We start from the raw sequence: 226461 nt of genomic DNA, 5'->3' as shown, positions 1-226461 counted from the left end.
CGCAATCGCACTCCCCCACCCCACGCGTTTCCCTCCCTCTTGCCTAAGGAAGTCACCCGATGAGCCTCTCCCAGACCTGCCAGACCATCCTCGAAAAAGTGGACGACGGTTTGGCCTGTGCCCTGATCGACCTGGAATCCGGTCTGCTGCTGGGTATCCACAACCGCGCCACCCATCTCACCGAGGCCTATCTGGACGCAGTGGCCGCCGCCTCGGTGGAGATGTTCCGCGGCCGCAACGTGCGGGTGGTGGAAGACATGATTTCCCAGCATCGCGGCGACGAATCGATGCGGATGATCCAGGAGATCCAGATGTCCACCGAACGCACCTATCACTTCATGAGCGTGCTGCCGGAAAAGAAGCACATGCTGGCGATGCTGATCACCGGGCGGCGTACCAATCTGGGCATGGGCTGGGCCACGCTGCGCGCCGGCCTGCCGGAGCTGTCGCGTTACTGCCCCTGAGGGGACAGGCCGCCCCGGCCACCGCGGCCGGGGCGGCCTCCAAGGAGGCCCGTAGACATCGCTTCGGAGGGAATGCTTTAGAATGGCGCCCGCGACCAAGTCACTCACCCCGACGACGTCGCATTTTTGTTTTATGGACCGCCATTTGGCTGCACGATCACGGACGTTGCCGCAGTAGCGCAATCGGAGCTTCCATGCTTTTCGAAACCCTCGAGACCTCTGGCCACGAACAGGTCGTGTTCTGCCACAACCGCGACGCCGGCCTGAAGGCCATCATCGCGATCCACAACACCACGCTCGGCCCGGCACTGGGTGGGGTGCGCATGCGTCCCTACGCCAGCTCCGACGATGCGCTGCGTGATGTGCTGCGACTCAGCCGCACGATGACCTACAAGAACGCGCTGGCCGGCTTGAATGTGGGCGGCGGCAAGGCGGTGATCATCGGCGACCCCAAGGTCGACAAGAGCGAGGTGCTGTTGCGCGCGTTCGGCCGCCAGGTCGAGGCGCTGGGCGGGCGTTACATCACCGCCGAGGACGTGGGCACCGACGTCAACGACATGGAGAACATCTACCTGGAAACCGGTTTCGTGACCGGTGTGCATCAGGCCCATGGCGGCTCCGGCGACCCGGCCCCGTTCACTGCCTACGGCGCGCTGCAGGCGCTGATGGCCTCGCTCAACCGCAAGTTCGGCCATGAGGAAGTGGGCAAGGTCAGCATCGCGGTGCAGGGCCTGGGCCATATCGGCATGGAGCTGGTGAAGCTGCTGCGCGAGCGCGGCGCCAAGCTCTACGTGACCGACCTGGACCCGGTGCTGGTGCAGCGCGCGGTGACCGAATACGGCTGCGAGGCGGTCAAGCCCGATGCGATCTACGACGTGGCTGCCGACGTGTTCGCGCCGTGCGCGATGGAAGGTGGCATCGGCTTGGAGACGCTGGACCGGCTCAAGGCCAAGGTGATCTGCGGCACCGCCAACAACCAGCTGGCCAGCCATGCGGTGGGCGATGAACTGTTCAAGCGTGGCGTGCTGTGGGCGCCGGACTACGCGGTCAATGCCGGCGGCGTGATGAACGTGGCGCTGGAGATCGACGGTTACAACCGCGAGCGGGCGATGCGGCAGATCCGCAGCATCTATCACAACCTGGGCAAGATCTTCGACCAGTCCGAGCGCGAGGGCATCTCGCCACAGCGCGCGGCCGACCGGATCGCCGAAGCCCGGATCGAGGCCATCGGCAAGCTGAAGATGCCGATGGGCCGGACGACGCCACGCATGAACCGCCTGCGCGGCGAGTAGAGCGTGGGCTGATACGGAAAAAGGCGGGCGAGAGATCGCCCGCCTTTTTTGTTGCCCGTTACAGCAACCTCAGAACGCCTGCTGCAGGCGCAATGACAGCTGCCGGTTGTCGCCGCGCGGGCCGAAGCGCTGGTCATAGCCCCACGACAGCCGGGCGTTGCGCGTCAGCCAGGTGTCCACCGACACCCCGAACAGGCCGCCCGAGCGCGCCGGCTGCAGGCCGTCCAGCGGCGCCCAGGCATCGACCCCGGTAAAGCCGGTGCGCAGGCTCAGGCCCTCGCTCGACACCGCCTGCTGCCATTCGGCGTAGCCATTGAGTGCCAATCCACGCCACTGGTACTGGCCGCGCAGCCCGGCCAGGGCCTGCGTGCGTTGGCTACTCCAGTCATTGGCGCGCAGGCCGAACCCGTAGCCGCCCTGCTCGTGGAAGGCATCGCTGTCGATGCGGGTGTATTCGGCCCCCAGATAGGGGATCAGCGTGGCCGCGCCGTGGCCGAAGCGGTAGCCGGCCTCGACGCTGCCGGACAGGAAGCGGCCGCCATAGCGGGCCTGCACGCCGGCGCGTTCGCCACCGAGCAGCAGGCCGCGGTCCAGTTCGCGCTGGTACTGGCCGAAGCCGGCCTGGCCCAGCACATAGGCGCTGTCGTGGTGCCAGCCGGCATAGAGCTGGCTCTGGGTCTGGCGGTCACGGCTGCGGTCCTGCGCGATGCCGGCGGTGGTGTTGGCGCGGGTTTCACCGAAGGCGAAGCCCAGCACCGCGTTGCCGCCCAGTGACGCCTCGCGCCCCAGCATCCAGCCACCGACGCTGTAGTCGCTGCCCAGATAACCGCCCTGCCCGCCATTGCCGAGCGAGCGCATCCACGCCCCGCCGGTTGCCGCAGCGCCGGCCTGCTCGTCGAACTGCGCCGACAGCGCGCGACGGTTCATGTCGATGCTGTCGAAAGTCATCGCCGTGGCGGTGGCATGGGCTTCGCCGGAGAGGCTGCGCAGCGTGGCCGCGGCGGCCTGCTCGCTGGGACTGCGCTGGATCGCGCCGGCGCCACGGATGACCCCGTCGGCGATCGGCCCGGTCCCGCGCCCCTGCTGGGCATCGATCTGCCGGAAGGCCGATTCCACGCGCACGGCCGCGCCCAGCGCCTGCGGGGTGATGCTGCGCATCGACAAGGCCGCGGCGGTGACATCCAGCCGGCTGATATCCAGCCATGCCTGGTTCGCGCTGTAGCCCGGCACGGCGGTCAGCAGCACGCCCGGTGCGGAGGTCAGTGCATCGAAGGTGCCGCTCAGTCCGCCATCGGCGGTCAGCACGTACTCGCGCGCCTGATGCACATAACCACTACGCACCCCGAGCACGTGCAGGCCGCCGCCCTGCAGCGTGGCCTGGCCCTTGACCAGCAGCTGGCCATAGCCGACGGTCAGGTCCAGCCGGCCGCCGGCCTGCTGGGTGTAATCGCCTTCGATGCGGATACCGCCCTGCGCCGCACCGGCGCTGTCGATTTCCACGATGCCGGCGTTGCTCAGGTTCTTCCCCAGCCATGCGGTGCCGGCCAGGCGACCGCTGTTCTCGACGATGACGTCGGAGGCGCGCAGATCGCCGGCCACCGCCAGCGTGCCCTGCTGGACGCGGGTGGTGCCGGTGTAATCCAGAGGCAGACCCGCGTGCCCCAGCACCAGGGTGCCGCTACCGCGTTTGACCAGGCCACCGCTGCCGGTGATGGGGTTGCTCCAGGTCGAGCTGCCGGCCAGGTTGACGGTGACATCGCCCCAGTCGAACTTGCCCGGGCCATTGACCGCCTTGCCCACGTTCAACAGGCCATAGCCGAACACCGCGTCCGGCCCGGCCTCGCCCAGGTCGGTGGCGGTGCCCAGCAGGGTCTGCCGCACCAGATCGTTGTTGAAATACGGGAAGGCCTGCCACACCAGCGCCGCCGCCCCGGACACCAGCGGCGCCGCATACGAGGTGCCGCTGCCGTAGAAGTACTGCAGGTTGCCGGCGGTGCTTTGGTGGCCGATGAACAGCGCGGTGCCCGGCGCCACCAGACAGTAGCTCTTCGCCACGCCGCAGGCGTTGGAGTAGTAAGCCAGCTTGTCCGGATTGGCCGTATCCACCGCCGCCACCGCCAGCCAGCCGCGCTCCAGGTCGGCCGCCGGCAGCGTGCCATTGGTGCCGGCCTTGCTCGGCAGCGCCGCCATGTCGGAAGGATTGGGCCGCGATTCGTTGCCGGTGGCGAACACCACCAGACCGTCATTGCTGGTGATGAAGGGCCGGTACTCGGCGGCGATCGGCGCGGTGGCGGAAGTGCGGGTCCAGTACAGCCCGCCCCAGGAGTTGTTCATGATGCGCGCGCCGGCGCGGATCAGGTCGTCGTGGATCGGCGCCAGCCCCAGCGCGCCGGTGACCTCGTTCCCCTGGCCGGAGCCGTCATCGACCGGCGCCTTGTCGGCGATGATCCGCGCCGACACGATCTGCGCGCCCGGTGCGATACCCCCGGGCCACTGTCCGGCCGCCGCACCGGCGGCCAGCTGCGCCACCGTGGTGCCATGCCCGACCACGTCGTCGATATTGGCGTTGTTCTTGGCCGGGTCCAGATAGAAATAGTTGGCGACCACGCGCCCGGCCAGCGTCGGGTGGTTGCGCATCACCCCCGAATCGATCACGCCGATCCGGTAGCCGGCACCGGTCAGCCCCATCGCCTGCGCGGCCTTGGCATTGGTCAGGGCCAGATGCGCATCCATCGCCGGTTGCGGCGTGGGCGGTGGCGGCGCAGGAGGTGTGGGCGGTGGCGGAGTTGTCGGTGGCGGGGTTGTCGGCGGTGGCGCGCTAGGCGGCGGCGATACCGGCGGCGTGGGCTTGGTTCCACCGCCCCCTCCGCAGGCGCCCAGCACCAACGCCAGCGCGCTGGCCAACACATTGCGTCCCCACACCTTGCTGTTCATTCCCAGCCCCACTCCCCAGTTGGTTGCTATTGCCAATTCAGGTCTTGCCGGCCGCCGGCCGAGCGATGGCGAACATCTATACTGCAACGACAATCCGCTGTCTCCCGGGATGTGCCGTTGGTCCAATGGGCGGACATCCGGAGACATTCGATAATTGCCGCAAGGTATAACCGAGATTGCCCATGTCCGACATCGTCATCGCCGCCGCCAAGCGCACCGCTATTGGTTCCTTCCTTGGCCAGTTCAACGGCGTCCCCACCCCGACCCTCGGCGCGACCGCCATCAGCGCCGCGATGGCGCAGGCCGGCATCCCCGCCGCCGATGTCTGCGAAGTGATCATGGGCTGCGTGCTGCCGGCCAATTTGGGCCAGGCACCCGCCCGCCAGGCTTCGCTGGCCGCCGGTCTGCCGACCAGCGCCGGCGCCACCACCCTCAACAAGGTGTGCGGCTCGGGCATGAAGGCGATCATGCTCGGCCATGACCTGATCAAGGCCGGCTCGGCCAGCATCGTGGTCGCCGGCGGCATGGAATCGATGTCCAACGCCCCGCACATGCTGCCGAACTCGCGCACCGGCAACCGCTACGGCAACTTCCAGGCCGTGGATCACATGGCCTGGGACGGTCTGACCAATCCCTACGACGGCCAGTCGATGGGCGTGTTCGCCGAAGCGGCGGTGGCCAAGTTCGGCTTCAGCCGCGAAGAGCAGGACGCCTACGCGATCGAATCGGTCAAGCGCGCCCAGGCCGCACAGGCCAGCGGTGCGTTCAACGACGAGATCGTCGCGGTGAAGGTCGCCACCCGCAAGGGTGACGTTGAATTCGACCAGGACGAACAGCCGGGCAAGTCGGACGTCGCCAAGATCCCGACCCTGCGTCCGGCATTCAAGAAGGACGGCAGCGTCACCGCCGCCAGTTCCTCGAGCATTTCCGACGGTGCCGCCGCCGTGGTGCTGCTGTCGGCCGACGACGCCGCCAGGCGGGGTGTGCAGCCGCTGGCCCGCATCGCCGCACATGCCACCTTCTCGCAGGAACCGGAGTGGTTCACCACCGCCCCGATCGGCGCGATCGGCAAAGTGCTGGAAAAAGCCGGCTGGGATATCGACGAGGTGGACCTGTTCGAGATCAACGAGGCCTTCGCCGTCGTGGCCATGGCGCCGATCCGCGAACTGGGCATTCCGCATGCCAAGGTCAACGTCAATGGCGGGGCCTGTGCGCTCGGTCATCCGATCGGTGCATCGGGTGCGCGTCTGGTGGTTACGCTGGTAAACGCCTTGCGCACGCGCGGCCTCAAGCGTGGCGTCGCATCGCTTTGCATTGGCGGTGGCGAAGCAACCGCTATCGCCATCGAATTGATCTGATTGGAAAATTTCAGACTTTCGCAAATATGAATGCGGAGTCGCTTGACAGCCCAAATGGGATTGTCATCATGTTCCCGGCGCGCAATGGCGCGTTGCCTAATTTCACGACGAGGATTCACAAATGAGCATCAACAAGCTGCTGATCGCTATGACCCTGGGCCTGGCTCTGGCTGCCTGCTCGAAGCAGGAACAGGCTGCTGACGCTGCTGCCGACGCAAACCAGGCTGCTGCTGAAGCCCAGGTCGCTGCTGACCAGGCTGCTGCTGCTGGCGACGCCACCGCTGACGCTGCCCAGGCTGCTGCTGACACCGCCGCCACCGCTGCCGACACCGCCGGTGCCGCCGCTGCCGACGCCGCTGGCGCCGCCACCGACGCTGCTGCCGACGCTGCTGCCGAAACCGCCAAGGCTGCTGAAGACGTGGCTGCCCAGGCCAAGGACGCTGCTGAAGAAGCCAAGAAGTAATAACTTCTTCTTCAAAGCGAGTCTGAAAAAGCCGCTGGTTCGCCAGCGGCTTTTTTTTTTGCCTGGCGTTCCGGTGCGGATGCATTGACACAATCTGAATCCGCGCTCGCCTAGGCTGACTGCGTCATCCCCGACACAGGAGAGCGCAATGAAGATTCTTGTTCCGCTGCTGGCAGGCAGTCTGGTGCTGGCACTGGCAGCCTGCAACGATCCCAACGCAGAGCAGGCCAAGCGCGAGGCCGCCGCGGCGGCGGATCACGCGGCCGATGCCGCGCGCAACGCCGGCGAATCGGCTGCGCAAGCAGCAGACAACGCCGCCGACCGCGCCGCCGCCGCTACCCGCGAAGCGGCCGCCGAGTCGAAACAGGCCCTGGATAAAGCCGCCGATGCGACCGCAAGGGCGGCCGATGACGCCAGCATGGCCGCCAAGGAAGCCGCCGCAGATGCTACGGCCGCCACGGCCGAGGCCGCCAAGAAGGCGGCCGACCACGCCGAGGAAGTGGCCAAGGACGCGCGCGAGAAGGCCAACGAGGCCAAGCATTGATAGACTGGCCACGCGTCCACGCCTTCCGGAATGGCGCGTGGCCACCTTGCTGCACGCACCTTCGTTCCACCTGCCGGATACAAAGGTATCCGGGCCTGGACCGGTTCGCCGCCTAGTGGATGCCCTGTCGATCCACTTCTTATTTCCCGGTCAAGGTAGCAATGCAGCACAGTAAAGGCAGCAAAGTTGCGCTGGCATTTTCCGCACTGGTTTTCATCGGCATCGGCATTGGCGTTTTTGTCGGCGCACGGCATTTCATCGCCGATGCGGCGCTGGTGGCGCATACCCATGAGGTTATCGGCCGGATCGACGAGATCCAGGCACGCGTGCTGGATGCCGAGTCGGCCGAGCGTGGCTATCTGCTGACCGGCAGCGAAGCGTATCTGCTCGATTACCAGATCAGCGTCGAACGGGTCCCGGTGCTGCTGTCGAACCTGATCAAGGCGGTGGCCGACAATCCCCCCCAGGCCCAAAGCGCCCGCACGCTTGAAGCGTTGGTGCAGCGGCGGCTGTCGCAGATCCAGCGCGTGGTGGACATCTACGACCAGCAGGGCCTGGAACCGGCGCGGGCGGCGATCACCCAGAACGCGTTCCGCACCACCAGCGCGATCCGTGAGCAGGCACTTACCATGGTGAACGTGGAGCAGGCGATGCTGGTGCAGCGCGCGGCCAGCTCCCGACGCAGTGCCGACCTGCTGCTGGGCCTGGCCCTGGCCGGCATTCCGTTCGGCCTGATCGTGGTGGTGTCGGTCTACGGCATCCTGCTTTCGGAATTGAACCGGCGCAGCCGCGCGGAGCAGCGCGCCGCCAGCGCCAGCCTGCAATTGAGTGCCAACCTGGAACAGATGGAACGCGCCAGCACCGACTTGCAGACGCTGGGCCGCTACACGGGCCTGCTGCAGAGCTGCGCCAATCCGGAGGAGGCACTGGAAATCACCGCGCGCACGCTGGAAGCGCTGCTGCCTGACACTGCCGGCTCGGTCTACCTGCTGCGCGCCTCCAATGATCGTGCCGAGAGCATCGTCAGCTGGGGTACCCCGCAGGTGGAGACCGCCGCGTTCCTGGCGCCGGGCGACTGCTGGGCGATACGCCGCGGCCAGCCCCATCTGGCTGACGATCTGCGACGCGACGCCAACTGCCCGCACATCGCCCGGCCGGCGGCAAGCGAGTGCGTCGCCACGGCCTGCATTCCGATGTCGGCGCAGGGCGCCCAAATCGGCTTCCTGTTCCTGTGTGGGCCAGGCCCCGGGCCGCTGCCGCGCCTGGCCATCGCCGAATCGGCCATGGAACAGCTGTCGCTGGCATTGAGCAACCTGCGCCTACGCGAATCGCTGCGGCTGCAGTCCATCCGCGATCCGCTGACCGGGCTGTACAACCGGCGCTATCTGGAAGAATCCCTGACCCGCGAACTGGCCCGTTGCGGACGCCGCGCGCTGCCACTGTCGGTGCTGATGCTGGACGTGGACCACTTCAAGAATTTCAACGACACCCAAGGCCACAGCGGCGGTGATGCCCTGCTGGCGGCATTGGGGCAGCTGTTCTCCTCGCGCCTGCGTGGCGAGGACATCGCATGCCGCTACGGCGGCGAGGAATTCACCCTGATCCTGCCCGAAGCCGATGGCGTGGCCGCCGAGCGGCATGCCGAAGAACTGCGACTGGCGGTGTCCCAGCTGTCGGTCCCCTTCAATGGCAAAACCCTGCCGCCGATCACCATCTCGCTGGGGGTGGCCACGTATCCGGAAGACGGCGTAGCCGGCCTGACGCTGCTGCGCAAGGCCGATGCGGCCTTGTATCGGGCCAAGCGCACCGGCCGCAACAAGGTGGTGCGCTTTGATGGACAACTGGATGGCGCCGGCTGATCAGTCTGCCGGCAAGGCCCGGGCCAGTATCCCGGCAATGGGCAGGTGCGCGGGCAAGGCCCCGTAGCACGGCATCGACACGCCGGCGCCCCAGCGGGCTTCAATGAATGCCGCCGCGAACGGGCTGCCCGCGCGTAGCAACGCGGCCGCTTGCAACAGCGTAGCCAGTATGGCCGACAGCTGCCGCGCGACGCCCTCGCCAGGCAGCGCTTCGACCAGCATCGAACGGACACGCTGCACCGCGCTGTCATAGCCGGCATGGCGCCCCTGCCCCTGCGCCAGTTCGTGCAGCAGCGCCGACCGCGTCGCCGGCTCCCGGCCCAACGCACGCAGGACATCCAGGCATTGCAGGTTGCCGCTGCCCTCCCAGATCGAGTTGAGCGGCGCCTGGCGGTACAGCCGCGGCAGCATCGACTCCTCGACATAGCCCGCGCCGCCCAGGCACTCCTGTGCCTCGTTGATGAAACCCGGCGCGCGCTTGCAGATCCAGAACTTGCCCAGCGCCGTGGCGATGCGCGCCAACGCCGCCTCGGCGGGATCGTGCCCGGCGGCATCCACCGCCCCGGCCACCCGCAGCGCGAAGGTGGTAGCCGCCTCCGATTCCAGCGCCAGATCGGCCAGCACATTGGCCATCAACGGATGCTCGACCAGCCGTTTGCCGAAGCTGCGCCGGTGCCGGGCGTGATGCAGCGCCTGCGCGAGCGCCATGCGCATCTGCGCCGCCGAGCCGAGCATGCAATCCAGCCGCGTCAGCATCACCATCTCGATGATGGTGGCCACGCCGCGTCCCTCCCCGCCCACCCGCTGTGCCCACGCGCCGCAGAACTCGACCTCGCTGGAAGCATTGGCCCAGTCGCCAAGCTTGTCCTTCAGCCGCATCAGGCGGAAATCGTTGCGCCGCCCACAGGGCAGCCGGCGTGGCATCAGGAAGCAGGTCAGGCCGCCCGGCGCCTGCGCCAGCACCAGCCAGCCATCGGACATCGGCGCGGAGAAGAACCACTTGTGGCCGACCAGCCGGTACTCGCCGTCGGTCGCCAACGCAGTGGCACGGGTGGTGTTGCTGCGCACGTCCGAGCCGCCCTGCTTCTCGGTCATGCCCATGCCCAGGGTGATGCCGGCCTTGTCACTGACCGGCACATCACGCGGATCGTAGAACGGCGCGGCCGCCTTGGCGGCCCAGTCGGCCAGCGCCGGCACCTGCCGCAGTACCGGCACCGCGGCGTGGGTCATCGTCAGCGGACAACTGGTGCCGGCTTCGGCCTGGTGATGCAGATAGCTCAACGCCGCACGCGCCACGTGCGCGCCGGGTTGGGGCGAATGCCAGGACAGCCCCGCCACGCCCTGGGTCTTGGCCACGTCCATCAGCCGGTGATAGGCCGGATGGAACTCGACATGGTCGATCCGATGTCCCTGCGCATCATGCGTGCGCAACCGCGGCCGCTGGCCATTGGCATCGAACCCCAGCCGGTACAGCTCACCGCCGGCCAGCGCCCCATAGGCGTCCAGTACCCCGGCAAACGGCGCGGCGCCCTCCCGGGCCACCGCTTCGCGCAACGCCGCATCATCGCGCCAGAGATTGCGCCCTTCGAACGGCGGCGGCTGGTTCTGGACCACGTGGGTCTCAAACGGTGGCGTAGCCATGGCGATGCCCGGGTGACAGTGTCGGCCCGATTCTGCCGCAACGCCGCGGCCGCCGGGTTACGCGGCCGGTTTTCCCGCCGGCAGCGCCAGCGCCTGGATGAAGTCCGCCGCCAGCGGCAGCTTGCCGAACAGGCCATGCTGGGTTCCACTCAATACCCGCAGCATGTGGCCGCGACCGCCCGGTAGCCGCCCCATCGGCTGGAACAGCACGTCACGGGCGCGGGCCACCCAATCGCGGTCGGACTGGAAGACCGGCGTCAGCCAGCGGCTCCAGAACTGGTACAGCCAGGCGTGCGCCTTGCGCTGGGCCTGGTAGCGGGCCAGCGCGGCATCCACGCCGTGCTCCGCACGCAGCGCATCGCGCAGCGCCACCGCATCGAGCAGGGCCATGTTCACCCCCTGCCCCAGCTGCGGGCTCATCGAATGCGCCGCATCACCGGCCAGCACCAGCCGGCCGCGGTACCAGCGCTCCATTACCGCATCGCGATAGCTGGCCCGTGCCAGCTGGGACTGCATCGTGACATGCTGCAAGCGCTCGCGCGCCTCCGGCCACAGCGTGTCGATCTCTTCCAGCCACGGCTCCAGCCCGGCCTGTTCCCAGGCCGGGAACTGCTCGCGCGGCAGGCTCCAGAAGAAACTCAGCCGTGGCTCGGCATCGCCCGGACGGGTGCCCACCGGCAGCAACCCGATCATCTTGCGCGCGGCCACATAGCGCTGGCGCAGCTCATCGCCATGCGGCCAGCCGGCGCGCGGCAACAGGCACCACAGCGCGCCCCACGGATAGACGCGATCCAGCCGGGTGCCCTGCACCTGCGCGCGCAGTGCCGAGGCCGCACCGTCGGTGGCGATCACCAGATCGAACGGGCCATGCCAGCGGCCGTGGTGGTCCTGCACCCGCCGCAGCGAGTCGTCGATCGCGGTGATGCGGCTGTGCACATGCAACGCCTCGCGCCCGGCCCACGCGGCATCCAGCAGCGAGAACAACGCACCACGCTGCATGCCGATGCCACACAGGCGCGCGTCCAGCCCGGCGTAGCGCATGTCCATCACCGCGCGTCCGCAGGGCGTCTCGCCATACAGGCGGCGCACCACCGCGCCATGTTCCAGCACCTGCGGCAGCAACTGCATCTGCCACAGCGCCTGCAATCCGCTGGGCTGCAGCAGGAAGCCTGCGCCTACCGGTCCGGGCGCGGCCGCCTGCTCGAACACCTGCACCCGGTGCCCATCGCGGGTGAGCAACACCGCCAGCGCCTGCCCGGCCGTGCCATAACCGACGATGGCGATATCCAACGCTTTACGCATTTCCGTCCTTGTCATCGCCAGCGTGGGCGACTAAAAAAAAACCCCGCCGCAGCGGGGTTTTCCAGCGCAACCGGGTGAATCACTCGGCCGGCGTGATATTCGAAGCCTGGGCACCCTTCGGGCCCTGGGTCACGTCATAGCTGACGCGCTGGCCTTCCTGCAGGCTGCGGAAGCCCTTGGAATTGATCGCGGAGAAATGCGCGAAGACGTCGGCGCTGCCGTCCTCCGGTGAGATGAAGCCAAATCCCTTGGCGTCGTTGAACCACTTGACGGTACCGTTCGGCATGGTGATGCGAGACCTTGTTCGATGAATGGATTGATGCACGCTGAATGAAGCGCACAAACGGAGTATGCAAACCTTAAGGCGGGATGACAATCACCCCCGGGCCAATTCACCCACCAAAGTCGGCAAACCCGCCGAGGCGGCTTCAACGTTGGCCAGCACTTCGGCCATGGTGATTTCCTCGGCCTCGCCGCAGCCTGCCGCCCAGTTGGCGACGATAGCCAGGCAGGCGTATTCCAGCCCCAGCTCGCGGGCCAGGCCGGCCTCGGGCATACCGGTCATGCCGACCAGATCGCAGCCATCACGGCGCATCCGCGCGATTTCGGCGTTGGTTTCCAGGCGCGGGCCCTGGGTGGCGCCGTAGCAGCCGCCGTCCTGCATCACTACCCCCGTGGCCTTGGCCGCCGCCAGCACCCGGGCACGGAATGAAGGCGTGTACGGATGGCCGAAATCCACGTGCAGCACGTCGCTGCCGTCCTCTTCGCACAGCGTGGAAATACGGCCCCAGGTGTAGTCGATCAGCTGGTCCGGGCAGGCCAGCACGCGCGGCCCGAAGTTGTCGGTGATCCCGCCAACGGTGTTCAACGCCAACACTCGCGTGGCCCCGAGCTGCTTGAGCGCGGCCAGGTTGGCGCGGTAGTTGATCTTGTGCGGCGGGATCGAATGGCCCTCGCCGTGACGGGCCAGAAATGCCACGCGCTGGCCGTTCAACAGGCCGACCCGGACCGGGCCGGACGGCGCGCCGTAGGCGGTCTGCACCTCGTGGGTCTGCACCTCATCCAGTGCGGCCAGCGTGTAGACACCGGTGCCGCCGATCACCGCCAGGGCGATATGTTCCATGCTTGTTTCCTGATGCATTTCAATCATGACGTCTGGCGCGGCGATGGCGGCCAGACGTCATCTCCGGCAGCGCCACTGCGCCGCTTCCTCGCACGGCGGGCACCCGGGTGCCCGCACAGCGCGGTCTTATTCCTTCATCGCGTAGATGGCCGGCAGCGGACGCAGCGCTTCGCTGACGTCCATGCCGAAACCGAACACGAAACGGTCCGGCAGTTCGATCCCGGCATAATCGGCCTTGACGTCCGACAGGCAGCGGTCGTGCTTCTTCACCGTCAGCACGGCGATGCGCACGTCGGTGGCGCCCTGCTCGATGCACCACTGGCGCACGCCTTGCAGGGTGAAGCCTTCATCGAGGATGTCATCGACCAGCAGCACGCGACGGCCGAACAGGGCGCTGACCGGGCGGTGCTTCCACACCAGCTCGCCGCCATTCTCGCCGTGATAGCGCGAGGCCTGCATGTAATCGAACTGGGCGTCCTGGCCGCGTGCGCCCAGCTCCAGCGCGAGCTGGCCGGCGAACGGCAGCGCGCCATTCATGATCGACAGGAACACCGGGACTTCGCCCTTGTAGTCGCGGGCGATGGCATCGGCAATGGCGGCGATGGCGGCGTCGATGGTGGGACGGTCGACCAGCAGATCGGCCTGGGCCACGGCTTGTTCAAGAGTGAGTTTGGACATCAGGCGGTTCTTCCAAGGGTTTCAAGCAAACGGTTACGGGTATCGCCATGGCGGGCATCGGCCAGCAGGCCGCCCCATGCCAGTGCGCCATGGGCGATCAGGCCCAGCAGCGCGGCGGTATTGAGGCTGCGGCCGCTCACGGCCTGCAGTGATTCTTCGACCAGTTCCGGGTGGCAGACCAGCACCACGTCGCAACCGGCATCAAGATGGGCATCGACGCGCCCCTTGACGCCACCGGCAGCGAACGAGGCCGCCATGCCGATGTCGTCAGAGAACACCACGCCGCGGAAACCCATCTGTTCGCGCAGGATCTGGTTGATCCAGCGCGGCGAATAGCCGGCCGGCTCGGGGGCGACCTGCGGGTAGATGACATGGGCCATCATCACCGCATCGGCCCCGGCGGCGATGCCGGCGCGGAACGGCAGCAGGTCGTGGGCTTCGATTTCGTGCAGCGGACGCGGATCGATCGCGGTGTCGACATGGGTGTCTTCGCGCACCGTGCCATGACCGGGGAAATGCTTGAGCGTGGCGGCCATGCCGGCGGCATGCATGCCGCGCACATAGGCCGCGGTCAGTGCCGCGACCACCTGCGGATCTTCGGCAAAGGCGCGGTTGCCAATGGCCAGATTGCCGTGGCCCACGTCCACCACCGGGGCGAAGCTCAGGTCGATGCCGCTGGCGCGGATCTCGCTGGCCATCAGCCAGGCATGCTGCTCGGCCAGCGCCAGCGCGGCCGCCGGATCGGTGGCATGCAGCTTGCCCAGTACGTCCAGTGACGGCAGATCGCTATAGCCTTCGCGGAAGCGCTGCACCCGGCCGCCCTCCTGGTCTACCGCCAGCAGCAGCGGACGCGTGGTCGCGGCGTGGATGGCCGAGGTCAGCTCGACCACCTGCGCACGCGAGGCGAAATTGCGCTTGAACAGCACCACGCCGGCGACCGCATCATGCTGCAGCCAGCCGCGCTCCTGCGCGGTCAGTTCAGTGCCGGCGACGCCGATCAAAAGCATGCGGGGGCTCCAGTTCGCCGCAAACCGCGGCGTAGCGGCGCATTGTCGCAGATGGCGCCCGCCGCGTCAGACTCCGCGCTCAGATACTGCAGCCGTCCGGCCCGCAACCCGGTTCATCCTGGCCCGGCGCAACGGCGGGGGCCCGCTCCGCGGCGACCTTGGCCAGCACCTCGGCGAACGCCTCCGGTGGCTGGGCGCCCTGCACCGCATAGCGGCCATTGATGACGAAGGTCGGCACCGACCGGATACCCAGCGCCTGCGCCTGGCCCAGCCCGGCACGCACTTCGGCCAGCCCCTCGTCCGAATCGAGCAATTGCTGGACCCGCACGGCGCTGATGCCGCCCGCCGCCGCAGCGCCGGCGAGCACCTGTGGATCGGCCAGATTGCGGCCCTGCGCGAAGTGGGCATGGAACAACGCCTCGCCCACTTGCTCCTGCACGCCTTCGCGGCCCGCCAGCCACAGCAGACGATGGGCCGGCAACGTGGTCACCCGCACCTGGCCCTGCTCGAAATCCATCGGCAACCCTTCGGCACGCGCGGCCGCCTGGGTCTGCGCCAGCATCTGCGCGATGCGTTCGGCCCCGCCGAACTTGGCCGCATAGGCCTCGCGCAGCGGTACGGGGGTGGCGTCGGCATCGGGATCGAGCAGGAACGGGTGCCAGTGCACCTCCACCGGCGGGGCGTTCTCGCCCATCAGCTCAAGCCCGCGCTGGAAGCGATGCTTCCCGATCCAGCACCAGGGGCAGACCACGTCGGACCAGATATCGATACGCATGACGGTTTCCTTTGATCGGCGGTATCAGCCGCGCTCTTCAGCGCTCCATTGCGCATACGGACGCGAGGCCAACGCCAGGTTGTAGTAGCGCAGCTCGTCGGTGACTTCGGCGCCGGCCCAATCGGGCTTGTCGAACACCTGGTCGGCGCTCTCCAGCTCGACCTCGACCACCACCAGCCCGGCGTTTTCGCCGAGAAACTCATCCACTTCCCACAACAGGCCGTCGTGGCGGACCAGATGTCGGCGCTTGTCGATCAAACCACCCACGCACAGCGCCAGCAGCTCGCGCGCCTCGCTGACCGGCACCGGGTATTCGAACTCCTGCCGGGTGTGGCCCAGCTCGCGCGATTTGATGTTCAAGTACGCCTCCTCGCCCTGGATGCGCACGCGCACCGAGGCCTTCTGCGCGCCACTGTCCATCGCGCCGACATCGTTGAGGTAACCCTGGGCCATCGGAATGACCACATGCGCCGCAGCGCGCCAGCCGTCGCCGGTGACGCGGAACTTGCGTTCAATCTCGATGCCCATGGCTTACTTCTTCTCGAACACGGCAATGCTTTCCACGTGCGCGGTGTGCGGGAACATGTCCATCGCCCCGGCCGACACCAGCGTGAAGCCCTGCTCGTTGACCAGATAGCCGGCATCACGCGCCAGCGAACCCGGATGGCAGCTGACATAGACGATGCGTTTGAACTGATCCAGCGGCAGCTGCTGCAGCACATCGATCGCGCCCGAGCGCGGCGGATCCAGCAGTAGCTTGTCGAAGCCCTGCTTCATCCACGGCGTGTTGCGCTGATCCTGGGTGAGGTCGGCCGCATAGAACTGGGCGTTATCCAGACCGTTGCGCTGTGCGTTTTCCTTGGCACGGGTGACCAGGCCGGTCTCACCTTCCACGCCCACCACTTCACGCACCGTGCGTGCCAGCGGCAGGGTGAAGTTGCCCAGCCCGCAGAACAGGTCGAGCACGCGCTCATCCGGCTGCGCATCCAGCAGCGTGAGCGCGTGGGCGATCATCTGCTGGTTCAACTTGGCGTTGACCTGGATGAAATCCAGCGGACGGAACGCCAGTTCCACATTCCACTGGGGCAGCGCGAAGGACAGCGCCACACCGTCGGCCGGCCACAGCGGCTGCACTGTCTCCAGACCGCCGGATTGCAGGTAGATCGCAAAGCCGTGCTCCTGACCGAACGCGATCCACGCCTGCGTGTCAGCGTCGGACAGCGGCTGCAGGTGGCGAATGGTCAGGGCGATGGCGGCATCGCCACCGATGAACTCGATCTGCGGGATATCGCGCTTGCCGTCCAGCGTCTCGATGAAGGTCGACAGCGCCGACACCTTGGTGCCGATTTCCGGAATCACCGTCAGGCATTGCTCCAGATCGGCGACAAACCGTGGATCCAGTTCACGGAAACCCACCAGGGTCTTATCCTTCTTCTCGACCCGCCGCACCGAGAAGCGGCCCTTGCGGCGATAGCCCCAGCTGTCGCCGGCCAGCGGCGGCAGCACGGTACCGGGCTTCACATGGCCGATGCGCTCCAGGTTGTCCATCAGCACACGCTGCTTGGCAACGATCTGCTGCGACTCGTCCAGGTGCTGCAGCACGCAGCCGGCACAAACACCGAAATGCGGACAACGGGGCTCAACGCGATGCGGCGATGTCGTCAGCACCTCCACGGTGCGGGCCTCATCGAAGTGCCGGCTTTTGCCGGTCTGCTCGGCCATCACCGTTTCCTGCGGCAACGCGCCGCTGATGAAGGTCACCTTGCCACCCTCGCCTTCACGGCGGGCCACGCCACGGCCATCGTGGCTCAGGTCGAGGATGTCGGTCTGGAACGGCGTTTTGTCTATGCGGGGGGTTCTGGATCGGGCCACGTGGCAAACGACTGCGGGCAAAAGGGGGCGTATTGTCGCAGATGCGGCACAAACGGACTCCCGTCGCTTGCGGCTGGCTCACGCCTCGCTAAGATGCAACCTACAGCTGACATGGAGGCAGCCATATGAATACGCATGATCAGGGGACAACCATTCCCCGCTTGCTACTGGTCGAGGACGACATGACCAGCCAGGGATTTTTCCAGGCCGCACTGGAGTCGTTGCCGGCCCACGTGGATATCGCCGATTCGTTCGCCAGCGCCCTGCAGCGCAGCGCGGCTGTGCGCCACGACCTGTGGCTGATCGATGTGAATCTGCCCGACGGCGACGGTCCGGCCCTGCTCAGGCGCTTGCGTGAAATCCATCCGGGAGTGCCGGCCGTGGCGCACACCGCGGACGCCTCCGCGACGGCCGGCCAGCGGCTGCGCCAGGCAGGATTCTGCGAAACGCTGATCAAACCCATGAGCCGCGAAACGCTGCTCAAAACCGTGCGCCGCACGCTCGCCCGGGGCGGCGACGATGCCAGTTTCGTCAGTGAGGAATCGGCTTCGGACTGGGACGAAACCGCGGCGCTGAGCGCGCTCAACGGTCAGCGCGAACACCTGAACGCGCTGCGCGACCTGTTCCTCAGCGAGCTTCCCACGACCCGGGATGCCGTGGTCTCGGCCTGCCAGCAGCACGATGACGCGATGCTGCGCTCCCAGCTGCATCGCCTGCAGGCCAGCTGCGGATTTGTCGGTGCATCGCGACTGGGCCGGGCGGTACGCCAGTTGCAACAGGCCCCTGATTCGCAGGTGGCGCGGCAGCAGTTCGCCACTGCGGTGGACGCGTTGCTGCACTGAGTCAGCTCAATCGCGACGGGCGTTCAGATCACCGAGCATCTCCCACGATTTCAGGCCACGTCCGCCCAGATGATGCAGCAGCACCGCACGCATCTGCGGGCGCAGGCTCGACAGATCATCTGGTGCCGGGATGCGGTCTTCGGCCAAGGCCAGCAATGCCGCGCCGGTAGCAAGATGGCGCCGCTCGCCGGTACCGCGCTCGCTGAGCAGCCGCTGCGGCCCGCCCTGCGGGTCCAGCCGGTAACGGGCAGCCGGATCGATCGGCTGCCCGTCGGCCGTGTACTGCCAGTCAAAGCCGACACCCAGCGCTTCCAGCAGATCCCGCTCAAAGCGCCGCAATGACCACGCCAGTGGCTCGCCGCCTGCCAAGCGGGTGCGCACCATTGCATAGGCCTCATAGAGCTCGGGCAGCGGGTCCTGGCGAGGTGCCAGGCGCAGGACCAGTTCGCTGATATAGAACCCGGCCAACATCGCCGGCCCCAGCAGCCGCGGCGCGGCGTCCTGGCTTTCCGCACGGCGCAACTGCGCCAGCTCGCCCTTCATGACCGCATCGAAATGGATGTATTGCAGAGGCTGCAATGCGGCCCGCAATACCTGCTTGCGCGGACCGTGTACGCCGCGCGCGAGCAGGCCCAGCCGGCCGTGCTCGCGGGTCAGCACCTCGACCAGCAGGCTGGTCTCGCGCCACGGCCGCGCATGCAGCACATGGGCGGGTTCGTCATCGATCCGCATGGACGATCACCGGCGGGCGATCACGCTTGTGCCTCAGTTGTCGCCGTAACCGAATGCCTTGAGCGCGGCCTCGTCATCGGACCAGCCTTCGCGCACGCGCACCCAGGTTTCCAGGAACACCTTGGCATCAAACAGACGCTCCATCTGTTGCCGGGCTTTGGCACCGATGTCCTTCAGGCGCGCGCCGCCCTTGCCGATCACGATGGCCTTCTGCCCTTCGCGCTCGACCCAGATCACCGCACCGATACGCAGCAGATTGCCATCTTCGGCGAAGCGCTCGATTTCCACGGTGGTGGCGTAGGGCAACTCCTCACCGAGCTGACGCATCAGCTGTTCGCGCACCAGCTCACCGGCAAGGAAACGCTGACTGCGATCGGTGATTTCATCCTCGCCGAACATTGGCGGCGCTTCCGGGACCAGCTTCAGCAGATCCTTCACCAGCTGCTCGAGCCCATTGCGCTTGAGCGCGGACACCGGGTGCACGGCGGCAAAATCACGGCCTTCGGTGATCTGCTGCAGGAACGGCAGCAGCGCGCCCTTGTCCTTCATCCGGTCGACCTTGTTGACCACCAGCACCACCGGGATACCGGCGTCGCGCAACACGTTGAAGGCCAGCGTGTCCTCTTCGTCCCAGCGCCCGGCCTCGATCACCAGCAAGCCGGCATCGACACCTTCCAGCGAGCTGCGCGCCGCCCGGTTCATCACCCGGTTCATCGCCCGCTTCTGCTGGCGATGCAGGCCTGGGGTATCAACCAGCACCAGCTGCCCTTCCGGGAACGTGGCGATGCCCAGCAACCGATGACGCGTGGTCTGCGGACGGTTGGAGACGATGCTGATCTTGGCCCCGACCAGGGCATTGGTCAGGGTGGATTTGCCCACATTGGGGCGACCGATGACGGCAACACTGCCGCAACGATGGGAGGATGAGTCGTTCACTTCGAATCCAATTGCTCGATCGCGGCCGCGGCCGCCTGTTGTTCGGCCAGCCGCCTGGAAGTGCCTTCGCCTTCAGTCGCCACGGCAGGGTCAGCCACGCTGCAACGCACATGGAAGTGCTTGGCATGGTCGTCGCCGGTCTCCGATACCAGCTCGTATACCGGCAGTGTCTTCTGCCGGGCCTGCAACCACTCCTGCAGGCGGGTCTTGGGATCTTTTTCCGGCTTGTTCACCGGCACGGCGGCCAGCGCGGCCTCGAACCAGGGCAGCACCCGGGTACGGCAGGCCTCGAATCCGGCATCCAGGTAGATAGCGGCCACCACCGCTTCCACGGTGTCTGCCAGGATCGAGTCGCGCCGGTGCCCGCCGGACTTCATTTCACCCGGCCCCAGGGTCAGGCGCTCGCCCAGTTGCAGCGCACGGGCGACAACTGCCAGCGCGCCTTCGCAGACCAAGGTGGCGCGGGCACGGGTCAACGCACCTTCGTCGGCCTTGGGCCAGCGCAGGAACAGCGCTTCGGCGATCAGCATATTGACGATGCTGTCGCCAAGGAACTCCAGACGCTCGTTATGCGGAGCGCCGGCACTGCGATGGGTCAGGGCCTGCTTGAGCAAGCCCTGATCCTTGAACGGGTGACCGATCAGATCACCCCGCTGGAATGGTTTATTCGGCACCGCGTTTTGTCAGATCCTGAGAATTGTCAAAGCGCCCGACGATATCCAGATTGCCGATCAACGCCTTACGCACCTCGTAGTTGACGCTCATGCGCCAGCCGCCTTCGATACGGTCAAACTTGATGTTGTCTCGCTTCACCGTATCGGAATAATTCATATCCATGCGCTTGAAGAACAACTCCTGCGCTTTGCCAGGATCCATGTCCGCGCTGCCGGACTCATTCGCCAGCGACTTCATTGCGACCTTCACCGCGTAAAATTCCTGATACATCGGGAACAGCTTCATGCCGATGTAAAGCGCAAAGCCGACAACGGCCAGCACCATCAGGAACGAAGTCAGCGTCATACCGCGCTGCTTGCGATTCATAGCCTTGTGATTCATAGCGATCTCCCCAGAAACGCGTTGTGAACTCATTGGATTCCCGTCCCGATCCGCGACGGTTCGAAGCTGCCCTTGCAGAACCAGCCCTCACAATTGAGCCAGATCAGGAAGGCCTTGCCGCGCAGATTCTGCTCCGGCAGGAAATGGGTCTGGGTCCAGAAACGGCTGTCTTCGCTGTTGTCGCGATTGTCGCCCATCACGAAGTACTGGCCGTCCGGCACCACCCAGTCCCCCTGCCCCATCGGACTGGCGCGCCCCAGCCATTCCAGAACAGTGTGCGTGCGCCCGGGCAGATTTTCTGTGAGCAAGGCCGCACCGGTCATTTCCGTACCGCGCCCTTTGCCGATGTATTCGCCGAGTGCCTGGTAAGTCACCGGCTCGCCGTTGATCGACAGCGTGTCACCGTGGAAGCCGATGCGATCTCCCGGCAAACCCACCACGCGCTTGATCCAGTTCTGGTCCGGCGCGTGCGGCGGCTTGAACACCACCACATCGCCGCGTTTGGGCTCGCCCACCGGAATGATCTTGGTGTTGGTGATCGGCAGCCGGAAACCATAGGAGAACTTATTGACCAGGATGAAATCGCCGATCAGCAGGTTGGGCATCATCGAGCTGGACGGGATCTTGTACGGCTCGGCAACGAAGCTGCGCAGTACCAGCACCACGGCCAGCACCGGGAAGAAGGCCCGCGAGTAATCGACCAGCGCGGGTTCTTCGCCCTCCAGCAACGAGGCATTGGCGGCCCGACGCTTGGCCAGAAACCACTTGTCCAGCAACAGCACCAAGCCCGAACCCAGCGTCAATACCACCAGGGCGATTTCAAACCATTTCATCCGTCATCCTTAGCGTTGCAAAGACGCAGCCCGGGGCAAGGCCCGATTACTTGTTGTCCATCTGCAGCACGGCCAGGAAGGCCTCCTGCGGAATTTCCACGCGGCCGACCTGCTTCATGCGCTTCTTGCCTTCCTTCTGCTTCTCCAGCAGCTTCTTCTTGCGCGAAACGTCGCCACCATAGCACTTGGCCAGCACGTTCTTGCGTATCGCCTTGACCGTGGTACGGGCGATGATCTGCGCGCCAACTGCGGCCTGGATGGCCACGTCGAACATCTGCCGCGGGATCAGGTCTTTCATTTTTTCGCACAGTTCACGACCACGGCGGTCCGCATGGCTGCGGTGCACGATCAACGACAACGCGTCGACCTTGTCGCCATTGATCAGCACGTCCAGGCGCACGAACGGACCGGCGTCGAAGCGCACGAAGTGGTAGTCCAGCGAGGCATAGCCACGGCTGACCGACTTGAGCTTGTCGAAGAAGTCCAGCACCACTTCGGCCATCGGCAGCTCATAGCTGATCTGCACCTGGCTGCCCATGTAGTTGATACCGATCTGGCTGCCGCGCTTCTCTTCGCACAGCTTGATGATGCTGCCGATGTGTTCCTCGGGGGTGAGGATGTTGGCGCGGATGATCGGCTCGCGGATCTCTTCCACCTGGTTGATCGGCGGCAGCTTGGCCGGGTTGTCCATCATCACGATGCTGCCATCGCTCTTGAGCACCTCGTAGATCACCGTCGGCGCGGTGCTGATCAGATCGAGGTTGTACTCGCGCTCCAGGCGCTCCTGCACGATTTCCATGTGCAGCATGCCGAGGAAGCCGCAGCGGAAGCCGAAGCCCATCGCCTCGGAGCTTTCCGGCTCGAAGCGCAACGCGGCGTCGTTCAGGCGCAGCTTGTCCAGCGCCTCGCGCAGATCCGGGTAATCGTCCGCATCCACCGGGAACAGGCCGGCAAACACGCGCGGCTGCATTTCCTGGAAACCAGGCAGCGGCTCCGGGGCGGGGTCGGCCAGCAGGGTCAACGTGTCGCCGACCGGCGCGCCATGGACGTCCTTGATGCTGGCATTGATCCAACCCACCTCGCCAGCGCGCAGGGCCGGCATTTCCTTGCGCTTGGGAGTGAACACGCCGACCTTGTCGACCAGGTGCCAACGCCCGGTCGACATGACCTGGATCTTGTCACCGGCCTTGATCTGGCCCTGCATCACCCGCACCAGCGAGACCACGCCCAGGTAGTTGTCGAACCACGAGTCGATGATCAGCGCCTGCAACTTGTCGCTGCCGCGGTCGGCCGGTGGCGGAATGCGGTGCACGATGGCTTCCAGCACGTCTTCCATGTTCAGGCCGGTCTTGGCGCTGACCGCCACCGCGTCGGAGGCGTCGATGCCGATCACCGCCTCGATCTCGGCCTTGGCACGATCGATGTCGGCCGTCGGCAGATCGATCTTGTTCAGCACTGGCACCACTTCCAGGCCCTGCTCGATGGCCGTATAGCAATTGGCCACCGATTGCGCCTCCACGCCCTGCGCCGCATCCACCACCAGCAGCGCGCCCTCGCAGGCGGCCAGCGAGCGGCTGACTTCATAGGAGAAGTCCACGTGCCCGGGGGTATCGATGAAGTTCAGGAAGTAGGTCTGGCCGTTGCGCGCCGTGTAGGGCACCGACACCGACTGCGACTTGATCGTGATGCCACGTTCGCGCTCGATCGGATTGTTGTCGAGCACCTGCGCTTCCATCTCGCGCGCGGTCAGACCGCCGCACAGCTGGATGATGCGATCGGACAAGGTGGACTTGCCGTGATCGACGTGGGCGATGATGGAGAAGTTGCGGATCATCCGCATTGAATCGTGTGACATAGGTGGCGGCGGCGCGCGGCGTCGTCAGGATAACGGTGCATTGTCGCATGCAACCCCCCCTCCAACACAAACCGGATGAGAGCTCCCCCTCATCCGGCGCTACCACCTCTACTTTTTATGCGCCAAAATTTCTCACTGGGTCAGAAAATTTCACAGAGCCATCGTCATACCTGTACTCATAGACAGAAAAGCTATTACCCTCCCCATCTGAGAAAGTATGGATCACGACCTCAGTCATTGTGGGTTGACTTACTGTATTTTCCCCACCCTTACCGGCCCATACCATTCCCGACCACGAAAGTACAAAAGCAGCTAAAACCGAAGCAGCAAACCTCTTCATCGTCATTTCCTTTGAAATAAAGACATTCACAACCTTTAAGCACGGACTCAAACCCCGTGCAATCTAACTATATTGCAAAATCTCTCCAGCGTCTCCAATTTAGTTCCCCACATCAACTGCGATAAAGGCACTACTGGAGCCAGCACGAACTAACAACATCACTACATCACCTTTCTTGTAATTAGTCAGTTCGCGGTTGAACGCGGCCACGCTGCCTATGGAGGTTCGGCCGACCTGCAGTACTACCATGCCCGGCACCAGCCGCGCGTCGCGCGCGGCTTGGCCGTTTACCCCGGTAATGCGTATGCCCTCGCCGGTGTCAAGCCCCAACCGCTTGCGCTCAGCGGCCGTTAGGTCGGCCACCTCTAGTCCCAGCAAGGTATTGGCATTAGCCTGCGGCTCGTGCTCGCCGGCCGCGACATTGGCCGGGCGAGCCGCATCCTCTCCAAGCTCGGTCAGGGTCACGGTGATCTCGCGCTGCTTGCCGTCGCGCAGGATGCCCAGCCGGACCTTGCTGCCCGGCGGCATCGCGCCGATCAGCGGCGGCAGGTCGCTGGAAGCTGCGATCTCGGCGCCATTAACCGAACGGATGACGTCTCCGATTTCTAGGCCGGCTTTGCGGGCCGCGCTATCTTCGACCATCTGGTTGACCAGCGCGCCGCGGCTGTCCGACATGCCCAGTCCCCGGGCCTTCAGCGAGTCGATCGGCTCGACCACGACCCCCAGCTGGCCACGGCTGACCTTGCCGGTCTTCTTGATCTGCTCCACCGCGCTCATCGCCAGGTCGATCGGGATGGCGAAGCTGATACCCATGTAGCCGCCGGACGCCGAGAATATCTGCGAATTGATGCCGACCACCTCGCCGCGGGTATTGAGCAGCGGGCCACCGGAATTGCCCTGGTTGATCGCCACGTCGGTCTGGATGAATGGCACATAGCGCTGTTCCTGGCCACCGGTATTGCGCCCCAGGGCACTGACGATGCCGGCGGTAACCGAATGGTCCAGGCCGAACGGCGAGCCGATTGCCAGCACCCACTGCCCCGGCTTGAGCGTGTTGGAATCGCCCACGCGCACCGTCGGCAGGTTCTTGCCTTCGATCTTCAGCAGCGCCACATCGTACTGGGCGTCGCTGCCGACCACCTTGGCGGTGAATTCGCGGTGATCATTGAGCTTGACCTTGACCGACTCGGCGCCATCGATGACGTGGTGGTTGGTCAGCACGTAGCCATCGGTGGAAATGATGAACCCCGAGCCCATGCTGCGCCCGCGCGGCCCGTTGTCCGGACCCTGCGGCCCCGGCATCTGGAAATCCGGACCGAAGAAGCGGCGGAAGAACTCCGGCATCTGCTCCATGTCCGGACCTGAGCCAGCCATCCGCGGGTTGCGTCGCGCGCCGATCACGGTTTCCACGTTGACCACACCCGGCCCGACCTGGTCGACCAGCTGGGTGAAATCAGGCAGGCCACTGACAATCTGCGGCGCGGGGGCTGGACTACGGGCCGCCGTCACCTGTTCGGTGGGCGCGACCGGAGCCGGACTCTGCGCACAGGCCACCAGCGGCAACGTCATCGCCAACAGGCCGAACACCTTGGTAGGAATATGAGGGGTCATAAAAATGCGAGTCTCCGATTCAGTCAAAGCGGCAAGAAACATCTGATGACAGCGCGCCTGCGACGGCACGCCGGCAAGACCTCTGAGCGGCCAGCGGCAGCGATGGTCGCGGCCGCAAACCCGCCCTCATTGGCGCGGCAACAATCGGCGCAATTCGGCCGTATCGGCCCCTTGTTCGGGCAGCCGCGGCTCGAACGGGTAGAACGTTCCACTCCGTTCCTGCTGCGCGGGGAAGCTGGCATTGAGCGCTCCCTGCCCCAGCGATGGCGCCACCGAAGAACGCGGCCAAGGCCGTGCTTGCAGGGTGTTGGCGCTGCTGCCGAACGGATCCTGACGCAGCACCGGTGAGATCGGTGTCACTGCCGGCAGCGACGGTGCCGCGGCGATCGCCCGCTGCGGCGGCTCGGCCATGCGCACCGCACTGGCACGTGCCGATTGCCGGCTGCGCGTGGCGCTGCCGCGACGCGTTGCCTCCTGACGGCGGGCGGCGGCAACGGCGACAGCCGAAGCCGAGGCCACCGAGGCAGCGGCATCGGTCGCCCCCGGCGCAGGACCGGTCGCCGCCGGTACCGCCGGCGAGGTGATCTGTGCCGTGGTAGCGATCACCGGGTCGGGCATCGCCGTTTCCGGCAGCTGCTCGCGGGCCATGAACAGGGCCACCGCGGCAACCGATGCCGCCAACGCGGCCCCACCGCCCCAGCGCGCCCAACCGCGGCGCGACGCCTGCCGCGACGCCATGCTGACCGGGCCGTACTGGCCGATGTCGGCCGTGATCGCCTGGCGGACCTTCAGGCCAAAATTGCCCGGAGCCGGCGCACAGGCCTGGCCACGCATCGCGTCGCCCAGCAGCTGCCAGCGCTCCTGGCAGCCGGAAAGTTCACCGTCATGCTCGATCCGGCGCAGCATGAAGCGCGCCTCGTCGGGCGCCAATTCGCCATCCACCAGCGCCGACAGCTGCTGCCGGTAGTGGGCGTGGAATTTGTCGACAGGGGTGTCCATCAGCTCGGGAATACGGTTGTCGGGATTCATGCGCGACTCCGCTCACGGGTGGCGCTGGCGGTATCCAGCAAAGGACGCAGCTGGGCATCAATGGCCTCGCGCGCACGGAAGATCCGCGACCGCACCGTACCGATCGGACATCCCATCTTCTGCGCGATTTCCTCGTAACTCATACCTTCCACCTCTCGCAACGTAATGGCCGAGCGCAGCTCTTCGGGCAACGCATCGACCGCCTTCATCACGGTCTGTTCCAACTCCTGCCGCATCAGTTCGCGTTCGGGCGTATCGGTATCGCGCAAGCGGGTCCCACTGTCGAACTGTTCGGCATCCCCGATGTCGATGTCGTCCGTCGGCGGTCGCCGGTTGTGCGCGGCCAGATAGTTCTTCGCCGTGTTTACCGCGATCCGGTGCAGCCAGGTGTAGAACTGGGCGTCGCCGCGGAAACTCCCGATGGCGCGATAGGCGCGCACGAAAGTGTCCTGGGCCACGTCCTGACATTCACTCCAGTCGGCGATGTAACGCCCGATCAGCGCGATGACCCGATGCTGGTACTTGCGCACCAGTACATCGAATGCCGCACTCTCGCCGCGTTGCACACGCCGGACCAGTTCCAGATCCAGCTCCTGCGGTGTTTCAACCTCGGCCATAACGGGCCGCACTCCTGTCAGCCCAACCGACGTCGGGCAATGAGACCGCTGCTCGCGGTAAAAGTTCAGTCCCCTCGCCGGAAGGGGGCGCACCGGCTTTTAACTCCCGTTCGGATAGCGTGTACGGGAGTGCCAGACGGCGCGAGCGCATCACATACCCAAGCATTGGGATTTGACGCCGGGGAAACAACCTCTGGATCATAGCGATCTTCTCCATACACAACCGGATGGAACGTCCCATGCTTTCAGGCTTCGATGGGCTCCGCTTCAATCATTGGCACACCGAACTGCGCGAAGACGGCATCGCCGTGCTCAGCCTCGACCGCAAGGACAGTCCGGTCAACGCCATGTCGCAGGACGTGCTGCTGGAACTGGGCGATATCGTCGAACGCCTGGCCATCGACCCACCCAAGGGTGTGGTGGTGCGCTCGACCAAGCCGGCCGGGTTCATCGCCGGCGCCGACCTGAAGGAATTCCAGGAGTTCGACCGCCGCGGTACGGTCAACGACGCCATCCGTCGTGGCCAGAACGTCTACCAGAAGCTGGCCGAGCTGCCCTGCCCGACTGTCGCCGCGATCCACGGCCATTGCCTGGGCGGCGGCACCGAGCTGGCGCTGGCCTGCCGCTACCGCGTGGCGTCCAATGACGCCTCCACACGCATCGGCCTGCCGGAAACCCAGCTGGGCATCTTCCCGGGCTGGGGCGGCAGTGCGCGCCTGCCGCAGCTGGTGGGCGCCCCGGCGGCGATGGACATGATGCTGACCGGCCGCACCCTGTCGGCCTCGGCCGCGCGCGCGATTGGCATGGTCGACAAGGTCGCCGCCCCGGCGGTGCTGGTCGATGCGGCCATCGCGCTGCTGCAGACCGGCGTGACCCGCCCGTTCAAGCAGCGCGCCACCGCCTGGGCCACCAATACCTTCCTGGCCCGCAAGCTCCTGGCCCCGCAGATGGCCAAGCAGGTCGCGCGCAAGGCCAAGAAGGACCAGTACCCGGCGCCCTACGCGCTGATCAGCACCTGGGAGCGCACCGGCGGCAGCCCGATCCAGACCCGTCTGGACGCCGAGCGCCGCGCCGTGGTCAAACTGGCCAGCAGCCCGACCGCGCGCAATCTGATCCGCATTTTCTTCCTGACCGAACGGCTCAAGGGTCTGGGCGGCAAGGATTCGGGCATCAAGCACGTGCATGTGGTCGGTGCCGGCGTGATGGGCGGCGATATCGCCGCATGGGCGGCCTACAAGGGCTTCAACGTCACCCTGCAGGACCGCGAGCAACGCTTCATCGACCCGGCCATGACCCGCGCGCAGGCGCTGTTCGACAAGAAGGTGAAAGACCCGGCCAAACGCCCGGAAGTCGTCGCGCGGCTGAAGGCCGATCTGGCCGGTGACGGCGTGGCCGTGGCCGATCTGGTGATCGAGGCGATCATCGAGAACCCGGAAGCCAAGCGTGCGCTGTACCAGACGCTGGAGCCGAAGATGAAGGCCGATGCGCTGTTGAGCACAAATACCTCGTCGATTCCGCTGGTCGAACTGCGTGACCACATCCAGCGACCGGCGCAGTTTGCCGGCCTGCACTACTTCAACCCGGTAGCACAGATGCCGCTGGTGGAGATCATCCACCACGACGGCATGGCCACGGAAACCGAAAGACGCCTGGCTGCGTTCTGCAAGGCGCTGGGCAAGTTCCCGGTGCCCGTGGCCGGCACCCCGGGCTTCCTGGTCAACCGCGTGCTGTTCCCGTACATGCTCGAAGCCGCCACCGCCTATGCCGAAGGCATTCCCGGTCCGGTGATCGACAAGGCCGCGGTCAAGTTCGGCATGCCGATGGGCCCGATCGAGTTGCTGGACACCGTGGGCCTGGACGTTGCCGCAGGCGTCGGCAAGGAACTGGCACCGTTCCTTGGCCTGCAGATCCCGGCCGCACTGGCGACCGTCGAGCCGAACAAGCGCGGCAAGAAGGATGGCCAGGGTATCTACAAGTGGGAAAACGGCCGCGCGGTGAAGCCGGAAGTGGCCAAGGACTACCAGGCGCCGTCGGATCTGGAAGACCGCCTGATCCTGCCGTTGCTCAACGAGGCGGTGGCCTGCCTGCACGACGGGGTGGTCACCGATGCCGACCTGCTCGATGCGGGCGTGATCTTCGGCACCGGCTTTGCCCCCTTCCGCGGCGGCCCGATCCAGTACATCCGCGCCGCCGGTGCCGATGGCCTGGTGGAAAAGCTCAAGATCCTGCAGGGCCGTTATGGCGACCGCTTCGCGCCGCGGCCGGGCTGGGAGCTGCCGGTACTGCGCGAACCGGTGGCCTGATCCCGGAGGGGACCATAAAGAAAAACGGAGCCTGACGGCTCCGTTTTTCTTGCGGATGGACCGCGACGCTAAAAGGCAGGCAATCGACGACGCTGACGTCACTGACCTCGGCGGGAGGCCCGCAACCGGATTGATGCAGGCGTCGCGGCGCCGGCTGCTCTCGCACACTCAGCGATGCACCGCGCCATGATGCCCCTGACGATCCGGCCCATGCGCATGGTCTTTGTGATCGTGATCGTGATCGTGATCGTCCGCAGTCTGCGGCTTCACCTGCGCGCAGTCATCGCCGCAGTGGTCCACCTCCACCTGCAGCGTCACATGGTCGATGCCGAAACGCGCGTGCAACAGGGCGGCCAGTTGCCGGCGCAACACGTCCGCCTCCTGCCCGTCACGCATCACCACATGCGCGGTCAACGCCGGCGTGCTGGAAGCCAGCGCCCACACGTGCAGATCGTGGATGTCGGCAACCCCGGGCTGCCCCCGCAGCACCTGTCCCACATCGGCCAGCACCACGCCGTTGGGTACCCCTTCGAGCAGCACATTGATCGCATCGCGCAGCAGCACCCAGGTACGTGGCAGCACCCACAGTCCGATCAGTACCGCCAGGATCGGATCGACCAGGGTCCAGCCGGTGAAATGGATGACCAGACCGCCGGCGATCACCGTCACCGAGCCGAGCATGTCGCTCCATACTTCCAGATAGGCGCCCTTGACGTTCAGGCTCTCGCCACTGCCGGCACTGAGCAGGCGCATCGCGATCAGATTGACCACCAGGCCGAACGCGGCGACCCACATCATCCCAGTGGAGGCGATGGCCTGCGGCTGCTGGAAGCGCTGCACGGCCTCCACAAGGATGTAGACGCCAACTCCGGCCAGCAACAGGCCGTTGACCACCGCACCGAGAGCCTCCAGCCGGGCGTAGCCATAGGTCCGCCGCGCATCGGGCGGGCGTCGGCTCAGCCGCACCGCGGTCAGGGCGATCATCAGGCCGATCGCATCGGTGGCCATGTGCGCCGCGTCGGACAGCAGCGCCAGGCTGTTGGTCCAGAACGCCCCGATGACCTCGACCACCAGATAGCAGGTGGTCAGCCCCAACGCCCACCACAGGGGCTTCTCGTGGCGGATCTCGCTGGGCAGGTGATTGTGGTCGTGGCTCATGATCGACTCCGGGAAACCGGGTCAGCTTAGTCAGCCGCCAGCGGCGGAGACTATTACATCGCCGCTGCGGCCATCCCTCAGCGTGGGCCGAGCACCGCCTCCAGGTTCTTGCCCTGCGGCATGCCCGAGCGCAGCTGCACGAGGCCGCTGGCATCCTTGAACACGATACCCGGCGTGCCCTGGAAGCCCAGTTCCAGCATCGCCATCTCATTGGCGCGCAGCTTGGCCTGCACCGGCGCCGGGACCGTCGCCGCCGGCTTGATGCCGCCCTTGGCGAAGTTGCGCTCGTTCTCCAGCAACGCATCCACCGGCGAAGCGGCACCGAGGATCGCGGCGGCCTTGTTGGCGCTGTCCTCGCGGATCACGCCGACCAGGATCTGCCGGATCTGCACTTTGCCCGACTCCACCCACGGTCGCGCCGCCTGCCAGAAGTGGTTGCAGTACGGGCAATTGGGGTCACTGAAGGAATAGATGATGCGCGGCGCATCGGCCTTGCCCTCGGCGATCCAGTGGCTGCCCTCCACCGCGGCCCATGCCTTCTGCCCCATCGGCCCGTGCACCAGCTCCTTGAGTTTTGCGGCGCTCACATCCTCGCCCTTGGCGTTGACCAGCGTGCCTACCACCGCGTACTGGCCATCGGCCGAGACATACACCGCCAACGGTTCCTGCCCGGCCACACCGGCATAGCCGGTCAGGCCGACCGGCGTTTCAAACGTGCCCATGAACTCCACGCCCTGCTCGCGCAGGGTCTTGACCACCGCCGGCTCTGCGGCGGTATCGGCGGGTTTCTTCGCGGCAACCGGTACCGCCGCCGGGGCGGCGTCACGGGCGCAGGCGACCGGAGCCAGCAAGACGGCCGAGAGCAGAAGCAGCGCGGGACGGGAACGGATCATCATCAACCTCGGAATGGAACGGTTATTGGATCTCGCGCACGCGGGCTTCCAGCGTGGCACGTGAAAGTTCACCCATATGGGCGCGGACCAGACGCCCGTTGGCGTCAAAGAACAAGGTGGTGGGCAGCGCACGGGCGCCGGTCTGGCGCATGACCTCCGACTCGGCATCCAGCAGCACGTTGGCCGGCGACATCTGTTCGGCGTGCAGGTAGTCCAGCACCTCCTGCGCCACTTCGCCTTGGTTGGCGAACACAAAATTCACCGCCGGATGCGCCTGCTGCGCCTGCACCAGCACCGGCATCTCGCGCCGGCACGGGCCGCACCAGGTCGCCCACAGATTCAACACCAGCGGGCGCCCCTTGTAACGGTCAAGCGGGACCGGCGCCCCCTGCAGATCCGCCAGCACCGCCACGGGCATGCTCACCGTAGATCGCTGCACCGCGAACAACACCATGCCGCCGATCAGCCAGAACGCGGCACCGGCCACCAGCCCCAGCAGCACCGGCTTGCGCGGCACCGGATGGCGCGTCTTCCAGAGCGCGTACAGAGCAGCGACCACGATCCCGGCAGTGATGGAGAAACCGCCATCGCCCAAGCGGATGATCGATACCGGATCGGCAAGATAATCGCGCAGATGCCACAGCACATGCACCAGCCGGGCCGCCAGCAATCCGCACAGGAACGCATCCAGCACGATCGCCCCAACACGGCTGCGCAGGCCGCCAGCGTCGGCGGTCACTCCCCGCGCCAAGCCCCAGGCCACTGCCAGCGCCGCCAGTGCGACCAGCGCCATCAAGGGAAATGGACCGGCACTGATCACGACACACGCTCCACAGCGCTGACAGGCCTGTCAGGTAGGAGTCGTGGAAGCGATCGGCCCGCGCCGGCAGGTTGTGCGAGCAGAAAAGCAGAAGTCATGGTTAACAGCATGGACGAAAGCAGCCGATTCAGGCTGAACCAACCCCCGCAGTGGCCCCACCGAATAGCCATGAAGCTCACGCTCGGGACAGTTGGAGATCATGGCGCATCCTCGATCGCCAGTGGGGCGAAACGGATGCAATCGTGCAGACACATTCGAACCTGCACTCCTGCTTGCGGAGTACCGCTCCAGCACACCGCTCAAGGTCTCGCTGCTTCCGCCCAAGGCCTGCCTGGACACGCGAAGCCGCCGCAAGTGCTGAGCACTTGCCTCATGGCCCGATAGCCGCGCACTGCGGGTACACCTGTCCGTATCGCCTTGCTCGCGACCTACATCCTGTCAGGATCCAGACGTCACAGCGCAGATCGACCAGCGCCTTGCCGGGCAAGTTCTCGGAAACAGACGGACCGCTTGCATCGTGATCTTCCGAGCCGCCAATACAGACGGATATGCCGATAGATCGCGATGCAGCTCAGACATCGCGCCAGCCCACCGCAGCGTTGTAACGGGCTTCCTATTGATTCTGCTCAGACCAGATTGCAGAGCGTGGGTGATGGGCCGGAATACCCCACAACCCGCCACATCAATGCAGACAGCGTGCACGGTGCCGTGCCGGCAAGTCGACGGTAGGCACAATCATCTCGCGCCCGAGTCATCCCTCGGCATGCCTGCTTAACCGTTGCCACCCGGGCGACAGGCTTTACGCCGCCACATTGCGAACTCACCGGCCAAAACAGGACAGCCCCGGCGGACCGGGGCTGTCTTGGTGACCGGATACGGCCGGACGCGGCTTAGAAGTTGCGCGGACCGCGCGGCTTGAAGCCACCGTCACGACGCGGGCCACCCGGGCCACCGGGACGACCGGCCGGCTTCGGCCCGCTCTTGCTGAAGCGCGGCTTGAACGACGGCGCGGCGCCGCCCTGCTCTTCGCCTTCCTCAACCCGGCGCATCTGCAACTGCTGGCCGGACACCCAGACCTTCTTCAGGTGCTGCAGCACATCGCTGGGCATTTCCGCCGGCAGATCCAGTACCGAGTGGTCATCATGGATGTCGATGCGGCCGATGAAACGGCTTTCCAGCCCGGCCTCGTTGGCGATCGCGCCGACGATGTTGGCCGGTTTCACGCCGTGCATATGGCCCACTTCGATACGGAAGGTTTCCATGCCGACTTCCGGGGCACTGCGCGGCGCCATTTCACGACGCGGACGCTCACCGAACTCGCCCTCACCACGCGGCGGACGCGGAGCACGCTCGCCCTCGTCATGCCGCGGAGCACGCTCGAAACGCGGCTCGAACCGGGCCGGACGCTCGCCACGCTCCTCACGACGCGGGAAACCGCCGTCACGCGCCGGACGTTCGTTGCGGCCAGCCGGCTGCTCGCGCATCCCGGTACGCACCGGCGGCGCCAGCAGGAACGGAGTATCGCCCTGCAGCAGCTTGGCCAGCGCGGCAGCGATGTCGATCGCCGGCACGTTGTTTTCACTTTCGTAGCGCTGCACCAGATCACGGTAGAAATCGGTGTCGCCGGAGGCCATCGCCTGGCCGATGCGCTCCAGGAACTTGGTGACGCGGTGATCGTTGACCGCATCCACGCTCGGCAGCTGCATTTCCTCGATCGGCTGGCGCGTGGCGCGCTCGATCGAGCGCAACATGCCCTTTTCGCGCGGAGTGACGAACAGGATCGCCTCGCCGCTGCGACCGGCACGGCCGGTACGGCCGATACGGTGCACGTAGCTTTCCGTGTCGTACGGGATGTCGTAGTTCAGCACGTGACTGATGCGCTCCACGTCCAGGCCACGGGCGGCCACGTCGGTGGCGACCAGGATGTCGAGCTTGCCTTCCTTCAACTGCTGGATGGTGCGCTCACGCTGGGCCTGCTGCATGTCGCCATTGATGGCAGCGGCGGCCATGCCACGGGCCTGCAGCTTTTCGGCCAGCTCTTCGGTGGCGGCCTTGGTACGCGCGAAGACGATCATCGCGTCGAAGGGTTCCACTTCCAGGATGCGGGTCAGTGCATCGAGCTTGTGCATGCCGGCCACCCACCAGTAGCGCTGGCGGATGTTGGCCGAGGTGGTGGTCTTGGACTGGATGGTCACTTCCACCGGATTGCGCAGGTAGGTCTGCGCGATGCGACGGATGGCCGACGGCATGGTGGCTGAGAACAGCGCGACCTGGCGCTGCTCCGGCAGCTTCTTGAGCACGGCCTCGACATCGTCGATGAAGCCCATTCGCAGCATTTCGTCGGCTTCGTCGAGCACCAGCGTCTTGAGCTCGGACAGGTCCAGCGTGCCGCGGTTGAGGTGATCGATCACGCGACCGGGGGTGCCGACCACGACGTGCACGCCGCGGCGCAGGGCCGACAGCTGCTGGCCGTAGGGCTGGCCACCGTAGACCGGCAGCACGCGGAAGCCGGGCATCGCAACCGAATAGCTCTGGAAAGCTTCAGCGACCTGAATGGCCAGCTCGCGGGTCGGTGCCAGCACCAGGACCTGGGGCTTGGTGGCGGAAAGGTCGATATTGGACAGCACCGGCAGCGCGAAAGCACCGGTCTTGCCGGTACCGGTCTGCGCCTGGCCAAGTACGTCACGGCCTTCCAGCATTGCCGGGATGGTGGCAGCCTGGATGGGGGACGGGGATTCGTAGCCGACTGCGGCTACCGCCTTCATCACAGACTCGGAAAGACCGAGATCTGCGAACAGCAGCGGTTCGGGGGATTCTTGGGACATGGGTAACTCCGGGGGCCACACCGCGAACGGGCGGGCGAAAAGACGCATATTGTGCGCCCAAATGCACTGTGTTGTCGCGGGGCGGGCACATGGCCGTTCAGCTGGCGCAAGCACTCGGCCGCCCGGGCGGCCTGCAATTGGCGCACAATAACGCCCGTTTTATCGTGGAAACACCATGCAGACCATCGAATTCGAGCTGGACCGTGAATACGTCGAACTGAAGCAGCTGCTGAAGCTGACGGATCTGGTTTCCAGTGGCGGTGAAGCCAAAGTGATTATCGGCGAGGGCCAGGTCCAGGTCGATGGCGCGGTGGAACTGCGCAAGGCGTGCAAGATCCGCGCCGGCCAGCAGGTGCAGCTGGGCGATGTGCTGATCCGGGTGACCGGGGAGGCCTGAGCCGCCCCGCCCTGTTCACAGGGACTGCCGCTGGGTCAGATGGGCGGCAATCATTTTCCGGAAGGGAGCCACGCCATGGGCCGCGCGCAGCGCCGCGCCCCGCAGCAGACGCGCGGGCAGGCGGCTGTCGTTGTAGAGGCTGACAATCGCATTGGTCGCCTCGTACAGCGGCCGCGCTGCCAGCCGATGGCCGCGCTCATACCGGGCTAGCAGCGCCGTCGCACCGATATCGGCCCCGGCCTCGGCGGCGCGACGCAGCTGCTGCGCCAGCCGGTGCTGGCTCTGCAGCCCCAGATTGAACCCATGGGCGGTCACCGGGTGCATGCCAACGGCCGCATCGCCGATCAGGGCATAGCGCGGACCGGCGAAACGCTGCGCGTAGACCCCCACCAGCGGATACACATGGCGGGTTCCCGCCAGCTGCATCTGTCCCAGCCGTTGCTCGAAGAAACCGGTGACGGTGCGGCCGAACTGTCCCTCCTCCATCGCCATCAGCGCCTGCAGCTTCTGGGGCGGCAGGGTGATAACGGCCGAAGCCTGATCGCCGGGCAGCGGCAGCATCGCCAGGGTGCGTTCATACCCGAACCACTCCCACGCCTCGTGCCGGTGCGGACGCTCACAGTGCAGCCGGCAAACCAGCATCGACTTGCCGAAATCGCGCATCTGCGCGCCGATGCCCATCATCCGCCGGGTCGCGGAGAAGCGGCTGTCGGCGGCCACCACCAGCCGCGCCGACAACTGCCGGCCATCGGCCAAGGTGACGGTATTGGCCTCGACGCCGGGCGTGATCGCGGTGACCGAGGTGCCATCGATCACCTCCAGCCCGGCCTGTGCCTGCACGGACTCCCAGGCTGCGCGGCGGATCAGGTGATTGGGCAGCAGCCAGCCCAGCTCGGCCACCCCCTCGCGTTCGGCCGCAAACCCCAGCGCGAACGGCGAGGTGCCGTTCATCACCCGGGCACGACGCAACGGGGAAATCTCGCCCGGCGCGATCCGCTGCCAGATGCCCAGTGTCTGCAGGATCTGCCGGGACGCGTGGGTCAAGGCGATCTCGCGACCGTCGAATGCCGGAGTGGCCAATGCCGCATGCGGCTGCTGTTCGACCAGCGCCACCGACAACCCACTGCCGGCCAGACTGCGGGTCAAGCACAACCCGGCCGGGCCCGCCCCCACCACCAGCACATCCACGCTCTGCATCACCTGCTTCCTCGTTCCTGTCCCGGTGCAGGCTAAGACCGCCTCCGCCACAAGACATTGATCTGGATCAGGTCAACAACGGCCACACCAGCATTCCGATACCGGCCATCGCCACGCCCCAGACCAGGCTGCGGAGGTAGGGAATACCGGCAGCGTACAGCGGCACGTAGAGCACCCGCGCCCAGAGGTACAGCTGCGCGCCCAGCGCGGTGGAGGGGCTCTGCCTGTGCAGCAGCACCACCGCCAATACCGCTGCGGCGAACAACGGGAAGGTTTCCAGGAAATTGGCCCAGGCCCGCTGCAGGCGAGCCGCCGCCCCGGTCAGGGGAGGCGCCTGGCCATCACGGGCCGACACGTTCCATTTGAGCCCGCGCTGTGATGTGCTGGCAGTGGCTGCCAGCAGCATCTGCAAGATTCCCAGCACCACCGCCCAGCCCAGCGCGCGGATTTCGATATCCATCGTTCCCGCCTCGCATGAATGCGCGGGGCTGGCCGTGGGCCAGGCCCCGCCTGACCTACAACACCGGATCAGCCGGCCGCCGCTCTGACGCTGTAGCCGGACACCCGCCATACCTTATCTTCGTCCAGCCGGAAGGACACCAGCTCACGCACCGGCTGGGCGTTGTTGGCAAAGCGGGTGGGAAAACTGACGTTGAGGTAGATGCCCTCCGGTACCGGGGCGCCGGCCGGATACTGCACACGGGTGATGGACGGCTTGCCCCGCGCCACCAGTGCCCCGAGCTTGGCCCGGTCGGCGCTGACGCTGCTGGCGAACAGGTCGCGGGAAACCGCCTTGCGGGCGGCCGGGGATGCACCGTCCCAGACCTGGGCGGCCTGATTGTCATCGATCATCTGCGCCACGCGCTGTGCAGCGCGGGTCATCTCCGCATCCTGCCGGGCCTGTTGCGCCTGCTGGGCGGGCGTCAGCGCCGGGGCGGTCCGCGCAGCCGGTGCAGCGGGCGCTGCCGCTGGCTTGGCGGTAGCGGGAGGTGGTGTCTGGGCCAGCAACACACCCGCCGGCAAACTCAGTGACAGCAGTATCAACAGACGACTGGACCGCATGATGCACCCCATGGCGTTGCGTGGAAGAACCGGCAGTCTATGCCGCCCGATGTGATGGGCCTACTGCTCAGTGCACCGCCGGCGGGGCCGGCACCTGCGCGGTGGCTGCCGCCTGCACCGGGGACGAGGGCAGCGCCAGCAGCGCGGTATCTATTTCCGACAACGGGCTCTCATCCGGGCAGGTCTCATCCGGGAATCCGAACCGCTGCTTCAACGCCTGGCCACAGGTGTTCACCGCGTCCAGATCGGCGCCTTCGGCCTTGCAGTCGCGATCGAAGGCGATCAGGAACGCGTCTTTGCGGCGTACGAAATCATCGCCACACTTGCGCATCTGCTTGATCCGCTCCAGATCGTCCTGTACCGCGTTGGTGCCATCGAGCCCGAACTGCTTGAGTTCCTCGGCACTGAGCAGACGCACGCTGCGGTTGGGCACGGTCATCATCAGGTCGGCCACGCCCACCGCCACGCCGTTGCGCTGCAGGTAGTCCTTCACGTTGTCATAGACCTCGTGCAGCTCCTTGTTCAACTCCGCACGCGAGGTGGCGGTGGAACTGATCCGCATCATCCGGTGGATACCGACCTTGCCGGCGATCAGGCGGTTGTCGCCGGCGGCCAGCACGAACACGCAGGCGCTGTGGCAGATCGAGCCCTCCCGCACCCAGATGGTCCAGCCGGACTCGCCGATGCTGTCGCCGGCCACGATCGCCGCTTCCACCTGGCCGCCGCTGGAATCCAGATCCAGGATGCGCCGGTCGATACCCATCGATTCGGCCACGATCGCCAGCCGCGCCATCAGCGCCGCGAACGTCGGGTTGATCTTGCCGGCATAGCGCACGCGCAGCAGGCCGCGCTCCTTGCACGGCGCCAGCGCCGTCTCCATGGCCTGGCGATCCAGGGTTTCCAGTGCCGCGCCATCGCCGTTTTCGCCGGCATAGTCGGTGTCACAGCTGATCCAGACCCTGTCGTTCTCCAGCGCCACCTCCGGCCAGTCACGGTCCTTGGCCGGCACCGCGACCGGGGCCGGCCGCGGCACATCGGTGACGTTGATCGACACCATGTGGTCACCGTCGGACGCCTGCGCCACCGCCGGGTCCGGCGCCGGCTGTTTGTCCTGCTCCTGTGGATTGCAGGCCAGCAGCCCGACACACAACAACGGCGACCACCAGAATCTGGGCAACATGGAGAGCAATCAGGTCCGTGCGACGGCGCAACACGCGCCGGAAAGAGCGGACAGTCTAGTGCGCAAAGCCCCCAGCGCCGCAATCGGGCCTAAACGAGGATTCATCCTCGGCAGCGATGTCCGGAAATGGCCAGTGCCGGTCCCCGCCGCGCCCTAGACTGGGGCCATGCACAACCCCGCCCTGCCCAGCTACGAGCAATGCGAACAGGCACGCCTGGCCCGCGATGCGCGCTTTGACGGCCTGTTCTATACCGCCGTACGCAGCACCGGCATCTACTGCCGGCCGGTCTGTCCGGCGCCGGTGCCGCACCGTCGCAACGTCAGCTACTTCCCCAGTGCCGCCGCCGCCAGCGCGGCCGGCTACCGGCCGTGCCTGCGCTGCCGGCCGGAACTCTCGCCCGACGATGCCAGCCTGCTGCAGGACCACACCCTGCACCGGGCCCTGGCACTGCTCAACGAAGGCATCCTGCAGGAGCAGCCGGTCTCGGCGCTGGCCGCGGCGATGGGGCTGAGCGCGCGCCAGCTGCAGCGGCTGTTCGTCGCCCGGCTGGGCGCCACCCCGGCCCAGCTGCACGCCACCCGGCGGCTGCTGCTGGCCAAGCAGCTGCTCACCGAGACCGCATTGCCGGTGACCGAGGTGGCGCTGGCGGCCGGCTTCAACAGCCTGCGCCGCTTCAACAGTGCGTTTCTGGCCGGCTGCGGGATGCCGCCGGGCGCACTGCGCCGCCAGCACGGCGCCGTGGCCGGCGGCGAGCCGGTGTTGCGGCTGGCCTACCGGCCGCCACTGGATTTCCCGGCGATGCTCGCGTTCCTGCGCAAGCGCGCGATCCCCGGCATCGAGCAGATCGATGCCGACAGCTACCGGCGGGTGCTCGTCATCGACGGCAGTGCCAGCCTGATCCGGGTCAGCGCCGATCTGCGTCGCCACGAACTGCGCCTGCAGCTGGGCACCAGCGATCCCCGGGCGATCCCGGCCATCGTGGCGCGGGTGCGGCGGGTGTTCGATCTGGACGCGGATCTGGCCACCGTGCACGCCTGCCTTGTCCAGGAACCGCTGCTGGCGCGCGGCCTGGGCGAACGCCCCGGTCTGCGCATTCCCGGTGGCTGGGACGGCTTCGAGGTGGCGGTGCGCGCCGTGCTCGGCCAGCAGGTCAGTGTGGCGGCAGCCACGACGCTGGCACGGCGGCTGGTCGAGCGGTTCGGCGGCCATCTCGACGGTCTGCCCGAGGGCCTGGACCGCCAGTTCCCGCTGCCGGCGCAACTGGCCGAGGCGCCCCTGGAAGCCATCGGCCTGCCGCGCAGCCGCGCGGCCACCGTACGGGCGCTGGCGCGCGCCTGCGCCGAGGGCCGGCTGCAGTTCAGCCGCGCGCAGACGCTGGAACATTTCGTCCAGCAGGCCACCGCCCTGCCCGGCATCGGCACGTGGACCGCGCACTACATGGCACTGCGGGCGCTGGGCATGCCCGATGCCTTCCCGGCCGGTGATCTGGTCCTGCAGCAGGTCCTGGGGGAAGGCCAGCGTCTGGGCGAACGCGCCACCGAAGCCCGCTCGCAGCCGTGGCGTCCCTGGCGCGCCTATGCGGTGCTGCATCTTTGGCATCTGGCCGCCGCCCCCGGAAAAACGCCATCCTCCCCCCACGTGGATTCCCCGGAGAACTGCGCATGAGTCCTGTGTACTTCGACCGCTTCGACAGCCCGATCGGCCCGCTGACGGTGGCCGCCGATGAACAGGGCGTGCGCCACATCCTGTTCGCCGAGAACCGCCACGACGCCCGCGGCCGCGAGCACTGGCAGCGCGATCCCGATGCGGTAGCCGAACCACGCCGGCAGTTGCTGCAATACCTGCACGGACAACGGCGCCAGTTCGAACTGGCCCTGACGCCGGTCGGCACCGACTTCCAGCTGCAGGTCTGGCACACGCTGGCGCAGATTCCGTTCGGCGCGACCTGGAGCTACCGGCAACTGGCCGAACGCATCGGCCGCCCCGCCGCAGCCCGCGCGGTCGGCGCCGCCAACGGCCGCAATCCGTTGCCGATCGTGCTGCCGTGCCATCGGGTGATCGGCAACAACGGTGCGCTGACCGGTTTCGGCGGCGGACTGCCGACCAAAGCCGCGTTGCTGCGGCTGGAAGGAATCGGCATCGCGGACGCCGTCGCGGCGGATCTTTTCGACTGACCGGGCACACTCCAATACGCCCAACGGCGTATTGGTACGGTCATCCCGTGGACGTATCATGTCGCGATGATTTCGATCCGTTTTCCTGCGGCCGTACTGGCCTGTGCCCTGCTGGCCGCCTGCGCTTCCACGCCGCGCACCGCTTCCGCTCCATCCCTTCCGCCCACCGTGCTGCTGCTGTCCGTCGATGGCCTGCGCGCCGACAAAGTGGATGCCACCCACACGCCCAACCTGTTCCGTCTGGCCAGTGAAGGCGTGCGCAGTGTCGGCATGCGTCCGTCGTACCCGTCACTGACCTTTCCCAACCACTACACACTGGTCACCGGCCTGCGTCCGGACCATCACGGCCTGATCCACAATGCGATGAACGCCGAGCCGCTGGGCGAGTTCCGGCTCAGCGACCGCGAAGCGGTACGCAATCCGGCCTGGTGGGAAGGCGGTGAGCCGATCTGGGTCAGCGTGCGCAAGGCCGGGCTCAAGAGCGCCACCTGGTCCTGGCCCGGCAGCGAAGCACCGATCCACGGCCTGCATGCCGACCAGTGGCAACCGTACGATGAGGCCGTGTCGCTGCCGGCACGCATGCAGCAGCTGCTGGCGTGGCTGCAGGGCGCACCCGATGGCATTCCTCCGCGCTTTGTCGCCGGCTACATGGAACACGTCGACCAGGCCGGCCATGCGCACGGCCCGGATTCGCCCGAATACGCCGCCGCACTGCGTGAAGTGGACAACGCCATCGGCCAGCTGGTCGATGACCTGCGCCGCGCGGACCTGCTGGATCGCACCAACCTGATCGTGGTCTCCGACCACGGCATGGCCACGGTCAAGGAAGGCCAGCAGATCGCCACCCAGGACATGGTGCCGCCGGCAGTGGCGATGGTGGTTTCTGTCGGGCAGTCGGTGGGCTTCACACCGCAACCGGGCAAACAGGCCGAGGCCGAAAAATACCTGCTCGGCGAACATCCCCACTACCAGTGCTGGAACAAGGCCCAGCTGCCGGCGCGCTGGCACTACGGCAGCCATCCGCGCGTGCCGCCCATCGTCTGCCAGATGCAGGAAGGCTGGGATGCCCTGACCCGCGAGATGATCGCCAGGCGCGCGCCCGGCGACCGCGGCTCGCACGGCTACGATCCGGCGCTGCCGTCGATGCAGGCGGTATTCGTCGCCCGCGGCCCGTCCTTCGCCCGCGGCAAGCAGCTGGGCACGTTCGACAACGTAGATCTATATCCGCTGCTGACCCGGCTGATCGGCATTCCGGCCCGGCCCAACGATGGCGATCCCAAGGCGCTGCTGCCGGCGCTGCGCCAGTCCGACTGAGCGCAACTGGACACCTGCCGGCGCGCCTAGGACTTCAGGCCGGTGCGCTGGCTGGGTAGCGACGGGATTGACGCGACACCCGCCGGCAGCTTCCAGGCACAAAAAAAGCGGCGCAAGCGCCGCTTTTTCATCCAATGGCGGCTGGATCAGCCGGCCTTGGCAACCGTCTTCTTGGCCACAGCCTTCTTTGCTGGCGCCTTGGCGACAGTCTTCTTGGCGACCGGCGCAGCGGCGCCCACGGCCACCTTGCTCAGCACGTGCTTACGCGCATTGCCGTAGCTGGCGTTGTAGCGCTTGCCTTTGGCGGTCTTGCGGTCACCCTTACCCATGTCGTCAACTCCTCAGTTTGAAATCCAGATTACCCCGTGTTTCCACGGGTTCGGCGAGGCCGCAACAAGCGCCCCCGCGCAATGAGTGCAGAGCCTATCACGCGCCCCTTAATGTGCGCAGCTGGCGTCGTGCACGTGCACGTGGTTGAGGCGCAGATTCATCAGATGCGCCAGGCCCACCAGCACCCCGCCCAGCGTCATCACCACCGCGTGCGGCACCCTGGAATGGTGCAGCTCCGGATACAGCAGGCCCGCCCAGAGCAGCACCAGCCCAGGCACCAGCAACGCCAGCGCCTGCAGCGCGCGATGCCGGCGGTAGCCCCAGATAAGACTGAACAGGCCCAGCAGGGTCACGAAGCTCACGATCGTCGCTTCCACACCGTCGCTCAACCAGAACGACAGCCCCAGCGCCGGGGCCACGGCCAGCAGCGCCGGCAACAGCGCGCAATGCACCGCGCACAGCAACGAGCCTGTCGCACCGAAGCGATCAAGGAACTGGCGGGCGGCGGGGGGCAGGTGCATGACTTCCAGCAGGGTCGGCGAATCGTTATGGAATAATATAACATAATTGGAAATCCCCGCTGCCCCCTGCGTCTTCGTCCACGTCGCCGCGGGATGAGCACCCCCCCTCAGTGATACAAAGTAACAAAAGAGCCCTGTCATGCATCCTCGTCATACCCCGCATCACCTGTTGTTCCTGGCCCTGCTCGCCGCCCTGCCCGGTATCGCCGCCGCAGCCGATCAGGACGCCGGTCCGAGCCATCGGCTGACCGAGCTGTCGGCGGTGAAAGTCACCGCCTCGCCCCTGCAGGGCTCGGCCGAGTCGCTGGCCCGTCCGGTGGCGGTACTGGCCGGCAACGATCTGGATGAACACAAGTCCGGCACGCTCGGCGACACGGTGGCCAAACTCCCGGGGGTACAGACCAGCTACTTCGGGCCGGGCGTGGGCCGGCCGATCATCCGCGGCCAGGAAGGCCCGCGCGTGGCGGTGGTGGCCAACGGCATCGGCAGCATGGACGCCTCCACGGTCAGTGCCGACCACGCCACCGGCATCGAACCGTTCCTGGCCGACCAGATCGAGGTGTTGAAGGGGCCGGCCACGCTGCTGTTCGGCAGCGGCGCCATTGGCGGCGCGGTCAATGTGGTCGATGGCCGCATCGCCAGCGACCTGCCCGATCGCCCGCTCAGCGGCCGCGCCGAGCTGCGTGGCAACTCGGTCAATGACGAGCGCAGCGGCATGTTCCGGCTCGACGGCGTCAACGGCAATGTCGTGCTGCATGTCGATGGACTGGTGCGCAACAGCGACGACTACCGCATCCCCGGCTATGCGATGGACCCGCAGGTGCTGGATACCGATGACCACGACGCGCACGCCGAACCCGACGCAGACTTGGGTACCCGCGGCCGTCTGCACAACAGCGCGATCCGCACCCGCGCCGGTGGCGTGGGCGCCACCTGGCTGGGCGATTCGGCCTTCCTCGGCGCCTCGCTGGGCACCTACCGCAGCAACTACGGCATTCCCGCCGGCGCACACGTGCATATCGACGGTGACCACGACCATGACCATGGCGCCGATGTCCATGCCGACGAGCCCGACGACCATGGCGAACACGACGTGCGCATCGACATGGTGCAGAACCGCTTCGAGCTCAAGGGCGGCCTGTACAACCCCACCACCTTCCTAAAGAGCCTGACCCTGCGCGGCGGCTATACCGACTACGAGCACACCGAGCTGGAAGCCGGCACGCCGTCGACCCGCTTCACCAACAAGGGCTTCGACGCGCGCCTGGAAGCGGTGCAGCAGCCGCTGGCCGGCTGGGACGGCGCATTCGGGCTGCAGGTCGGCCGCAGCGACTTCGGCGCCAGCGGCGCGGAGGCCTTCGTCCCCGGTACCGCCACCGATACCGTCGGGCTGTTCGTGCTGCAGGAAAAGAGCTTCGGCCCGTTCAAGCTGGAACTGGGCGCGCGCCATGACCGCATCCAGCTCGATCCGGACGATGCCCAGCGCGGCCGCAGCTTCGGTGCCAGCAACTTCTCCGCGTCCGGCATCTGGGCCTTGAACGACAGTTTCGACCTGCGCTTTGGCGTGGACGCCTCCGAGCGTGCGCCCAGCAACGAGGAGCTGTACGCGGCGGGCGCGCATATCGCCACCCGTTCGCTGGAGATCGGCAACGCCAACCTGGATACCGAACGGGGCCAGCGCGTCGAGCTGGGGCTGCACGCCCATAACGACCGGATCGACTTCAGTGCCTCGATCTACCAGACCCGCTTCAAGGACTTCATCTACCTGGCCGACACCGGCGTGGTCGAAGACGGCCTGCCGGTGCGCACCTGGACCCAGCACGATGCCACCTTCCTCGGCGCCGAGACCGAGGCCACCTGGCACATGCTCGAAGGCGGCAGCGGTGACTGGGATCTGCGCCTGTTCGGTGATTACGTGAAAGCCGAACTCGATGGCCGTGGCAGCCGCGCCGTCGATATCGCCGTACCGCACGGCGGCCACGCCCACCACTACAGCGTGGAGCTGGCCAACGGCGGCTACCTGCCGCGCATCGCCCCGGCCCGGATCGGCGCCGACCTGCACTGGTCGCGCGATGGCTGGCGCGCTTCGCTCGGCGCGGTGCGCTACAGCCGCCAGAAGGACGTGGCGCTGAACGAAGCCCCCAGCAACGGCTACACGCTGGTGGACGCGCACCTGGCCTACCGCTGGGACCGCAATGGCAGCAACAGCTACGAGCTGTTCCTGGACGGCAGCAACCTCACCGACCGCCAGGCCCGCCCGCACACCTCGCTGCTGCGCGACTACGCGCCACTGCCGGGCCGTGGCGTGGCCTTCGGCATCCGCGCGTACTTCTGAGCCAACCCGCGTTCCGCCCACAGAAAGGGAGCCGCAAGGCTCCCTTTCCTTATCCGGAATCCGACCTCCAAAACCCGGGGGGGCTGACCACATAGGCGCAGGGCCCGGAGTCCCGCACCCTTGCGATCCCCGCGGTCCCCGGATCGAGCAGTCCCCGCACCGGCTTGCCGGCACGTCGTGCCGCACGGCGCTGATCGCGCGGTCCCGGGTGTCGCCGCCAACGCCCACCACGCTCTGCCTGTTCACTGCCACGCGTGGCCTCAGCTGAGGGGCGATGGCGCCAACCACCGCCGGGCCGGTTGGCAAGCTGTTCGGCCCGCGCCATAGGGGCACGCTGTTCCGGCCGATGCTGCCGGCACACCAGACCGGTAGTTTCTTCGGCCGTGGCCGGACCACGCGGCGCTGCAGTACGGCAGCGACTGCCGCTGGATGGAGTACGCCGGCATGGGCTGGCCGTTGCCGCGGCGCTGGTGAACCAGCCCATCCACACCGCGCGTCTGCCGGCCGGCGCGCCGACCGTGCGTTGAGCCCGCGCGGCGCAGCCTCAGCGCGGCGCCTCCTCCAATCCTGCACTGCCATTGGCCCGTGCCTGCCGCACGATCCAGCGGCGCAGGTCGGCCCGCAGTTTCTCCACCGGCCTGGGCATCTGCGGGCAGCCACCGGGCACCACGCCGGCTATCGGCGCGCTCCGCAGGCGCTGCCCGTCCTGTTTCCAGGCGGCCAGGCGCACGGCGGCCGCTTCCGACGCTACGTCGCCCGCGCGGGTCTGTGCGGCCAGCTGCGTGCCCTGGGTGAACCACGCGGCCATATCCCACTGCTCGGCCAGCCCGGCGAACACGTACAGAAGGTGATTCTGCCAAGCCAATGCCGCCAGCGCGGTCGAACTGCCCTCCCGCTGCAGTTGTGCGGTCGCGCGTGACTCCTGGATGTCGGCGGAGACCGCCAGCAGCAACTGCCGCCGCTGGCAGGGATCGGTGACTTCGATCACCCGCTGGATCATCTGCGCTTGCCCGGCAGGCTCGGCCGCCCATGCACCGGGCAGCGTCATCGCGCCAATCACAATCACCTTCAGGATAACGCTGCGCATTCGGCCCCCTTGTGCCGCCGTGAGGGTCCAGCGTAACGGTTATCGCCGGGCGCTCTTCCCGAATGCCAACATTGCCGGATCGGCCGATTTTCCCGGCCCGCGCTGAGGTCGGACATTCCGGTCCGCACCTCCCCGCAGGAGCTCGCCCCGCGCCGACGCCGGGGCGTGGCCGGTGGCGGTGGCGCGCCGGCCTGAAATGTCACCAACCGCTTCGGCCTGCGGTGTTACGGTGCCCATGACGCCGCCCTTGCCAGGACGGCACCCCGCCCTTCTGGAGGCTTCCCATGGCACTGCATCTGGCAATTTCCGCACTGGCCGCGCTGGCCGCCCCCGCCTCCGGCGCCACCGACACGCTGTACTCGGGCGGCACGATCCTCACCATCAACGACCGCCAGCCGCAGGCCGAGGCGGTGGTGGTGCGCGACGGACAGATCGCCTTTGTCGGCAGCCGCCGGGCGGCGCTGGATTTCAGCCCCGCCGCGCGCCAGGTCGACCTGCAGGGCCACACCCTCACCCCCGGTTTCATCGACGGCCACAGCCATGTCTCCGGCACCGGCCTGCAGGCGCTGTCGGCCAACCTGCTGCCCGCCCCCGATGGCGAGGGCAACTCGATCCCGGACCTGCAGCGGATCATGCGCCAGTTCCTCACCCAGACCGCCGGTCCGCGCGGCTACAAGGTGCTGATCGGCTTCGGCTATGACGATTCGCAGCTGGCCGAGCGCCGCCATCCCACCCGCGAGGAACTGGACGCCATCACCACCGATATCCCGGTGATCCTGATGCACCAGTCCGGCCACCTGGGTGCCTATAACAGCAAGGCGCTGGAGGTGGCCGGCATCACCGCCGCCACGCCCGACCCGGAAGGGGGGGGGATCCGCCGCGAACCCGGCTCGCGGGTACCCAACGGGGTGATGGAAGAAAACGCGCACAACCTCATCCTGGCCAAACTGATGCCGACCCTGGGCCTGGACGAGGCTATGGCGATGCTCGAAGCCGGGCAGGCGCTGTACATGAAACACGGCTACACCACCGCCCAGGACGGCAATACCGATGCCGGCACGCTGGCGATGCTGCCGCTGGCCGGCAAAACCGGAAAGCTGAAAATCGACGTGGTCGCCTACACCAACATCGATGTCGCGCTGAGCAACCCGGCCATGCAGGGGCCCTATTACAGCCACCAGTACACCGACCACTTCCGCATCGGCGGGGTCAAGATCACCCTGGACGGCTCGCCGCAGGGCAAGACCGCCTGGCTCACCCAGCCCTATTACAAGGTGCCCGAAGGGCAGGAGCCGTCCTACGCCGGCTATCCGATCTTCACCGACGCCCAGGCCGATGACCTGATCAACCGCGCCTGGGAGCGCGGCTGGCAGGTGCTGGCCCACGCCAACGGCGATGCGGCCATCGACCAGTTCATCAACGCGGTGACCGCAGCCGAGAAGGCCCATCCCGGCAAGAAGCTCATGCCGGTACTGGTCCACGGCCAGACCCTGCGCCGCGACCAGGTGCCGCAAATCGCCCAGCTCGGCATCTTCCCGTCACTGTTTCCGATGCACACCTATTACTGGGGCGACTGGCACCGCGAATCGGTGCTGGGGCCCGAGCGCGCCGAGAACATCTCGCCCACCCGCTGGGTACTGGATGCCGGCATGAAGTTCACCTCCCACCACGATGCGCCGGTGGTGTTCCCCGATTCGATGCGGGTGCTCGATGCGACCGTCAACCGCACCACCCGCAGCGGCTATGTGCTCGGCCCGGACCAGCGGGTCACGCCGCTGGAAGCGCTCAAGTCGCTGACCCTGTGGGCCGCCGAGCAGTACGCCGAACAGGACAGCAAGGGCTCGATCGAAACCGGCAAGCGCGCCGACCTGGTGGTGCTCTCGGACAACCCGCTCACCATCGCCCACGCCGACCTGCACAGCATCAAGGTGCTGCAGACCATCAAGGACGGCAACGTGGTCTACGACGCGGCCAGCGACACCGCCAGCACCAGCACCTCGTGCGCCGACAATCCTGAGTGCTCCCGCCGCCTGGCCGACACCGGCTTCGGCCACCACCACTGAGTCTCGCGCCGGCCGGGTGGGAGCGCCTGGTCTGGTATGCGGGAGCGGCAAGCGCCAGCCCGGTCACCGGGGCCGGCAATCCCCCTGACCGGCTTCTACCCCCGACAACCGGGTTCCGGGCGTTCTCGCCCGGCCAGGCCTGTGAGAGCGGCAAGCACCGGCCGGGGGATTACCCGGTTCCGGTGGCGGAAGCGGCAAATGCCGGCCCGGCGAGATTGCCCGGGTCTGGCGGCGGAAGCAGCAAGCTCTGGCAAGTCATTGCCCCGACCGGTAGCCGGAACGGCAAGCGCCGGGCTATCTGTGGCGGCCGGCGGCGGAAGCGGCAAGCACCGGCCAGTCATTGCCCCGACCGGTGGGCGGGCGCGGACGAGCGGCGGTTGCCGACGGCGGGCAGCTACCGGGTGACGACGGACGATCTAACGGTCACCGACGACCGGTTTCCGGTCGCGCACGAGCGATTTTCGGAGGACAACGACCATTTTTCGGTCGATGACGACCGATTTCTGGTCGCGCGCGAGCGATTTTCGTTCGGCGTCGACCGATTTTTGGTCGATTGTTCTGAAAATGAATGCAATATCGGCTTGCACGCCGGCGAACGATGCCGGGGGCAGGCATTGGCTGAGCCGAGCGCCGGGTGGCCAGAGCCCAGACAGGGCCGCCCTGCCCGCTCCCCCTGCCCCTGCCTCGCCGATCCGTGCCGTGCGAAGCAAAGCCGATCCCCCGCTGCGTTACCTGCAGCCATCGAACCGGGCACCGCCGCCAAAAGAACCGGGCATTTCCGCCCAACAGGCTGGGCGACAGCTCCAAGTAAAAAGGTTGCTATGGATATCGTCAGGCCCTCACCCTGCAACTGTTATCGGCGAGAACCAACCGTTCACAACTCAGGAACTAAGCCCACCCGCGAAACCGGTTCGGCTTTAGTGAACTGTTGAGTCGGAGTCCACCGCCCTTGGGATAGTTGCGTGGTCAGCCGCGCTACAAGATACAACTCGCCAGGGCAGCAAGCAGGAGAGGCTGCCACCATAAATACCCCCCCCAATCAACAACTAGTGGCTGCAAGGCACCTACAAAACCCCGAGCGACTCACCGGAAGGGCATTTCAACGAAACTCCATTAGATTCACAAAAGCGGAAACATATAAAATCGACGAAAACCCAAATCCGCCACATCATCTGATAACATAAAATACATACTAGACATTCCCGCCCCTCCAAGCCCCCTAGGAAATCAATTTCGCATAACTCCTATTAATAATGCAATTGACCTAAATACACTCCTCGCTCGCGAGAGCGAACAGGTTGAGTGGAAAGAAAATGTCGCAAGCACCGACGATGTGGTCGCCACATTAACTGCCTTCGCGAATGACTGGTCGAACCTTGGCGGCGGTTATGTTGTTTGCGGTGCGCACGAGAGCAAAGATGCACACGGATTTCCGAAGGTGGAGATAGTAGGACTTAGCTCCTCTCGCCTAAAGGAAATCGAGGGCAAAGTACTGGCGACATGCAGGGACAGAGTCTTCCCCTCTATCGCCCCCCACGTAGAAGAAGTACTACTGCCCGATCCTGCGGTGCGGGTGCTCGTCTTTGTTATGCCGTCCACCAAACACGCCCATACCTTTCGAAGGGCAGCCGACGGAAACAAGCACTATGTACGAATCGGCCGGGAGACGCGAGAAGCGCGCGATGGGATTCTGAGAGAACTGCTCGTTCGAAAGCACGAAGTGGAACCGTGGGATCGCCGAGTTTGTCCGACAGCTACGACGAATGATCTAGACCTCGTGGCCCTCCGCGATGCACTTCAGCGGATGAATTCCTTCGACCCGAATCGAGGTCTCGATGAATACCTATCCGATACTCAGTCGCTTAGCCCATTCGTCCCACCGCTGTGCGGGCGCGACCCGCTTACCGGCCTTCTGAGGCCGCGAAATTTTGCTATTTTGCTTTTTGGTCGTCAGGTGCAACTGCACATTCCGGGTGCCTACGGACTTCTATCGATCTACCCCGGCACTGATCGCTCCGAGCCTCATGCGTCCAGGCATGAGTTGTCGGGCTCACTCATCGAACAGGCTCGCCGATCGATAGATCTTCTTGGCGTTGAAAGCTTTGTTGCGTTTGATAAGGAGAATAGAGTGACTCCAAACGCCTTGAAGTACCCAAGACAAGCTCTGACCGAAGCGATGGTCAATGCACTCGCGCACCGAGATTATGAGGTTAACGAACCGACAAGAACCACTGTGTTTGCTGATCGCGTCGAAATAGCGTCACCAGGACCTTTACCCACCGGCGTGAAATTCGAGATTTTTCGTGAAGGCAAGGCCACATCCAAATGGAGAAATCAAAGCCTCGCTTGGTTTTTCAACCGTCTTCAACTTGCTCAAGCAGAAGGGCAAGGCATCCCCACTATCATCCGTTCTATGCGAGATGAGGGGTGTCCGTCGCCTGTTTTTGACGTCGATGAATCCAAGGTTGTTTGCCTACTACCGGCACATCCGCGTCACGCGTTGTCGAGAGAGTATCGCGCTATAGAAGAAGCAATTTCGCTGGGCGACTTTTCCCGGGCGAAGCAGCGAATTATGGCTTTACTTGATAACGACCCCATCAACCATAGGGCGCTCGCTTTGCTTGCAGAAGTAGCTGGAGCTCAGGACGACCATGCGTCGTTGAGATCGCACATTGCACAGCACAAAGACAGTATCAGCGGACTTGCCCCAAGCGTATTGACTAAATTGGCCGATGCGTTGATGCAGAATCCGACGGCAACGCGAAGCGATAAGGACGAAGCCCGGCAATTTTATTTGACTGCGTCACGCGGCTATGTAGAAGAGCGAGAAGTTCGACGGGTCGCAATTGGACTTTCCAAGTCTGGCGATGACCAAGCGGCTGTAGATTTTCTCAACAAGCAATTCCGAGATCATCCCGACTGGAGGGAAAACCCCCACCTTCTACAAGTGAGGGGGAATGCTTTTATTGGCCTCGCCAAGCAATGCTCAAAGACAGCGCGCGCTGCAACACTGTCGCCCCAGGCCCGAAAAAGAGCGTGGGACGATTGCCGACGTTATTTGAACTCCGCAACTAGTGACTTGCAATCTGCGCGCTCGACCACGGACATAACTTTGAGAGAAATTATTCAGAAAAATCTTGATTTCGCAGCAAAGATGCAACTTTCCGCTGAACGTCGACCGAGTAAAACTGCAGATAATCAATCAATGGACGACTTGAGGAAGGGAAAAAAGAAAACGTAACAGCTTTAGCACTTGAATCACGCAATTAACTAGAACCTCGAGATCTAAGAACGCTAGTTTCTTGATTGTTACGCAAGCATTACCACTCCGACCCGCCCAGCCGCTGATAAAGCAAAGGCCGCACGATGTGCGGCCTTTGCAGTAATCAACAGCGGTCAGGGTTCAACCGGCGCAGTTGGCGCACAGGCCGTGGACTTCCAGGGTCTGCGCCTGCGGCTTGAAGCCCAGCGCTTTGGCGCGCTCTTCCAGTTGGCGGACGATGTCGCGGTCTTCCAGCTCCACCGCGCTGTGGCAGCGGTTGCAGATCAAAAACGGCACCGAGTGCTGGGTGCTGCTGGGGTGGTGGCAGGCGACGAAGGAGTTGACCGAGGCCAACTTGTGCACAAAACCATTTGCCATCAAAAAATCCAGCGCGCGGTAGACCGTGGGCGGGGCGTCGGCGCCCACGCCCTTGCCTTCACGCACCCATTCCAGCAGCTCGTAGGCTTTGACCGGCTTGCCGGCCTCGGCGATCAGGCGCAGCACATTGGCGCGGATCGGGGTCAGCCGCAATCCGCGCTCGCGGCACACCCGTTCGACCACCGCGATGAAATCCGCCGCGTCTTCGACGTGGTGGTGGGGGGCGGTGCAGGTGTGCGCGTCGGTCATGTCTACCTCGGGGAAAGTCAGGTCGTGGGGACCTTGGTCAGGGCCACATCGATGCGCTTGAGCGCTTGCTCGCGGCCGGCCAGATACACGGTGTGGGAGATGTCCGGGCTGACCTGGGTGCCGGTGATGGCCACGCGCAGCGGCTGGGCGACCTTGCCCATGCCGATCTCCAGCGCGGCGGCGGTGTCGTGCAGGGCCACGCCCACCGCCTCGGCGGTCCATTCCGGCAGCGCGGCCAGCAGTTCGCGGGCCTTGGCCAGCGGCACCTCGGCACCGGGTTTGAAGTGCTTGGCCACCGCGGCTTCGTCGTATTCGCTCAGCGGCGTGTACCAGACCACCGCCTTCTCGGCCATTTCCTTCAGCGTCTGCACGCGCTCGCGCAGCGCGATGACCACATCGCTCGGGGCCGGGCCGGCGGCCACGTCCAGGCCCAGCTTCTGTAGCTGGTAGACCAGGTGCGAGGCGATGGATTCGGGCGTTTCGGTCTTCAGGAAGTGCTGGTTGACCCAGCCCAGCTTGGCCATGTCCAGGCGCGAGGCCTTGGAGTTGCAGTTGGTGACGTCGAACAGCTCGATCAGTTCCTGCCGGGTGAACAGCTCCTGGTCACCGTGCGACCAGCCCAGCCGGGCCAGATAGCTCAGCAGCGCCTCGGGCAGGTAGCCGGCGTCCTTGTACTGCATCACGTCGGCCGCGCCGGTGCGCTTGGACAGCTTGGCGCCCTGCTCGTCGAGGATCATCGGCATGTGGCCGAACTTCGGCACCGGCGCGCCGATGGCTTCGTACAGGTTGATCTGGCGCGGGGTGTTGTTGATGTGGTCATCGCCGCGGATCACCTCGGTGATGCCCATGTCCCAGTCATCCACCACCACCGCGAAGTTGTAGGTGGGGAAACCATCCGGACGGAAGATCACCATGTCGTCCAGCTCGCTGTTGGCGATCTCGATCGGGCCCTTGATCAGGTCGTCGAACACCACGGTGCCTTCCAGCGGATTCTTGAAGCGGATGACGCGGTTCGGGTCGTCCCGGTAGGGCAGGTTGAGCTCGCGGGCGGCGCCGTTGTAACGCGGCTTTTCCTGCTTGGCCATGGCGGCCTCGCGCATCGCGTCGAGCTCCTCGCGGGTCTCGTAGGCGTAGTAGGCCTTGCCGGCGGCGATCAGCTGCTCGGCCACTTCCTGGTAACGGGCCACGCGCGCGGTCTGGTAGATCGGGCCTTCGTCGTAGTCCAGCCCCAGCCACTGCATCGCTTCCAGGATCGCGTCGATCGCGCCCTGGGTGCTGCGCTCGCGGTCGGTGTCCTCGATCCGCAGCACGAACTGACCGCCACGGTGGCGCGCCTCCAGCCAGCAGTACAGCGCGGTGCGGGCGCCACCAATGTGCAGGTAGCCGGTGGGACTGGGGGCGAAGCGGGTGCGGACGGTCATGTGGAAAGCACTGGATGGCAAATATGCGGCGATTTTACCCCGCCCGGCCTTCAGCTGCCTGACCGCACATTGGCGCCGCTTGCGGCATGGGCCATGAAAAAACGGCAGCCAGTAGCCCGGGTAAGGCCAACGGCTGCACCCGGGGCCGCGGCAAGTGCATCAAGGGCACCCGGGTGCGCTTCGCTTACCCGGGCTACGCGCTGACCGCTTATTGGCGCCGCTTGCGGCATGGGCCATGAAAAAACGGCAGCCAGTAGCCCGGGTAAGGCCAACGGCCGCACCCGGGGCCGCGGCGAGTGCATCAAGGGCACCTGCCGCCATCGGCGGAACGCACGTACAAAAAAGGGCCGGCAATGCCGGCCCTTTGTCTTGCTCAACCCTTCAGCCGCTTACGGCGCCGGCTTCGGCTCGGGCTTGCGCGGCATCATCTGCTCACGCATCGCCGCGTTGTAGGCGAAGCTGGCCATCACCGCCGCGGCCTGCTTGAGGTCTTCGGCTTCGATGTGGTCCCAGGTGTCCAGGTGGGTGTGGTGGACGTTGGAGAAGTAGTCCAGACGGTCCTGGATGAACTGGAAGCCCGGCAGGCCGACGCGATCGAAGGCGATGTGGTCGGTGGAGCCGGTGTTGCGGGCGACCACGGTGGTGGCGCCGACGTCATTGAACGGCTTCAGCCATGCTTCGAAGATCGGCATCGCGGCCATGTTTTCCTGCGCGTAGATGCCACGGAAGCGGCCCGAGCCGTTGTCCATGTTGAAGTAGACCGAGAGCTTGTCGTAGTCACGCAACTTCTGCAGCGGACCGGTCGGCTCACGCAGGCTGGCCGGCAGCGCCAACTGGGCCGGGTCGGTCGGCTCCGGGAAACGGGCGTAGTTGCGCGAGACATAATCCTGCGAGCCGATCAGGCCCTGCTCCTCGCCGCTCCACAGCGCCACGCGGATGGTGCGCTTGGGCTTGAGGTTGAGCGTTTTGAGGATGCGCATGGCTTCCATCGCCACGGCCACGCCGGCACCGTTGTCGGCCGCGCCGGTGCCGGTGTGCCAGGAGTCCATGTGCGCGCCGATCATCACCACCTCGTCGGCCTTGCCGCTGCCGCGGATCTCGGCCAGCGTGTTGTAGCCGGGCTTGTCGCCTTCGTCGGTAAAGCGGGCATCGACACGGATGCGCAGCTTGACCGTCTCGCCGGCTTCCAGCGAACGCACCAGCGGGTTGAAGTGCTCGGTGATCATGGTCAGTTCCGGCACGCCGGCCGACTCGCCGGCCTTGCGCGAACCGCCCCCGGCCACGCGGATGATGCCGTTGTCCCAGCTCGACAGCGAGATCGCCGCCAGCGCGCCTTCGGCGACGAAGAACTCGTTGGTCTTGCGGACCAGCTCCTGGCGCTCGTTGTATTCCTTCAAACGCTTGGCGCGGTCGGCCGCGGCGGTGGCCGGAATGGTGAACTGCTGCAGGCCTTCCAGCGAGGTGGCGTCATGGCGGTGGCTGTCGGCCTCGGTGCCGCGCTTGTAGGCACGCGCATCGCCCAGCAGCAGCACCTTGCCGCGCAGCTTGCCCTTGTACTTGTCCAGGTCGGCCAGCTTCTTGATGTCCACGCGGACCAGCTCGCCTTCCACGGCACCGTCGGTGCCCGGCGTCCACGCCTTGGGCAGCGCATGCAGCGGCAGCACGCGGTCGCCGATCATCTCCACGCTGGCGTGGGTGAACTCCCAGCCACGGCCGAACGCCGGGAACGCGTCGTCATGGACGTTGCTCAGCCCCCATTCGTTGAACTTGCCGCGGCTCCAGGCATTGGCCGCGGCCATCTGCGGCGAATTGGTCAGGCGCGGGCCGATGTTCTCGGTCAGATAGGTCAGGTGGTCCATCACCTGCGAGTTGTGGAACGCCTCGGCGCGGATGCGGGTGACCACATCCAGATCCACCTTTTCGGTGGCCTGCGCCGGAGCGCCCACCGCCAAGCCCATGCACAACGCCAGCAAACCACGCTTGATCACTATCTTTCCCCCGGCCCTTGGCCCAAATCGCAACAAAGCGGCGAGTCTAGCCAGTGCGGCGTGGCCGGCGAGCCGGCCAATGGTCATGGTCGGCCGACAGACCTCCGCGTTTGTCACAACCACCTGTGCCCGCGCCGGCCTCGCCCAAGCCCCAACGCGAGCGCGGGCACGCGGCGAAGGCGGTCCGCGCCGCGGGCCGCTCACGCCCACCAGCCATACACCACCAGCCGTTCCCCCGGCAGCACAGCCAGCCAGCCGCGTTTGTCCTGCGCGATGGCGAAATACCCGGTGCGCTGCACCGCCGCCTGATCGGCGACGCGCGCTCCCGTCACCCGCTCCGCCGCGCCCAACTTCACCTGCCGCCAGCGCCCGTAGCGGGCGGGCAGCTGCCGGGCCAAACCGGCGCGGGCCACCTTGGACTGTGCGAAGAACGCCAGCCCTGCACGTTGAATGGCCAACGCCGTTGCCGCCGCCAGACGCAATACGACCATACCCCGCGCCTGCCCGCGGAACGCACTGCCCAGCAGCACCCGTTCCAGCTGCCCCGGCACCATGCCGAAATTCACCAACCCGCAGGTTTCAATGCCGGCAGGCAGCAGTTGCTGCGCGCGGCGGTGGATCGATACCCGGTTCATAGCCTGATCCCTCCGGAAAAACGGGGTGGCCTGCGCCACCCCGCGTCGATTACGGCAAGGTCGGCGGAGTGGCCGCACGCTTGCTCAGCTCGTCCAATGTCGGTGAAGTGGCCGCACGCTTGCCCAGCTCGTACCAGTCGATCTTGCGGGTGATCCACATGATCAGCGCCAGGACGCCGAACAGCAGCAGCGAGCCCAGCAGCAGCGCGTTGTTCTCCGAGCCCAGCAGCATGAACAGCGCGCCATACAGCAGGGTCAACAGAGTCGAGAACATCAGCCCGTACTTCCAGCTGCGCAGCACGCCACTGAGGTAGAAGCCCTGCAGGCCGATACAGGCCGCCGCCGAGACCAGGTAGGCCTGCCAGAACGCGATCTGCTCGGACAGGCTGATCAGCAGCAGGAAGAAGATCGCCAGCGCCAGGCCGACCAGCAGGTACTGCAGCGGGTGGATCCGCAACTGCTTGATCAGCTCGAACAGGGCGAAGCCGACGAAGGTCAGCAGCACGAACAGGATGCCGTACTTGGTGGCGCGGTCGGCCTGGGTATAGACGTCCACCGGATCGACCAGGGCCACGGTCAGCGACTCCACCTCCGCATCGGCAACCAGGTTGCGGCGCAGCTGTTCCTGCGCGACCGAGGCCAGCGAGGAGACCGCCCAGCTGGCCTTGAATCCGCGGTCATCGACACTGCGCTCATGCGGCGAGAAGCTGCCGGAGAACTGCGGATGCGGCCATGACGAGGCGATATCCACGCGGGTGTCATCGCCCACCGGCACCACCGACAGCGAACGGGTGCCGTCGAGCACGAACTCCAGCTCGACCTTGCGCCCGTCCGACAGCACGCCCGAGGCGGCGTCGCCCTGCACCCGCAGCGGCGCATGCAGGCCTTTGGACGCGGCCTCCAGCGCACCGGCGCCGGCCTGTAGGGCGATGCTGCGGCCATCCACGCGCAGGTTGGGTGTGCCCACCAGCCCGCGCACGTCGGCAATGCCCAGCGCCAGGTACGGCTGTCCGTAACTGCGCCCGGCCACCGGCGCGTAGTCCCTGTCGGTGAACTCGGCCTGCACGCGGGCGTGCCAGCTGTAGACCGGCACCCGGAACAGGCCCACGCGGCGTTCGTCCGGGCGCATTTCCCCCTGCACGCGCAGCCGTGCCGGCATCTGCAGGTCAAAGCCTTTCTCGGTCTGCAGCTCGCGGGTCTTCAGCCCGGTCGGGCCGACCACCTCCACCTCGCGCTCCTGGGTCCACGGCAGCACCCGCACCGGGCCGATCAGCGACTGCGCGCCGGCACGGCTCTGCGCCACCCGTTCGATGGCCTGGTCGCGATAGCGCTCGCGCTCCTTGATGGTGCCGCGGATCAGCAGCAGCGGGATCAACAACAGCAACACCAGCCCGCCGACGATGGCGGCGCGCAACAGCAGTTTCAGGGAAGTCATGTCCGGTCCTCGTGTGGAAACGGGGACAGCGTGGACCGGCTGGGTGAGCAGGGTTTGTGGCGAATTTGAAGTGAATGTGAAGTCGGCCCGCCGTCCCCTGGTGGCGGGATGCGTTCCGTTTCCCGTGCACACGCGCTGGCCCCTGACCGCCTGCGGTTGCGGATGCGCGCTGCGACATAGTATGAATACAAGCAAAATGCGCACCCGGACCGTCCAGCGCCTCCCGCCCAAGGAACACCCGTGCTGTTGCAAACCCGGTCGCGTACGTCGCTGATCCACCGGCTGTCGCTGAGCATCTGGGGCCTGTTCCTGGCGCTGCTGCTGCTGCTTTCCGCGCTGGGTTACCTGGCCATGCGCATGGCCACCGATCGCGTGGTGCCGATGGTGGCGCAGCGCACGGTGGAACTGCGCGCGCGTGCCAGCGAGGGCCTGTTCCTGCAGGCCGAGCACAGCGTGGTGCGGCTGCAGCAGGAGCTGCTGCGACGGCTGGACAGCGCCGATCCGGCCACCACCCTGGCGCGGTTCGACACCCTGTTCGCACGCAGTGCCGACGGCCTGTGGCGGTTGCGCCCGGAACTGGTCGCGCCGGCCTCCGCACCCACGCTCTACCTGCACCAGCCGCCGCAGGGGCTGGACGCTTCGGCACGCCTGCGCGCGGTCGTCGCCTACGACCTGCTGCGCGAGCAGGGACCGGCGCTGGCACCGCCGTTCTTCTCGGTCTACATGGATTTCATCGAGGACGGGCTGATGGTGTACTCGCCCGGCATCGACTGGGGCAGCGGCGCCGACGCCACGGCCACCAACACCGGCTATCCGACCATGCTCGGCGCCGATCCACGGCGCAATCCGCAGCGCCAGGTGTTCTGGACGCCGGTCTACCTGGACCGGCAGGCCGCTACCTGGATGGTGTCGGTGATCAAGCCGCTGGACTGGCACCAGCACTGGGTCGGCACGCTGGGCCACGATGTCTCGGTGCAGAGCCTGATCGAGCAGGTCGACAGCGGCGATGAAAGCGACGGCGTGCAACTGGTGATGAGCGCCGACGGCGCACTGATCGCCCATCCGCAACTGCGCCGCCGCATTGCCGCCGCCGACGGCCAGCTCGAACTCGACAGCCTCGATGATCCGCTGCTGGCCCAGGTCCACCGCATGATCCGGGAAGCGGCCGTGGACAACGGCGCCGGGCGTTCGCCCGACGGCGCCTACTGGGTGGCGTGGTCGCAGATCCAGGGCCCGGACTGGTACCAGGTCTATCTGCTGCCCCAGGCGCGGGTGAACCATCTGCTGATGTGGGGCCTGCTGGCGATGGCCGGCATCGGCGTGCTCGGCCTGCTACCGGCGATGTGGCTATTGCGCCGGCGGATCGGCTCGCTGGTGGCCGCACCGTTGAAGCGCCTGGCGCTGGCGGTGGATGAACTGGGCCAGGGCCGCGCGCCGCAGCCCATCGGCCTGCAGGGCGATGACGAGCTGGGCCGGCTGGCCGGCGCCTTCGACGACATGGCCGAGGAGCTGGGCCATCAGCGCGCCCTGCAGTTGGCCCATGCCAAGGCCCTGCAGGGCGAAATCGACGAGCGCCGCCAGTTCATGACCCGGCTGGAGGAGGAGCGCGCGCGCCTGCTGGCGCTGCTGGGGGCGATGGACCTGGGCATCCTGTTCGTCAGCGGCGAGAACCGGGTGACCTACTGCAACGCCACGTTCGCCGCCATGTGGCAGTTCCCCGAGGGCGCCAGCGTGGTCGGCCGCTCGACCCGCCAGGTATTGCAGACGGCCAAGCAGCTGATGGCCGATCCGGCGACGATCCTGGCGCAACTGGAGGCGGCGGCCACCGCGGAACCGCCACGGCAGCTGGAGATCCGCCTGCGCGACGGCCGCACCATCATGCACAACGCCTACCTGGTTCCCGACGCGCAGGGCCATTACCTGGGCCGGCTGTGGGTGCAGGAGGATGTGAGCCACCAGCGCCGCACCGCCCAGCAGCTGGTGCGGCTGGCCCACCACGATCCGCTCACCGGGCTGTACAACCGGCGCCGCTTCGAGAACGACCTGGCCAGCTTCTTCCACGATGCCCAGCGCGTACCCAGCCAGGCCGCGCTGCTGTTCTTCGACCTGGACGAGTTCAAGTACATCAACGACACCTTCGGCCACCGCGCCGGCGATGCGGTGCTCAACCGGCTGGCGCTGGAGATGCGCACCCTGGTGCGCGCCGGCGAGACCCTGTTCCGCCTCGGCGGCGACGAGTTCGCCGTACTGATGCCGCACGCCAGCCAGGACGATGCCCAGCACCTGGCCGAGCGGATCGTGCAGCGCATCGCGCAGACCCCGCTGCGCCTGCTCGAACAGACCGTGCGCCTGAGCACCAGCCTGGGCATCGCCCACTACCCCACCCATGCCGACAACACCGAGGACCTGGTCGCCCACGCCGACGCGGCGATGTACCAGGCCAAGCACCTGGGCAAGAACCGCTGGAACGTGTACCGGCCCGACCGTGACAGCTCGCGCGAGATGGCCAGCCGGCTGGTGTGGAACGACCGCATCGCCCAAGCCCTGGAGCAGGACCTGCTGCTGCTGCACTTCCAGGGCGTCTACCACGCCGGTGACGGCCGTCTGGCGCATCTGGAAGCGCTGATCCGCATGCGCGACGAAGCCGGCAGCGGACAGCTGATCATGCCCGCGGACTTCATCGTCCCGGCCGAGAAAAGCGGCAAGATCCTGGAGATCGACCGCTGGGTGATCCGCCAGTGCATCCAGCTGCTGGCCGGCCACCCGCAACTGCCGGCGATCGCCATCAACATCTCCGGGCGCTCCTTTGATGATCCCGAGCTGCCCGCCTGGATCGGCAACCAGCTGCTGCGGCACCGGGTGGCTCCGCAGCGGCTGCTGGTGGAGCTGACCGAGACCGCGGCGATCTCGGACATGGGCGATGCCGCGCGCTTCATCGCCGCGCTGCGGCAGACCGGCTGCCCGATCTGCCTGGACGATTTCGGCACCGGCTTCGCCTCCTTCGCCTACCTCAAGAACCTGCAGGCCGACGTGCTCAAGATCGACGGCATGTTCATCCGCGACCTGCCGCAGGAGCCGGACAACCAGGTGTTCGTACGCGCGATCATCGAAGTGGCCCACGGCATGGGCAAGCTGGCCGTGGCCGAGTTCGTCGAGGACGCCGCCACCTTGGAGATGCTGCGGCAGATGGGCGTGGACATGGTCCAGGGCTACCACCTGGACCGGCCGCGGGCCGACCATCCGGCCCTGACCGTGGCCGTGGCCGATTAGCGGACAGCCGCCTGGCCGGCAAGGATTGCCCCCTCAGGCCAGCGGCAACCACAGACTGGCCAGTGCTCCGCCGCCGGGACGGTTGTGCAGCTGCGCGCGGCCACCATGCAGCCGCGCCACCTCGGCCACGAACGGCAATCCCAGCCCCGAGCTGCGCTGCCCGCTGCCCGGCCGCGCCAGCGAGTAGAACCGCTCGAACACCCGCTCCCGCGCGTAGTCCGGAACGCCCGGCCCCATATCGGCCACCTCCACCGTCCAGCCCGCCTCGTGTCGCTGTACCTGCAACACGATGCGCCCACCGGCCGGCGAAAACGCGATGGCGTTGTCCAGCAGGTTGGACAACGCCTGCCGCAGCAGGAAGGCATCGCCCTGCACCAGCGCCTGCGCCGGCAGCTGGCAGTCCACCACCAGCGCCTGCGCCTGCAGGCGCGGTGCGGCATCCTCGGCCAGACTGCGGCACACCCCGGCCAGATCGACCGCGCCGCGGCGCTGCAGCCAGCCGTGCTGTTCCACTTCGGCCAGCCGCAGCAGCTGGTCGATGGTCTCGGTCAGGCGCCGCTCCTGCTGCACGATGTTGCCGGCAAAGCGCTGCCGCTCGGCCTCGGGCAGCGGCTCCTGCAGCAGCTCGGCGGCGCCGCGGATCGCCGCCAGCGGGCTCTTCATCTCATGGGTCAGCGACTGCACGTACTGCTCGACATAGGCCTTGCCTTCGAGCTTGCGGCGCATGGTTTCCAGCGCGCGGCCGAGGTCGCCGATCTCGTCGCGGCGCGGCTTGGGCGGGGGCACCGGTTCCCCGGCGCTGACCGCCTGCGCATAGCGGTTCAGGCCGCCGATGCCGCGCGCCAGCCACCAGGTCATCAGCAGGCCGATCAAGGCCGACAACCCGATCAGCCAAGCCCCGCGCGCGACGATGGCGCGCTGGCTGGCGGCGATGAACGGATCGATGGTGTCGTTGGGCTGGGACAGCGTCAGCACGCCGATCAGCGTGCGCGCGTCGGCCGGGTCGTACACCGGCGCGGCCACATGCATCACCGTGGTGCTGCCCTCGCCGCGGGTCTCGGCACTGGAGCGCGCACCGTACTGTCCGCGCAAAGTCCGGTAGACATCGTTCCAGCGCGAGTTGTCGCGCCCCACGTCCTGGCCGCGCGAGTCGTAGACCACGATGCCGCTGGCATCGGTCACCGTCACCCGGTAATCGATGCTGCGCTTGGGAAAGCGCCACACCATCGCGCGCGGATCACGGCGCTGCGCGGTGGCCAGCTGGGTGGCGAAGGTGCCGTCGCCGATGCGCCCGGCCTTCAGATCCGGCGCGGCCATGACCGCCAGCACATTGGCCGCATCCACCAGCGTGGCCTCCATCGCCTGGCGCACACCCGGCTTGACCTCGTTGACGAACACCCGCATCACGAAGAACGCGGCGATACCGACGATCAGGAAAAAACCGAGGAAGAGTTTCAGGCCGAGGCGCATTTATCGCAGCCTCGTTTTGTGATGCAGGAGCTTTCACTCCTGCTCCGCAGGAGCGAGCCACCTTTCTTTGCCCGTGCAAAGAAAGGTGACCCAAAGAAAGCACGCCCTGCCTCCGCGCCCCGCGCGCTACGCGCACCGGGTCCACTCCGCCAGCAGGATTTTTCTACGCGACATCCCTGTCGCGTAGAAAAACGACGTGCATCCATGCACGTCGCCCTTCGGGTTTTCCCCGCTGGCTCCGTCGCTGCGGAAGGGAATTCTGAAAAGCAAAAGCAACTGCCGCTACTCCGCCACTTTTGGCCGCAATCGTTCGGCATCACTTTCTGGCCGTTGCTGCTGCCGTTGCCGTTGCCGTTGCTGCTGTGGCTGTGGCTGTGGCTGTGGCTGTGGCTGTGGCTGTGGCTTCCAGTCTTTGACTTCCCCAGCCGTAGAGCGAGCCGAGCACCGCAGCGGATCGGGGAAAGAAGGCGCGGATGTCTGAGCGCAGCGAGTTCCGCGCCGCCCCGATCCGTGAGGAGCACAGGGAATCGATGCGGCGTCGCCGCATCGGCTCGCGTGCCGGCCGTGTTTCTCTTGGTTAGCTTCTCTTTGCACGAGCAAAGAGAAGTAACTCGCTCATGCGAAGCAGGAGCGAAAGCCTTTGCAGTTGCCGTCAAGCACAGACAGGGCAGAACCGGACCGTTTTTGATCAGGCGTCGCGTGGTCTCGCCGCTACCCTCTCTCCGCACGAGCTCCAGCAGACAGGACAGTCGCTTGAAAAAAAGCGCTGTCGCATGCGTCAGATGTCCAGCACCCTCAAACCGCCAGCGCATACCCCACCCCCCGATGGGTACGGATCGGTTCTCCAGGCACCCCCGCCGCCCGCAACTTGGCGCGCAGGGTTTTGACGTGGGTATCGACGGTGCGATCGGCACTGTCACTGGCATGGTCCCAGCCGCGCTCCATCAGCTGCGCCCGGCTCAGGATCGCGCCCGGGCGCTGCAGCAGCGCGGCCAGCAACGCATATTCATAGCGGGTCAGGTCCAACAGGCCTTCGCCATAGCGGATGCGCCGGCCCTCGCCATCGATGGCAAACCGGCCATGCTGCTTCCAGCCCGACGTCTCGGTCGCCGCCACCGCCGGCCCCGCCCGGCGCAGCCGGGCCCGTACCCGCGCCACCAGCTCGCGCGGCGAGAACGGCTTGGTCACGTAGTCATCGGCGCCCAGCTCCAGCCCCAGCACCCGGTCGAACTCGTCATTGCGCGCGGTCAGGAAGATCACCGGCACCTGGCTGAAGGTGCGCAGCTGGCGGCACACCTCGAAGCCGCCGATATCCGGCAGCCCCACATCCAGCACCACCACCTCGGCGCCACCGGCCCGCAGCTGCGCCAGCGCCTCCCGCCCCAGCGTGCAGTGACTGGCCAGATAGCCCTCGCTGCGCAGGGCATATAACAATGTATCGGCGATGGCGGCCTCGTCTTCGACGACAAGGACCCGGGCAGGCTGGTCGGACATGTGCCCAGCATAGCCGCCACCTCCCCCGCGCCGTACACTTCGCCGATGAATTACCGCCACGCCTTCCATGCCGGCAACCATGCCGACGTGCTCAAACACATCACGCTGCTTGCGCTGATCGATTCATTCAAGCGCAAGGACAGCCCGTTCTTCGTGCTGGACACCCATGCCGGGCGCGGCCGCTATCTGCTGTCCAGCGAGGAAAGCCGCAAGACCGCCGAGATCGACGATGGCGTGATGAAGCTGATGGCCCAGCCCACGCTGCCCGACGTGGTCGAGCGCTATCTGAAAGCGGTGCAGGCCGACAACCCCGTCGGCGCTCTGATCACCTACCCCGGCTCACCGCTTCTCACCGCCCAGGCCCTGCGTCCGCAGGACCGTCTGGCCGCCTGCGAGCTGCAGGAAGAGGAAGCCGCCGCGCTCAAGGCGCTGTTCGCCCGCGACAGCCGCGTCGGCGTGCACCCCGGCGATGGCTACGCGCAGATCCGCTCGCTGCTGCCGCCCAAGGTCAATGGTGTGAAGATCGGCCGCGGGCTGGTGCTGATCGATCCACCTTACGAGGCCCAGGACGCCGAATACCCGCGCATCCTGGCGGCGTTGAGCGAAACCCTGGCCCGCTGGCCGCAGGCCACCTGCGCGGTCTGGTTCCCGATCAAGCAGCGCCGCAGCATCCTGCATTTCTTCCGCAAAGCCGCCGCGTTGCCGATCAAATCGGCGCTGCTGGCCGAATTCCTGGTGCGTCCGGACGACTCGCCGCTGCGTCTGAACGGCAGCGGTATGCTGCTGCTCAATCCACCGTGGCAGTTCGACCGGGTGCTGGCGCCGGCGATGCCGGTGCTGAAGAAGCATCTGGGCGAAACCGGGGCCTCGACCCGCCTGGAGTGGCTCAAAACGGCCGAGTAGGCAACGGCCGTTCCCGGCCATGACCCCGCGTTCAACAATGTTCACAGAATTTCGCACGACCGGTGCCAGAATCAGCGGACTTTCGAGGAAACGTAGTCATGGCGACCCGCAACCGCATGCCCCCGTGGCATGAAAACTTCAAAGCCCCCAGTGGCCGGGAACTGCTGATCCGCCCCATCCGGCCGGAAGACGGCCCGCCACTGCAGGGGGCATTTGAGCTGTTTGGACCGGAGGAAGTGCGTGACCGGTTCCTGCAGTCGGTCGAATCCCTTTCCGACGAAACCGCCCAGCGCCTGACCCACCCCAATCCCAAGACCGAGATTTCGCTGGTCGCCGCCGAACCGCTGCCGCCCGGCGAAGCGGTGGTCGGCGCGGTGGCGCGGGCCTCGATCATTCCCGGCACCCGGGATGCCGAGTACGCGATCCTGGTCAGCCGCTTCCTCGCCGGCCAGGGCCTGGGCCGCCAGCTGATGCGCAAGCTGGTGAAGTGGGCGCGCGGCAAGTATCTGGACCGCATGTACGGCGATATCGCCCAGGACAACGAGCCGATGCAGCAGCTGGCAGCCTCGCTGGGCTTCAAGCAGGTGCCGCATCCCACCGGCGCCCCGGGACTGGTGCGGATGGTGCTGGAACTGGCCAACTGAGGCGCTTCCGCCTCCTTGCAGACAACAGGCGCTCCCACAAGGGGCGCCTTTTTTCATGACGCACATCCCTGCGCGTCACCGTTGGGCGGCTTTGCCGTGAAAAACGGCGATCCTGCCGTTTTTTCATGACGCATATCCACGTGCCTCACCGTTCGGCAGCCTCGCCGCGAAAACGGCGGTCCTGCCGTTTTTCCCAACCCTCCTCCGTCTCCGCTCCCCTTCCGCAGCGTTGCCCTGCAGAACCGCGGTGCGGCTGTTTTGCGGAGGGGATAGTCCGTTTCCCCCTTGCAGCGGCCGGGCAGATCGCATCTGGTAAAATTCGCGGTCAATGTCGTCCATCAAATTCCCCTCTCCGCCGCTGCCGCGTAGCGGCCAGCTCCGCGCCTGGTGGCGCGCCCCGGCTTCCGTCAGTGCGCTGGCCTGGCACATCGCCCGTGCCGCCGACGCCCACGGCAGGCCCCTGCTGCTGGTGACGCGCGACAACCAGAGCGCGCATCTGGCCGTGACCGACCTGCAGACCCTGCTGGGCGATGCCTCGACGCTGCCGGTGGTGCCGTTCCCGGACTGGGAAACGCTGCCCTACGACCAGTTCAGTCCGCACCCGGACATCATTTCCCAGCGGCTGGCCGCGCTGCACCGCCTGCCCACCCTCGCCCGCGGCATCGTCGTGGTGCCGGTGCAGACCCTGCTGCAGCGCCTGGCGCCGCTGAACTACATCGTCGGCGGCAGCTTCGACCTGAAGGTCGGCCAGCGGCTGGACATGGATGCGGAGAAACGCCGGCTGGAAAGCGCCGGCTACCGCAACGTGGCGCAGGTGATGGACCCGGGCGATTTTGCCGTGCGCGGTGGCCTGCTCGATGTCTACCCGATGGGCACCGAGGCGCCGCTGCGCATCGAGCTGCTGGACGAGGACATCGATTCGATCCGCGCATTCGATCCCGAAACGCAGCGCTCGCTGGACAAGGTGCCAGCAGTGAAGCTGCTGCCCGGCCGCGAAGTGCCGGTGGACGAGGCCAGCCTGGCCAAGGTGCTGACCACGCTGCGCGAGCGCTTTGACGTTGATACCCGGCGCAGCCCGCTGTACCAGGATCTCAAGGCCGGGGTCCTGCCCTCGGGCGTCGAATACCTGCTGCCACTGTTCTTCGACAAGACCGCCACGCTGTTCGACTACCTGCCCGAAGGCTTCATGACGGTGCTGGGCACCGGTGTGGCCGAGGCCGCCGATGCGTTCTGGACCCAGACCCTCAGCCGCTACGAACAGCGCCGCCACGATATCGAGCGGCCGCTGCTGCCGCCGGAAGAGATCTACCAGAGTCCGGACAGCCTGCGCGAGCAGTTCAACAAGCTGCCGCGCGTGGAAGTGTGGCCGGCCGACCACCCGCACATCGCCGAGGCGCAGGCACTGGGTGACCAGCCGCTGCCGCCACTGCCGGTCGCCGCCAAGGATGCACCGGCTGGACAGGCGCTGAAGTCGTTCCTGGACAACTACCCGGGCCGGGTGCTGATCGCCGCCGATTCGCCGGGCCGCCGCGAGGCGCTGCTGGAAGTGCTGCAGGCCGCCGATCTGCGCCCGCCGGTGGTTCCCGGTCTGCCGGGGTTCCTTGCTGATGCTGCCGCACCGCGCTTTGCGATCACCGTCGCCCCGCTGGATGACGGCTTCGCACTCGGCGAGCCGCCGCTGGCGGTACTGACCGAACGCCAGCTGTTCCCCGAACGCGCCGGCCAGCCGCGCCGCACCCGCCGCGCCGGGCGCGAGCCCGAGGCGATCATCCGCGACCTGGGCGAGCTCAGCGAAGGCGCTCCCATCGTCCACGAGGACCACGGCGTGGGCCGCTACCGCGGCCTGATCGCGATGGATGTCGGCGGCATGCCCGGCGAATTCCTCGACATCGAGTACGCCAAGGGCGACCGCCTGTACGTGCCGGTCGCGCAGCTGCACCTGATCAGCCGCTACTCCGGCGCCTCGCCGGAAACCGCGCCGCTGCATTCGCTCGGGGGCGAGCAGTGGGCCAAGGCCAAGCGCAAGGCCGCCGAGAAGGTGCGCGACGTCGCTGCCGAGCTGCTGGAAATCCAGGCCCGCCGCCAGGCGCGCGCCGGGCTGGCGCTGGATATCGACCGCGCGATGTACGAACCGTTCGCCGCCGGCTTCCCGTTCGAGGAAACCGCCGATCAGCAGGCCGCGATCGATGCGACCCTGCGCGACCTGCAATCGGCCCAGCCGATGGACCGCGTGGTCTGCGGCGACGTCGGCTTCGGCAAGACCGAAGTCGCCGTGCGCGCGGCCTTCGCCGCGGCCAGTGGCGGCAAGCAGGTGGCAGTGCTGGTGCCGACCACGCTGCTGGCCGAACAGCACTACCGCAACTTCCGCGACCGCTTCGCCGATTACCCGCTGCGTGTGGAAGTGCTCTCGCGCTTCAAGAGCACCAAGGAGATCAAGGCCGAGCTGGACAAGGTCGCCGAGGGCACCATCGATGTGATCATCGGCACCCACCGGTTGCTGCAGCCGGATGTGAAGTTCAAGGATCTGGGGCTGGTCATCGTCGATGAAGAGCAGCGCTTTGGCGTGCGCCAGAAGGAAGCGCTGAAGGCCATGCGCGCCAACGTGCACCTGCTCACGCTCACCGCCACGCCGATTCCGCGCACGCTCAACATGGCCATGGCCGGGCTGCGCGACCTGTCGATCATCGCCACCCCGCCGCCGAACCGGCTGGCGGTCAAGACCTTCATCACCGCTTGGGACAACGCGCAGCTGCGCGAGGCGTTCCAGCGCGAGCTCGCGCGCGGCGGCCAGCTGTACTTCCTGCACAACGATGTGGAAAGCATGGGCCGGATGCAGCGCGAGCTGTCCGAGCTGGTGCCGGAGGCGCGCATCGGCGTCGCCCACGGCCAGATGCCCGAGCGCGAGCTGGAAAAGGTGATGCTGGATTTCCAGAAGCAGCGCTTCAACGTGCTGCTGGCCAGCACCATCATCGAATCGGGCATCGATATTCCCAATGCCAACACCATCATCATCAACCGTGCCGACAAGTTCGGCCTGGCCCAGCTGCACCAGTTGCGCGGCCGTGTCGGCCGCTCGCACCATCGCGCCTACGCCTACCTGGTAGTGCCGCCGGACAAGCGGGCGATCAGCGCCGATGCGCACAAGCGGCTGGAAGCGATCGCCTCGATGGATGAACTGGGCGCCGGTTTCACCCTGGCCACGCACGATCTTGAAATCCGCGGCGCCGGCGAGCTGCTCGGCGAGGACCAGAGCGGGCAGATGGCCGAGGTCGGTTTCAGCCTCTATACCGAGCTGCTGGAGCGCGCGGTACGGTCGATCAAGGCCGGCAAGCTGCCCGACCTGGATGCCGGCGAAGAAGTCCGCGGCGCCGAGGTGGAGCTGCATGTGCCGGCGCTGATCCCGGAAGACTACCTGCCCGACGTGCATACCCGCCTGACCCTGTACAAGCGCATTTCCAGCGCCCGCGACAGTGCGGCGCTGCGCGAGCTGCAGGTGGAGATGATCGACCGCTTCGGCCTGCTGCCGGATCCGGTCAAACACCTGTTCGCCATTGCCGAACTCAAGCTGCAGGCCAACGCGCTGGGCATCCGCAAGCTGGAACTGGGCCAGAACGGTGGCCGTATCGTGTTCGAAGCCAAGCCCGAGATCGATCCGATGGCGGTGATCCAGCTGATCCAGAAGCAGCCCAAGCTGTACCAGATGGAGGGCCCGGACAGATTGCGCATCAGGCATCCGCTGCCGGAAAGTGCCGACCGTTTCAACGCCGCACGCGCACTGCTGACCACCCTGCGGCCGTGAAAGCCCTGATTAAGACAACCGATGAAGATTGCGTGAAAAGGCGGGCGTACCGACAATAGGCGCCCCCACTCTTACGCACGCGGCCGTCCCCCCCGGCTCCGTACTGATGCCATCTATTTCCTCACCCGTGGGACTTTCCATCCCTCCGGAAGACAACTCCTGCGCCATCGAGGTGCTGGCCGCCGCGCTGGATCAGCGCGACAGCTACACCGATATCCATTGTGACCGGGTTTCGCAGCTGGCCTTGGCGCTGGGCAAGCGCTGTGACCTGTCCGAGGACCGTCTGGGCCACCTGGTGCTGGCCGCGCGTTTCCACGATGTCGGCAAGATCGGCATCCGCGATGACGTGCTGCTGCATCCGGGCCGTCTGGACGAGGAAAAATGCCGGGCGATGCGCACCCATCCTGAACGCGGCGCGCGCCTGTTCCGCGCCACCGGGCGCGAGGATGCGGACCACGTAGCCCGCCTGATCCGCCACCACCACGAGGCCTTCGATGGCAGTGGCTACCCGGACGGTCTGAAAGGCGGCGATATCCCGCTGGAAGCGCGCATCCTCACCATCGCCGACGGCTACGATGCGATGACCTCGGCCCGCCCCTATCGCGGCCCCATGCCGCATTCGCGCGCCATGGGCATCCTCACCGAGGAACAGGGCCGGCTGATCGACCCGGACGTGTTCCACGAATTCACCCGGATCATCCAAGCCGGCGCACTGGAAGAAGTCTGACAACCTGTCACCGCGCCGCGATGGCCGGCGCCGCAGTGACATACAGAAGGCCCGGCACTGCCGGGCCTTCTGTTTTCCGCACACCGTGTGCGCCAGCCACCACATCCCCCCGCGATCCCGGTCGGTGCAGGCCATAGGCACACCGGCCACGCATCCGGGGGCGGCAGCCAAGGAAGGCAGTATCGAGGGCGCGCCGAGGGCACGGGAATTGGCCCAAGCCTACGCGTCGGGGGGTGAGCCGCACGCACACTTGGCTATCGGTCAAACTGAGGCGCCATATCGTGGCCCCGTTCGTGAAGATGGCCGGCGTCTGGCCACGGTCGTCGGCCGCAACGTTCCACGCATGCGAGAAGCGCCGGGCAAGGTCGCGCAGATGGCATTCACACGCAAATTTCCGGCCATTCTCGATGCCCGTTAACGGGATGAACTGCGGGACAAAGCGTTTGCGAGGGCCTGAGCCGCAGGCTCTGCAGGACAGCGGCGGAGTCAAGCCGACCCGCGAAGTGGCGTCGGCTCGAATGACCTGCCAGGACTCACTTCCCGCATGCTGGCACGACTGCCGGTGCCGGACTGAGATATGTAACCTCTCCCGCGCAAACCTTGTAAGCAAATGAAGTACTGGCAAGGCCGGAGTCCGGAATCGCCGCGGTATGCATGATCTCGCCTGAGGGGGCGATGAGTCTGATCAGTGCATTATCAACGCTGACAGCGTTGCCCCGCATCGCAAGCTCAAGTGTGAAACCATCGGAAAGGCGAAGCCTGGCGGCCTGTCTGGACGGCAACTGCAAATCAAGGGTAACCGGCGCAGAATCATCAAACTGCAGAGTGCCAGTGAACTGAACGCGCTCTGGTATGCCCGCCGATGCCCCCAGCGAAACACTGGTCAGAAACAGGAATGCGGCTACAGCTTTCATCGGGCACCTCCAGGTTGTGGGATTGCTGCCCGTCAACCCTAACACCCAAGTCACACCGGAGGGCGGCGCGTGGCCGGCAACATGGCCAGCTCGTTCTGCCATGGTGTTGGCGTGGCGATGAAGTTTCGGCTTGAACACATTCTCCGGCACGCCGGACGTTTCGCTAGTCCTGAATCAACTTGCCATTGCGGTCAATCTTTGCATTGCAAGACGCGCAGGACCAACCTCCAAGCATTGCCTCACGACCATTCGCGGGTTTGCGAAAGCGCGGCAGCACCGCATCGCATTTGGGGCATGACTTGCGCGGCATGAGCAGGCCCAGCAGCAAGACCCCCAGTCCACCAGCCACGCCGCCAACAAGCATTGCTGAAGTCAAAATTTTCATGTCTCTCCCCGCACCTGACGCCTGAGTCAAGCCGCACCGTTCAGGGCATCGCCTTGAATTAATGGAATGAACTGTCAGCTGGCCTGTACTAGCCCCAGCGCCATTGTGGCTTCTCGCCCTTAAGCCAGCAGATGAAAACAAGCACGAGAAGGACCGCCCATGTCATGCACATGAAGCCAACGATATTGCTGGCCGGAGGAAACAAGAAAAAAGCTGTAACGAGAAGTGCAACGGCGGCACAAAGGACCAGCCAACCTTGCCATTTGACGGGAAACCCCCAACCCCAGCCGTATTTTTTTGCGGGAAACCAGTAGTCATCCTTTTGCACGAATCCTCCAAATCCGGCTGGCGCCGGAGTTAAGCCGCATTACGCAGCGGCATCGGCTTGAATGAACGGGTAGGCCTCATACGCGGATGAACAGCGAGGGGGCGTATGCAGACCAGTACAAAGCAACAGTACCGATGAAGCTGAAAGCCAATGCAAAGCCGACATGACGAGCGGTAGGCCTCCATGTGGCAAGGCCGACAACAAGCAGACAGAGTCCAGGCAAGATCCACCACCATTTGATAGTGCGAAATACGAACTGCGAATAGCCTGATTGAGTGACGTTGAAGCTGCTCCAGGCTCCCGTGAATGCATCAGCAGCGCCGTGTTGTACGGCATAGATGAAGTAGCCTTGGGCCAGGGCCAGCAGCAACACCAAGGCAATGAGCGCGATTCTCTTGAACATGAGGCCTGACACCTGCGTTAAGCCACGCCGCGAAAAGGCGTCGGCTTGGATAAATTATTAGCTGACCGCGACTATGCCAGCCAGCTGGCTTTGACGCCTTTCTGGCTCAGCAGGACCAAGGCGATTCCAACCGCAAGCACTACGCCCTGCATTGCCACCACCGCCGGGCCGCCCAGCCGCACGCCGTCCGTAAGGACGAACAAGTTGAGATCCTGCAGCAGGATCCCAAGCAGCGAGGCAACAAATACAGGAAAGGCCCAGTGCTTACGAAGCAGCAGCCCAACCGAGCCTAGAGCCCCGGCGATTACAGCCAGTGCCGTTGTTGCTACGGCCCAGACCGGGCGAGAGGCATAGAGTTCTTGCTGCGCCGCTGGCAGCTTCGCGATATCGGCAGCGGACAGGCTCAGGTCCATGCCGAAGGCAGCCAGGCCGAGAAGATTCCAAAGCAAGGCAAGCACAGCCACAGGCTTCAACCACTTCGGTGGTGCATTCATATTTACTCCCAAGTCGCGGATGAACTTGCTCGGACAGCCAACACCTAGATTAAGCCACGCCGCAGATCGGCGTCAGCTTGGACGAATTGTTAGGGCCCACGCCCCAAAATCTCGCAGTTCGCCGTAGCGTACTTGCGGGAGGCTATGGATTTCTACAAATCCTTTTCGAGGACGCTCTCCGATGTGTACACATCCTTGAGGGCGTTCTCGAGGGCGCCTTCAAATACGCGGCCTAGCGCGAAATCAGCGGTTGGGCCTTTGGCCAGCATGAGGAAGCCACTAGGCGAGATTGATTGAAGATCTGCTTCTTTCACGCGACCAGCGCGAGCCGCCTCAATGAATGCTTTTCCTCGTTCGTACCCATAGCCGAACAGGCGTTCGTGTTCCGCCGACCTTTCCAGCACGTCGGCGTACGCGGAACACTCAAAAGCAGACCAAGACGCGCGGCTCATGCGCGCGTAGTCCCCGGAGCTCTGAGCAGCCGTAACGGGAGCGAAAACCACCGCTGCGAGGATCAAATAACGACGCATACGATTGGCTCTCCTGTGGGCCCTAACGTTTGAGATAACCGGCGGCCGACGGGCGCAGCCCGTTGGACGTCCGGTTGATTGAAGGGTTGGGCGTCAGCGCCGCAGAGGGAAGGACTCCAGCCAATCTGCGAAGCGAGCGACTTCTGAAACCGCGGCGAGAAACTTCTCTGGAGTGACATGGATCGCGGGCTGCATTAGCCAACCTCGTTCGCTTTCTTGCACGTTGAGCAGTTCGGCGTCTCGATCGTCAATGAAGAACGGGCTCGGCAACTTCCTGAGGTTCTCTTCCGAGTAGTAAGTGCTGTGGCTTGTTATCCATTCCGGGTGCTGCACGCGATTGCGTGCGAGAACAAGTTCTTCCAGCAGCCCGAGATTGCATTGGCTATCTTCAAACACAATGTTGAACTCGTTGAGGAAGTAGGATTTGTATCCATTAAACCAACCACGCTTGAAATCGGACTTGTACTTCTCGCCGGCTGGGACACGAAGCTCGCGTTCCATAGTTTTTAGGTAGAGATGAAACGAGGCGGAAAGCATGCACACGGATGCGTGACCGAGAACCTGAAGTGATTCCTCGGCCTCCAGCCATTCACTGAGGAATGCGGGTTCGGAATCTTCGCTGTATGGGGGAACGTAGGGCTCTTCCTCGGCCTCAATCATTCGCTTTCTTTCCGCGAATGGCTTGGCGCTGTTGGTGTACAGCTGGCTGACAAATGACAGTCGCTGCTCTAGAAAGTGACGAACATCCACGGCCTATGCTCCTGACGCCCAACGCCTTATGTCTTGAGTTTCCCCTAGCCTAGATGTCGAGAGCCCGACGTGCGCGCCCGATAACGCCTCGGTGTCAGCACCACCGTAATTCAGCAGGGGCCGCACGTCGGATCTCGCGTCCAGCGCCCGGACAGTTGGTCGAGGTTTCCCTCGAACTGATAAGCGTGGGCCTCGGCCGCGATGCTCTCGACCAGCCAACTGTAGCGGAGAATCGACATGACGGCAGTGGGAATCGACGTGGGCAAGGCCAGCCTGGATCTGGCAGTAGACGGGCAAAGTGAAGTGGCCCGTTATCCCAATACCCCGACCGGAATTACCAAGGTCATTGAGCGACTGCAGCATTTGAAGGCAACACGGATTGTGGTCGAAGCCACTGGCGGTTATGAAGAGCCGCTGTTGGAAGTCTGCTGCGATGCCGGCCTCTGGATTGCGCGGGTGAACCCGCGTCAAGCTCGTGACTTTGCACGGGCCACTGGCGAACTGGCCAAAACCGATGTCATCGATGCCCGGCTGCTGGCCTTGATGGCACGCCTGTTTGCCGACCGTCTTCGTCCCTATCTGGCACCACCACCGTGGCAGCGTGACGTGCGGGATTGGCTGCGTCGACGTGGCCAGGTAGTCACGACGTTACAGGCGCAGAAACAGCAGGCCACGATGGCTCCGGCGCATGTACGCAAGCTGGCGACCCGCACTATCGCCGCACTGGCCCGCGAACAGGCTGCGATCGATCACGCCATCCAAGCACTGATCAAACAGCACGCGACTCCCGCCGTGCGTTCCAGCAAGGGGCTCGGTCCGGTGTTCCAGGCGACGGTATTGGCGCTGCTGCCCGAGCTAGGCCAACTCGACCGCCGCCAGATTGCCAAGCTGGTAGGCGTGGCTCCCATGAACCGGGATAGCGGCCAAGGCTCCGGCCAGCGCCGCATCCGCGGAGGCCGCTCACCGGTCCGGGTGGCACTCTATATGGCCACGCTGTCAGCGGTGCGCTGGGACCCGGTGATGAAAGCGCATTACCAGCAACTGCGCGAACGAGGAAAGCTGGGCAAGGTCGCGCTGGTGGCCTGCATGCGCAAGCTGCTGGGAATCATCAACGCCAGACGACGTGATGAGCTGCGTGCTGAGGGGTTAACCCTAGCCTGAGCTGCAGTTCCACAAGACAGTTGCTGAATTAAGCCGAGCCGCGAAGCGGGTTCGGCTTGAATGAATTGTTAGGCATCAGCCAGCTGATGGCGGCGGTAGAGCTACGATAAGTAGCGTCGCTATCGGTCCGATGAAGACCGATGCAAACCACCATCCAGCACCACTCCGTCCCTTTGACTGAGCTAGGCCAGCGTTTATCAACGAAAGCGTTCCCCAGCCGACAACGAACTCTGAGCTCCCTTGCATCCTCTTCTCCTTGATCTGATGCCTAACACTTATTGGACCGCCTAATTGCGGTGTTGCGCCGAGTATGGCTGTTGGCGGCGATGATGTGAACCGGGGGAATCCGGCGCTGTATCAACAGTTTGCATTATTCCCCGGGGCAACCGGCCGCCGCAGACGGCTGGTGTTATGCCCCAGGAAAGTCGCCATATCGATTAGACCCCCAGTGATCCGGTGTAACGCCGCTGCCGGTATGTGGCCTGATTGAGCCGGCCGGGTCGTTTTGCCCGGTCCGGCAGCCGTATTCCAGTGCCAGCGTGGCGCCGGCCTGCGCCGTTTGCAGTAACCCGCCGCCCTTCGGGGCGATCTTTTGGGGCCTGCTCCAAGAGGTTGTGGGGTCCGGCACGGGGAACCGGAGCCGTTCGCGCCGCTGTGTGCGGCTACGGGCAGCCCGGAAACGCCTGCTTTTGAGACAGAAGTCTCATCGATGCCGAAAAAAGCGGCATCGTTGCCACTTCAAGTGCCATCGTTGCCCCAAAAAGGGGCAACGTTGCCGAAAAAAGTGGCATCGATGCCCCAAAAAGGGGCAAGCGTGCCGAAAAAAGCGGCAGTGATGCCCCAAAAAGGGGCAACGTTGCCGGTCAAAGTGGCATCGATGGCGAAAAAAGCGGCATCGATGCCGTTTCAAGTGCCATCGATGCCCCTTTTTGGTGCAACGCCGCCGCGCGCCGGTCTACCGGAAAGCCGCGCGGGGGCGCCGCTGCCACGGCACCGGCCAGCGCCGACCGGTGCCACGCGACGGCCCCCGCTTGGGGGTGCAAACGCGGCGCGCCCCGGCACACCGAGAAGGCCTCGCCGGGGCGGCGCTGCCGTAAACGACGACACCCGGCATCGGCCGGGTGTCGTAAGGGGATTGCAGGACGTGTTACTTACCGGGCCTTGGCCTGGTTGGCCACGGCCTCGGCAGCCTTTTTGGCCGCTTCCGGATCGCCCAGGTAACGGAACGACTGCACCGCCAGGTCTTCATCCAGCTCGAACAGCAGCGGAATGCCGGTGGGGATGTTGAGCTCGAGGATTTCTTCCTTGCTCACGTTGTTGAGGTACTTGTACAGCGCGCGCAGCGAGTTGCCGTGGGCGGTGACCAGCACGGTCTTGCCATCCTTGAGCTGCGGGGCGATGGCGTCAAACCAGTACGGCAGCACGCGATCGAGCGTGGTGGCCAGCGATTCGGTGGCCGGCAGCGCGTTGCGGTCCAGGCCGGCGTAGCGGCGGTCGTGGCTGGGATGGCCCGGATCGGCCAGGTCCATGGGCGGCGGCGGGATGTCATAGGAACGGCGCCACACCTTGACCTGGTCCTCGCCGTGCTTGGCGGCGGTCTCGGCCTTGTCCAGGCCCTGCAGGCCACCGTAGTGACGCTCGTTCAGACGCCAGGATTTGGCAACCGGCAGCCAGTCCTGGCCCATCTCGGCCAGCGCGCCCTGCAGGGTGTGGATGGCACGCTTGAGCACGGAGGTGTGGGCGACATCGAACTGCAGCCCTTCTTCCTTCATCAAGCGGCCGGCGGTGGCGGCCTCCTGGCGGCCCTGCTCGGTGAGATCGACATCGACCCAGCCGGTGAAACGGTTGTCGAGGTTCCACTGGCTTTGGCCATGGCGCAACAGCACGAGTTTACGGGTCACAGCAGAGGTCTCCGGAGGTGGGGTAGGCGCTGGATTGTAGCCGCTTCACGCGGAGTGGCCGCGCACGCCACGCCGCCTTGACCGGGGCCGTGCCATGCTGCCGGCATGCTCGACACCGCCTTGCCCCCGCTGCCCGAGCGGGCGACCCCGGAAGATCTGCGTGCGCTGCGGGCCCTGCAGAGCCGCCTTGCCGCGCAGGTGTCGCTGGAGGATGTACTCACCGCCCTGCCCGCACGGCTGGGCGGGGTGGATACCGGCTTCGAGGACGAAGGTCGCATCACCCGTGCGGCGGCGGTGCTGCTCGATGGCGGCAGCCTGCAACTGCTGGAATCACGCGTGGCGCGTCTGCCCACCGCCCTGCCCTATATTCCCGGCCTGCTGAGCTTCCGCGAGTTGCCGGCGGCGTGGCAGGCGCTGCAGCAGTTGAGTACCGCCCCGGCGCTGGTACTGGTGGATGGCCATGGCATCGCCCACCCGCGCGGCCTGGGCATCGCCGCGCACCTGGGCGTGCTCAGCGGGCTGCCCTGCATTGGTGTGGCCAAGAGCCGGCTGGTCGGCGACTACGACGAACCCGGCCCGCTGCGGGGCGATCACACCCCGCTGTGGCACAGGGGCCGTCAGGTCGGCTGGGTGCTGCGCAGCAAGCCGCGCTGCAATCCGCTGTTTGTCTCGCCCGGCCACCGGGTGTCGGTCCCGACGAGTCTGCAGTTGGTGTTGGCCTGCCTGGGGCGCTACCGCCTGCCCGAGCCTACCCGGCTGGCCGACCGGCTGGCCTCGCGCCGCGATGGCCGCGCCCCGGCCGGGTGAGGCCGAGGGTGAGCGAGGCCTGTCGCAACAATCCGTTTCCGGGCCGGTACGGACAGCGCCCCGCCCCCGTGCAATCCTGCGGCCCAACGCAACCGGGAGTTTTCCATGACCACGATCCTCAATCCGCGCGTGCACGACCTGGGCGGTTTCCAGGTGCGGCGTGCGGTGCCCACCCTGCAGGCGCGCAGCGTGGGCCCGTTCGTGTTCGTCGACCACATGGGCCCGGCGGTGTTCGCCCCCGGCCAGGGCATCGACGTGCGCCCGCACCCGCATATCGGCCTGGCCGCGGTGACGTTCCTGTGGTCCGGGCAGATCGGCCACCGCGACACGCTGGGTTCGGAGCAGATCATCCGCCCGGGTGATGTGAACTGGATGACCGCCGGCCGTGGCATCGCCCATTCCGAGCGCACCCCGCCGGCCGAGCGTGGCCACGACCACCCGCTGCACGGCATGCAGACCTGGATCGCGCTGCCGAAGTCGCACGAGGAAACCGCCCCGGCGTTCCACCACTTCAGCGCCGGCCAGCTGCCGCAGCAGCGCCGGAACGGTGCGCTGCTGCGGGTGATCGCCGGCCGCGCCTATGGCGAGGAATCGCCGGTGCAGGTGTTTGCCGACACCTTGAATGTGGCCATCGACCTGGACCCGGGCGCGGAGATCGACCTGGACGCCAGCCACGTGGAGCGTGCGCTCTACATTCTGGAAGGTGAGGCGCAGCTGGACGGCGTGGATGTGCCGGCCATGCACCTGGTCCTTCCCGAGGCCGGCGCGCGCGGGCGCCTGCGTGCCAGAACCCCGGTCAAGGCGATGCTGATGGGTGGCGAGCCGCTGGATGGTCCGCGCCACCTGTGGTGGAACTTCGTCTCCAGCTCCAAGGAGCGCATCGAGCAGGCCAAGGACGACTGGCAGGCCGGCCGCTTCGGCACGATTCCGGGTGATGACAAGGAGTTCATTCCGCTGCCGGCGTAAGCCGCCGCGGCCTTAACGCTTTCAATACGCCGCCCGCACGCCGCTGGCTTATGTTTCCCCCACCCGCTCCGGGGAATCGAGGGGAAACACGCATGGATATGAGCAAGCGACTGGCGGCCGAGTTTCTCGGCACGTTCTGGCTGGTGCTGGGCGGCTGCGGCAGCGCGGTGCTGGCGGCCAATTTCGGGGGCGACGGCAATCCGCTGGGGATCGGTTTCCACGGGGTGGCGCTGGCCTTCGGCCTGACCGTGCTGACCGGCGCCTATGCCTTCGGCCACATCTCCGGTGCCCACTTCAACCCGGCGGTGAGCATCGGCCTGTGGGCCGGTGGGCGTTTCGCCGGCAAGGATCTGGCCCCATACATCGTGGCGCAGGTGCTGGGCGGCGTGGCCGCGGCGTTCATCCTGTTGCAGATCGCCCAGGGCAATGCCGGTTTCGCCATCGACGGCAGCCAGGCCGGCGCCTTCGCCAGCAACGGCTACGGCGCACTGTCGCCGGGCGGCTACAGCGTCGCGGCCGCGTTCCTGTGCGAGGTGGTGATGACCGCGTTCTTCCTGGTGGTGATCATGGGCGCCACCCACGGCAAGGCACCGGCCGGCTTCGCGCCGATCGCCATCGGTCTGGCGCTGACGCTGATCCACCTGATCTCCATTCCCGTCACCAACACCTCGGTCAACCCGGCCCGCTCCACCGCGGTGGCGGTGTTTGCCGGCCCCGGGCAGATCGGCCAGCTGTGGCTGTTCTGGGTGGCGCCGATCCTGGGCGCGATGATCGGCGGCATCGCCTACAAGTGGATCGGCAGCGACAACTAGACCGTTGCCGGTAGCCCGCGACAGAAGCGGCCCCCGGCGGGGCCGCTTTTTTGTGTGATCTGAAACATGCTTTGCAAGTGACGGCGGTTGTGTAATACCGTCGGACCTCGGCTGGCGCGCATGGGGATGCGCGCAACGGGCGCGAGGGAACTGGCCACCAGCCGCGCAACCGCCTTCAACGATCCACACAACATCCATCGCGCCGGTAGCGGGCGATGTTTCATGGGGAAAGCGAAGTGAAGACTGTCCGTACCGTTTGTGCCGCCCTGTTGCTTGCCGCCGCTGCCACCGCCTCGGCCCAGCAGACCGCCCAGTGCCCGCTGCTGCCGGCCGACAGCGGCCTGCACTGGGAACAGCAGGCCCAGAGCGACTTCATCGTCTGCAAGGCCACCACCCCTGATGGCCGTACCGTGCTCAACATGATGCTCACCGCGCGTGATCCGGGCATCGCCCTGACCCGGGCGCTGCGCGCGGAAAAAGGCACCTTCGGCGGCGAGGCGCTGCACTGGTACAAGATGGATATGGGCGGCCGCGACCTGCCGGGGCTGGAGTCGCGCCGTATCACCGTGGTCAAGCTGGACAAGAAGCGCTATGCCCAGATCTGGATCGAAGCGGCCGACGGCGGCGAGCTGGCCAGCCTGCAGACGCTGACCCAGGCCCTGAACCTCAACTCCCCGGCGCTGGCCGGCAGCGGCAACTGACGCCCCGCGCGGCCCGTCCGCGCTCCTGCGGCGCGGACGGCGCATCGGTCAGAAGCGGCCTTCCTGGTAATCCACGAAGGCCTGCATCAGCTCCTGCCGGGTGTTCATCACGAACGGGCCGTGACGCGCCACCGGTTCGCCCAGCGGGCGCCCGGCGACCAGGATCAGACGCGCTTCCTGCGGGCCGGCCTGCAACTGCAGCTGGGGACCACCACCGAGTACGGCCAGCTCGCTCTGCGCCAGCACGCGTGCATTTGCGCCCTCGCCCACCGTCACGCCGCCTTCGAACACATAGGCGAACGCATTGTGGCCGGCCGGCAGCGTGTACTGCCACGAGCTGCCGGGCGCCAGGGTGATATCCAGATACAGCGGATCGGTCGCCGGCTGCACGATCGGGCCGCTGACATCGCCGACGCTGCCGGCGATGACTTTGACACTCACGCCCTGGGCCGGCTGGACCTGCGGAATGCGCTCGGCGGCGAACTCCTGGTAGCGCGGATCGGTCATCTTCTCGCGCGCCGGCAGGTTCACCCACAGCTGGAAGCCACGCATGCGCCCGGACTCCTGCTCGGGCATCTCCGAATGCACCAGCCCGCGCCCGGCGGTCATCCACTGCACGCTGCCCGGGGTCAGCAGGCCCTCGTTGCCGTGGTTGTCGCTGTGCCGCATGCGGCCGTCGAGCATGTAGGTGACGGTTTCAAAGCCGCGGTGCGGATGGTCGGGAAAACCGGCCAGATAATCCTCCGGCTTGTCGGTGCCGAATTCGTCCAGCATCAGGAACGGATCCAGCTCCGGCAGCGCCGGCGTGCCGATCACCCGGGTCAGACGCACCCCGGCACCATCGGAGGTAGGCATGCCCCGCAGGTTGCGGACCACGCGGGCCGCGGTGTCACCAGTCATGATCAGGCTCCTTGAAAGATATCCAGACAATGGATGCTGCCCACGGCCGGACCAAGCACCGCCCCCGCAACCGATTGTTCCAGTGCTGGTGCAAGCGACACGCCACGCAACCCGCAGTCAGGTTTGTCAGGGGTTTCACCGTAAGACCAAAGTCTGGGGTCCCGCCACCGCCATATCCGTTGACCCCTGCCGTCCATGGGTAGAACCTTGAGCCAATCTCCTGCGAGGCGACTCGATGAAAGGTTTCTCCAAAGCCGGCTGGGCGCTGCTGTCCCTGATCGGCGCATTCTGTCTGGGCGTGGTGGCGCTACGCCGCGGCGAACACATCAACGCGTTGTGGATCGTGGTGGCGGCGGTTTCGCTGTACCTGGTCGCGTTCCGCTACTACGGCCTGTTCGTCGCCCGGAAGGTCATCGGCGTTGATCCCACCCGCGCCACCCCGGCGGTTCTGAACAACGATGGCCTGGACTACGTGCCGACCAACAAGCATGTGCTGTTCGGCCACCACTTCGCCGCCATTGCCGGCGCCGGCCCGCTGGTCGGCCCGGTGCTGGCCGCGCAGATGGGCTACCTGCCCGGCACGCTGTGGCTGATTGCCGGCGTGGTGCTGGCCGGCGCGGTGCAGGATTTCATGATCCTGATGATCTCCACGCGCCGCAACGGCCGTTCGCTGGGCGACCTGGTACGCGAGGAGATGGGCCCGGTGCCGGGCACCATCGCGCTGTTCGGCGTCTTCATGATCATGATCATCATCCTGGCGGTGCTGGCGATGATCGTGGTGAAAGCACTGGAAGGCAGCCCGTGGGGCATGTTCACGGTGATCGCGACGATGCCGATCGCGATCCTGATGGGCATCTACATGCGCTACATCCGCCCCGGCAAGATCGGCGAGATCTCGGTGGTCGGCCTGGCGCTGCTGCTGGCCGCGATCTGGTACGGCGGCAAGGTCGCCGCCGATCCGGTCATGGGCCCGATGTTCACCTTCACCGGCGTGCAGATCACCTGGATGCTGATCGGCTACGGCTTCGTGGCCGCGGTGCTGCCGGTGTGGCTGCTGCTGGCCCCGCGCGACTACCTGTCCACCTTCCTCAAGATCGGCACGATTGTCGGCCTGGCGATCGGCATCCTGATCGTGATGCCGGAACTGAAGATGCCGGCGCTGACACAGTTCACCGACGGCACCGGCCCGGTGTGGAAGGGCAGCATGTTCCCGTTCCTGTTCATCACCATCGCCTGCGGCGCAGTCTCCGGCTTCCATGCGCTGATCAGCTCGGGCACCACGCCCAAGCTGCTGGCCAATGAAGGCCACGCCGCCTATATCGGCTACGGCGGCATGCTGATGGAATCGTTCGTGGCGATCATGGCAATGGTGGCGGCCTCGATCATCGAGCCGGGCATCTACTTTGCGATGAACTCCCCGGCGGCGATCATCGGCACCGATGTGGTCCATGCCGCGCAGGTGGTGAGCAACTGGGGCTTTGCGATCACCCCGGAGCAGCTGACCACCACCGCGGCCGAGATCGGTGAAAGCACCATCCTCTCGCGCGCCGGCGGCGCCCCGACGCTGGCGGTGGGTATCGCGCAGATCCTGCATGCGGTGCTGCCGGGCGACGGCATGATGGCGTTCTGGTACCACTTCGCGATCCTGTTCGAAGCACTGTTCATCCTCACGGCCGTCGATGCCGGTACCCGTTCGGGCCGCTTCATGCTGCAGGACCTGCTGGGCAACTTCGTGCCGGCACTGCGCCGCACCGATTCGTGGGTGGCCAGCTTCATCGCCACCGGCGGCTGCGTGGCGCTGTGGGGCTACTTCCTGTACCAGGGCGTGACCGATCCGCTGGGCGGCATCAACATGTTGTGGCCGCTGTTCGGTATCGCCAACCAGATGCTGGCCGGCGTGGCGCTGCTGCTGTGCACCGTGGTGCTGTTCAAGATGAAGAAGGAGAAGTACGCCTGGGTGCCGCTGCTGCCGGCGATCTGGCTGCTGATCTGCACCACGGCGGCCGGCTTCATCAAGATCTTCTCCAGCGAACCGGCGGTGGGCTTCGTGGCCCAGGCGCACAAGTACCGTGATGCGATCGCCGCCGGCAATCTGCTGCCGCCGTCCAAGGACTTCGGACAGATGCAGCAGGTGATGGTCAACAACTACATCAACGCCGGCCTCACCGCGCTGTTCCTGTTCGTGGTGTTCGCGGTGCTGGTGTACTCGGTCAAGACCATCATGGTGGCACGCCGCTCGCCGGTGCGCACCGACCGCGAAACCCCGTATGTGGCGCTCAAGCCGCACGAGATGGACGTGTAATGGGTACCGAACTGGTCCCGGTCGGCCAGTACCAGACGTTCCGCCGCAGCTGGCGGCGTCTGGTACAGACCGCGCGCCTGTGCTGCGGCGTGCCGGACTATGACAACTATGTGCGGCACATGCAGGAGAAGCATCCCGACCGTCCGGTCATGGACTACAAGACCTTCTTCCGCGAACGCCAGGACGCCCGCTTCGGCGGCAAGAGTGGCTTCCGCTGCTGCTGAGTCCGCGGTTTGAAGAACATAGAAGGCGGGGCCATTGGCCCCGCCTTTTTTTATGACGCACATCCCTGTGCGTCACCGTCCGGCGGCCTCGCCGTGGAGAACGGCTGTCCTGCCGTTCTTTCATGACGCGCATCCGTGTGCGTCACCGTTCGGCGGCTGCGGCGTGAAGAACGACTGTGCTGCCGTTCTTTCATGATGCACATCCCTGTGCGTCACTGTTCGGCAGCTGCGCCGTGAAGAACGGCTGTCCTGCCGTTCCTTCATGTCCGCGATCTGCAAAGCCGATCACAGGGGCAGGACCGGTCGCCACAGATCCCGGTGCTAGGATCGGCCATCACCAGGGAATCCCAGGTCATGCCACCCGTGCAGTGCAACCGGAAAGGAAACTGGAATGCAGAGAAAGACCCGTGTTCTCGCAACAATAGCCACCTCGTTGCTGGTGGCTTCATGCGCAAGCAAAACGACTTCATGCATAAACAATATCGCTTCATGCGTAAGCACAATGTCTCAAGCAAAGGAGCAAGGACGAGTGGCAGCCGACATCCCGCAGAAGACCCCATTCACCGATCCAGCCGTGAAGCCGCTGGCAGATGCCATTGCTGACGGCGATATCGCGCGGATAAAGGCACTGGCGCCGACCACCGATCTGGCTGCCCGCGGTCAATACAATGTGACCCTGCTGGAATGGGCAATATGGAACCAGAAGCCCGCTTCACTCGAGGCGCTGCTGGAGGCCGGCGCCGATCCTTCCCTGATCGGCATGGATGACGAAACCGTCGTGCATATGGCCGCGATGGTCGATCCACCGGAGTACCTCGAGGTTCTGCTCAAGCACAAGGTTCCCGTCGACTACACGCGTCCGACCAATGGCTGGACGCCACTGTTCGTTGCGGTGATGTACGGACAACACCCACAACGCGACCTGCTGATCAGTGCTGGAGCGGACGTGAAACACCGCGACAACCTCGGCAATACCCTGCTTTTCCTCGCCGGCAACGACGCCGATACCGTCTTGAAACTGCTGGCGGCGGGGGTAGACCCGACCCTCCGCAACAATGCCGGGCAGACATTCCAGTCATCATTTTTCATGACACCGGAAAAACTGCTCAATGCGGAAGGGAAATCCGGAAGAGCCCAAGTCCGTAGTTGGCTGGAGACACACAACGTTCCCGTTGAACACTGACCAGCACGGGAGCGTGTCATGGAATCGACTGCATCCAGGCCCTTCTCGGCGGAGTCCGTTTCAGGAGCCAAGCCACACGCCCTGGACATGGAGTTGCCGCACGTCATTGAGGCTCTTTACGTCGACGCCCTTGGTAGACGGGACCGCCAGGCCACTGCGCCACAGCACCTGCCTTCTGGATGGTCGCGCATCGATGAAGCAGAGCTAGCGGGCAAGAGCATCGATCCTGATTTGTTGTACAACAGAAAATCCGGATTTGATGCAGGCCTCTACCGAGGCCCGGCAGGACAGGTTGTGCTTGCGTTCTGCGGAACAGATCAAGGAAAAGACTGGCCACAGAACCTGGGCCAGGGAATAGGCTTGCAAACAGAACAGTATGAAGATGCGATAGAACTGGGCCGCCAAGCGAAGAAGGCGTATGGACAAGAGCTTTTACTGACAGGGCATTCTTTGGGTGGAGGATTGGCTTCAGCAGCAGCGGTGGTAACCGACACCCCGGCTGTGACCTATAACAGTGCCGGTGTTCATAACAACACGCTCTCAAGAGAGAACATTGACCCCGCCGCTGCCAAGGAATATGCAGCCGGTGGGCTGATCCGCAGCTACAGCGTCAAAAACGAGCTGCTTACGCATCTGCAGGAGGACAGCATTCCGCTGAAATGGGCGCTGCCCGATGCTATTGGCCATCGAATCGAACTGCGCGATCCCGCTCCGCTGTCCTTTGTCCAGCGCCTTGTCCCCGGAGCAATGCTCAAGCATCGATATGACCTTCATGGTATCGCCTCGGTGATGGACTCGCTGGATCTGCAGCAGCTGCGCGATGCCGAACAAGGCAAGGCAATCAAAGCCCCGGCATCGGCCAATAGTGTAGGGAACCGGTTGTTCGAAGATGCGGTCATCCAGCTTGGACCCCAGCGGGAGAAGCTGGGCCTGAAAGACGACGTGTCCTTCCTCAACACCGCCGCGGGTATCGCCGCGCGCTCGGCGGATGATGGGCTGGACAGAATCGATCATCTGCTCGTTCACGGGGACCGCCTGTTCGCTGTCCAGGGCAACCTGCATGACCCGGCACATCGGCACAGCAACGTGGATCTGGCAGCGGCAGGGGATATGCCGATGCAGGCCAGTATCCGTCAGCTCCAGCAGTACCAGAGCCCGGTCGCAGTCGACTCGATTATTGAGCATGACCACCGTCGGCGACACTTTGCGATGGGCTGACTTGGCAATGCCCGCGATCTGAAAACCTGATCATAGGTGGGAGCCGGATCGCCACAAATCCCGGTGCCAGAACCAGTCATCACCATGCAATCCCAGGTCATGCCACCCGTGCAGTGCAACCGGAAAGGAAACTGGAATGCAGAGAAAACTCCCTGTCATCGCGACAATTGCCACCTCGCTGCTGGTGGCTTCATGCGTAAACATACAGGTTCCAGCAAAGGAGCAAGCTCGAGTGGCAGCCGACATCCAGCACAAGACTCCGTTCACCGATCCAGCCGTAAAGCCTTTGGCCGATGCTGTTGCTGACGGTGATACCCCACGGATAAAGGCACTGGCACCGACCACCGATCTGGCCGCCCGCGGCCCACACAATGTGACTCTGCTGGAATGGGCAATATGGAACCAGAAGCCCGCTTCACTCGCGGCGCTGCTGGAGGCCGGCGCAGATCCCTCCTTGACCGGGATGGATGACGAAACGGTCGTGCATATGGCCGCGATGGTGGAGGATCCGGTCTATCTGGAGACTCTGCTCGAACATGGCGCGCCCATTGATCCGGAACGTCAGAGCAATGGCTGGACACCCTTGTTCCGCGCAGTGATGCATCGCCGGCACGAACAGCGCGATCTCCTGATTGGCGCGGGGGCCGATGTCGCCCACCGCGACAAGCTTGGAAACACGCTGCTTCACACCCAAACCAACGACGCTGACACCGTAATGAAGCTGTTGGCGGCAGGCGTGGATCCAACCGTCCGGAACAACCGCGGGGAAACATTCCAACGCTCGTTCTTCATGCCCCCCGAGCATTTGCTCAACAGCAAAGGCAAAGCAGGCCGCGAGGAAGTCAGAAGGTGGCTGGTTGCCCACAACGTCGCACTCGAAAACTGACGTTGATCCTGGGAGTGCGCCATGGAGCAGGAAGCACCTTCACCAGATCCATCCCCATCAAGTTCCTTGTCTGCGCGCGGCACCTCGCCGAAGAGCGCGGATCTGGAGCTCCCGCTCGTTTTGCAGGACCTGTATGAGCTGGCGGCGCAACACCACAACAACAGTCACACGACAACAGTTTCGCTCCCCGCTGGTTGGCAACGCATAGAGGACGCCGAACTCATCCAAAGGGGAATAAACACCGCGCTGCTGCATGACAGACGCTCCGGTTTCGACGCTGGCTTCTATCGCACTTCCGATGGCAAGGTTGTTCTCGCGATGTGCGGCACCGACCAACTGCTCGACTGGAGGGACAACATCGGGCAAGGGATGGGGCTGCAGACCAAGCAATACGACACCGCAATCAAGCTCGCCTTCGAAGCCAGTGAACGCTTTGGAAGCGACTTGCTGCTTAGTGGTCACTCATTGAGAGGCGGACTTGTGTCGGCCGGGGCCGTGATCACTGATACACCGGCAGTCACCTACAACTCCGCAGGCGTCAATGACCGCACGTTCCAACGGTTGGAATTCGACCCCGCAAAGGCCAGGGAATACGCGGCAGCGGGCCTGGTTCGCAGCTACAGCGTCAAAAACGAGCTGCTTACGCATCTGCAGGAGGACAGCATTCCGCTGAAATGGGCGCTACCCGATGCCATTGATCATCGAATCGAACTCCCCGACCCCGCTCCTCTGTCCTTTGTCCAGCGCCTTGTACGGGGAGCGATGCTCAAGCATCGACTGGATCTTCATGGCATCGCCTCGGTGATGGACTCGCTGGATCTGCAGCAGCTGCGCGATGCAGAACAAGGCAAGGCAATCAAAGCCCCGGCATCGGCCAATAGTGTCGGGAATCGGTTGTTCGAAGATGCGGTTATATCCAGCTTGGACCCCAACGAAAGAAGCTGGGCCTGAAAGACGACCTGTCCTTCCTCGTTACCGCGGCACGTATCGCCGCACGCTCCGCGGAGGACGGGCGGGGCAGAATCGATCATGTGGTCCTTCAGGCAGATCGCCTGTTCTGCGTACAAGGCGAACTGCATGACCCGACACATCGGCGCAGCACTGTTGATCTGGCGGCATCCATGGACCTGCCGATGCAGGCCAGCATCCGTCAGCTCCAGCAACACCAGAGCCCGGTTCCGGCCGACACGGTGATTGAAACGGATCCCGGTCGACGGCATCTCGCGATGGGCTGATTTGACACCGGCAGCACCAAAAAGAAGGACAGCAGATGCTGTCCTTCTTTTTGACCGGGTTTCCTGCCGCTGGCAGCCGACTCAGGCCGCGCCGGCCATCCACTTGAGCATCAGTCCGGTGAGGTAGGCCAGCACCGTGCCGGTGGCATAGCCGACCGTGCCCAGCAGCACGCCCACCGGCGCCAGGCTGGGATGGAAGGCCGCCGCCACCACCGGTGCCGAAGCCGCGGCGCCGACGTTGCCCTGCGAACCGATGGCCAGGAAGAACATCGGCGCTTTCAGCAGGCGGCCGACCACGTACAGCAGCAGCACGTGGGTACCCATCCAGATCACACCCAGCAGGAACAGCCACGGACGCTCCAACAGCGAGAGCAGGTCCATCTGCATACCGATGCAGGCGATCAGGAAGTACAGGAACAGCGTGCCGACCTTGGAAGCGCCGGCCGCTTCCAGCTCGCGTGCGCGGGTGAAGCTCAGCGCCAGACCGGCGAAGGTGGACAGCATCACCACCCAGACGAACTGGTTGTCCAGCGAGGCCTGCTTGGCAAAGCTGATGTTGGCCGCACACCACGTCGCCAGCGGCGCCGCCAGCGCATGTGCCGCCCCGACGATGCCCAGACCGACGCCGACAATAACCATCAGGTCGGTCAGGGTCGGAATGCGCGCGCTCCTGGTCTGGTAATCGGCGATACGACGCTTCATGTCGTCGATGGCCGAGGTGTCGGCACCATTGCGTGCGTCGATGCCCTGCGCCCGACCGGCCAGCCAGATCAGGGCCGGCATCAGCAGGATGCTGGCACACACCACATCGACCACGGCGAACTGGCCGAAGGTGGTGGCATCGACGTTGAAGGTCTCGCGCATCGCGGCCATGTTGGCGCCGCCGCCGATCCAGCTGCCCGCCAGGGCGGCCATGCCGGCCCAGGTGTCCCCGGCCACGGTGGGCGCGTGGATCAGCTTCATCGCCTGGAAGGACACCAGCGCGCCGAGCATGATGCCCACAGTGCCGGTGACGAACATGATCAGCAGCTTCGGGCCGAGCCGGGCGATGCCCTTCAGGTCGATGGACAGCGTCAGCAGCACCAGCGCCGCCGGCAACAGCACATCGCGCGCGATGGGGTTGTAGAGCTTGGTGGTGTGGCCGTCGATCACCCCGGCGGTGTTGTAGATGGCCGGAATGAAGTAGCACAGCAGCAGCGCCGGCACCCAGGTAAAGAACTTCCGCCAGAAGCCGTCAGGGCGGCTGGCCAGATGGAAGATCAGCCCCAGTGTGGCGGCGATCAGGCCAAGCCCGACAATATCGTTGGTGATCAAAGTGGTGCTGATTTCGGTCGGCATGCAGCCATTCCTGTCGATCGAAGGGAAATAAAAACGCCACGTGGCTAACGTGGCGAGGAGGCGCCAGCCTAGCATGCAATGCATCCGCGCGGGCTACCGGGCCCACGCGCCGCTTCACCCGGCCCGGTGCCCGCAGCGCCTCATCCGGCGCCCGCCATCGCCCGCAAGGTGATCCCCACCACATAGGCCGCACCGGTGCCCACCGCGTAGCCCAGCGTGCCCAGCAGCACCCCGACCGGCGCCAGCGCCGGATGGAACGCGGTGGCCAGCACCGGCGCCGAGGCCGGCCCGCCGATATTGCTCTGCGAGGCGATGGCGAAATAGAAGAACGGCACCTTCAGCAGCTTGGCCGCCAGCCACAGCAGCACGATGTGCACGCCGATCCACAGCACGCCCAGGGCGAACAGCCACGGCTTCTGCAGCAGCGCCAGCAGATCCATCTGCATGCCGATACAGGCGATCAGGAAGTACAGGAACATCGAGCCCCACTTGGAGGCGCCCACGCCCTCCAGCTCACGGGCGCGGGTGAAGCTCAGTCCCAGCCCGACGAACGTGGCCAGCAGCACCACCCACACGAACGGCTTGTCCATGCTCACTGCGCTGGACCAGCTGACGTTGGCGGCGAACCAGGCCGACAGCGGGCCGGCCAGGCCATGGGCCAGCGCTACCGCGCCGAACGCCACGCCCGCCATCACCATCAGATCGCCGAGCACGGGAATGCGCGCGTGCCGGACCTGGTAACTGGCCACACGGTCACGCAGCTCATCCAGCGCGCGGGTATCGGCGCCGGAGCGCGCATCCAGCGCCGGCGCACGCGCGGCGAAAAAGATCAGTACCGCCATCCACACATAGCCCACGCCGACATCGACCACCGCGAACTGGCCGAAGGTGGTGGCATCGACCTCGAAGATCTCTTTCATTGCCAGCATGTTGGCACCGCCGCCGATCCAGCTGCCGGCCAGCGCCGCCATACCGCCCCAGGTGCTGCCGGCCACCGTGTCCGGATGGATGATGCCCATCAGCCAGAACGCCACCAGCGCCCCGCCCATGATGCTCAGCACCGCGGCCACGTACATGGCCAGCATCTTCCAACCCAGGCCGAGGATGCCTTTCAGATCGATGGACAGGGTCAGCAGTACCAGCGCCGCGGGCAGGAACACATCGCGCGCGACCGGGTTGTAGAGCTTGGTGGTTTCACCATCGATCAGGCCGAAGGTGTTGTACAGGCCGGGAATGAAGTAACACAGCAGCAACGCGGGCACGAAGCTGTAGAACTTCTTCAGCAGCGGCAGCGTACTGCTGGAGCTCCAGAAAATGCCGCCCAGCGTGGCGGCGATCAGGCCGAACACGATGATGTCGTTGCTGATCAATGCGCCCGTTGCCGCTGCCACCATCGCCGTGTTCTCCCCTGTTTGCCGTGACACGCCGGCGCCCACACAAAACCGCCAACAGCGGTTCTGGGCATCGCCTGCCAATAATCCGAAGAGTTCCCGCCCAGGAGGGCGGGAACAAAAAAGGGCACGTCCGTGTGGACGTGCCCTTGCGTACAACGTTACTGGCCGATGTGCTGCTTCAGCCAGCCGTTGACGGTGTCATGCCACTGCACGCTGTTGTGCGGCTTGAGCACCCAGTGGTTCTCGTCCGGGAAGTACAGGAACTTGGACTCGATACCCTGACGCTGCAGCGCGGTGAACGTGGCCAGGCCCTGCTCCACCGGGATGCGGTAATCCAGCTGGCCCTGCACCACCAACATCGGCTTCTTCCAGTTGGCGACATGGTTGACCGGGTTGAACTTCTCGTAGTTCTGCGGCACGTCGTACGGGGTGCCGCCCTGCTCCCACTCGGTGAACCACAGTTCTTCGGTGGCATAGCCCATGGCGCGCTGGTCAAACACACCGTCGTGGTTCACCAGGCACTTCCACGGCTCATTCCAGTTGCCGGCGATCCAGTTGACCATGAAGCCGCCGTAGCTGGCGCCCAGCGCACAGGCCTTGTCGCCGTTGAGGAAGCGGTACTTCTGCTGCGCCGCGGCCCAGCCCTTCTGCAGGTCTTCCAGCGGGCGGTCGCCCCAGTGCTGGCTGATCGCATCGGTGAAGGCCTGGCCGTAGCCGGTGGAGCCGTGGAAATCGATCATCACCACCGCGTAGCCCTGGCCGGCATAGGTCTGCGGATTCCAGCGGTAGCTCCAGCCGTTGCCGAAGCTGCCCTGCGGGCCGCCGTGGATCAGGAACGCCACCGGGTACTGCTTGCCTTCCTCGTAGTTGTGCGGCTTGACCACGTAGCCGTGCACGGTCTCGTCGTTCCAGCCCTTGAACGAGAACTGCTCGAAGTCGCCGAAGTCCACGCCTTCGAGCATTTCGCCGGCGCTGGGAGTGATCGCGCGCAATGTCGCCCCGACGTCATCGGCAGTGGCATAAATCACGTCACCGGACTTCAAGGTATTGCGCGAAAGCACCAACGTCCGACCGACCATATCGAACGCCGAAACGCTGCCGTCTCCGACGATCTTGCGCGCTTCGCCGCTCTGGATCTCGATAGTGAACAACGGGTGTTCACCCATGTCCTGCGCGGTGGTGTAGATCCTTTCACCGTCATCCGAAAGTACGATGCCATCGGCGCTTCTATCCCAATCGGGCGCGATCTCACGGGTCTTGCCGCTGGCCAGATCCAGCGCCATCAGGCCGAAGCGGTCCGCTTCGAAGCCCGGGCGCTTCATCGCACGGTAGAACAGGGTCTTGCCGTCGGCACTGAACACCGGGCCGGCATCCCAGGCCGGGTTGGCGGCGGTCAGGTTGACCGGTGCCTTCTTGCCGGCGGCATCGAGCCGGTACAGGTCGAAGTTGGTCGACCACGGCTCCTGCTTGCCCTGAACGCGGATGCTGGCCACCACCGACTTGCCATCGGGCGACCAGACGAAATCCTCATTGCCGCCAAACGGCTTGGACGGCGCATCGCCTGCCAGCGTGGCGCTGATCGCCGAGGCACCCTTCACCGGCGCCGCACCGGCGGCCGGCAGCGGCGCAACGAACAAGGTATTGCGGCGGCCATCATTCCAGGTGTCCCAATGACGCACGAACATGCTGTCGAACACCTGCCCGCTGGTCTTCTTCGCCTTCTCGGCGTCAAGGCGCTTGCTGGTGCAGGCCAGGTCCGAACCGCAGTCCTGGAACACGCCGGTGCTGAACAGCACGCGGTCGCCCTGCGGCGAGATGCGGTAGCTGTCCACATCCACCGGGAAGTCGGTCAGTTGGCGCGGCGCGCCACCGGCCAGCGGCATCGCGTACAGCTGCTGGCTGCCGTGCTTGCCGCTGAGGAAATACACGGTCTGGCCATCGGCGGAGACCGAGGCGGAATTGACGTTCCAGCCTTCCGGGGTGAACGGGCGAGGCGGCGCCAGATCGCGCGTGCGCAGGTCACGGATCCACAGGCTGCTGCTGGCCTTCAGGTCGGCATCGACCACGCGCTTGGTGAATACCACCTGCGCGCCGTTGCCGGTCAGCAACGGAGCGGACACCCGGTCCAGCTTGACCATGTCGCGGACTTCAAATCCGCGTGCATTGGCCAGCGAGGGCAACGCAGCAAGCAGGCACAACGGCAACAGGGCGTGACGAAGCTTCATGGGCATCTCCGAAAGAAAACGGCAAACGCCGATGGTAGGCGCCCCGGTCCGCCCGTGGCAAAGGCTTGAAGTCATGCCCGGCCAACCACCGTGAAACGCAAAGCGGGCCGGGGCCGGTTTCGCAGTAGCGCCCGGTTGCTGCAGGTCGCCCAAAACAAAGCCGCCCCGGAGGGCGGCTCTGCTATCCCTCTCCGTTCTTCCGGAGAGGCACACGGCGAAGGCGGCACGCCTTCAGCGGAAAGGCTGCTTACAGCGCGCCTTCGGCACGCTTGCCCACCCGGTAGATCAGCCAGCCGACCACGGCCAGCACCGCCAGGCCGATCCACTGCGCGGCCGGCAACTGCACCGGCACGGCCAGCACATCGGCCCGCTCGGTGATCACGATCGGGACGGCGATGGCGATACCCATCAGCGCCTCACCGGTGATCAGGCCGGCGGCAAACAGTACGCCCGGCTTGTGCACGCGGTCGCGGCCGGCTTCATCGTCGGCACGGACCTTGTGGAACCGCTCCACCAGGTGGGAGATCAGGCCACCGAGGAAGATCGGCACCATCAGCTCCAGCGGCAGGTAGATGCCGATGGCCGCGGCCAGCACCGGCACGCGGAAACGCTTGCCGGTCTTCTTCAGCCATTCGTCGATGGCGATGATCACCGCCCCCACTGCCGCGCCCATCGCGATGAACAGCCACGGCAGGTCGCCGCCGAACAGGCCGCGGGCCACCGAGGCCATCAGGTTGGCCTGCGGCGCCGCCAGCGCATTGGGATGCTCGGCAGTCGGCGCACCGATACCGTAGGCGGTGGCCAGCAGGTTCAGTACCGGCGCCATGATCAGCGCGCAGGAGAACGCGCCGATGCCCAGCATCAGCTGCTGCTTCCACGGCGTGGCACCGACGATGTAACCGGCCTTCAGGTCCTGCAGGTTGTCACCCCCAACCGCGGCGGCGCAGCAAACCACCGCGCCGATCATGATCGCGGCCACCGCGCCCAGCGGTGCGCCTCCCACGCCCACCTTCTCCAGACCGGAATCTCCCAGCAGCACCACCAGCACCGCCGAGGCGAACAGGATGGTGGAGATGGTGATGCCCGAAACCGGGTTGTTGGACGAACCGATCAGCCCGGCCAGATAGGCCGAGACCGACACGAACAGGAAGCCGGCGACAATCATGATCAGGGTCATCGGGATCGACACCAGCCACTGGCCGACGATGGCCTGGTACAGGCCCAGCAGCGGCAGCACGAAGGCGACCAGCGCGATGAGCATCCACTTCATCGGCAGGTCGCGCTCGGTGTGGTCCAGCGCCGGGCCACTGCTCTTGCGGGCGGCCGCAAAGCCGCTCTTGACGCCGTTGAGCAGCGACTTGCGCAGCGAGAACAGCGTCCAGATTCCGCCGATCAGCATCGCGCCGACGCCCAGATAGCGGATCTTGGCGCCCCAGATGGCGAAAGCCGCCTCGGCCGAGGACGCGGTGGCGATCTGCGCGGCCAGCGCCGGATCGGTGTTCACGAAGAACGCCTGATACAGCGGAATGGCGATATGCCAGGACAGGATGGCGCCGGACAGCACCACGATGCCCACATTCAGGCCGACGATGTAGCCCACGCCCAGCAGGGCCGGCGACAGGTTGGTGCCGATGAAGGCGGTGACCTTGGAGCTGCCGAGATAGGCCGACTGCGCCCAAGTATCGGGGATGAGGCGCATGCCGCTGACCGCGGCGACCTTGACCCCGGCGCCGATCACCGCCGACAGGGCGAGGATCTTCAGCCCCGGGCCCGGGTTCTCGCCGGCCTTGAGCACTTCGGCGGCGGCCTTGCCTTCGGGGAACGGCAGCGGGTCCTCGACGATCATCGAGCGCCGCAGCGGCACCGAGAACAGCACGCCCAGCAGGCCACCCAGACCGGCAATGCCCAGCACCCACCAGTACTTGAAGTCCGGCCAGTAGCCCATGATCACCAGTGCCGGGATGGTGAAGATCACACCGGCGGCGATCGACGAGCCGGCCGAGGCGCCGGTCTGGACGATGTTGTTTTCCAGGATGGTGCCGCCACCGAGCAGGCGCAGCACGCCCATCGAAATCACGGCGGCGGGAATGGCGGTGGCGATGGTCAGACCTGCGAACAGCCCCAGATAGGCGTTGGCAGCGGACAGGATCACCGCCAGCACGATGGCAAGCACCACCGCGCGGAAGGTGAGCTGCCGAGGCGCAGCGTTGTTCATGTAAAGCCCTTGAATGGCAAAAAACCGCTTCACGCTAACGCTGGCTTAACGGCAAGTCCAGTCTGAACGCAGCGCTGCCGCCCTGCACAGCTGCAATCCCATGAATCCGCATGTTCTGTGCGCCATATCGGCAAAATCGCCCGCCCCGGCACCATATGTTATGTTATATCTTTTCAGAAAAGTCCGCCTATGCCCCCTGTACTGATCACCCGCCTGGCCTCCATCGACCAGCTGCGCGGCACAGTGATGCTGCTGATGCTGATCGACCATGTCCGCGAGACCTTCTATCTGCATCATCAGGTCAACGACCCGATGGACGTGGGCTCGGTTTCGCCCGTCCTGTTCAGCTTCCGCCTGTTGGCCCATCTGTGTGCCCCGGTATTCGTGCTGCTTACCGGCCTGTCGGCATGGCTGTACGGCCAGCGCCAGCCCGACCCGCGACGCGCCACCGCCGCGTTCCTGCTCAAGCGCGGCCTGTTTCTGGTGGTGTTGGAGCTGACCCTGGTCAATTTCGCCTGGACCTTCCAGTTCCCGCCCAGCACGCTCTACCTGCAGGTGATCTGGGCGATCGGGCTGAGCATGATCGCGCTGGCCGGCCTGCTGTGGCTGCCGCGCAAGCTGCTGTTGGCCCTAGCGGTGGTCATCATTGCCGGGCACAACCTGCTTGATCCGCTTCAGGCCCAGGGCAATGGCGTGCTAGCAACACTTTGGAAGATCCTGCACCAGCGCGACTGGATCGAACTGGGCGACGCCCGGCGGCTGCGCACGTCATACCCGGTGTTGCCGTGGATCGGCGTGATTGTCCTGGGCTATGTGCTCGGCCCGTGGTATGCCAGCAACCGCGCGGCGTCGCAGCGCCAGCGCTGGCTGCTGCTCACCGGCATGGCGATGCTGGTCGGCTTCGTGCTGCTGCGTGCCGCCAATGTCTACGGCGACCATCCGTGGCTGCACTTCGCCGACGCCCGACTGACGCTGATGAGCCTGCTCAATGTCACCAAGTACCCGCCTTCGCTGCAGTTCCTGCTGCTGACGCTGGGTATCGGCCTGTTGCTGCTGCGCCTGTACGAGCAACCCCGCATCGCGGCATGGCTGCAGCCACTGGCATCGATCGGCGCGGCGCCGATGTTCTTCTACCTGCTGCACCTGTATGTACTGAAACTGCTGTATGTGGCGGCGATGGCGTATTGGGGCGCGAACCACGGCCCCTACTTCGGTGTCGAGGCGATGTCAGCCGTGCTGCTGATCAGCACCGTGCTGGCGGTGCTGCTCTATCCCGCCACCCGTGCCTTTGCCCGCTTCAAGGCACGCCGTCGTGATCTGGCCTGGCTGCGCTACCTCTGAGCACGCAGCACGGGGCAGCGGTCCTATACTCGGCCGCTGTCCCACCCGGCACCACCGATGACCGCAACTGCCCTGAACGACGCCCGCTCCGACGACTTCCTCGGCCACCCCAAGGGCGTCTACGTCTGCTTCTTCACCGAGATGTGGGAGCGCTTCTCCTTCTACGGCATGAAAGCGCTGCTGCTGCTGTACCTGACCAAATACCACCTGTTCGGCGACAAGGCCGGCCTGGACCTGCTGGGCGCCTATGGTGGCCTGGTCTACTGCATCCCGGTGTTCGGCGGCCTGCTGGCCGACCGCTGGCTGGGCATGCGCAAGGCGGTGGTGTTCGGCGGAATCCTGCTGGTGCTGGGCCACGCCGGCATGGCCTTCGAGGGCCACGCCGCGCACCGGGTGGCCGGCGAAGTGGTCCGCGACGAGGCTGCGCTGGGCGTGACCTACCTGTCGCTGGCGCTGATCATCATGGGCGTGGGCTTCCTCAAGCCCAACATCTCCACCATCGTCGGCAAGCTGTATCCGGAAAACGATCCGCGCCGGGATTCGGGCTTCTCGCTGTTCTATGCCGGAATCAACCTCGGCGCGCTGTTCGCCTCGCTGGTCTGCGGCTTCCTCGGTGAGGCCTACGGCTGGAAGTACGGCTTCGGCGCGGCCGGCATCGGCATGCTGGTCGGCCTGGGTATGTTCGTGTGGGGGCAGAAATACCTGCACGGCCACGCCGAACCGCCGCAACCGGCGACCCTGCGCGAACGCGTGCTGGGCCTACCGCGCGAATGGCTGATCTACGCCGCGGCGATTGTCGGCATCGTGCCGGTGGCCGCGCTGATGTGGGCCGCGGCCAATGGCGCCTTCGCTCTCGGCGGCGAGCTGAGCCTGGCGCTGATGCTGATGATCGTGGTGCTCGGTGCGGTGCTGGTCTGGTTTGCCTGGTTCACCGGCACCCAGTGCACGCCGGTACAGCGCCAGCAGATGATCGCGCTGATGGTGCTGATCTTCATGGCGCTGGTGTTCTTCACCCTGTACGAGCAGACCTACGGCTCCTGGGTGACCTTCACCGACCGTCTGCTGACCAAGGATCTGGTGCCGGCGCTGGTGATCCAGGGCGGCACGCCGATGCCGTGGTCGATCCTCTCGCTGCTGCTGGCGCCGCTGGGCTTCGTGCTGGCGGTACGGCTGTCGGACCGCAATCCCGGCTCCAATGCGCCGCGCATGCTGTTTGCGGTGATCGCCGTGGCCATGCTGGTGATGCTGGTGCGCGACTGTCTGGTGCTGCCTCAGAACGCCGGCTCGCTGACCTATCTGGGCGGCCTGTTCCTGGTGCTGCTGGCACCGCTGTTCGCCAGCCTGTGGGCCTGGCTGGACCGGCGCGGGCTGGATCCGTCCAAGCCGCTGAAGTCGTCCTACGGACTGGTGCTGGGCGCGCTGTCGTTCGTGCCGCTGGCGCTGGCGGCGCAGCAGGTGGGCGCCACCGGGCAGATGGCCAGCGTGTGGTGGCTGGTGCTGGCCTATTTCGTGCTCGCCAGCGGCGAGATGTGCCTGTCACCGGTCGGCCTGTCGGCCGTCACCCAGCTGGCCGCGCCGCGTGTGGTCAGCCTGATGATGGGCACCTGGTTCCTGGCCACCGCGTTTTCCGAGACGCTGGCCGCCCTGTTCGGCAAGCTCGCCGCCATCGACGTGCCCGAGGGCGAGGTGATGGATCTGGTCCAGGCCGCCGCCCGCTATGAACACCTGTTCTGGCTGCTGATGTGGATCGGACTGGGCTGCGCGGCGGTGGCCCTGCTGGCCTCGCCGCTGCTGAAGCGGATGATGCACGGGGTGAAGTGAGCCATTGCGTGGCCTGCCACGGCGGCAGGCCACGCGGCTTCCAGAATCAGAAATCGATATCCAGGTTCACGTAGACCGCGCGGCCCTGGATGCCGTAGATGTTCTGGTAGAACGGGTACCAGGTCATGGTCGAATCCTTCGGCCCGTACTGGTCGAACAGATTGGTCACATCCACGCCCAGGCGCACGTTGTCGGTGATCTTCTTCGACACGCTCGCGTTCCACTGCACGTACGAGGGCAGGTAGCCGGTGGCCTGGTAGTTCACCCGCGCGCCGTTGCGGTAGCCATAGATGCTCCCGGACCAGTCCTCCCGGTTCCAGCCCAGGGTCCAGTTGGTGCGGCTGCGGAACGCCAGCGGCTGGCTGCCGCAGCTGTAGGTGGAGGAGTAGGAGCAGCCCATGTAGTCCTGCCAGGGATCACCGGCGGCCACCTGCACGTCGTAGCGCAGGGTGCGACTGTAACCGGCGTTGACGCTGAAACTGCCCCAGCGCCCGCCATCCCAGGCATAGCGCAGGCTCGCATCGACACCGCTGGTGCGGATGCCGGCCTGGTTGATCGCATCGAGGAAATACTCGGTGACGTTGCCGGCCGCATCGCGCTTGACGTAATCCAGATAGATCGCGCAGGCAGCGGAGGCCGGATCGACCGGCGTGCCGTCCACGCGTTTGCCCAGCAGGCAGTTGGCGTTCTCGCTCATCAAGGTCGCCGTATCCAGATACTGGCTCTTGCCCTTGAGCCTGATGTCCCAGTAGTCGGCGCTGAGCGACAGCCCCTGGCTGATATCCCAGACGATGCCCAGCCCGTTGGAGGTGGCGGTCTCCTCGTGCAGGCGACGGTTGTTGCCGCCTTCCACGTACCACGCGCCCTGGTGGTAATCGATGCCGCACCGGGTCAGTCCGGCCGTGGTGGTCAGATCCAGACCATCAAGACGGCATTGATAGTAGTTGGTGACATAGTCGTCGTAATTGGTGACCGGCTCGCCATACAGCCACATGATGTTCGGCGCCATGAAACTGGTCTGGCGGCTGGCGCGCAGCAGCAGACTGTCCAGCGGCCGCCACTCCAGGCTGGCCTGCCAGGTGGTGGCGTCACCGACATCGGAGATGTCGTCGTACTTGTCCCAGCGACCGGCGACGTTGGCCACCAGCCGCTGCAGCAGCGGCACGCGGAACTCGACACCGGCGCCGTAGCGGTCGCGGGGGCCACCGCCGGCGACACCGGTGAAATTGAACGTGCGGTCGGCGCCCTCGTAGGTGCTCACGCTGCGGCGGTCCGGACCCAGCTCGTACTTGGAATGCGAGGCCTCCAGCACCGCGGCCATCTCCACCTCGCCGGCCGGCAAGGTCAGCAGCGGCCCACTGACCACCAGCTGCGCCTGCGAGGTCTGCGACAGATTGCGGTTGTGCAGGGTGTCGGTCATTGCCGTGTACTGCTGCGGGGTGATCTTTCCGAACAGCACCGTCGGGTCGATCCGGTACAGCGGCGCGCCATCGACCTCGCCCACCCGTTCGCCGAACAGAAAGCGGTTGACCCGGTCGGTGATCAGCTGCTTCCAGCTGCTTTTCATTTCATCGCGCGACAGGCTGAGGCTGGCATCCCAGTCGAAGCGTTCGGCGAGCGTGCCGCGCACGCCGACGTTCGCACTGAGCGTGGTTTCGTTCCAGAGCCGCATCGGCGCGCCGCCGATGTCGTTGGGATCCAGCGCGCGCCAGTACTCGAACTGGCCGATGTTCACGTCATAGGCGCTGCCAGCGTTGTACAGGTACATGCTGGTGCGGTGTGCGGCCTCGCTGCGGGAGCGCTGCACCAGCAGCTGTCCGTAGCCTTCCAGCGCGTCGCCGAAGCGGTAGTGGCCCGACACATAGGCCGAGGTCTTGTTGTACTTGTTGGCCAGGGTGTCGCCGTCGTAATAGTTGGCGTTGCCGCAGCTGTAGGGAAGCATGCTGCTGGAGGAGCCGTACATCGGGAAGTAGTTCTTGCCCATGTTGCGGCAGGTGTGTTCCAGCGCCGCCGCGGCCGCGGCCGGATCCAGATCGCCGGAATAGACCAGCTGGCCGCTGCTGGCCAGCCAGTAGTAGTCGTTGTAACCGCCATCCATCAGCGCGCTGTCCAGCCCGAAGGTGGGGCGATCGGTGCCGGCGTTGCCCGGCGCGTTCATGCCGGTGCGGATGATGTTGCCGCGCTGCCAGGAGAAGACCGGCTCGCGATTGAGCTGTTCGAACGCATAGGTGACATTGCCGCGCTCCCAGGTCTTGCCACCGCTGAACTGCAACTGCCCGGTGTCTCCGCCACCGTGGCTGGTGGTGCCACCACGGATGCGCAGATGGGTGCCATCCCAGTTGTCACGGGTGACGATGTTGACCACCCCAGCCACGGCATCGGAACCATAGATGGCCGAGGCGCCACCGTTGAGCACCTCGATGCGTTCCACCACCACCGCCGGAATGCTGCCCACGCTCACCCCGGTCGAGGCCGCACCGGAGCTGGCCGCGTACTCGGTCATGCGCTTGCCGTTGAGCAGGATCAGCTGATAGCCGACCCCCAGGCCGCGCAGGTTGAGGAACGAGGCATCCGGCTGGGTGGAGCTGGCGTTGAACTCGCCACCGACCACGTCGCCATTGAACTGGGTCAGCGTCTGCAATGCCTCGGCCACCGTGCTGTAGCCCTGCTTCTTGATGTCCTCGGCGGTGATCACCACTACCGGCGACGGCCCCTCGACCTCGGCGCGTTTGATGCGCGAACCGGTGACCTCGACCTTGTCCAGGGTCCTGGCCGCCGGCGCCGTGCTGGCGTCGGCCGATGAAACAGCACCACCGGCATCCTGCGCCACGCCAGCTCCCGCCCACGCGGTTGCCGGAAGGGCCAGCGACAGAAGGATCGCCGCTCCCAGGCGACAGCGCGGCAAAGGATGGGTGCCAATGGACATCATGTATTCGTCTCCCCGGTTGCTCGACATGGATCGGTTGGATGGCGCTACAGCGGCAACGATCAACTTCCTGAAGAACTACCCGGCTCCTCGCCTTTGCAGGCCATCGGGCGACGCGCACTGCATCGCAGCGTTGGCGTTGCGGAACCGGAGAATGTCCGTGGCGCGCGGAAGCGGCCGGCGCGGCGCCTGTCGGGGAGCCGTTCCTCGGAACATGGCAGCGATGCTAGGCGCGGAAACCTGTCCGGCGCATCGGAAAAAACCCCGATTCTTCGCGTCGCGCAAGCAGCCTTTGCTCGCGCCTCCAGCGTCATCGCAACCACTGCCGCTGCGGCGCGAATATCACCTCGCGAAAGCCTTTTCCTGCTGCATGGATGCGGTATGGTTTTCGCTCGCCAGCTGACGGCATCGCGCTGCCGGTACCGCTCTTGAACGGCATGCCACCACGTCCATCGCGTCATTCGAACCACACCGGGGAGCAGATGAAGATCCACACCTCACGTTCGGCCGTTCTTGCACTGGCGCTGCTTGCAACAGCAGCCGCGCACTCCCAGCCACAGACAGCGCAAGTACTGTCCGTCCACGGATGCGACGGCGTGCCGGGTGGCACTGACACCCGGGATACGGATGCGGCGCTCGAAGAGTTTCGCCAGACAATGCGCTCGCAGGGGGTTCCCGGTGCGCAGCTGGTCTACGCGCACAATGGCGCCGCCACGCTGTACTGCCACGGCGTGATGCGCAACGACGCCCCCGCGCCGGTCACCGACGAGACCGTATTCCAGGCCGCATCGCTGTCCAAGGTGATCGGCGCCTACATCACGCTGCGGCTGGCCGATGCCGGCACGATCGATCTGGACACGCCGCTGTGGAACTACTGGCCATCGGAGCGAATCAAGGACAATCCCCAGGCCCGCACCATCACCGCACGCAGGGTGCTCGACCACACCAGCGGCCTGCCGAACTGGCAGATCTCCCCGTCCAATCCGGCTATCGACCAGACGCCCTTGCAGAACCGGTTCGCCACCGGCGCACGTTTCGGCTATTCCGGCGAAGGCTTCTACCTGCTGCAGCGCACGCTTGAGCACCTCACCGGAAAGCGTTGGGAACAGCTGGCAACGCAGGAGGTGTTCGCGCGTTTCGATATGCCCAGCAGCCACTTCATGACCGATCACGCTTTTGACGAGCGCAAGGCCCGTGGTCACGGCAAGGACGGCACGCCCGAACACGACCGCGTATTCGGCTGGGAGAACACGGCCTGGACGCTGGTGACCACCGCGCGCGACTACCACCACTTCCTCCAGCGTGCGCTGTATCGCGGCGAAGGCCTGCAACCGGCCACGCATGCGCTGATGTTCACCGCGTCCAGCAATGCCGACGACACCGACACGCCCAGTGCGGCCGATCCGTTCATCGACTGGGGACTGGGAGTGGGATTGCAGAACGCCAACAACCGGCCACTGGCCTGGCACTGGGGCGACAACCCCGGCTTCAAGGCGTTGTTCATGCTCGACCCGCGCAGCGGCGACAGCATCGCGCTGTTCACCAACAGCGACAACGGGCCGGCCACCTACAAGCAGGTGCTGCGGCGCTTTTTCGGTGAAGGCGATTATCCGGCGGTGGACTGGTCCAGCGCGCAGGACTGACCGTGCCCGGGCGAAGGCCGGTTGCCGCAATCGCAACCGGCCGCCGGTAAAGGGCTACCCCCAGAGCGTCGGCAGACTCATCCGACCGTGCTGATAGACGATGCCGTTGTCCCAGTCCTCGGCCTGCAACCACGGGCCATCCAGGTCACAGACTTCGCACAGCTGCGCCAGCACCATGCCCGGCGCGACCGAGACCGATCCGCCCAGCATGCAGCCCACCATCAGGCGGAAGCCGGCCGCCCGCGCCGCATGGGCCAGCTCCAGTCCGGCGGTCAGGCCACCGGTCTTGTCCAGCTTGATGTTGACGAACTGGTAGCGTCCGACCAGCTGCGGCAGATCCTCCAGCGTCGACAGCGCCTCATCGGCACAGACCGGGATCGCACCGTCATAACCGGCCAGCGCCGCGCTGTGCGCCACCGCGACCGGCTGTTCGAGCAGGTCCACGCCATAGGGCAGCAAGGCCGGCACATACTGGCGCAGCTCTTCGATGCTCCACGCCTGGTTGGCATCAACGATCAGCCGCGCGTGCGGCGCACCGCTGCGCACCGCCGCCACGGCCTCCAGCGGCGAGCCCTTGCCGACCTTGACCTTGAGCCACGGGTAGTCGGCACGTGCACGCGCGGCGGCCTCGTAACCGGCAATATCGCGGATGCCGATGGTCACCGCGCTGTCCACCGGCTTCCACTGGCGCAGGCCGGCACGCTGCCACACCGGCACGCCGCTGCGCCGCGCCTCCAGATCCCAAAGCGCCGCATCCAGCGCGTGCCGCGCGCCACCGGCCGGCAACAGCTGCAACAGCTGCTGGCGGTCGCAACCGCCCTCGACTTGCGCACGCACCTGTTCGATCTGCGCCAGCATGTTTGCCGGGGTTTCGCCGTGATAGGCGACACCACCGGCCTCGCCATGCCCGGTCACGCCATCCTCGTGCAGTTCGACAATCACCACCTGCGCCTCGCTGCGGACCCCGCGGGCGATGGCGAAAGGTTCTTTCAGTTTCCAGGCATGAGACCTGGCATGCAGCGTGCGCGTCATGCCGCCCTCAACCCAGGATCGCAGCGACGGCCCGCTGCAGCGGGCTGCGCATCGGATCGAATGCCGGCACTTCCAGCGCACGCTCGGCCTGCGCCAGCGCCTGCTGCGCCGCGGCCTCGTCCATCCCGAAGGTGTTCAGACTCACCCCCACCAGCCGTGCACCGGGATTGGTCAGCCGCGCGGCCTGCAGATACAGGTCACGCGCCACCGCCAGCTCCGGCACCGCGTAGTCCGGCCAGCTCACCAGATGCGTACGTTGCGGGTCGTGGCACAGGATCAGGCGGTCAGGCTGGGAGCCGTGCAGCAGCCCCAGGGTGACGCCGGCATAGGCCGGATGGAACAGCGAGCCTTGGCCTTCGATCAGATCCCAGTGGTCGTCGGCGGCCGCCGGCGAGATGCATTCGGCCGCACCGGCGATGAAATCGGCGATCACCGCATCCACAGCGATGCCGGCACCGGCGATCATGATCCCGGTCTGGCCGGTGGCGCGGAAATCGGCATCGATGCCCTGCCCGCGCATCGCCCGGGCCAGCGCCAGTGCGGTGTACTTCTTGCCCAGCGCACAGTCGGTACCGACCATCGCCACGCGCTTGCCGCTGCGGCGCTTGCCGGTGGCCCGCGGCAGATCGTCCGGTGGCCGGCGCACATCCATCAACCGGACGCCGGCGCGCCGGGCGGCGAGCGCCAACCCCGGCACCGATTCCAGCGCGGTGTGCAGGCCACTGACAATCTCCAGCCCGGCCTCGACCGCGGCGATCAGCAGCGGCGCCCAGTGCGCGGGAATGCGTCCGCCCACCGGCGTCACCCCGATCAGCAGCGAGCGCGCGCCGGCGGTGGCCGCGGCCGCCAGGGTCATTTCCGGCAGGCCCAGGTCGATCGTGCCGCCCGGCAGGCGCGTCTGCCCGATGCAGCTTTCCGCCGCCCAGTCGCGCAGACCAAAGGCCGTCTTGGCCTTGAGCGGATTGGTTTCCTCCCCCAGGAAAAGCAGATAGGGCGTGTGCAGTTCCACCTGCGCAAAGGTCTGGCTCATGGCATCACCCCTGTGCTCCCGACCCGTGATCAACACCGCGCTCGCGCATCGCCATGGCCTCTGCTCTCCTGTTCGAACGGTCTGCAACAGCCGCCATTCGACCACAGCGCCAGCGCCCGGTAATCAGGAAAAACCCGGATATTCGGCCAGTCCGCCCCGTCCCTCCCGCACTTGTCACATTCCGGGGCCATTGCTAAACAGATCCGGGCAACATTCCGCCGCGCCACAGGCGGACACGCCCTTCCTGCAGGAGACACCATGTTGATTGTCGATGTGCCCTGTTGCTCGCATCCGCCGGACCAGATGATCCAAGCCCGCGCCGCCCTGGTCAGGGCGCTGGACATGGGCGCGCTATGGCAGGCCTGTGCGGCACTGATCGACACCGCACTGCCCTGCCACTCCTGCAGCCTGCTGTCCAATATCGACGGCTACCAGCCGCTCGAAGGCAGGCATCACCTGAACAGTGCCGCCGACGACGGCACCCGCCTGGTCAACAGCCTGGAAGTGGCCGCGCCGTATCTGGATGCCAATCCGCTGATCCGCAGCTATACGTTCTCGCAGATCGCCTCGCAGGACGCCGATGCGCCGGAGCGGCTGCGCGCACAGAACCCCACGCCCGGCTGGCGCGACTTCATCCACCTGGCGTTCTGGGACGGCACCCGTCTGGAAGCGGTGCTGAGCATCCGCCTGCACATTGCCCCCGAGGATCTGGGCGGGGCGGAGCTGGGCTTCCTTGCCGAGCTGTATCCGCTGCTCGAGGCTGGCCTGCAGCGTATCCGCGCCCTGGAATCGGAGCGCCTGCACCACCGCGCCGTCGCCGATCTGCTGCACCAACTGCCGCTGGCCGCGGTGCTGGTCAATGAAAATCTGCTGCCTGCGTTCCTGTCACGCGAGGCCAGCCGCCTGTGCCGGCGCTGGAGCGCCGACTCCGATCGCGATGGACATCTGCCACGGGCGATCGAGGCGCCGCTGCGCCGCTGGATGCAGGACCTGCCAGCCACCGCCGCGCCACCCGGCAACCGCGCCAGCTTGACCCTGGAGCACCCCGTGCTCAGCGGTGAACGCCTGCATCTGCAACTGAGCTCCGCGCCCGGCAACTCCCGCGGTCACGCCCAGCACCTGCTCATCCTCACCGCGCAGAGCGCGGCGCCGGAGCTGGAGCTGGAAGCGCCACCGGCGTCCAACGCCCTGCCGGTGCTGGAGCGCCTTTCACCCAGCGAGCGGAAAGTGGCACTGCTGGTGGCCACCGGACTGCGCAACGACGCCATCGCCGACCAGCTGTGCCGCTCGCGCAAGACCATCGAGTGCCAGATCAGTTCGATCTTCCGCAAGCTCGATATCGACAACCGCACGCAGCTGGCGCGGCTGCTCAACTGAGCCGGCGGGCGGCGTCAGTCGGCGGCGGTGAACAGGAAGTAGTCGTGCGCGGCGCGCGCGATCTGCGCGATCTGCCGGTCCCTGGCCTGGTCGCCCAGTCCCGATTTCAGGAACACCGCCACCACCACCTCGCCCTTGCCATCGGGCAGCGTGACCACGCCCACATCGTTGATCACATCACCGACCGTGCCGGTCTTGTGCGCCACCGGCGTGGCCTCGGGCAGCATGCCCTTGAGCCGTCCCGGACCGGTGCGGCAATCCAGCAGGATCTGCTTGAGTACCGCGGTGGTGGCCGGCTTGAGTGCCCCGCCGTTCCATATCTTGCGCAGCAGCATCGCCATGTCCGCCGGCGTACCGGTATCGCGCGGATCGCCGTTGTACAGCGCAAGGTAGCGGCGTTTTTCCGCGTCGCTGCGCTCCTGCGCATCCAGCCGGGCGTAGTCGGACGGACTGATCGGCTTGGCGGCGGATACCTCCAGCGCGCCCATGTAGTGCGAGAGCATCTCCCAGATGTAGCGGTCCACACGGATACCCTGCACGCCCAGCGCGCGCATGCGCGCATCCACCGCCGCCGGGCCGCCGCCCAGACGGATCAGGATGTCGGTGGCGTTGTTGTCGCTGACGGTGAGCATCATGTGCAGCAGATCGCGGACGGTGATGGCCGAGCCCGGCGACAGATGGATGTCCAGCGGACCGCCCATCGACGGATAGATATCGCCCTCTTCCAGCAGCACCTGCTGCTGCAGCCCCAGCGCGCCCTCATCCACCAGCGCCAGGATATGCACCGCCACCGGCACTTTGACCGTGCTGGCCATCGGAAAGCCGCTGTCGCCATTGACCTGCGCACTGCGCCCGCTGCGCAGATCAAGCACATAGGCGCCAACCGAGCCGTCGAATCCCGCCACCAGGCGGTCGAGTTCCTGCTGCAGGCCGGCCGCGGCAGGGGCCGCCGCAATGGCGATCGAACTGGACAGCGACAGCGCCAACCCCAGCAACAGTGCCGGGCACCAGCGCCAACCACGACGTACTACGGAACCTTGCAACTTGCGCATTCTCACTCTCTCTCATACGGCAAATACCGCAGCACCGGTATGGCCGCTGCTACGGAGTGTCACCGGGGTTGGCTCACCAACCGCGCGGACGCGGCGGTTAGGGCGAAACAGGGGCAGCCGGCACGGGCTGCCGGGCGCGGCGCACCGCCTCCAACACCGGTTGCAGCGGCAGTGCCCCGGCGGTCCCGCGGTGGCCGTGCACCGTGCGGGCGCGGAACAGCGAATTGACGATGGCTTCCTCGGTCGCCTCGGCCGCGGCCTGGAACAGGGGCGACATCGCCTCGCCGGCAAGGCTGCGCGCCGGCTGCACTGCGACTTCCGGATCACGCCGGTTTTCCCTGGCGGTGGAGAAGGCGATGACGTAGTCGCCCGAACCGTTGGACATCACCGAGCCGGTCCGCGCCAGCCCGACCAGCGCGCGATGCGCCAGCCGCTGCAGCTGCGCCGCATCCAGCGGGGCGTCCGTGGCCACCACCATCATGATGCTGCCATCGCCGGTACTCGGCGGCGGATTGGCCTGGCTGCGCGCGTACTCGGCCGGATCCGGCAACACCTTCCAGACCGGCACCCCGGCGATGGTCAGCTCGCCGCCGAAGTTACTCTGCACCAGCACGCCCACGGTATAGCCGCCATCGCCCGCAGGCAGATGACGCGAACTGCTGCCGATCCCGCCCTTCCAGCCGAATGCGACCGTACCGGCACCGGCACCGACCGCGCCCTCCTCGACCGCACCGGTCGATGCTCCGCTCAGTGCCTGCTCGACCAGCGCCGGCGTCAACGGCCGCGCGCGGATGTCGCTGAGATAACCGTCGTTGGTTTCGCCCACCACCGGGTTGATCGAGCGTACCTGCTCCATGCCCGGCTGGCGCAGCAGCCAGTCCGCCGTCGCATCGGCCACTTTCCAGGTGCTCAAGGTGCCGGTCAGCAGGATCGGCGTCTCCAGTTCGCCCAGTTCCTGCACCTGGGTGATGCCGGCCAACTTGCCGTAACCGTTGCCGACCACGATCGCCGCCGGTACCCGCTGCCGGTAGACGTTTCCGGCATGCGGCAGGATCGCGGTGACACCGGTGTGCAGACGGGTGCCTTCCGTCAATGTCGCATGGCCGACAGCGACCCCGGCCACGTCAGTGATCGCGTTCAACGGCCCGGTCGGCAGCGTGCCGATGACGACCCCGGCCTGGCGCGCGCGCGGCCGTGGCTCTGTACTGTCGGCAACCGCCGCCGCGTTGCCGGCAGCCAAGGCAAGTAAAAGCAGGGACCAGCACTTCATCGTTCAACGACCTCCAGCCAGAGAGTTACCGCGTCGGCGGCCACGTTACAGCAAGCCCGCCGCCCGAGCGGCGTTGCAGGCGGTGCCGATACGTCCACAACCACCCTCGGGATACTGCCGGCCACGATGCGATGTCGCATCGGGATAAACACCGATTCTCGGCCCGCCGCAGCCGTCGCTGGCATACCCCGTGCGACTTCGACTGCCATCGTCATCAGGCGCTGTAGACACCCCGGCGCTGCCTCGTGCCGCCATTCGTGCGAACCGGTTTCTCCTCTCCAGCACGCCCGCTGGCGGAGGCCTGTGCGCCCAGCTATGCGCCCTGTGACCACTTTCCCCCTGTGGGATCGACGGTTCGACCGGGTCAGCGCGGCGCGACCGCGCCGGACGCGGCGGCGAGTGCGGCGGCCTGAAGGTCGCCCTTGCGCTCGCTGTAGCGGTCCACCAGATAGTCCGCCCGGCCGCGCGTGAGCAGGGTGAACTTGACCAGCTCCTCAACCACGTCCACCACCCGGTCGTAGAACGGCGAGGGTTTCATCCGCCCGTCCTCGTCGAACTCCTGCCAGGCCTTGGCCACCGAGGACTGGTTGGGGATGGTCAGCATGCGCATCCAGCGGCCCAGCACGCGCAGCGTGTTGACCGTGTTGAACGACTGCGAACCGCCGCACACCTGCATCACCGCCAGGGTCTTGCCCTGGGTCGGGCGCACGCTGCCATCTTCCAGCGGCAGCCAGTCGATCTGGTTCTTGAACACGCCGGTGACGGTGCCATGCCGCTCCGGGCTGACCCAGACATGCCCTTCGGCCCACTGCGACCACTCGCGCAGCCGCTGCACTTCCGGGTGGTCCTTGCCGACGCTGTCGAGCATCGGCAGCGCGTGCGGATCGAACACCCGGGTCTCGCAGCCCAGGTGACGCAGCAGACGCTCGGCCTCCAGCGCCAGCTTGCGACTGAAGGACTGCGGGCGCAGCGAGCCATACAGCAGCAGGATGCGCGGCGGCCCGGCGCGTTCGACGCCCAGCAAAGCGTGGTCGGGCAGCGGCAACGAGGCCGGGATCAGATTTGGCAACGGGGGACTGGTGGTCAGCTTATTCATTCGACTATTCTAGAGATATGGAAACAAAAACCGCAATCGCCGCCCTGACCGCCCTGGGTCATGCCACCCGTCTGGCCGCGTTCCGGCTGCTGGTCGAGGCCGGCCCGGCCGGTCGCGTGGCCGGCGACATCGCCGCGGCCCTGCAGGTGCCGCCGGCCACGCTCAGCTTCCACCTGAAGGAACTGCTGCTCGCCGGCCTGCTGCAGAGCGAGAACCAGGGCCGCAACGTCTGTTACCGCGCCAATTTCAGCGCGATGAACGACCTGATCGCCTACCTCACCCACAACTGTTGCGCGGGCGCCCCCAGCCCCGACTGCAGCCCCACACCCCCTGATTGCGCCTGCTGAGCGGAGATTCATTCCTTATGACCACCCAACGCGTACTGTTCCTGTGCACGGGCAATTCGGCCCGCAGCGTGCTTGCCGAAGCCACACTCCGGGCCTGGGCCGGCCAGCGGTTCGAAGCGTTCAGCGCCGGCAGCCAGCCCACCGGCCAGATCAACCCCTTCGCCCTGGCCCAGTTGCAGGCCGAAGGCATTGCGACGGCCGGACTGCGCAGCAAATCCTGGGACGAGTTCGCCGACGGCGCGCCGATGGACGTGGTGATCACCGTCTGCGATGCCGCCGCTGCCGAGACATGTCCGGTGGTGTTTGGCGATTTCGTCCGCACCCACTGGGGCCTGCCCGATCCGGCGGCGGTCCAGGGTACTGATGCCGAAAAGGCCGAGGCGTTCGCGCAGGCCCACGCCATCATCAAGGCGCGACTGCAGGCATTGCTGGCCTTGCCGGCAACGCTCTGGGCCGCGCGCGCGCCGTTGCAGCAGGCACTGGACCAGATCGGCCTGCTGCAACCCGGCGACCGCCGCGCATGAGCGCCCCCGCGGCCATGGGACGGTTCGAACGTCACCTGACCCTCTGGGTGACCCTGTGCATCGTGGCCGGCACCGTGCTCGGCCACTATTTTCCCGGGGCATTCGCGCTGCTGGCATCGGCCGAGGTGGCCAAGGTCAATCTGCCGGTCGCCGTGCTGATCTGGCTGATGATCATCCCGATGCTGCTGAAGGTGGATTTCGGCGCGATGCACCAGATCGGCCGGCACTGGAAAGGAATCGGCGTCACGCTGTTCATCAACTGGGCGGTCAAACCGTTCTCGATGGCGCTGCTGGGCTGGCTGTTCCTGCGGCACGCCTTCGCCGACTGGCTGCCTGCCGGACAGGTCGACAGCTACATCGCCGGCCTGATCCTGCTGGCGGCGGCGCCCTGCACGGCCATGGTCTTTGTCTGGAGCAACCTGTGCCGGGGCGATGCCAACTTCACGCTCAGCCAGGTGGCGCTGAACGACGCCATCATGGTGCTGGCCTACGCGCCGGTCGTGGCCCTGCTGCTGGGCCTGTCGGCGATCACCGTGCCGTGGAACACGCTGCTCCTGTCGGTGGGCCTGTACATCCTTGTCCCGGTGATGGTCGCCGCCCTGCTGCGGCGCTGGATCCTCGCCCGCGCCGGTGAGCCGGGCCTGCAAGCGGCCCTGCGGACACTCGGCCCGGTGTCACTGGCGGCGCTGCTGCTGACCCTGGTGCTGCTGTTCGGCTTCCAGGGCGAACAGATCGTCCGCCAGCCGCTGATCATCGCGCTGATCGCGGTGCCGATCCTGATCCAGGTCTATTTCAACGCGGGGCTGGCCTATCTGCTCAACCGTCGGCTGGGTGTCGCCCACTGCGTGGCCGGGCCGTCGGCCCTGATCGGGGCCAGCAACTTCTTCGAACTGGCCGTGGCCACCGCCGTGGGCCTGTTCGGGGTCCACTCCGGAGCGGCGCTGGCAACCGTGGTCGGGGTGCTGATCGAAGTGCCGGTAATGCTGTCGGTGGTCCGCATCGTCAACCGCTCACGCGGTTGGTACGAACGGGCCTGAGGCCACCCGCCGCCCGATCGGGCCATGAACGGAGAAGGGGCCTGTGGCGGCTGCCACAGACCCCTTCGATGTCATCGCTGCGACGCGTCGATCAGAACGGAATGTCGTCGTCGGCGAAATCGTCCATCGGCGGCGGAGCCGACTGCTGCTGGGCCGGAGCCGGACGCTGCTGGCGCTGGCCACCGCCGTAGCCGCCGCCCTGGTCCTGGTTGCCGTAGCCGCCCTGGCCGCCGCCCTGCGGGCGCGGTGCCGACTGGCGCTGCGGACGCTCGCCGCCCATGCCACCGCCGCCTTCACCACGGCCGCCAAGCATCTGCATTTCGTTGGCGACGATATCGGTGGTGTATTTCTCCACCCCGTCCTGGCCGGTGTACTTGTCATAGCGAAGCTCGCCCTCGACGTAGACCGAGCTGCCCTTGCGCAGGTATTCACCGGCGATCTCGCCGAGCTTGCCGAAGAACACCACGCGGTGCCATTCGGTGCGCTCCTGGTTGTTGCCGTCGCGGTCCTTGCGCACGCTGGTGGTGGCCAGGCTGATGCGGGTGATCGCCATGCCCGCCTGGGTGTACTTGGTGTCCGGGTCGTTGCCGAGATTGCCGACGAGGATGACTTTGTTGATGCCGCGGGCCATAGGGTTCCTACTCTTCCGTTGGGGTCCACCCGCCGGATGCGGGCAATAGCCGGCAGATTATAACGTCCCGGCGCGGGCGGGTATCAGGTGGGCGGCCAGCCCCGTGTGGGACAAGCCCCACCCCCGGCACGGCCCCGGCCAGCGGTGGCCCGTGGCATGATGCCCGGCGTCTTCAGGCAAGTGTCGCCAATGATCATCAAGGGCAAGGCCACCTCACTGGATATCGCGCACCTGGCCGGGGTGTCGCAGCCGACGGTCTCGCGGGCGCTGCGTGGCAGCCCGATGGTCAATGCCGACACCCGCAAGCGCATCCTGGAGATCGCCCGGCAGCTGAACTACAAGGTCGACAAGAACGCCTCCAGCCTGCGCTGCCAGCAGTCCGGCACGCTGGCGCTGCTGTTCTTCGAGGATCCGACCCCGGACGACTCGCTGATCAATCCGTTCTTCCACTCGATGCTGGGCTCGATCACTCGCGCCTGCGCGCTGAACGGGCTGGATCTGCTGGTCTCCTTCCAGCAGCTGTCCAGCGACTGGCATGCCGATTTCGAGGACAGCAACAAGGCCGACGGCATCATCCTGCTGGGCTATGGCGATTACCACGAATCGGAGGAACGGCTGCAGCGGCTGGTCGAACAGGGCACCCATTTCGTGCGCTGGGGCGCCGCCCTGCCCGGCCAGCCCGGGGTTTCGGTGGGCAGCGACAATTTCCAGGGCGGCTTCGACATCACCGCGCATCTGCTGGACGCCGGCTGCCGGCGCATCGCCTTCCTCGGCCACGCCTCCAGCCACTACCCGGAGTTCGCCGAGCGCTACCGCGGTCATGGCCAGGCGCTGCGCGCGCGCGGGCTGGAACCGGATGCGGGCCTGCAGCACGACGCGATCACCACCGAGGACTCCGGCCACGCCGCCTGCATGGCCCTGCTGGCACGCGGCCAGCCGTTCGATGCGATCTGCGCGGCCAGCGACCTGATCGCCATCGGCGCGCTGCGGGGGCTGCGTGAACACGGCCTGCGGGTGCCCGAGGACGTGCGGGTCACCGGTTTTGACGACATCCCGCTGGCCGCCTCGGTGTCGCCGGCGTTGACCACCGTGCAGCAGGACACCAAACAGGCCGGTCAGCTGCTGGTGGAACGGCTGCTGGGGCTGATCGCACGCGAGCCGGTGGAAGGCATCAACATCCCGGTCAAGCTGGTGGTGCGCGAATCCTCGCGCGGCGGACTCAGCTGAAGTCCTTGAGGATTTCCAGCACGCCGGCCGGCGCGATCTCAAAGCCCAGCGTCGTGCCCGGGTTGATCACCACACCATAGCCGCCGGGCACGCGCCGCAGCACCTCGAGCATCAGCATGCGGAGGGTGTGCGGCGCCTGCTGCGGGAAATAGCCGACCCGCGCCATGTCGGTGAACACCGCCACATGCAGCACGCCCTGCTTGTCGAACAGCAGCGGATCGAAGCCGCTGCCATCGGGGGTGACCAGGCTGCCGGTCAGCAGCACCACATCGGAGGCGACGAAGACCTGCATGAACGCCTTGATCGGCAGCTTGCCGTCCATCGCGGTGCGCAACAGCGTTTCGATCGGGGTCTGCGGGGGGAGCTCGTTCATGCGTGAGGCCGGGATTGCGGGGGGCGCTGATTGTAGCGGGCGCCGCCGCTGCAGCCCCTGCCTCGCGGCAGGGGCCTCCATCGCCGCGGCTCAGCGCCCCAACCGCTGCGTGCGCGCCTGCTGGTCGGCCATCGCCGCGGCCAGTTCGGCCTGCAGTTCGGCCTGCCGCACCGCCCCGTCCAGCACGAACACCTTCACGCCATGGGCCGGCACCTCGGTCTTGAGCGCGCGCGTGAGCGTGAGCGTGCGGCCGTCCAGCGCGTCGCGCCACTGCCCGGGCTGCAGGTAGCGGCTGACCTCGAACGTCGCGGCGGTGTCGCCCTTGTTCAGCAGCACCAGCGCGGTCTGCGCGGTATCGCCGTGCTGCAGCACGCGATAGAACACCGCCTGATCCGCCTGCAGCCGCTCGTTGACCTGCAGGCCGCGTTGCAGCGCCGGGGTGGCCTGGCGCAGCCGCGCGATCCGCTGCAGCGGGCCGAAAATCGGACTGTCCGGCGCCGCATCCACGCGTTCCTGGCCGAAGTAGGCGCGATTGCCGGCGTGCTCGGCCCGGCTGCGCATGAAGCCGGTTTCCGAGCCGTAGTACAGCACCGGGATGCCGCGGGCGGTGAACAGCCAGTTGTGGGCGTCGATGAAACCGGCATCACTGGCATCCAGCCGCGCCATGTCGTGGTTGTCGTAGAAGCTCATCAACTCGTACGGATTGGCGTAGGGGCCACCGGTCAGATGCAGCGGCTCGGCCAGCGCCTCGAAGCCTTTCCGCTCTCGGCCGAACACGGACGAAAGCGCACCGCGCAGCGGGAAATCCAGCACGCTGACATGGGCATTGGCCGGCCAGGTGTGCTCGGCGATCTTGGCCGCGTCGTAGTCGAAGGCCTCGCCGAACATGAACATGCCCGGGTGCTGTGCGCGGATGCGCGCGACGAATTCATGCCACCACGGATGCGGCAACCAGCCGATGGTGTCGATCCGCAGCGCGTCCACGCCCTGTGCGGTCCACTGCAGGTAGGCGCCGACCAGATAGTCCATCACCGCCGGGTTGTGTTCGTTGAAGTCGCCCAGCTCGGCCAGATTGCCGTCAAAGATCGAGCCCTGGCTGCCATCGACCGGGCCGATGTTGTTGTAGAACGCATGCAGCGGGTTGTGCTGCGGGTCGAGCCTGTCCGGCGGCAGGTTCTGGTGGTCGGCGATCAGCGTGCCGTCCTTGTCGAAGAGCTGGCCGAACTGGGGCTGCCGCTTGGGCATGGTCCAGGCCGGCGAGCCGTGGTTGCCGACGATATCCAGCACCACTTTCAGCCCGGCGTCGTGCAGGCCACGGGTCAGCCCGGCAAAATCCAGATCCTGGCTGGGCAGGTGCTCGTCCAGCTTGTAGAAGTTGATGCCCCAGTAACCGTGGTAGCCGGTCTTGCCACGGTCGGTCAGCGTGCTGCTGCAGCTGATCGGCTTGCTGCCGGTGAAGGCCTGGTCGGGATTGTCGATGATGGGCGTGATCCACACCGCGCCGAAGCCGAGCTGGCGGATGTAATCGGCGTTGTCCAGCACGCCCTTGAAGTCGCCGCCGAGGTAACCGATGTTGCCGTCAACCTTGTCCGGGCATGGCACCGGAATATCGAAGGTCGGGTGCTCGCCGCCCTGGTCGCGATGGTCGTTGCTGGTATCGCCATTGACGAAACGGTCGGTGACCACGAAGTACACCGCCTCGCTGGCGAACGGCTCGGTGGTACCGATGTAGTCCGGCCGGTTGCCGGCCAACGCCGTCCCCGCCACCCAAGCCAGCCCAACCGCTGCTGCCAAACGCCTGCGCATCACACCACCTCCGGTTGCGACGGAACCCGCAATACACACAGCCCGGCCACGAACAGGCTGCAACCCCCCAGCACCAGCACGTGGATGGGGTCACCGCCCAGCCAGTTGCGCAGGGCAAAACCCAAGGCACTGGCCGCGACCAGCTGCGGGATCACGATGAAGAAATTGAAAATGCCCATGTACACGCCCATCTTGGCCGCCGGCACGCTGTCTGACAGCAGGGCATAGGGCAAGGACAGGATCGAGGCCCAGGCAAAGCCGACGCCGACCATCGACAGCAACAGCCAATGCGGGTCCTTGATCAGCATCAGCGAGATCAGGCCCAGCCCGCCCAGCCACAGATTGACCAGGTGGCTCCAGCGCAGGCCGATGGCGCGCACCATCAGCGGGATGACCAGCGCCGCCACGGCGGCGAAGCCGTTGTAAGCGCCGAACAACACGCCCACCCAGTTGGCGCCCTCGTTGTAGGCCGCTGACTGCGTATCGGTGGAGCCGAAGTGCGTGCCGGCCACCGCCGCGGTGGTATAGATCCACATGGCGAACAGCGCAAACCACGAGAAGAACTGCACCCACGCCAGGCGCCGCATCGTGCCGGGCATGCGGCGCAGATCGTCGACGATGGTGGCCAGCATATGGGTGCCGGGCAGCACCCGCGCCACTGCCAGCAACAGACCGTAGCTGGCACACAGCCCGGCCAGCACGTAGAGCATGCGATCGCCTTGCCGCCACGCGATCAACGCCGCCAGCACCACACCCAGGCCCAGCCATAGACCGATCTGGCGCCATTGCGGCAGGTCACCGACACGCTGTGCGGCATGCACCGGCGACGGCTCGGCGTCATCGAAACCGGCCAGTTCGGCCGGTGAATACTCGCGCGTGCTGAACACCGTCCAGCTCATCGCCAGCAGCAACACCACGGCGCCGAAATAGAAGGCATAGCGCACCGTATCGGGTACTTCGCCCGGACCGGCCGTATTGGCCACGCCGAAACGGGCCAGGATGAAGGGCAGGAAGCTGGCCACCACCGCGCCCACGCCGATGAAGAAGCTCTGCATCGAGAAGCCGGCCGGGCGTTGCCTGGGCGAGAGCTGGTCGCCGACAAAAGCGCGGAACGGCTCCATCGAGATGTTGATCGAGGCATCGAGCACCCACAGCGTGCCGGCGGCGATCCACAGGGTCGGCGAGTTGGGCATGACCAGCAACGCGAGCGTGGTCAGCACCGCGCCGATCATGAAGTAGGGACGGCGGCGGCCCCAGCGCGTCCAGGTGCGGTCGGACAAGTAGCCAACCACCGGCTGCACCAGCAGGCCGGTCAGTGGCGCGGCGATCCACAATCCCGGCACCGCGTCCATCGGCGCACCGAGCGTCTCGAAGATGCGACTGGCATTGGCGTTCTGCAGCGCGAAGCCGAACTGGATCCCCAGAAAGCCGAAGCACATGTTCCAGATCTGCCAGAACGACAGCTGCGGTTTGCTTTTCATCAAGCGCTTCCCCCCTCCGGGAATCACGGATGCGATTTGGGCGCGGATGCGCTGCGGCCATGGTAGAGGCCCTACCGGCGATACGCACCGCCGTTGCATACGTATTCAATGCCCGCCAGCACCCACCACCGCAGCGGAACGGGAATAGTGGCCGGATGGCCCGCGCGCCACGCGCGGTCGCCGACCAGACCCCGGAGCACATATCCAGATGGCCGACCGACTTTCCATTTTCTTCCGACTGCTTTCGCCTGCCGGCCTGGCGCTGCTGCTGTCCAGCGCACAGAGCGTGCAGGCGGCCGACCTGGCGCGCGTCACCTCGCCGGACGGCGCGCTCGCGGTGATCGTCCAATCCCAGCACGAGGGACGCCTGTCCTACCGGGTGGAGCGCAACGGTGATCCGGTCATCGCTCCCTCGCGGCTGGGCATGCTGCTCGGCGACGGACGCCTGGAGCGCAACATCGCGCTGACCGCGCAGTCGCAGCGCAGCGTCGATGAGACCTGGGAGCAGCCTTGGGGCGAACGCCGCCTGACCCGCAACCACTACAACGAACTGCGCACCCGCTTCAGCGAGAAGCCCGGCGCCGGCCGCGACTACGCACGCCAGTTCGAGGTGGTGTTCCGCGTCCACAACGACGGCGTCGGCTTCCGCTACGAATTCCCGCAACAGGCGGCGATGGAACAGGTCACGGTACAGGCCGAGCTGACCGAGTTCGCGCTGGCCCACCCGGCCACCGCCTGGTGGATTCCGGCGTTCGAATGGAACCGCGAGGAATACCTGTATCACCAGACGCCGTTGAAGGAAGTGGGCATCGCGCAGACGCCGCTGACCCTGCGCAGCGACAACGGCCTGCACATTTCCCTGCACGAGGCCGCGCTGGTGGACTATGCCGGCATGAATCTGGCGCGCGGCGACGGCGATGTCCTGCATGCCGCGCTCACGCCTTCCGGCAACGGCGCACCGGTGCAGCGCTCGCTGCCCTTCCACACGCCGTGGCGGACCATCACCATCGGCGAAACCGCCGCCGAGCTGGCCGAATCCAGCCTGATCCTCAACCTCAATGAACCCAACGCGCTGGGCGATGTGAGCTGGTTCACCCCGGCCAAATACGTGGGGGTGTGGTGGTCGCTGCATCTGGAGACCGAGACCTGGGGCACCGGCCCGCGCCACGGCGCCACCACCGCCAACACCCGCCGCTATATCGACTTCGCCGCCGCCAACGGTTTCCGCGGCGTACTGGTGGAAGGCTGGAACACCGGCTGGGACGGCGACTGGTTCGCCAACGGCCAGGCCTTCGATTTCACCCGCGCCACCGCCGACTTCGACCTGCCGGCACTGGCACGCTACGGCGCGGCCAGGGGCGTGCACCTGATCGGCCACCACGAGACCGCCTGCGCGGTAAGCCATTACGAGCGCCAGCTGCCCGCGGCGCTGGAGCTTTACGCGCGCAACGGTGTGGATGTGATCAAGACCGGTTACGTCTGCGACGCCGGCGACATCCAGCGCCAGGACCGGGCCGGGGGCCCGATCCTGCGCGAGTGGCACGAGGGCCAGTGGATGAGCAACCACCACCTGCGCGTGGTGCGGCAGGCGGCGGAAAAACATATCGCGATCAACGCGCACGAGCCGATCAAGGACACCGGCCTGCGTCGCACCTATCCGAACTGGGTGTCACGTGAAGGGGCTCGCGGCATGGAGTTCAACGCCTGGGGCAATCCGCCCAATCCGCCGGGACATGAAGCCACGCTGGTGTTCACCCGCATGCTGGCCGGGCCGATGGACTACACCCCGGGCATCGTCAGCCTCAAGGGACGCAATGGCCTGCCGCTGCGCAGCACGCTGGCCAAGCAGCTGGCGCTGTATGTGGTGCTGTACAGCCCCATCCAGATGGTGGCCGACCTGCCCGAACACTACGCCCAGCACCCGGACGCCTTCCAGTTCATCAAGGACGTGGCGGTGGACTGGGAGCAAAGCCACGTGCTCAATGGCGAAATCGGCCAGTACGTGACCTTCGCGCGCAAGGTGCGGGGCGGCGAGGAATGGTTCCTCGGCAGCGTCGGCAGCGAACAGCCGCAGACGCTGGACGTGCCACTGTCCTTCCTCGATCCGGGCCGCCGCTACCGGGCGCAGATCTACCGCGACGGCGACGGCGCGCACTGGGAAACGGCGCCATTCGCCTTCGCCACCGAAACGCGGGAGGTCCGCAGCGGCGATCCGCTGCGCATTGCGCTGGCGGCCGGTGGCGGCATGGCCGTGCGCTTTGTGCCGCTGGACTGAGCCCTGCCCGAGGCCTGAAACGCAAGGATCAAGCCGCAGGCGGTCGTTCCGTATCCGCCCTCACCGGCGAAAGCGTTTTCAGACTCGCGTGCCGGCATTGCACGGCATTGAATACGTATGCAGGCCGGTCCCGCCGCGGGGTCCGCTGATTACCATGCCAGACAGTCGCACGCTGCGAAAAAAACAAACGCGACACGCCCCCGACACCTGTCTGGGGCGACTGGCTACAACCAACCGACATCACCTGGGAGAGGGGAGCATGTTGAACACCAAACGCAATCTGCTGAGCGTGGCACTGGCTTCGGCCATCACGTTGGGCGCCACCAGTGCACACGCACAGACGGCCGAGGCGCAGAGCAAGCCCGAGACGAAGGCGGAAGCCACCGATCTGGATACCGTCACCGTCACCGGCATCCGTCGCGGCATCGAAAGCGCGATCTCGGTCAAGCGGGATTCCACCTCGATCGTGGAGGCCATTTCGGCCGAGGACATCGGCAAGCTGCCGGACGTGAGCATCGCCGAATCGATCGCCCGCCTGCCCGGTCTGGCCGCCCAGCGCGTCGCCGGCCGCGCCCAGGTCATCAGCGTGCGCGGCCTGTCGCCCGACTTCGCCACCACCTTGCTCAATGGTCGCGAGATGGTCAGCACCGGCGACAACCGCAGCGTCGAGTTCGACCAGTACCCGTCGGAACTGATCAGCGGCGTGACGGTGTACAAGACCCCCGACGCCGGCCTGGTCGGCCAGGGCCTGTCCGGCACGCTGGACATGCAGACCGTGCGTCCGCTCAGCTACGTTGACCGCGTGATCGCCGTCAGCGGCCGCTACCAGAAAAACTCGCTGGGTGAGGCCGCCGGCGAAGACCCGTACGGCAACCGGATCAATGCCAGCTTCGTGGACAAGTTCGCCGACGACACGCTCGGCCTGGCGATCGGCTACTCCCACTCGGAAATGTCCAAGCAGGAGAACCAGGTCGGCCTGTACGAGCCCTGGCAGGCCATCGGCGACAACTGGCGCCCGGGCGTCGCCGCCGGCACCTACTATTCCGATGGCATCAAGGCATTGCGCCGCACCGGCCACGCCAAGCGTGACGGCGTGATGGCCACCGTGCAGTTCCGGCCGAACAACAGCTGGACCAGCACCTTGGACGCGTTCTACACCAAGGCCAAGGAATACGACACCGCCAACCAGCTGGAAATCCATCTGGGCGATTACAACGGCGGCTACGACCGCTTGAACGTCACCGACGTGGTGGTCAACAGCAACGGCAGCTTCGTCAGCGGCACGGCGCACAACGTCTATCCGCTGGTGCGCGGCATGTACAACCGCCGCGAAGACAGCATCAAGGCGCTGGGCTGGAACAACGAATTCACCTTCGGCGATGTGCGCGTGGTGGCCGACCTCAGCTGGTCCAAGGCCGAGCGCGACGAGCTGAATCTGGAAAACAACCTGCAGTTGCTGCCTGCCCCGATGCTGGATTCGGTGACGTTGAATTTCGCCGGCGGCAACTTCCCGCAGTTCACGCCGGGCCGCGACTATTCGGACTTCAGCAAGCTCTACCTGACCAACACCATCTACGGCTCGGGCTATGGCAAGACCCCGCATGTCGATGATGAGCTCAAGGGCGTCAAGCTGGCGGCCACCTTCCCGGTGCCGGAAGGCTTCAGCTGGTTCTCCGACTTCGACGTCGGCGTGAACTACGCCGACCGCAGCAAGAACAAGACCCAGGCCGAAGGCAACATCAACCTCGGCGCGCAGGGCGTCACCAGCATCGCCGCCGACCTGCAGTACAAACCGGTCAACCTGGGCTTTGCCGGCGCCGGCTACATCCCGGCCTGGAATGTGCCCGCTGCCGTGGACCGCTACATGGTGTTCAATCCGACCACCACCGAAAGCTACCTGATCCCGAAGCAGTGGACGGTGGACGAGGAGATCACCACCACCTTCCTGCGCGCCAACATCAGCACCCAGATCGGCTCGATTCCGGTGCGCGGCAACGTCGGCCTGCAGGCCCAGCACGTACGCCAGTCCTCCAGCTCGAACTACTGGGATGGCGGGCAGCCGGTCGGCAGCCAGGTCATACCGATCAACGAAGGCAAGAGCTATCTGGACTTCCTGCCCAGCCTGAATCTGGCCTTCGAACTGCCGGCCGAGAACACGGTGCGCTTCGCCCTGGCCCGCCAGGTCGCACGACCGCGCGTGGACGAGCTGCGCGCGTCGATGGAATTCGGCGTGGACACCAACATCGGCAAGCCCGGCGCCAGTGGCGGCAACCCGAACCTGGACCCGTGGGTGGCCAACGCGGTGGACCTGTCCTGGGAAAAGTACTTCGGCAACAAGGCCTACGTGGCCGCCGCGGTGTTCTACAAGGACCTGAAGACCTACATCTACACCGAAAAGCGCGATGGCTATGACTTCACCCAGCAGGTCGACGCGTGGCTGCAGGCCAACGCCATCACCCTGCCGCCGGGCATCGTGGTCGACAAGACCGGTTACTACACCGCGCCGTTCAACGGCAACGGTGGCAGCCTGCGCGGTGCCGAGCTGACCGCGTCGCTGCCGCTGGACCTGTTCTTCGACGGCCTGCGTGGCTTCGGTGTGGTCGCCAGCGCCAGCTTCAACGACAGCAACATCTCCATCCCGCCGGATCCGGGCACCACCTCCAGCGTGGGCTCCGAGCCGATCATGCTGCCGGGCCTGTCCAAGCGTGTGTACAACTTCACCGCCTACTACGAGAACAACGGCTTCGAAGTGCGCCTGAACCAGCGCAAGCGTTCGGACTTCATCGGCGAGATCGGCAACTTCAACGGCAACCGTACCCTGCGTTACGTCAAGGGCGAGGACGTGCTGGATGCGCAGGTGGGCTACAGCTTCGGCGACGGCAGCCTGTTCCAGGGCCTGAGCCTGTTCCTGCAGGCCAGCAACCTTACCAACTCCAAGTACGAGACCTACGCCGGCACCAAGGACCGTCCGCTGGAAACCGTGGAATGGGGCCGCACCTACCAGGTGGGTGTGAACTACAAGTTCTGATCCGGGACACCCTGGTTGATCGGCAGAGCCCGCTGTTCACGCAGCGGGCTCTGCCGTTTGCGGGACCTGCAATGCCCCGCCCCTGCGACATCGGGGCTGCCCGGCAACGTACCGCGCACCGGGATCACGCCCGCACACTGCATCCTGGGCGTCGACGGACCAGACCGATGTTGCCAAAGTGCGTGACTTGCCGGGCGGTGGCCCCTCATCTGTGGTCCGCGCGGCTGTGCCGAAGCGACATCGCGCGGACGGTGGGGAACCCATCGGCCACCACACAAGCTCGGGCCGGCAGTGCCCGTCGACAGAAAGCGCGGCAAGCCAGACCTCTTGCGGAACACGTCCGCCGCGGAAGCGTGCTTCCCTCCGGCAATGCCATGAGCACCTTGGCGCACGATCTCAAGATCACAACGGGCAGACAGCGGACGTTTCCCGGGCGCGCAATCGCGCCTGGAACAGACGCAAAAAAAAGGCGGAGATGTGATCTCCGCCCTCCACAGGAAAGAGCAACTTGCCTCAGCTGCGCCGCGCGCAATACACCGCGTGCGCAGGCAACACCAGTTCACCGGCCTCGAGGCCGCCTGACGCCGGCCCCGGCAGCTCCAGCGCCTGCCATGTGCCCGCCGGCAGGGGCTGGCGCTGCGACTGAGCGGAGAGATTGAACGCCAACAGCAGCACCTCGTCACCGAGCTGGCGTTCGAACATCAGCACCGGCTCGGTGCTGTCGATGAACCGGATTCCGCCCTCCACCAGCGCCGGATGCGCCTTGCGCCAGGCCAGGAACGCGCGGAACGCGTGCAGCACCGAACCGGCATCGGCTTCCTGCGCCTGCACCGACAGCGCACGGTGTTCGGCCGGAATCGGCAACCACGGCTTGCCCGTGCTGAAGCCGGCCACGTCACCATCGCTCCACGGCATCGGCGTGCGGCAGCCGTCGCGGCCCTTGAAATTCGGCCAGAAGGTGATCCCGTACGGATCCTGCAGCGCCTCGAACGGCACATCCGCCTCGCCCAGGCCCAGCTCCTCGCCCTGGTAGATGCACACCGAGCCGCGCAGCGAACACACCAGCGCAACCAGCATCTTGGCCAGCTGGGGGTTGGCCGGATGGCCGCCCCAGCGCGTCACCGCCCGCTGCACGTCATGGTTGGACACCGCCCAGCACGGCCAGCCGTCACGCATCGTGGCTTCCAGCTTCTCCACCGTGCCGCGGATGTAGGCCGCACTGTAGTCATCGACCAGCAGCTCGAAGCTGTAACCCATGTGCAGGCGGCCCGGCGCGGTGTACTCGGCGGTGGTGGCCAGCGAATCCTCCGAGGAGATCTCGCCCAGCGTCACCGCGCCCGGATACTGGTCCAGCAACGCGCGCAGACGCTCGAGGAAGCCGATGTTCTCCGGCCGGGTGTTGTTGTAGTAGTGGTACTGGAACGCGTACGGATTGTCCGGGCTGAAGCCGCGGCCCACGCGCTCGCTTTCCGGCTTGGGCGGATTGTCGCGCAACTGCGCGTCGTGGAAGCAGAAGTTGATCGAATCCAGGCGGAAGCCGTCCACGCCACGGTCCAGCCAGAACTTCACGTAATCCAGCGTGGCCTGCTGCACGGCCGGATTGTGGAAATCCAGATCCGGCTGCGAGGACAGGAAATTGTGCAGGTAGTACTGGCGGCGGCGCGGTTCCCAGCGCCAGGCCACGCCGCCGAAGATCGACAGCCAGTTGTTCGGCGGCGTACCGTCCTCGCGCGCATCGGCCCACACATACCAGTCGGCCTTGGGGTTGTCGCGGCTCTGCCGGCTTTCCTTGAACCAGGCGTGTTCCACCGAGGTGTGGCTGAACACCTGGTCGATCATCACCTTCAGCCCCAGCGCATGCGCCTTGGCCAGCAGCCGGTCGAAATCGTCCAGGCTGCCGAACAGCGGATCCACATCGCGCTGGTCGGCGATGTCATAGCCGAAATCGGCCATCGGCGACTTGAAGAACGGCGAGACCCAGATCGCGTCCACGCCCAGCGAGGCGATGTAATCCAGCCGCTCGATGATGCCCGGCAGGTCACCCACACCGTCGCCATCGCTGTCCAGGTAGCTGCGGGGATAAATCTGGTAGATGACGGCGCCGCGCCACCAGGAAATCTTCGACATCAAGCGCCCCCCTACGGGCTTCAAATGCCCCGGAAGGGGCCGCAGAACGTATGCCGGCCAGCTTAGCGTCGACGCTTTGTCGACGGTGCCGCTTGCATACGTATTCACTGCGTGCAGTGGGGGTTTCCGCCGCCGCGGGCCGCTTGCCTCCGCACCGCCTATAATCCCGGGGCACCCTCCGAAGTATTCCTATGAGCATCGCCGAACATATCCGCCCCGCGCTGGGCCTGCCTGCCATCCAGACCCTTGCGGCACCGGACATGGACGCCGTCGATGCCCTGATCCGCCACCGTCTGTCCTCGGACGTGGTGCTGATCAACCAGATCGCTGACCACATCATCTCCGCCGGCGGCAAACGCCTGCGGCCGATGCTGGTGATGCTGGCCGGTCACGCGGTCGGCGGTGCCGGTCCGGAGCACCACCAGCTGGCGGCGATCATCGAGTTCATCCACACCTCGACCCTGCTGCATGACGATGTGGTCGACGAGTCGGATCTGCGCCGCGGCCGCAGCACCGCCAACGCGCTGTGGGGCAATGCCCCGAGCGTGCTGGTCGGCGACTTTCTGTACTCGCGCAGCTTCCAGCTGATGGTCGAGCTGGACCGCATGCCGGTCATGCGCATCCTGGCCGACACCACCAACCGCATCGCCGAAGGCGAGGTGCTGCAGCTGCTGCACGTGCACAACCCGGATACCGACGAGGCCGCCTACCTGCGGGTGATCGAACGCAAGACCGCGGTGCTGTTCGCCGCCGGTACCCGCCTGGGCGCACTGGCCAGTGGCGTGGACGAGGCCACCCAGCAGGCGCTGTACGACTACGGCATGCACCTGGGCTACGCCTTCCAGATCGCCGACGACGTGCTGGACTACTCGGCCAACGCCGAGGAGCTGGGCAAGAACCTGGGCGACGATCTGGCCGAAGGCAAGGCCACGCTGCCGCTGATCCACGCCATGGCCCATTCCGATGAGGCCACCCGCCAGCGCCTGCGCGAGATCGTGCAGAACGGCGAGGCCAGCGCGATGCCCGAAGTTCTGGCCGCTATCCAGGCCACCGGTGGCCTGGACTACAGTCGCCAGCGCGCCCGCCAGTACGCCGAGGCGGCCGAAGCCGCACTCGAAGGCCTGGCCGAGAATCCGGCTGTGGCCGCCTTGCGCGGGCTGGCCCGCTATGCGGTCGAACGCGGCCACTGAGCCGTGAGCACCGCCGGTTTCAGCGATGAGGAACGCCAGGTGCTGTTGGCGGTATACGGCGTCGGCGCCACCGTGGTGGCCCGGCTGGAACAATTGGGATTCACCTCCCTGCCCCAGCTGGCACAGGCCCAGCCCGGCGATATCGTCAGCCAGGCCGCCGCGATGCTGGGCAGCAGCTGCTGGCGCAACAGTCCGCAGGCGCGGGCGGCGATCAGCGGCGCGATCGCGGCGGCAAAAGCCCGATCGCGGTAGGCGCAGCGCGGCGTGGCCTGGGGCCACGGGTGCCGAAACCACCACGGCCGGGTACCACCCACGGCCAACCACGGCACCGTACCCGCGCGCACCACCCTGCCGCAGCGACCAGACAGAGGCCGGTCTTGCGGCTGCTGCGGTTCCGCCCTCCGCGCGCGGTCAGTCGCCCAGGCGTTCTTCCAGGAAATTGTCCATCATCTTCCAGGCCCGCTTGGCTGCGCGCGGGTCGTACAGGCAGCCCGGCGGGCTGTCGGCATCGGACTCGGCAAAGCAGTGCACCGCTCCGCTGAAATTGACGAACTGCCAATCCGCACCGGCGCTGTCCATCTCCTTGACGAACGCGGCGATGTCCTCGCCCGTTACCCCCTGATCGGCGGCCCCGTTGAGGACCAGGATCGGTACCTTGCCGCTGCCTGCCGGCGCCGGACTCGGGGTGGACAGGCCGCCATGCAGACTCACCACCCCGGTCAAGGGCAGGCCGGCACGCACCATCTCCAGCACCGTGGTGCCACCGAAACAGAAACCGACCGCGGCGATACGGCCGGCGTCCAGCGGCGCCTTGCCGGCCTGCGCCTCCAATGCCTGCAATGCCGCACCGGCCCGGGCACGCAGCAGGGCCCGGTCATCGCGCAAGGGTTTGGAGGCCGCAGCGGCTTCGGTGTTGTCCTTGGGTCGTATGTCCTTGCCGTAGACATCGGCCACCAGCACCACATAGTCATCACCGGCAATCTGCCCGGCCTTGGCGACGGCGGATGCGTTCACGCCACGCCAGTTGGGCACCATCACCACACCGGGTCGGCGGGCGTCACCGTCGTCGTCATAGACCAGCACGCCGCTGTACGACGCGCCATCGTGCTGCCATTCCACCGTGCGCTGCTGCATTTTCGCCGCGGCCGGCAATGCCACCGCCAGCCACAGGCCCGCCACTGCCACCGGCCACTTCCGTTCTGCTCGCATCGGACTTCTCCGCTCAGGGGTGCGCCGAGTTTAAGTCCGACGGGCCCCAGCCCGGGTGATTGCCGGGATTCAGCCGATGCCTAGCCCGGGAATGGCGCTGATGCTGTCCGGATCAAAGCCGGCCAGCGCGGCGAAGTGGCGGCCGCGCGCCACGTAGTCGCTGTAAGCGCCAAAGCTCGGCGCGCCCGGTGACAGCAGCACCACCCCGCCCTGCGCGCCCAGTGCCGCACGCGCCAGTTCCACTGCCTGCGGCAGATCGGCGGCCGCATGCAGTCCGAACCGGCCAGCCTCGGCCAGCGGTCGCAGCAGGTCGTTGATGCGCGGGCCGTTGCCGCCCATCGTCACGATCTCCACCGGCGGCACGTCATGGGCCATGTGCGCGAGGAAATCGCTCCAGTCCAGGCCGCGATCGTGGCCGCCGACCAGCAGCGCGATGCGCTGCCCGGCAAAGCAGTCCAGCGCCGCCAGCGAGGCATGCGGGGTGGTGCTGATCGAATCGTTGACCCAGCGCAGCCCATCGCGCTCGCCCAGCAGCTGCAGGCGGTTGGGCAGCGGCCGGAAGCTCCGCACTGCCGGCGCCAGGGCCACGGCATCCAGTCCCAGCGCTTCGATGGCGGCCAGTACCGCGCACAGGTTGCCGCGGTTGTGCCGGCCCGGCAGCGGCGTATCCGCCGTATCGAACACCGGCTGCGCGCCGCGATGCACCACCTCGCCGACCATGTGCCAGCCTTCAGGCTGGTTGAACCAGACGATCTTGCTGTGCGGCAATTGCAGCGCGCGCAGATGCGCGTCGGCGGCATTGAGCACGGCCACCCGCGGATGACCGCCGGTCACCAGTGCCAGCTTGTCGTCGATATAGCGTTGTTCGCTGCCGTGCCAGTCCAGGTGTTCGGGAAAGATGTTGAGCACCACGGCGACATCCGGCCGCGCGCCACTGCGCGCTACTTCCCCGGTCTGGTAGCTGGACAGTTCCACCGCCCAGTATTCCGGTGCCGGTTGCGGATCCAACGCTTCGAGCAGGGGCAGGCCGATATTGCCGGCCAGGCCGGTGCGATGCCCGGCCGCGCGCAGCAGGTGCGCCAGCAGCGAGGTGGTGGTGCTCTTGCCCTTGGTACCGGTCACGCACACCGTGTCGGGCAAGGTGCCGTCAGGGCCGGCATGCTCGCTGAACCACAGCGCGGTACCGCCGATGAACTGCGTGCCCAGTGCCTGCGCCTGCAGCGCCTCGGGCTTGTACGGGCTGATCCCCGGCGACTTGATGACCACCTCGAAGCGCGCCAGCGCCGCGCCGGTGACGTCGGTTTCCACCTGCAGCGCGCCCGCGGTTTCGGCACGCGCGGCCGCGGCCTCGGCCGGCGGACAGAACAGCGTCAGTGGCAGTTGCGGCAGGCGCTGGCGCAGTACGGCAAATGCCGCACGGCCCTCACGCCCCCAGCCCCACAACGCAACCCGCTTGCCTTCAAGCTGCGAAATTCGCACGCAGACGCTCCCACAGGGCTGCCGGGATGCGGTGTTCGCCGTCGATGACCAGCAACGGTTCGATCTGCAGCTCGTCCGCCGCCAGGGTCGGCTGGATCAGGCTGGCGAAACGCTTGACCAGCACGTCTTCCTTCCAGTCCGCACGCGCGGCCAGCGTGGCCATCGCCGCACGCGACTCCTTGCCCTCGCCCACGCACTCGAACGGCTTGTGGTCGCCGAATTCCAGCAGCGCGTCGTAGCCGCCAGCCTGTTCGCTGTCATCGAGCAGGTTGCGGCCGAAGATGCGCACCAGCCGGGTCTTGGGCATGAACGGGGCCAGCGCCAGGAACACGAAGTGACACTTCGGACAGACGCCGCACCAGCGGTTCACCGGACGCTCGCCGAGGATGTGGAAGTTGCGGTTGCAGCTGGAGAAATGCGCGTCGTAGTAGTCGGTCCTGGCGAACTGGCGGGCCACCGCCAGCTCCGACAGCGGCCGCAGCAGCGAGTAATAGTGCAGGTCGGCCGCCACGTGCTGCTGCACATGCTCGCCGAACGCCTGCTCGAACGCCCAGCCCTTGGACCACTGGTGGTTGACCTCGCCGGTACCGGCGATCTGGCTGCCGTAACTGGCCGAGCGTTCGTTGGAGAACACCACCTGGTCCACGCCCTGCACCAGCGCGGCCAGCACCATGATCGCCGAGTTCACCGCGGTCACCGGGATATGGCCGTTCCAGGCCCCCTGGCGGTTGAGCTCGAACAGCTCCGGGGCCAGCGTGCGACCGATATTGAGCGTCGGCAGACCGGTGCGGTCGGCGCAGGCGCGGATCAGCTGCGAGCCGCCGATCCAGGTCACCGTCTCGGCCACGCCGGCATGGCGCAGCGCCTCGATGCTGACCAGCGAATCCTTGCCGCCGCCGATGGCCACCAGCGCGTGCTCGCGCAGGCCCAGCACCGGCGCCGGCACCGTCTGGCCCTGCACCGGCAGCGTGAAGCGGCCGCGCAGGTTCAGGCCATTGCGGTAGGCGAACTCGCCCAGACCATTGAGATACACCGTTTCCACCAGTGTGGCGGTGGCCGCATCGATCGCATAGCTGTCGATGCTCACCTGCGCCGGCACTGCCGCCTTGTAGTAGCTGACACCGGCGATCAGATGCAGCAGCTGCAGCGCGCGTTGCACCGCCGCCGCACGCTCGCCCTCCAGCTGGAACGGCGCCCCCGGCACGGTGACAGTCTCGGTCATCTCCGGGCCGTCGTCGAAGGCGTAGACCAGTCTTGCCACGCCGGTATCCGCGGCAAAATCGCAGCGGATGAAGCGGAAGCGGGAAACCTGGTTTTTGTCAAAAGCTGTCATGGCGTATCCGAATCAAACGAACCGCCGCGCACCAGCGCGCGGCGGACGACAAAGTTTTCGCGGCAGGAGGCGATTGTCACGCATCGAGGACCGCCTCGCGCGGCAGTGCGCGCAGGTTGTAGGTGCTGGCCATGCTGAAACCATAGGCGCCGGCATCGGCGATCAGCATCACATCCCCCGGCGCGGTGGTCGAGGGCAGCTTCACGCGCTGCGCGAACACGTCGCTGGATTCACAGATCGGGCCGACCACGCTGAAATCGACGTCGCGCGCCTCTTCCAGGCGCGCGAGGTTGGCGATGTCGTGCCAGGCGTCGTACAGCGCCGGCCGCAACAGGGCGTTCATGCCGGCATCCAGGCCGACGCGGCGCACGCCGTCCTTCTCCACCACCTGGGTGGCGTGGGCCAGCAGCACGCCGGCCTCGGCGACGAGGAAGCGGCCCGGCTCGATCGCCAGCTGGAACTGCGGGTGCACCGCCCTGATCTCTTCCAGCCCGGTGGCCCAGGCGTCCAGATCGAACGGCTCGTCATCGGCGCTGTACGGGATCGGCAGACCGCCGCCGATATCGAGGATCTCCACGCTGCCGATACGGCGGGCGAACCCGGCCATCTCGTCGACCATCTGCTTCCAGTGGCCGCCGGTCTCGATGCCGCTGCCCAGGTGCGCGTGCAGGCCGCTGATGCGGATATCCAGGCTGCCGGCCAGCGCCATGAATTCACCCACCCGCTGTGCCGAGAGGCCGAACTTGGCCTCCTTGCCGCCGGTGTTGACCTTCTGGTGATGGCCGTCGCCGTGGCCCAGATCGATACGCAGCCACAGCGTGCGGCCACGGAACACCTCCGGCCAGCGCCGCAGTAGCTCGACATTGTCCACGGTGACGGTGACGCCACGCGCCAGCGCCGCCTGGTACTCGTGGATCGGTGCGAAGCTCGGCGTGAACAGCACCCGCGCCGGCGCGATGTCCGGTACCGAGGCGAACACATGCTCGACCTCGCCCAGCGACACGCATTCCAGACCGAAGCCTTCGGCGGCGAGCGTGCGCAGGATCTGCGGATGCGGATTGGCCTTGATCGCATAGAAGCGGCGATCGACCGCGGCAATGGCCTTGAGCTGGGCGGCGCGCTCGCGCACCTTGTCCAGGTCGTAGACATAGGCCGGAGTGCCCTGCGCGGCCAGCGCCAGCAGCTGCTCCCGCTTGCCCGGTGCCTGCCACCACGGCGTGGGCCGCGGCCGCAGCGTGCCGATGATCTCGCGCCAGCGCGGGCCGAATACCTGCTCCTCGTAGACCGGCATCGCGCCACTGTCGATCAGCTCGGCGTGCAGGATCGGCAGCAGGCCGTCGGCATCGGCCTCGTCGATGACGAAGGTCAGGTTCAGGTCGTTGGAGGACTGCGAGATCATGTGAACGCGCTCCTTGCCGAACGTGGCCCACACGTCCGAGAGCTTGTACAGCAGCGAACGCATACCACGGCCGACCAGGGTGATGGCCGCGCACGGCACGATCACCTTGACCTTGCAGATCTGCGACAGGTCGGCCGACAGCGCAGCCAGCACGTCGGTATTGACCAGGTTCTCGGACGGATCCAGCGACACGGTGACGTTGGTCTCGGCCGAACCGATCAGGTCCACCGACAGCCCGTGCTTGGCAAACAGCGCGAACACTTCGGCCAGGAAGCCGACCTGCTGCCACATGCCGATGCCTTCCATCGACACCAGCACGATGCCGTTGCGGCGGCTGATCGCCTTCACTCCCGGCACCGGCGCGGCGGCGCCGTCGATGCTGGTGCCCGGCATGTGCGGGCGCTCGGTATCGAGGATCGCCATCGGCACGCCGGCATCGCGGCACGGCTTGATCGAGCGCGGATGCAGCACTTTGGCGCCGGTGGTGGCGATTTCCTGCGCCTCGTAATAGTCCAGCCGGGTCAGCAGGCGGGCGTCGGGCACGTCCTTCGGGTTGGCGCTGAACATGCCCGGCACATCGGTCCAGATCTCCACGCGACTGGCACCGAGCAGCGCGCCGAAATAGGCGGCCGAGGTGTCCGAGCCACCGCGGCCGAGGATGGCGGTACCGCCGTCGGCATGGCGCGAGATGAAGCCCTGGGTCAGCAGCATTCGCGTGGGCTGGGCGTCGAAGCGGGCCTTGAAGCCGGCATCGCCCTGCCACTGGCAGTTCACCGACAGCCGTTGCGACCAGGCGGTCTGGTTGGGCACCGGCGGCTGCGCATGCAGCCAGTCGCGGGCGTCCATCCAGCCGAAATCCAGTCCGTTGCTGCGCAGGTAGGCCGCGCCGATGCTGGAAGAGAGCAGCTCGCCCTGGCCCAGCACGTCGGCCTGCCAGTCCAGCGGCCGGGTTGCGGCACGCGGGTCGTCAAGCAGCGCGGCCAGTGCGGCCAGCCGTCCGGCCAGCACCTCGGGGCTCAGCTCCAGCTCGGCGAGGAAGTCGTTGTGGCGGGTGACCAGCGCGGCCACGCGCTGGCGGCTGTCGGCTGCGCCATCGGCGATGGCGGTCAGTTCATTGGTCACGCCGGACAGCGCCGAGACCACCACCAGCACCCGGCCGCCGGTTTCCTCGGCCCGTTTTTTCGCCAGTTCCCCGATCGTGTTCCAACGATGACGACGGGACACCGAGGTGCCACCGAACTTCAGAACGATCCAGCGATCAGCGCGAGGGGAAGCAGACATTGGCTTGGGGGGTTCACTTGGGGGAGAAAGACCCGGCAACGCGGGCAGAACTCCCGATTCTATGCCAAGGCCGGCGGGGCCGGATTGCTGATTACGGTCGATACCATCCCCCTCCAGGGGCGCAGAAAGTAGCACCTGCAACGACCCCGGTCATCCCCGCCCGTGGCCCGGATTGTTAAGCTGCCCGGCCCCTCTGCTTCCGAGCCGCCATGACCGCACGCCGCTACCTGCAACTGGACGTCTTCGCCGCCCGCCCGGGCGCCGGCAACCCGCTGGGCGTCATCGTCGACAGCGAGGGCCTGGACGATGCCGCCATGCAGGCCATCGCCGCCTGGCTGAACCTGTCCGAGACCATCTTCTTCCTGCCGCCGGACCAGGGCGCCAGCTACCGCATCCGCATCTTCACCCCGAAGGGCGAACTGCCGTTCGCCGGCCACCCCAGTGTCGGCGCGGCCTGGGCGGCGGTCGAGCTGGGCCTGGCCACACCGGATGACGCCGGCCAGCTGGTCCAGCAGTGCGCCGCCGGGCTGCTGCCGGTGCGGGTGCAGGGCGGGCGCTGGTTCCGCCAGATCCATGTGCGCAGCCCGCAGGCCGAACGTCGCGACATCGAAGTCCCGGCACTGCCCGCAGGCCTGGCCACGCTGTCCAAGCCCGGCCATGGCCCGGAACTGTGGAACAACGGCCCGGACTGGTGGCTGCTGGAAGCCGGCAGCGAAGCCGCGCTGCGCCGCTACACGCCGGAGCTGGCCGCCATCGCCGCTCTGCCTGGACGCGGCAAGCTGGCCGCGTTCGCCGCCGCCGACCGCCCGGACGTGGGCTATCAATATGTGGTGCGCGCCTTCGCCCCCGGCGTGGGCATCAACGAAGACCCGGTCACCGGCAGCGCCAATGCGCTGGTTGCCGCCCACCTGCTGGCCCACGGCCGGATCAAACCGTTCCAGCAGTACCTGGCCAGCCAGGGCCGCGAGCTGGGCCGCGCCGGCGAGGTGCGGGTGGAGGTCGACGGGGATTCCAATATCTGGATCGGCGGCGAGGTGCAGCAGGTGATCAGCGGGCAGATCGAGTGGTGAGCCACCTTGCTCCGCGGCACCCGCGACCCCTCTGCCCCCTGATTGCCAGCCCACCCCACTGATTACGGACAACCTGCCATGACCACCCGCCGCTTCCTGCAACTGGACGTCTTCGCCCCCCGCCCCGGCACCGGCAATCCGCTGGCCGTGGTGCTCGATGCCGACGGCCTGGACGAGGCCGCCATGCAGGCCATCGCCCGCTGGACCCGCCTGCCCGAGACCACCTTCATCTTCGCCCCGACCCGGCCCGGCAGCAGCTACGGTATCCGCATGTTCGCGCCGCAGAAGGAGGTGCCGTTCGCCGGCCATCCCAGCGTCGGCAGCGCACATGCGGTGCTCGAAGCCGGCATCGCCGCGCCGGTGGATGGCCAGCTCGTCCAGGACGGCATCAACGGCCCGCTGCCGCTGCGCATCAGCGAGCACGGGGGCGTGCGCACCATCGCCATCCGCACCCCGCGTGCGGCGGTGGCCGAAGTGGTCGGCGCCGACGATCCGCGCCTGCAACCGGCGATCAGCGGCTGGCCGCTGGGCCAACTGCCGCCGGTGCTGATGGACGGCGGCCGCCGCTGGTGGCTGGTGGAGGTGGCCGATGAAGCCAGCCTGCGCGGCCTCACCCAGGACTGGGACGCGATCGCCACGCTGGCCGAAAGCACTGGCGCGATGGGTGTATTCGCCTACGCCCGCAGCCACGGCGAGGACTACCAGCTGGTGGTGCGCGCCTTCGTCGGCAACGGCCGCCGTTTCGAGGACGCCGCCTCCGGCGCGGCCAACGCGGTGCTGGCCGCGTGGCTGGACGAACGCAACGCGCTGCCCGGCAGCGGCAAACGCTACACCGCCAGCCAGGGCCGCGAGGTCGGCCACGACGCGCGGCTGGAACTGCACATCGACGAGGACGGCGAGGTCTGGTCCGGCGGCCAAGTGCAGACCGTGATCCGTGGAACCATCGACTGGTAAGCGTCCCTGCTGCGGAGCGGGCGGGCATTCGCTCCACCGCGCTCGCCCCCCACGGAACATTGGCCGTTTCAGGCGGCTCACGGCATCCACAGCCCCCTGGCGCAAGCGCTCGCGACGGCGGTGACCGCTACCGTGGCCAGTGATGACCGCTCTTTCGGCATGCGCGATTCCCACATCGTCAGCCGGGCCGGCAACGTGCCTTGCTTCCGGCAGCCCCTGCGCAGAGGTACCAGGCATGACTGAAACAGCGTCGCGGCCGCCAGCGACGGCGATACGTATCCGCGACTTCAGGTCCGGAGACGAAGCCCTGCTTCGCCAGGTGTTCGTCTCCGCGATAGACGGTTCGACTGGCGGTCACTACAGCCAGGCGCAGCGCGAGGCATGGCTGGCGGGCGCCGGGGATGTTGCGAGATGGAACCTGCATATCCAACGCCTCCAGCCGTTCGTGGCGCTGCACGATGGCGTGGTGGCCGGTTATGCCGACCTGCAGCCATCCGGGCTGATCGATCATTTTTTTGTGGCCGCCGATCACGCACACCGTGGCGTCGGCAGCGCGCTGCTGCTGCATCTGCAGCAGCAGGCGCGACGGCGGGGCATCATTGAATTGCACGCCCATGTCAGCCTCAGCGCCGAGCGTTTCTTCAAACGGCACGGCTTCCGCGTTAAACAGCGGCAGACCGTGCGCGTTGCCGGCATCGGCCTGGACAACGCGGTGATGTGCAAACACATGGAAAGCGAAGCCGGCGCGTCAGCGGACTGACCCACCGGTACCGGCAGCCGCTCCTGCCGGCGATGCCCGCGCAGACGCGCAACCTCCACCGGACCAGCCGACAGCCCAACCCGGCGAAGGGGGCCTACGCCACCAACAGGTCCAGCGCGGAAAGCCAACCCGCCCGCGCTCCGCGCAAGGGGATACGCATCGTCCTTGCCGCGCCGCTGCCAGCCGCTAGTCGGCCTGCGCCTGGCCGCTCATGTATACCGGCTCGCCATCGACCCAGGTGGAAAGCACTTTCAGCTCATCAAGCTCGCCGGCCGCCACCGTGAACGGGTCGCGGTCGAGCACCACGAAGTCCGCACGCAGGCCACGCTTCAGCGTTCCGACCTCGGCCTCGTCATGGCCGGCCCAGGCCGCATCGCTGGTGAAACCGCGCACGGCCTCGGCCGCACTCAGGCGCTGCTCCGGCTGCCAGCCACCGGGCGGCTGGCCCTCGCGGTCCTGCCGCGTCACCGCCGCATACAGGCCCAGGCGCGGATCGACCTGTTCGACCGGGAAATCCGAGCCCAGCGCCAGCCGGGCCCCGCTATGCAGGTAACGCTGCCAGGCGTAGGCGCCCTTGATCCGCTCCGGCCCCACGCGCTGCTCGGCCCAGCCCATATCCGAGGTGGCGTGGGTGGGCTGCATCGAGGCGACAACCCCCAGCGGCGCGAAGCGGGCGATGTCCTCCAGCGCCACCACCTGCGCATGCTCGACGCGCCAGCGGTGGTCATCACCCTTGCGCGCGCCCAGCACTTTCTCATAGGTATCGAGCACGATCCGGTTGCCGCGATCACCGATGGCATGGGTGGCCACCTGCACCTTGCAGCCGTCGGCCTTGCGCACCGCCACCTCGAAATCGGCTGGCGAGGTCATCAGCAGGCCGTGGTTGTGCGGATCATCGCTGTAATCGGCCAGCAGCGCGGCGCCACGGCTGCCCAGCGCGCCATCCATGAACAATTTCACGCCACGCATCTGCAGGCGTCCGCCGGCATGCTGATACAGTCCGCTGCGGCACAGATCATCCAGTGCCGCCTGGTTGCCATCGGCGTAGGCATCGATACGCAGTGGCAATCTGCCCTGATCTGCCAGGCGCTTCATCAACGCCAGATCCTCGCGCGACACGCCCATGTCATGCACGCCGGTCAGACCATTGCGGACGGCTTCCTGCATGGCCGCATGCAGCCGTTTCTCGCGCGCGGCCTCGTCCAGCGCCGGGATATGCGCGCTCACCAGCGCGGCGGCGCCATCCACCAGCACGCCCGTCGGCTTGCCGGCCGCATCCCGGACGATGCGCCCGCCGGCCGGCTGCCAGTCCCCGGCCAGCGATTTACCGCCCTCTTCGGCGATGCGCAGCGCGGCGCTGTTGACCCAGCCGGCGTGGCCGTCGACCCGGTCCAGATAGACCGGCCGCTGCGGGAACGCCGCATCCAGATCGGCCACGGTCGGAAAATCGGTGTTGTCCCAGCGGTTCTGGTCCCAGCCTCGGCCCAGCAGCCATTCGCCCGGTGGCAGCGTCTTCTCGAATGCCTTGAGCCGTTCGACCACTTCCGCGCGGCTCTTCGCCCCGGACAGGTCGGCCTGCGCCAAGGTGTTGCCCAGATAGACCAGGTGCGCGTGCGCGTCGATCAGACCGGGCACCACCGTGGCCTCGCCCAGATCGATGCGCGGGGCCTGCGGATACAGCTGCAGCAAGGCATCGGCACTGCCGACATCAAGCACGCGACCGGTATCGCTTTCCCAGGCCATCGCCCCGACCACCGACTGCGCGGGGTCACCGGTGCGGATGGTTTCGGCCACCAGCAGCTTGACCTCGGCACTGGCGGAAAGGACATGCAGACAAGGAAGCAGCAGGGCAACGCAGGCAAGACGACGCATCAGGCAACTCCTGGACAGGATGCGGCGACTATGCAGGCATCACGTCACGCTGACAAACCGCCTGCGGTGTGGAAATCCCGGAGACCTCTGCCTCAGTCGGCGCTGACGTCCACGCGCACGCGGAGGCGCTCGCCCGGGTGGTAGTCGCGACGGGTGTGATATTCGCGGCCGCCATATTCATAGGTGACGTCGTAGCCATCCACGCGCTCGTTCTCGCTGCCGTAGCCCACCGGTTCGCACACGCGCACATCGCCACGCCGGTAGTCCGGACGGTTGCTGGCCTCATAAATCGCCCGTCCGGCTGCGCCGCCGGCGATGGTGCCCACCGCGGTCCCCAGGTAGCGCCCGTCGCCGCCACCGACCCGGCTGCCGAGCACCGCGCCGGCCAGACCGCCGATCACCGTGGCCAGCTGGCGGCCGGTGTCGCCGCCCTGCCGGTACTGTCCGTTGTCATAGCCGCGATCGTAGGAACCGTTGTTGCGGTAGCCGTCATCGCGATAACCCTCGTTGCGATAGCCATTGCCGCCGCCGACATAGCCACCGTCGTTGCGCTCGTAGCAGCGCTCGCCGCGCCCCTGCCCACCACCGACGATGATCGGATCCACGCGCACCACGCGCGCGTAGTCATAGGCGGGTTCATTCCCATCGCGATAGCGGCCCGGACGGTACTGGCCGTCGTCATAGGCCGGATCGGGCCGGTACTGGCCATCGTCGTAGCGCTGTGCGGCAGCATCGAAAGCAGCCACGCTCCCCAGGATCAGGACACCGGCAAAAGACAGCGATCGGAACATGGCAGGACCACTCGGGTTGGGGTCGCCGATGCTCGGCTGCATCGGGTGAGCCGATCCTGAACCGGCCCGGACAGCCGTGCAAGCGGACCGGGCCAGTCCTCCCGTCAGGCGGAAAACTCGGTTTCCAGACTGATCGGCACCGCACTCAAGGCCTTTGAAACCGGACAGTTCTGCTTGGCGTCCTCGGCCAGGGCGCGGAACCGCGCCTCATCGATCCCGGGCACCACGGCTTTCACTTTCAGGCGGATCTGCGACAGCTGCGGTCCGCCCTCCATCGACAGATCGACATCGGCGCGGGTATCCAGCGAGGTCGGCGGAAAGCCGGCTTCACCGAGCTTGGCCGACAGCGCCATGGTGAAGCAGCCGGCATGCGCGGCGGCAATCAGTTCTTCCGGATTGGTGCCTTTTTCATCGCCAAAGCGGCTGTTGAAGGCATACCGGGTGTGGTCCATCAATCCGCTCTGCGGCGTGCTCAGCTGACCTTTGCCGCTCTTGAGATCACCCTCCCAGTGCGCGGTGGCATGACGCGAAATACCCATTGCAACACTCCTGCGTTTGATTGGGCCCCCACCATAGGGCACGGTCCGTTACGGGCTTGTGCGTCGCAACGTGCGGCTCACCACGACCGCGCTACATTGCCCTTCCCGCCATGACCGCCCTGCGAGCACACCGCTCCCGGGTCGCTGCGCACGGGCAGCCATGACGCCCTTCGATCCAGTCTTTTGGAGGAACGGCCCATGTCCTACCGCACACAACAGATCCGCAATGTGGCCCTGGCAGGCCACCCCGGCGCCGGCAAAACCACCCTGTTCGAAGCCCTGCTGCATGCCGGCGGCACCGTGAAGACGGCGGGCAGCATCGAACGTGGCACCACGGTGTCCGACCATGACCCCATCGAGAAGCAGCGCGGCCACTCGATCGACAGCGCACTGGCCAGCATCGACCTGCCGGAGCTGCGCCTGAACCTGATCGACACGCCCGGGTATCCCGAGTTCCGCGGCGCCACACTCTCCGCGCTGGCCGTGGTGGAGACCGCCGCGATCGTGGTGGATGCTACCCGCGGTATCGAGTTCGGTACCCGCCGGCTGATGCACCGGGCCCAGGAGCGCGACCTGTGCCGGGTCATCGTGGTCAACAAGATCGACCAGGACGGCGTGGATTGCGCGCAGCTTCTGCATGCGCTGCGCGAGGAATTCGGCCCGCAGGTATTGCCGCTGAATCTGCCCGCCGATGGCGGTCGCAGCGTGCTGGACTGTTTCCTCCAGCAGGACGGCGACAGCGATGCCGGGCCGGTCGCCGCATGGCATCAGCGCATCCTCGACCAGGTGGTGGAGATCAATGAAACGGTGATGGAGCACTATCTGGACCTGGGCGAAGCCGGGCTGTCCGGCGACGAGCTGCACAACGCCTTCGAACAGTGCCTGCGCGAGGGCCACCTGGTGCCGGTGTGCTTCGTTTCCGCGCGCGAAGGCACCGGATTGCAGGCCCTTCTGGACATCGCCGGCAGGCTGTTCCCCGATCCGGGCGAAGGCAATCCACCGCTGTTCGTCAGCGCCGACGGCGGTGAGATGCCGCAGGTGCAGGCCGACCCGACGGCTCCGGTGGTGGCCAGCGTGTTCCGCATCATCAACGATCCGTTTGTCGGCAAGCTGGGCGTGTTCCGTCTTTACCAGGGCACTATCCATCGCGAGATGAGCCTGTGGGTGGACGATGGCCGCAAACCGGTCAAGATCGCCCACCTGTTCCGTGTACTTGGCAAGGAGCATCTGCCCATAGACGCGGTGGTGGCCGGCGACATTGCGGCCGTCGCCAAGGTCGATGAGCTGCATTACGGCGCGTTGCTGCACGACCTGCATGACCAGCCGCTGCCGCAACTGCGCCCCATCAGCTTTCCCAAAGCGATGTTCGGCCTGGCGATCGCGCCTGCCAGTCGCGGCCAGGAGCAGAAGCTCACCGTGGCGCTGGAACGGCTGGCACAGGAGGATCCGGCGCTGCAGATCGAACAGGCCGGGGAAACCCATGAGACGGTGGTGCGCGGGCTCTCCGATCTGCATCTGCGGATCGTACTGGAGCGTCTGCGCGACCGGCATGGCGTGGAAGTGACCACCCGGCCGCCGCGCATCGCCTATCGCGAGACCATCGGTGCGCCTGCCGAAGGTCATCACCGTCACAAGAAGCAGACCGGTGGCGCCGGCCAGTTCGGCGAGGTGTCGCTGCGCATCGCGCCGTTGCCGCGCGGCAGCGGCTTCGAGTTCGTCGACGAGGTCAAAGGCGGCACTATTCCCGGGCAGTTCATGCCGGCGGTGGAGAAAGGCGTGCGCCAGGTGCTGGAGAGCGGTGCAGTGGCTGGCTTCCCGCTGCAGGACCTGCGCGTCACCGTGCATGACGGCCGCCACCACCCGGTCGACAGCAAGGAGATCGCCTTCGTCACCGCCGCGCGCAAGGCCTTCCTCGATGCGATCGGCAAGGCCGCACCGCAGGTGCTTGAACCGGTGGTTTCGCTGGAAGTGGTGGCGCCCGAAGCGCAGGCCGGCGATATCACCGGCAGCTTGGCGGCCAAGCGCGCACGCATCAATGGCACCGATTCCAGCGCCGGGGAGATCGTCATCCATGCGCAGGTGCCGCTGTCCGAGCTGGAAGGCTATGCGGCCGAGCTCAAGTCCGTGACTGCCGGTCGTGGCCGCTATTCGCTGGATTTCAGCCACTACGAACCGGTGCCGGCAACCGTCCAGCAGCGGCTGATGGCCAGCCACCAGCCGCATCCCGACGAGGACTGAGCCGACGCGAGGGCAGCGCAGCACCGGTGGAAATCGGCAAATCGCAACGCGGCAACTGCGGATTGCCGCGTTTTTTATGGCTTTTTGCGGGTTTGCCTATTGGCGGCACCGGATTCATGCCCTACATTTCGCTTGCCGACGGGGTCGGCATGACCAACAACCAACCGTTCACGGAACAGGAAATCATGGCAAAGACCGCTAAGAAAGCTGCCCCGAAAAAGGTAGTGAAGAAAGTCGCCACCAAGGCCGCAGCCAAGCCGGTTGCACCGAAGCCGATCAAGGAAGCCCTGACCAAGTCCGGTCTGGTTGCCCACATCGCCGAGACCACCAGCCTCGCAGCCAAGGACGTCCGTGCCGTGTTCGCTGCGCTGGAAGGCGCGGTCGCCGCATCGGTCAACAAGAAGGGCGCAGGCAGCTTCACCCTGCCGGGCCTGCTGAAGATCAGCACCGTCAGCGTGCCGGCCAAGCCCAAGCGCAAGGGCATCAACCCGTTCACCAAGGAAGAGCAGTGGTTCGCCGCCAAGCCGGCCACCACCAAGCTGAAGGTGCGTCCGCTCAAGAAGCTCAAGGACGCCGCGCTCTGATCAGGGCGCCCCTTGTGGCGAAACGGACGGGACGGCATTGCCGTCCCGTTTTTTTTGCCGTTGCCACGGGCCTGATGACATTCATGAACTTCCGGCCCGTCCAGTTGGAACACAGCGTCGTGACCCCGGCCCTCGCCCCTGTACCGCCAGCGGCCTATGGTGGGGCTCCTCCCTCTCCGCCCTGATTCCCGCCATGTCCAGTCGCATGCACCGCTACCGCATCACCGTCACGCCGATCGAATCCGATGGCCTGCAGTGCAGTGGACGATGCACCATCGAATTCGAACAGCGCAGTCCACAGAACTGGATGCATCAGCTGGAGGCGGCACAGAGCCAGCGCCAGCTGTCGTGCAATGAAGTGGCCAGCGTGGTGGTGGCCACCGGCTTGCTGGAGAATCTGGCTGGCATCGCCCGTCAGGGTGACAACGTGCTGTCGGCGCTGCATCCGGAGCTGGACGCGCTGCTGGCCAAACTGGCGCAACTGCACGCGACGCGGTAACGCAGGACCTACGTCCGGCTCGGATGTGGCCGTGTGTTGAAGGTGTTCATGGGCGGCATCACGACCGATGCCGGACCGGATCGCGCATCGTCCGCTAATTGCGAGTTCACCTGCAGCGGTTATCGTGGCCGTCCGGACATCCTGTTGCGAGCTCCCCATGCGCTATCGCGCCCTGCTTTTTCCCGCCATCGCCTGCCTCGTCATGGCGGCCACCGCCCACGCCGCGCCGCAGGTGAAGGGACACCAGCTCACCGTTGGTGCCAGTGACGTGCAGCAGTATCTGGACGGCAGCTTCCCGCGCACCCAGAAAGCGCTGGGCGGGCTGCTGGCCCTGGATGTCAGCCAGCCACAGCTGACGCTGCCGGCCGGCAACCGTCTGGACCTGCAGTTCGACCTGGGCATGGCCGCCGCCGGCAGCGCGCGCATGCCGGTAGGCAATGTCCGCATCAGCAGCGGGCTGCGCTACGACGCACAGACCCAGGGCTTCCACCTGGAGCAGCCGACGGTGGACGATTTCCGCCCGGCCATGGCCGGCGCCGAACTGGATGCCAGTACCCGCAGCCTGCTCAACACTTGGCTGGCCGACTACGCGCGCCGCGAGCCGATCTACAAGATCGACCCGGCCATCGCCAAGGTGATGGGCGCGCTGCAGGTCAAATCGGTCGGCATCCAGAACGGTCGCATCGCGGTGGACTTCAACCAGAATCTGGGCAGCCTGGTGCCATCCGGGCTGCTGGGCAACTGAGGCCGACCAGTGCTGGAACAGAAAAAGGCCGCGATGCGGCCTTTTCTTTAACGGCTGGAAACGCGGATCAGCGCTTGGGCTGCAGCATCGTCCCGGTGCACTTCTTCGAGCCGCAGCGGCATTCCCAGATCTTCTTCAGACGCGGGGTATGGCGTTCGGCCAGGGTGATGCCGTAGTTGTAGGTCAGCTCCTCACCCGGCTTGATGTTGCGGATCGCCTCGATGAACACCTTCTCGTCGGCCGGGTCATCGCTGTCGGTTTCCTGGATCACCGCCTCGCAGTTGGGCTCGCAGCTGTGGTTGATCCAGCGCGCATCGTTGCCACCGTGGTTGGCATCGATGACATAGACCTCGTTGAGCGTGAACAGGAAGGTATGGCCGCTTTCCACGTCGCCGGTGTCATCGGCATCGACTTCCTCATGGGTCCGGCGCTTGCCCTTGTACTCGATCACCCGCTCGCCCTTCTTGAGTTCGGCCACGGCGAAAACGCCATTGCCGTGAATGGAGGATTTGCGCGCTTGGATCTTCTTGGGCATGTAGGCGGCCGGAATCATCGATGGGAACCGGGATTCTCGCCCATGCGGGCGCTTCTACCCAAGCACCGCCGCCGCCACAGCCTCGCGCCGTAGCTGAACGGCAAAACTTGGAGGCAGCGCCCGCAAAGCGTACAATTTTGGTCCACATTGCATTTTCCCCGCTGGATCTCCCGCCACGATGCTCCGCGTCACCAAGCTCACCGATTACGCCACCGTCGTGCTGACTGTGCTCGCCGCACAGCCGGCCGAAGTGCTGAGCGCGACCGAGCTGGCCGATGCGGCCGGGCTGGAATCGCCAACCGTCAGCAAGCTGCTCAAACCGCTGGCCCAGGCCGGGCTGGTGGAAGGCCTGCGCGGCGTGCGCGGCGGTTACCGGCTGACCCGCCCTGCAGATCAGATCACGCTGATCGAGATCGTCGAGGCGATGGAAGGCCCGCTGGCCATCACCGAGTGCAGCCAGCACCAGAGCCAGTGCGGCATCGCCGAACAGTGCGGCGTGCGCTCGAACTGGCGACTGATCAACGACGTGGTCGCCGACGCGCTGCGCGGCGTCACCCTGGCGCAGATGCTGCATCCCTTACCGCTTGCCGACCGTCGCCGCATCGCCGTCGACGTCGTCTCCTGAACAACCGTAGGCAGCCCTCATGGCCACCGAAACCATTGAAACCGTCGGCACTGCCGACACTCCCAACCGTGAAATCCACGAGCAGCTCGGCCGCAAGTACGAGGCCGGCTTCGTCACCGACATCGAATCCGATTCGTTCCTGCCGGGCCTGAACGAGGACGTGATCCGTGCCCTGTCGGCCAAGAAGGAAGAGCCGGAGTGGATGACCCAGTGGCGCCTGGAAGCCTACCGCCACTTCCTGACCATGCAGCAGCCGGATTGGGCCAAGCTGCAGATCGGCCCGATCGACCTGCAGGCGCTGAGCTACTACTCCGCACCCAAGGGCCCGAAGTACAAGTCGCTGGACGAGGTGCCCAAGGAACTGCTGGACACCTACGACAAGCTTGGCGTGCCGCTGCACGAACGCGCCAAACTGGCCGGCGTGGCGGTGGATGCGGTGTTCGACTCGGTCTCGGTCGGCACCACCTTCCGCAAGGAGCTGGCCGAGAAGGGCGTGATCTTCTGCTCGATCTCCGAAGCCATCCGTGACTACCCGGAGCTGGTGAAAAAATACCTGGGCACGGTAGTGCCGGTCGGCGACAACTACTTTGCCGCTCTCAACTCGGCGGTGTTCTCCGACGGCAGCTTCGTGTTCGTTCCGGAAGGCGTGCGCAGCCCGATGGAGCTGAGCACCTATTTCCGCATCAACGCCAGCAACACCGGCCAGTTCGAGCGCACCCTGATCATCTGCGAGGACCGCGCCTACGTGTCCTACCTGGAAGGCTGCACGGCGCCGATGCGCGATGAGAACCAGCTGCACGCCGCGGTGGTCGAGCTGGTGGCGCTGGAAGATGCCGAGATCAAGTATTCGACCGTGCAGAACTGGTACCCGGGCGACGAGAACGGCGTCGGCGGCATCTACAACTTCGTCACCAAGCGAGCCGAATGCCGTGGCGCGCGCTCCAAGGTGACCTGGACCCAGGTGGAAACCGGCTCGGCCATCACCTGGAAGTACCCGTCCTGCGTGCTGCTGGGCGACGACTCGGTGGGTGAATTCCACTCGGTGGCGCTGACCCACCACCGCCAGCAGGCCGATACCGGCACCAAGATGATCCACGTCGGCAAGCGCACCAAGAGCAAGATCATCTCCAAGGGCATCAGCGCCGGCCGTGGCCAGAACACCTACCGTGGCCTGGTCAAGGTCGCCGCCGGTGCCGAAGGCGCACGCAACTACACCCAGTGCGACTCGTTGCTGATCGGCAAGAAGTGTGGCGCCCACACCTTCCCCTACATCGAGGTGAAGAACCCCAGCGCCACCGTCGAGCACGAGGCCACCACCTCCAAGATCTCCGACGACCAGCTGTTCTATTGCCGGGCGCGTGGCATCGACCAGGAAAACGCGGTGTCGATGATCGTGGACGGTTTCTGCAAACAGGTATTCCGGGAGTTGCCCATGGAGTTCGCCGTGGAAGCCAAGAAATTGCTGGAAGTCTCGCTGGAAGGATCGGTCGGATGAACCGCCTGACGCTGCTTTTGCTGGCCGTGCTGCCGTTCACCGCTTCCGCCATGGCGCTGGACGGTGCTTGCGACGACGCCGACACCCAGCTGGATCTCAACGAGTGCGTGGCCGCCGATGCCGACGCCGCCGATGCCGAGCTCAACGCTGTGTACCGGCAGGTGATGCAGGAACTGAAGGGTCAACCGGTCGCCATCGAAAAACTGCGCGCTGCCCAGCGCCTGTGGATTGCGCTGCGTGACGCCGATATCGAAGCGCGTTACCCGGTGGGCAAGAACGAGAACCCCCGCGTCCTGTACGGCTCGATGTACCCGATGCTGCACGCCGCAAACAAGGCCGAACTCACCCGCCAGCGCACCCGGTGGCTGCGCGCCACCTTCCTCGATCGCGCCGAAGGCGAGCTCTGATCGCCCCGCACCTACATATTGAAGAACACCCCCTCATGCTGAAGATCGAAAACCTGCACGCCCGCATCGCCGGCAAGGAAATCCTCAAGGGTCTGTCGCTGGAAGTGAAACCCGGTGAGGTGCACGCCATCATGGGCCCCAACGGCGCCGGCAAGTCCACACTGGGCAACGTGCTGTCCGGCCGCGACGGCTATGAAGTGACCGAAGGCGAGGTGCAGTTCGAAGGCGCCGACCTGCTGGAACTGGAACCGGAAGCGCGCGCTGCCGCCGGCCTGTTCCTGGCCTTCCAGTACCCGGTGGAAATCCCCGGCGTCAACAACACCTACTTCCTGCGCGCCGCACTCAATGCCCAGCGCAAGGCCCGGGGCGAGGAAGAGCTGGATTCGATGCAGTTCCTCAAGCTGGTCCGGCAGAAGCTGGCCGTGCTGCATCTGAAGGACGAACTGCTGCACCGCGGTGTCAACGAAGGCTTCTCCGGCGGCGAGAAAAAACGCAACGAGATCTTCCAGCTGGCCGTGCTCGAGCCGAAGCTGGCGATCCTGGATGAAACCGATTCGGGCCTGGACATCGATGCCCTGAAGAGCGTGGCCGACGGCGTCAATGCGCTGCGCAGCCCGGAGCGCTCGTTCGTGGTGATCACCCATTACCAGCGCCTGCTGGACTACATCAAGCCGGACTTCGTGCACGTGCTGAGCGAGGGCCGCATCGTCAAGAGCGGCGGTCCGGAGCTGGCGCTGGAGCTTGAAGCGCACGGCTATGATTTCCTGAAGGACCGCGTGGTCCGCGAGGCGGCCAAGTAATGAGCGTCCTGCTGGATTCCCTGGCCGCCGGCTTCTGTGGCAGCGACGCGCGCCGCGAGGTGCTCGACGCTGCCCTGCAGACCGGTCTGCCCGCTGCCCGCAACGAGGCCTGGAAATACACCTCGCTGCGCCAGCTCGAACGCCGCACCTTCACCCCGGCGCCGCTGCAGGCCCCGGCCATCGATGCCGCGCTGCTGGCCGATATCCCGGCGCCGCGTCTGGTGTTCGTCAACGGCCGCCACAGCGCTGCGCTGAGCGATCTGTCGGCACTGGATGCCGGCGTGCAGGTGCGTACTTTGTCCGCCGTGCAGGACGAAGAGCCCGAAGCCCTGCGCTTCCTCGGCCGCCGCTTCGAGCGCGCCGATGAAGTGTTCGCCCAGCTCAATGCCGCACTGGCCGATGAAGGCGTACTGGTACAGGTGGCCGACGGCATCACCAGCAAGACACCGCTGCACCTGGTATTCGTCAGCGCGGCAGATGGCAGCGATCACGCCTGGCACCACCGCCATCTGATCGAACTACGCCGGGGTGCCGTGTTCGGCCTGGTCGAGCACCACCTGCAGAGCGGTGACAGCGCGCACCTGGACAACACCCTGGTGCATGTCCACATCGCCCAGGATGCGGTGCTCTCGCATGCCCGCGTACAGGCCGACAGCGCGCGCGCGACATCGCTGTTGCGTACCGACGCCTTATTGGCCCGCGATGCGCAGTACCGCCGCATCGATCTGGAGCTGGGCGCCGCGCTGAGCCGGCATGAGCTCAACGTTCGGCTGGAGGGCGACAACGCCAGGTTGACCGCCAACGGCGTGCTGCTGGGCACCGGTCGTCGCCATATCGATACCCGCCTGGGTATCGAGCACATCGCCAAGGACACCCGCGCCGAGCTGGTCTGGCGTGGCGTGGCCGCCAACCGCAGCCGCGTGGTGTTCCACGGCGGTATCAACATCCGCGAGGGCGCCGATGGCACCGACGCCAATCTGTCCAACAAGAACCTGCTGCTCTCGGCCGATGCCGAAATCGATACCCAGCCGACGCTGGTGATCGATGCCGACGAGGTCAAGGCCGCGCACGGCGCCACCGTGGGTCAACTCGATGCCAACGCGCTGTTCTACCTGCGCTCGCGCGGCGTGCCGGCCGAACAGGCGCGCGCCATGCTCAGCGCCGCGTTCTGCCACGAGCCGCTGGCTGCGGTGGAAGGTGCTCTCACCGAAAAGCTGGCCCGCCATCTGGACCAGGTACTGCAACAGGCTGGCATGGCATGAACCTCTCTTCCCCGCGTCCGATCCACCCACCGGCCAGCGCTCCCGACTGGGAACGCGTGCGCAGTGACTTTCCGCTGTTGATGCGCGAGGTCAATGGCAAGCCACTGGTGTATTTCGACAACGCCAACACCGCGCAGAAACCGCTGTCGGTGATCGGCGCGGTGGACGAGTTCTACCGCCGCTACAACGCCAACGTCAGCCGCGCCGTGCATGCGCTGGGCAGCGAGGCGACCGAAGCCTATGAAGGAGCGCGCAGCAAACTGGCGCGCTTCCTCAATGTCCGTATCGACGAGCTGGTGCTGTGCAGTGGCACCACCTTCGCGATCAACCTGGTCGCCTATTCGTGGGCATTGCCACGATTGAAGACGGGCGACGTGATCCTGGTCTCGCGCATGGAGCACCACGCCAACATCGTGCCGTGGCAGCTGATCGCACAACGCACCGGCGCCAGCATCCGCGTGGCCGAGATCAGTCCCGACGGCAGCCTCGACCTGGATGCGTTGCATACGGCGATGACCCCGGAAGTGAAGCTGCTGGCGGTAACGCATGTCTCCAACGTGCTGGGCACAATCAACCCGGTCCGTGAGATCTGCCGCGAAGCCCGCAAGCGCGGCATCGTCACCGTGGTGGACGGCTCGCAGGCCGCACCGCACATGCCGGTGGATGTGGCGGCCATCGGTTGCGACTTCTACGCGATCACCGGCCACAAGATGTGCGGCCCGACCGGAACCGGTGCGCTGTGGGCGCGCCGCGAGCTGCTGCAGGAAATGCCGCCATTCCTGGGGGGCGGTGAGATGATCAAGGAAGTCAGATTCGACGGCACCGTGTTCAACGACGGCCCGCAGAAATTCGAGGCCGGCACGCCGAACATCGCCGGCTTCGTCGGCCTGGGTGTCGCCGTGGATTACCTGGAGACCCTGGGTCGCGCGCATATCGATGCGCGCGAGCAGGAGTTGCTGGCCCATTTCACCGAAGAGCTGCAACGGATCGAAGGCGTGCGCATCTTCGGTACCGCGCCACGCAAGGCCGCCGTGGTGTCCTTCCAGATCGAAGGCGCGCATGCGCACGATCTGGCCACACTGCTCGACCTGCAGGGCGTGGCAGTGCGTTCGGGCCAGCACTGCGCGCATCCGCTGCTGCAGTACTTTGGCGTCGCCGCCACGTGCCGCGCCTCGCTTGCGTTCTACAACACGCACGAGGAAATCGAGGCATTCATGGCCGCGCTGAAGAAGGTCCGCACCCTGCTGGGCTGAAACCGCCGCTGCGCAGGTAAAGCCCGCGCAATACAGCTCCGCGCAACCCGCCTGCGCAACCCGCTCGCGCACCTCGGCCGTTAGAATGAGGGCATGAACGCACTCACTTTCCGCACGGCCACTGCGGCCGATATTCCTGACCTGATCGAACTGGTCACCTCGGCCTATCGCGGCGATGCCTCGCGTGCAGGCTGGACCACCGAAGCCGATCTGCTGGACGGCCAGCGGGTGGACGCGGCCGGTATCGCCGCCGACATCCAACGCCCGCGCAGCGTGATCCTGCTGGCCGAGCGTGACGGTGTACTGCAGGCCTGCTGTCATATCGCCGACGAGGAGGGGCATGGCTACTTCGGCATGTTCGCCGTCAGCCCGCAGGCACAGGGCGGCGGCGTGGGCAAACAGCTCATGCAGCACGCCGAACACTTTGTGGCCGGGCAATGGCATCTGCCGACCATGCAGATGACGGTGATCGACTGTCGTGACGAGCTGATCGCCTTCTACGAACGCCGGGGTTACGCGCGCACCGGCATCAAGAAGCCGTTCCCGTACGGCGATGAGCGTTTCGGCATCCCCAAGCGGGACGACCTGCAATTCGAAATCCTGGAAAAGCCCCTGGGAGCTGCGGTATGAGCCAGACCTGGACCTTCATCTGCGCCAGCGAAGAGCTGCTGCCGGGCGAAATGAAGACCGCCTTCGACGAAGTCACCGGCGCGCCCATTGTCGTGTTCAACCTGGATGGCGAGCTGTTCGCGCTGGAAGACCAGTGCACCCATGAAGAATTCGAACTGTCTTCGGGCTGCATCGATACGACCGAGGGCAGCATCGAGTGTGTGCTGCATGGGGCCCGGTTCGACATCCGCGACGGTCGCGCGCTGTGCGCCCCGGCCTACACCCCGGTGCCGAAATTCCCGGTCAAGCGCGAACACGGCGGCATCTGGTCGCGCGACGACCGCGACTGACGCGCGGGCACACTTTTCGCCCGTCGTTGTCTTGAGTGGCGCAAGACCGGGCGTGCGATTAAACGGATTGCAAACGCAAACAATTCTCAATAAGATGCGCATCTGTCGCAGTTCGCGATGATTCCGCGCCCGCCCCCACTCCGTGCTTTGCCTGAGCCACATGGCTGTTGTTTTCGGCGCCGTCTTCATGCGGCGCTGGCTGGCATGGGCCGGAGCGCTGCTGGTAATGGCACTGGCGGCTGCGCTGCTGCCGCCTTCCGTCGTCCCCGAGGTATCCGGCCCGGCAACGGGCGATGTCATCGCCTCGCTGCAACTGCCCGACGGGCAGTTGCCGGACAAACTGCCGGTCGCCGCCATGGCGCCGGGCGAGGCCGGACTGGATGCTTTGCGTGCCCCGGGCCAGCGCCCGCGGCCCACCCCGCCGGCTGATCCCACCGCATTCCAGCGCCGCCTCAAAGAGGTGTTGCATGCGGCCGCAACCGAAACCGGCGTCCGGCACGCGCAGCGTCGCCTCCAGGCCTATCCGCTGGATCCCCCTCTGCGCCTGCTCAATCCCGGCAACGCCCCACCGCGGGCCTGAGCCGTCTGCTGCTGCCCGCCATCCTGGCCGGGTGCGCCCCGTTGCTGTCGCGCTTTCCGATCTGAACCGCCTCGCCCCTGCCGTTGCTCCGCCAGGCTGTCTGCCGTTTTTCCCTTTTTAGAGCCCCTCCATGAATCCGATGCGTACCCCGTTGACCTCCGCCCTGCTGCTCGCCATCGGCAGCCCGCTTGTCGCCCACGCCGCGCCCGAGGGCGCCGCCGATGCCGACCAGCGCAAAGCCACCGATCTGGATGGGGTCCACGTCCGCGGCAGCTGGTTCAACCCGTCCTCGCCGAAGTTCACCGCCGAACTGCTGGACACCCCCAAGTCGGTGACCATCGTCTCGGAGAAGCTGATCGCCGAAACCGGCGCGACCAGCCTGCAGGACGCACTGCGTATGGTCCCGGGCATCACCTTCGGCGCCGGCGAAGGCGGCAACCCGACCGGCGACCGGCCTTTCATCCGCGGCTTCGATTCGCAGAGCAACATCTTTGTCGACGGCCTGCGGGACGTCGGTTCGCAGACCCGAGAGATCTTCGACCTGGAGCAGGTCGAAGTGGTCAAGGGCCCGAGCTCGGCCTACGGCGGCCGTGATTCCGGTGGCGGCAGCCTCAACCTGGTCAGCAAGACCCCGAAGCTGAAGAACGAAACCAGCGCCAGCATGGGCGTGGGTACCGACCGCTACGCCCGCGGCACCGTGGATGCGAACTATGTGCTCGGCGACGGCGTGGCAGCGCGCCTGAACCTGATGAAGCACGAGTCGGATATCGCCGGCCGTGATGCGGCCAATGTCAGCCGCTGGGGCATCGCGCCATCGATCGCGTTCGGCCTGAACGGGCCGGCGCAGGTGATCGCCAGCCACTACCACATGGAAACCGACGACCTGCCCGATGCCGGCGGCTTCCCGTACAGCAATCCGTTCGCCAGCGGCCCGAATGTCGCGCTCAATGGCGACGGCAGCCCGCTGGTGCCGGACCGCAACAACTACTACGGTCTGAAGGACCGCGACTTCCAGCGCACCCGTGCCGACATCAGCACGCTGGACGCCAGCTACGACCTCGGCGGCCACAAGCTGCGCAACATTGCGCGCCTGGGCAACACCAGCAACGACTACCTGTGGACCCAGCCGGACGACAGCAAGGGCAATCCCAATCTGTACGGCACGCTGTGGCGCCGCACCAACAGCCGCGCGGTCGATGTGAAAAGCTTCGTCGACCAGCTGAGCCTGACCGGCCGCTTCGAAACCGGCGCGTTGCAGCACAGCTACAGCGCCGGCGTCGAGTACAGCGACGAGAAGATCAGCCGCGGCAGCTACCTGATGTCACCGGGCACCAACAACCCGCTGACCAATGGCACCAGTTGCCCGAGCACCGGCGCGGCCACCGGTTACAACTGCACAGACTTCAACAATCCCAATCCGAAAGATCCGTGGTCGGTGGGCCAGACGGTCTACCGCAGCGACAAGGCGGCCGACGTCCGCCAGACCACCAAGACCCGCTCCACCTACCTGTTCGACACCATCGAATTGAACCCGCAGTGGTCGGTCAATCTGGGCCTGCGCTACGACGACTACTCCACCGAGCAGGTCACGCCGGTGCCGGGTGCGGCGGCAACGGTATTCCGCAATGACAGCGACTTCATCAACTACCAGGCCGGCGTCGTGTTCAAGCCGGTGGCCAACGGCAGCCTCTACCTGTCCTACGGCACCTCCTCCACGCCGCCGGGCATGGACGGTGGCGACGGCGCCGATGGCATCTCTCTCGCCAATGAGGACCTGGATCCGCAGCAGACCCGGAGCGTCGAGCTCGGCACGAAGTGGGACCTGTTCGGCAATCGCTTGAACCTGACCGCCGCGATCTTCCACACCGAGTTGAACAATGCCCGCGTCCTCATCGACAACGGCACCACGCAGAACGCGGGCAAGAAGGTCATCGACGGCTTCGAGCTGGGCTTCACCGGACAGCTCAGCGACAACTGGAGCCTGTACGGCGGCTACACCTGGCTGGATTCGGAGTTGAAGGATGGCGGCTACGTCTGCGCCGTGGCCGGCCGCACCTGCCCCAGCGGCATCTACGTGCCCTCGCCGAACAACGGCAACGTGTTCCCGAACACCGCCAGGCACAGCGCCACCCTGTGGACCAGCTACACGCTGCCCTTCGGCCTGACCCTGGGCACCGGCGCCAGCTACTCGGACAAGCAGTACGGTGATGTGGCCAATACCAAGTGGATCCCGAGCTACACCCGCTGGGATGCGATGGCCAGCTACGCCATCCAGGACAACATCAGCCTGCAGTTGAACGTGCAGAACCTCACCGATAAGACCTATTTCACCAAGGCGTATGCCTCGCACTACGCGGCCATCGCCCCGGGCCGCGCCGCGACGCTGGCCCTGAATGTGAAGTTCTGATTCCCCTCGCCCCCGGCCGCCTGCCGGGGGCTTCGTCCACAAGGCAATCCGATGCTGCTGCACATCCCCGACGTACTCACCCGCGACCAGGTCGCCCAGGCGCGCCAGCGCCTGCACGAAGCGGGCTGGGCCGATGGCAAGTCCACCGCCGGCTACCAGTCGGCGCAGGCCAAGCAGAACCTGCAGCTGCCCGAATCGGACCCGGCCGCACGGGCGCTGGGCTCGCTGATCCTCGATGCCCTGGGCCGCAACGACACGTTCTTTGCCGCCGCGTTGCCACGCCGCATCTATCCGCCGCTGTTCAACTGCTATCGCGAAGGCCAGACCTTCGGCTTCCACGTCGACAACGCCGTCCGCTACGACCACATCAGCCGCGCGGGGGATCCGCAGCCGGTGCGTACCGATCTGTCGGCCACCTTGTTCCTGTCCGATCCGGACGAGTACGAAGGCGGCGAGCTGGTCATCGAGGACACCTACGGCAACCAGCGGGTGAAGCTGCCGGCCGGGCATATGGCGCTGTACCCGGGCACCAGCCTGCACCAGGTCACCCCGGTGACCCGCGGCGCACGCATCGCCTCGTTCTTCTGGACCCAGAGCATGGTCCGCGACGACGGCCACCGCCGCCTGCTGTGGGAGCTGGATCTGTCGATCCGGCGGCTGACCCACGACCATCCGCAGCACCCCTCGCTGGTCAGCCTGACCGGCGTGTATCACAACCTGCTGCGGCAATGGGCCGAGGCGTGAGCGCAGCCGGACAGGACCTGCAGGCACTGCTGCTGCAGCTGCCCGGCAACCCGGCGGCGGTCATGGCCGAACTGGAGCGGCGCGCGCAGGATGGCGAGGTACTGGCCCAGTTCGTACTCGGCCAGGCCTGCATGGAAGGCCGCGCCCGCCCGGTCGATACCGGCGCCGGCATGGCCTGGTTCGAACGTTCCGCCAACGGTGGCCTGCCGCTGGCGATGAACATGCTCGGGCGCTGCCACGAGTTGGGCCAGGGCACGCCGGTGAATCTCGAACTGGCCGCGGTCTGGTATCGGCGGGCAGCGGACAGCGGGCTGGACTGGGGCATGTACAACCTGGCCAACCTGCTGGCCACCGGCCGTGGAGTCGGCAAAGACGAAGCCGCCGCCTACGCGCTGTACCGGCATGCGGCCGAAAGCGGCCACGCCAAAGCGATGAACCTGGTCGGCCGCTGCCTCGAAGAAGGCATCGGTGTGATCGCGGATCCGGTCGCCGCACCGGACTGGTACCGCCGTTCGGCCGAAGCGGGCGACTTCCGCGGCCAGGCCAGTCACGCCTCGCTGCTGCTGGCCGCCGGCCACATCGACGAGGCCGCCGATTGGCTGCGCAAAGCTCTGCCGCAGGGAAGCCCGTCGTTTCTCGCACAGATCCTGCCGCAGCTGGCGGTATCCCCGCATCCGCAGATCCGGACCCTGTTGGCGTCCATTTAAGTCGCAGCAATTGATATCAATTCTCATTTGCATAAGTAAACGAATCCCATCTACAATGCCGCACCGCAAACGCCAGTGCCCCGCGCCGGCCATGCAATCAAGGGATTCCCGTGCAGCATCCGCAAATCCAGCCGCCCCCGACCTCCATACACGTAGCCGCGCGCGTGTCGATGGCGGCATCCGGCATGCTGCTTCTGTTGGCGTTGTTGGCCTTGCTGCTGCAGGACACCCCGCGCCGGTCGGTTGCCAGTGGCGCTGACAGCGTTACGTCCATCACCGGCGCACCACCGGCCGGTGACGAGAACCAGCTGCAGGAAAGCCAACCGGCCAAGTTGCGCCGCGTGGTCAAACCGCATGCGATGCCGGCCGCGCTGAGCGGGTCCACCGGCCAGGTGCTGGCGTGCTTGAACGCCGCCGTTGCGGCGCGCTCGTTGATCCCCGCCTCAATCATGGACGTCGCCCGCCCGTCACCGGGGCGCCGGCAACAGCGCGGTCAGGCGCCTCCGCAGGTCTGACCGGTCCTCTACGGATCGACGCCGCCGTCTCACCCTCCTTCCCCGCATCACCCGGCGCATGCACTACCTGCCTGCGACTGCGCAGTGCGCCCCGCTTTCCGAAATCCGAGGTCCCTCCATGGCTCTGCGCCATCGCCGTTCCGTGTCCGTTCCCCGCCACCTGCTCGGCCTCGCCGTGCTCGCCGTCCTCAGTGCTACCGCACACGCCAGCGGCAGCGGCGCGCCCACCACGCTGGACAAGGTGGTCGTCACCGCTACCGGCTTCGAGCAGAAGATTCCCGAAGCACCGGCCAGTATCAGCCTGATCTCGCGCGAGGAGCTCGCCCAGCGCCCCTACACCAGCCTGATCGATGCGCTGCGTGACGTCGAAGGCATCGACGTGGGCATGGAAACCACCGACAAGAACGGCCGTGCCACCATTTCCATGCGCGGCATGCCATCGGAGTACACACTGGTGTTGATCGACGGCCGCCGCCAGAGCAACGTCGGCAGCCTGTACCCGAACAACTTCGGTGGCGGCCAGTTCTCCTATCTGCCGCCGCTGGATGCGATCGAGCGCATCGAAGTGGTGCGAGGCCCGATGTCGACCCTGTACGGTGCCGATGCGATGGGCGGGGTGATCAACATCATCACCCGCCGCAACCAGGACCAGTGGCAGGGCTCGATCACCCAGGGCTTCACCGTCCAGCAGGAAAAAGAGTTCGGCGACGCACGCACCACCGACCTGTATCTGACCGGGCCGCTGGTCAAGGACACCCTGGGCGTGGCCATCCGCGGCAGCTACTACGATGCCGACGAGTCGATGCCCGAGTGGGACGCGCTGCCACTGCCGGATGGCTCGATGTGGGAGCGCAGTCTCGGCTTTGGCGGCGGTGGCAAGGCGGTGGCCAACACCAACTGGAACACCGGTATCCGCCTGAACCTGACCGCGTTCGAGAACAACGCGTTCTGGCTGGACTACGACGTCTCGCGCCAGAAGTACGACAACCGCAAGGGCCAGACCGGCACGCTGGACAGCCTGGAAAGCTTGTGGCGCAGCGGCACGGCGACCATTCCCAATCCCAACGGCAGCGGCACCCTCAGCCGCCGCGTGGTGCAGCCGCGTGTGGGCTATACCGCCTGGCAGCGCTACGAGCGTGACCAGCTGGCGCTGACCCACCAGGGCCGCTACGAGTTCGGCACCTGGCAGAGCAGCCTGACCCGCCACACCACCAGCAACCTTGGCCGCTCGCTGCCGCTGACGCTGGATGAGCGCGCGCAACTGCAGGGGTTGTGGAACGATGTCTGCGCGCGTCGCGGTCAGGCCGCCCACTGCAACATGACCTCCGGCAACCTGAGCGTGCTCAACGCCGATGAGCTGGCCCGCCTCGGCAGCTTTCTGCCGCGGCCGCTGCGCACCATGGAGCTGGAAGGCCATGTGCTCGACACCAAGCTGGACATGTCACTGGGCAACCACCAGCTCGCTGTCGGCGGCCAGTACAACGACACCGACATGACCGATGGCGTGTTCGGCATGGATGGCGGCGGCTACAAGGACAACGTCAAGCAGAAACACCGGATGTGGTCGGTGTTCGCCGAGGACAACTGGGCACTGACCGACACCCTGACCGCCACGCTGGGTGTGCGTTACGACGACCACAACATCTTCGGCAGCCACCTCAGCCCGCGCGCCTATCTGGTGTGGGAAGCCGGCGACGCCTGGACGCTCAAAGGGGGCATCAGCACCGGCTACAAGACCCCGCGCCCGGACCAGCTGTTCCCCGGCGTGGTCGGTTTCGGCGGCCAGGGCGTGATCCCGCAGGTCGGCTCACCGCACCTCAAGCCCGAAACCAGCACCAACTACGAAGTCGCCGTCTATTACGAAGGACAACGCTGGAACTTCAATGCCACCGCGTTCTTCAACAAGTTCGACGACAAGATCGCCAGTGGCGGCACCTTCGCCAACTGCGAGGTGGCAGCGGCCGACGGCAGCTACTGCGTGGATGTCGGCCCGGGTTGGGCGGCGCTGGGCTACAGCGCCTTCACCCAGAGCGTGAACATCGACAAGGCCGAGACCCGCGGCGTCGAACTGGCCGGTCAGATCGACCTGCTGGACACGCTGCAGCTGCGCGGCAACTACACCTTCACCCAAAGCGAGCAGACCAGCGGCAGCGCCAAGGGCCAGCCGATCTCGGGCAACCCGGCCAAGCACATGGCCAACGCCAATCTCACCTGGCAGGCCAGCGACCGCCTGAGCCTGAGCCTGATCGGCGAAGGCCGCTACGACCGCTATCGCGACACCCTGGTCTCCAGCGTCGGCGGCGTCAGCAGCTCCACCGTGCGCTACTACGCCGACTACACCACGTTCCATCTCGGCGCCAGCTGGAAGGCGAACGGCTGGCTGACCGTCAACGGCCGCATCAACAACCTGTTCGACAAGGACTTCGTCTCCCAGTCCTGCGTGCTGGCCTCCGATACCGAGTACAGCTGCGTGGACGACTATGCGGTGAAGGAACAGAGTCGCAGCTTCTGGATCTCGCTCAACGCCCGCTTCTGACACTGCCGGTGCAACCGAACAAAAGCCCGCCCTTGAGGCGGGCTTTTGCTTTTTGCGCCCGCTTCCCCGCACCATGCGCGGCCGCAGTTCCACAACCACCAACCGCCCACTGCAGATCCCGCGCATGACCAGACCGGCCACGTTCTTCTCCATCCAGGCGCTGCGCGGTATCGCCGCACTGATGGTGGTGCTGTTCCACCTGCGCATCGTCGAGGGCAAGTATGGCCAGGACGGCAACCTGCTCGGCGCGATGTTCGCCTACGCCGACAGCGGCGTGGACCTGTTCTTCGTGCTGTCCGGCTTCGTGATGACCAGCATCGCCGCCGGCAGCTACGGCTCGCCCCGCAATGCCGGCGACTTCCTCGCCCGCCGTGGCTGGCGCGTGCTGCCGTTGTACTGGTTCTACACCACGCTGGTCGTGGCCCTGATGCTGCTGATGCCGGGCATGGCCAACAGTGCCTACCAGGACCAGAGCATCCTCGCCTCCTATCTGCTGTGGCCGCAGGCGCAGCTGCCGCTGCTGACCGTGGGCTGGACACTGATCCACGAGACGTTCTTCTACCTGCTGATGGCGGCAGCGATCGCGTTCGCGCGAGAACGGCAATTGCCGTGGCTGTTGCTGGGCTGGGCGGCGGCGACCCTGCTGGCCCACGGCATGTTGGGCGCCAGCATCGCGCCCTGGGCCGCCGTCGCGTCCAGCCCGTTGAGTCTGGAGTTCATCGCCGGTGGATTGATCGGGCTGTACTGGCGCCGTCTGCCGGCCGGCTTCGCGCTGCCGCTGCTGTTGGGCGGTGCTGTCCTGCTGGTCGCGGCGATGCTGCACCTGGCCGCGGCTTATCCCGAACATCCGCCGGTACTGCGCCGGGCACTGCTCTTCGGCGTTCCGGCCGCGTTGCTGGTGCTCGGTGCGGTGCGCTGGGAGCATGCACGCCAGCCACGGCTGCCGGCCTTGCTGCTGGCAGTTGGCGACAGCTCCTATTCGCTGTACCTGAGCCATGTGTTCGTGATCTCGGCAACCGGCCGCCTGTGGCAGGCCAGCGGTTTGAACCATGCGCCGTGGCAGCATGCGCTGTTCATCGCGCTGACGGTGGTGGTCGGCGTCATCGCCGGCTGGCTGTCGTGGAGATGGCTGGAGCTGCCGCTGCACCGCTGGACCCGCGCACGCAAGCCTTCGGCACGCACGCTGCAGGCCGCACAGGAATAAGCGGTACGCACCGGGACAGCGGAAAATACAAATTGCGAATCATTCTCATTCATGGTGTAATCCGGGCTTCCTGATCCCCACCCGCCACGCCCCTTGTCTTCCGAACGCGCTTCCGCCACCGCTGTGCAGCAACAGGCCAACCGCGGCTTCTGGTTGCGCACCTTGCACCAGTGGCACTGGATCAGTTCGGCGGTGTGCCTGATCGGCATGCTGCTGTTCTCCCTCACCGGCATCACCTTGAACCACGCCTCGAAGATCGAGGCCACCCCGCAGGTGCACAACCACAAGCTCGAACTGTCCGCGCCGCTGCTCGAAGCGCTGGGCGCGCGCGAGGAGGGCAATGCGCCGTTGCCGGGCAAGGTCGCCGACTGGCTGTCGCGCGAGCTGGATGTCTCCCTGGGCAAGCGCGAGGCCGAGTGGTCGGCCGAAGAGATCTACCTGTCCATGCCCGGCCCCGGCAGCGATGCCTGGCTGAGCATCGACCGCGAAACCGGCGCGGTGGAGTTCGAGAAAACCCGCCGCGGCTGGATTTCCTATTTCAACGACCTGCACAAGGGCCGCAATGCCGGCCCGGGCTGGGGCTGGTTCCTGGATCTGTTCGCGGTGGCCTGCCTGGTGTTCTGCATCACCGGCCTGTTCCTGCTGCATCTGCATGCGCGGCAGCGGCGCATGACCTGGCCGCTGGTCGGGCTGGGCCTGCTGATCCCGCTGCTGATCGCCCTGCTCCTGATCCATTGATCCCGCTCTCCCCTTGAACGCATCCCTCCCCGGAGTCGCAACATGCGCGTCACCCTGACCATCGCCCTGAGTGGCCTGATCGCCACCGCTCCGGCCGCCTACGCCGCCAGCCTCGACGTCAACGTCGAAGTGCCCAAGCTCAACGTGGCCGAATACCACCGCCCGTATGTGGCGGTGTGGATCGAAGGCGCCGACCAGAAGGTCGCCGCCAACCTGTCGGTCTGGTACCAGCTCAAGGACACCGCCGAGGGCCACGGCACCAAGTGGCTGCCGGACCTGCGCCAGTGGTGGCGCAAGAGCGGCCGCACCCTGCAGGTGCCGGTGGATGGCGTGACCGGCCCGACCCGCCCGGTCGGCAAACACCAGCTCAGCTTCAGCGACCGCCAGCCGCAACTGCGCGACCTGCCCGCCGGCCAGTACACGCTGGTGGTGGAAGCCGCACGCGAGGTGGGTGGCCGCGAGCTGGTCAAGATTCCCTTCAGCTGGCCAGCGCGCAGTGTGCAGAACGGCCGTGCCCAGGGCACCACCGAGCTGGGCGCCGTCACCCTTGCCGTCAAACCCTGATTCGCCCTACTACCGGAGCCAACCGATGAAGCGTTCCCTCCTGCTTGCCGCCACCATCGCCGCAGCGCTGCCCTTCTCCGCCGCCGCCCACAAGGCCTGGCTGCAGCCGTCGCAGACCGTGATCGCCGGTGCCAACCCGTGGATCACGGTGGACGCGGCCGTGTCCAACGACCTGTTCTATTTCAACCACGTGCCGCTGCGCATCGACAATCTGCTGATCACCGCGCCCGACGGCAGCAGCGTGCAGCCGCAGAACGTGGCCACCGGCAAATACCGCAGCGTGTTCGATGTCGAGCTGACCCAGCCGGGCACCTACCGCCTGGCCAACGTCAACGCCGGGCTGATGGCCAACTGGCAGGAAGACGGCAAGCCCAAGCGCTGGCGTGGCACCGCCGAGAAGTTCGCCGCCGAAGTGCCGAAGAACGCCAGGGAGCTGAAGGTCTCCGAGACCGCCGGCCGGGTCGAAACCTTCGTCACCAACGGCGCCCCGAACGACACCGCGCTCACGCCGACCGGCAAGGGCATGGAGATGGTCGCCCTCGGCCACCCGAACGACCTGTTCAGCGGTGAAGAAGCCCGGTTCCGCCTGCTGGTGGACGGCAAGCCGGCCGCCGGTCTTGAAGTGGAAATAACCAGCGGTGGTACCCGTTACCGCAACGCGCAGGAAGAGATCAAAGTCACCACCGACGCCAACGGCGAATTCGCCGTGACCTGGCCGGAAGCCGGCATGTACTGGCTGGAGACCGGCAGCGAAGACAGCAAGACCTCCGTGCCGCAGGCCAACGTGCGCCGCCTGAGCTATGTGGCCACGCTGGAAGTGCTGCCGCAGTAAGGACTCCAGGCCCGGTCGCCACAGCGCGCCGGGCCGCTCTCTCCATGTCTAGCCAATCCGACATCGCCGCCCTCGGCGGCCACACCATGGGTACCCGCTGGAGCGTGAAGCTGGTCGCCCCGCGCCGCCGCGACCTGCATCCGCTGCATGCCGGCATCCAGGCCGAGCTGGACCGGGTCGTGGCGCAGATGAGCACCTGGGAAACCGAGTCGGACATCAGCCGCTACAACCGCGCCGCCGCCGGCAGCTGGCAGCGGCTGCCGGAAGACTTCTGGCAGGTACTCGTCGCCGCGCTTGATATCGCCGAACGCAGCGATGGCGCGTTCGATCCGAGCATCGGCCCGCTGGTCGCACTGTGGGGCTTCGGTGCCCAGGCCGGCGCGCAGCGTGTTCCCGATGCCGCGCAACGGGCCGAGGTCGCCGGCCGCTGCGGCTGGCACAAGCTGCAACTGGATGCACCGGCGCAGGCCGCGCTGCAGCCCGGCGCGCTGCAACTGGACCTGTCGGCCATCGCCAAGGGCTATGGCGTGGATCTGGTCAGCCGCTGGCTGCGCCGCAACGGCGTCGAAGCGGCGCTGGTCGAAGTGGGCGGCGAGCTGCACGGCTACGGTCGCAAGCCCGACGGCCAGCCGTGGCGGGTGCTGGTCGAATCGGCTCCGGAAGAAGACGCCGGCGCCGACTATCCACCACGGGTGCTGGCGCTGGACGATCTGGCCATCGCCACCTCCGGCGACCGTTGGCATCACTTCCAGCGCGACGGCGTGTCCTACAGCCACACGCTGGATCCCCGCACGCAGGCGCCGGTAACCCGCGCTGCCGCGGCGGTGACGGTGATCGAGCGCGAAGCGATGCACGCCGATGCATGGGCCACCGCACTGACGGTGATGGGCGCAACACAGGGGCTGGCCTTCGCCACCGACCATGGCCTGGCTGCACGCTTCCTCGCACGCGGCCCGCACGGTCTGGAAGAAACCATGACGCCGGCGTTCCAGCAGCACCTGGATGCAGACACGCAATGAGTGCTCCACGCGTGAACCGCCCGCTGATTGGCAACCTCGCCGTTGGCCTGGTGCTGGTGCTGATCGCCGTGTTGCTGCTGCGCCTGCATCAGGGCGAAGGGTGGTGGCTGGCCGCGCCCCTGCCCGCGAAGTGGTTCACCGCGCTGGCTGCCGCCGCCATCTATGCCATCGCCTGCGCGGCGCTGTGGTGGCGCGTGCGCCCGCGCAAGGACGTTGCCAGCGGTGACGGCGAGCCGCCGCTGCTGGTGGTCTGGGCCAGCCAGACCGGTTTTGCGCGGCAGCTGGCCGAACGCAGTGCAGACAGCCTTTGCGCCGCCGGCCACACCGTCCGCCTGCGCGCGCTCGACCAGGTCGATGCCGCCCTGCTCGCCCGCACCCGCACCGCGCTGTTCGTCGCCAGCACCACCGGCGAAGGCGATCCGCCCGACCATGCCCTGGCCTTTCTCAGCCGGGTGATGCAGAACGCCACGCCACTACCGCAGCTGCAGTACGCGGTGCTGGCGCTGGGCGACCGCACCTATGACCATTACTGCGCCTTCGGCCACCAGCTCGACAACTGGCTGTGCGAACAGGGCGCGCGGGCGCTGTTCGATACCGTGGACGTGGACAACGCCGATGCGGACGCGCTGCGCCACTGGCAGCAGCTGCTCGGCCAGCTCGGCGGCGATGTCGCCCACCTGCCGGACTGGGCTGCGCCGCAGTACCAGCAATGGCGTTTGCAGCAGCGGCAGGCGCTCAATCCGGGCAGTGTCGGCGGCACCGTCTTCCACCTGAAGCTGCAACCCGTCGCCGGGGAACTGCCGGCATGGCAGGCCGGTGATATCGCCGAAATCGGTCCGCGCCACAGTGCCGGCACCGTCGCGCAATGGATGCATGCGCACGGCCTGCCGGTCACCGCCACGCTGGCCGATGGCCGCCCACTGCGGGAGGTCCTCGCCGCGTGCCACTTGCCCGAACAGATCGACACCGGCGACCTCGCGGCGCTGGCCGCGGCGCTCAAACCGTTGCCGCATCGCGAATACTCCATCGCCTCGATGCCCTCGGAGGGCTCGTTGCAGCTGCTGCTGCGGCGCCAGCGGCGACCGGACGGCCAACCGGGACTGGCCAGCGGCTGGCTGTGCGACTACACCACGCCCGGCGATGTCATCGACCTGCGTCTGCGCGGCAACGCCAACTTCCATCCGCCGGCAGCGGAGGCGCCGCTGATCCTGATCGGCAACGGCACCGGTATCGCCGGCCTGCGCGCGCACCTGCGCGCCCGCGTCGAGGCCGGTGCGCGCCGCAACTGGCTGCTGTTTGGCGAGCGCAATGCCGCCCACGATTTCCATTTCGGCGACGAGCTGCGGCAATGGCAGCGCGAGGGCTGGATCGAACGGCTGGATACGGTTTTCAGTCGCGATGGCGGCCGCTTCCATTACGTGCAGGATGCGCTGGCCGCCCATGCCGATGCGCTGCGCGACTGGGTCGACCAGGGCGCGACGATCCTGGTCTGCGGCAGCCTGCAGGGCATGGCGCCGGCGGTGGATGCGGTGATCGCCAATGCCCTCGGCAGCGACGCACATGAAGCCCTGCGCATCGCCGGCCGCTATCGCCGCGACGTGTACTGAGCCAACCCGGCCAGCGCGCTCAGATGTGGTGCAGCCGTTGCCGGAGGATCCGCGCCAGCGCCAGCGGCTGGTTGCGCCACGTCAGGGTTTCACCCTTCAGCGGATGATCCAGTGCCGCGAGGAAAGCCTCCACCGTCACCGCTTCCGGCTTGCCCATTGCCGGCGCTTGCCGCAGCGGATGCCCTCCCGCATTGGGAAGGCGCCGCCGTCATGCCGCCGGTGACACCCGGATCGCCAACAGCTCGCCGCCGCCACTCAAGGCGAACCGTGTGCGTACGCCGGCGGCGAGCCAGGCGGTGTCGCCGGCGGCCAAGGGCGGCAGGGTGTTGCCTTCGAACTCGGCTTGTCCGGCCAGCAGATGGACCGCCCAGGCCACCTGCGGCTCGGTGATGAACAGCATGCTGCCGACCAGCGGCCGGTGCAGCAGCTCGGCCTGCAGCGCGTCGCGGCGCCACATCAGGTTGAAGTCGCTGGTGGGGCCGTCGACCAGCTCGCCGCTGATTTCAGCGTCGCCGGCAAACCGCAGACGTTGATACGGCGGCAACAGCGTTTCACAACGGCCATCGGCAAAGCGCAGCCGCAGACCTTCGCCCTGCAGCAGCACCAGCTCGCGCTCGACACCGGGGAAGGCGGAGAAGGCCGCATCCTGCTCGATCTCGGCGATCGACAGCCGCAGCTGCCAGTCGCCCTGTCCGGGCAGACGCAGGATCTCGCGGGTCCAGCCCAGGCCGTTGCGCCAGCGTTCGCGCCGGTAGTCGACGGTGGGGATGACGCGGGAGGGAGCAGTCAGAATTTCCATCGCGGCATGATGCCAGCATCCGGCACTGCTGTAGGAGCGACACAAATCGCGACAGCTTTTGTCGATAGAGCCCGGTCGCGACTTGCATCACTCCTACAACGACGGCGGTTACTTCGGCATCGCGAGATTCTCGGCAGCCAACGGCTTGCCCGCGCGGGGCGTGGTGGCGATCACCGCATCGGCCGGCAGCGCGCTACCGTGCTCCAGCCGCGCCTGCACGCGATCCAGCGCCGCATAGACGTACGGCAGCAGCGGCAGGTAGCGCGAACCGTAGTCGGGCAGGCCGAGGAAGCCGTCAAAGTGCTGCACGTGCTTGACCTGCCAGTAGTTCACCTCACGCCCGGCGGCCTGGGCCGCGGCCACGTACGGCGCGCTGCTGAAAGCCGGCGGGATCAGGCCGTCGTCGGTGCCATGCACCACCATCACCGGCAGGCCCTGACGCGGCAGCCCGGCACGGGTCGCCGCGATACCGGCCTGCACGCGGCCGGCCGCCTCGCCCTGCCCGTCCCACAGCCCACGCAGGCACTTCAGGCCGGCATAGGTCAGGTCAGGCAGCTGTACCTTGCTGTCGAGCAGCCCGACCCCGGCGCCGGGCGGAATGCCGCTGCCATCGGCGATCCACGCCGCACGCTCGGCGGCGCTGGCCACGCGCGGGGAGAAATCCGGATTCTGCGCGGCAAAGCTGAAACCGCACGGGTGTTCGCCCACGCCGTAGCGGCCGTAGGCCGAGGCATAGGTCGCGGCGATCGCGCGCCACAGGTCGAAGCCGGTGGACAGCGCGCCAGCGCGCAACGCCTCATCGGTCCAGCCCTTGCTGCGCATCAGTTCATAGGCCGCTTTGGCCTGCGCCGCCGGTGTGGCCCCGCCGATGACACCTTCGGCCGCGAGCGTGGCGCAGCGCAGCGCGGCCCCAGCTTGCAAGGCGGCAGTCAGTGGCGGCTGCGGCAGATCGTCCATATGCAGCTGCGCGCACGGCATCAGCAGCGCCGCCTCGGTGGTGTAGTCGTACAGCGCGCGCGAACCCGGGCCATCGGAATAGACATTCGGCTCGCCGGCGACCACCGCGTCCAGCCAGTCGCCCTCCATTTCCGCCGCGCGCAGCACCGCACCACCGCCGTTGGAAATCCCCACGGCGATGATGCGGGTGTTGTCGAAGGTGAACGGCGCGGCCTGCGGATACGCTTGTTCCAGCGCCAGCAGCGCGTACTCGGCCGCCTGCTTCACATGGCGACCCCAGTCGGCTTCCGGGTTGTCCTTGGAGTGCGCGTGTTTGAACGCCACGCCCGAGGCGTTGACCGGGGCATCCGGTACGAACGCCAGATCGGCCGCCTCGCCCAGCGCGCCGACCGTGCCATTGGCGCGGACACCGATCTGCGCGTCCAGGTCGTAGTAATCGCTGCCGGCACCCTTGTCGGTGTAGACCACGGCGCAGCCCTTGGGCAGACCCCACGCCGCCGCCACCGACACCGCGCCATAGATGCCGCGCGAACCGGAGGCCGGAGCGACCAGCACACAGCGCTTGCTCAGATCGAAATTGTCCGGCACCTGCGCCAGCACGCGGTGCGGCTGGCGCGCATCGGGCAGCCGCGCATAGGCCGAGTACTCGCGACCGGGCACGCTTTCAAGACTGCCGAACAGCTCGCCATAGCCACCGCCGGGCGCCATGTCGGCGATACCGCGCCAGCTGCCCCACAGAGCGCGCCGACGCAGCTCGTCCGGCGTCGGTGCAGTGGCATCGGCGAAGGCCGGCGGCACCATGCTGCGCAGGCCGGTCAGGCCCAGGCCGGCGGTGAGCAGGTCGTCACTGCCGCGATGCTCGCTGCGCAGTTCGTTGCTGAACATGGAGGACTCCACGGGCTGGGAGACCGGGCCGCTGGCGCAGGAGGCCAGGCTCAGTCCGACGAATAGGCCGCAGGCGGCACGCAACAGGGATTGGCTCATGGATGCACCCTAGCAGAGCAGCCGCAGCCGTCTCATCGTACTTAAGTACCACGCGCGAGCCACGTCGCGGCTGCTACGTTTCCTGCCATTCCCCCTATCCCCGGAGTTTCCCCATGGACCGTTTCCTGCAAGGCCGCACCGCATTGGTGACCGGCAGCACCTCAGGCATCGGCCTGGTCATCGCCCAGGCGCTGGCGGCCGCCGGCGCGCGCGTGGCGGTCAACGGTCTGGGCACGCCCGAGCAGATCGCCAGCGCGCTGGCCAGCGTCGCTGCAACCGGCAGCGAGGCGCGGCATTTTGCCGCCGACCTGCGTCGTGCCGATGAGATCGGCACCCTGCTCGACGCGGTGCAGACCTGGGGCGCGATCGATGTGCTGGTGAACTGTGCCGGCATCCAGCACGCCGCGCCGCTGGCCGAGCAGCCCGCACGGAAGTGGGACGACATCATCGCGCTCAACCTCAGCGCCGCCTTCCACACCATGCAGCAGACGCTGCCGGGCATGGCCGAACGCGGCTACGGCCGGGTGGTCAACATCGCCTCGGTGCACGGGCTGGTGGCCTCGAAGAACAAGGCGCCGTATGTGGCCAGCAAATTCGGCATCGTCGGCCTGAGCAAGGTTGCCGCACTGGAATACGCCAGCGCCGGCAGCCGCGACAGCGGTGGCGTCACCGTCAACTGCGTGTGCCCGGGCTGGGTGGAGACGCCGCTGATCGAGCCGCAGATCCAGGCCCACCGCAACGGAGGCAGCCGCGAGGACGGCGTGCGCGCGTTGCTGGAAGAGAAGCAGCCGAGCCTGCGCATGTCCCTGCCCGAGGACATCGCGTCGATGGTGGTTTGGCTTTGCCGCCGCGAGGCCCACAATGTCACCGCCGCCGCCCTGCCCATGGACGGGGGCTGGACCGCCCAGTAACCCAGACCGTGACCATGCCGACCCTGCTGATTGCCGACGACCACCCGCTGTTCCGCGCCGCACTGCGTCAGGCCGCCAGCGAAGCCATGAGTGATTTGCAGGTGCGCGAGGCCGAATCGCTGGACGGGGTGCTGGCCGCGCTCGATACCGCACCGGAAACCGACCTGATCCTGCTGGACCTGCACATGCCCGGCAACCACGGGCTGGCCGGGCTGGCGGCGATCCGCGCGCAGCATCCGGGGGTGGCGGTGATCGTGGTTTCGGCCAATGACGATCCACGCGTGGTGCGCCGCGCGCTCGATCATGGCGCGGCCGGCTACCTGCCCAAGAGTTCGGGTCTGAACGAACTGCGCGAGGCCATCCGCAGCGTGATGGCCTGCGAGCAGTGGCTGCCGGCCTCGCTGCGCGCGGCGGTGTCGCGCGCGCAATCCTCCAGCCACGACAGCGAACTGGCCGCGCGCCTGGCCAGCCTGTCGCCGCAGCAGTTCCGGGTGCTGGTGCTGGTTGCGCAGGGCCTGCTCAACAAGCAGATCGCCGACCGCCTAGAGGTGCAGGAACGTACGGTCAAGGCGCATCTGTCGGCGATCTTCGAGCGCCTGGGCGTGCGCAACCGCACCCAGGCCAGCGTGGTGCTGCGCGAGCTGGAACTGAGCGATCCGGCGCGCCAGATCGAGGCCTGAGCGGCCTCCTCCCTCAGCTCCCGCGCAGCAGCCGGTGCAGCAACATGCCGACCAGCATCGCCGGCACGAACCACAACGCCTCCGGTGAGGCCACGCCCAGGCCGACCAGCGCCGGGCCCGGGCAATAGCCGGCCAAGCCCCAGCCGATGCCGAACAGGGCCGCGCCCAGCAGCAGCGGACGGTCCAGGGTGCGCAGCGAAGACAGCTGGAAGCTGCCGGCAAACACCGGCGCTGGCCGCTTGAGCACGAAGCGGAACAGCACCAGCGTGGTGGTCACCGCCCCGCCGAGCACGAACAGCAGCGCCGGATCGAAATCCCCGGCGATATCCAGAAAGCCCAGGATGCGCAGCGGATCGGTCATGCCCGATACCGCCAGGCCCAGACCGAACAGCGCGCCGGACAGCAACGCGGCGAACAGGGTGCGGGAGGAATTCATGCCAGATGCCTCACAACAAAAGTGGTGACGATCGCGGTGGCCATGAAGGTCAGCACCGCCGCGAAGGAACGCGGTGACAGCCGCCCCAGTCCGCACACGCCGTGGCCGCTGGTGCAGCCGTTGCCCATGCGGGTGCCAAAACCGACCAGCAGGCCGGCAACGACCAGCATCCACACCGGAAAGCCCTGCCGTGGCGTATAGGCCCCGGGTACCAGCAGCAGCCACGCCGCACCGGCACCGATCAGCCCGAGCAGGAACAGCACCCGCCAGGCGGTCTCGCCGGCGCGCGGCAGCAGCACGCCACCGACGATGCCACTGATGCCGGCGATACGGCCGTTGAGCCACAGCAGCAGGGTCGCCGCCAGGCCGATCAGGATGCCGCCGGCCAGCGGCGTCAGCCAGGCGCTCATGCTTCTGCTCCCAGCTGGTTCAGCGGCAGGCGGAAATAGCGGATGCCGTTGGCGTCGGGCTCGGGCAGGCGCCCCCCGCGGATGTTCACCTGCAGCGCCGGCAGGATCAGCCGCGGCGGCGCCAGTGTGGCGTCACGTTGCTGGCGCATGCGCACGAAATCGGCCTCCTGCACGCCCCCCTTCAGATGCACGTTGTGCTCAAGCTGGTGCGCGGCGCTGGTCTGCGGTTCGGGCGCCCGGCGGTCACCCGGATAGTCGTGGCACAGGAAGATGCGCGTGCTCGCCGGCAGCGCCAGGATCGTCTGGATCGAGGCGTACAGCCGGTGCGCGTCCCCGCCGGGGAAGTCGGTGCGTGCAGTGCCGGTTTCCGGCGCGAACACGGTGTCACCGATGAACGCGGCATCGCCGATCACATAGGTCAGGCTGTCATCGGTGTGCCCGGGGGTGGCGATCACCCGCGCCTGCAGGTCACCGATACTGAAACGGTCACCGTCGGCGAACAGCCGGTCGAACTGGCGGCCGTCGGCGACGAACTCCTCGCCCAGCCCGAACAGTGCCTTGAAGCGCTGCTGCACCTGGATGATGCCCCGCCCGATCGCCACCGGCGCCTGCAGCTCGTCGGCGAGGAAGCCGGCGGCGCTGAGATGATCGGCATGGGCGTGGGTTTCCAGGATCCACTCGACGCGCAGGCGCTGGGCGCGGACGAAGGCCAGCACCGCCTCGGCCGAGCGGGTGGCGATACGTGCACCGGCCGGATCGTAGTCCAGCACCGGATCGATGATCGCCGCCGCACCGCCCGCGCCCTCGTGCACCACGTAGGTGAAGGTGCCGCTGTCCTTGTCGAAGAACGGTTCGACTTGGGGGGAAGCCATGACTGTCTGGGACATCGAAGCCACCATTTGCCTTTTTGTTTAGTAAATACTAAATTAGATCATCCTAAAAATAAGAGCAAGCCCCGGTGTCGATCCCTGCCTCAGCACCACCGAGCAACCAGGACTACGAACAGATGGGCGTGCATGCCGAACAGGCGGCACGTCTGCTCAAATCGCTGGCCCATCCGGCCCGGCTCAGGGTGCTGTGCCGGCTGGTGGAAGGCGAAGCCTCGGTGGGCGAACTGCAGGCGCTGGGGAATCTGTCGATGTCGGCGCTGTCCCAGCACCTGGCAGTGCTGCGCGAACAGGCGCTGGTGCTGACCCGTCGCGACGCACAGACCATCTTCTATTCGCTGGCCGAGAGCCCGGCACTGGGCGTGATGCAGGCGCTCCACGCGGCCTACTGCGGCGCACACGCCAGCGCGGACAGGCCGCACCGCTGAGCCCTACCTTACCCCTCCCCCGCCCAACCCAAGGAAACCACCATGTCCGCCACCCCGTCCTACACCGAGCTGACCCGTGACATCTCGCGCAATCTCACCGCGCTGCGCACCCACAACAGCGAAGTGATGCAAGGCTTCAACGCCATGGCCAAGGCCGCGATGGCGCCCGGTGCGCTGGATGAGAAGACCAAGGAGCTGATCGCCATGGCCATCGGCGTGGCCAACCGCTGCGACGGCTGCCTGGGCTTCCATGCCAAGGCGCTGGTCCGCTTGGGCGCGACACCGGAAGAATTCCGCGAGATGCTGGGCGTGGCGGTCTACATGGGCGGCGGCCCGTCGCTGATGTATGCGGCCAACGCCTTGGCCGCCTATGAAGAGTTCAGTAAAGCGACCGGCGCCGCCTGAACTCGCCGCAAGCGGCCCGGCCTGGCGGTCGGGCTGCTGCGATGCCACCTGTCAGGTGACCACCGCCAGCCGGTGCGAGGCCAGCAGGCGGTCCATGATCGACTTCAATGCCAGGGGCCGCACCGGCTTGTGCAGCAGGGTCAGACCCAGCTCCATCACCTCGCGGCGCGTGGCCAGACTGTCATCGGCGCTGAGGATCAGCGTTGGCCGCGGCCCGAAGCGCTCGCCCAGCCGCGCCTGCAGCGCGGTGCCGGTATCGCCGTCATCCAGGTTGTAGTCGAACAGCCACAAGCTCGCCGCCTCGCGCTCCATCGCCGCCACCGCCTGCGCCTCACCGGCCGCCTCGGCCACCGTGTAGCCCCAGCCGCGCAGCAGTGTCGCCAGCGCCTGCAACGCCATCGGATCGTTGTCCACCACCAGCACCGGCAGTCCGCTGCCGGGCGCCGGGCGCGGCAACGGCGGCGATGGCATCGGCACCGGCCGTGACACGGCCGGCAGCGTCACTCCGAACACGGTGCCATGGCCGACCCGGCTGCGCAGCGACAGCGGCGCATCAAGCAGGCCGGCAATGCGGTCGGCGATCGCCAGTCCCAGTCCCAGCCCCTGTCCGGCGGCATCCTCGCCACGGCGGAATTCCTCGAAGATCGCCGCGCGTTCGGAATCTGCAATGCCCGGCCCGGTGTCGTGCACCTCCACCCGCAGCGTCTGCCCGTGGCGACGTACGCCCAGCAGCACGCCCCCACGGGCGGTATACCGCACCGCGTTGGCCAGGAAGTTCTGCAGCACCCGCCGCAGCAGCTGCGGATCGCTGTGCACCCAGGCGCCGGTGGAGACGTAACCGAAGCGCAGCCCGCGCGCGTTGGCCAGCGCGCGGAATTCCGAGGCCAGCGGATCGAGCACTTCGGCCAGCGGCAGCGCGCGCGGCTGGGGTACCAGCCCCCCGGCCTCCAGGCGCGACATGTCGAACAGACCGGTCAACAGATCGGTGGTGGAATCCAGCGCGCCGCGGATCTGCACCACCGCCTGCTTCTGCTGCGGCGCTTCCACCTGTTGCGCCAGCGTGTCGGTAAACAGGTGCGCAGCATGCAGCGGCTGCAGAAGATCGTGGCCGACCGCGGCCAGGAAGCGGCTTTTGGCATCGTTGGCGCGCTCGGCCTCGCGCTTGGCCGATTCCAGCAGCGCGGTGCGCTCACCAACGCGCTGCTCCAGCGTCTCGTTGCTGCGTTTGAGTTCGCGCTCGTTGCGGCGGAATGCGGTGACATCGGTGAAGGTGGCCACGAAGCCGCCCCCCGGCATCGGATTGCCGCGGATCTCGACGATGCTGCCATCGGGAAATACCCGCTCGGTCAGGTGTGCAGTGCCGGCACGCATGAAGGCCAGACGCCGCTCGGCGGCTTTTTCGCCCTGCCCGCGCGCCGGCATCCGCTCCAGTGCCCACGCGGTGAGATCGCCGATCGGCCGCCCGACCTGCAGCAGCTCCTCCGGAAAGCCGAACATGCGCGCATAGCGCCGGTTCCATGCCACCAGCCGCTGCTCGCGGTCGATCACGCTGATGCCCTGGCTCATGTTCTGCAGCGCCGCTTGCAACACCTGCTGGTTGAAACGCAGATCCAGTGACGCCTCGCTGACGATCGCCGCCACCGTGGCCAGCTGTCCGCTTTCCTTGCGCGCTGCATCCAGCAGCAGCCGCGCCGACGCCGCACCCAGCACCGCCGACAGCTCGCGCTCGATCTGCGCCTCGATCGACGCCGGTACCGCGCCGTTGCGCGGCGCCTCGGCCAGCAACAGTTCCACCCGCTCGTGTGGCAGGAACCGGCGACCGGCATCACGCAGGGTATCGGCATCCAGATTGCGGCTGGCGCGATGCGGGGTGTCGCGCCGCCACACCATCGCCAGCAGCGTCACCGCCGTACCCACAAAGAAACTGGCCCCCACCGCGCGGCCCAGCGGGCTCCAGCCGGTGAGGCCGAACAGCGCTTCCGGCGCCAGCCAGTGCCAGCCGAAGGGCCCGTGCGCCAGCCACGACGGCGCATGTCCGCCGCCTTCCAGCAGCGACGGCACCAGCAGCACCCACGCCCAGGTGACGAAACCGGCCAGCACCCCGGCAATGGCCGCGCGCGGCGGCGTCTGCGGCCGCCAGATCGCAAACCCCAGCACCGGCAGCAGGGTGGCCAGCGCCGAGAACGACACCGCACCGATATCGGCCAGCACGTTGCCACCGCCGATCAACCGGCTGTAAGCCCAGGCCAGCAGCATGATCACGCAGATGCCGGTGCGCCGCAGCCACAGCAGCTCGCCGCGGTGGTCGCCGCCGCCGGCGCGCGCCCACACCCCGCGCAGCAGCCCCGGCGCGAACCAGTGGTTGCCGATCATCAGGCTCAGCGTCAGCGTGCTCACCACCACCATGCCGGTGGCTGCGCTCAGGCCACCGAGGAATGCGAACAGCGCGATACCCTCATGGCCGGCGGCGAATGGCAGCGCCAGGGTGTACATGTCGCTGGGCACCGTATCGCCCAGCAGCGCGGTGCCGGCGCGGGCCAGCGGCAGGATCGGCAGCGCGATCAGCAGCAGGTACAGCGGAAACAGCCAGCGCGCGGTGCGCACATCGGCCGGATCCCGGCACTCCACCACCCCGACATGGAACTGGTGCGGCAGCAGGAACATCGCCAGTCCGCCCAGCAGCACCAGCGGGACGAAACCGCCGGCCGGGGCCGGTGCCGGCGAAGGGGATGGCGCCACGGCGGCCGCCGGCAGATCCCCCAGCCCGAACCAGACAAACGCGCCCAGCGCCAGCATCGCGGTGAGCTTGAACAGCGACTCCACCGCCATCGCCAGCACCAGCCCGCGGTTGTGTTCGGAAACACTGGCCCGGCGCGCGCCAAACAGCATCGCGAACAGCGCCATCGCCAGCGCCACATACAGCGCGCTGTCGTGCCACAGCGCCCCGCCCTGGCCGGCATCGGCGGAGCGGAAGGTGATCATGCTGAAGCTCATCGCCACCGCTTTGAGCTGCAGCGCGATATAGGGAATCAGGCCCAGCACCGTCACCAGCGTGACCGTGGCCGCCAGCCACGCATCGCGTCCCAGCCGTGCGGCGATCAGGTCGGCCAGCGAGGTGGCGTTGGTCTCGCGCGCCAGCCGCACCAGCCGCACCATCACCCCCATGGCCAGCGCATAGAACAGGATCGCGCCGACGAAGGTCGGCGGCAGCGGCCAGCCATAGCGCTTGGCCTGGGTCACCGTGCCGTAGAAGGTCCACGAGGTGCAGTGCACCGCCAGCGACAGCGCATACACATGCCGCCAATGCCGTGCGAACGCGGCCGGACGCCGCTCGCCGTATAGCGCCGTGCCGAACATCAGCGCCAGCCAGGCCAGCCCCGCCAGCGCCACCGTGACCAGACTCAACATGCCTGCCGCATCCCCTTGCCGTTGATCGCCCCCATCGGCGGAGGCGGACACAGAATACGAGAGCGGCGGCATGCCGTCAGACATGCCGCCGCCCGAGGTTGCTTCCGATCAGCCGATCAGAAGTTGTAACGCACCGACATGTACCAGTTGCGCGGCAGACCGTAGTAGGCGGTCTGGATGTTGCCGACGCTGGCGAACTCCTGGCCTTCGGTCTTGTACTGCTTGTCGGTCAGGTTGCGCACACCGGCGCGGATCTGCCAGGCCATCTGCGGCGAATCCCACACGCCGTAGGCGCCGACCAGCGTATAGGCGTCCTGGCTGAGCACTGCACGGTTGTCCACCGACAGCCAGGTGTCACCCCGGTAGGAGACATCCCCGCCGAAGGTCAGGTTGCCGTTGTCACCCAGCGAGAACACATGCTGCAGGGCGACGCGGGCGGTCCAGTCCGGCGAGAACGGCACGTGGTCGTGGCTCACGTTCGGATCGAAACCCGGGTAGGACGGATCCAGGCGGAAGTCCTCGAACTTGTCGTACTTGGCGTCCATCCAGCCCAGCTGCGCGCTCAGCGTGGTGGCCTCGCCCAGCAGCGCACTGCCTTCCAGCTCGATGCCCTTGATGTTGAGCTTGGCCGCGTTGAGCACCGGGAAGGTACCCACGTCCTGCGACACACGGGCCTGGAAGTCGCTGTAGTTGCTATAGAACGCCGCCGCGCTGCCGCGGAAACGGCGGTCGGCTGAGCTGCCCTTCAGGCCCAGCTCGTAGGTCCACACGTATTCCGGATCGAACTTGGCGTTCTGGGTGTCATAGACGGTATTGGCGCGGCCATTGAAGCCGCCCGACTTGAAGCCGCGGTTGGCCGACACATAGCCCATCAGGTCGTCGCTGAATTCCTTCTGCAGGCTGACCGACGGCGTTACCGCCGTCCACGAGGCCCTGGCATCGAACGCCACCGTTCCATTGAGGCTGGCGAACGGGGCACCCCAGAAGGTGCTGGTGGAGCGTTCGTAATCCTTTTTGTCCTTGGTCCAGCGCACGCCGGCGGCCACGGTCCAGGTCGGTACGAACTCCCAGTTCAGATGGGCGAACGCGGCGGTCGAGGTGGTGCTCAGATCGTCCCGGATCGTGCGCAGGAACGGCACCTTGGCGCCCAGGAAGGAGAACAGGTCATCGGCGTAGGCTTCCTGGTACGACGGCACGTTCTCCTTCATGTAGTACGCACCGAAGGTGGCATGCACGTTGGAACCGTTGTCGTAATGCAGCTGGAACTCCTGGCTGCGCTGGTCCTGGTCCAGCGCCACCAGCACGTCGCCCAGTTCGTATTCGGAGGCGTCGATGTCGATGTACGACTGGGTCTTGAGCTTGCGGTAGGAACTGATGCTCTTGAGCATCCACTGTTCATTGATGTCCCAGTCCATCGCCAGCGACGCACCGGAGTGCTTCAGGTACTGTCCCTGGCCATCGGTGAACGAGGTCTGCGCACGACGGTTCCATTCACCGGTTTCGCCCGGCTGCAGCACGATCACGCCGGCCGGGGCCAGACTGGTCTGCAGCAGCGGCGCCATCGGCCGGCCCAGCGTCAAGGCCGCATCCTGCCGGGTGGTATCCAGCGACAGCACCGCACTGAAATTGTCGGTCGGCTTGAATGCCAGCTTCAGGCGCAGCGCCTCGGTGTCGTCATCGTTGTAGTGCTTGCCGGTAACGGCATCCTTCACGTAGCCGTCGTTGGTGATCTTGGCCCCGGCGATGCTGGCAGCCACGGTGTCACTCAACTTGCCCGACACATAGAAGCGGCCTTCCAGGCGGCCGTAGTCGCCGGCGGTGACTTCCACCGCGCCGCCTTCGTTGTCGAACGGATTCTTGGTGGTCAGCTTGATCGCGCCACCGGTGGAGTTCTTGCCGTACAGGGTGCCCTGCGGGCCGCGCAGCACTTCCAGCTGCTGGATGTCGAACAGCGAGAACAGTGCACCGTTGATGCGCGAGTAGTAGACGTCATCGACGTACATGCCCACGCCCGGATCAAAGGTCTGCAGCGCGTCGGGCTGGCCGATGCCGCGGATGAAGACGTTGACACTGTTGGCCGAACCACGGCCCTGGGCGATGTTCATGTTCGGAACGGCGCCCTGCAGCCCTTCCACGGTCGAGGCCTGCAGATCCTTGATCTGCTCCTCGCCAAAGGCGCTCACCGCCACTGGCACGTCCTGGATGGACTCGCTGCGGCGGCGTGCGGTGACGGTCACCTCGTCCAGCTGCGTGGCCTGGGTGCCGGCTGGTACGGCCTTCTGTTCCTGTGCCTGCACGAATGCGGCCGGCGCCAGCAGGATGCCACCGATGGCCATGCTCAAATACTTGCGCTTCATTGTCTCCCTCCTCCCGGGTATGACGTAGCGGCATGCGGATGCCGCCATGCTGCGCACGTTAACGGGACGTTAGGCGGCCGCGTATCGTCCCTTCGTACAGTGGGCCGCCCGGTCCGGGCTGCGGATACTCGCCGGCAACGTGATTGGCCGGGAGCCGTGGATGTCGTTTCTGATCGTATTGGCGGCCCTGTGCTTCCTGATGTTCGTGGCCTACCGTGGCTACAGCGTGATCCTGTTCGCGCCGGTGGCGGCGCTGGGCGCGGTGCTGCTGACCGATCCGTCGCTGGTCCAGCCGATGTTCACCGGGCTGTTCATGGACAAGATGGTCGGGTTCCTGAAGCTGTACTTCCCGGTGTTCCTGCTCGGCGCGGTGTTCGGCAAGCTGATCGAGATCTCGGGTTTTTCCAAATCCATCGTCAGTGCGACCATCAAGCTGGTCGGCGCACAGCGGGCGATGCTCTCCATCGTGCTGGTCTGCGGTCTGCTCACCTACGGCGGCGTGTCGCTGTTCGTGGTGGTGTTTGCGGTCTATCCGTTCGCCGCCGAGCTGTTCCGCCAGAGCAATATCCCCAAGCGGCTGATTCCCGGCACCATCGCGCTGGGCGCCTTCACCTTTACCATGGACGCGCTGCCGGGCACGCCGCAGATCCAGAACATCATTCCCAGCAGCTTCTTCGGCACCACCAGCTGGGCCGCACCGACGCTGGGCGTGATTGGGACGGTGATCATCCTGGCGCTGGGCATGGGCTATCTGGAATGGCGCCGCCGCGCCGCAATGGCCGCCGGCGAAGGCTATGCCGGCAGCGCGCCGCTGCTCAACGAACCGGAGCCCTTCCGCGGCGAAGCGCTGGCCCATCCGGCGGTGGCGCTGCTGCCGCTGTTGCTGGTCGGCGTTTCCAACTACCTGTTCACCCGCTGGATTCCCGGTTTCTACGGTGAAAGCCAGTCCTTCATCCCGGCGGTGATCGGCAACCCGGCACCGGTGGTCCAGGAAGTGTCGAAGATGGCCGCCATCTGGGCGGTACAGGGCGCGCTGCTGGTGGGCATCCTCAGCGTGATCGCCTTCGCCTGGAAGCCGGTGGTCAGCGCGTTTGCCGAGGGCACCAAGTCGGCCATCGGCGGCGCCATGCTGGCCTCGATGAACACCGCCTCGGAATATGGTTTTGGCGCGGTGATTGCCGCCCTGCCCGGTTTTCTGGTCGTGGCCAACGCGCTGGGCTCGATCCCCAATCCGCTGGTCAACGAAGCGGTGTCGGTGACGGCGATGGCCGGTATCACCGGCTCGGCCTCCGGCGGCATGTCCATCGCACTGGCGGCGATGGCCGACAGCTTCATCGCCAACGCACAGGCCGCCGGCATTCCGATGGAGGTACTGCACCGCGTGGCGGCGATGGCCTCCGGCGGCATGGATACCCTGCCGCACAATGGCGCGGTGATCACCGTGCTGGCGGTGACCGGCCTGACCCATCGCCAGTCCTACAAGGACATCTTCGCCATCACCGTCATCAAGACCCTGGCGGTGTTTGCGATCATCGGCGTCTACTACGCCACCGGGCTGGTCTGATCCGGCGCTGAGCTCGCCCTGGCTCCCAGGGCGTGCACCATCCGGGTCAGCCACAGACCGTCGCCATGGGGACGGCTCTGCCATCGCGCGTCGGGAATCGTGCAGACACGCCGGCCACGTGCCGGCCTGCGCATTGGTATCACCCGGGCAATCGCTGCGCCAGCGCGCCGCCTCCCCATGCTGGCCAGATGCACCGGTCCGGACGCAGGGGCTCCCATCCCCGGGCACCGCTGCCCCCTATCGGCCGCCTGGCAGATCCACGCTCCGCCGCCTGCATAAGCCCCAAAAAAAATCGCCCGGCTGCACGTCACTGTGCATCACCAGGCGATCTCTACATCCATGTTGGCATCCTGCCTTCCCCCGGCATCCTGCCTGTGAGCATCCGGCTCGATCGGGCTCCCTGGACCACCTGTCCCTCTGTGGTCTCATGCGATTCCGTTCCGCTCAGCGCCGCTCTATCGGTCTGGCAGCCGCCGTCGTGGCAGCCTTCTTGGCGGGGGCAGCTCCGGCCCCCACTTCGATCTGGTCCCGATTCCGTTCGACCGTCTTCAATCCGATCCCCTTGACCAGCGCCAGTTCCTCGACGCTTTTGAAGGGTCCGTTTGCCTGTCGGTGATCGACGATTGCCTGCGCCTTCGCTGGGCCGACATTCACCAATACCCGGTCCAGCTCCGCCGCAGAGGCGGTATTGATGTCGACCTTGTCCGTGGCATACGCCGATGCGGTCAACAACAACGCCAGAACCAATGACTTGAGCGTCACGGTAAAAAGCTTCATCGCTGCATTCCTTGTGGTTTGGATTGGAGTTGCCGGCATCCCCGCCGGCCAGACCAGTGTCCCGCGCCACGTGAACACAGCGTATCCGTCACACCGCTGTGACACAGCCAGCGAACTACCCGATCGCGTGTAGGAAAAACCCTACAAGCCGTCGGCGTAGAATGGTTGCACCTGACATTGCTACCGGAGTTCCAGATGGACAGCGCCAAGATCGGCCAATTTCTCAGCGACAAGTGGGACACCGATATCGTCCCGCAACTGGTCGATTACATCCGCATCCCCAACAAGTCGCCGATGTTCGACGCCAATTGGGTCGCCAATGGCTACATGGACCAGGCGGTGGACCTGATGGAGCGCTGGGCCAAGGCACAGAACATCCCCGGTCTGCTGGTCGAAGTGGTCCGCCTGGAAGGCCGTACTCCATTGATCTTCCTTGAAATCCCGGCAACCGGCCCGGAAACCGGCGACGACACCGTGCTGCTCTACGGTCACCTGGACAAGCAGCCGGAAATGACCGGCTGGGACGACGACCTCGGTCCGTGGAAGCCGGTGCTGCGCGGTGACAAGCTGTACGGCCGCGGCGGTGCCGACGACGGCTACGCGATCTTCGGCTCGCTGGCCGCCATTCTCGCGCTGCAGGAACAGGGTCTGCCGCACGCCCGCTGCGTGATCCTGATCGAGGCCTGCGAGGAATCCGGTTCCTACGATCTGCCGGCTTACGTCGACCACCTGGCCGAGCGCATCGGTCAGCCGTCGCTGGTGGTGTGCCTGGATTCGGGCTGCGCCAACTACGACCAGCTGTGGTGCACCACCTCGCTGCGCGGCCTGACTGGCGGCAACGTCACGGTCAAGGTGCTCAACGAGGGCGTGCACTCCGGTGATGCCTCCGGTGTGGTGCCATCCTCTTTCCGCCTGCTGCGCCAGCTGCTGTCGCGCATCGAGGACGAGAACACCGGCCGCATCCTGCTCGAGGGCCTGCACACCGAAATCCCCGCCGAGCGCCTGGAACAGGCCAAGCGCGCCGCCGACGTAGTCGATACCGCCATCTTCGACAAGTTCCCGCTGGTCGACGGCCTCAAGCCGATGAGCGATGAGCTGACCGAACTGGTGCTCAACCGCACTTGGCGCCCGGCGCTGTCGGTCACCGGCATCGGTGGCATGCCGCCGCTGGAATCGGCCGGCAACGTGCTGCGTCCGGAAACCTCGGTGAAGCTGTCGCTGCGCCTGCCGCCGACCGCCAATGGCAAGGCCTGCGGCGAACTGCTGAAGGAAGCCCTGCTGCGTGACCCGCCCAACGGCGCCCACGTCAGCCTGGAGCTGGAAAAAGCCTCCACCGGCTGGAACGCGCCGGCGATGGCGCCGTGGCTGGAGAAGTCGATCGACGATGCCAGCCAGGCGTTCTTCGGCAAGCCGGCCATGTACATGGGCGAAGGTGGCTCGATCCCGTTCATGGGCATGCTGGGCGAAAAGTTCCCGGGTGCGCAGTTCATGATCACCGGCGTGCTGGGCCCGCATTCCAATGCCCACGGTCCGAACGAGTTCCTGCACATCCCGATGGGAAAGCGCGTCACCTCCTGCGTGTCCAAGGTGCTGTTCGACCACCACGCCGCCAGCCTGCGTGGCGAGACCAGCGGTTCGCCGGTGGCTGCCGACAGCGGCACCCGCCACGGCGGCCACGGCTGCTGCTGAGCGACTGAGCGCTTGATGACGGACGCAGCCTGGCCTTGCTAGGCTGCGTCTTTCTTTATGGCAGACGGGCACATGAGCGGACTGTTTGGCAGCGACAGCTGGCTGTACATCATCCTGATCGGCTTCGTTGTCGGCCTGCTCGGGCGCTTTTTCATGCCCGGCAACAACCGCATGGGCTGCCTGCTGACCCTCGTGCTCGGCATCGCCGGGGCGGTGTTCGCCGGCTGGTTCGGTCGCGAGATGGGCTGGTACACCGCCGGGCAACCGGCCGGTTTCCTCGGCGCCATCCTCGGCGCCGTCGCCATCCTGGCGCTGTTGCGCCTGGTCAGCGGCAAGCGCTGAGTCCTGATTCCTTTTCCGCCTGTCCCACCGGGCAGGCAACCCTCTGTCTGATGACCCCTGATATCTCCTCCGAAGATCTCCGCGCGCAGCAACGTCTGGACTGGGCGCGTCATGCGCTGGGCGATGCCACCGCCACCGTGCATCGCGCCTCCGTCGATGCCGGCTTCCGCAGCTACTGGCGCAGCCAGGGCGCCGGCGCCAGCCGCATCGTGATGGACTCGCCGCCGGACAAGGAGGATGTGCGCCCGTGGCTGCGCATCCATGACCTGTTCCAACACCATGGTGTGCGTGTGCCGCAGGTGCTGCAGCGTGACGTGGACAACGGTTTCCTGCTACTGGAAGACCTCGGCGGTCCGACCCTGGCGCTGGTCCTGGACGCGGACAACGCCGATGCGCATTTCGATGCGGCGATCAGCCAGCTGCTGGCGATCCAGCGGATCCCCGCACCGGCGGGGATGGGCGAGTTCGGCGAGGCTCTGCTGCAACGCGACGCGGGGCTGTTCGAGGAATGGTTCCTCGGCCGCCACCTCGGCATCACCCTGGACTGCGACCAGTCCGAACAGCTTGAGCTGGTGCAGCGCCGGCTGATGGACAACGCCCACGCACAGACCCGCGTGCTGGTGCACCGCGACTTCATGCCGCGCAACCTGATGCCGGTGGCAGACGGCCCGGCGGTGCTGGATTTCCAGGACACGGTACGCGGACCGGTGGCCTATGACGCGATAAGCCTGTTCAAGGACGCCTTCCTCAGCTGGCCCCTGCAGCGCGTGGACGGCTGGCTGACGCACTACCACCAGCGCGCGCAGGCCGCCGGTATCCCGGTGCCACCGCTGCCGGTGTTCCTGCGCGATGCCGACTGGATGGGCGTGCAGCGCCATCTGAAGATCCTGGGCATCTTCGCGCGGCTGCATTACCGCGACGGCAAATCCAAGTACCTCGCCGACGTGCCACGCTTCATCGCCTATCTGGAAGAAGTGCTGCCGCGTCATCCGCAGCTGGCGCCACTGGCCACGCTGCTGGAGTCGCTGATCAAACCTGCATTGGCGACCCGGGAAATCCCATGAAAGCCCTGATTTTTGCGGCAGGGCTGGGCGAGCGCATGCGCCCGCTCACCGACCACACGCCCAAACCGCTGCTGGCCGTAGCCGGCAAGCGGCTGATCGAATGGCATCTGCAACGCCTGGCCGCGCTCGGAATCCAGGAGGTGGTGATCAACACCAGTTGGCTGGCCGCGCAGTTTCCGCAGCAACTCGGCGATGGCAGCCGTTGGAATCTGCGGCTGCATTTCATCCAGGAAGGCCCGGTTCCGCTGGAAACCGGTGGCGGCATGCTCAACGCCCTGCCGCTGCTGGGGGACGCGCCATTCATCGCGGTCAACGGCGATATCTGGACGGATTTCGACTTCGCCCGGCTTCCCGCCCGGCCGGAAGGCCTGGCCCACCTGGTGCTGGTCGAGAACCCCGAGCATCACCCGCATGGCGATTTCATTCTGGACGGCAACGGCCTGATGCACGACCAGGGCACACTAGCGCGCCTGACCTTCTCCGGCGTCGGGCTATATGCGCCGGCACTGCTGCGCGACTGGCAGCAGGTGATCGGGGAGGACGACGGCAGCACACAGCGACCGCCGCGCTTCAAGCTGGCGCCGCTGCTGCGTGCGGCGATGGCCCGCGGCCTGGTGACGGGCCAGCACCATCGCGGCCACTGGACCGATGTGGGAACACCGCAACGCCTGCACCAGCTGGAGCTCCAGCTGCGCGGGGAAAACGCCTGATCAGGCTTCCGGCGGCAGGCTTTCCAGCACACGCTTGAGGAACGGCACGGTGATGCGGCGCTTGGCCGCCAGCGATTCGCGGTCCAGTCGTTCCAGCAGCGCCACCAATCCGCTCAGGTCGCGATCGGTGCGGGTGAGCAACCAGTCGATGGCGGCCTCATCCAGCGCCAGTCCCCGGCGGATGGCGCGCTCGCGCAATACCGCACCGCGGCCTTCGTCATCCAGCGGCGACAGCAGGATGCGCCCGCACTGCGACAGCCGCGAGCGCAGGTCCGGCAGCACCAGCCCGAGCGCCTCGGGCGTGGCCCGCGCGGTATAGAGCAAGGTCACGCCAGCGGCGCGTGCGCGGTTGTGGAAATCGAACAACGCGACCTCCGCCTCGCGCTGCCCGGCAATGGCCTCCAGGCCATCGAGCGCAATGACCTCGCGCCCTTCCAGGGCCTCCAGCGCATCACGCAGACGGCCTTGCGCCGCGGCCAGCGGGAAGTAAGCCGGAGCCCTTCCCGACTGTTCGGTCGCCGCGCACAGCGCCAAGGCCAGATGGGTCTTGCCGGTCCCGGCGGCGCCGGCCAGATAGGTCCAATCGCGACTGCTGCCAGCCGCAATCGCACGCAACTGGGCCAGCACGCCATCCGGCGCACCGATGAAATTCTCGAATCGCTGGTCTGGCGGATAGCGCAAGACCAGGGGCAACTGCGGCACGCTCACTTCGGTTCAACGTCCTTCAACACGATCTTTCCGTCCGCGAGCGTGTCACCACGCGGATCCACCACGATCACCGACGCCTGTTGCTGGCCGGCATACAACTCACTATGGCGATAGCGCTCATGCGCATACCGCAGCAATACATTGATGATCGCCGCCGCCGGCAGCGCCAGCAGCATGCCCAGAAAGCCGAACAGCTGCCCACCGGCCATCACCGCGAAGATCACCGCCACCGGATGCAGACCGATCTTGTCGCCGACGATACGCGGGGTCAGCACGTAGCTTTCCAGCAGCTGGCCGACCGTGAACACCACCCCCACCAGCACCAGCAGCTGCAGGTCGATGCCCTGTGCCTGCACCAGCGCCGCCAGGATCGCCAGTACCACGCCGGTGGTCGCCCCCAGATACGGGATGAAGCTGATCAGCCCGGCCACCAGGCCGATCAACAGCCCCAGGTTCAATCCGACCAGCGACAGGCCCGCGGCGTACACCACACCCAGCGCGATCATCACCGCGATCTGGCCGCGGATGAACGCGCCCAGCACGTCGTTGGATTCCCTGGCAAGACGCGACACGGTCTCGATATGGTTGCGCGGGATCAGCGAGGCCACCCGTTCAATCAGCTTGTCCCAGTCGCGCAGGAAGTAGTAGGTCAGGATCGGCAGCAGCGCCAGATTGACCACCAGTGCCACCATCGCAAAGCCCGAACGCGAGACATAGCCGAACAGCGCGGTCGCTGCACCGCCGGCCTGCTGCCAGTGGCTGCGCACCCAGTCGAACAGCTTTTCCGGGGCCAGCCACGCCATGATCTGGAGGCCGCTCTTCTGCTCGATCCACGGAATCGCCTTGGTGACCAGCCAGTCCTGCGCCTGCGGCAGTGCCGCCGCCAGCGTGGAAATCTGGCGCTGGATCATCGGCACCAGGATCAGCAGCGCGAGTATGACCAGCAGGGTCATCAGCACGAACACCAGAATCACCGCGGTGTTGCGCGAGCGCCCGCGCGCTTCCAGCCGATCCACCAGCGGATCACCCAGCCAGCCCAGCATCAGGGCGATCACGAACGGCGTCAGGATCGGCGCCAGCAACCAGGTCACCCACAGACCGAAAGCGCTGAGCACCACCCACTTGAGGCGGCGCAGGAACAGCGCGATTTCCTCTTCGGCGGAATGGCTCATCGGATGCGGTACTCGGCCTGCTGGTATGCGGGAGCCGTGGACGCCGGCTCGTCGCTTCCACTGGCGACCACCGGTGCCAGCGGCTGCAAGGCCGCATCCTGGCCCAGCATCCGGTTGAAGCCCGGCAGACCCGTCATCAACTCCAGATCCAGCACCAGCCGGTCGGCGCTGGCCTGCACCGGAATGATCGATTTGACCACCGGCACGCCCTGCAGGGAGGCGGCCAGCCGCAGGTAATCGTCGGCACTGTGGATACCGCTTACCGCAATCCGGTAGACGCCGGCCTTGCCCGACTCCGACGCCTTGGCATAGCGCTTGACCAGCGCATCGGCCGCACCATCGGCACCACCGGCCATCGCCCGGCGGGCATCGCCATCACGGGTGGTCCAGCGCGACAACTCGCGGCCGCCATCCACGAACACCCAGTCGGCCACCCAGCCGCCAGCCCCCCGGTAAAGCTTGCCGATCAGCTGCATCGGCGGTGAATAGCGCGCCGAGGCCCGTGCCACCGCCGCCGTGTCGCCGCGCCAGATCGCTCCGACCAGCGCCTGCTCGGCCGCGCCGCCAGCCGGCAACCCCAGCTTGTAACCGCGCTCGACCGCGCGATCCAGCAACACCCGCGCCGCATTGGACTGCTGCACGCCGACCAGACGCGGACCGCTGCCATCGTCAATGGCCAGCCACACCACCGGCTTGGGCCGCGGCTGCGGCCACACCGGCAGTCCCAGCGCGGCCACCAGACCGTCCACATCGTCCTGGCGGAAGCGCGCCACCAGCACCGTGCGGAAGCTCGGCGCACCGGTGGAGGAGGTGCCCTGGTCCTGCCGGTAGTCGTAGCTTTCGACATAGTCCTTGGCATTGCGCAGCGCCTGCGCCACACCCGGGCGGGTCATCGCACTGCGGTCACCCGACAGCTTGGCCAGCACCGACCCCAACGCCCGGGCCAATGCCCCGTTGCGGTCCGCATCGGCCTGGCTGTTGACCGACACCTCGGCCTCGTAGGTGCCGCGGGCACTGGCAACGTCACCTTCGGTACGCGTGCTGGACTGCGCCCACGCCAGCGGTACCGGCAGGCAAAGCGCCAGAAACAGTATTGTGACCAGGCTGCGACGCATTGAAATTTCCATTGCTCGACGGTTTCCGGAGGGAATTGTTGCCCGAATGCGGCCTTCGCGCCAACGTGGCCTGTTAAAATCGACCGTTCACTCCGCCAGTGCAGCCGCCCGTGACCAGTTCCCCGACCTCTGCCAACTCTCCCCTCACCTACCGTGACGCCGGTGTCGACATCGACGCGGGCAACGAGCTGGTCGAGCGCATCAAGCCGCTGGTAAAGCGCAGCTTCCGTCCTGAAGTGATGGGCGGACTGGGTGGTTTCGGCGCCCTGTTCGACCTGTCCAACAAGTACCGCGAGCCGGTACTGGTGTCGGGTACCGACGGCGTCGGCACCAAGCTGAAGCTGGCCCAGCAGCTGGGCCGCCACGACACCATCGGCATCGATCTGGTCGCCATGTGCGTCAACGACGTGCTGGTGCAAGGTGCCGAGCCGCTGTTCTTCCTGGACTACTTCGCCACCGGCAAGCTCGATATCGACACCGCCGCGGCCGTCGTGGGCGGTATCGCCAACGGCTGCACCGAGGCCGGTTGCGCGCTGATCGGCGGCGAAACCGCCGAGATGCCGGACATGTACGCGCCGGGCGAGTACGACCTGGCCGGTTTCACCGTCGCCGGCGTGGAAAAGAGCGAGCTCAAGGACGGCTCGGCCGTGGCCCAGGGCGATGTGCTGATCGGCATCGCCTCCTCCGGCCCGCATTCCAACGGCTATTCGCTGGTGCGCCGCATCTACGAGCGCGCCGGCAGCCCGACCGACGTGGTGTTGGAAGATGGCACACCGCTGCTGGACGCGCTGATGGCGCCGACCCGCCTGTACGTCAAGCCGATCCTGTCGCTGCTCAAATCGCACGGCGCTTCGGTCCACGGCATGGCCCACATCACCGGTGGCGGCCTGACCGAGAACATCATCCGGGTCGTGCCTGAGGGTCTGGGCATCACCATCGATGCCCGCAGCTGGACCCTGCCGCCGGTGTTCCAGTGGCTGCAGCGCGAAGGCAATGTCGCCGACAGCGAGATGTGGCGCACCTTCAACTGCGGCATCGGCTTCGTGCTGGCCGTACCGGCCGCCGAAGTGGCTGCCATCAACGCCGCGCTCGATGCGCTGGCGCTGGCGCACTGGCAGATCGGTGAAGTGGTGCCCGCCACCGGCGACGAGCGCGTGCGGATCGGCTGAAACCGCCGATCCGCAAGGAGCCACTCATGGATGCAGTGAATCCCCCCGTCCGGCCGCCAGCGCTGGCCGAGGACAACGCCAGCCAGCTGCGGCTGCTGGCGATCTTCCACTATGTGGTGGCGGCGATCACCGGGCTGTTTTCGCTGTTCCCGGTGCTGCACCTGGTGATGGGGCTGGCCATGGTCAACGGCACGCTGCCGATGCAGCCGACCCACCCGGGCAACCCGCCCATCGCCCCGGAGATGTTCGGCTGGATCTTCGTGATCTTCGCCGGGGTGATGATCGTCTGCGGACTGACCCTGGCCGGCTTCATAGCCTACGCCGGGCGCTGCCTGACGCGACGCCGGCGTTACACGCTGTGTCTGGTGGTGGCCGCCCTCTCCTGCATGCTGATGCCCTTCGGCACGGTCCTGGGGATATTCACCCTGATCGTGCTGATGCGACCGCAGGTCAAGGCGGCGTTCGCTTGAAACCCGCACCGTCTCCACTTGCCTTGCTGCCGCGCCACCCTGCATGAGCGCCACCAAGAAAGCCGCTTTCTTCGCCGTGCTGGCGGTGTTCATCGCCACCTGGATCAAACCGATGTGGCCGCTGGAGCAGGCCCTGCACAGCTCGCTGACCATCATCGGCCTGGCCGCGCTGGGGTGGGTGGACCGCCGCTGGCCCCTGGGCAATGGCGCGTTCGTGGCGATCTGCGGCTTCATCGCCCTGCACAGCATCGGCGCCCGCTGGCTGTATTCGAACGTTCCCTATGATCTGTGGGCGCAGGCGCTGACCGGCTGGTCACCGGATGCGGCCTTCGGCTGGCAACGCAACCATTTCGACCGGCTGATCCACGTGCTCTACGGCCTGTGCTTCACCCCGGCGCTGGCCCAGCTGGCGCGCCATGGCTGGCCGGCGCTGCGTGGCGGCCAGGCCTTCACACTGGCGGTGATGGTGATCATGTGCTCCAGCCTGGTCTACGAATGGTTCGAGTGGGGCATCGCCCTGCTGTTGTCACCGGATGCGGCCGAGGCCTACAACGGCCAGCAAGGTGACATCTGGGACGCACACGCCGACATGCTGCTGTCTACGCTCGGCAGCCTGCTGACATGGCCATTGACCAGGAAATCCACACGATGACCGTCCCGCCCCGTATCGCGGTGCTCGCCTCCGGGCGCGGCAGCAACCTGCAATGCCTGATCGATGGCATCGCCGCCGGCCAGCTGGAGGCGCGGATCGTCGGCGTATTTTCCGACCGACCCGGCGCCCGTGCATTGGACAAGGTGCCCGCCTCAGCGCGCTGGGCGCGCTCGCCCAAGGACTTCGCCAGCCGCGAGGCGTTCGATGAAGCGCTCGGCGATGCGGTGGCCGCCTGCAATCCGGACTGGATCGTCTGCGCCGGCTACATGCGTATCCTGGGGTCCGGCTTCGTCGAGCGTTTCAGCGGCCTTCTGGTCAACATCCACCCCTCGCTGCTGCCGCGGCACAAGGGCCTGCACACCCACGCCCGCGCCATCGAGGCCGGCGACACCGAACATGGCGCCAGCGTGCACTTCGTCGTACCTGAACTGGACGCCGGGGCGGTGATCGCCCAGGCCCGGGTACCGGTATTGGCCGATGACACACCCGAATCGCTGGCGGCACGGGTACTGGCGGTGGAGCACCCGTTGCTGCTGGCCAGCGTACGCCTGCTCGCCACCGGCCGCGTAACTGAACAGGATGGCAGCATCCGCCTGGATGGTCAGTCCCTGTTTAGGCCGCTGCGCCTAGATTCCGCCGGAACCCTTTGCGCCTGATCCCCACATAGCGCCAACCGGTCGGCTGGCATGATCCTCCTTCCCTTACGGACCTGGTCCCGCATGACATTCGCGCCATTCAAATCGCTGGTGCCGATCACCTTGCTGGTAGCGGCAGGCGCCTCCGCACAGCAGCCCTCGGCACCGGCAGTGCCCTTGCCGGCCACCGAATGGACCGCGCCGGCGCTGGAACCGTTCGTGGCCACCTACCAGGCCTTCTACAAGGGCAAGGAAGCCGGTGACGCGACGCTGCGCGTCGTGCACAGCGAAGGCGCGCAATGGCGGGTGGATATGGCCGTCCGCGGCAAACGCGGATTCGCCAGCGTGCTGGGGCTGAATCTGGAACAGAGCACCGTCTTCAACAACGAGGGCAGCGTCTACACCCCGCTCAGCCAGAGCACGGTGAAGAAGGCCTTGTTCCTGGGCAAGAAAGTCACCGGCGTCTACAACTGGCAGACTGGCACCGCGCAATGGCAGGGCGACCTGAAAAAGGAACGGCAGCAGCCGATCCCGCTGCAGCGCGGCGACCAGAGCGCATTGCTGCTGAATCTGTCACTGATGCGCGACGCCCGCCCCGGGCAGACGCTGCAGTACCGTTATGTCGATGTCGGCCGCGTCCGCCAGTACGAATACCAGGCCGCCGATGCCACCGAGAACGTCCAGATCGGCGACCTGAGCTATGACGCCCTGCGGGTATTCCGCACCAACGGTGGCAATGACGAAACCGTCCTGTGGATCGCCAATGGCGTACCCACACCGGTGCGCATCCTGCAACGCAAAGACGGCGAGGACGAGATCGACCTGCGCCTGATCGAATACCAAGGAGCCTGAGCATGAACCGTATTCCGAGCCTGCTTCGCATCGCCGCCACCGCTGTCCTGGCCCTGGCCAGCCTGCCGGTACTGGCGATGGAGCCCTTCACCGCGAACTACCAGGCCAGCTACATGGGCATGCAGGCCAACGGCGTGATGACGCTGGCCGCCGAGGGCGCCAATCGCTGGCGCTACAGCCTGCAGATCAAGAACCCGATGGCCGATCTGAGCCAGAGCACGGTGTTCGATGAGCTGGCCGGCAAACTGCGCCCGCTCAGCAGCCACGACCGCTCGGTGCTGCTGGTCAAGCGCAAGCAGGTCGATGCCAGCTATGACTGGAACAGCAAGCAGGCCACCTGGAGTGGCGATGTGAAGCCCGAACGCCGCGGCCCGATCCGCCTGCGCGATGGCGACATGGATGCATTGCTGATCAACCTCGCCATCGCCCGCGACCTGGCCGCCGGCAAACCGCTGAACTACCGCATGGTCGACGACGGCCGCATCAAGCCGATGACCTACCGGGTGATCGGCAAGGAAAACGTCACGATCGATGGCAAGCCGCGCGAGGCCACCAAAGTCTCGCGTGTGGACGGCAACAAGGAGCAGATCGCCTGGATCGTGGCCGGCATGCCGGTGCCCGCGCGCCTGCTGCAACGGGAAAACGGCCAGGACGCACTGGACCTGACCATCAAGTCGATCCACTGACCCCCGCGGCCACAAAAAAAGCCCGGCAAATGCCGGGCTTTTCTGTTGCTGCGACCTCACTTGGCCGAAGCATCGCGCTTGAACACCGTCTTGCAGTCACGGCGGAACTCTTCGCCGCTGCTGCGCCACAGGAAGCTGCGGCACTGGCGATTGCCCTCCTCCGCATCCTGCACCGTCACCGCGTAGAAGGCCTGCAGGAACTCGTCACGGCTGACCTGGCCATCGCCATTCCAGTCCATCTGCTCCTTCTCCACCCCGCGGGTGATCGCCACGCCGGAATACCAGGCCCAGCCCAGCCAGGCCAGCGCGATCAGCACCAGCACCAGCAAGGCCCGCCGACGCGGCGTGAAGCGGCCCTTGATGATCATGCGATGCGCCGGATGCCGGCACCGAGCGCACCGAGCTTTTCCTCGATGTTCTCGTAGCCACGGTCCAGGTGGTAGATGCGGTCGATGGTGGTGTCGCCATCGGCCATCAGACCGGCCAGGATCAACGACGCCGAAGCACGCAGGTCGGTCGCCATCACCGGCGCGCCGCTCAGGCGCTCGACCCCGCGACAGATCGCGGTGCGTCCCTCGATCTGGATGTCCGCCCCCAGCCGCTGCAGCTCCTGTACGTGCATGAAGCGGTTCTCGAAGATGGTTTCGTTGATCACGCCCACGCCATCGGCCACACAGTTCAGCGCCATGAACTGCGCCTGCATGTCGGTCGGAAACGCCGGATACGGCGCGGTGGTCAGATTGACCGCTTTGGGCCGCTTGCCATGCATGTCCAGGGTGATGGTGTCTTCGGTGGTTTCGATCTCCGCACCGGCCTCGACCAGCTTGGCCAGCACCGCATCCATCGTGTCCGGACGCGCATTGCGCACCACGATGCGCCCGCCGGTCATCGCCGCGGCCACCAGGAAGGTGCCGGTTTCGATGCGGTCGGCCAGTACCGCATGGCGGCCGCCGGCCAGACGCTCGACGCCTTCGATCACCAGCCGCGCGGTGCCGATGCCCTCGATCTTCGCGCCCAGTGCGATCAGGCAATGCGCAAGATCCGACACCTCCGGCTCCATCGCCGCGTTGTCCAGCACCGTGGTGCCTTCGGCCAGCACCGCGGCCATCAGCACGTTCTCGGTACCAGTCACGCTGACCATGTCGAAAGTGAAGTGCCCGCCCTTCAGACGGCCATCCACGTGCGCCTTGATGAAGCCGTTCTCCACGGTGATGTGCGCACCCAGTGCCTGCAGGCCCTTGATGTGCTGGTCCACCGGACGCGAGCCGATCGCGCAACCGCCCGGCAGCGACACTTCGGCCTGACCGAACTTGGCCAGCAACGGCCCCAGCACCAGGATCGAGGCGCGCATGGTCTTGACCAGCTCATACGGGGCGACATGCTGATCCACGGTGCGCGGATCGACCACGATCGCGCTGCCGCGCGAGAGCGTGCCCTGGTCGATGGTGACCTTGGCGCCCAGCTCGCCGAGCAGCTTCACAGTGGTAATCACGTCATGCAGGTGCGGCACGTTGGTGATCTCCACCGGCGCATCGGCCAGCAAGGTGGCGCACAGGATCGGCAGAACGGCGTTCTTGGCGCCGGAAACATTGACCTCACCGTTCAGCGCGCGGCCGCCGGTGACTACGATTTTTGCCATGGAGTAAGGGCCGATAAGTAGAAAGGAGAGAGTTGCCGGCTCAGCCGGCTTCTGCCGGCGTAACGGTTTTCAGTGCCAGCGCGTGGATCGCGCCGCTGTCCAGCTGCGCCTTGACCGTGGCATTGACCATGCGGTGCCGCGCCAGCAGCGGCTTGCCGGCAAACGCCTCGCACACCACCGTGGCATCGAAATGCACGCCGTCGTCACCCTGCACGTCCGCACGGGCGCCTGGCAGGCCGGTTTCGATCAGGTTTCGGATGGTTTCGGCGTCCAAAGCGCTTTCCTAATAAAATGGGCGCCCATTCTACTATTCCGAGTGGCGCCCGTATGGCTGCTTCCCCCCTTTCGCTGAACGCGGTCCGTGATGCCGACCTGATCGCCAGCGGCCACCGTGTCTTTGAGATCGAACAGGCCGAGCTGGACCGCGTCGGCAACCGCCTGGGCGCCGAGTTCGCTGCCGCCTGCCGCCTGATCCTGGGCGCGCGCGGCCGGGTGGTCGCCACCGGCATGGGCAAATCCGGGCACATCGCGCGCAAGATCGCCGCCACCCTGGCTTCCACCGGCACCCCGGCGTTCTACGTGCACCCGGGTGAAGCCGGCCATGGCGACCTGGGCATGATCACCGAGGACGACGTGGTGCTGGCACTGTCCTATTCCGGCGAGTCGGACGAAGTGCTGATGCTGCTGCCGGTGCTCAAGCGCCAGGGCAACCCGCTGATCTCGATGACCGGAAAGCCACAGTCCAGCCTGGCCAGGGCTGCCGACGTGCATCTGGATGTGAACGTCGCCAACGAAGCCTGCCCGCTGGCGCTGGCGCCGACCTCCAGCACCACCGCCTCGCTGGCGATGGGCGATGCGCTGGCGGTGGCCCTGCTCGATGCACGCGGCTTCACCGCCGATGATTTCGCCCGCTCGCACCCGGCCGGAAGCCTCGGCCGGCGCCTGCTGCTGCACATCACCGATGTGATGCACAGCGGCGAGGACCTGCCCAGCGTGCGCGAGGATGCCAGTCTGAGCGAGGCACTGCTGGAGATGAGCCGCAAGCGTCTGGGCATGACCGCCATCGTCGATGCCCAGGGTCGCCTGGCGGGACTGTTCACTGATGGCGACCTGCGCCGGGCGCTGGATACCGACCTGGACGTGCGCACCGCCGGCATCGCCCAGGTGATGACCCGCAACCCGCGCACCATCGGCGCCGACCAGCTGGCCGTGGAAGCCGCGCGTCTGCTGGAGACGCACCAGATCAACGGCCTGATCGTCGTCGATGCCGGCAACCGTCCGGTCGGCGCCCTGAATATTCATGACCTGTTGCGGGCAAAAGTGGTTTAAAGCCCGCACAATGACGCGTTCCGGGCCCCGGCCCGGTCAAGCCGCAACGGACCGCACCGCACATGCCCTATTCCCCGCTCGAGCACTTTCCCTCCGCCCTGCATGCCACCGCCAGCGCCATCCGGCTGGCGTGCTTTGACGTGGACGGCACGCTGACCGACGGCCGCCTGTTCTACGACCATGCCGGCAACGAGAGCAAGGCGTACTACGTGCAGGACGGACTGGGCCTGAAACTGCTGCAGCAGCATGGCATCCATCCGGTATTGATCACCGCGCGCAACAGCCTGTCCGCGCAGAAGCGCGGCGCCGACCTGGGCATCGACACCCAGATCGCGGTCGGCGACAAGCTCGCCAGCGTGCGCGCCTTGTGCCAACAGCACGGCATCGGCCTGGAGCAGGTGGCCTTCATGGGCGACGACCTGCCCGATCTGGCGCCGCTGTGCGCGGTCGGCCTGGCGGTGGCACCGGCGGACGCGCACCCCTGGATCGCCGAGCGCGTGCACTGGCAGACCCGTGCCGCCGGCGGCCGTGGCGCCGCACGCGAACTGTGCGACGTGCTGCTGGCCGCGCAAGGAAAGCTGGATGCGGTGCTGGCGAGGTATGCACGATGAACTGGCGCACCTTGCTCGGCATTGGCCTGGCCGTGGCCGCGCTGGCCAGCGGCTGGTCGGCCTGGCACCACCGCAAAGCGGCCGTTCCGGTCGCTGCCGACAGCCTGCGCTCGGACTACGTGCTGAGCGATTTCGAGATCGTGGCGCTCGACAAGCAAGGCAAGGAATCCACCACCTTGCGGGCGCCCAGCATGGAGCGCAGCCGGGCCGATGAATCGATGACCATCACCCGTCCGCTGTTCCTGCTGCCCGATGCGGCCGGCCACCACTGGCAGCTGCAATCGGACACCGGCTGGGTCAGCGCCAAGGGCGAGGAGATGCGCCTGCGCGGCAATGTCGCCGGCGACAGCCCCAGCGACGGCAAAACCCCGCCCACCACCTTCCGCACCGATGCACTGGATGTGTTCCCCGAGCAGAATCTGGCCCGTACCGACGGGCAGGTCACCATGACCCGCCCCGGCCTGCACCAGAGCGGTGTCGGCTTCCGGGCCAATCTCAAATCCGGCCAATATTCCCTCCTTTCCCAGGTCAAGACCCGCTATGAACCCACTGCTGCCCGCTAAGCTCGCGTCACTCGCTCTGCTCGCCGGCCTCCTTGCGCCGGGTCTGGCCTGGTCCAAGGCCGCCGACCGCAACCAGCCGATGACCATCGACTCGACCAGCAGCGACTGCAACATGACCGGTGACAACGGCAAGTGCCGTTTCAGCGGCAACGTGGTCATCAACCAGGGCACGCTGGAGATCCATGCCGATACCGCCGACGTGATCCAGAAAAACGGTGAAACCGAACGTGTCGTGCTGACAGGCAAACAGGCTACGCTGAAACAGCAGATGGACGACAACACCTGGATGAACGCCCGCGCCGACAGCATGGATTACAACGTCGGCAGCGAAATCATCATCCTGACCGGCAACTACAAGGTCGACTCCGAGCGCGGCTCCAACTCCGGCCAGCGCATGGTCTACAACACCCGTTCCGGCGCCATGCAGAGCGGCGGCGACGGCACCCGTGTGCGCACCGTGATCCAGCCCAAGAACAAGGCCGCAACCCCGGGAGAGAAGAAGTAATGCTCATCGCCGAAGGCCTGCGCAAGCGCTACAAGAAACGCGAAGTCGTCAAGAACTTCGGCCTGACCCTGGCGGCCGGCGAAGTGGTGGGCCTGCTCGGCCCCAACGGCGCCGGCAAGACCACCTGTTTTTACATGATCGTGGGCCTGGTGGAGAGCGACGCCGGCCGTATCGAGCTGGACGGACGCGACATCACCTCCGATCCGATGTACTCGCGTGCCAAGCTGGGGGTGGGTTATCTGCCGCAGGAACCGTCGGTGTTCCGCAAGCTCACCGTGGCCGACAACATCCGCCTGGTGCTGGAACTGCGCGAGGACCTGGATGCCGCAGGCCGCGAGCGCGAGCTGTCTTCGCTGCTGGACGAGCTGCAGATCGGTCACGTTGCCGAGCAGGCCGGTGCCAGCCTCTCCGGCGGCGAACGCCGTCGCTGCGAGATCGCCCGCGCGCTGGCCGCCAAGCCACGCCTGATCCTGCTCGATGAACCTTTCGCCGGTGTCGATCCGATCTCGGTCGGCGAGATCCAGCGCATCGTCACCCACCTCAAGCAGCGTGGCATCGGGGTGCTGATCACCGACCACAACGTGCGCGAGACCTTGGGAATCTGCGACCGCGCGTATATCCTCAATGAAGGCAGCGTACTGGCGCAGGGGGCACCGGACGAACTGCTGGCCAATACCGACGTTCGCCGCGTGTATCTCGGGGACACCTTCACCCTCTGAGCGGCGACCGCCCGGCCCTCCGCCCTTCCTGGACAGGCACCGGCATGAAAGCACGGCTGCAGACATCGCTGGGACAGCATCTGGTCATGACGCCGCAATTGCGTCAGGCCATCAAGCTGTTGCAGATGTCCAGCACCGAGCTGGAAGTGGAGCTGGCCGAAGCGGTGGAAACCAATCCACTGCTGGAATGGGCCGAGAACGCCGAACAGACCGCGGCCAGCGACACCGGCGAACGCAGCGGATCAACGGCCGACAGCGGCAAGGACGAGGATCGGCCGGACTGGTCCACCGATGATCCGGACTGGGGCGGCGGGAAAAGCGGATCGTTCGACGGCGATGACGACGATGCCAGCGACCGCGTGGCCGAGCCGGAAACGCTCGCCGACCACCTGCTCTGGCAGCTGCACCTGTCCCCCCTTAACAGCCGCGACCGCACGATAGGTGCAGCGCTGATCGATGCCTTCGATGACGACGGCTATCTGCGCGAACCGCTGGCGGCCATCGCGCAGACGCTGCTGCCGGATATCCGCGCGGACGAAGACGAAATCCTGACCGTACTGCACCAGATCCAGCGCTTCGATCCGGTCGGCATTGGCGCACGCACGCTGGGCGAATGCCTGAAACTGCAGCTGCACGTCCTGCCGGCAGATACCGCCGGACTGGCGCTGGCGCGGGTGATCGCCGACGGTCCACTCGAGCGCCTGCCACGCGCGGGCATCGCCGGAATCGCCCAGGAGCTGAAACAGCCGGTGGCCGCCGTCGATGAAGCGGTGCAACTGCTGCGCTCGCTGGATCCGCGCCCGGGCAAGCAGATCGGCGAGCTTTCCACAGACAGCTATGTCGTCCCGGATTGCGTGGTGTGGCGCCAGCGCGGCGTCTGGCGCGCGGCCCTGGCCGGCCATGCCGGCCCACGCGTGGTCATCCACCGTGGCTACGAGCAGCTGATCCGCCGCTGTGGCGATGCCGATGCCAGCTATCTGCGCGCCCAGCTGCAGGAGGCCCGGTGGCTGCTCAAGAGCCTGGAAGCGCGCGGCGAGACCCTGCTGCGTGTGGTCAACCGCCTGTTGCATCACCAGGCCGCGTTCCTGGAGTTCGGCGCGCAGGCGTTGCGCCCGCTGACCCTGCGCGAGATCGCCGGCGAGCTGGAATTGCATGAATCCACCATTTCGCGTGCCATCGCCCGCAAATATGTCCGTACCCCGCGCGGCACCTTGCCGCTGCGCGCGTTTTTCGCCTCGGGCATCGACACCGACAGCGGCGGTGAAGCCTCCAGCACCGCCATCCAGTCGATGCTCCGCAAGCTGATCGAGGCGGAAAACCCGCGCAAGCCGCTTTCTGACGCCAAGCTGGCTGAAATGCTCAAAACCTCCGGCATACCGGTAGCGCGGCGCACCGTTGCGAAGTATCGTGAAGCCATGAACATCTCCGCCTCCCACGAACGCGTCCGCATCGTCTGAAGCATTCGCAGGTCTGGCGCTGGGTTCATCAAGGCAACCCCGAACCACAGGAGGAATCCGATGCGTATCGAGACGTTTGGCAAAGACGTGGAAGTCACGCCCGCCCTGAAGGAGTATGTGGAAACCAAGCTGCAGCGATTGGCCAAACACTTCGACCAGCACTGCGAAGTCCGGGTGACACTGTCACTGCAGAAGAACGAACACCACGTCGACGCCAGCGCCAACCTCCCCGGCCAGACCTTGCACGCCGAAGCCGGCGCACAGACCATGTATGCGGCCATCGACATCCTGGCCGACAAGCTCGACCGGCTGGTTATCAGGTACAAGGAAAAGAATCTTCCCCACGCACCGCATGCACTGCGCGACAATGGCTGACAGACGCCCTCGCCCGTTGCAGACATGCCCCTGAATGACCTGATGGCGGCCGTGAGTACCCAGGTGCTCGCGGCCGCTGATCGCAACAGCACCCTTCGTGCCGCCGCCCGTTTGTTGGCCTGCCGTGAAGCCGCTGAAGACCGTATTTTCCAGAGCCTGTGCGAGCGCGAAGGCGTCGGCAGCACCGCCATCGGCCATGGCATCGCCATTCCACACGGCCGCTCGGCCACGCTTGAACGCCCCCGTGGCGCCTTGTTGCGATTGGTGCAACCCGTGGACTTCGGTGGCGACGAGCCGGTCGATCTGGTCTTCGCGATGGCGGTGCCGGCGCATTACACCCATCAACACCTGATGCTGCTGTCCGAGCTGGCGGAGATGTTCTCCGACAGCGGCATACGCGCGGCCCTGCGCGAGGCCGCGGATGAAACAGCTCTCAAGCAGATTCTTGACGATCCACAGCGGGTGCATTCGGCATGAATACCAGCATCACCGCGCGTGAACTCTTCGACCAGCAGCGCGAACGCCTGGACCTGCGCTGGGTCGCCGGGCAGGCCGGCGGCAAGCGCGAGCTGGAAGCCGGAAATACCGTCGCCCGGCGCCCGTCACTGGCTGGCTATCTGAACACCATCTACCCGAACAAGGTGCAGATCCTCGGTACCGAGGAGCTCGCGTGGCTGGATTCGCTCGATGCGCGCCAGCGCTGGGAGGTCATCGAGCGCATCATCCAGGCCCACCCGCTGGCACTGGTCATCACCAAGAATCACGGCTGCCCGGAAGACCTGCGCGCCGCGGCCGATGAGTCGCAGACGCCGCTGTGGATCTCGCCCAAGCGCGGTCACGAGCTGCTCAACCACCTTTCCTACCACCTTGCCCGCACCCTGGCGCCGCGCATCACCCTGCACGGCGTATTCATGGAGATCTACTCGATCGGCGTGCTGATCACCGGTGAAGCCGGTTCGGGCAAGAGCGAGCTGGCACTGGAGCTGCTTTCCCGCGGACACCGGCTGGTGGCCGACGATGCACCTGAATTCACCCAGATCGCCCCGGACGTCCTGGACGGCACCTGCCCCGAACTGCTGCAGGATCTGCTGGAAGTGCGTGGCCTGGGCGTTCTCAACGTGCGCCAGATGTTCGGTGACACGGCTGTAAAGAAGAACAAGTATCTTCGCCTGATCGTCCACCTGACCAAGCCGATGACCGAACCGGGCAGCTATGGCTACGAGCGCCTGACCGGCGATTCGGGCAAGCGTCACGTACTGGATCTGGATGTGCCGCTGATCACCTTGCCGGTGATGCCCGGCCGCAACCTCGCGGTGCTGACCGAAGCGGCCACCCGGCTGCATATCCTGCGCACCAAAGGCATCGATCCGGCCGCCATGTTCATCGCCCGCCACAGCAACCTGTTGGAGCAACGCACCCCATGAACGCGTCGTCCTCCCCGACTCTCGTCATCGTCAGCGGCTTGTCCGGTTCGGGCAAATCCGTCGCGCTGAAGACCTTCGAGGATCTGGATTACTACTGTTCTGACAATATCCCGGTGAACCTGCTGCCGGACTTCGTGCGCAGCGTGCTCGGTGAAGGGACGGAAAACAGCCCGCAGCGCATGGCCGTGGGTATCGATGTGCGCGGACGCAGTGACCTGAGCCAGCTGGCACGCTGGCGCCAGACAGCACGGGAATACGGCATTGATGCGCGACTGCTGTTTTTCGAAGCCAACGACGACACCCTGCTGGCGCGCTATGCCGATACCCGGCGCCGCCATCCACTCAGCCACCTGGGCCTGTCGCTGCCCGAGGCGATCGCCCGCGAGCGCGAGCTGACGGCACCGCTGCGGCGCGAAGCCGACGCGGTGATCGACACCAGCAAACTCAACGTGCACCAGCTGCGCCGCCGGGTCATCACCGACTTCACGCTGAGCAAGGAAAGCACGCTGTCGCTGCTGTTTGAATCCTTTGCCTACAAGCGCGGCGTGCCGGCCGAGGCGGATTTCGTGTTCGACGCGCGGGTCCTGCCGAACCCGCACTGGGACCCGGAACTGCGGTCGCTGACCGGCCGCGACCGCGAGGTCCGCGAGCACCTGGACGCCCAACCCGAGGTCGTACGTTATGTCAGCCAGATCGAGGACCTGCTGGACACCTGGCTGCCCAAACTCGGCAGCGAAACCCGCAGTTATGTGACCGTCGCCTTCGGCTGCACCGGTGGCAAACACCGTTCGGTGTATCTGGCCGAACGGCTGGCACGCCACACCCGGGATCGCGGCTGGCAGGACGTGGCCACATTCCATCGCGAACAGGATTGAATCACCCGGAAAAGGCTGTCTTTGCCGCTATCGCGGACTCGGTCTGACCTGTTAACGTTCCAGCATGAACTGTGGCGTTCTCCTAATTACCCATCCCGGTGTCGGCAGTGCCCTGCTGGACGTTGCCAGACATCTGCTGCGACAACTTCCGCTGAAAACCGAAGCCTTCGAAGTACCGTTCGATGCGGATCTCGACGCCCTGCTGCCCCGGGCCTCGGCCGCGCTGCGCAGGGTGGAGAGTGAGGCCGGCGTGCTGGTGCTGACGGACCTGTACGGCGCCAGCCCCAGCAATCTGGCTGCCCGGCTCGCACGCCTTGGCACGCCGGTGCGGCGCGTGTCCTCACTCAATCTGCCGATGCTGCTGCGGGTCATGAACTATCCGGAACAGGGATTGGACCAACTGCCCGCCACTGCCGCGGCGGGCGCACGCAATGGAGCCATCATCGACGATGCTTGAACAAGTACTCACCGTATCCAACCGCCTGGGCCTGCATGCCCGCGCGACAGCCAAACTGGTGCAGCTGCTGTCCGGCTACCGCGCCAACGCCACGCTGCTGGCCAAAGGCCGCGAGGTCAACGCCAAGAGCATCATGGGCGTGATGTTGCTGGCCGCCGGCCAGGGCACGCCGGTCACCGTGCGCGTGGATGGCGAAGACGAAGCGGCGGCACTGGCGGCTGTGGTGGATCTGTTCGAACGGCGTTTCGACGAGGACAACTGATGGCCCGCTGCTCGCCCCAGCAGCGCACTGCCGTCACACGGTGCGGGAGCGCGCGGTGGTGATCCGGTTGCACGGCCATGGCGCATCCCGCGGTACCGCGCTGGGCCGTGCCCGGGTGAGACTGCCCTACACCCAGGAGGCCGGCAAAAAGCACGTGCCCGCCGCGGCGGTGCCGGCCGAACTGGAACGCCTGCACCTGGCCCTGGACGCCGCCCGCGCGGAAATGCGCGACCTGCGCCATCGCCTGCAAGGTGCACTGCCCGCCGAAGTCGGCGAGTTCCTCGATCTGCATGCGATGCTGCTGGATGATCCCGAACTGCTGGTGGCGCTGGATGACCTGATCCGCAACAACCGCTACAGCGCCACCTATGCGCTGCGCACCCAGCGCGACCGGCTCGCCCAGGTCTTCGAAGGCATGGAAGACGCCTATCTGAAGAGCCGTCTGGATGACCTGGATCACGTCATCGGGCGCATCCACGCGTTTTTGCACAAACGTCCGGCCGGAGTGAAGGGACTGGCCGGCGAGATCCTGGTCTGCGAGAACGTCGCCCCGTCTGAACTGGCGCAGCTGCAATCGCAGGGCGTCGTCGGTATTGTCAGCAGCGCCGGCAGCACGTTGTCGCACAGCGCCATCCTGGCGCGCAGTCTGCACCTGCCGCTGGTCGTCGCCGCCAGCGGGGTGCTCAGCCGCATCAATGACGGTGACGTGCTGATTCTGGATGGCGGCACGGGCGAGGTCACCCTCGATCCCGGTGCCGAGGACCTGCGCCAGTACCGGGTGCGCCTGCGCGAGCTGGCCCGCGAGCAACGCGAACTGGGACGGCTGCGCTCCAAACCCACCCGCACCCGCGACGGTGTCGACGTCACCCTGCTGGCCAACGCCGAATCGCACGAGGATGTCGCCAGCGCCCACGCGATGGGCGCGCACGGCCTGGGCCTGTACCGCACCGAGTTCCTGTTCCTGCAGCGCAACGAATTGCCCACGGAAGAGGAACAGTTCCAGATCTACCGCGACACGGTACTGGGCATGAGTGGCCGCCCGGTCACCATCCGCACGCTGGACCTGGGGGCGGACAAGGCCGACCGCACCGGGCTGGCGCTGACCAGCGAGGAGAATCCGGCACTGGGGCTGCGCGGCGTGCGCCTGTCGCTGGCCCACCCCAAGGTTGCCGATGCCCAGCTGCGGGCGATCCTGCGCGCCTCCGGCTATGGACCGGTACGCGTGCTGGTGCCGATGGTCAGCGCGCGCGAGGAGATTCTGGCGGTCAAACGGCGCATGAGCCGCCTGGCGGTGGCGCTGCGGGCCGAGGGTCATGCCGTGGCGGAGCAGACGCCACTGGGCGCGATGATCGAAGTGCCGGCAGCGGCGATCGCACTGGAGACGCTCATTGACCAGGTGGATTTCCTGTCCATCGGCACCAATGATCTGGTGCAGTACCTGCTTGCGGCCGACCGCAACAACGAGGCTGTGGGCGCGCTGTATTCGCCACTGCATCCGGCTGTGCTGCGGCTGCTGGCGCAGGTGATCCAGACCGCGCAGGCACACGCCACACCGGTGGCGGTATGCGGGGAGATCGCGGGCGATCCGCAGATGGTGCCGCTGCTGCTGGCACTGGGCCTGACCGAGTTCAGCCTGCATCCGGCCACGCTGCTGGAGGTCCGCCGCACCATTCGCGACAGCGATCTGCGCATGCTGCGCCAGCGCGGCAAGAAGCTGCTGCAGGCACGTGATCGGCGCGGCATTGAGCGCTGGATCCGCGAATCGGCTCCGGCCTGAGCTGCCACCGGCGTAGAAACACGGTGCATCCCTGATGCGCGCACGCAATAATGACGCGCTGGACACCGCTGATGCCGCATCCTGTCTCCGGATAACGGCCTTTTCTTCTCTCTGGAGCTCCGATGGCCGAAGCCGTACGCCACGACAAGACCGCGCGACAGCTGCGCCTGCTTTCCGATGCGCTCGACAGTGGGCGCCTGGGGCCGGTGCGTCGCCTGGTCAACACGTTGGCGCCGGCCGAGATCGGCAACCTGCTCGAATCGCTGCCGCCGGGCAAACGCGAAGTCGTATGGGGACTGGTCGATCCGGAAGACGACGGCGAGGTGCTGGTCCACGTCGGTGATGAAGTCCGCGAAAGCCTGCTGGCGGACATGGACCCGGACGAGATCATCGCCGCGGTCGAAGACCTGGACATCGACGATCTGGCCGATCTGGTCGAGGATCTGCCCGATACCGTCATCGACGAAGTCCTCAAGTCGATGGATCGCGAGAACCGCGAGCGGCTGGAGCAGGTGCTGTCGTATCCGGAGGATACCGCCGGCCGCCTGATGAATCCGGATGTGGTCACCGTGCGCGCCGACGTCAACGTCGATGTGGTGCTGCGCTACCTGCGCCTGCGCGGTGAGCTGCCCGATCACACCGATCACCTGTTCGTGGTCAGCCGTCGCCACCAGTATCTGGGCCGGCTGTCATTGGCGGCGCTGGTCACGCATGAGGACAGCACGCCGATCAACCGCCTGATCGACGACGAGCAGCCGGCCATCGATGTCGGCGAAAGCGCCGAGGAAGTCGCGCGCCAGTTCTCCGACCACGACTGGGTCTCGGCGCCGGTGGTGGACGACAACAACATCCTGCTCGGCCGCATCACCATCGACGACGTGGTCGACATCATCCGTTCGCAGGCCGAGCATCAGGCGCTCGGCGCCGCCGGTCTGGACGAGGAAGAGGATCTGTTCTCGCCGATCAAGCGCGCGGTGCGCGGCCGCGTGGTGTGGCTGGGCATCAACCTGTGCACGGCCTTCCTCGCCGCCTCGGTGATCGGCCAGTTCGAAGTCACGCTGGAGAAAATCGTCGCCCTCGCGGTACTGATGCCGATCGTCGCCGGCGTCGGCGGCAACGCTGCGGTGCAGGTGCTGACGCTGATGGTGCGCGGTCTGGCGCTGGGTCAGGTCGGCCCCAGCAACGCCCGCATCCTGCTGTGGAAGGAAATGCGCGTGGCACTGATCAACGGCACCCTGATCGGCGTGGTCGTGGGCATCATCGCTTTCCTGTGGTTCCACAGCATGCTGTTGTCGGTGGTGATCACCCTGGCGCTGATCATCAACTTCTGCGCCGCCGCGCTGGCCGGTGTATTGCTGCCGCTGATGCTCAAGCGCATGAACGTGGATCCGGCCGTCGCCGGTACCGTGGTGGTGACCGCAGTGACCGACGTGATGGGCTTTTTCAGCTTCCTCGGCCTTGCCACTTTGATCCTGCTGCACTGAGTACCCCATGACCGTTACCATCCACGACTACTACCAGCCCGGCTGGCGCGAGCACACCCACACCTGCCCTTCCTGTGACTGGCAAGGTGCCTCGCGGCAGATGGAAATGGAGCTGCACGATGAGCAGACCGAATACAGCTGCCCGCAATGCGAATTCCCGCTGCTGATTATCCAGCACCCGGATCTGGCCGCCGTACAGGCCGCCGCCGCGGCAGGCAACGTTGAAGCCCGGCAGCAACTGGAGATTCTGGCGATGGCCCCGCGCGCCTGAGCAGGGCGTTGTGCCCCTGACAGTCCCCTGTCCAATGCGCTAGGCTCGCCCCAGCGCCCTTGCCAAGGAACGTTGTATGCGCCTGCTGTTGCTGGTTGTCGCCGGCCTTTGCAACGTTGCACTGGCCCAGAGTGAGACCAGTCCTCCGGTGCTGAGCACTACACCGCTGCGCTCCCCTGCGGCAGAGCCGGCTTTGGGAAGCCAGCTACGCATACCCGTGGAGCAGGCCATCGCACAGAGCCTGAAAGGCGATCACGCCAGGGCCAGGCCTGCCCTGCTGGATGCGGCGAGGCAGTGTGACGCCTACCTCGCCGTACCCGGACGCCAGGTACGGGCGTTCCGCAGCCAGCGCCAGTATCTGCACTATCTGGATACCCGCGGCGATGGCCAGCCCACCGACTGGCTGGATATGGCCTGCGCCAATGCCTACAAGCATCTGGGCTATATCGCCGTGGAGCAGGACCAGATCGAGCAGGCCTTGCGCTGGCTGGACAAGGCCCATGCCAGCGCGCCCTACGAACCCGAGCCACTGACCGAACGCGGCGCGGCCCTCACCCGCCGCCGCGACTGGGCCGGGTCACTGGAAAACTATCGGCAGGCATTGGCGCTCACCCGCAGCCACCCCGAAGCGGCCTATCTGGAAGCACTGGCACTGCGCGGCACCGGGTTTGCGCTGATCGAACTGGGCGACCTTCCGGCCGCCCGACAGGCTTACGAGGCATCGTTGCAGCTGGACCCGGAAAGCAGAATCGCCGCCAACGAACTGATCTACATCCAGCAGTTGCAGCGCAAGGCCGATGCTGACAGCACCGCGACCTCCCGTCCCTGAACCGGATGATCAGGCCAGCAGCGTTTCCAGCACTGCCATGCGCACCGCCACGCCGTTGGCGACCTGGCGCAGCACCCAGGACTGCGGGCCATCGGCGACCTCGTCGGTGACCTCCACGCCGCGGTTGATCGGCCCCGGGTGCAACACCGCCGCATCCTTGCCCGCACGTTTCAGGCGTTCGGCGGTGAGGCCGTATTCGGCGTGGTATTGCTCCAGCGAGGGCACCAGCCCTTCTTCCATGCGCTCGCGCTGCAAGCGCAGCATCATCAGCGCATCGACGCCTTCCAGCATCGCGTCGAAGTCCTGGCCGACGATGCAGCCCTTGAGCGTTTCCTCGTCCGGCAGCAGCGCCTGCGGGCCACACACACGGATCTCGCCCACGCCCAGCGTACGCATCGCATGCAGGTCGGTACGGGCCACCCGCGAGTGCTTCACATCGCCGGTGATCAGCACTTTCAGTTTCGAAAAATCCGGTCCCTTGGCCTGACGCAAGGTCAGCATGTCCAGCAGGCCCTGGGTCGGGTGCGCGCTGCGACCATCGCCGGCATTGACCAGTGCGGTGCCCTCGCCCGCAGCCGCGGCCAGCTCAGCCACCGCGCCATCATCGGGGTGGCGCACGATGAAGCCGCGCACGCCCATCGCCTCCAGATTGCGCAACGTGTCGCAGGCGGTTTCGCCCTTGCGTGCCGATGAGGTGGACGCATCGAAGTTCAGCACATCGGCGCCCAGCCGCTGCGCGGCCAGCTGGAACGAACTGCGGGTGCGCGTGGAGGGCTCGAAGAACAGCGTGCACACGGCGGTACCGGCAAGCACGGAGCGCTTGTTGCCGACCCGGCCCATCGCCGCATCTCGGATCTGACCGGCACGATCCAGCAATTGCAGCAGGTTCTCGCGGGGCAGCCCTTCCAGGGTCAGCAGGTGGCGCAAACGTCCTTGTGCATCGAGTTGCGAAGCGGTCATGGCAGAGGTCTTTGCAGGAGTCAGGAAACAGGAATGGCGTCGTGCGGAGCCGACAGCCAGCGCTCGATGATGACCGCCGCGGCGAGCGCGTCCAGATTGACCGCATCACGACGACGCTTGCGACCCTCCGAGCGCTCGACAGCGAAGCGGCGCGCCGCCTCCACCGAGCTCGAGCGCTCGTCGATCATCAACACCGGCACCTTGTAGCGCTGCTGCAGCTGCCGCGCGAAAGCACGCGCGCGCTTGCGATTGGGCTGGTCCTCGCCATCAAGTGTCAACGGATCACCGACGATCAGACCGTGCGGACGCCAGTCCTTGAACAGGCTATCCAGCGCAGTCCAGTCAGGCCCGGCAGCGTGCACATCGATCACCGCGATCGCACGGGCATTCATACCGAAGGAACTGCCAATCGCCACGCCGATCCGGCGTGAACCGACATCGAACCCGAGAACCGTGCTGTCGGTGGAAAGGGCCGGATCAGGCATGTCCGCTGTATCCCGCCAGACGGAACAGGTCCACCCCGATGCGCGCAGCCGACAGCTGCCAGCGCTGGTCCATCGGTGTATCGAACAGCAGCCCGGCATCGGCCGGCACGGTCAACCAGCTGTTTTGAGCCAGCTCCTGCTCCAGCTGGCCGGCGCCCCAGCCCGCGCATCCCAGCGTGACCAGCGCATGCCGCGGCCCATCCCCGCGCGCCATCGCCTCGAGGATGTCGCGCGAGGTGGTCAGGTACAGACCTTCGGCCACCGTCAGGCTGGAATCCCAGCTGCGGGCATCGTCGTGGATCACAAAGCCGCGTTCGGTATGCACCGGACCGCCGCTGAGGACTGGCTGTGCGCACAGGGCCTCATCATCGGAGACGATATCCATCTGCATCAACACCTCGCCCAGGGTGTACTCGGAGGGCTGGTTCACCATCACGCCCATCGCACCATTCTCATCGTGCTGGCAGATCAGCGAAACGCTGCGGGCGAAATGGGGATCGAGCAGCGACGGCAGCGCCACCAGCAGGTGATTGGCAAGTGGGGAAGACAGCGCGGACATGCGCCTATTCTAGCGTTTACCACCGTTGAAGGCGTGCTGGCGGATAATCACGCCGCCCTTACCTGCGCCTGCGCCCATGTCCAGCTATTGCGATATCGCTCCCGGCCACCCTGTTCACGCCCACTACCACGCCCACGAGTACGGATTTCCGCAGCGTGAGGAAAGCGAGCTGTTCGAGCGGCTGGTGCTGGAGATCAACCAGGCCGGGCTGAGCTGGGAAACCATTCTGAGAAAACGCGAGGGCTTCCGCGCCGCCTATGACCGTTTTGCGGTGGACAAGGTGGCCGCCTATGGCCAGGGCGATGTCGCGCGCCTGCTCAACGATGCCAGCATCATCCGTAACCGCCTGAAGGTGCATGCGGCCATCCACAACGCGCAGGTGATCCAGCAGCTGCGCGCCAGCCACGGCGGCTTCGTCCAGTGGCTGGATGCCCACCATGCCTTGCCCAAGGCGGACTGGGTGAAGTTGTTCAAGAAGACCTTCCGTTTCACCGGTGGCGAGATCACCGGCGAGTTCCTGATGAGCCTGGGCTACCTGCCAGGCGCGCACCGCCAGGACTGCCCGGTGCAAGCGCGCATCGCCGCGATTGGCCCGGCGTGGATGCAGGCCTGAGCACGGCGCCGTGGCCCGGACATTGGCCGACTCAACCGCGCAGGAAAATGCCCGCCAGCCCCAGCAGCAACAGCAAGCCGCCGAACAGGATGATCAGGATGTGCCAGACCAGCAGGCGATCCTGGCGGCGCATGTCCATCCGCAGGGACTGCTGGTAGCTGCGCATCAGCGAGTTCATCGGCAGCAGCGGAACAAAGGTGAAAAGGCCGATCACCCACATGTTCTTGCCGATGTTGCGCGGAAAGAACATCGACAGGTTGGCGATGAAGTTGAGCAGGAAGAACACCAGTGCCAGCACTAGCGGCGGAAACGCCAGCTGCCGCCGCCGGCTGGAAACGTAACTGTTGAGCCGGGGGAAACAGCTGAATCCCCACAGCGGTGCGAACACCGCGCGCCAGAACGGCCAGATATCCCCACCCTCCTGGTCGGAAATGGCCTGCCAGTTGCGGTAGAACCAGTACAGCACGTACAGACCGAACGTGCACAGGCTCATCATGACCAGCTTGCCGGTGGACGGAGCAAACACCTCCGGGTGCACCTGCGCTGTTCCAGATTCAACCGGAACAGAAGCCGGCCGCGCAACAGCGGCCGGCGCAGGGACCGGGACCACCGGAGCCGCTGGAGGGAGATAGGGGTTTTGCACTTCCATCTGCAGTTACTCCTTCCAGCGATGTCGATGAAAAAATGCGGTCAGCGGACCTCGGCAATCTCCACGCCATCAAGCCCCTGCGCCAGCGTCTTGGCATCGCCACCCTGGGCAAGCTTGATGCGCAGACGCACCTCGTTCTGCGAGTCGGCGTAGCGCAGCGCATCGTCGTAGCTGATCTCACCGGCCTGGTACAGCTCGAACAGGCTCTGGTCGAAGGTCTTCATGCCCAGCTGCACGGAGTCCTTCATCACTTCCTTGAGCTTGTGGATCTCACCCTCGCGGATGTAATCCTGCACCAGCGGCGTGCCAAGCATGATCTCCATCGCCACGCGGCGGGCCTTGCCATCGGGCGTGGGCACCAGCTGCTGCGCCACCACACCCTTCAGGTTCAACGACAGGTCCATCAGCAACTGGTTGCGGCGGTCTTCCGGGAAGAAGTTGATAACGCGGTCCATCGCCTGGTTGGCGTTGTTGGCGTGCAGCGTGGCCAGCACCAGATGGCCGGTTTCGGCAAACGCGATGGCGTGGTCCATGCCTTCACGGGTACGGATTTCGCCGATCATGATCACGTCCGGCGCCTGCCGCAGCGTGTTCTTCAGGGCGGCCTCCCAGCTGTCGGTGTCGATACCCACTTCGCGCTGGGTGATGATGCAGCCCTCGTGCTTGTGCACGAACTCGATCGGATCCTCGATGGTGATGATGTGCCCGGTCGAGTTCTGGTTGCGGTAGCCGATCATCGCTGCCAGCGAGGTCGACTTGCCGGTACCGGTGGCGCCGACGAACAGGATGATGCCGCGCTTGGTCATCGCCAGGGTCTTGATGACCGGCGGAAGATTCAGCTCTTCCACGGTCGGGATGCGCGTCTCGATACGACGCAGCACCATGCCCACCTGGTTGCGCTGGTAGAAACAGCTCACGCGGAAGCGGCCGACACCGGACAGGCCGATGGCGAAGTTGCACTCGTGGGTCTTCTCGAACTCCTCGCGCTGCGCCGGCGTCATCACGTTGAGCACCATGTCACGGCTTTGCTGCGGCGTCAGGGGCGTCTGGGTGATCGGCGACAGCTTGCCATTCACCTTCATCGACGGCGGCATGCCGGCGGTGATGAACAGATCCGACGCCTTCTGATGCGCCATCAGCTTGAGGAACGAGGTGAAGTCGATGGTACTCATGACAATGCTCCGACAGAGGCGCTACGGTTACGGATCAACACCACACCGATCATTCGAACAGTCGCTTGTCTTTGGCGTATTCCTTGGCCTGGTTGCGCGTGATGAGGCTGCGTTTGACCAGATCCTGCAGATTCTGGTCCAGCGTCATCATGCCCACCTGCTGACCGGTCTGGATCGCCGAATACATCTGCGCCACCTTGTCTTCACGGATCAGGTTGCGGATGGCCGGGGTGGCCACCATGATCTCGTGCGAGGCGATGCGGCCGCCGCCCACCTTCTTCAGCAGTGCCTGCGAAATCACCGCGCGCAGGGATTCGGACAGCATCGAGCGCACCATCGGCTTTTCGCCTGCCGGGAACACGTCGATGATACGGTCGATGGTCTTGGCCGCCGAACTGGTGTGCAGGGTGCCGAACACCAGGTGGCCGGTTTCCGCGGCTGTCAGTGCCAGACGGATGGTTTCCAGGTCACGCAATTCGCCGACCAGGATGATGTCCGGATCTTCACGCAGCGCCGAGCGCAGCGCCTCGTTGAAGCCATGCGTGTCGCGGTGCACTTCGCGCTGGTTGATCAGGCACTTCTGCGAGGTGTGCACGAATTCGATCGGGTCCTCGACGGTGAGGATGTGGCCGTATTCGTTCTTGTTGATGTGGTCGATCATCGCCGCCAGCGTGGTCGACTTGCCCGAACCGGTCGGGCCGGTGACCAGGATCAGGCCCTGCGGCTGTTCGATCAGCTCGCGGAAGATCGGCGGGCAGGCCAGATCTTCCAGCGTCAGCACTTCCGAGGGAATGGTACGGAACACCGCACCGGCACCACGGTTCTGGTTGAACGCGTTGACACGGAAGCGCGCCAGCGAGGGAATCTCGAACGAGAAGTCGACCTCGAGGAACTCTTCGTAGTCGCGACGCTGCTTGTCCGACATGATGTCGTAGACCAGCGCGTGCACCTGTTTGTGGTCCAGCGCCGGGATGTTGATGCGGCGGACGTCACCGTCCACGCGGATCATCGGCGGCAAGCCGGCGGAAAGGTGGAGGTCCGAGGCCTTGTTCTTGACCGAGAACGCCAAAAGTTCAGCGATATCCATACGCCGCTATATCCCCTGCGTTGCGTGTATCTGGAAGGTGTTTCCCCTGGCAGGCAGTATAGCGTTCCCACGTAAGAGGTAGACCCGTGTGTCCACTGTGCCACTAGCCGCGCTTGTGCGGGAAATTACCGCTATTTCACCGGCCGCGCACCTGGTGCGCCTGCTGGCGGTTTCCAAACTGCAACCGGCCGGGGCGATTGCCGCGCTGGCCGGGCAAGGCCAGCGGGCGTTTGGCGAGAACTATGTGCAGGAAGCGGCCGCCAAGGTGCAGGCATTGGCGCCGCTGGGGCTGGAATGGCACCTGATCGGCCACCTGCAGTCCAACAAGGCCGAGCTTGCCGCCCGGACCTTTGACTGGGTACAGACCGTGGACCGGCCCAAGCTGGTCACCGCGCTTGCCCGTCACCGTCCGGCAGGGCGGCCGCCGCTCAATGTTCTGATCCAGGTCAACATCGACGATGAGGACAGCAAGCACGGCTGCAGCCCGGACGAGGTCCAGGCGCTGGCCGCCGCCATCGCCCGGGAGCCGATGCTGTGCCTGCGTGGGCTGATGGCCATTCCCGCGCCCCACCCCGAGGCGGAACGCCGGCGCGCCGCATTCGCGCGTATGCGGGAGCTGTTCGATGCCCTGGCGGGGCTGTACCCGCAGGTGGATACACTGTCGATGGGCATGAGCGGCGACTTCGCGCTGGCCATCGCCGAGGGCGCAACGATGGTCCGCGTTGGCACCGCCCTGTTCGGCCCACGCCCTTCTCCCTGATCGCTGTCGAGGCTTGCATGACCGGTTCACCGACGTCACCTTCCCTTTCTTCCGACGGCATCGCCTTTATCGGCGGCGGCAACATGGCCCGCAGCCTGATCGCCGGGCTGATCCGCCGCGGCGTGACCCCGGCCAGCATCCGCGTCGCTGAGCCGGTCGCGGCATTGCGCACGGCGCTGGCGCGGGACTTTGGCGTGACCGCCGTCGCCGATGCCGCGGCGGCCGTTCCCGGCGCTGCCCTGTGGGTGATGGCGGTCAAGCCGCAGGTGATGCGTGAGGTCTGCGCCGACCTGGCCGGACTCGCACAGCAGGCCGCACCGGTGATCGTCTCCATCGCCGCCGGCATCACCGGCGGCCAGCTGGACCGCTGGCTGGGCGGTGATCGTGCCATCGTCCGTGCCATGCCCAACACCCCGGCCCTGCTCGGTGCCGGCGTTACCGGCCTGTTCGCCAACGCCCGGGTCACCGTGGCGCAACGTGCGCAGGCCGAACAGGTGCTGGCCAGTGCCGGGCGCACCGTCTGGATCGAGAGTGAGGCACTGATGGATGCGGTGACCGCCGTCTCCGGCAGCGGCCCGGCCTATGTGTTCCTGCTGGCCGAGGCGATGGAAGCGGCCGCACTGGAACAGGGCCTGCCCGCCGACGCCGCCCGCACGCTGGTGCTGGATACGGTGCTGGGCGCGGCCCGCATGTTGACCGAGGCCGGAGAGGCGCCGGCCGAGCTGCGCGCCCGGGTCACTTCCCCGGGCGGCACCACCCAGGCCGCCATCGAAACCTTGCAGGCCGGGGGCTTTGAGACTCTGACCGCCAGGGCCATCGAAGCCGCCGCGCGCCGCGGGCGGGACCTGTCGGCCGCCAACGATTGAGCCTGCGTACCTGCGCGTGCAGCCCACCGGCAACCCGCCCGAGGAAACCTGCCATGTCCAGATGCATTCCACTGCTGCTGTCCGGGCTGCTCATCGGCCTGCCCGCCTGCTCCGGGCAACCCCCACCGCAGGCGGCAACGCGCGCGCAAGCCGCACCTGCCCATGCCGATCTGGGTCCGCTGCGCGTGCACTACAACCTGTTCCCAACGCTGGCAATGAACGAAGCGGTGGCACGCAGCTATGAGATCAAACGCGAAGCCAACCACGCCTTGCTGGTGGTGGCGCTGCGCGAGCGCAGCGACAACCAGGAGCTGCCCGCCGAAGGCGATGTGATCGCGACGGCCACCGACCTGTCGGGCAGGCGCCAGCACGTGGCATTGCGCGCGGTACGCACGGGACCGTACACCGATCTGATCGGTTTGCTGGAGGCGCGGCCCCACGACCAGCTTCGGGTGGAACTGCAGGTACGTGCCACCGCCGGCCAGGGGAAAGTGGGTTTCGAACGAAGTTTCTGAATACTGCCGAAACCGCCGATCACGCCCGGCCGCGCGTTGCGACCTCCGCCTGCGCGCCTGTAATCGGCGCTACAGCTTCCACAATTTCCCTTTCAAATCAGTCCCGTAATCCAGTGCATACGGGGCGGTGGCGGCTCCACCCCCATTCATAGAATTTGACGCAGCTCACGCAAGGCTCAAATTGACATGGGAGTGAGGCCCACCATACTGGCCCCCTTTCCCTCTTCCGCTCGTGCCCATGGATGCGGCCGCGCCGGATAAATGACGTCTTTTCCCATGCAAAAATCCCCTCCTCCACTGCTGCAGCTGCAAGGCTGGGGCATGAGCCGTGGCCGCCGGACGGTGCTGGCATCGATCGATATGGTGATCGATGGCCCGGGCATCGTGGTGCTGATGGGCCCGGGTGGTACCGGCAAGTCGTCGCTGCTGCAGGCGCTGTCCGGTCAGCACAACGCCCACGGCGAGCGCTGGGGCCAAATGCTGTTCCAGGGCCAGCCACTGCCGGCGGCCGCCCGCCCGCCGGCGCTGGTGCACCAGCAGCCACGCGAACTGGGCTTCAGCGTCCTGGAGAACCTCAGTGCCGCGCTGCGCCAGCAGCATGGAGGCAGCAGCCAGCACGCGCTGCGCGAGGAAGTCGTCACCCGGCTGCACGCCCTGGGCGCCGATAGCCTGGTCGCGCAGTTGTCGCAGCGGGTGATCGATCTGCCGCGTGGACTGGCGCGACAGATGGCGATCCTGCGCGCGGCCCTCAGCGGCAGCCCCTTGCTGCTGATCGACGAGCCCACCAGCGAGCTGGATGCGGCCGATACCGAGGCGGTACTGGCACTGATCCAGCGACTGGCCACCACCCATACCTGCCTGATCACGCTGCACCATCAAGCGCAGGCGCGGCGTATCGCAGCGCGCGCGATCCTGCTGGCCGGCGGCCAGGTACAGGTGGATGCGCCTGCCGCCGCATTCTTCGCCAATGACATGCGGCATCCGGTGCTGGCGCAGTTCCTGCGCACCGGCAGTTGCCATGTGCCGGCGCCGGATGCGCGTGCCGAAGAGCTGGCGGACGATGTCGCTGCGCCCGTTCCCGCTGCCGGCGCAAACCAGGCGCCGGCCGACACCCTCGGCGTACGTCCGCCGCCTATACCCGTCGCGCTGCCGGCCACTCCCATGCGGCGGGGCCCGACCGGCTTCCACTGGCTGGTGCCAGGCAAGCTGGCGGGCTGTCCGATGCCCGGCGTGGTGTTCGCCATGGATCACGATCTGGCACTGCTGCGCGGCATGGGCATCAGCGTGCTGGTCAATCTGACCGAACGCGAGATGCCGGCCGAACTGCTGGCCCCGCACGGCTTGCGCAGTTACCACCTGGGCATTCGCGATCGCGGTGCACCGCCATTGCTATGGGCCAAGCTGCTGCTGGCCAAGATCGAAGTGATGTTGCGCGAAGGCGAGGTCGTCGCCGTGCATTGTCTGGCGGGACTGGGCCGCACCGGGCTGGTGCTCGCGGCGTGGCTGATCCGCGAAGGACTGACCGCCGAAGAGGCACTGCGCCGGCTGCGCACCATCGAACCGGGCTTCGTGCAATCACAGGAGCAGGAAGACCTGCTTCACGCACTGGAAGAAAACCTGCTGATCCGCGCCTGCTGATCGGTATCTGTTGTCCTCGACTCCCCCGGCAACCGGACCGCACCGCGGTCTGGCGCCCTCCTCTTTCCCTCCCCCAGGAATCACCCCGATGTCTCTCGACAGCACCCTGCAACATTCCGTCGCCTCCATCCCCGAATGCGTGGCCGCCGGCTACGTCGATATCAGCTCCGGCATGCTGCTGTCGGTCAAGACCGTGGATTCGCATCCGCGCGAAGTGCTGGACCTGGTCGCCGCGGCCACCGCCGACCTGTACCAGGGCCCGAACATCCGCAGCATCGAGCAGATGTTCCGCCGCGCACGCGGCCTGCAGGAGCAGGAAGGCGCGCACTACTTCCAGGAAATCATCGTCAACAGCGAAAACCTGATCCACATCTTCATGCGTGGCAAGCGCTACCCGGACTACGTGATGGTGTTCGTCTGCCGCCGCACCGCCAACCTCGGCATGGCCCTGACCCGCTCGCGTCTGGCGATGCCGGGGATCGAAGCGGAAATCTGAAACACCAAGGCCACCTGTCGGTGGCCTTTTCGATTGCGCGGCACGGGCCTGGGATTAACCGCTCAGTGCAGCGGCACACCATCGACCTGGTGCAGGTCCTCGCGCAGGATGCGGCGCACTTCCAGCACCGCCTCGGGCGTTTCCTGCACGCTGTGCCCGGACACGATCACCTTCTCCGACAACGCGCCATCCAGATGCGCGCTCCAGTACGGCACCAGACCATCGTCCGAGTCGGCCGTGGCCACCTCGGCTTTACGCTTGGCGATGATGGAGTGGTACTTCAGGCCAGGCACCATCGGCAAAGCCGAAGAAACTTCGATAAACGGATCACTGGCCTTGAGGTTGTCGATGCTGTTGCTGATGCGCGGCTCCCTGGGCTTCCCGCCGTCCTCCTCCGGGTTCTGCAAGGCCATGAACGCATCACCGAATGCACCGAGGAGGGTCAGCGGCAGCCGCACCAGTTTGCCGATCATGCGTCCCAGACGATTGCCGGCCGCATCGGTTCCCCTGTGCGGGGCCGCCAGGAAAATCGCGCGCTGCACGTTGGGCTGCGGGGTGAAGTGCATCACCGGCCCCAGCTTGGCCTCCACCCGCTTCAGGCGCTCACCGCGCAGGTTGTAGCGTTCCACCGTGTCCTTCCACAACACCTCGCCCGAATCACTGAGCATCAGCCGTGCGAGCACACCGCCCATGCTGTGGCCGATGAACACCATGTCATGCGACGCGGCGGCCGTGGCCTTCGGATCGAAATTACGCAGCGTGCGGTTGAAGGCGTTGCTGATGGTGTAGCGGTTCAAGGCGATCGGCGCGTTGGTCGGGTAGTACACCGACCACACCTGGTAGTGCTTGCGCATCTGCGGATCCCCCATGATCTCGTTGGCCAGGTTCACCCAGGCCTCCGGACTGCTGGCCAGGCCGTGCAGCATGAAGATGATGCGCCGGTCCGGGTCGTAGGGCTGCATCAGGTAGATATGCGGCTCGCGGATGCCCTCGCCGCGGCCGAACAGTGTGCGCAGCGACTCGGTGGCAAATCCCGACTGGGCAAGCCACAGTCCATAGGCAGCGGTGAAATTGGCCGCCAGCGGCACCTCCTGCCCGTGCAGGGTGATGCTGGTGGTGATGTCGGGCGAATACGCCTTGAGTTGGATCGTGCGCGTGGTCAGCACCTGCTCGAGCGTATCGCCTTCGAAGTTCAGCACGGCGGTGGCATTGAGCGCCGGCATTTCGCTGTAGACCGGCAACTCCACTTTCTCGCCTTCAAGCGGGACCGCCAGCGGCGGCGACTCCATCACCACCACCAGCTCCGCACCAAAGCCGTCGCGGCGATAGGAACTGCGCAGGCCGGCAAAGCTCACCGACGAGGCCGCCACCAGCTGTTTGGGAACGCTGCGCAGGTTGAGCTGGTCAAGCGTGGTGCGGATGGTCCAGCGATCCACCTGCACCGGGCGCAGGAAATCCTCCCCCTCCAGCGCGCGCGTGCGGACACGCTGGAACACCACCGACGCGGTCTGCTCGGCCGCATGGTTGTAATAGTCACGCACCTGCGTGAGCCGGTCCTCCAGCGCCCTCTGCGCGGGCGTACGGCCACTGAAGAACAGGTAGGCGTAGGAATAACGCGCGGTCTCCAGCCATGCATCCAGCGCATTGGCCGGCAACTGCACCGGCTCGCCGCCCTTGGCCTGGGGTGTGAGCGCCAGCGCCTCCTGCATCCACAACTCGGCCAGGGTCGACAGCCGCTGTTCGGTCTGCAGCCCTTCGTTGCCGGCCACCAACTGCCGGCACGCCGGAAGATCCTTGCCGCATTCGCCGGCGGTCTGCCCGATCACCGCCAGCGCTTCCTGCGACAACGCGCTCAACCGGCCACTGTTGAGGATGTCGTCGCGCTTGAGCATCACATAGTCGGTGCTGCTCACCGACTTCATCTTCACCATCGCACAGCCGCTGGACAGCAGCAGTGCCATCCCCGCCATGATCGGCAGCAGCCGACGCATTCCAGTCAGCCGCGGTGGATTCATTGCAGGGTTCCAGCAATTCCGATGCCGGGCACGCCGGCGCGTATGCGGCTTGAGAAATCGACCGCATCACCGTTGTCACGGGCGCGCTGCGTGATCCGCCCCAGTTGCTGCAGCCGTTCCAGGGAAAAGCCCGGTGTCAGCCCGCCGACATCGGCGACATACCCGGCCAGATAGCCGGACAACAGCAGCCGGTAATCCAGTGGCAGACCCGGCACGATCCGGCGCATCAACTCGTACACCACGGTGGTGCAGTTGCTGGTCAGCGAGTTGTAGAAGCGCGGCGCCTGCTGCAGCTGCTGCGCGGTGGCGACATAGGCCCCCAGCAGATCGCGCAACTTGTCCGGACCCAGGCCATGCAGGCGGTACAGATAGACATCTTCGCCACGCACGTTGCTGCGCACCTGCACGATATCGCGCTCATCCGCGGCTACCAGCACGGCTTCGAACTGGCGGAAAAAGCCCCCCAGCGCCGAGAACTGCTCACCTTTTTCCTTGCGGATCTCCAGCGAGAACACCAGCTGGCGGCCATCGGCGAAACCGAAGGACACCAGGGTGTGGGCGATGGCCGGCCCCATCCAGTAGGACAGCAGCAGATCGGCTGATTGCACCTGCGAAAGATCGTACTGCCGGGGCTCCCAGCGCACGTCATAGTCGTCTGCGGTGCGCCAGTGGAAATTGCGCACGTTGTCGATCACCAGACGATCACCCTGGATGCGCGCGCGCAGCGGTTGCGCCACATCCTCGGCCCATTGACGGTCCTGCTGCGGGACGATGGTCGCCCACCACACCAGCATCAGCACGAACAACGCCCCGAACACCGCCAGCGAATGCCAGCGACGCTTGGGCCCGAAGCCGGCGCGTATCGCCCAGATCGTCGGCACGCACCACACCAGCACCGCCGCGACGCGTGCCGCGACATTGCCCGGGAAGTGGAACCACAAGGCAAAGCCCCCCCAGATGCCGATCGCCAGACACACCAGCGCCAACACCGTGCAACCAACGCTGCGCAACACACTCCTCAAGCGCAGCCTTTTGCCATTTGCCACTTCAAACCTCCGCACGCCATTTTTTATTGGCCGGCAAGACAGGGAAATGACCGCTGGATGCGGACGATGTCCTCTTGTCGACCTCCCTACCCTTTCACGGGTCATCCGACCCGCGCGCAAAGATAGCTTGAGCGACCCGGAAAGCCGAGGGACACTGCAACAAAAAAGCCGGCACTAGGCCGGCTTTTTCTTGTTTCGCGTGGTGGGCGGTGCAGGGATCGAACCTGCGACCCTTGCCGTGTGAAGGCAATGCTCTACCGCTGAGCTAACCGCCCGTGTTGCGAGCCGCTCATTATAGGGAGCTGAGCGGCGACGTCAACGGGTTTCCTGCAGAAATTTTCACATCGTCTGTGTCGGCTTGTCGGAGCTGGAAGTTCCGGCCAGCAGCGTCTCGATCTTGTTGCGGATCGCCTCGCCGTCGGCACCATCGGCCAGCTGCACGCCGATACCGGCCTGGCGGTTGCCCTGCGCGCCCAGCGGCGTGACCCAGACCACTTTGCCCGCCACCGGCAGGCGCTCGCTGGAATCGGGCAGCGTCAGCAGCAGGAACACCTCGTCACCGAGGAAATAACGCTTGGACGTGGGCACAAACACGCCGCCGTTCTTCACGAACGGCATGTACGCGCTGTACAGCGCCGCCTTGTCCTTGACCGCCAGCGAAAGAATGCCCTGGCGGGCGTTGATCGCACTCATCGAATAGTCCCCTTGGATTGCACCTGGTTGACCGCGCCCCACGCCAGCAGCAGTTCCACCACCGCCAGATCGGCTCGCACGGTGGTACGCAACAGGTCGCGGGTACGGTTGGCGGCATCGAACCAGGCAGCCAGCTTGTTCAATCGGGCCGGATCGGTCAAGCCGTCGGCGGCCTTTTTCAGGGCCAGATCGGCGGCATGGCGCAAGCGCAGATCCGCATGTCCGTCCGCTGTCCAGCGCTGGGCCAGCTCGACGCTGCCCAGCTTGCCGGCCAGCAGCTGCTCCAGTTCGGAGGCCACCTGCCGACGCAGCGCCATGCCCTCGCCCTGCAGCCATTGGTCGGCAAGCGCGGGGTGGCCGCGCGCGGCCTCCAGCGCCTCACGTGCCACAGTTTCGGTATAGCCCTTGCCCTGCAGCCAGGCCAACGCCTCCTCGCGCGGCGGCAGGCGAAACTCCAGGCGCTGGCAGCGGCTGCGGATGGTCTGCGGCAGCCGCGCCGGATCGGCACTGACCAGCCACAGATAGCGGCCAGGCGAGGGCTCCTCCAGCGTCTTGAGCAGGGCATTGCAGGCCGAACGGTTGATCGCATCGGCGGGATCGACGATCACCACCTGGGCCACGCCGTACTGCGGGGTGAGCGCCAGCTTCTGGGAAATCTCGCGGATCTGCTCGATCACGATCTCGGTGCGCAACTTGTCACCGGATTTGTTCGGAATGAACGAGGTGAGTTGCAGATCCGGATGCGTACCGGCGGCGATCAACTGTGCATTGCGCTGCCGCCCAGCCGTCTCGACTCCGTAATTGAGCACGTGTTCGGCAAGCTTCAGCGCCACCGCGCGTTTGCCCATTCCGGCCGGCCCGCATAGCAGCAAGCCATGCCCGAGACGGCCTGCATCAAGTGCGGCCACGGTCTGGTCATAGGCGCGTTGCTGCCACGGGGCGAAGGCATCGCTCATGCCAGGGTGCTCTGTGCATGCACGCGGGCTACCGCATCGCGCCGCTGCGCGGCGGCACCAGCCTTCCTGCCTGCCCCGGTCAGGCAGGAGGGCTGCGGGTCATTCCGCTCACGCAGCAAATCGCCCAGGGCGTTGACCGCCCTGGCCCTGTCGGCCCCCTCGCCCTCTTCCATGCGGATGCACGGCGAATGCCACAGCAACGCGTGATTCATTGTTGTACTGCCTGGCTGTTCCTGGCGCGCAACCGCTGCAGGTAGCGCGCCACGGCGGCGTTGTGCTCGCCGAGCGTGGCAGAGAATTCATGGGCGCCGCTGCCGTCACCCAGCGCGACGAAGTACAGCGCATCACCGGGTGCCGGATGCGCGGTGGCCTGCAGCGCGTCGCGTCCGGGCATGGCGATCGGTGTCGGCGTCAGGCCAGCGCGGGTGTAGGTGTTGTAGGGCGTATCAGTGGTCAGATGGCTGCGGCGGATGTTGCCATCGTAGGCGCTGCCAATGCCATAGATCACCGTCGGGTCGGTCTGCAGGCGCATGCCCATCTTCAACCGCCGCATGAAGACCCCGGCGATCTGCGGGCGCTCGCTGGCCAGACCGGTCTCTTTCTCGATGATCGAGGCCAGCGTCAGCAGCTCGTATGGCGAGTTCAACGGCAGGCCCTCGGCGCGGCCGGCCCAGGCTGCAGCCAGCTCCTTCTCCATCGCCGCATGCGCCCGCCCCAGCACATCCAGGTCGCTGTCACCGCGCTGGTAGATATAGGTTTCCGGCAGGAAGCGGCCTTCCGGATGCTCACCGGCAAAGCCCAGCGCCGCCATCAACTCGGCATCACTCATATCAGCGGTCGCCTGCTGCAACGGCTGCGCGCGCTTGAGCGCGGCGCGCAGCTGGCGGATGTTCCAGCCTTCGACAATGGTGACGCGGTACTGCAGCACCTTGCCCTGGCGCATGCGCAGCAGCAGCTCACGCGGAGTCAACGCGGGATCCAGCGAATACTCGCCCACCTTCAGCTTGCCGGCCGCGTCCAGTTCACGCGCCAAAAGCTGCCACTGTAGATCCGCACCTTCATCGACACCAGCCGCCCGCAACTTGGCCAGCACCGTGCCAAAGGAATCACCGGACGCGACGGTCACGCTCTGCGCGGTTGGCGTGAGCGGCAGGGAGGCGAAGCTGCTCTGACGCTGCCACAGCCACGCCGCCACGGCACCTGCCAGCACCACCAGCAGCAGCAACGCTGCCAGCACCACCAGACAACCGCGCTTAGCACCCGCCATGGCCACTCCGTTTCAACAAGACCGGCGCGCAGGATACCGCGCGCGTGCCAGCCCCGGCCAAAACGCTGTTCATTGCAGCGGCTCCAGCGCCCGCAACAGGCCGCGCGCCTTGGCCCGGGTCTCCTCCAGCTCCTTGTCCGGCTCCGAATCCACCACGATGCCGGCCCCGGTGCGGAACGTTGCCAGGTTGCCGGCGACCTCGGCGGTACGGATCAGGATGTTCAGATCCATGTCGCCATCGCGATTCAGCCAGCCGAAGGCGCCGGTATAGGCGCCGCGCGCGGTCTGTTCCAGCTCGGCGATGATTTCCATGCAGCGCACCTTCGGGCAGCCGGTGATGGTGCCGCCGGGGAACGTGGCGGCGATCACCTGGCCCGGCGTCACTTCCGGGCGCAGCCGGGCACGCACATTGCTCACGATGTGGTGCACGTGCGCGTAGCTTTCCACAACCATCAGCTCATCGACCTCGACGCTGCCCGGCGCGGCGATGCGGCCCAGATCGTTGCGTTCCAGATCGATCAGCATCACGTGCTCGGCACGCTCCTTCGGGTGGCCGACCAGCTCCTGGATGCGCGCGGCATCGTCGTCGCCGGCAAAGCGCGCGCGGGTCCCGGCGATCGGCCGTGTCTGCACCAGATCGCCGGTGACCGACACCAGCCGTTCCGGCGAGGAACTGACCACCGCCCGCCCGGCCGCGGTGAACAGGCCGGCGAACGGCGCCGGATTGGCGGTGCGCAGCCGCGCGTACAGCGCTTCGGGCGCGAGCGGCGCGTCGAACTGTGCCTGCCAGCGGCGGGACAGGTTCACCTGGAACACGTCGCCGGCATGCAGGTAGTCGATGACCTTGTGCACGCCCCCGGTAAAACGCTCGCCGGGGTCTTCCTTGAGCGCGACTGGCCCCTTCCAGTGCGGCAAGGGCGGCAGCTGGGCGGCTTCGGCCTGATCATGCTGGAGCTGGCCGAGCAGGTCTGCGGCGTCATCCTCGGCGATCGCGATGCAGCGGCCGCTGTCGCGCTGGCGCAGTACCGCTGCCGGGCAGCGCAGTGCGATCGCAGTTGGCAGGCCGTCGCTGCGCTGTGGCAGCTGCAGGATCGGTTCAACCTGTTGCGCCAGCTCATAATCGAGCAGCAAGGCCCAGCCGCCATGGAACGGGAGGTCCGCTTCCATCGGGTTGCGGGCTTGGCGCAGGGCCCGCCAGTCGCGATCGAGAGCAGAGAGAAAGTCGCCTTCGACCACACTGCCGTCTTCGCGTTGCAGGCGGCCGTCGGGATTGAGCAGCAGCTGGCCACCGGTGGCGATCAGCAGCATGTCCCACTGGCCGAGCTTGCCGGCGGCGGTGGATTCGAGCAGGACCGGATAGCGATGCGGTGCGAGCCGATGCAGCGCCAGCAGATCGATATCGGCGTGCAGGGGAAGGATATGCATCGTGAACCCAGAAGAAGTCAGGGAGGCCGGTTTCGCCTTCACCCTCGGGGCGAAAATGCCCGGAAGGCGCAGAGGAGGGGCGCCTCAATACACCCCCAGGCGCCATGCTGACGAACGCCTCGCCACGCGCCGGTCTGGGTGAAAATCGTTGTCACCAACCGGGTGGTTCGGTAAAGCCGCTTCGCACCGCCCTCGTTCCAACCCCTCTCCCGCACGCGGGAGAGAGGCTTAAAGGCCGTACATCAGATCCGCTTGAACACCAGCGTGCCGTTGGTGCCGCCGAAGCCGAAGCCGTTGGACATCACCACGTCCACCTGCGCCTTGCGGGCCACATTCGGCACGTAGTCCAGATCGCAGCCTTCGCCGGGCTCTTCCAGGTTGATCGTCGGCGGGATGATGCCTGTCTCCAGCGCTTTGACCGAGAAGATCGCTTCCACGCCGCCAGCCGCGCCGAGCAGGTGGCCGGTCATCGACTTGGTCGAGCTCACCAGCAGCTTGTAGGCGTGCTGACCGAAGGCGGTCTTCATCGCCATGGTCTCGCCCAGGTCGCCCAGCGGCGTGGAGGTGCCGTGCGCGTTGAGGTAGCCCACCTGCTCCGGGGTGACGCCGGCGTCCTTCATCGCCGCGACCATGCAGCGGGCGGCGCCTTCGCCGTTCTCGCTCGGCGCGGTCATGTGGTAGGCGTCGGAGCTGGCGCCAAAGCCGGCCAGCTCGCAGTAGATGCGGGCGCCGCGCGCCTTGGCGTGCTCGTACTCTTCCAGGATCAGGATCCCGGCACCGTCGCCCAGCACGAAGCCGTCACGATCCTTGTCCCACGGACGCGAAGCCTTTTCCGGCGCGTCATTGCGGGTGGACATCGCCTTCATCGCGCAGAAGCCGCCCAGTGCGGTCGGCGAGGAGCCACGCTCGGCGCCACCGGCGACCATCACGTCGGCATCGCCGTACTGGATCATGCGCATCGCCGTACCGATGGAATGGTTGGACGTGGCGCAGGCGGAAACGGCCGAGAACGACGGACCCTTGAGCCCGGCAATGATGCTCAGCTGGCCCGGCAGCATGTTGATGATGGTCTTGGGCACGTAGAAGGGCGAGATCTTCTTGCCCTCGTGGAACTCGATGGTCTGTTCCTCGATGCCCAGCAGGCCGCCGATACCCGCGCCGACAATGGCGCCGATGCGCTCGGCGTTGGCCTCGGTGATTTCCAGACCCGAGTCGTGCAGCGCCATGAAGGCGGCACCCAGGCCGTAATGGATGAACGGGTCCATCTTCTTGGCATCCTTGCCACTGACCCGGTACTTGCCGAACAGGGGATTGTCGGCGGTGATGTCGAAATCCTTGACCTCACCTGCGATCTTGGTGGTGAAACGTTCCAGATAATTCTCTGCAACGTTCGTCAGCGGGCCAATGCCCGACCGGCCATTGATGATGCCTTCCCAGCTGCTGGCCAGATCATTGCCCAGCGGCGAAACCATGCCCATGCCGGTAACGACGACGCGACGACTCATTGCGGATTCTCCTGGCCCCGCTCGCGGGGAGATTGAAGCTTAAAAGCACAGGGCCGCATCAGCGGCCCCATGGATTTGCAACGCGGCCCGACACACATGCCAACCGCGTTTTGTCAGGCACCAATTACGCCTTGACGTGCGCCTTGACGTAGTCGATGGCAGCCTGGACGGTACCGATCTTCTCGGCTTCCTCGTCCGGGATTTCGCACTCGAACTCTTCTTCCAGCGCCATCACCAGCTCGACGGTGTCCAGCGAGTCTGCGCCCAGGTCATCGACGAACGATGCGCTGGTGGTGACTTCCTCTTCCTTGACGCCAAGCTGCTCGACAACAATCTTCTTGACGCGTTCTTCGATGGTGCTCATTGGATATCGCTCCAGATGGAGTAGTGGTTCAAAAGACGCCATCCCCTAGGGATGGCCGTGGGATAGTGTAGTGGAAACCGCCGCAGCCATGCATTCCGGCAAAAAAGCATCGGCGATCAATCACTTGGGCGCAGTCCGTGCGCCACACGCTTACGGCATGTACAAGCCGCCATTCACGTGAAGGGTTTCGCCGGTGATGTAGCTGGCTGCCGGGCCTGCCAGGAAGCTGACCGCATGGGCGATATCGGCCGGCTGACCGAGGCGGCCCAGTGCGACCTGGCCGAGCATCGCCGCCTTGGCGTCCTCGGGCAGGTCCTTGGTCATGTCGGTATCGATGAAGCCCGGCGCGACCACGTTGACGGTTACGCCGCGGCTGCCGATTTCCTTGGCCAGCGACTTGGAGAAGGCGATGATGCCGGCCTTGGCGGCGGCATAGTTGGCCTGGCCGGCATTGCCGGTCACGCCGATGACCGAAGCGATGTTGATGATACGGCCCTTGCGCGCCTTCATCATCCCGCGCATCACCGCCTTGGAGGTGCGGTAGACGCTGGTCAGGTTGGTATCGAGGATGGCCTGCCAGTCCTCGTCCTTCATGCGCATCAGCAGGTTGTCGCGGGTGATGCCGGCATTGTTCACCAGAATGGTGATGGCGCCGAACTCCTTGCCCACCGCCTCGATAAGCGCATCCACCGCGCCCGGCTCGGTCACGTTCAGCGCGCGGCCGTGGCCACCCTGCGCGGCCAGACGTTCACCGATGGCGGCGGCGCCGGACTCGGTGGTCGCCGTACCGATGACGGTGGCACCCTGCGCGGCCAGCTCGTCGGCAATAGCGGCACCGATACCCCGGCTGGCGCCGGTGACGAGCGCGATTTCACCCTGCAATGGCTTGCTCATGCTGTTTCCTCTTTCCTGCGAGGCCGCCGTCGGCGGTCCCCGGTCATGGCCGGGGCAGAGCGCGCCCCGAACCGGTTGGATCACTGTGCCCACTCTTCCAGCGCGCCGGCGAAATCGGCCGGCGTGGCGAGCGAACGGCCGTCTATGCTTTTGTCGATGCGCTTGATCAAGCCGGTCAGCACCTTGCCCGGGCCGCATTCGGCGACGCGATTGACACCCTGTGCCGCCAGCGCCTGCACGCAACCGGTCCACTGCACCGGCTGGTACAGCTGCTGCACCAGCGCCTGGCGGATCGCGTCCACGCCGTCATGCACCCGGGCATCGACGTTCTGCACCACCGGCAACTGCGGTGCGCGCCAATCCAGCCCGGCCATCACTTCAGCCAGACGGTTGGCGGCCTCACGCATCAGCGGCGTATGCGACGGCACACTGACCGCCAGCTTCACCGCCTTGCGCACGCCCTTCTCGGCCAGCAACGCCAGCGCGCGATCCACTGCAGCGGCATCGCCGCCGATGACGATCTGGCCGGGCGAGTTGAAATTGGCCGGCACCACCACCTGACTGCCGGCGGCTTCGGCGCAGACCTCCAGCACCAGCGCATCCTCAGCGCCCAGTACCGCCGCCATCGCACCAACGCCTGCCGGAGCCGCGTCCTGCATGAGCTGGCCACGCAGGCGCACCAGATGCGCGCCATCGCGCAGCGTCAACGCGCCAGCCGCAACCAGCGCGGTGTATTCCCCCAGACTGTGGCCGGCCAGCACGGTCGGCTTGGCGCCGCCCTGCGCATTCCACAGGCGCCACACCGCGATGCTTGCCGCCAGCAGTGCCGGCTGGGTGAACTCGGTGCGGTTGAGCTGCTCGTCCGGCCCGCCCTGCGACAGCGCCCACAGGTCGACCCCTGCGCCTTCGGAAGCCTCGGCAAAGGTTTCACGGATCTGCGGGTTCAGCTCGGCCAGTTCGGCCAGCATCCCCAGCGACTGGGAGCCCTGGCCCGGGAACACGAAAGCAAGTCGGGAATCAGTCACGCGGTCATCCGCCAGATAAATCGAAGCCGGGCATCATAAGCGCGAACATCGCCACCCGTCTGTACTGGCGCGTATGCAAGCACCAATTCAGCAAGTCCGGCACAACGCCGGAATGATCTGCCGGCATATCCGCCGCGCATTTGCCCAAAAAGCAAACAGCCCGTCGCAGGCGACAGGCTGTTCGATGCGCACAGGCAAGACGCCTGTGCTGCGACCGGGCGTGGAATTAGTAGCGCAGCAGCGCCGAGCCCCAGGTGAAGCCGCCACCGAAGGCCTCCACCAGCACCAGCTGGCCGCGCTGGACCCGCCCGGAACGGACCGCCACATCCAGTGCCAATGGCACCGAACCGGCGGACGTGTTGCCGTGCTTGTCCACAGTCACCACCACCTGGTCCATCGACATCTCCAGGCGCTTGGCCGTGGCCTCGATGATGCGCAGATTGGCCTGATGGGGCACCAGCCAATCCAGTGCGGACTTGTCCAGACCGTTGGCCTGCAGGGCTTCGTCCACCACCGAGTCCAACGCCTTGACGGCGTACTTGAACACGTCGTTGCCCTTCATCAGGATCTTGCCGGGCTTGTCCAGACCCGTGGACACCCCCACCGGATCCCACAGCAACTCCTTCTTGCTGCCATCGGCATGCAGATGGGTGCTGAGAATGCCCGTTTCTTCGTCGGCCT

212 protein-coding genes, 1 tRNA gene and 2 pseudogenes (2 of these 215 only partly in view) are annotated in these 226461 nt (G+C 66.3%); 111 read left to right on the top strand and 104 right to left on the bottom strand.

The window, feature by feature from the left end; all coding sequences use genetic code 11:
* The 3 genes from ACVOMC_RS05030 to ACVOMC_RS05020 form a co-directional block, all read left to right on the top strand.
* Positions 1-47, top strand: the 3' portion of a protein-coding gene (locus ACVOMC_RS05030) for a roadblock/LC7 domain-containing protein (RefSeq protein WP_481523050.1). 421 nt of this gene lie to the left of the window's left edge; 47 of the gene's 468 nt are visible here — the last part of the coding sequence; its start codon lies beyond the left edge, outside the window; it ends in the stop codon at positions 45-47.
* A gap of 12 nt (positions 48-59) precedes the next feature.
* On the top strand, positions 60-464 hold the full coding sequence (locus ACVOMC_RS05025) for a hypothetical protein (protein WP_054657520.1): 405 nt from the start codon (positions 60-62) through the stop codon (positions 462-464).
* 194 nt (positions 465-658) lie between these two features.
* Positions 659-1756, top strand: a complete 1098-nt coding sequence (locus tag ACVOMC_RS05020; RefSeq protein WP_481523049.1) for a Glu/Leu/Phe/Val dehydrogenase dimerization domain-containing protein — start codon at positions 659-661, stop codon at positions 1754-1756.
* Positions 1757-1825: 69 nt separating this feature from the next.
* On the opposite strand, the gene ACVOMC_RS05015 is transcribed toward ACVOMC_RS05020, so the two are convergent.
* Entirely contained in the window at positions 1826-4690 is a 2865-nt protein-coding gene (locus tag ACVOMC_RS05015; RefSeq protein ID WP_481523048.1) for a S8 family serine peptidase, read from the bottom strand.
* A 182-nt stretch (positions 4691-4872) separates the two neighbouring features.
* On the opposite strand from ACVOMC_RS05015, the gene ACVOMC_RS05010 reads away from it, so the two are divergent.
* The 4 genes from ACVOMC_RS05010 to ACVOMC_RS04995 all read left to right on the top strand — a co-directional run bounded on the left by ACVOMC_RS05010 (position 4873) and on the right by ACVOMC_RS04995 (position 8914).
* Entirely contained in the window at positions 4873-6048 is a 1176-nt protein-coding gene (locus tag ACVOMC_RS05010) for a thiolase family protein (RefSeq protein WP_481523047.1), read from the top strand.
* A 121-nt stretch (positions 6049-6169) separates the two neighbouring features.
* The gene (locus ACVOMC_RS05005; protein WP_481523046.1) at positions 6170-6511 is read left to right on the top strand and encodes a hypothetical protein; all 342 of its coding nucleotides are present in this window, start codon (positions 6170-6172) and stop codon (positions 6509-6511) included.
* Between the two features lie 148 nt (positions 6512-6659).
* Positions 6660-7055 carry a hypothetical protein gene (locus tag ACVOMC_RS05000; RefSeq protein WP_481523045.1) on the top strand — a complete coding sequence of 132 codons (396 nt, stop codon included), beginning with the start codon at positions 6660-6662 and terminating at the stop codon, positions 7053-7055.
* A gap of 161 nt (positions 7056-7216) precedes the next feature.
* On the top strand, positions 7217-8914 hold the full coding sequence (locus ACVOMC_RS04995; RefSeq protein WP_481523044.1) for a diguanylate cyclase: 1698 nt from the start codon (positions 7217-7219) through the stop codon (positions 8912-8914).
* Here ACVOMC_RS04995 and ACVOMC_RS04990 read toward each other — a convergent pair whose 3' ends face one another.
* From ACVOMC_RS04990 to rlmD, 9 genes are all read right to left on the bottom strand, one after another.
* Complete coding sequence (locus tag ACVOMC_RS04990) at positions 8915-10555, bottom strand: acyl-CoA dehydrogenase family protein (RefSeq protein WP_481523043.1); 1641 nt, start codon at positions 10553-10555, stop codon at positions 8915-8917.
* Positions 10556-10612: 57 nt separating this feature from the next.
* Positions 10613-11857 (bottom strand): FAD-dependent oxidoreductase, encoded by a 1245-nt coding sequence (locus tag ACVOMC_RS04985; protein WP_481523042.1) that lies wholly within the window; start codon positions 11855-11857, stop codon positions 10613-10615.
* 79 nt (positions 11858-11936) lie between these two features.
* Positions 11937-12143: a transcription antiterminator/RNA stability regulator CspE gene (cspE, locus tag ACVOMC_RS04980; RefSeq protein WP_057506519.1), complete on the bottom strand. Its 207-nt coding sequence runs from the start codon at positions 12141-12143 to the stop codon at positions 11937-11939.
* 90 nt (positions 12144-12233) lie between these two features.
* Positions 12234-12980 (bottom strand): S-methyl-5'-thioinosine phosphorylase, encoded by a 747-nt coding sequence (locus ACVOMC_RS04975; RefSeq protein ID WP_481523041.1) that lies wholly within the window; start codon positions 12978-12980, stop codon positions 12234-12236.
* Positions 12981-13106: 126 nt separating this feature from the next.
* Positions 13107-13658, bottom strand: a complete 552-nt coding sequence (locus ACVOMC_RS04970) for a hypoxanthine-guanine phosphoribosyltransferase (protein WP_054659156.1) — start codon at positions 13656-13658, stop codon at positions 13107-13109.
* Complete coding sequence (nagZ, locus tag ACVOMC_RS04965) at positions 13658-14665, bottom strand: beta-N-acetylhexosaminidase (RefSeq protein ID WP_481523040.1); 1008 nt, start codon at positions 14663-14665, stop codon at positions 13658-13660. Before nagZ ends, ACVOMC_RS04970 begins: the two co-directional genes overlap by 1 nt.
* Positions 14666-14744: 79 nt before the next feature.
* Positions 14745-15440 carry a DsbA family oxidoreductase gene (locus ACVOMC_RS04960; protein WP_481523039.1) on the bottom strand — a complete coding sequence of 232 codons (696 nt, stop codon included), beginning with the start codon at positions 15438-15440 and terminating at the stop codon, positions 14745-14747.
* A 24-nt stretch (positions 15441-15464) separates the two neighbouring features.
* Positions 15465-15968: a CYTH domain-containing protein gene (locus tag ACVOMC_RS04955; RefSeq protein WP_481523038.1), complete on the bottom strand. Its 504-nt coding sequence runs from the start codon at positions 15966-15968 to the stop codon at positions 15465-15467.
* A 3-nt stretch (positions 15969-15971) separates the two neighbouring features.
* On the bottom strand, positions 15972-17312 hold the full coding sequence (gene rlmD / locus ACVOMC_RS04950) for a 23S rRNA (uracil(1939)-C(5))-methyltransferase RlmD (protein ID WP_481523037.1): 1341 nt from the start codon (positions 17310-17312) through the stop codon (positions 15972-15974).
* 125 nt (positions 17313-17437) lie between these two features.
* Here rlmD and ACVOMC_RS04945 point away from each other — a divergent pair, with 125 nt between their 5' ends.
* On the top strand, positions 17438-18154 hold the full coding sequence (locus tag ACVOMC_RS04945) for an Hpt domain-containing response regulator (protein ID WP_054658661.1): 717 nt from the start codon (positions 17438-17440) through the stop codon (positions 18152-18154).
* A gap of 6 nt (positions 18155-18160) precedes the next feature.
* Here the strand turns inward: ACVOMC_RS04945 and recO are convergent, their stop codons facing one another.
* The 9 genes from recO to rpoE all read right to left on the bottom strand — a co-directional run bounded on the left by recO (position 18161) and on the right by rpoE (position 27163).
* Positions 18161-18886 carry a DNA repair protein RecO gene (gene recO, locus ACVOMC_RS04940; protein WP_481523036.1) on the bottom strand — a complete coding sequence of 242 codons (726 nt, stop codon included), beginning with the start codon at positions 18884-18886 and terminating at the stop codon, positions 18161-18163.
* A gap of 33 nt (positions 18887-18919) precedes the next feature.
* Positions 18920-19822 carry a GTPase Era gene (gene era, locus ACVOMC_RS04935; protein ID WP_054658659.1) on the bottom strand — a complete coding sequence of 301 codons (903 nt, stop codon included), beginning with the start codon at positions 19820-19822 and terminating at the stop codon, positions 18920-18922.
* A complete protein-coding gene (gene rnc / locus ACVOMC_RS04930) occupies positions 19819-20496 on the bottom strand; it encodes a ribonuclease III (protein WP_057506522.1) in 678 nt (225 codons plus the stop codon). Before rnc ends, era begins: the two co-directional genes overlap by 4 nt.
* The gene (locus ACVOMC_RS04925; RefSeq protein WP_089153148.1) at positions 20486-20863 is read right to left on the bottom strand and encodes a DUF4845 domain-containing protein; all 378 of its coding nucleotides are present in this window, start codon (positions 20861-20863) and stop codon (positions 20486-20488) included. Before ACVOMC_RS04925 ends, rnc begins: the two co-directional genes overlap by 11 nt.
* Before the next feature lie 44 nt (positions 20864-20907).
* A complete protein-coding gene (gene lepB / locus ACVOMC_RS04920) occupies positions 20908-21711 on the bottom strand; it encodes a signal peptidase I (RefSeq protein ID WP_481523035.1) in 804 nt (267 codons plus the stop codon).
* Positions 21712-21757: 46 nt separating this feature from the next.
* Complete coding sequence (lepA, locus tag ACVOMC_RS04915; protein WP_481523068.1) at positions 21758-23551, bottom strand: translation elongation factor 4; 1794 nt, start codon at positions 23549-23551, stop codon at positions 21758-21760.
* Between the two features lie 454 nt (positions 23552-24005).
* Positions 24006-25517, bottom strand: a complete 1512-nt coding sequence (locus ACVOMC_RS04910; protein ID WP_481523034.1) for a DegQ family serine endoprotease — start codon at positions 25515-25517, stop codon at positions 24006-24008.
* Between the two features lie 126 nt (positions 25518-25643).
* Complete coding sequence (locus ACVOMC_RS04905; protein ID WP_481523033.1) at positions 25644-26546, bottom strand: sigma-E factor negative regulatory protein; 903 nt, start codon at positions 26544-26546, stop codon at positions 25644-25646.
* Positions 26543-27163, bottom strand: a complete 621-nt coding sequence (gene rpoE, locus ACVOMC_RS04900) for an RNA polymerase sigma factor RpoE (protein WP_481523032.1) — start codon at positions 27161-27163, stop codon at positions 26543-26545. Before rpoE ends, ACVOMC_RS04905 begins: the two co-directional genes overlap by 4 nt.
* A gap of 239 nt (positions 27164-27402) precedes the next feature.
* Between rpoE and ACVOMC_RS04895 the strand changes: the two genes are divergently transcribed.
* A complete protein-coding gene (locus tag ACVOMC_RS04895; RefSeq protein ID WP_481523031.1) occupies positions 27403-29466 on the top strand; it encodes a 3-hydroxyacyl-CoA dehydrogenase NAD-binding domain-containing protein in 2064 nt (687 codons plus the stop codon).
* A gap of 168 nt (positions 29467-29634) precedes the next feature.
* On the opposite strand, the gene ACVOMC_RS04890 is transcribed toward ACVOMC_RS04895, so the two are convergent.
* The 4 genes from ACVOMC_RS04890 to ACVOMC_RS04875 all read right to left on the bottom strand — a co-directional run bounded on the left by ACVOMC_RS04890 (position 29635) and on the right by ACVOMC_RS04875 (position 35162).
* Positions 29635-30624 carry a cation diffusion facilitator family transporter gene (locus ACVOMC_RS04890; RefSeq protein ID WP_481523030.1) on the bottom strand — a complete coding sequence of 330 codons (990 nt, stop codon included), beginning with the start codon at positions 30622-30624 and terminating at the stop codon, positions 29635-29637.
* 77 nt (positions 30625-30701) lie between these two features.
* Positions 30702-31517, bottom strand: a complete 816-nt coding sequence (gene dsbG, locus ACVOMC_RS04885) for a thiol:disulfide interchange protein DsbG (RefSeq protein ID WP_481523029.1) — start codon at positions 31515-31517, stop codon at positions 30702-30704.
* A 22-nt stretch (positions 31518-31539) separates the two neighbouring features.
* The gene (locus ACVOMC_RS04880) at positions 31540-32337 is read right to left on the bottom strand and encodes a TlpA family protein disulfide reductase (protein WP_481523028.1); all 798 of its coding nucleotides are present in this window, start codon (positions 32335-32337) and stop codon (positions 31540-31542) included.
* 890 nt (positions 32338-33227) lie between these two features.
* Positions 33228-35162, bottom strand: coding sequence for a DEAD/DEAH box helicase (locus ACVOMC_RS04875; RefSeq protein ID WP_481523027.1), 1935 nt, complete (start codon positions 35160-35162; stop codon positions 33228-33230).
* A 175-nt stretch (positions 35163-35337) separates the two neighbouring features.
* Between ACVOMC_RS04875 and ACVOMC_RS04870 the strand changes: the two genes are divergently transcribed.
* On the top strand, positions 35338-35559 hold the full coding sequence (locus tag ACVOMC_RS04870; protein WP_054658474.1) for an RNA-binding S4 domain-containing protein: 222 nt from the start codon (positions 35338-35340) through the stop codon (positions 35557-35559).
* Between the two features lie 15 nt (positions 35560-35574).
* Here ACVOMC_RS04870 and ubiM read toward each other — a convergent pair whose 3' ends face one another.
* The 4 genes from ubiM to ACVOMC_RS04850 form a co-directional block, all read right to left on the bottom strand.
* Positions 35575-36756 (bottom strand): 5-demethoxyubiquinol-8 5-hydroxylase UbiM, encoded by a 1182-nt coding sequence (ubiM, locus tag ACVOMC_RS04865; protein ID WP_481523026.1) that lies wholly within the window; start codon positions 36754-36756, stop codon positions 35575-35577.
* A 67-nt stretch (positions 36757-36823) separates the two neighbouring features.
* The gene (locus ACVOMC_RS04860; RefSeq protein WP_481523025.1) at positions 36824-37216 is read right to left on the bottom strand and encodes an MAPEG family protein; all 393 of its coding nucleotides are present in this window, start codon (positions 37214-37216) and stop codon (positions 36824-36826) included.
* Between the two features lie 68 nt (positions 37217-37284).
* Positions 37285-37818 carry a DUF4019 domain-containing protein gene (locus ACVOMC_RS04855; RefSeq protein WP_481523024.1) on the bottom strand — a complete coding sequence of 178 codons (534 nt, stop codon included), beginning with the start codon at positions 37816-37818 and terminating at the stop codon, positions 37285-37287.
* A gap of 67 nt (positions 37819-37885) precedes the next feature.
* A complete protein-coding gene (locus ACVOMC_RS04850) occupies positions 37886-38998 on the bottom strand; it encodes a COG3904 family protein (protein WP_481523023.1) in 1113 nt (370 codons plus the stop codon).
* 166 nt (positions 38999-39164) lie between these two features.
* Between ACVOMC_RS04850 and ACVOMC_RS04845 the strand changes: the two genes are divergently transcribed.
* From ACVOMC_RS04845 to ACVOMC_RS04835, 3 genes are all read left to right on the top strand, one after another.
* Positions 39165-40664: an AlkA N-terminal domain-containing protein gene (locus ACVOMC_RS04845; protein ID WP_481523022.1), complete on the top strand. Its 1500-nt coding sequence runs from the start codon at positions 39165-39167 to the stop codon at positions 40662-40664.
* The gene (locus ACVOMC_RS04840) at positions 40661-41173 is read left to right on the top strand and encodes a methylated-DNA--[protein]-cysteine S-methyltransferase (RefSeq protein WP_481523021.1); all 513 of its coding nucleotides are present in this window, start codon (positions 40661-40663) and stop codon (positions 41171-41173) included. The genes ACVOMC_RS04845 and ACVOMC_RS04840 overlap by 4 nt, the downstream gene beginning before the upstream one ends.
* 66 nt (positions 41174-41239) lie before the next feature.
* On the top strand, positions 41240-42487 hold the full coding sequence (locus ACVOMC_RS04835; RefSeq protein ID WP_481523020.1) for an alkaline phosphatase family protein: 1248 nt from the start codon (positions 41240-41242) through the stop codon (positions 42485-42487).
* A 146-nt stretch (positions 42488-42633) separates the two neighbouring features.
* Here the strand turns inward: ACVOMC_RS04835 and ACVOMC_RS04830 are convergent, their stop codons facing one another.
* Complete coding sequence (locus ACVOMC_RS04830; protein ID WP_054659964.1) at positions 42634-42816, bottom strand: 30S ribosomal protein THX; 183 nt, start codon at positions 42814-42816, stop codon at positions 42634-42636.
* 108 nt (positions 42817-42924) lie between these two features.
* Entirely contained in the window at positions 42925-43338 is a 414-nt protein-coding gene (locus tag ACVOMC_RS04825) for a MerC domain-containing protein (protein WP_054659962.1), read from the bottom strand.
* Positions 43339-43477: 139 nt separating this feature from the next.
* On the opposite strand from ACVOMC_RS04825, the gene ACVOMC_RS04820 reads away from it, so the two are divergent.
* Positions 43478-45673 (top strand): TonB-dependent receptor, encoded by a 2196-nt coding sequence (locus tag ACVOMC_RS04820; RefSeq protein WP_481523019.1) that lies wholly within the window; start codon positions 43478-43480, stop codon positions 45671-45673.
* 544 nt (positions 45674-46217) lie between these two features.
* Here ACVOMC_RS04820 and ACVOMC_RS04815 read toward each other — a convergent pair.
* Positions 46218-46760, bottom strand: a complete 543-nt coding sequence (locus tag ACVOMC_RS04815; RefSeq protein WP_481523018.1) for a hypothetical protein — start codon at positions 46758-46760, stop codon at positions 46218-46220.
* A 284-nt stretch (positions 46761-47044) separates the two neighbouring features.
* Here ACVOMC_RS04815 and ACVOMC_RS04810 point away from each other — a divergent pair, with 284 nt between their 5' ends.
* Positions 47045-48823, top strand: a complete 1779-nt coding sequence (locus ACVOMC_RS04810; RefSeq protein WP_481523017.1) for an amidohydrolase — start codon at positions 47045-47047, stop codon at positions 48821-48823.
* Positions 48824-49239: 416 nt separating this feature from the next.
* Here ACVOMC_RS04810 and ACVOMC_RS04805 read toward each other — a convergent pair whose 3' ends face one another.
* Entirely contained in the window at positions 49240-49410 is a 171-nt protein-coding gene (locus tag ACVOMC_RS04805; protein WP_481523016.1) for a hypothetical protein, read from the bottom strand.
* Between the two features lie 593 nt (positions 49411-50003).
* On the opposite strand from ACVOMC_RS04805, the pseudogene ACVOMC_RS04800 reads away from it, so the two are divergent.
* Positions 50004-50489, top strand: a pseudogene (locus tag ACVOMC_RS04800) (AlbA family DNA-binding domain-containing protein); the annotation flags it as partial.
* A gap of 138 nt (positions 50490-50627) precedes the next feature.
* Positions 50628-52064: an ATP-binding protein gene (locus ACVOMC_RS04795; protein ID WP_481523015.1), complete on the top strand. Its 1437-nt coding sequence runs from the start codon at positions 50628-50630 to the stop codon at positions 52062-52064.
* Positions 52065-52226: 162 nt separating this feature from the next.
* Here the strand turns inward: ACVOMC_RS04795 and ACVOMC_RS04790 are convergent, their stop codons facing one another.
* From ACVOMC_RS04790 to creD, 5 genes and pseudogenes are all read right to left on the bottom strand, one after another.
* Positions 52227-52712 (bottom strand): Fur family transcriptional regulator, encoded by a 486-nt coding sequence (locus tag ACVOMC_RS04790; protein WP_054660932.1) that lies wholly within the window; start codon positions 52710-52712, stop codon positions 52227-52229.
* A gap of 17 nt (positions 52713-52729) precedes the next feature.
* Positions 52730-54133 (bottom strand): glutamate--tRNA ligase, encoded by a 1404-nt coding sequence (gltX, locus tag ACVOMC_RS04785; RefSeq protein ID WP_481523014.1) that lies wholly within the window; start codon positions 54131-54133, stop codon positions 52730-52732.
* Positions 54134-54522: 389 nt separating this feature from the next.
* Positions 54523-56121 (bottom strand): M20/M25/M40 family metallo-hydrolase, encoded by a 1599-nt coding sequence (locus tag ACVOMC_RS04780; protein WP_481523013.1) that lies wholly within the window; start codon positions 56119-56121, stop codon positions 54523-54525.
* A gap of 200 nt (positions 56122-56321) precedes the next feature.
* A complete protein-coding gene (locus tag ACVOMC_RS04775) occupies positions 56322-56756 on the bottom strand; it encodes a hypothetical protein (RefSeq protein ID WP_481523012.1) in 435 nt (144 codons plus the stop codon).
* A gap of 121 nt (positions 56757-56877) precedes the next feature.
* Positions 56878-58191: pseudogene (gene creD, locus ACVOMC_RS04770) on the bottom strand (cell envelope integrity protein CreD); the annotation flags it as partial.
* Positions 58192-58431: 240 nt separating this feature from the next.
* On the opposite strand from creD, the gene ACVOMC_RS04765 reads away from it, so the two are divergent.
* Positions 58432-61461, top strand: coding sequence for a bifunctional diguanylate cyclase/phosphodiesterase (locus ACVOMC_RS04765; protein WP_481523011.1), 3030 nt, complete (start codon positions 58432-58434; stop codon positions 61459-61461).
* A gap of 33 nt (positions 61462-61494) precedes the next feature.
* On the opposite strand, the gene creC is transcribed toward ACVOMC_RS04765, so the two are convergent.
* Together creC and creB are read right to left on the bottom strand one after the other, a co-directional pair.
* On the bottom strand, positions 61495-62931 hold the full coding sequence (gene creC, locus ACVOMC_RS04760; RefSeq protein WP_481523010.1) for a two-component system sensor histidine kinase CreC: 1437 nt from the start codon (positions 62929-62931) through the stop codon (positions 61495-61497).
* Positions 62932-63726: 795 nt separating this feature from the next.
* Complete coding sequence (creB, locus tag ACVOMC_RS04755) at positions 63727-64425, bottom strand: two-component system response regulator CreB (protein WP_481523009.1); 699 nt, start codon at positions 64423-64425, stop codon at positions 63727-63729.
* Positions 64426-64470: 45 nt separating this feature from the next.
* Between creB and ACVOMC_RS04750 the strand changes: the two genes are divergently transcribed.
* From ACVOMC_RS04750 to ACVOMC_RS04735, 4 genes are all read left to right on the top strand, one after another.
* Positions 64471-65328, top strand: coding sequence for a 23S rRNA (adenine(2030)-N(6))-methyltransferase RlmJ (locus tag ACVOMC_RS04750; RefSeq protein ID WP_481523008.1), 858 nt, complete (start codon positions 64471-64473; stop codon positions 65326-65328).
* A 98-nt stretch (positions 65329-65426) separates the two neighbouring features.
* Positions 65427-65972 (top strand): GNAT family N-acetyltransferase, encoded by a 546-nt coding sequence (locus ACVOMC_RS04745; RefSeq protein ID WP_054660495.1) that lies wholly within the window; start codon positions 65427-65429, stop codon positions 65970-65972.
* Positions 65973-66300: 328 nt separating this feature from the next.
* Positions 66301-69771, top strand: coding sequence for a transcription-repair coupling factor (gene mfd, locus ACVOMC_RS04740; RefSeq protein WP_481523007.1), 3471 nt, complete (start codon positions 66301-66303; stop codon positions 69769-69771).
* A gap of 106 nt (positions 69772-69877) precedes the next feature.
* On the top strand, positions 69878-70498 hold the full coding sequence (locus ACVOMC_RS04735; RefSeq protein ID WP_054658413.1) for an HD-GYP domain-containing protein: 621 nt from the start codon (positions 69878-69880) through the stop codon (positions 70496-70498).
* Positions 70499-71031: 533 nt separating this feature from the next.
* Here ACVOMC_RS04735 and ACVOMC_RS04730 read toward each other — a convergent pair.
* The 7 genes from ACVOMC_RS04730 to ACVOMC_RS04700 form a co-directional block, all read right to left on the bottom strand.
* On the bottom strand, positions 71032-71412 hold the full coding sequence (locus ACVOMC_RS04730) for a hypothetical protein (protein WP_481523006.1): 381 nt from the start codon (positions 71410-71412) through the stop codon (positions 71032-71034).
* 163 nt (positions 71413-71575) lie between these two features.
* Positions 71576-71797 carry a hypothetical protein gene (locus tag ACVOMC_RS04725; RefSeq protein WP_481523005.1) on the bottom strand — a complete coding sequence of 74 codons (222 nt, stop codon included), beginning with the start codon at positions 71795-71797 and terminating at the stop codon, positions 71576-71578.
* Between the two features lie 88 nt (positions 71798-71885).
* Positions 71886-72125 carry a hypothetical protein gene (locus tag ACVOMC_RS04720; RefSeq protein WP_481523004.1) on the bottom strand — a complete coding sequence of 80 codons (240 nt, stop codon included), beginning with the start codon at positions 72123-72125 and terminating at the stop codon, positions 71886-71888.
* Between the two features lie 76 nt (positions 72126-72201).
* On the bottom strand, positions 72202-72528 hold the full coding sequence (locus tag ACVOMC_RS04715; RefSeq protein WP_481523003.1) for a hypothetical protein: 327 nt from the start codon (positions 72526-72528) through the stop codon (positions 72202-72204).
* 71 nt (positions 72529-72599) lie between these two features.
* Positions 72600-73022 carry a hypothetical protein gene (locus ACVOMC_RS04710; protein ID WP_481523002.1) on the bottom strand — a complete coding sequence of 141 codons (423 nt, stop codon included), beginning with the start codon at positions 73020-73022 and terminating at the stop codon, positions 72600-72602.
* Between the two features lie 152 nt (positions 73023-73174).
* Complete coding sequence (locus ACVOMC_RS04705) at positions 73175-73552, bottom strand: hypothetical protein (RefSeq protein ID WP_481523001.1); 378 nt, start codon at positions 73550-73552, stop codon at positions 73175-73177.
* 93 nt (positions 73553-73645) lie between these two features.
* Positions 73646-74302, bottom strand: a complete 657-nt coding sequence (locus ACVOMC_RS04700; RefSeq protein WP_481523000.1) for a hypothetical protein — start codon at positions 74300-74302, stop codon at positions 73646-73648.
* A gap of 237 nt (positions 74303-74539) precedes the next feature.
* Between ACVOMC_RS04700 and ACVOMC_RS04695 the strand changes: the two genes are divergently transcribed.
* Complete coding sequence (locus tag ACVOMC_RS04695) at positions 74540-75463, top strand: IS110 family RNA-guided transposase (protein ID WP_481522999.1); 924 nt, start codon at positions 74540-74542, stop codon at positions 75461-75463.
* Between the two features lie 1151 nt (positions 75464-76614).
* On the opposite strand, the gene gpmA is transcribed toward ACVOMC_RS04695, so the two are convergent.
* Positions 76615-77364 carry a 2,3-diphosphoglycerate-dependent phosphoglycerate mutase gene (gene gpmA, locus ACVOMC_RS04690; RefSeq protein WP_481522998.1) on the bottom strand — a complete coding sequence of 250 codons (750 nt, stop codon included), beginning with the start codon at positions 77362-77364 and terminating at the stop codon, positions 76615-76617.
* 105 nt (positions 77365-77469) lie between these two features.
* On the opposite strand from gpmA, the gene nfi reads away from it, so the two are divergent.
* The 4 genes from nfi (at position 77470) to ACVOMC_RS04670 (ending at position 80650) form a co-directional block, all read left to right on the top strand.
* The gene (nfi, locus tag ACVOMC_RS04685) at positions 77470-78171 is read left to right on the top strand and encodes a deoxyribonuclease V (RefSeq protein ID WP_481522997.1); all 702 of its coding nucleotides are present in this window, start codon (positions 77470-77472) and stop codon (positions 78169-78171) included.
* Between the two features lie 105 nt (positions 78172-78276).
* Positions 78277-79137: a pirin family protein gene (locus ACVOMC_RS04680; RefSeq protein ID WP_481522996.1), complete on the top strand. Its 861-nt coding sequence runs from the start codon at positions 78277-78279 to the stop codon at positions 79135-79137.
* Between the two features lie 92 nt (positions 79138-79229).
* Positions 79230-79949 carry an aquaporin Z gene (gene aqpZ, locus ACVOMC_RS04675; protein ID WP_481522995.1) on the top strand — a complete coding sequence of 240 codons (720 nt, stop codon included), beginning with the start codon at positions 79230-79232 and terminating at the stop codon, positions 79947-79949.
* A 236-nt stretch (positions 79950-80185) separates the two neighbouring features.
* Positions 80186-80650 (top strand): hypothetical protein, encoded by a 465-nt coding sequence (locus ACVOMC_RS04670; RefSeq protein WP_054660425.1) that lies wholly within the window; start codon positions 80186-80188, stop codon positions 80648-80650.
* A gap of 48 nt (positions 80651-80698) precedes the next feature.
* Here the strand turns inward: ACVOMC_RS04670 and ACVOMC_RS04665 are convergent, their stop codons facing one another.
* On the bottom strand, positions 80699-81550 hold the full coding sequence (locus ACVOMC_RS04665; RefSeq protein ID WP_481522994.1) for a pirin family protein: 852 nt from the start codon (positions 81548-81550) through the stop codon (positions 80699-80701).
* A gap of 235 nt (positions 81551-81785) precedes the next feature.
* Here ACVOMC_RS04665 and ACVOMC_RS04660 point away from each other — a divergent pair, with 235 nt between their 5' ends.
* From ACVOMC_RS04660 to ACVOMC_RS04630, 7 genes are all read left to right on the top strand, one after another.
* Entirely contained in the window at positions 81786-83852 is a 2067-nt protein-coding gene (locus tag ACVOMC_RS04660; protein ID WP_481522993.1) for a carbon starvation CstA family protein, read from the top strand.
* Positions 83852-84076: a YbdD/YjiX family protein gene (locus tag ACVOMC_RS04655; protein WP_481522992.1), complete on the top strand. Its 225-nt coding sequence runs from the start codon at positions 83852-83854 to the stop codon at positions 84074-84076. The genes ACVOMC_RS04660 and ACVOMC_RS04655 overlap by 1 nt, the downstream gene beginning before the upstream one ends.
* 391 nt (positions 84077-84467) lie before the next feature.
* Positions 84468-85259, top strand: a complete 792-nt coding sequence (locus ACVOMC_RS04650; RefSeq protein WP_481522991.1) for an ankyrin repeat domain-containing protein — start codon at positions 84468-84470, stop codon at positions 85257-85259.
* A gap of 18 nt (positions 85260-85277) precedes the next feature.
* The gene (locus ACVOMC_RS04645; RefSeq protein ID WP_481522990.1) at positions 85278-86477 is read left to right on the top strand and encodes a Tle-like phospholipase domain-containing protein; all 1200 of its coding nucleotides are present in this window, start codon (positions 85278-85280) and stop codon (positions 86475-86477) included.
* 136 nt (positions 86478-86613) lie between these two features.
* Positions 86614-87363, top strand: coding sequence for an ankyrin repeat domain-containing protein (locus tag ACVOMC_RS04640; protein ID WP_481522989.1), 750 nt, complete (start codon positions 86614-86616; stop codon positions 87361-87363).
* A 21-nt stretch (positions 87364-87384) separates the two neighbouring features.
* Complete coding sequence (locus tag ACVOMC_RS04635; protein WP_481522988.1) at positions 87385-88314, top strand: Tle-like phospholipase domain-containing protein; 930 nt, start codon at positions 87385-87387, stop codon at positions 88312-88314.
* A gap of 80 nt (positions 88315-88394) precedes the next feature.
* Positions 88395-88598 (top strand): XVIPCD domain-containing protein, encoded by a 204-nt coding sequence (locus ACVOMC_RS04630; protein ID WP_481522987.1) that lies wholly within the window; start codon positions 88395-88397, stop codon positions 88596-88598.
* Positions 88599-88679: 81 nt separating this feature from the next.
* On the opposite strand, the gene ACVOMC_RS04625 is transcribed toward ACVOMC_RS04630, so the two are convergent.
* The 4 genes from ACVOMC_RS04625 to ACVOMC_RS04610 form a co-directional block, all read right to left on the bottom strand.
* Positions 88680-89936: a DUF819 family protein gene (locus ACVOMC_RS04625; protein WP_481522986.1), complete on the bottom strand. Its 1257-nt coding sequence runs from the start codon at positions 89934-89936 to the stop codon at positions 88680-88682.
* 140 nt (positions 89937-90076) lie between these two features.
* The gene (locus ACVOMC_RS04620) at positions 90077-91327 is read right to left on the bottom strand and encodes a DUF819 family protein (RefSeq protein ID WP_481522985.1); all 1251 of its coding nucleotides are present in this window, start codon (positions 91325-91327) and stop codon (positions 90077-90079) included.
* Between the two features lie 161 nt (positions 91328-91488).
* On the bottom strand, positions 91489-93555 hold the full coding sequence (locus ACVOMC_RS04615) for a S9 family peptidase (protein ID WP_481522984.1): 2067 nt from the start codon (positions 93553-93555) through the stop codon (positions 91489-91491).
* A gap of 247 nt (positions 93556-93802) precedes the next feature.
* Positions 93803-95770: an OPT family oligopeptide transporter gene (locus tag ACVOMC_RS04610; protein WP_481522983.1), complete on the bottom strand. Its 1968-nt coding sequence runs from the start codon at positions 95768-95770 to the stop codon at positions 93803-93805.
* A gap of 189 nt (positions 95771-95959) precedes the next feature.
* Here ACVOMC_RS04610 and ACVOMC_RS04605 point away from each other — a divergent pair, with 189 nt between their 5' ends.
* Positions 95960-97111, top strand: a complete 1152-nt coding sequence (locus ACVOMC_RS04605; protein ID WP_481522982.1) for an acetyltransferase domain-containing protein — start codon at positions 95960-95962, stop codon at positions 97109-97111.
* A gap of 57 nt (positions 97112-97168) precedes the next feature.
* On the top strand, positions 97169-98932 hold the full coding sequence (locus tag ACVOMC_RS04600) for a peptide MFS transporter (RefSeq protein WP_481522981.1): 1764 nt from the start codon (positions 97169-97171) through the stop codon (positions 98930-98932).
* Between the two features lie 46 nt (positions 98933-98978).
* Here the strand turns inward: ACVOMC_RS04600 and ACVOMC_RS04595 are convergent, their stop codons facing one another.
* Positions 98979-101858 carry a TonB-dependent receptor plug domain-containing protein gene (locus tag ACVOMC_RS04595; protein ID WP_481522980.1) on the bottom strand — a complete coding sequence of 960 codons (2880 nt, stop codon included), beginning with the start codon at positions 101856-101858 and terminating at the stop codon, positions 98979-98981.
* Here ACVOMC_RS04595 and ACVOMC_RS04590 point away from each other — a divergent pair.
* The gene (locus ACVOMC_RS04590) at positions 101851-102261 is read left to right on the top strand and encodes a hypothetical protein (protein WP_481522979.1); all 411 of its coding nucleotides are present in this window, start codon (positions 101851-101853) and stop codon (positions 102259-102261) included. The genes ACVOMC_RS04595 and ACVOMC_RS04590 overlap by 8 nt on opposite strands.
* Before the next feature lie 253 nt (positions 102262-102514).
* Positions 102515-103501 (top strand): serine hydrolase domain-containing protein, encoded by a 987-nt coding sequence (locus ACVOMC_RS04585; RefSeq protein WP_481522978.1) that lies wholly within the window; start codon positions 102515-102517, stop codon positions 103499-103501.
* Positions 103502-103555: 54 nt separating this feature from the next.
* Here ACVOMC_RS04585 and dgcA read toward each other — a convergent pair whose 3' ends face one another.
* Positions 103556-104533 carry an N-acetyl-D-Glu racemase DgcA gene (gene dgcA / locus ACVOMC_RS04580; RefSeq protein ID WP_481522977.1) on the bottom strand — a complete coding sequence of 326 codons (978 nt, stop codon included), beginning with the start codon at positions 104531-104533 and terminating at the stop codon, positions 103556-103558.
* A gap of 7 nt (positions 104534-104540) precedes the next feature.
* Positions 104541-105563, bottom strand: a complete 1023-nt coding sequence (locus tag ACVOMC_RS04575; RefSeq protein ID WP_481522976.1) for an N-acetyltransferase DgcN family protein — start codon at positions 105561-105563, stop codon at positions 104541-104543.
* Between the two features lie 258 nt (positions 105564-105821).
* On the opposite strand from ACVOMC_RS04575, the gene ACVOMC_RS04570 reads away from it, so the two are divergent.
* On the top strand, positions 105822-106940 hold the full coding sequence (locus ACVOMC_RS04570) for a helix-turn-helix transcriptional regulator (protein WP_481522975.1): 1119 nt from the start codon (positions 105822-105824) through the stop codon (positions 106938-106940).
* Between the two features lie 14 nt (positions 106941-106954).
* On the opposite strand, the gene bla is transcribed toward ACVOMC_RS04570, so the two are convergent.
* The 3 genes from bla to arsH all read right to left on the bottom strand — a co-directional run bounded on the left by bla (position 106955) and on the right by arsH (position 110358).
* Positions 106955-107992, bottom strand: coding sequence for a class A beta-lactamase (bla, locus tag ACVOMC_RS04565; RefSeq protein WP_481522974.1), 1038 nt, complete (start codon positions 107990-107992; stop codon positions 106955-106957).
* Between the two features lie 97 nt (positions 107993-108089).
* Positions 108090-109262, bottom strand: a complete 1173-nt coding sequence (locus ACVOMC_RS04560) for a DmpA family aminopeptidase (RefSeq protein ID WP_481522973.1) — start codon at positions 109260-109262, stop codon at positions 108090-108092.
* Between the two features lie 364 nt (positions 109263-109626).
* The gene (arsH, locus tag ACVOMC_RS04555) at positions 109627-110358 is read right to left on the bottom strand and encodes an arsenical resistance protein ArsH (protein WP_054660886.1); all 732 of its coding nucleotides are present in this window, start codon (positions 110356-110358) and stop codon (positions 109627-109629) included.
* 17 nt (positions 110359-110375) lie between these two features.
* On the opposite strand from arsH, the gene ACVOMC_RS04550 reads away from it, so the two are divergent.
* Genes ACVOMC_RS04550 through arsB form a run of 3 tightly spaced genes read left to right on the top strand, consistent with a single transcriptional unit; the run spans position 110376 to position 112266 of the window.
* Positions 110376-110705: an ArsR/SmtB family transcription factor gene (locus tag ACVOMC_RS04550; RefSeq protein WP_481522972.1), complete on the top strand. Its 330-nt coding sequence runs from the start codon at positions 110376-110378 to the stop codon at positions 110703-110705.
* A gap of 17 nt (positions 110706-110722) precedes the next feature.
* On the top strand, positions 110723-111229 hold the full coding sequence (locus ACVOMC_RS04545) for an arsenate reductase ArsC (RefSeq protein ID WP_054660600.1): 507 nt from the start codon (positions 110723-110725) through the stop codon (positions 111227-111229).
* Positions 111230-111243: 14 nt separating this feature from the next.
* The gene (arsB, locus tag ACVOMC_RS04540; RefSeq protein ID WP_481523067.1) at positions 111244-112266 is read left to right on the top strand and encodes an ACR3 family arsenite efflux transporter; all 1023 of its coding nucleotides are present in this window, start codon (positions 111244-111246) and stop codon (positions 112264-112266) included.
* Between the two features lie 91 nt (positions 112267-112357).
* Here arsB and ACVOMC_RS04535 read toward each other — a convergent pair whose 3' ends face one another.
* Positions 112358-112897, bottom strand: a complete 540-nt coding sequence (locus tag ACVOMC_RS04535) for a single-stranded DNA-binding protein (RefSeq protein ID WP_481522971.1) — start codon at positions 112895-112897, stop codon at positions 112358-112360.
* Between the two features lie 189 nt (positions 112898-113086).
* On the opposite strand from ACVOMC_RS04535, the gene ACVOMC_RS04530 reads away from it, so the two are divergent.
* A complete protein-coding gene (locus tag ACVOMC_RS04530; RefSeq protein ID WP_481522970.1) occupies positions 113087-114124 on the top strand; it encodes a LacI family DNA-binding transcriptional regulator in 1038 nt (345 codons plus the stop codon).
* Here ACVOMC_RS04530 and ACVOMC_RS04525 read toward each other — a convergent pair.
* The 3 genes from ACVOMC_RS04525 to ACVOMC_RS04515 form a co-directional block, all read right to left on the bottom strand.
* Complete coding sequence (locus ACVOMC_RS04525) at positions 114117-114497, bottom strand: SseB family protein (protein ID WP_481522969.1); 381 nt, start codon at positions 114495-114497, stop codon at positions 114117-114119. The two genes, ACVOMC_RS04530 and ACVOMC_RS04525, sit on opposite strands and share 8 nt — an antisense overlap.
* A 90-nt stretch (positions 114498-114587) precedes the next feature.
* Positions 114588-116303 (bottom strand): alpha-amylase family glycosyl hydrolase, encoded by a 1716-nt coding sequence (locus ACVOMC_RS04520; protein ID WP_481522968.1) that lies wholly within the window; start codon positions 116301-116303, stop codon positions 114588-114590.
* Positions 116303-117784 (bottom strand): MFS transporter, encoded by a 1482-nt coding sequence (locus ACVOMC_RS04515; protein WP_481522967.1) that lies wholly within the window; start codon positions 117782-117784, stop codon positions 116303-116305. The genes ACVOMC_RS04520 and ACVOMC_RS04515 overlap by 1 nt, the downstream gene beginning before the upstream one ends.
* Before the next feature lie 208 nt (positions 117785-117992).
* On the opposite strand from ACVOMC_RS04515, the gene ACVOMC_RS04510 reads away from it, so the two are divergent.
* Both ACVOMC_RS04510 and ACVOMC_RS04505 read left to right on the top strand, forming a co-directional pair.
* Complete coding sequence (locus ACVOMC_RS04510; RefSeq protein ID WP_481522966.1) at positions 117993-120059, top strand: glycoside hydrolase family 97 protein; 2067 nt, start codon at positions 117993-117995, stop codon at positions 120057-120059.
* A gap of 259 nt (positions 120060-120318) precedes the next feature.
* Positions 120319-123087, top strand: coding sequence for a TonB-dependent receptor (locus ACVOMC_RS04505; RefSeq protein ID WP_481522965.1), 2769 nt, complete (start codon positions 120319-120321; stop codon positions 123085-123087).
* A gap of 513 nt (positions 123088-123600) precedes the next feature.
* Here ACVOMC_RS04505 and ACVOMC_RS04500 read toward each other — a convergent pair.
* Positions 123601-125214 carry an alpha-glucosidase family protein gene (locus ACVOMC_RS04500; RefSeq protein WP_057506437.1) on the bottom strand — a complete coding sequence of 538 codons (1614 nt, stop codon included), beginning with the start codon at positions 125212-125214 and terminating at the stop codon, positions 123601-123603.
* Positions 125215-125405: 191 nt separating this feature from the next.
* On the opposite strand from ACVOMC_RS04500, the gene ACVOMC_RS04495 reads away from it, so the two are divergent.
* Both ACVOMC_RS04495 and ACVOMC_RS04490 read left to right on the top strand, forming a co-directional pair.
* Complete coding sequence (locus tag ACVOMC_RS04495; protein ID WP_057506436.1) at positions 125406-126404, top strand: polyprenyl synthetase family protein; 999 nt, start codon at positions 125406-125408, stop codon at positions 126402-126404.
* Between the two features lie 3 nt (positions 126405-126407).
* Positions 126408-126656, top strand: coding sequence for a hypothetical protein (locus ACVOMC_RS04490; RefSeq protein ID WP_057506435.1), 249 nt, complete (start codon positions 126408-126410; stop codon positions 126654-126656).
* Positions 126657-126815: 159 nt separating this feature from the next.
* On the opposite strand, the gene ACVOMC_RS04485 is transcribed toward ACVOMC_RS04490, so the two are convergent.
* The 4 genes from ACVOMC_RS04485 to ACVOMC_RS04470 all read right to left on the bottom strand — a co-directional run bounded on the left by ACVOMC_RS04485 (position 126816) and on the right by ACVOMC_RS04470 (position 133105).
* The gene (locus ACVOMC_RS04485; protein WP_481522964.1) at positions 126816-127613 is read right to left on the bottom strand and encodes a dienelactone hydrolase family protein; all 798 of its coding nucleotides are present in this window, start codon (positions 127611-127613) and stop codon (positions 126816-126818) included.
* A gap of 69 nt (positions 127614-127682) precedes the next feature.
* Positions 127683-129092, bottom strand: coding sequence for a UDP-N-acetylmuramoyl-L-alanine--D-glutamate ligase (gene murD, locus ACVOMC_RS04480; protein ID WP_481522963.1), 1410 nt, complete (start codon positions 129090-129092; stop codon positions 127683-127685).
* A complete protein-coding gene (murL, locus tag ACVOMC_RS04475; RefSeq protein WP_481522962.1) occupies positions 129073-130425 on the bottom strand; it encodes a UDP-N-acetyl-alpha-D-muramoyl-L-alanyl-L-glutamate epimerase in 1353 nt (450 codons plus the stop codon). The genes murD and murL overlap by 20 nt, the downstream gene beginning before the upstream one ends.
* A gap of 76 nt (positions 130426-130501) precedes the next feature.
* A complete protein-coding gene (locus ACVOMC_RS04470) occupies positions 130502-133105 on the bottom strand; it encodes a bifunctional aspartate kinase/diaminopimelate decarboxylase (protein WP_481522961.1) in 2604 nt (867 codons plus the stop codon).
* 209 nt (positions 133106-133314) lie between these two features.
* Here ACVOMC_RS04470 and ACVOMC_RS04465 point away from each other — a divergent pair, with 209 nt between their 5' ends.
* From ACVOMC_RS04465 to ACVOMC_RS04455, 3 genes are all read left to right on the top strand, one after another.
* The gene (locus ACVOMC_RS04465) at positions 133315-134175 is read left to right on the top strand and encodes a PhzF family phenazine biosynthesis protein (RefSeq protein ID WP_481522960.1); all 861 of its coding nucleotides are present in this window, start codon (positions 133315-133317) and stop codon (positions 134173-134175) included.
* Between the two features lie 78 nt (positions 134176-134253).
* On the top strand, positions 134254-135129 hold the full coding sequence (locus ACVOMC_RS04460; RefSeq protein ID WP_481522959.1) for a PhzF family phenazine biosynthesis protein: 876 nt from the start codon (positions 134254-134256) through the stop codon (positions 135127-135129).
* A 235-nt stretch (positions 135130-135364) separates the two neighbouring features.
* Positions 135365-135889 carry a GNAT family N-acetyltransferase gene (locus tag ACVOMC_RS04455; protein WP_481522958.1) on the top strand — a complete coding sequence of 175 codons (525 nt, stop codon included), beginning with the start codon at positions 135365-135367 and terminating at the stop codon, positions 135887-135889.
* Positions 135890-136075: 186 nt separating this feature from the next.
* On the opposite strand, the gene ACVOMC_RS04450 is transcribed toward ACVOMC_RS04455, so the two are convergent.
* From ACVOMC_RS04450 to ACVOMC_RS04440, 3 genes are all read right to left on the bottom strand, one after another.
* Complete coding sequence (locus ACVOMC_RS04450) at positions 136076-137761, bottom strand: amidohydrolase (protein WP_481522957.1); 1686 nt, start codon at positions 137759-137761, stop codon at positions 136076-136078.
* 92 nt (positions 137762-137853) lie between these two features.
* Entirely contained in the window at positions 137854-138552 is a 699-nt protein-coding gene (locus ACVOMC_RS04445) for a glycine zipper 2TM domain-containing protein (protein ID WP_481522956.1), read from the bottom strand.
* A gap of 104 nt (positions 138553-138656) precedes the next feature.
* Positions 138657-139091 (bottom strand): OsmC family protein, encoded by a 435-nt coding sequence (locus ACVOMC_RS04440; protein WP_057506429.1) that lies wholly within the window; start codon positions 139089-139091, stop codon positions 138657-138659.
* Positions 139092-139289: 198 nt separating this feature from the next.
* Between ACVOMC_RS04440 and fusA the strand changes: the two genes are divergently transcribed.
* The 4 genes from fusA (at position 139290) to ACVOMC_RS04420 (ending at position 143157) form a co-directional block, all read left to right on the top strand.
* Positions 139290-141329: an elongation factor G gene (gene fusA, locus ACVOMC_RS04435; protein ID WP_481522955.1), complete on the top strand. Its 2040-nt coding sequence runs from the start codon at positions 139290-139292 to the stop codon at positions 141327-141329.
* 185 nt (positions 141330-141514) lie between these two features.
* A complete protein-coding gene (locus ACVOMC_RS04430; RefSeq protein WP_481523066.1) occupies positions 141515-141913 on the top strand; it encodes an HU family DNA-binding protein in 399 nt (132 codons plus the stop codon).
* A gap of 193 nt (positions 141914-142106) precedes the next feature.
* Positions 142107-142412, top strand: a complete 306-nt coding sequence (locus tag ACVOMC_RS04425) for a DUF3861 family protein (RefSeq protein WP_054658002.1) — start codon at positions 142107-142109, stop codon at positions 142410-142412.
* 157 nt (positions 142413-142569) lie between these two features.
* A complete protein-coding gene (locus ACVOMC_RS04420) occupies positions 142570-143157 on the top strand; it encodes a DUF1439 domain-containing protein (RefSeq protein ID WP_481522954.1) in 588 nt (195 codons plus the stop codon).
* A 67-nt stretch (positions 143158-143224) separates the two neighbouring features.
* On the opposite strand, the gene ACVOMC_RS04415 is transcribed toward ACVOMC_RS04420, so the two are convergent.
* Positions 143225-143692: an SET domain-containing protein gene (locus ACVOMC_RS04415; RefSeq protein ID WP_481523065.1), complete on the bottom strand. Its 468-nt coding sequence runs from the start codon at positions 143690-143692 to the stop codon at positions 143225-143227.
* Between the two features lie 178 nt (positions 143693-143870).
* Here ACVOMC_RS04415 and ACVOMC_RS04410 point away from each other — a divergent pair, with 178 nt between their 5' ends.
* The 20 genes from ACVOMC_RS04410 (at position 143871) to ACVOMC_RS04315 (ending at position 163946) form a co-directional block, all read left to right on the top strand.
* Positions 143871-144317 (top strand): SUF system Fe-S cluster assembly regulator, encoded by a 447-nt coding sequence (locus ACVOMC_RS04410; RefSeq protein WP_054658006.1) that lies wholly within the window; start codon positions 143871-143873, stop codon positions 144315-144317.
* Between the two features lie 19 nt (positions 144318-144336).
* Positions 144337-145812, top strand: coding sequence for a Fe-S cluster assembly protein SufB (gene sufB / locus ACVOMC_RS04405; protein ID WP_481522953.1), 1476 nt, complete (start codon positions 144337-144339; stop codon positions 145810-145812).
* Positions 145809-146219 (top strand): lysozyme inhibitor LprI family protein, encoded by a 411-nt coding sequence (locus tag ACVOMC_RS04400; RefSeq protein ID WP_481522952.1) that lies wholly within the window; start codon positions 145809-145811, stop codon positions 146217-146219. The genes sufB and ACVOMC_RS04400 overlap by 4 nt, the downstream gene beginning before the upstream one ends.
* A gap of 35 nt (positions 146220-146254) precedes the next feature.
* Positions 146255-147019: a Fe-S cluster assembly ATPase SufC gene (gene sufC, locus ACVOMC_RS04395; protein ID WP_481522951.1), complete on the top strand. Its 765-nt coding sequence runs from the start codon at positions 146255-146257 to the stop codon at positions 147017-147019.
* Positions 147019-148281: a Fe-S cluster assembly protein SufD gene (gene sufD / locus ACVOMC_RS04390; RefSeq protein ID WP_481522950.1), complete on the top strand. Its 1263-nt coding sequence runs from the start codon at positions 147019-147021 to the stop codon at positions 148279-148281. The genes sufC and sufD overlap by 1 nt, the downstream gene beginning before the upstream one ends.
* The gene (locus tag ACVOMC_RS04385) at positions 148278-149534 is read left to right on the top strand and encodes a cysteine desulfurase (protein WP_481522949.1); all 1257 of its coding nucleotides are present in this window, start codon (positions 148278-148280) and stop codon (positions 149532-149534) included. Before sufD ends, ACVOMC_RS04385 begins: the two co-directional genes overlap by 4 nt.
* 93 nt (positions 149535-149627) lie before the next feature.
* Entirely contained in the window at positions 149628-150164 is a 537-nt protein-coding gene (locus ACVOMC_RS04380; protein WP_481522948.1) for a GNAT family N-acetyltransferase, read from the top strand.
* Positions 150161-150493, top strand: coding sequence for a non-heme iron oxygenase ferredoxin subunit (locus ACVOMC_RS04375; protein ID WP_054658020.1), 333 nt, complete (start codon positions 150161-150163; stop codon positions 150491-150493). The genes ACVOMC_RS04380 and ACVOMC_RS04375 overlap by 4 nt, the downstream gene beginning before the upstream one ends.
* A 187-nt stretch (positions 150494-150680) precedes the next feature.
* Positions 150681-151073 carry a hypothetical protein gene (locus ACVOMC_RS04370; protein WP_481522947.1) on the top strand — a complete coding sequence of 131 codons (393 nt, stop codon included), beginning with the start codon at positions 150681-150683 and terminating at the stop codon, positions 151071-151073.
* A gap of 130 nt (positions 151074-151203) precedes the next feature.
* Entirely contained in the window at positions 151204-153480 is a 2277-nt protein-coding gene (locus ACVOMC_RS04365; protein ID WP_481522946.1) for a TonB-dependent receptor, read from the top strand.
* A gap of 51 nt (positions 153481-153531) precedes the next feature.
* On the top strand, positions 153532-154224 hold the full coding sequence (locus ACVOMC_RS04360; RefSeq protein WP_481522945.1) for a Fe2+-dependent dioxygenase: 693 nt from the start codon (positions 153532-153534) through the stop codon (positions 154222-154224).
* On the top strand, positions 154209-154931 hold the full coding sequence (locus ACVOMC_RS04355; protein ID WP_481522944.1) for a tetratricopeptide repeat protein: 723 nt from the start codon (positions 154209-154211) through the stop codon (positions 154929-154931). Before ACVOMC_RS04360 ends, ACVOMC_RS04355 begins: the two co-directional genes overlap by 16 nt.
* A gap of 185 nt (positions 154932-155116) precedes the next feature.
* The gene (locus tag ACVOMC_RS04350) at positions 155117-155446 is read left to right on the top strand and encodes a hypothetical protein (protein ID WP_481522943.1); all 330 of its coding nucleotides are present in this window, start codon (positions 155117-155119) and stop codon (positions 155444-155446) included.
* A gap of 118 nt (positions 155447-155564) precedes the next feature.
* On the top strand, positions 155565-157982 hold the full coding sequence (locus ACVOMC_RS04345) for a TonB-dependent receptor domain-containing protein (protein ID WP_481522942.1): 2418 nt from the start codon (positions 155565-155567) through the stop codon (positions 157980-157982).
* Positions 157983-158106: 124 nt separating this feature from the next.
* Positions 158107-159186 (top strand): acyltransferase family protein, encoded by a 1080-nt coding sequence (locus ACVOMC_RS04340; RefSeq protein ID WP_481522941.1) that lies wholly within the window; start codon positions 158107-158109, stop codon positions 159184-159186.
* A 123-nt stretch (positions 159187-159309) separates the two neighbouring features.
* Positions 159310-159924 (top strand): PepSY-associated TM helix domain-containing protein, encoded by a 615-nt coding sequence (locus ACVOMC_RS04335; protein WP_057506426.1) that lies wholly within the window; start codon positions 159310-159312, stop codon positions 159922-159924.
* Between the two features lie 42 nt (positions 159925-159966).
* Positions 159967-160488 (top strand): DUF2271 domain-containing protein, encoded by a 522-nt coding sequence (locus tag ACVOMC_RS04330; RefSeq protein ID WP_481522940.1) that lies wholly within the window; start codon positions 159967-159969, stop codon positions 160486-160488.
* 25 nt (positions 160489-160513) lie between these two features.
* Positions 160514-161320: a DUF4198 domain-containing protein gene (locus tag ACVOMC_RS04325; RefSeq protein WP_481522939.1), complete on the top strand. Its 807-nt coding sequence runs from the start codon at positions 160514-160516 to the stop codon at positions 161318-161320.
* A gap of 44 nt (positions 161321-161364) precedes the next feature.
* On the top strand, positions 161365-162339 hold the full coding sequence (locus tag ACVOMC_RS04320) for an FAD:protein FMN transferase (RefSeq protein WP_481522938.1): 975 nt from the start codon (positions 161365-161367) through the stop codon (positions 162337-162339).
* Positions 162336-163946 carry a sulfite reductase subunit alpha gene (locus tag ACVOMC_RS04315; RefSeq protein ID WP_481522937.1) on the top strand — a complete coding sequence of 537 codons (1611 nt, stop codon included), beginning with the start codon at positions 162336-162338 and terminating at the stop codon, positions 163944-163946. The genes ACVOMC_RS04320 and ACVOMC_RS04315 overlap by 4 nt, the downstream gene beginning before the upstream one ends.
* A gap of 19 nt (positions 163947-163965) precedes the next feature.
* On the opposite strand, the gene ACVOMC_RS04310 is transcribed toward ACVOMC_RS04315, so the two are convergent.
* The 3 genes from ACVOMC_RS04310 to ACVOMC_RS04300 all read right to left on the bottom strand — a co-directional run bounded on the left by ACVOMC_RS04310 (position 163966) and on the right by ACVOMC_RS04300 (position 166686).
* Positions 163966-164103: a hypothetical protein gene (locus ACVOMC_RS04310; RefSeq protein WP_481522936.1), complete on the bottom strand. Its 138-nt coding sequence runs from the start codon at positions 164101-164103 to the stop codon at positions 163966-163968.
* A 51-nt stretch (positions 164104-164154) separates the two neighbouring features.
* Entirely contained in the window at positions 164155-164745 is a 591-nt protein-coding gene (locus ACVOMC_RS04305) for a HutD/Ves family protein (protein WP_481522935.1), read from the bottom strand.
* A 108-nt stretch (positions 164746-164853) separates the two neighbouring features.
* Positions 164854-166686 (bottom strand): 3-hydroxybutyrate oligomer hydrolase family protein, encoded by a 1833-nt coding sequence (locus ACVOMC_RS04300; RefSeq protein ID WP_481522934.1) that lies wholly within the window; start codon positions 166684-166686, stop codon positions 164854-164856.
* Between the two features lie 113 nt (positions 166687-166799).
* On the opposite strand from ACVOMC_RS04300, the gene ACVOMC_RS04295 reads away from it, so the two are divergent.
* Together ACVOMC_RS04295 and ACVOMC_RS04290 are read left to right on the top strand one after the other, a co-directional pair.
* Positions 166800-167597 carry a 3-hydroxybutyrate dehydrogenase gene (locus tag ACVOMC_RS04295; RefSeq protein WP_481522933.1) on the top strand — a complete coding sequence of 266 codons (798 nt, stop codon included), beginning with the start codon at positions 166800-166802 and terminating at the stop codon, positions 167595-167597.
* A gap of 14 nt (positions 167598-167611) precedes the next feature.
* A complete protein-coding gene (locus ACVOMC_RS04290; protein ID WP_481522932.1) occupies positions 167612-168277 on the top strand; it encodes a response regulator transcription factor in 666 nt (221 codons plus the stop codon).
* A 13-nt stretch (positions 168278-168290) separates the two neighbouring features.
* Here the strand turns inward: ACVOMC_RS04290 and ACVOMC_RS04285 are convergent, their stop codons facing one another.
* Genes ACVOMC_RS04285 through ACVOMC_RS04275 form a run of 3 tightly spaced genes read right to left on the bottom strand, consistent with a single transcriptional unit; the run spans position 168291 to position 170010 of the window.
* A complete protein-coding gene (locus ACVOMC_RS04285) occupies positions 168291-168713 on the bottom strand; it encodes a DUF6691 family protein (RefSeq protein ID WP_054660562.1) in 423 nt (140 codons plus the stop codon).
* Positions 168710-169123, bottom strand: coding sequence for a YeeE/YedE family protein (locus tag ACVOMC_RS04280; protein WP_057506423.1), 414 nt, complete (start codon positions 169121-169123; stop codon positions 168710-168712). Before ACVOMC_RS04280 ends, ACVOMC_RS04285 begins: the two co-directional genes overlap by 4 nt.
* A complete protein-coding gene (locus ACVOMC_RS04275) occupies positions 169120-170010 on the bottom strand; it encodes an MBL fold metallo-hydrolase (RefSeq protein ID WP_481522931.1) in 891 nt (296 codons plus the stop codon). The genes ACVOMC_RS04280 and ACVOMC_RS04275 overlap by 4 nt, the downstream gene beginning before the upstream one ends.
* Positions 170011-170129: 119 nt before the next feature.
* Between ACVOMC_RS04275 and ACVOMC_RS04270 the strand changes: the two genes are divergently transcribed.
* Together ACVOMC_RS04270 and ACVOMC_RS04265 are read left to right on the top strand one after the other, a co-directional pair.
* Positions 170130-170438: an ArsR/SmtB family transcription factor gene (locus ACVOMC_RS04270; RefSeq protein WP_054660536.1), complete on the top strand. Its 309-nt coding sequence runs from the start codon at positions 170130-170132 to the stop codon at positions 170436-170438.
* A gap of 42 nt (positions 170439-170480) precedes the next feature.
* Entirely contained in the window at positions 170481-170843 is a 363-nt protein-coding gene (locus ACVOMC_RS04265; RefSeq protein ID WP_481522930.1) for a carboxymuconolactone decarboxylase family protein, read from the top strand.
* Positions 170844-170894: 51 nt separating this feature from the next.
* On the opposite strand, the gene ACVOMC_RS04260 is transcribed toward ACVOMC_RS04265, so the two are convergent.
* Positions 170895-174251: a hybrid sensor histidine kinase/response regulator gene (locus ACVOMC_RS04260; RefSeq protein WP_481522929.1), complete on the bottom strand. Its 3357-nt coding sequence runs from the start codon at positions 174249-174251 to the stop codon at positions 170895-170897.
* Positions 174252-174367: 116 nt separating this feature from the next.
* Complete coding sequence (locus tag ACVOMC_RS04255) at positions 174368-176608, bottom strand: TonB-dependent receptor (protein ID WP_057506420.1); 2241 nt, start codon at positions 176606-176608, stop codon at positions 174368-174370.
* Positions 176609-176768: 160 nt separating this feature from the next.
* Between ACVOMC_RS04255 and ACVOMC_RS04250 the strand changes: the two genes are divergently transcribed.
* Complete coding sequence (locus ACVOMC_RS04250) at positions 176769-178172, top strand: GntP family permease (RefSeq protein ID WP_054658611.1); 1404 nt, start codon at positions 176769-176771, stop codon at positions 178170-178172.
* A 444-nt stretch (positions 178173-178616) separates the two neighbouring features.
* On the opposite strand, the gene ACVOMC_RS04245 is transcribed toward ACVOMC_RS04250, so the two are convergent.
* Positions 178617-178949 (bottom strand): ComEA family DNA-binding protein, encoded by a 333-nt coding sequence (locus ACVOMC_RS04245; RefSeq protein ID WP_054658609.1) that lies wholly within the window; start codon positions 178947-178949, stop codon positions 178617-178619.
* A 195-nt stretch (positions 178950-179144) separates the two neighbouring features.
* Between ACVOMC_RS04245 and ACVOMC_RS04240 the strand changes: the two genes are divergently transcribed.
* The 4 genes from ACVOMC_RS04240 to murU all read left to right on the top strand — a co-directional run bounded on the left by ACVOMC_RS04240 (position 179145) and on the right by murU (position 182754).
* The gene (locus ACVOMC_RS04240) at positions 179145-180638 is read left to right on the top strand and encodes a M20 family metallopeptidase (protein WP_481522928.1); all 1494 of its coding nucleotides are present in this window, start codon (positions 179145-179147) and stop codon (positions 180636-180638) included.
* A gap of 72 nt (positions 180639-180710) precedes the next feature.
* On the top strand, positions 180711-180980 hold the full coding sequence (locus ACVOMC_RS04235; protein ID WP_054658605.1) for a GlsB/YeaQ/YmgE family stress response membrane protein: 270 nt from the start codon (positions 180711-180713) through the stop codon (positions 180978-180980).
* A 50-nt stretch (positions 180981-181030) separates the two neighbouring features.
* Complete coding sequence (locus ACVOMC_RS04230; RefSeq protein WP_481522927.1) at positions 181031-182044, top strand: aminoglycoside phosphotransferase family protein; 1014 nt, start codon at positions 181031-181033, stop codon at positions 182042-182044.
* Positions 182041-182754 carry an N-acetylmuramate alpha-1-phosphate uridylyltransferase MurU gene (gene murU / locus ACVOMC_RS04225; RefSeq protein WP_481522926.1) on the top strand — a complete coding sequence of 238 codons (714 nt, stop codon included), beginning with the start codon at positions 182041-182043 and terminating at the stop codon, positions 182752-182754. Before ACVOMC_RS04230 ends, murU begins: the two co-directional genes overlap by 4 nt.
* Here the strand turns inward: murU and hda are convergent, their stop codons facing one another.
* The 3 genes from hda to ACVOMC_RS04210 are packed head-to-tail and all read right to left on the bottom strand — an operon-like array spanning position 182755 to position 185749.
* A complete protein-coding gene (hda, locus tag ACVOMC_RS04220) occupies positions 182755-183462 on the bottom strand; it encodes a DnaA regulatory inactivator Hda (protein WP_481522925.1) in 708 nt (235 codons plus the stop codon).
* Complete coding sequence (locus ACVOMC_RS04215) at positions 183459-184634, bottom strand: AI-2E family transporter (RefSeq protein WP_057506397.1); 1176 nt, start codon at positions 184632-184634, stop codon at positions 183459-183461. Before ACVOMC_RS04215 ends, hda begins: the two co-directional genes overlap by 4 nt.
* Entirely contained in the window at positions 184631-185749 is a 1119-nt protein-coding gene (locus ACVOMC_RS04210; RefSeq protein WP_481522924.1) for a DUF2066 domain-containing protein, read from the bottom strand. Before ACVOMC_RS04210 ends, ACVOMC_RS04215 begins: the two co-directional genes overlap by 4 nt.
* A gap of 110 nt (positions 185750-185859) precedes the next feature.
* On the opposite strand from ACVOMC_RS04210, the gene purM reads away from it, so the two are divergent.
* From purM to ACVOMC_RS04180, 6 genes are all read left to right on the top strand, one after another.
* Positions 185860-186918, top strand: a complete 1059-nt coding sequence (purM, locus tag ACVOMC_RS04205; protein ID WP_054658957.1) for a phosphoribosylformylglycinamidine cyclo-ligase — start codon at positions 185860-185862, stop codon at positions 186916-186918.
* Positions 186919-186944: 26 nt separating this feature from the next.
* A complete protein-coding gene (locus ACVOMC_RS04200; protein ID WP_481522923.1) occupies positions 186945-187388 on the top strand; it encodes a hypothetical protein in 444 nt (147 codons plus the stop codon).
* A gap of 43 nt (positions 187389-187431) precedes the next feature.
* On the top strand, positions 187432-188040 hold the full coding sequence (locus ACVOMC_RS04195) for a DUF2238 domain-containing protein (protein WP_481522922.1): 609 nt from the start codon (positions 187432-187434) through the stop codon (positions 188038-188040).
* The gene (gene purN, locus ACVOMC_RS04190; protein WP_481522921.1) at positions 188037-188696 is read left to right on the top strand and encodes a phosphoribosylglycinamide formyltransferase; all 660 of its coding nucleotides are present in this window, start codon (positions 188037-188039) and stop codon (positions 188694-188696) included. The genes ACVOMC_RS04195 and purN overlap by 4 nt, the downstream gene beginning before the upstream one ends.
* 63 nt (positions 188697-188759) lie before the next feature.
* Entirely contained in the window at positions 188760-189527 is a 768-nt protein-coding gene (locus ACVOMC_RS04185) for a DUF3108 domain-containing protein (RefSeq protein WP_481522920.1), read from the top strand.
* Positions 189528-189529: 2 nt separating this feature from the next.
* Entirely contained in the window at positions 189530-190213 is a 684-nt protein-coding gene (locus tag ACVOMC_RS04180) for a DUF3108 domain-containing protein (protein ID WP_481522919.1), read from the top strand.
* Positions 190214-190269: 56 nt separating this feature from the next.
* On the opposite strand, the gene ACVOMC_RS04175 is transcribed toward ACVOMC_RS04180, so the two are convergent.
* Genes ACVOMC_RS04175 through ACVOMC_RS04165 form a run of 3 tightly spaced genes read right to left on the bottom strand, consistent with a single transcriptional unit; the run spans position 190270 to position 192126 of the window.
* Complete coding sequence (locus ACVOMC_RS04175) at positions 190270-190581, bottom strand: EF-hand domain-containing protein (protein ID WP_481522918.1); 312 nt, start codon at positions 190579-190581, stop codon at positions 190270-190272.
* Positions 190578-191852, bottom strand: a complete 1275-nt coding sequence (murA, locus tag ACVOMC_RS04170; RefSeq protein WP_481522917.1) for a UDP-N-acetylglucosamine 1-carboxyvinyltransferase — start codon at positions 191850-191852, stop codon at positions 190578-190580. The genes ACVOMC_RS04175 and murA overlap by 4 nt, the downstream gene beginning before the upstream one ends.
* 40 nt (positions 191853-191892) lie before the next feature.
* The gene (locus tag ACVOMC_RS04165; protein WP_481522916.1) at positions 191893-192126 is read right to left on the bottom strand and encodes a BolA family protein; all 234 of its coding nucleotides are present in this window, start codon (positions 192124-192126) and stop codon (positions 191893-191895) included.
* Positions 192127-192179: 53 nt separating this feature from the next.
* On the opposite strand from ACVOMC_RS04165, the gene ACVOMC_RS04160 reads away from it, so the two are divergent.
* The 16 genes from ACVOMC_RS04160 to ACVOMC_RS04085 all read left to right on the top strand — a co-directional run bounded on the left by ACVOMC_RS04160 (position 192180) and on the right by ACVOMC_RS04085 (position 204790).
* Positions 192180-193181: a KpsF/GutQ family sugar-phosphate isomerase gene (locus tag ACVOMC_RS04160; RefSeq protein ID WP_481522915.1), complete on the top strand. Its 1002-nt coding sequence runs from the start codon at positions 192180-192182 to the stop codon at positions 193179-193181.
* Positions 193182-193243: 62 nt separating this feature from the next.
* Positions 193244-193792 carry a KdsC family phosphatase gene (locus tag ACVOMC_RS04155; protein ID WP_481522914.1) on the top strand — a complete coding sequence of 183 codons (549 nt, stop codon included), beginning with the start codon at positions 193244-193246 and terminating at the stop codon, positions 193790-193792.
* Positions 193789-194355, top strand: a complete 567-nt coding sequence (gene lptC, locus ACVOMC_RS04150) for an LPS export ABC transporter periplasmic protein LptC (protein ID WP_481522913.1) — start codon at positions 193789-193791, stop codon at positions 194353-194355. Before ACVOMC_RS04155 ends, lptC begins: the two co-directional genes overlap by 4 nt.
* Positions 194333-194860 carry a lipopolysaccharide transport periplasmic protein LptA gene (gene lptA / locus ACVOMC_RS04145; RefSeq protein WP_481522912.1) on the top strand — a complete coding sequence of 176 codons (528 nt, stop codon included), beginning with the start codon at positions 194333-194335 and terminating at the stop codon, positions 194858-194860. The genes lptC and lptA overlap by 23 nt, the downstream gene beginning before the upstream one ends.
* Positions 194860-195579 (top strand): LPS export ABC transporter ATP-binding protein, encoded by a 720-nt coding sequence (gene lptB, locus ACVOMC_RS04140; RefSeq protein WP_481522911.1) that lies wholly within the window; start codon positions 194860-194862, stop codon positions 195577-195579. The genes lptA and lptB overlap by 1 nt, the downstream gene beginning before the upstream one ends.
* A gap of 44 nt (positions 195580-195623) precedes the next feature.
* Positions 195624-197036: an RNA polymerase factor sigma-54 gene (locus ACVOMC_RS04135; protein ID WP_054659217.1), complete on the top strand. Its 1413-nt coding sequence runs from the start codon at positions 195624-195626 to the stop codon at positions 197034-197036.
* Positions 197037-197096: 60 nt separating this feature from the next.
* Positions 197097-197411, top strand: a complete 315-nt coding sequence (gene hpf / locus ACVOMC_RS04130; protein WP_054659215.1) for a ribosome hibernation-promoting factor, HPF/YfiA family — start codon at positions 197097-197099, stop codon at positions 197409-197411.
* A gap of 24 nt (positions 197412-197435) precedes the next feature.
* On the top strand, positions 197436-197888 hold the full coding sequence (locus tag ACVOMC_RS04125) for a PTS sugar transporter subunit IIA (RefSeq protein ID WP_481522910.1): 453 nt from the start codon (positions 197436-197438) through the stop codon (positions 197886-197888).
* The gene (gene hprK / locus ACVOMC_RS04120) at positions 197885-198835 is read left to right on the top strand and encodes an HPr(Ser) kinase/phosphatase (protein WP_054659211.1); all 951 of its coding nucleotides are present in this window, start codon (positions 197885-197887) and stop codon (positions 198833-198835) included. Before ACVOMC_RS04125 ends, hprK begins: the two co-directional genes overlap by 4 nt.
* A complete protein-coding gene (gene rapZ, locus ACVOMC_RS04115; RefSeq protein WP_481522909.1) occupies positions 198832-199710 on the top strand; it encodes an RNase adapter RapZ in 879 nt (292 codons plus the stop codon). Before hprK ends, rapZ begins: the two co-directional genes overlap by 4 nt.
* Positions 199711-199774: 64 nt before the next feature.
* On the top strand, positions 199775-200167 hold the full coding sequence (locus ACVOMC_RS04110; protein WP_481522908.1) for a PTS sugar transporter subunit IIA: 393 nt from the start codon (positions 199775-199777) through the stop codon (positions 200165-200167).
* Entirely contained in the window at positions 200160-200429 is a 270-nt protein-coding gene (locus ACVOMC_RS04105; RefSeq protein WP_481522907.1) for an HPr family phosphocarrier protein, read from the top strand. The genes ACVOMC_RS04110 and ACVOMC_RS04105 overlap by 8 nt, the downstream gene beginning before the upstream one ends.
* A gap of 55 nt (positions 200430-200484) precedes the next feature.
* On the top strand, positions 200485-202206 hold the full coding sequence (gene ptsP, locus ACVOMC_RS04100; RefSeq protein ID WP_481522906.1) for a phosphoenolpyruvate--protein phosphotransferase: 1722 nt from the start codon (positions 200485-200487) through the stop codon (positions 202204-202206).
* A 122-nt stretch (positions 202207-202328) separates the two neighbouring features.
* A complete protein-coding gene (gene mgtE / locus ACVOMC_RS04095; protein WP_054658365.1) occupies positions 202329-203690 on the top strand; it encodes a magnesium transporter in 1362 nt (453 codons plus the stop codon).
* Positions 203691-203697: 7 nt separating this feature from the next.
* Complete coding sequence (locus ACVOMC_RS04090) at positions 203698-203961, top strand: hypothetical protein (RefSeq protein WP_481522905.1); 264 nt, start codon at positions 203698-203700, stop codon at positions 203959-203961.
* Between the two features lie 76 nt (positions 203962-204037).
* On the top strand, positions 204038-204790 hold the full coding sequence (locus ACVOMC_RS04085) for a hypothetical protein (protein WP_481522904.1): 753 nt from the start codon (positions 204038-204040) through the stop codon (positions 204788-204790).
* A gap of 9 nt (positions 204791-204799) precedes the next feature.
* On the opposite strand, the gene ACVOMC_RS04080 is transcribed toward ACVOMC_RS04085, so the two are convergent.
* From ACVOMC_RS04080 to ACVOMC_RS04070, 3 genes are read right to left on the bottom strand one after another with little or no spacing between them, the layout of a single operon-like run.
* A complete protein-coding gene (locus ACVOMC_RS04080; RefSeq protein ID WP_054658369.1) occupies positions 204800-205750 on the bottom strand; it encodes an aspartate carbamoyltransferase catalytic subunit in 951 nt (316 codons plus the stop codon).
* 20 nt (positions 205751-205770) lie between these two features.
* A complete protein-coding gene (ruvX, locus tag ACVOMC_RS04075) occupies positions 205771-206235 on the bottom strand; it encodes a Holliday junction resolvase RuvX (protein WP_481522903.1) in 465 nt (154 codons plus the stop codon).
* Positions 206228-206794 (bottom strand): YqgE/AlgH family protein, encoded by a 567-nt coding sequence (locus tag ACVOMC_RS04070; protein WP_481522902.1) that lies wholly within the window; start codon positions 206792-206794, stop codon positions 206228-206230. Before ACVOMC_RS04070 ends, ruvX begins: the two co-directional genes overlap by 8 nt.
* A 76-nt stretch (positions 206795-206870) precedes the next feature.
* Between ACVOMC_RS04070 and ACVOMC_RS04065 the strand changes: the two genes are divergently transcribed.
* On the top strand, positions 206871-207407 hold the full coding sequence (locus tag ACVOMC_RS04065) for a DNA-3-methyladenine glycosylase I (RefSeq protein ID WP_481522901.1): 537 nt from the start codon (positions 206871-206873) through the stop codon (positions 207405-207407).
* Between the two features lie 31 nt (positions 207408-207438).
* Here ACVOMC_RS04065 and ACVOMC_RS04060 read toward each other — a convergent pair whose 3' ends face one another.
* The 3 genes from ACVOMC_RS04060 to ACVOMC_RS04050 all read right to left on the bottom strand — a co-directional run bounded on the left by ACVOMC_RS04060 (position 207439) and on the right by ACVOMC_RS04050 (position 210315).
* Positions 207439-207933, bottom strand: coding sequence for a hypothetical protein (locus ACVOMC_RS04060; RefSeq protein ID WP_481522900.1), 495 nt, complete (start codon positions 207931-207933; stop codon positions 207439-207441).
* A 164-nt stretch (positions 207934-208097) separates the two neighbouring features.
* Complete coding sequence (locus tag ACVOMC_RS04055) at positions 208098-209228, bottom strand: PilT/PilU family type 4a pilus ATPase (RefSeq protein ID WP_057506320.1); 1131 nt, start codon at positions 209226-209228, stop codon at positions 208098-208100.
* A 49-nt stretch (positions 209229-209277) separates the two neighbouring features.
* The gene (locus ACVOMC_RS04050; RefSeq protein WP_481522899.1) at positions 209278-210315 is read right to left on the bottom strand and encodes a type IV pilus twitching motility protein PilT; all 1038 of its coding nucleotides are present in this window, start codon (positions 210313-210315) and stop codon (positions 209278-209280) included.
* A gap of 97 nt (positions 210316-210412) precedes the next feature.
* Here ACVOMC_RS04050 and ACVOMC_RS04045 point away from each other — a divergent pair, with 97 nt between their 5' ends.
* The 5 genes from ACVOMC_RS04045 (at position 210413) to ACVOMC_RS04025 (ending at position 214590) form a co-directional block, all read left to right on the top strand.
* Positions 210413-211075, top strand: coding sequence for a YggS family pyridoxal phosphate-dependent enzyme (locus ACVOMC_RS04045; protein WP_481523064.1), 663 nt, complete (start codon positions 210413-210415; stop codon positions 211073-211075).
* Positions 211076-211092: 17 nt separating this feature from the next.
* A complete protein-coding gene (gene proC, locus ACVOMC_RS04040) occupies positions 211093-211941 on the top strand; it encodes a pyrroline-5-carboxylate reductase (protein ID WP_481522898.1) in 849 nt (282 codons plus the stop codon).
* A gap of 53 nt (positions 211942-211994) precedes the next feature.
* Entirely contained in the window at positions 211995-212456 is a 462-nt protein-coding gene (locus tag ACVOMC_RS04035; protein ID WP_481522897.1) for a DUF4426 domain-containing protein, read from the top strand.
* A gap of 276 nt (positions 212457-212732) precedes the next feature.
* Positions 212733-214094 carry a phosphatase domain-containing putative toxin gene (locus tag ACVOMC_RS04030; protein ID WP_481522896.1) on the top strand — a complete coding sequence of 454 codons (1362 nt, stop codon included), beginning with the start codon at positions 212733-212735 and terminating at the stop codon, positions 214092-214094.
* An 88-nt stretch (positions 214095-214182) separates the two neighbouring features.
* The gene (locus ACVOMC_RS04025) at positions 214183-214590 is read left to right on the top strand and encodes a hypothetical protein (RefSeq protein ID WP_054660039.1); all 408 of its coding nucleotides are present in this window, start codon (positions 214183-214185) and stop codon (positions 214588-214590) included.
* Between the two features lie 62 nt (positions 214591-214652).
* On the opposite strand, the gene ACVOMC_RS04020 is transcribed toward ACVOMC_RS04025, so the two are convergent.
* From ACVOMC_RS04020 to ACVOMC_RS03960, 13 genes are all read right to left on the bottom strand, one after another.
* Positions 214653-216605, bottom strand: coding sequence for an esterase/lipase family protein (locus ACVOMC_RS04020; RefSeq protein WP_481522895.1), 1953 nt, complete (start codon positions 216603-216605; stop codon positions 214653-214655).
* The gene (locus ACVOMC_RS04015; protein WP_481523063.1) at positions 216602-217585 is read right to left on the bottom strand and encodes an Lnb N-terminal periplasmic domain-containing protein; all 984 of its coding nucleotides are present in this window, start codon (positions 217583-217585) and stop codon (positions 216602-216604) included. Before ACVOMC_RS04015 ends, ACVOMC_RS04020 begins: the two co-directional genes overlap by 4 nt.
* 266 nt (positions 217586-217851) lie before the next feature.
* Positions 217852-217926 (bottom strand) — tRNA-Val (locus ACVOMC_RS04010).
* Positions 217927-217990: 64 nt separating this feature from the next.
* Complete coding sequence (locus tag ACVOMC_RS04005; protein ID WP_054659826.1) at positions 217991-218344, bottom strand: PilZ domain-containing protein; 354 nt, start codon at positions 218342-218344, stop codon at positions 217991-217993.
* Positions 218341-219300, bottom strand: a complete 960-nt coding sequence (locus tag ACVOMC_RS04000; protein ID WP_481522894.1) for a DNA polymerase III subunit delta' — start codon at positions 219298-219300, stop codon at positions 218341-218343. The genes ACVOMC_RS04005 and ACVOMC_RS04000 overlap by 4 nt, the downstream gene beginning before the upstream one ends.
* Positions 219297-219512, bottom strand: a complete 216-nt coding sequence (locus ACVOMC_RS03995) for a hypothetical protein (RefSeq protein ID WP_481522893.1) — start codon at positions 219510-219512, stop codon at positions 219297-219299. Before ACVOMC_RS03995 ends, ACVOMC_RS04000 begins: the two co-directional genes overlap by 4 nt.
* Entirely contained in the window at positions 219509-220567 is a 1059-nt protein-coding gene (gene mltG, locus ACVOMC_RS03990; RefSeq protein ID WP_481522892.1) for an endolytic transglycosylase MltG, read from the bottom strand. The genes ACVOMC_RS03995 and mltG overlap by 4 nt, the downstream gene beginning before the upstream one ends.
* A 69-nt stretch (positions 220568-220636) precedes the next feature.
* A complete protein-coding gene (locus ACVOMC_RS03985; protein WP_481522891.1) occupies positions 220637-221992 on the bottom strand; it encodes an aminodeoxychorismate synthase component I in 1356 nt (451 codons plus the stop codon).
* Positions 221993-222234: 242 nt separating this feature from the next.
* The gene (gene fabF / locus ACVOMC_RS03980) at positions 222235-223497 is read right to left on the bottom strand and encodes a beta-ketoacyl-ACP synthase II (RefSeq protein WP_481522890.1); all 1263 of its coding nucleotides are present in this window, start codon (positions 223495-223497) and stop codon (positions 222235-222237) included.
* 124 nt (positions 223498-223621) lie between these two features.
* Positions 223622-223861: an acyl carrier protein gene (gene acpP / locus ACVOMC_RS03975; protein WP_054659808.1), complete on the bottom strand. Its 240-nt coding sequence runs from the start codon at positions 223859-223861 to the stop codon at positions 223622-223624.
* Between the two features lie 150 nt (positions 223862-224011).
* Positions 224012-224755, bottom strand: a complete 744-nt coding sequence (gene fabG / locus ACVOMC_RS03970; RefSeq protein ID WP_481522889.1) for a 3-oxoacyl-ACP reductase FabG — start codon at positions 224753-224755, stop codon at positions 224012-224014.
* Positions 224756-224835: 80 nt separating this feature from the next.
* A complete protein-coding gene (gene fabD, locus ACVOMC_RS03965) occupies positions 224836-225780 on the bottom strand; it encodes an ACP S-malonyltransferase (protein WP_481522888.1) in 945 nt (314 codons plus the stop codon).
* A 226-nt stretch (positions 225781-226006) separates the two neighbouring features.
* Positions 226007-226461, bottom strand: partial view of a beta-ketoacyl-ACP synthase III gene (locus ACVOMC_RS03960; protein ID WP_054658546.1) — the 3' portion only. Its footprint extends 511 nt past the window's final position; the window shows 455 of its 966 coding nt (coding positions 512-966); its start codon lies beyond the right edge, outside the window; its stop codon occupies positions 226007-226009.

The sequence above is a fragment of the Stenotrophomonas sp. STEN014 genome (genome assembly GCF_056760315.1).
This window is presented reverse-complemented; position numbering and strand designations above follow the sequence as displayed.

Coding starts and splice junctions, on each gene's coding strand:
- ruvX (WP_481522903.1), bottom strand. CDS start 206,235: ATGCCTGATCCGGCCCTTTCCACCGACAGCACGGTTCTCGGGTTCGAT.
- ACVOMC_RS04250 (WP_054658611.1), top strand. CDS start 176,769: ATGTCGTTTCTGATCGTATTGGCGGCCCTGTGCTTCCTGATGTTCGTG.
- lptC (WP_481522913.1), top strand. CDS start 193,789: ATGAACTGGCGCACCTTGCTCGGCATTGGCCTGGCCGTGGCCGCGCTG.
- ACVOMC_RS04105 (WP_481522907.1), top strand. CDS start 200,160: ATGCTTGAACAAGTACTCACCGTATCCAACCGCCTGGGCCTGCATGCC.
- ACVOMC_RS04020 (WP_481522895.1), bottom strand. CDS start 216,605: ATGAATCCACCGCGGCTGACTGGAATGCGTCGGCTGCTGCCGATCATG.
- ACVOMC_RS04355 (WP_481522944.1), top strand. CDS start 154,209: ATGGGCCGAGGCGTGAGCGCAGCCGGACAGGACCTGCAGGCACTGCTG.
- sufC (WP_481522951.1), top strand. CDS start 146,255: ATGCTGAAGATCGAAAACCTGCACGCCCGCATCGCCGGCAAGGAAATC.
- ACVOMC_RS04875 (WP_481523027.1), bottom strand. CDS start 35,162: ATGTCCCAAGAATCCCCCGAACCGCTGCTGTTCGCAGATCTCGGTCTT.
- ACVOMC_RS04730 (WP_481523006.1), bottom strand. CDS start 71,412: ATGAAAGCTGTAGCCGCATTCCTGTTTCTGACCAGTGTTTCGCTGGGG.
- ACVOMC_RS04895 (WP_481523031.1), top strand. CDS start 27,403: ATGCTTTCAGGCTTCGATGGGCTCCGCTTCAATCATTGGCACACCGAA.
- ACVOMC_RS04005 (WP_054659826.1), bottom strand. CDS start 218,344: ATGAGTGCGATCAACGCCCGCCAGGGCATTCTTTCGCTGGCGGTCAAG.
- lepB (WP_481523035.1), bottom strand. CDS start 21,711: ATGAAATGGTTTGAAATCGCCCTGGTGGTATTGACGCTGGGTTCGGGC.
- ACVOMC_RS04710 (WP_481523002.1), bottom strand. CDS start 73,022: ATGAATGCACCACCGAAGTGGTTGAAGCCTGTGGCTGTGCTTGCCTTG.
- ACVOMC_RS04890 (WP_481523030.1), bottom strand. CDS start 30,624: ATGAGCCACGACCACAATCACCTGCCCAGCGAGATCCGCCACGAGAAG.
- ACVOMC_RS04420 (WP_481522954.1), top strand. CDS start 142,570: ATGCGCTATCGCGCCCTGCTTTTTCCCGCCATCGCCTGCCTCGTCATG.
- ACVOMC_RS04870 (WP_054658474.1), top strand. CDS start 35,338: ATGCAGACCATCGAATTCGAGCTGGACCGTGAATACGTCGAACTGAAG.
- ACVOMC_RS04510 (WP_481522966.1), top strand. CDS start 117,993: ATGGCCGACCGACTTTCCATTTTCTTCCGACTGCTTTCGCCTGCCGGC.
- ACVOMC_RS04275 (WP_481522931.1), bottom strand. CDS start 170,010: ATGTCCCAGACAGTCATGGCTTCCCCCCAAGTCGAACCGTTCTTCGAC.
- ACVOMC_RS04030 (WP_481522896.1), top strand. CDS start 212,733: ATGCAAAAATCCCCTCCTCCACTGCTGCAGCTGCAAGGCTGGGGCATG.
- acpP (WP_054659808.1), bottom strand. CDS start 223,861: ATGAGCACCATCGAAGAACGCGTCAAGAAGATTGTTGTCGAGCAGCTT.
- ACVOMC_RS04745 (WP_054660495.1), top strand. CDS start 65,427: ATGGCGACCCGCAACCGCATGCCCCCGTGGCATGAAAACTTCAAAGCC.
- ACVOMC_RS04080 (WP_054658369.1), bottom strand. CDS start 205,750: ATGACCGCTTCGCAACTCGATGCACAAGGACGTTTGCGCCACCTGCTG.
- ACVOMC_RS04810 (WP_481523017.1), top strand. CDS start 47,045: ATGGCACTGCATCTGGCAATTTCCGCACTGGCCGCGCTGGCCGCCCCC.
- ACVOMC_RS05020 (WP_481523049.1), top strand. CDS start 659: ATGCTTTTCGAAACCCTCGAGACCTCTGGCCACGAACAGGTCGTGTTC.
- ACVOMC_RS04185 (WP_481522920.1), top strand. CDS start 188,760: ATGACATTCGCGCCATTCAAATCGCTGGTGCCGATCACCTTGCTGGTA.
- proC (WP_481522898.1), top strand. CDS start 211,093: ATGACCGGTTCACCGACGTCACCTTCCCTTTCTTCCGACGGCATCGCC.
- ACVOMC_RS04160 (WP_481522915.1), top strand. CDS start 192,180: ATGGCTGCTTCCCCCCTTTCGCTGAACGCGGTCCGTGATGCCGACCTG.
- ACVOMC_RS04260 (WP_481522929.1), bottom strand. CDS start 174,251: ATGTTGAGTCTGGTCACGGTGGCGCTGGCGGGGCTGGCCTGGCTGGCG.
- ACVOMC_RS04430 (WP_481523066.1), top strand. CDS start 141,515: ATGGCAAAGACCGCTAAGAAAGCTGCCCCGAAAAAGGTAGTGAAGAAA.
- ACVOMC_RS04645 (WP_481522990.1), top strand. CDS start 85,278: ATGGAATCGACTGCATCCAGGCCCTTCTCGGCGGAGTCCGTTTCAGGA.
- creB (WP_481523009.1), bottom strand. CDS start 64,425: ATGTCCGACCAGCCTGCCCGGGTCCTTGTCGTCGAAGACGAGGCCGCC.
- aqpZ (WP_481522995.1), top strand. CDS start 79,230: ATGGATATGAGCAAGCGACTGGCGGCCGAGTTTCTCGGCACGTTCTGG.
- arsB (WP_481523067.1), top strand. CDS start 111,244: ATGGGACGGTTCGAACGTCACCTGACCCTCTGGGTGACCCTGTGCATC.
- sufB (WP_481522953.1), top strand. CDS start 144,337: ATGGCCACCGAAACCATTGAAACCGTCGGCACTGCCGACACTCCCAAC.
- ACVOMC_RS04445 (WP_481522956.1), bottom strand. CDS start 138,552: ATGTTCCGATCGCTGTCTTTTGCCGGTGTCCTGATCCTGGGGAGCGTG.
- ACVOMC_RS04925 (WP_089153148.1), bottom strand. CDS start 20,863: ATGAATCGCAAGCAGCGCGGTATGACGCTGACTTCGTTCCTGATGGTG.
- ACVOMC_RS04465 (WP_481522960.1), top strand. CDS start 133,315: ATGACCGCACGCCGCTACCTGCAACTGGACGTCTTCGCCGCCCGCCCG.
- ACVOMC_RS04850 (WP_481523023.1), bottom strand. CDS start 38,998: ATGTTGCCCAGATTCTGGTGGTCGCCGTTGTTGTGTGTCGGGCTGCTG.
- ACVOMC_RS04180 (WP_481522919.1), top strand. CDS start 189,530: ATGAACCGTATTCCGAGCCTGCTTCGCATCGCCGCCACCGCTGTCCTG.
- ACVOMC_RS04070 (WP_481522902.1), bottom strand. CDS start 206,794: ATGTCCGCGCTGTCTTCCCCACTTGCCAATCACCTGCTGGTGGCGCTG.
- ACVOMC_RS05015 (WP_481523048.1), bottom strand. CDS start 4,690: ATGAACAGCAAGGTGTGGGGACGCAATGTGTTGGCCAGCGCGCTGGCG.
- ACVOMC_RS04795 (WP_481523015.1), top strand. CDS start 50,628: ATGAATTCCTTCGACCCGAATCGAGGTCTCGATGAATACCTATCCGAT.
- murA (WP_481522917.1), bottom strand. CDS start 191,852: ATGGCAAAAATCGTAGTCACCGGCGGCCGCGCGCTGAACGGTGAGGTC.
- ACVOMC_RS04050 (WP_481522899.1), bottom strand. CDS start 210,315: ATGGATATCGCTGAACTTTTGGCGTTCTCGGTCAAGAACAAGGCCTCG.
- ACVOMC_RS04535 (WP_481522971.1), bottom strand. CDS start 112,897: ATGGCCCGCGGCATCAACAAAGTCATCCTCGTCGGCAATCTCGGCAAC.
- ACVOMC_RS04240 (WP_481522928.1), top strand. CDS start 179,145: ATGGACAGCGCCAAGATCGGCCAATTTCTCAGCGACAAGTGGGACACC.
- ACVOMC_RS04285 (WP_054660562.1), bottom strand. CDS start 168,713: ATGAATTCCTCCCGCACCCTGTTCGCCGCGTTGCTGTCCGGCGCGCTG.
- ACVOMC_RS04460 (WP_481522959.1), top strand. CDS start 134,254: ATGACCACCCGCCGCTTCCTGCAACTGGACGTCTTCGCCCCCCGCCCC.
- nfi (WP_481522997.1), top strand. CDS start 77,470: ATGCTCGACACCGCCTTGCCCCCGCTGCCCGAGCGGGCGACCCCGGAA.
- ACVOMC_RS03985 (WP_481522891.1), bottom strand. CDS start 221,992: ATGCATATCCTTCCCCTGCACGCCGATATCGATCTGCTGGCGCTGCAT.
- ACVOMC_RS04815 (WP_481523018.1), bottom strand. CDS start 46,760: ATGCGCAGCGTTATCCTGAAGGTGATTGTGATTGGCGCGATGACGCTG.
- ACVOMC_RS04975 (WP_481523041.1), bottom strand. CDS start 12,980: ATGGAACATATCGCCCTGGCGGTGATCGGCGGCACCGGTGTCTACACG.
- ACVOMC_RS04215 (WP_057506397.1), bottom strand. CDS start 184,634: ATGAGCCATTCCGCCGAAGAGGAAATCGCGCTGTTCCTGCGCCGCCTC.
- ACVOMC_RS04290 (WP_481522932.1), top strand. CDS start 167,612: ATGCCGACCCTGCTGATTGCCGACGACCACCCGCTGTTCCGCGCCGCA.
- dsbG (WP_481523029.1), bottom strand. CDS start 31,517: ATGATCCGTTCCCGTCCCGCGCTGCTTCTGCTCTCGGCCGTCTTGCTG.
- ACVOMC_RS04265 (WP_481522930.1), top strand. CDS start 170,481: ATGTCCGCCACCCCGTCCTACACCGAGCTGACCCGTGACATCTCGCGC.
- ACVOMC_RS04655 (WP_481522992.1), top strand. CDS start 83,852: ATGGGTACCGAACTGGTCCCGGTCGGCCAGTACCAGACGTTCCGCCGC.
- hprK (WP_054659211.1), top strand. CDS start 197,885: ATGAATACCAGCATCACCGCGCGTGAACTCTTCGACCAGCAGCGCGAA.
- ACVOMC_RS04360 (WP_481522945.1), top strand. CDS start 153,532: ATGCTGCTGCACATCCCCGACGTACTCACCCGCGACCAGGTCGCCCAG.
- ACVOMC_RS04065 (WP_481522901.1), top strand. CDS start 206,871: ATGTCCAGCTATTGCGATATCGCTCCCGGCCACCCTGTTCACGCCCAC.
- ACVOMC_RS04385 (WP_481522949.1), top strand. CDS start 148,278: ATGAACCTCTCTTCCCCGCGTCCGATCCACCCACCGGCCAGCGCTCCC.
- fusA (WP_481522955.1), top strand. CDS start 139,290: ATGTCCTACCGCACACAACAGATCCGCAATGTGGCCCTGGCAGGCCAC.
- ACVOMC_RS04825 (WP_054659962.1), bottom strand. CDS start 43,338: ATGCACCTGCCCCCCGCCGCCCGCCAGTTCCTTGATCGCTTCGGTGCG.
- ACVOMC_RS04560 (WP_481522973.1), bottom strand. CDS start 109,262: ATGAAGTGCTGGTCCCTGCTTTTACTTGCCTTGGCTGCCGGCAACGCG.
- sufD (WP_481522950.1), top strand. CDS start 147,019: ATGAGCGTCCTGCTGGATTCCCTGGCCGCCGGCTTCTGTGGCAGCGAC.
- ACVOMC_RS04640 (WP_481522989.1), top strand. CDS start 86,614: ATGCAGAGAAAACTCCCTGTCATCGCGACAATTGCCACCTCGCTGCTG.
- ACVOMC_RS04625 (WP_481522986.1), bottom strand. CDS start 89,936: ATGCCGACCGAAATCAGCACCACTTTGATCACCAACGATATTGTCGGG.
- ACVOMC_RS04835 (WP_481523020.1), top strand. CDS start 41,240: ATGATTTCGATCCGTTTTCCTGCGGCCGTACTGGCCTGTGCCCTGCTG.
- ACVOMC_RS04245 (WP_054658609.1), bottom strand. CDS start 178,949: ATGAAGCTTTTTACCGTGACGCTCAAGTCATTGGTTCTGGCGTTGTTG.
- ACVOMC_RS04595 (WP_481522980.1), bottom strand. CDS start 101,858: ATGTCCATTGGCACCCATCCTTTGCCGCGCTGTCGCCTGGGAGCGGCG.
- ACVOMC_RS04680 (WP_481522996.1), top strand. CDS start 78,277: ATGACCACGATCCTCAATCCGCGCGTGCACGACCTGGGCGGTTTCCAG.
- murL (WP_481522962.1), bottom strand. CDS start 130,425: ATGACAGCTTTTGACAAAAACCAGGTTTCCCGCTTCCGCTTCATCCGC.
- fabG (WP_481522889.1), bottom strand. CDS start 224,755: ATGAGCAAGCCATTGCAGGGTGAAATCGCGCTCGTCACCGGCGCCAGC.
- ACVOMC_RS04910 (WP_481523034.1), bottom strand. CDS start 25,517: ATGACCCCTCATATTCCTACCAAGGTGTTCGGCCTGTTGGCGATGACG.
- ACVOMC_RS04235 (WP_054658605.1), top strand. CDS start 180,711: ATGAGCGGACTGTTTGGCAGCGACAGCTGGCTGTACATCATCCTGATC.
- ACVOMC_RS04575 (WP_481522976.1), bottom strand. CDS start 105,563: ATGAGCCAGACCTTTGCGCAGGTGGAACTGCACACGCCCTATCTGCTT.
- ACVOMC_RS04450 (WP_481522957.1), bottom strand. CDS start 137,761: ATGCGTCGTCTTGCCTGCGTTGCCCTGCTGCTTCCTTGTCTGCATGTC.
- ACVOMC_RS04470 (WP_481522961.1), bottom strand. CDS start 133,105: ATGTCTGCTTCCCCTCGCGCTGATCGCTGGATCGTTCTGAAGTTCGGT.
- ACVOMC_RS04830 (WP_054659964.1), bottom strand. CDS start 42,816: ATGGGTAAGGGTGACCGCAAGACCGCCAAAGGCAAGCGCTACAACGCC.
- mltG (WP_481522892.1), bottom strand. CDS start 220,567: ATGGCGGGTGCTAAGCGCGGTTGTCTGGTGGTGCTGGCAGCGTTGCTG.
- ACVOMC_RS04590 (WP_481522979.1), top strand. CDS start 101,851: ATGGACATCATGTATTCGTCTCCCCGGTTGCTCGACATGGATCGGTTG.
- ACVOMC_RS04520 (WP_481522968.1), bottom strand. CDS start 116,303: ATGCGCAGGCGTTTGGCAGCAGCGGTTGGGCTGGCTTGGGTGGCGGGG.
- ACVOMC_RS05010 (WP_481523047.1), top strand. CDS start 4,873: ATGTCCGACATCGTCATCGCCGCCGCCAAGCGCACCGCTATTGGTTCC.
- dgcA (WP_481522977.1), bottom strand. CDS start 104,533: ATGACGCGCACGCTGCATGCCAGGTCTCATGCCTGGAAACTGAAAGAA.
- ACVOMC_RS04350 (WP_481522943.1), top strand. CDS start 155,117: ATGCTGCTTCTGTTGGCGTTGTTGGCCTTGCTGCTGCAGGACACCCCG.
- purN (WP_481522921.1), top strand. CDS start 188,037: ATGACCGTCCCGCCCCGTATCGCGGTGCTCGCCTCCGGGCGCGGCAGC.
- lepA (WP_481523068.1), bottom strand. CDS start 23,551: ATGCGGATGATCCGCAACTTCTCCATCATCGCCCACGTCGATCACGGC.
- ACVOMC_RS04705 (WP_481523001.1), bottom strand. CDS start 73,552: ATGCGTCGTTATTTGATCCTCGCAGCGGTGGTTTTCGCTCCCGTTACG.
- mfd (WP_481523007.1), top strand. CDS start 66,301: ATGTCGTCCATCAAATTCCCCTCTCCGCCGCTGCCGCGTAGCGGCCAG.
- ACVOMC_RS04255 (WP_057506420.1), bottom strand. CDS start 176,608: ATGAAGCGCAAGTATTTGAGCATGGCCATCGGTGGCATCCTGCTGGCG.
- ACVOMC_RS04790 (WP_054660932.1), bottom strand. CDS start 52,712: ATGACCGACGCGCACACCTGCACCGCCCCCCACCACCACGTCGAAGAC.
- ACVOMC_RS04855 (WP_481523024.1), bottom strand. CDS start 37,818: ATGCGGTCCAGTCGTCTGTTGATACTGCTGTCACTGAGTTTGCCGGCG.
- ACVOMC_RS04125 (WP_481522910.1), top strand. CDS start 197,436: ATGCCCCTGAATGACCTGATGGCGGCCGTGAGTACCCAGGTGCTCGCG.
- rpoE (WP_481523032.1), bottom strand. CDS start 27,163: ATGGCCGAGGTTGAAACACCGCAGGAGCTGGATCTGGAACTGGTCCGG.
- ACVOMC_RS04990 (WP_481523043.1), bottom strand. CDS start 10,555: ATGGCTACGCCACCGTTTGAGACCCACGTGGTCCAGAACCAGCCGCCG.
- ACVOMC_RS04320 (WP_481522938.1), top strand. CDS start 161,365: ATGTCTAGCCAATCCGACATCGCCGCCCTCGGCGGCCACACCATGGGT.
- ACVOMC_RS04585 (WP_481522978.1), top strand. CDS start 102,515: ATGCGCTCGCAGGGGGTTCCCGGTGCGCAGCTGGTCTACGCGCACAAT.
- ACVOMC_RS04300 (WP_481522934.1), bottom strand. CDS start 166,686: ATGAGCCAATCCCTGTTGCGTGCCGCCTGCGGCCTATTCGTCGGACTG.
- ACVOMC_RS04345 (WP_481522942.1), top strand. CDS start 155,565: ATGGCTCTGCGCCATCGCCGTTCCGTGTCCGTTCCCCGCCACCTGCTC.
- ACVOMC_RS04305 (WP_481522935.1), bottom strand. CDS start 164,745: ATGGAAATTCTGACTGCTCCCTCCCGCGTCATCCCCACCGTCGACTAC.
- ACVOMC_RS04495 (WP_057506436.1), top strand. CDS start 125,406: ATGAGCATCGCCGAACATATCCGCCCCGCGCTGGGCCTGCCTGCCATC.
- ACVOMC_RS04055 (WP_057506320.1), bottom strand. CDS start 209,228: ATGAGTACCATCGACTTCACCTCGTTCCTCAAGCTGATGGCGCATCAG.
- ACVOMC_RS04325 (WP_481522939.1), top strand. CDS start 160,514: ATGAAGCGTTCCCTCCTGCTTGCCGCCACCATCGCCGCAGCGCTGCCC.
- ACVOMC_RS04035 (WP_481522897.1), top strand. CDS start 211,995: ATGTCCAGATGCATTCCACTGCTGCTGTCCGGGCTGCTCATCGGCCTG.
- ACVOMC_RS04820 (WP_481523019.1), top strand. CDS start 43,478: ATGCATCCTCGTCATACCCCGCATCACCTGTTGTTCCTGGCCCTGCTC.
- gltX (WP_481523014.1), bottom strand. CDS start 54,133: ATGACCGTCCGCACCCGCTTCGCCCCCAGTCCCACCGGCTACCTGCAC.
- ACVOMC_RS04330 (WP_481522940.1), top strand. CDS start 159,967: ATGCGCGTCACCCTGACCATCGCCCTGAGTGGCCTGATCGCCACCGCT.
- ACVOMC_RS04230 (WP_481522927.1), top strand. CDS start 181,031: ATGACCCCTGATATCTCCTCCGAAGATCTCCGCGCGCAGCAACGTCTG.
- ACVOMC_RS04750 (WP_481523008.1), top strand. CDS start 64,471: ATGAATTACCGCCACGCCTTCCATGCCGGCAACCATGCCGACGTGCTC.
- nagZ (WP_481523040.1), bottom strand. CDS start 14,665: ATGCTTTTGATCGGCGTCGCCGGCACTGAACTGACCGCGCAGGAGCGC.
- ACVOMC_RS04410 (WP_054658006.1), top strand. CDS start 143,871: ATGCTCCGCGTCACCAAGCTCACCGATTACGCCACCGTCGTGCTGACT.
- ACVOMC_RS04775 (WP_481523012.1), bottom strand. CDS start 56,756: ATGAACCGGGTATCGATCCACCGCCGCGCGCAGCAACTGCTGCCTGCC.
- ACVOMC_RS04500 (WP_057506437.1), bottom strand. CDS start 125,214: ATGTCGAAGATTTCCTGGTGGCGCGGCGCCGTCATCTACCAGATTTAT.
- ACVOMC_RS04635 (WP_481522988.1), top strand. CDS start 87,385: ATGGAGCAGGAAGCACCTTCACCAGATCCATCCCCATCAAGTTCCTTG.
- mgtE (WP_054658365.1), top strand. CDS start 202,329: ATGGCCGAAGCCGTACGCCACGACAAGACCGCGCGACAGCTGCGCCTG.
- ACVOMC_RS04455 (WP_481522958.1), top strand. CDS start 135,365: ATGACTGAAACAGCGTCGCGGCCGCCAGCGACGGCGATACGTATCCGC.
- ACVOMC_RS04945 (WP_054658661.1), top strand. CDS start 17,438: ATGAATACGCATGATCAGGGGACAACCATTCCCCGCTTGCTACTGGTC.
- ACVOMC_RS04025 (WP_054660039.1), top strand. CDS start 214,183: ATGTCTCTCGACAGCACCCTGCAACATTCCGTCGCCTCCATCCCCGAA.
- ACVOMC_RS04600 (WP_481522981.1), top strand. CDS start 97,169: ATGACCGCAACTGCCCTGAACGACGCCCGCTCCGACGACTTCCTCGGC.
- ACVOMC_RS04970 (WP_054659156.1), bottom strand. CDS start 13,658: ATGTCCAAACTCACTCTTGAACAAGCCGTGGCCCAGGCCGATCTGCTG.
- ACVOMC_RS04425 (WP_054658002.1), top strand. CDS start 142,107: ATGTCCAGTCGCATGCACCGCTACCGCATCACCGTCACGCCGATCGAA.
- ACVOMC_RS04735 (WP_054658413.1), top strand. CDS start 69,878: ATGCCATCTATTTCCTCACCCGTGGGACTTTCCATCCCTCCGGAAGAC.
- ACVOMC_RS04295 (WP_481522933.1), top strand. CDS start 166,800: ATGGACCGTTTCCTGCAAGGCCGCACCGCATTGGTGACCGGCAGCACC.
- ACVOMC_RS05000 (WP_481523045.1), top strand. CDS start 6,660: ATGAAGATTCTTGTTCCGCTGCTGGCAGGCAGTCTGGTGCTGGCACTG.
- ACVOMC_RS04845 (WP_481523022.1), top strand. CDS start 39,165: ATGCACAACCCCGCCCTGCCCAGCTACGAGCAATGCGAACAGGCACGC.
- bla (WP_481522974.1), bottom strand. CDS start 107,992: ATGCGCAAGTTGCAAGGTTCCGTAGTACGTCGTGGTTGGCGCTGGTGC.
- hpf (WP_054659215.1), top strand. CDS start 197,097: ATGCGTATCGAGACGTTTGGCAAAGACGTGGAAGTCACGCCCGCCCTG.
- ACVOMC_RS04135 (WP_054659217.1), top strand. CDS start 195,624: ATGAAAGCACGGCTGCAGACATCGCTGGGACAGCATCTGGTCATGACG.
- murU (WP_481522926.1), top strand. CDS start 182,041: ATGAAAGCCCTGATTTTTGCGGCAGGGCTGGGCGAGCGCATGCGCCCG.
- ACVOMC_RS04530 (WP_481522970.1), top strand. CDS start 113,087: ATGATCATCAAGGGCAAGGCCACCTCACTGGATATCGCGCACCTGGCC.
- ACVOMC_RS04440 (WP_057506429.1), bottom strand. CDS start 139,091: ATGGGTATTTCGCGTCATGCCACCGCGCACTGGGAGGGTGATCTCAAG.
- ACVOMC_RS04365 (WP_481522946.1), top strand. CDS start 151,204: ATGAATCCGATGCGTACCCCGTTGACCTCCGCCCTGCTGCTCGCCATC.
- ACVOMC_RS04200 (WP_481522923.1), top strand. CDS start 186,945: ATGGATGCAGTGAATCCCCCCGTCCGGCCGCCAGCGCTGGCCGAGGAC.
- ACVOMC_RS04000 (WP_481522894.1), bottom strand. CDS start 219,300: ATGAGCGATGCCTTCGCCCCGTGGCAGCAACGCGCCTATGACCAGACC.
- ACVOMC_RS04270 (WP_054660536.1), top strand. CDS start 170,130: ATGGGCGTGCATGCCGAACAGGCGGCACGTCTGCTCAAATCGCTGGCC.
- ACVOMC_RS04985 (WP_481523042.1), bottom strand. CDS start 11,857: ATGCGTAAAGCGTTGGATATCGCCATCGTCGGTTATGGCACGGCCGGG.
- ACVOMC_RS04210 (WP_481522924.1), bottom strand. CDS start 185,749: ATGCGTCGCAGCCTGGTCACAATACTGTTTCTGGCGCTTTGCCTGCCG.
- cspE (WP_057506519.1), bottom strand. CDS start 12,143: ATGCCGAACGGTACCGTCAAGTGGTTCAACGACGCCAAGGGATTTGGC.
- recO (WP_481523036.1), bottom strand. CDS start 18,886: ATGCGGATCGATGACGAACCCGCCCATGTGCTGCATGCGCGGCCGTGG.
- ACVOMC_RS04660 (WP_481522993.1), top strand. CDS start 81,786: ATGAAAGGTTTCTCCAAAGCCGGCTGGGCGCTGCTGTCCCTGATCGGC.
- ACVOMC_RS04485 (WP_481522964.1), bottom strand. CDS start 127,613: ATGCGAGCAGAACGGAAGTGGCCGGTGGCAGTGGCGGGCCTGTGGCTG.
- ACVOMC_RS04570 (WP_481522975.1), top strand. CDS start 105,822: ATGTTGATTGTCGATGTGCCCTGTTGCTCGCATCCGCCGGACCAGATG.
- ACVOMC_RS04310 (WP_481522936.1), bottom strand. CDS start 164,103: ATGGGCAAGCCGGAAGCGGTGACGGTGGAGGCTTTCCTCGCGGCACTG.
- ACVOMC_RS04515 (WP_481522967.1), bottom strand. CDS start 117,784: ATGAAAAGCAAACCGCAGCTGTCGTTCTGGCAGATCTGGAACATGTGC.
- ACVOMC_RS04370 (WP_481522947.1), top strand. CDS start 150,681: ATGCGGCGCTGGCTGGCATGGGCCGGAGCGCTGCTGGTAATGGCACTG.
- ACVOMC_RS04315 (WP_481522937.1), top strand. CDS start 162,336: ATGAGTGCTCCACGCGTGAACCGCCCGCTGATTGGCAACCTCGCCGTT.
- ACVOMC_RS04610 (WP_481522983.1), bottom strand. CDS start 95,770: ATGAACAACGCTGCGCCTCGGCAGCTCACCTTCCGCGCGGTGGTGCTT.
- ACVOMC_RS04525 (WP_481522969.1), bottom strand. CDS start 114,497: ATGAACGAGCTCCCCCCGCAGACCCCGATCGAAACGCTGTTGCGCACC.
- arsH (WP_054660886.1), bottom strand. CDS start 110,358: ATGAATAAGCTGACCACCAGTCCCCCGTTGCCAAATCTGATCCCGGCC.
- ACVOMC_RS04650 (WP_481522991.1), top strand. CDS start 84,468: ATGCAGAGAAAGACCCGTGTTCTCGCAACAATAGCCACCTCGTTGCTG.
- ACVOMC_RS04550 (WP_481522972.1), top strand. CDS start 110,376: ATGGAAACAAAAACCGCAATCGCCGCCCTGACCGCCCTGGGTCATGCC.
- ACVOMC_RS04615 (WP_481522984.1), bottom strand. CDS start 93,555: ATGAAGCTTCGTCACGCCCTGTTGCCGTTGTGCCTGCTTGCTGCGTTG.
- ACVOMC_RS04400 (WP_481522952.1), top strand. CDS start 145,809: ATGAACCGCCTGACGCTGCTTTTGCTGGCCGTGCTGCCGTTCACCGCT.
- ACVOMC_RS04955 (WP_481523038.1), bottom strand. CDS start 15,968: ATGGGCATCGAGATTGAACGCAAGTTCCGCGTCACCGGCGACGGCTGG.
- lptB (WP_481522911.1), top strand. CDS start 194,860: ATGCTCATCGCCGAAGGCCTGCGCAAGCGCTACAAGAAACGCGAAGTC.
- ACVOMC_RS03995 (WP_481522893.1), bottom strand. CDS start 219,512: ATGAATCACGCGTTGCTGTGGCATTCGCCGTGCATCCGCATGGAAGAG.
- ACVOMC_RS04605 (WP_481522982.1), top strand. CDS start 95,960: ATGCCCCCTGTACTGATCACCCGCCTGGCCTCCATCGACCAGCTGCGC.
- ubiM (WP_481523026.1), bottom strand. CDS start 36,756: ATGCAGAGCGTGGATGTGCTGGTGGTGGGGGCGGGCCCGGCCGGGTTG.
- lptA (WP_481522912.1), top strand. CDS start 194,333: ATGAACCCACTGCTGCCCGCTAAGCTCGCGTCACTCGCTCTGCTCGCC.
- ACVOMC_RS04085 (WP_481522904.1), top strand. CDS start 204,038: ATGCGCCTGCTGTTGCTGGTTGTCGCCGGCCTTTGCAACGTTGCACTG.
- ACVOMC_RS04960 (WP_481523039.1), bottom strand. CDS start 15,440: ATGCGTATCGATATCTGGTCCGACGTGGTCTGCCCCTGGTGCTGGATC.
- ACVOMC_RS04340 (WP_481522941.1), top strand. CDS start 158,107: ATGACCAGACCGGCCACGTTCTTCTCCATCCAGGCGCTGCGCGGTATC.
- ACVOMC_RS04545 (WP_054660600.1), top strand. CDS start 110,723: ATGACCACCCAACGCGTACTGTTCCTGTGCACGGGCAATTCGGCCCGC.
- ACVOMC_RS04505 (WP_481522965.1), top strand. CDS start 120,319: ATGTTGAACACCAAACGCAATCTGCTGAGCGTGGCACTGGCTTCGGCC.
- ACVOMC_RS04665 (WP_481522994.1), bottom strand. CDS start 81,550: ATGACTGGTGACACCGCGGCCCGCGTGGTCCGCAACCTGCGGGGCATG.
- ACVOMC_RS05005 (WP_481523046.1), top strand. CDS start 6,170: ATGAGCATCAACAAGCTGCTGATCGCTATGACCCTGGGCCTGGCTCTG.
- ACVOMC_RS04175 (WP_481522918.1), bottom strand. CDS start 190,581: ATGATCATCAAGGGCCGCTTCACGCCGCGTCGGCGGGCCTTGCTGGTG.
- ACVOMC_RS04695 (WP_481522999.1), top strand. CDS start 74,540: ATGACGGCAGTGGGAATCGACGTGGGCAAGGCCAGCCTGGATCTGGCA.
- ACVOMC_RS04715 (WP_481523003.1), bottom strand. CDS start 72,528: ATGTTCAAGAGAATCGCGCTCATTGCCTTGGTGTTGCTGCTGGCCCTG.
- rapZ (WP_481522909.1), top strand. CDS start 198,832: ATGAACGCGTCGTCCTCCCCGACTCTCGTCATCGTCAGCGGCTTGTCC.
- ACVOMC_RS04840 (WP_481523021.1), top strand. CDS start 40,661: ATGAGTCCTGTGTACTTCGACCGCTTCGACAGCCCGATCGGCCCGCTG.
- ACVOMC_RS04155 (WP_481522914.1), top strand. CDS start 193,244: ATGCCCTATTCCCCGCTCGAGCACTTTCCCTCCGCCCTGCATGCCACC.
- ACVOMC_RS04195 (WP_481522922.1), top strand. CDS start 187,432: ATGAGCGCCACCAAGAAAGCCGCTTTCTTCGCCGTGCTGGCGGTGTTC.
- ACVOMC_RS04110 (WP_481522908.1), top strand. CDS start 199,775: ATGAACTGTGGCGTTCTCCTAATTACCCATCCCGGTGTCGGCAGTGCC.
- ACVOMC_RS04280 (WP_057506423.1), bottom strand. CDS start 169,123: ATGAGCGCCTGGCTGACGCCGCTGGCCGGCGGCATCCTGATCGGCCTG.
- ACVOMC_RS04380 (WP_481522948.1), top strand. CDS start 149,628: ATGAACGCACTCACTTTCCGCACGGCCACTGCGGCCGATATTCCTGAC.
- ACVOMC_RS04090 (WP_481522905.1), top strand. CDS start 203,698: ATGACCGTTACCATCCACGACTACTACCAGCCCGGCTGGCGCGAGCAC.
- ACVOMC_RS04905 (WP_481523033.1), bottom strand. CDS start 26,546: ATGAATCCCGACAACCGTATTCCCGAGCTGATGGACACCCCTGTCGAC.
- ACVOMC_RS04995 (WP_481523044.1), top strand. CDS start 7,217: ATGCAGCACAGTAAAGGCAGCAAAGTTGCGCTGGCATTTTCCGCACTG.
- ACVOMC_RS04375 (WP_054658020.1), top strand. CDS start 150,161: ATGAGCCAGACCTGGACCTTCATCTGCGCCAGCGAAGAGCTGCTGCCG.
- ACVOMC_RS04725 (WP_481523005.1), bottom strand. CDS start 71,797: ATGAAAATTTTGACTTCAGCAATGCTTGTTGGCGGCGTGGCTGGTGGA.
- ACVOMC_RS05025 (WP_054657520.1), top strand. CDS start 60: ATGAGCCTCTCCCAGACCTGCCAGACCATCCTCGAAAAAGTGGACGAC.
- ACVOMC_RS04860 (WP_481523025.1), bottom strand. CDS start 37,216: ATGGATATCGAAATCCGCGCGCTGGGCTGGGCGGTGGTGCTGGGAATC.
- creC (WP_481523010.1), bottom strand. CDS start 62,931: ATGCGCCTCGGCCTGAAACTCTTCCTCGGTTTTTTCCTGATCGTCGGT.
- ACVOMC_RS04415 (WP_481523065.1), bottom strand. CDS start 143,692: ATGCCCAAGAAGATCCAAGCGCGCAAATCCTCCATTCACGGCAATGGC.
- fabF (WP_481522890.1), bottom strand. CDS start 223,497: ATGAGTCGTCGCGTCGTCGTTACCGGCATGGGCATGGTTTCGCCGCTG.